225 protein-coding genes, 3 tRNA genes and 2 riboswitches are annotated in these 230,686 nt (G+C 32.1%); of the genes, 112 read left to right on the top strand and 116 right to left on the bottom strand.

The annotated features are described in order from the left end of the window. Positions 1-32: 32 nt before the first annotated feature. A complete protein-coding gene (locus tag C7448_RS05420) occupies positions 33-941 on the bottom strand; it encodes a hypothetical protein (protein WP_115900358.1) in 909 nt (302 codons plus the stop codon). A gap of 408 nt (positions 942-1,349) precedes the next feature. Next, on the bottom strand, positions 1,350-3,533 hold the full coding sequence (locus C7448_RS05415) for a glutamine synthetase III family protein (protein ID WP_115900357.1): 2,184 nt from the start codon (positions 3,531-3,533) through the stop codon (positions 1,350-1,352). 184 nt (positions 3,534-3,717) lie between these two features. Here C7448_RS05415 and C7448_RS05410 point away from each other — a divergent pair, with 184 nt between their 5' ends. Then, positions 3,718-4,728, top strand: a complete 1,011-nt coding sequence (locus C7448_RS05410) for a glutamine synthetase beta-grasp domain-containing protein (RefSeq protein WP_115900356.1) — start codon at positions 3,718-3,720, stop codon at positions 4,726-4,728. Between the two features lie 68 nt (positions 4,729-4,796). Here the strand turns inward: C7448_RS05410 and C7448_RS05405 are convergent, their stop codons facing one another. The 3 genes from C7448_RS05405 to C7448_RS05395 form a co-directional block, all read right to left on the bottom strand. Next, positions 4,797-5,738, bottom strand: a complete 942-nt coding sequence (locus tag C7448_RS05405; RefSeq protein ID WP_115900355.1) for a calcium/sodium antiporter — start codon at positions 5,736-5,738, stop codon at positions 4,797-4,799. Between the two features lie 86 nt (positions 5,739-5,824). Further along, positions 5,825-6,901: a PepSY-associated TM helix domain-containing protein gene (locus C7448_RS05400; protein WP_115900354.1), complete on the bottom strand. Its 1,077-nt coding sequence runs from the start codon at positions 6,899-6,901 to the stop codon at positions 5,825-5,827. 85 nt (positions 6,902-6,986) lie between these two features. Then, on the bottom strand, positions 6,987-9,371 hold the full coding sequence (locus tag C7448_RS05395) for a TonB-dependent receptor (protein WP_115900353.1): 2,385 nt from the start codon (positions 9,369-9,371) through the stop codon (positions 6,987-6,989). Between the two features lie 589 nt (positions 9,372-9,960). Between C7448_RS05395 and C7448_RS16145 the strand changes: the two genes are divergently transcribed. From C7448_RS16145 to C7448_RS05380, 3 genes are all read left to right on the top strand, one after another. Further along, complete coding sequence (locus tag C7448_RS16145; RefSeq protein ID WP_115900352.1) at positions 9,961-10,113, top strand: SsrA-binding protein; 153 nt, start codon at positions 9,961-9,963, stop codon at positions 10,111-10,113. A gap of 11 nt (positions 10,114-10,124) precedes the next feature. Further along, complete coding sequence (locus C7448_RS05385) at positions 10,125-10,358, top strand: putative signal transducing protein (RefSeq protein ID WP_115900351.1); 234 nt, start codon at positions 10,125-10,127, stop codon at positions 10,356-10,358. Positions 10,359-10,432: 74 nt separating this feature from the next. Further along, positions 10,433-10,506: transfer RNA gene (locus C7448_RS05380), tRNA-Arg, on the top strand. 53 nt (positions 10,507-10,559) lie between these two features. Here the strand turns inward: C7448_RS05380 and C7448_RS05375 are convergent. Genes C7448_RS05375 through C7448_RS05355 form a run of 5 tightly spaced genes read right to left on the bottom strand, consistent with a single transcriptional unit; the run spans position 10,560 to position 12,656 of the window. After that, on the bottom strand, positions 10,560-10,811 hold the full coding sequence (locus C7448_RS05375) for a GNAT family protein (protein WP_115900349.1): 252 nt from the start codon (positions 10,809-10,811) through the stop codon (positions 10,560-10,562). 15 nt (positions 10,812-10,826) lie between these two features. Continuing rightward, positions 10,827-11,249: a VOC family protein gene (locus C7448_RS05370; protein ID WP_115900348.1), complete on the bottom strand. Its 423-nt coding sequence runs from the start codon at positions 11,247-11,249 to the stop codon at positions 10,827-10,829. Between the two features lie 27 nt (positions 11,250-11,276). Further along, positions 11,277-11,726: an SRPBCC domain-containing protein gene (locus C7448_RS05365; protein ID WP_115900346.1), complete on the bottom strand. Its 450-nt coding sequence runs from the start codon at positions 11,724-11,726 to the stop codon at positions 11,277-11,279. A 13-nt stretch (positions 11,727-11,739) separates the two neighbouring features. Beyond that, on the bottom strand, positions 11,740-12,144 hold the full coding sequence (locus tag C7448_RS05360; RefSeq protein ID WP_245939436.1) for a VOC family protein: 405 nt from the start codon (positions 12,142-12,144) through the stop codon (positions 11,740-11,742). A 5-nt stretch (positions 12,145-12,149) separates the two neighbouring features. Continuing rightward, positions 12,150-12,656, bottom strand: coding sequence for a DinB family protein (locus tag C7448_RS05355; RefSeq protein WP_115900344.1), 507 nt, complete (start codon positions 12,654-12,656; stop codon positions 12,150-12,152). A gap of 187 nt (positions 12,657-12,843) precedes the next feature. Between C7448_RS05355 and C7448_RS05350 the strand changes: the two genes are divergently transcribed. The 4 genes from C7448_RS05350 to C7448_RS05335 all read left to right on the top strand — a co-directional run bounded on the left by C7448_RS05350 (position 12,844) and on the right by C7448_RS05335 (position 15,729). After that, on the top strand, positions 12,844-13,824 hold the full coding sequence (locus C7448_RS05350; protein WP_115900343.1) for a GlxA family transcriptional regulator: 981 nt from the start codon (positions 12,844-12,846) through the stop codon (positions 13,822-13,824). Positions 13,825-13,839: 15 nt separating this feature from the next. After that, positions 13,840-14,652 (top strand): AraC family transcriptional regulator, encoded by an 813-nt coding sequence (locus C7448_RS05345; protein WP_211321885.1) that lies wholly within the window; start codon positions 13,840-13,842, stop codon positions 14,650-14,652. A gap of 138 nt (positions 14,653-14,790) precedes the next feature. Further along, the gene (locus C7448_RS05340) at positions 14,791-15,174 is read left to right on the top strand and encodes a VOC family protein (protein WP_115900621.1); all 384 of its coding nucleotides are present in this window, start codon (positions 14,791-14,793) and stop codon (positions 15,172-15,174) included. Positions 15,175-15,276: 102 nt separating this feature from the next. Further along, positions 15,277-15,729 (top strand): carboxymuconolactone decarboxylase family protein, encoded by a 453-nt coding sequence (locus C7448_RS05335; RefSeq protein WP_115900340.1) that lies wholly within the window; start codon positions 15,277-15,279, stop codon positions 15,727-15,729. Between the two features lie 87 nt (positions 15,730-15,816). Here the strand turns inward: C7448_RS05335 and C7448_RS05330 are convergent, their stop codons facing one another. From C7448_RS05330 to C7448_RS05310, 5 genes are all read right to left on the bottom strand, one after another. After that, the gene (locus C7448_RS05330) at positions 15,817-16,395 is read right to left on the bottom strand and encodes a YdeI/OmpD-associated family protein (protein WP_115900338.1); all 579 of its coding nucleotides are present in this window, start codon (positions 16,393-16,395) and stop codon (positions 15,817-15,819) included. 7 nt (positions 16,396-16,402) lie between these two features. Beyond that, positions 16,403-16,783 (bottom strand): DoxX family protein, encoded by a 381-nt coding sequence (locus C7448_RS05325; RefSeq protein ID WP_115900336.1) that lies wholly within the window; start codon positions 16,781-16,783, stop codon positions 16,403-16,405. Beyond that, positions 16,780-17,250 (bottom strand): SRPBCC family protein, encoded by a 471-nt coding sequence (locus C7448_RS05320; protein ID WP_115900335.1) that lies wholly within the window; start codon positions 17,248-17,250, stop codon positions 16,780-16,782. The genes C7448_RS05325 and C7448_RS05320 overlap by 4 nt, the downstream gene beginning before the upstream one ends. Before the next feature lie 3 nt (positions 17,251-17,253). Continuing rightward, positions 17,254-17,574 (bottom strand): ArsR/SmtB family transcription factor, encoded by a 321-nt coding sequence (locus C7448_RS05315; protein ID WP_115900334.1) that lies wholly within the window; start codon positions 17,572-17,574, stop codon positions 17,254-17,256. Between the two features lie 113 nt (positions 17,575-17,687). Next, positions 17,688-18,659, bottom strand: a complete 972-nt coding sequence (locus C7448_RS05310) for a GlxA family transcriptional regulator (RefSeq protein WP_115900332.1) — start codon at positions 18,657-18,659, stop codon at positions 17,688-17,690. A 113-nt stretch (positions 18,660-18,772) separates the two neighbouring features. On the opposite strand from C7448_RS05310, the gene C7448_RS05305 reads away from it, so the two are divergent. Genes C7448_RS05305 through C7448_RS05295 form a run of 3 tightly spaced genes read left to right on the top strand, consistent with a single transcriptional unit; the run spans position 18,773 to position 20,032 of the window. Beyond that, complete coding sequence (locus C7448_RS05305; protein ID WP_115900331.1) at positions 18,773-19,183, top strand: SRPBCC family protein; 411 nt, start codon at positions 18,773-18,775, stop codon at positions 19,181-19,183. A gap of 28 nt (positions 19,184-19,211) precedes the next feature. After that, positions 19,212-19,583 (top strand): DoxX family protein, encoded by a 372-nt coding sequence (locus C7448_RS05300; RefSeq protein WP_115900330.1) that lies wholly within the window; start codon positions 19,212-19,214, stop codon positions 19,581-19,583. A gap of 17 nt (positions 19,584-19,600) precedes the next feature. Then, positions 19,601-20,032 (top strand): VOC family protein, encoded by a 432-nt coding sequence (locus C7448_RS05295; RefSeq protein ID WP_115900329.1) that lies wholly within the window; start codon positions 19,601-19,603, stop codon positions 20,030-20,032. A 32-nt stretch (positions 20,033-20,064) separates the two neighbouring features. On the opposite strand, the gene C7448_RS05290 is transcribed toward C7448_RS05295, so the two are convergent. The 8 genes from C7448_RS05290 to C7448_RS05255 all read right to left on the bottom strand — a co-directional run bounded on the left by C7448_RS05290 (position 20,065) and on the right by C7448_RS05255 (position 30,123). Further along, on the bottom strand, positions 20,065-20,511 hold the full coding sequence (locus tag C7448_RS05290) for a heavy-metal-associated domain-containing protein (protein WP_115900328.1): 447 nt from the start codon (positions 20,509-20,511) through the stop codon (positions 20,065-20,067). A gap of 13 nt (positions 20,512-20,524) precedes the next feature. After that, the gene (locus tag C7448_RS05285; RefSeq protein WP_115900327.1) at positions 20,525-22,225 is read right to left on the bottom strand and encodes an efflux RND transporter periplasmic adaptor subunit; all 1,701 of its coding nucleotides are present in this window, start codon (positions 22,223-22,225) and stop codon (positions 20,525-20,527) included. A 1-nt stretch (position 22,226) separates the two neighbouring features. Further along, positions 22,227-23,462, bottom strand: coding sequence for a TolC family protein (locus C7448_RS05280; protein WP_115900326.1), 1,236 nt, complete (start codon positions 23,460-23,462; stop codon positions 22,227-22,229). Further along, the gene (locus C7448_RS05275) at positions 23,452-27,261 is read right to left on the bottom strand and encodes an efflux RND transporter permease subunit (protein WP_115900620.1); all 3,810 of its coding nucleotides are present in this window, start codon (positions 27,259-27,261) and stop codon (positions 23,452-23,454) included. The genes C7448_RS05280 and C7448_RS05275 overlap by 11 nt, the downstream gene beginning before the upstream one ends. A 106-nt stretch (positions 27,262-27,367) precedes the next feature. After that, positions 27,368-27,787, bottom strand: coding sequence for an HYC_CC_PP family protein (locus C7448_RS05270; protein ID WP_245939435.1), 420 nt, complete (start codon positions 27,785-27,787; stop codon positions 27,368-27,370). A gap of 50 nt (positions 27,788-27,837) precedes the next feature. Further along, entirely contained in the window at positions 27,838-28,902 is a 1,065-nt protein-coding gene (gene corA / locus C7448_RS05265; RefSeq protein WP_115900325.1) for a magnesium/cobalt transporter CorA, read from the bottom strand. 7 nt (positions 28,903-28,909) lie between these two features. Next, positions 28,910-29,287, bottom strand: coding sequence for a hypothetical protein (locus C7448_RS05260; RefSeq protein ID WP_115900324.1), 378 nt, complete (start codon positions 29,285-29,287; stop codon positions 28,910-28,912). A 2-nt stretch (positions 29,288-29,289) separates the two neighbouring features. Further along, positions 29,290-30,123 (bottom strand): universal stress protein, encoded by an 834-nt coding sequence (locus tag C7448_RS05255; protein WP_115900323.1) that lies wholly within the window; start codon positions 30,121-30,123, stop codon positions 29,290-29,292. Between the two features lie 97 nt (positions 30,124-30,220). On the opposite strand from C7448_RS05255, the gene C7448_RS05250 reads away from it, so the two are divergent. The 8 genes from C7448_RS05250 (at position 30,221) to C7448_RS05215 (ending at position 36,240) form a co-directional block, all read left to right on the top strand. Then, positions 30,221-30,748: a mechanosensitive ion channel domain-containing protein gene (locus tag C7448_RS05250; protein ID WP_115900322.1), complete on the top strand. Its 528-nt coding sequence runs from the start codon at positions 30,221-30,223 to the stop codon at positions 30,746-30,748. 405 nt (positions 30,749-31,153) lie between these two features. Then, positions 31,154-32,545 (top strand): arginine decarboxylase, encoded by a 1,392-nt coding sequence (locus C7448_RS05245; RefSeq protein WP_115900618.1) that lies wholly within the window; start codon positions 31,154-31,156, stop codon positions 32,543-32,545. A 15-nt stretch (positions 32,546-32,560) separates the two neighbouring features. Beyond that, the gene (gene speB / locus C7448_RS05240) at positions 32,561-33,499 is read left to right on the top strand and encodes an agmatinase (RefSeq protein WP_115900321.1); all 939 of its coding nucleotides are present in this window, start codon (positions 32,561-32,563) and stop codon (positions 33,497-33,499) included. 1 nt (position 33,500) lies between these two features. Then, positions 33,501-34,280: an RMD1 family protein gene (locus tag C7448_RS05235; protein WP_115900320.1), complete on the top strand. Its 780-nt coding sequence runs from the start codon at positions 33,501-33,503 to the stop codon at positions 34,278-34,280. Between the two features lie 11 nt (positions 34,281-34,291). Then, positions 34,292-35,260, top strand: a complete 969-nt coding sequence (locus C7448_RS05230) for a deoxyhypusine synthase family protein (protein ID WP_115900319.1) — start codon at positions 34,292-34,294, stop codon at positions 35,258-35,260. 4 nt (positions 35,261-35,264) lie between these two features. Further along, positions 35,265-35,543, top strand: coding sequence for a hypothetical protein (locus C7448_RS05225; RefSeq protein ID WP_115900318.1), 279 nt, complete (start codon positions 35,265-35,267; stop codon positions 35,541-35,543). Between the two features lie 10 nt (positions 35,544-35,553). After that, positions 35,554-35,967, top strand: coding sequence for a VOC family protein (locus C7448_RS05220; RefSeq protein WP_115900317.1), 414 nt, complete (start codon positions 35,554-35,556; stop codon positions 35,965-35,967). A 12-nt stretch (positions 35,968-35,979) separates the two neighbouring features. Further along, positions 35,980-36,240 (top strand): hypothetical protein, encoded by a 261-nt coding sequence (locus C7448_RS05215; protein WP_115900316.1) that lies wholly within the window; start codon positions 35,980-35,982, stop codon positions 36,238-36,240. Between the two features lie 38 nt (positions 36,241-36,278). On the opposite strand, the gene C7448_RS05210 is transcribed toward C7448_RS05215, so the two are convergent. From C7448_RS05210 to C7448_RS05170, 9 genes are all read right to left on the bottom strand, one after another. Beyond that, complete coding sequence (locus C7448_RS05210; RefSeq protein WP_115900315.1) at positions 36,279-36,704, bottom strand: TerB family tellurite resistance protein; 426 nt, start codon at positions 36,702-36,704, stop codon at positions 36,279-36,281. 2 nt (positions 36,705-36,706) lie between these two features. Continuing rightward, positions 36,707-37,036 carry a hypothetical protein gene (locus C7448_RS05205; protein WP_115900314.1) on the bottom strand — a complete coding sequence of 110 codons (330 nt, stop codon included), beginning with the start codon at positions 37,034-37,036 and terminating at the stop codon, positions 36,707-36,709. 474 nt (positions 37,037-37,510) lie between these two features. After that, positions 37,511-37,783, bottom strand: coding sequence for a hypothetical protein (locus C7448_RS05200; protein ID WP_115900313.1), 273 nt, complete (start codon positions 37,781-37,783; stop codon positions 37,511-37,513). Between the two features lie 2 nt (positions 37,784-37,785). Continuing rightward, entirely contained in the window at positions 37,786-38,061 is a 276-nt protein-coding gene (locus C7448_RS05195) for an ATP-dependent Clp protease adaptor ClpS (protein WP_115900312.1), read from the bottom strand. 5 nt (positions 38,062-38,066) lie between these two features. Further along, complete coding sequence (gene prmA, locus C7448_RS05190; RefSeq protein ID WP_115900311.1) at positions 38,067-38,900, bottom strand: 50S ribosomal protein L11 methyltransferase; 834 nt, start codon at positions 38,898-38,900, stop codon at positions 38,067-38,069. After that, positions 38,900-39,658 carry a triose-phosphate isomerase gene (gene tpiA / locus C7448_RS05185; protein WP_115900310.1) on the bottom strand — a complete coding sequence of 253 codons (759 nt, stop codon included), beginning with the start codon at positions 39,656-39,658 and terminating at the stop codon, positions 38,900-38,902. Before tpiA ends, prmA begins: the two co-directional genes overlap by 1 nt. A 41-nt stretch (positions 39,659-39,699) precedes the next feature. Continuing rightward, positions 39,700-40,194, bottom strand: a complete 495-nt coding sequence (locus C7448_RS05180) for a TlpA family protein disulfide reductase (RefSeq protein WP_170137002.1) — start codon at positions 40,192-40,194, stop codon at positions 39,700-39,702. 1 nt (position 40,195) lies between these two features. Further along, positions 40,196-40,678: a TlpA family protein disulfide reductase gene (locus C7448_RS05175; RefSeq protein WP_115900308.1), complete on the bottom strand. Its 483-nt coding sequence runs from the start codon at positions 40,676-40,678 to the stop codon at positions 40,196-40,198. Position 40,679: 1 nt separating this feature from the next. Further along, positions 40,680-41,756 carry an ABC transporter permease gene (locus tag C7448_RS05170; RefSeq protein WP_115900307.1) on the bottom strand — a complete coding sequence of 359 codons (1,077 nt, stop codon included), beginning with the start codon at positions 41,754-41,756 and terminating at the stop codon, positions 40,680-40,682. Positions 41,757-41,819: 63 nt separating this feature from the next. On the opposite strand from C7448_RS05170, the gene pyrF reads away from it, so the two are divergent. Next, on the top strand, positions 41,820-42,632 hold the full coding sequence (pyrF, locus tag C7448_RS05165) for an orotidine-5'-phosphate decarboxylase (protein WP_115900306.1): 813 nt from the start codon (positions 41,820-41,822) through the stop codon (positions 42,630-42,632). Positions 42,633-42,752: 120 nt separating this feature from the next. Here pyrF and C7448_RS05160 read toward each other — a convergent pair whose 3' ends face one another. The 5 genes from C7448_RS05160 to C7448_RS05140 form a co-directional block, all read right to left on the bottom strand. Beyond that, on the bottom strand, positions 42,753-43,004 hold the full coding sequence (locus C7448_RS05160) for a hypothetical protein (RefSeq protein ID WP_115900305.1): 252 nt from the start codon (positions 43,002-43,004) through the stop codon (positions 42,753-42,755). A 130-nt stretch (positions 43,005-43,134) separates the two neighbouring features. Further along, entirely contained in the window at positions 43,135-44,799 is a 1,665-nt protein-coding gene (locus tag C7448_RS05155) for a RagB/SusD family nutrient uptake outer membrane protein (protein ID WP_115900304.1), read from the bottom strand. A 14-nt stretch (positions 44,800-44,813) separates the two neighbouring features. Next, on the bottom strand, positions 44,814-47,927 hold the full coding sequence (locus C7448_RS05150) for a SusC/RagA family TonB-linked outer membrane protein (protein WP_115900303.1): 3,114 nt from the start codon (positions 47,925-47,927) through the stop codon (positions 44,814-44,816). Between the two features lie 444 nt (positions 47,928-48,371). Further along, a complete protein-coding gene (locus C7448_RS05145) occupies positions 48,372-49,862 on the bottom strand; it encodes a RagB/SusD family nutrient uptake outer membrane protein (RefSeq protein WP_115900302.1) in 1,491 nt (496 codons plus the stop codon). Between the two features lie 12 nt (positions 49,863-49,874). After that, positions 49,875-53,090, bottom strand: coding sequence for a SusC/RagA family TonB-linked outer membrane protein (locus C7448_RS05140; protein WP_115900301.1), 3,216 nt, complete (start codon positions 53,088-53,090; stop codon positions 49,875-49,877). 395 nt (positions 53,091-53,485) lie between these two features. Here C7448_RS05140 and C7448_RS05135 point away from each other — a divergent pair, with 395 nt between their 5' ends. Together C7448_RS05135 and C7448_RS05130 are read left to right on the top strand one after the other, a co-directional pair. Next, a complete protein-coding gene (locus C7448_RS05135) occupies positions 53,486-54,256 on the top strand; it encodes a LytR/AlgR family response regulator transcription factor (protein ID WP_115900300.1) in 771 nt (256 codons plus the stop codon). 34 nt (positions 54,257-54,290) lie between these two features. Next, positions 54,291-55,049, top strand: a complete 759-nt coding sequence (locus C7448_RS05130; protein ID WP_115900299.1) for an ABC transporter substrate-binding protein — start codon at positions 54,291-54,293, stop codon at positions 55,047-55,049. Here C7448_RS05130 and C7448_RS05125 read toward each other — a convergent pair. The 5 genes from C7448_RS05125 to C7448_RS05110 all read right to left on the bottom strand — a co-directional run bounded on the left by C7448_RS05125 (position 55,032) and on the right by C7448_RS05110 (position 58,950). After that, positions 55,032-55,229: a hypothetical protein gene (locus tag C7448_RS05125; protein WP_115900298.1), complete on the bottom strand. Its 198-nt coding sequence runs from the start codon at positions 55,227-55,229 to the stop codon at positions 55,032-55,034. The genes C7448_RS05130 and C7448_RS05125 overlap by 18 nt on opposite strands. Positions 55,230-55,400: 171 nt before the next feature. Further along, the gene (locus tag C7448_RS05120) at positions 55,401-56,108 is read right to left on the bottom strand and encodes a DUF4197 domain-containing protein (protein WP_115900297.1); all 708 of its coding nucleotides are present in this window, start codon (positions 56,106-56,108) and stop codon (positions 55,401-55,403) included. 57 nt (positions 56,109-56,165) lie between these two features. Further along, a complete protein-coding gene (locus C7448_RS15780; RefSeq protein WP_159432107.1) occupies positions 56,166-56,330 on the bottom strand; it encodes a DUF5522 domain-containing protein in 165 nt (54 codons plus the stop codon). 86 nt (positions 56,331-56,416) lie between these two features. Then, positions 56,417-56,944, bottom strand: a complete 528-nt coding sequence (locus tag C7448_RS05115; protein ID WP_115900296.1) for a DUF4136 domain-containing protein — start codon at positions 56,942-56,944, stop codon at positions 56,417-56,419. 11 nt (positions 56,945-56,955) lie between these two features. Beyond that, positions 56,956-58,950, bottom strand: a complete 1,995-nt coding sequence (locus tag C7448_RS05110) for a urocanate hydratase (protein ID WP_115900295.1) — start codon at positions 58,948-58,950, stop codon at positions 56,956-56,958. A 299-nt stretch (positions 58,951-59,249) separates the two neighbouring features. Between C7448_RS05110 and C7448_RS05105 the strand changes: the two genes are divergently transcribed. From C7448_RS05105 to C7448_RS05095, 3 genes are all read left to right on the top strand, one after another. Further along, positions 59,250-59,573, top strand: a complete 324-nt coding sequence (locus C7448_RS05105) for a hypothetical protein (protein ID WP_115900294.1) — start codon at positions 59,250-59,252, stop codon at positions 59,571-59,573. 70 nt (positions 59,574-59,643) lie between these two features. Further along, on the top strand, positions 59,644-63,069 hold the full coding sequence (locus C7448_RS05100) for a methylmalonyl-CoA mutase family protein (RefSeq protein WP_115900293.1): 3,426 nt from the start codon (positions 59,644-59,646) through the stop codon (positions 63,067-63,069). Positions 63,070-63,274: 205 nt separating this feature from the next. Then, entirely contained in the window at positions 63,275-64,201 is a 927-nt protein-coding gene (locus C7448_RS05095; protein WP_115900292.1) for a M43 family zinc metalloprotease, read from the top strand. 48 nt (positions 64,202-64,249) lie between these two features. Here the strand turns inward: C7448_RS05095 and C7448_RS05090 are convergent, their stop codons facing one another. Genes C7448_RS05090 through C7448_RS05065 form a run of 6 tightly spaced genes read right to left on the bottom strand, consistent with a single transcriptional unit; the run spans position 64,250 to position 67,778 of the window. Beyond that, entirely contained in the window at positions 64,250-64,942 is a 693-nt protein-coding gene (locus C7448_RS05090; protein WP_115900291.1) for a YqjF family protein, read from the bottom strand. Between the two features lie 12 nt (positions 64,943-64,954). Then, on the bottom strand, positions 64,955-65,350 hold the full coding sequence (locus C7448_RS05085; RefSeq protein ID WP_115900290.1) for a hypothetical protein: 396 nt from the start codon (positions 65,348-65,350) through the stop codon (positions 64,955-64,957). An 8-nt stretch (positions 65,351-65,358) separates the two neighbouring features. Further along, a complete protein-coding gene (locus tag C7448_RS05080) occupies positions 65,359-66,117 on the bottom strand; it encodes a methyltransferase domain-containing protein (RefSeq protein ID WP_115900289.1) in 759 nt (252 codons plus the stop codon). Beyond that, positions 66,108-66,845: a DUF2071 domain-containing protein gene (locus C7448_RS05075; protein WP_115900288.1), complete on the bottom strand. Its 738-nt coding sequence runs from the start codon at positions 66,843-66,845 to the stop codon at positions 66,108-66,110. The genes C7448_RS05080 and C7448_RS05075 overlap by 10 nt, the downstream gene beginning before the upstream one ends. Then, positions 66,842-67,228, bottom strand: a complete 387-nt coding sequence (locus C7448_RS05070; RefSeq protein ID WP_115900287.1) for a DoxX-like family protein — start codon at positions 67,226-67,228, stop codon at positions 66,842-66,844. The genes C7448_RS05075 and C7448_RS05070 overlap by 4 nt, the downstream gene beginning before the upstream one ends. Positions 67,229-67,271: 43 nt before the next feature. After that, the gene (locus tag C7448_RS05065) at positions 67,272-67,778 is read right to left on the bottom strand and encodes a GbsR/MarR family transcriptional regulator (protein ID WP_115900286.1); all 507 of its coding nucleotides are present in this window, start codon (positions 67,776-67,778) and stop codon (positions 67,272-67,274) included. Positions 67,779-67,900: 122 nt separating this feature from the next. Between C7448_RS05065 and C7448_RS05060 the strand changes: the two genes are divergently transcribed. After that, positions 67,901-68,383, top strand: coding sequence for an RNA polymerase sigma factor (locus tag C7448_RS05060; protein WP_115900285.1), 483 nt, complete (start codon positions 67,901-67,903; stop codon positions 68,381-68,383). Next, positions 68,367-68,987: a hypothetical protein gene (locus C7448_RS05055; RefSeq protein ID WP_115900284.1), complete on the top strand. Its 621-nt coding sequence runs from the start codon at positions 68,367-68,369 to the stop codon at positions 68,985-68,987. The genes C7448_RS05060 and C7448_RS05055 overlap by 17 nt, the downstream gene beginning before the upstream one ends. 37 nt (positions 68,988-69,024) lie before the next feature. Here C7448_RS05055 and C7448_RS05050 read toward each other — a convergent pair whose 3' ends face one another. Together C7448_RS05050 and recQ are read right to left on the bottom strand one after the other, a co-directional pair. Then, positions 69,025-69,732, bottom strand: coding sequence for a hypothetical protein (locus tag C7448_RS05050; RefSeq protein WP_115900283.1), 708 nt, complete (start codon positions 69,730-69,732; stop codon positions 69,025-69,027). Between the two features lie 11 nt (positions 69,733-69,743). Beyond that, the gene (gene recQ, locus C7448_RS05045) at positions 69,744-71,849 is read right to left on the bottom strand and encodes a DNA helicase RecQ (RefSeq protein ID WP_115900282.1); all 2,106 of its coding nucleotides are present in this window, start codon (positions 71,847-71,849) and stop codon (positions 69,744-69,746) included. Positions 71,850-71,985: 136 nt separating this feature from the next. Between recQ and C7448_RS05040 the strand changes: the two genes are divergently transcribed. Further along, positions 71,986-72,594, top strand: a complete 609-nt coding sequence (locus C7448_RS05040; protein WP_115900281.1) for a TonB-dependent receptor plug domain-containing protein — start codon at positions 71,986-71,988, stop codon at positions 72,592-72,594. A gap of 78 nt (positions 72,595-72,672) precedes the next feature. Here C7448_RS05040 and C7448_RS05035 read toward each other — a convergent pair whose 3' ends face one another. The 10 genes from C7448_RS05035 to C7448_RS04990 form a co-directional block, all read right to left on the bottom strand. After that, positions 72,673-75,840, bottom strand: coding sequence for a S41 family peptidase (locus tag C7448_RS05035; RefSeq protein ID WP_115900280.1), 3,168 nt, complete (start codon positions 75,838-75,840; stop codon positions 72,673-72,675). Positions 75,841-75,906: 66 nt separating this feature from the next. Then, positions 75,907-76,677, bottom strand: coding sequence for a tryptophan synthase subunit alpha (gene trpA, locus C7448_RS05030; RefSeq protein ID WP_115900279.1), 771 nt, complete (start codon positions 76,675-76,677; stop codon positions 75,907-75,909). A gap of 148 nt (positions 76,678-76,825) precedes the next feature. Further along, positions 76,826-78,001, bottom strand: coding sequence for a tryptophan synthase subunit beta (trpB, locus tag C7448_RS05025; RefSeq protein WP_115900278.1), 1,176 nt, complete (start codon positions 77,999-78,001; stop codon positions 76,826-76,828). A 58-nt stretch (positions 78,002-78,059) separates the two neighbouring features. Beyond that, positions 78,060-78,692, bottom strand: coding sequence for a phosphoribosylanthranilate isomerase (locus C7448_RS05020; protein WP_115900277.1), 633 nt, complete (start codon positions 78,690-78,692; stop codon positions 78,060-78,062). A gap of 65 nt (positions 78,693-78,757) precedes the next feature. Further along, positions 78,758-79,546 (bottom strand): indole-3-glycerol phosphate synthase TrpC, encoded by a 789-nt coding sequence (gene trpC / locus C7448_RS05015; protein WP_115900276.1) that lies wholly within the window; start codon positions 79,544-79,546, stop codon positions 78,758-78,760. A 26-nt stretch (positions 79,547-79,572) separates the two neighbouring features. Further along, positions 79,573-79,866, bottom strand: a complete 294-nt coding sequence (locus tag C7448_RS05010; RefSeq protein ID WP_115900275.1) for a four helix bundle protein — start codon at positions 79,864-79,866, stop codon at positions 79,573-79,575. Between the two features lie 26 nt (positions 79,867-79,892). Continuing rightward, on the bottom strand, positions 79,893-80,882 hold the full coding sequence (gene trpD / locus C7448_RS05005) for an anthranilate phosphoribosyltransferase (protein ID WP_115900274.1): 990 nt from the start codon (positions 80,880-80,882) through the stop codon (positions 79,893-79,895). A 69-nt stretch (positions 80,883-80,951) separates the two neighbouring features. After that, positions 80,952-81,530 (bottom strand): anthranilate synthase component II, encoded by a 579-nt coding sequence (locus C7448_RS05000; RefSeq protein ID WP_115900273.1) that lies wholly within the window; start codon positions 81,528-81,530, stop codon positions 80,952-80,954. Positions 81,531-81,613: 83 nt separating this feature from the next. Then, entirely contained in the window at positions 81,614-83,005 is a 1,392-nt protein-coding gene (locus C7448_RS04995; protein WP_115900272.1) for an anthranilate synthase component I family protein, read from the bottom strand. A gap of 214 nt (positions 83,006-83,219) precedes the next feature. Then, a complete protein-coding gene (locus C7448_RS04990; protein WP_147300500.1) occupies positions 83,220-84,284 on the bottom strand; it encodes a DUF5074 domain-containing protein in 1,065 nt (354 codons plus the stop codon). 110 nt (positions 84,285-84,394) lie between these two features. After that, positions 84,395-84,591, bottom strand: a riboswitch (cobalamin riboswitch). Positions 84,592-84,843: 252 nt separating this feature from the next. Between C7448_RS04990 and asnB the strand changes: the two genes are divergently transcribed. Further along, positions 84,844-86,505, top strand: coding sequence for an asparagine synthase B (gene asnB / locus C7448_RS04985; protein WP_115900270.1), 1,662 nt, complete (start codon positions 84,844-84,846; stop codon positions 86,503-86,505). An 87-nt stretch (positions 86,506-86,592) separates the two neighbouring features. On the opposite strand, the gene C7448_RS04980 is transcribed toward asnB, so the two are convergent. Then, the gene (locus C7448_RS04980; RefSeq protein ID WP_115900269.1) at positions 86,593-87,771 is read right to left on the bottom strand and encodes a DUF3103 family protein; all 1,179 of its coding nucleotides are present in this window, start codon (positions 87,769-87,771) and stop codon (positions 86,593-86,595) included. Positions 87,772-88,201: 430 nt separating this feature from the next. Here C7448_RS04980 and gyrB point away from each other — a divergent pair, with 430 nt between their 5' ends. From gyrB to mdh, 3 genes are all read left to right on the top strand, one after another. Then, positions 88,202-90,139: a DNA topoisomerase (ATP-hydrolyzing) subunit B gene (gene gyrB, locus C7448_RS04975; protein WP_115900268.1), complete on the top strand. Its 1,938-nt coding sequence runs from the start codon at positions 88,202-88,204 to the stop codon at positions 90,137-90,139. Between the two features lie 91 nt (positions 90,140-90,230). Next, the gene (locus C7448_RS04970; RefSeq protein WP_115900267.1) at positions 90,231-91,247 is read left to right on the top strand and encodes a DUF6588 family protein; all 1,017 of its coding nucleotides are present in this window, start codon (positions 90,231-90,233) and stop codon (positions 91,245-91,247) included. Positions 91,248-91,394: 147 nt separating this feature from the next. Next, a complete protein-coding gene (gene mdh, locus C7448_RS04965) occupies positions 91,395-92,321 on the top strand; it encodes a malate dehydrogenase (RefSeq protein ID WP_115900266.1) in 927 nt (308 codons plus the stop codon). Positions 92,322-92,529: 208 nt separating this feature from the next. On the opposite strand, the gene C7448_RS04960 is transcribed toward mdh, so the two are convergent. After that, positions 92,530-93,213: a cell division ATP-binding protein FtsE gene (locus C7448_RS04960; protein WP_115900265.1), complete on the bottom strand. Its 684-nt coding sequence runs from the start codon at positions 93,211-93,213 to the stop codon at positions 92,530-92,532. Positions 93,214-93,338: 125 nt separating this feature from the next. On the opposite strand from C7448_RS04960, the gene C7448_RS04955 reads away from it, so the two are divergent. The 19 genes from C7448_RS04955 to C7448_RS04865 all read left to right on the top strand — a co-directional run bounded on the left by C7448_RS04955 (position 93,339) and on the right by C7448_RS04865 (position 113,294). Then, on the top strand, positions 93,339-96,359 hold the full coding sequence (locus C7448_RS04955) for a tetratricopeptide repeat protein (protein WP_115900264.1): 3,021 nt from the start codon (positions 93,339-93,341) through the stop codon (positions 96,357-96,359). 39 nt (positions 96,360-96,398) lie between these two features. Beyond that, positions 96,399-98,180 carry a TonB-dependent receptor gene (locus C7448_RS04950; RefSeq protein WP_115900263.1) on the top strand — a complete coding sequence of 594 codons (1,782 nt, stop codon included), beginning with the start codon at positions 96,399-96,401 and terminating at the stop codon, positions 98,178-98,180. A 48-nt stretch (positions 98,181-98,228) separates the two neighbouring features. Next, a complete protein-coding gene (locus tag C7448_RS04945) occupies positions 98,229-99,668 on the top strand; it encodes a M20/M25/M40 family metallo-hydrolase (protein ID WP_115900262.1) in 1,440 nt (479 codons plus the stop codon). A 3-nt stretch (positions 99,669-99,671) separates the two neighbouring features. Beyond that, positions 99,672-100,031: a DoxX family protein gene (locus C7448_RS04940; RefSeq protein ID WP_115900261.1), complete on the top strand. Its 360-nt coding sequence runs from the start codon at positions 99,672-99,674 to the stop codon at positions 100,029-100,031. Between the two features lie 397 nt (positions 100,032-100,428). Then, entirely contained in the window at positions 100,429-101,175 is a 747-nt protein-coding gene (locus C7448_RS04935; protein WP_115900260.1) for an outer membrane beta-barrel protein, read from the top strand. Positions 101,176-101,187: 12 nt separating this feature from the next. Further along, a complete protein-coding gene (locus tag C7448_RS04930) occupies positions 101,188-102,960 on the top strand; it encodes a S41 family peptidase (RefSeq protein ID WP_115900259.1) in 1,773 nt (590 codons plus the stop codon). 105 nt (positions 102,961-103,065) lie between these two features. After that, positions 103,066-104,679: an amidohydrolase gene (locus C7448_RS04925; RefSeq protein WP_115900258.1), complete on the top strand. Its 1,614-nt coding sequence runs from the start codon at positions 103,066-103,068 to the stop codon at positions 104,677-104,679. Between the two features lie 51 nt (positions 104,680-104,730). Then, positions 104,731-105,066: a DUF3703 domain-containing protein gene (locus C7448_RS04920; protein ID WP_115900257.1), complete on the top strand. Its 336-nt coding sequence runs from the start codon at positions 104,731-104,733 to the stop codon at positions 105,064-105,066. A 261-nt stretch (positions 105,067-105,327) separates the two neighbouring features. Further along, the gene (locus C7448_RS04915) at positions 105,328-105,867 is read left to right on the top strand and encodes a sigma-70 family RNA polymerase sigma factor (protein ID WP_115900256.1); all 540 of its coding nucleotides are present in this window, start codon (positions 105,328-105,330) and stop codon (positions 105,865-105,867) included. Positions 105,868-105,905: 38 nt separating this feature from the next. Continuing rightward, positions 105,906-106,283 carry a potassium channel family protein gene (locus tag C7448_RS04910; RefSeq protein WP_115900255.1) on the top strand — a complete coding sequence of 126 codons (378 nt, stop codon included), beginning with the start codon at positions 105,906-105,908 and terminating at the stop codon, positions 106,281-106,283. Between the two features lie 41 nt (positions 106,284-106,324). Then, positions 106,325-107,014 carry an NUDIX domain-containing protein gene (locus C7448_RS04905; RefSeq protein WP_115900254.1) on the top strand — a complete coding sequence of 230 codons (690 nt, stop codon included), beginning with the start codon at positions 106,325-106,327 and terminating at the stop codon, positions 107,012-107,014. 64 nt (positions 107,015-107,078) lie between these two features. Then, positions 107,079-107,915, top strand: coding sequence for a ribose-phosphate diphosphokinase (prs, locus tag C7448_RS04900; protein ID WP_115900253.1), 837 nt, complete (start codon positions 107,079-107,081; stop codon positions 107,913-107,915). Between the two features lie 43 nt (positions 107,916-107,958). Continuing rightward, positions 107,959-108,432: a macro domain-containing protein gene (locus C7448_RS04895; protein ID WP_115900252.1), complete on the top strand. Its 474-nt coding sequence runs from the start codon at positions 107,959-107,961 to the stop codon at positions 108,430-108,432. Positions 108,433-108,443: 11 nt separating this feature from the next. Continuing rightward, complete coding sequence (locus tag C7448_RS04890) at positions 108,444-108,998, top strand: RNA 2'-phosphotransferase (RefSeq protein ID WP_115900251.1); 555 nt, start codon at positions 108,444-108,446, stop codon at positions 108,996-108,998. Positions 108,999-109,002: 4 nt separating this feature from the next. After that, positions 109,003-109,728, top strand: a complete 726-nt coding sequence (locus C7448_RS04885; protein WP_115900250.1) for a metallophosphoesterase — start codon at positions 109,003-109,005, stop codon at positions 109,726-109,728. 22 nt (positions 109,729-109,750) lie between these two features. Beyond that, positions 109,751-110,305 carry an NADAR family protein gene (locus C7448_RS04880; RefSeq protein WP_115900249.1) on the top strand — a complete coding sequence of 185 codons (555 nt, stop codon included), beginning with the start codon at positions 109,751-109,753 and terminating at the stop codon, positions 110,303-110,305. 42 nt (positions 110,306-110,347) lie between these two features. Next, positions 110,348-111,358 carry an ADP-ribosylglycohydrolase family protein gene (locus tag C7448_RS04875; RefSeq protein ID WP_115900248.1) on the top strand — a complete coding sequence of 337 codons (1,011 nt, stop codon included), beginning with the start codon at positions 110,348-110,350 and terminating at the stop codon, positions 111,356-111,358. A 68-nt stretch (positions 111,359-111,426) separates the two neighbouring features. Next, entirely contained in the window at positions 111,427-112,899 is a 1,473-nt protein-coding gene (locus C7448_RS04870) for a nicotinate phosphoribosyltransferase (protein ID WP_115900247.1), read from the top strand. Between the two features lie 140 nt (positions 112,900-113,039). Next, complete coding sequence (locus C7448_RS04865) at positions 113,040-113,294, top strand: hypothetical protein (protein ID WP_115900246.1); 255 nt, start codon at positions 113,040-113,042, stop codon at positions 113,292-113,294. Positions 113,295-113,328: 34 nt separating this feature from the next. Here the strand turns inward: C7448_RS04865 and C7448_RS04860 are convergent, their stop codons facing one another. After that, on the bottom strand, positions 113,329-115,281 hold the full coding sequence (locus C7448_RS04860; protein WP_115900245.1) for a YgiQ family radical SAM protein: 1,953 nt from the start codon (positions 115,279-115,281) through the stop codon (positions 113,329-113,331). A gap of 172 nt (positions 115,282-115,453) precedes the next feature. Here C7448_RS04860 and C7448_RS04855 point away from each other — a divergent pair, with 172 nt between their 5' ends. The 9 genes from C7448_RS04855 (at position 115,454) to C7448_RS04815 (ending at position 127,545) form a co-directional block, all read left to right on the top strand. After that, positions 115,454-117,952: a zinc-dependent metalloprotease gene (locus C7448_RS04855; RefSeq protein ID WP_115900244.1), complete on the top strand. Its 2,499-nt coding sequence runs from the start codon at positions 115,454-115,456 to the stop codon at positions 117,950-117,952. Between the two features lie 75 nt (positions 117,953-118,027). Beyond that, complete coding sequence (locus C7448_RS04850) at positions 118,028-119,950, top strand: CocE/NonD family hydrolase (protein WP_115900243.1); 1,923 nt, start codon at positions 118,028-118,030, stop codon at positions 119,948-119,950. A 152-nt stretch (positions 119,951-120,102) separates the two neighbouring features. After that, positions 120,103-120,900, top strand: a complete 798-nt coding sequence (locus tag C7448_RS04845) for a hypothetical protein (RefSeq protein WP_147300499.1) — start codon at positions 120,103-120,105, stop codon at positions 120,898-120,900. A 112-nt stretch (positions 120,901-121,012) separates the two neighbouring features. Further along, the gene (locus C7448_RS04840; protein ID WP_115900241.1) at positions 121,013-121,816 is read left to right on the top strand and encodes an META domain-containing protein; all 804 of its coding nucleotides are present in this window, start codon (positions 121,013-121,015) and stop codon (positions 121,814-121,816) included. A gap of 17 nt (positions 121,817-121,833) precedes the next feature. After that, positions 121,834-122,514 (top strand): aspartate/glutamate racemase family protein, encoded by a 681-nt coding sequence (locus C7448_RS04835; protein ID WP_115900240.1) that lies wholly within the window; start codon positions 121,834-121,836, stop codon positions 122,512-122,514. 80 nt (positions 122,515-122,594) lie between these two features. After that, positions 122,595-123,254, top strand: coding sequence for a VOC family protein (locus C7448_RS04830; RefSeq protein ID WP_115900239.1), 660 nt, complete (start codon positions 122,595-122,597; stop codon positions 123,252-123,254). Positions 123,255-123,503: 249 nt separating this feature from the next. Beyond that, positions 123,504-125,522: an NHL repeat-containing protein gene (locus tag C7448_RS04825; RefSeq protein ID WP_147300498.1), complete on the top strand. Its 2,019-nt coding sequence runs from the start codon at positions 123,504-123,506 to the stop codon at positions 125,520-125,522. A gap of 178 nt (positions 125,523-125,700) precedes the next feature. Further along, positions 125,701-126,315: a hypothetical protein gene (locus tag C7448_RS04820; RefSeq protein WP_115900237.1), complete on the top strand. Its 615-nt coding sequence runs from the start codon at positions 125,701-125,703 to the stop codon at positions 126,313-126,315. A gap of 150 nt (positions 126,316-126,465) precedes the next feature. After that, positions 126,466-127,545 carry a hypothetical protein gene (locus C7448_RS04815; protein ID WP_115900236.1) on the top strand — a complete coding sequence of 360 codons (1,080 nt, stop codon included), beginning with the start codon at positions 126,466-126,468 and terminating at the stop codon, positions 127,543-127,545. 105 nt (positions 127,546-127,650) lie between these two features. Here C7448_RS04815 and aat read toward each other — a convergent pair whose 3' ends face one another. Both aat and C7448_RS04805 read right to left on the bottom strand, forming a co-directional pair. After that, positions 127,651-128,274: a leucyl/phenylalanyl-tRNA--protein transferase gene (gene aat, locus C7448_RS04810; RefSeq protein ID WP_115900235.1), complete on the bottom strand. Its 624-nt coding sequence runs from the start codon at positions 128,272-128,274 to the stop codon at positions 127,651-127,653. A 298-nt stretch (positions 128,275-128,572) separates the two neighbouring features. Beyond that, on the bottom strand, positions 128,573-129,952 hold the full coding sequence (locus tag C7448_RS04805; protein WP_115900234.1) for a short-chain fatty acid transporter: 1,380 nt from the start codon (positions 129,950-129,952) through the stop codon (positions 128,573-128,575). 195 nt (positions 129,953-130,147) lie between these two features. Between C7448_RS04805 and C7448_RS04800 the strand changes: the two genes are divergently transcribed. From C7448_RS04800 to C7448_RS04790, 3 genes are all read left to right on the top strand, one after another. Next, on the top strand, positions 130,148-131,704 hold the full coding sequence (locus C7448_RS04800; protein ID WP_115900233.1) for an NAD(P)/FAD-dependent oxidoreductase: 1,557 nt from the start codon (positions 130,148-130,150) through the stop codon (positions 131,702-131,704). Between the two features lie 79 nt (positions 131,705-131,783). Beyond that, entirely contained in the window at positions 131,784-132,419 is a 636-nt protein-coding gene (locus C7448_RS04795; RefSeq protein WP_115900232.1) for a YqaA family protein, read from the top strand. A 12-nt stretch (positions 132,420-132,431) separates the two neighbouring features. After that, complete coding sequence (locus C7448_RS04790; RefSeq protein ID WP_115900231.1) at positions 132,432-132,680, top strand: DUF1456 family protein; 249 nt, start codon at positions 132,432-132,434, stop codon at positions 132,678-132,680. A 241-nt stretch (positions 132,681-132,921) separates the two neighbouring features. Here the strand turns inward: C7448_RS04790 and C7448_RS04785 are convergent, their stop codons facing one another. Further along, positions 132,922-133,287 carry a DUF3127 domain-containing protein gene (locus tag C7448_RS04785; RefSeq protein ID WP_115900230.1) on the bottom strand — a complete coding sequence of 122 codons (366 nt, stop codon included), beginning with the start codon at positions 133,285-133,287 and terminating at the stop codon, positions 132,922-132,924. Between the two features lie 8 nt (positions 133,288-133,295). After that, positions 133,296-134,156 (bottom strand): flavin reductase family protein, encoded by an 861-nt coding sequence (locus tag C7448_RS04780; protein WP_115900229.1) that lies wholly within the window; start codon positions 134,154-134,156, stop codon positions 133,296-133,298. 65 nt (positions 134,157-134,221) lie between these two features. On the opposite strand from C7448_RS04780, the gene C7448_RS04775 reads away from it, so the two are divergent. Together C7448_RS04775 and C7448_RS04770 are read left to right on the top strand one after the other, a co-directional pair. Further along, a complete protein-coding gene (locus C7448_RS04775) occupies positions 134,222-134,452 on the top strand; it encodes a hypothetical protein (protein WP_115900228.1) in 231 nt (76 codons plus the stop codon). 74 nt (positions 134,453-134,526) lie between these two features. Next, on the top strand, positions 134,527-135,675 hold the full coding sequence (locus C7448_RS04770) for a sensor histidine kinase (RefSeq protein WP_115900227.1): 1,149 nt from the start codon (positions 134,527-134,529) through the stop codon (positions 135,673-135,675). Here the strand turns inward: C7448_RS04770 and C7448_RS16095 are convergent. The 3 genes from C7448_RS16095 to greA form a co-directional block, all read right to left on the bottom strand. Further along, a complete protein-coding gene (locus C7448_RS16095) occupies positions 135,672-135,803 on the bottom strand; it encodes a hypothetical protein (RefSeq protein WP_262510981.1) in 132 nt (43 codons plus the stop codon). The two genes, C7448_RS04770 and C7448_RS16095, sit on opposite strands and share 4 nt — an antisense overlap. A 72-nt stretch (positions 135,804-135,875) precedes the next feature. Further along, positions 135,876-136,268 (bottom strand): HIT family protein, encoded by a 393-nt coding sequence (locus C7448_RS04765; protein ID WP_115900226.1) that lies wholly within the window; start codon positions 136,266-136,268, stop codon positions 135,876-135,878. A gap of 99 nt (positions 136,269-136,367) precedes the next feature. Then, a complete protein-coding gene (greA, locus tag C7448_RS04760) occupies positions 136,368-136,841 on the bottom strand; it encodes a transcription elongation factor GreA (protein ID WP_115900617.1) in 474 nt (157 codons plus the stop codon). Positions 136,842-137,035: 194 nt separating this feature from the next. On the opposite strand from greA, the gene C7448_RS04755 reads away from it, so the two are divergent. The 11 genes from C7448_RS04755 (at position 137,036) to C7448_RS04705 (ending at position 149,242) form a co-directional block, all read left to right on the top strand. After that, positions 137,036-137,446: a Rieske (2Fe-2S) protein gene (locus C7448_RS04755; RefSeq protein WP_115900225.1), complete on the top strand. Its 411-nt coding sequence runs from the start codon at positions 137,036-137,038 to the stop codon at positions 137,444-137,446. Between the two features lie 66 nt (positions 137,447-137,512). After that, the gene (locus C7448_RS04750; RefSeq protein WP_115900224.1) at positions 137,513-138,670 is read left to right on the top strand and encodes a 5-(carboxyamino)imidazole ribonucleotide synthase; all 1,158 of its coding nucleotides are present in this window, start codon (positions 137,513-137,515) and stop codon (positions 138,668-138,670) included. A 38-nt stretch (positions 138,671-138,708) separates the two neighbouring features. Continuing rightward, positions 138,709-139,188, top strand: a complete 480-nt coding sequence (purE, locus tag C7448_RS04745; RefSeq protein ID WP_115900223.1) for a 5-(carboxyamino)imidazole ribonucleotide mutase — start codon at positions 138,709-138,711, stop codon at positions 139,186-139,188. 79 nt (positions 139,189-139,267) lie between these two features. Then, positions 139,268-141,301, top strand: a complete 2,034-nt coding sequence (locus C7448_RS04740) for a M3 family metallopeptidase (protein ID WP_115900222.1) — start codon at positions 139,268-139,270, stop codon at positions 141,299-141,301. A 136-nt stretch (positions 141,302-141,437) separates the two neighbouring features. Continuing rightward, complete coding sequence (locus C7448_RS04735; RefSeq protein WP_147300497.1) at positions 141,438-141,776, top strand: hypothetical protein; 339 nt, start codon at positions 141,438-141,440, stop codon at positions 141,774-141,776. A gap of 165 nt (positions 141,777-141,941) precedes the next feature. Continuing rightward, positions 141,942-144,299, top strand: coding sequence for a TonB-dependent receptor (locus C7448_RS04730; RefSeq protein WP_115900220.1), 2,358 nt, complete (start codon positions 141,942-141,944; stop codon positions 144,297-144,299). 21 nt (positions 144,300-144,320) lie between these two features. Continuing rightward, positions 144,321-145,145 carry a hypothetical protein gene (locus tag C7448_RS04725; RefSeq protein WP_115900219.1) on the top strand — a complete coding sequence of 275 codons (825 nt, stop codon included), beginning with the start codon at positions 144,321-144,323 and terminating at the stop codon, positions 145,143-145,145. Positions 145,146-145,204: 59 nt separating this feature from the next. Beyond that, the gene (locus tag C7448_RS04720) at positions 145,205-145,678 is read left to right on the top strand and encodes a DUF4625 domain-containing protein (RefSeq protein ID WP_115900218.1); all 474 of its coding nucleotides are present in this window, start codon (positions 145,205-145,207) and stop codon (positions 145,676-145,678) included. Positions 145,679-145,696: 18 nt separating this feature from the next. Beyond that, a complete protein-coding gene (locus tag C7448_RS04715; RefSeq protein ID WP_115900217.1) occupies positions 145,697-146,413 on the top strand; it encodes an ABC transporter ATP-binding protein in 717 nt (238 codons plus the stop codon). Further along, positions 146,410-147,813 carry a DUF3526 domain-containing protein gene (locus tag C7448_RS04710; RefSeq protein WP_115900216.1) on the top strand — a complete coding sequence of 468 codons (1,404 nt, stop codon included), beginning with the start codon at positions 146,410-146,412 and terminating at the stop codon, positions 147,811-147,813. The genes C7448_RS04715 and C7448_RS04710 overlap by 4 nt, the downstream gene beginning before the upstream one ends. A 1-nt stretch (position 147,814) precedes the next feature. After that, positions 147,815-149,242 (top strand): ABC transporter permease, encoded by a 1,428-nt coding sequence (locus C7448_RS04705; RefSeq protein WP_115900215.1) that lies wholly within the window; start codon positions 147,815-147,817, stop codon positions 149,240-149,242. 24 nt (positions 149,243-149,266) lie between these two features. Here the strand turns inward: C7448_RS04705 and C7448_RS04700 are convergent, their stop codons facing one another. Together C7448_RS04700 and C7448_RS04695 are read right to left on the bottom strand one after the other, a co-directional pair. Continuing rightward, a complete protein-coding gene (locus tag C7448_RS04700) occupies positions 149,267-150,499 on the bottom strand; it encodes a glycosyltransferase (protein WP_115900214.1) in 1,233 nt (410 codons plus the stop codon). A 4-nt stretch (positions 150,500-150,503) separates the two neighbouring features. After that, positions 150,504-150,974 carry a heme-binding domain-containing protein gene (locus tag C7448_RS04695; protein ID WP_115900213.1) on the bottom strand — a complete coding sequence of 157 codons (471 nt, stop codon included), beginning with the start codon at positions 150,972-150,974 and terminating at the stop codon, positions 150,504-150,506. Between the two features lie 97 nt (positions 150,975-151,071). Between C7448_RS04695 and lpdA the strand changes: the two genes are divergently transcribed. The 3 genes from lpdA to C7448_RS04680 all read left to right on the top strand — a co-directional run bounded on the left by lpdA (position 151,072) and on the right by C7448_RS04680 (position 155,180). Continuing rightward, positions 151,072-152,472, top strand: coding sequence for a dihydrolipoyl dehydrogenase (lpdA, locus tag C7448_RS04690; protein WP_115900212.1), 1,401 nt, complete (start codon positions 151,072-151,074; stop codon positions 152,470-152,472). 161 nt (positions 152,473-152,633) lie between these two features. Continuing rightward, entirely contained in the window at positions 152,634-153,443 is an 810-nt protein-coding gene (locus C7448_RS04685) for a helix-turn-helix domain-containing protein (RefSeq protein ID WP_115900211.1), read from the top strand. 63 nt (positions 153,444-153,506) lie between these two features. Beyond that, positions 153,507-155,180: an alpha/beta hydrolase-fold protein gene (locus tag C7448_RS04680; protein ID WP_115900210.1), complete on the top strand. Its 1,674-nt coding sequence runs from the start codon at positions 153,507-153,509 to the stop codon at positions 155,178-155,180. A 55-nt stretch (positions 155,181-155,235) separates the two neighbouring features. On the opposite strand, the gene C7448_RS04675 is transcribed toward C7448_RS04680, so the two are convergent. The 7 genes from C7448_RS04675 to C7448_RS04645 all read right to left on the bottom strand — a co-directional run bounded on the left by C7448_RS04675 (position 155,236) and on the right by C7448_RS04645 (position 162,850). Then, positions 155,236-157,353, bottom strand: a complete 2,118-nt coding sequence (locus C7448_RS04675) for a peptidylprolyl isomerase (RefSeq protein WP_115900209.1) — start codon at positions 157,351-157,353, stop codon at positions 155,236-155,238. Positions 157,354-157,460: 107 nt separating this feature from the next. Next, complete coding sequence (locus tag C7448_RS04670; protein WP_115900208.1) at positions 157,461-158,753, bottom strand: hemolysin family protein; 1,293 nt, start codon at positions 158,751-158,753, stop codon at positions 157,461-157,463. After that, positions 158,753-158,950: a hypothetical protein gene (locus C7448_RS04665; protein ID WP_115900207.1), complete on the bottom strand. Its 198-nt coding sequence runs from the start codon at positions 158,948-158,950 to the stop codon at positions 158,753-158,755. Before C7448_RS04665 ends, C7448_RS04670 begins: the two co-directional genes overlap by 1 nt. Then, positions 158,950-159,522 (bottom strand): LPS export ABC transporter periplasmic protein LptC, encoded by a 573-nt coding sequence (gene lptC, locus C7448_RS04660; RefSeq protein ID WP_245939434.1) that lies wholly within the window; start codon positions 159,520-159,522, stop codon positions 158,950-158,952. The genes C7448_RS04665 and lptC overlap by 1 nt, the downstream gene beginning before the upstream one ends. 9 nt (positions 159,523-159,531) lie before the next feature. After that, positions 159,532-160,842 carry a hypothetical protein gene (locus C7448_RS04655; protein WP_115900206.1) on the bottom strand — a complete coding sequence of 437 codons (1,311 nt, stop codon included), beginning with the start codon at positions 160,840-160,842 and terminating at the stop codon, positions 159,532-159,534. A 15-nt stretch (positions 160,843-160,857) separates the two neighbouring features. Then, positions 160,858-162,126 (bottom strand): hypothetical protein, encoded by a 1,269-nt coding sequence (locus C7448_RS04650; protein ID WP_115900205.1) that lies wholly within the window; start codon positions 162,124-162,126, stop codon positions 160,858-160,860. Further along, a complete protein-coding gene (locus C7448_RS04645; RefSeq protein WP_115900204.1) occupies positions 162,119-162,850 on the bottom strand; it encodes a type III pantothenate kinase in 732 nt (243 codons plus the stop codon). The genes C7448_RS04650 and C7448_RS04645 overlap by 8 nt, the downstream gene beginning before the upstream one ends. Positions 162,851-162,959: 109 nt before the next feature. Here C7448_RS04645 and C7448_RS04640 point away from each other — a divergent pair. Both C7448_RS04640 and C7448_RS04635 read left to right on the top strand, forming a co-directional pair. Then, a tRNA-Phe gene (locus tag C7448_RS04640) sits at positions 162,960-163,032 on the top strand. Between the two features lie 63 nt (positions 163,033-163,095). Next, a tRNA-Phe gene (locus C7448_RS04635) sits at positions 163,096-163,168 on the top strand. Positions 163,169-163,250: 82 nt separating this feature from the next. Here the strand turns inward: C7448_RS04635 and C7448_RS04630 are convergent. Then, a complete protein-coding gene (locus C7448_RS04630) occupies positions 163,251-164,138 on the bottom strand; it encodes an endonuclease/exonuclease/phosphatase family protein (protein WP_245939433.1) in 888 nt (295 codons plus the stop codon). 213 nt (positions 164,139-164,351) lie between these two features. Here C7448_RS04630 and C7448_RS04625 point away from each other — a divergent pair, with 213 nt between their 5' ends. Beyond that, positions 164,352-164,795, top strand: a complete 444-nt coding sequence (locus C7448_RS04625; RefSeq protein WP_147300496.1) for a hypothetical protein — start codon at positions 164,352-164,354, stop codon at positions 164,793-164,795. A gap of 80 nt (positions 164,796-164,875) precedes the next feature. Here C7448_RS04625 and C7448_RS04620 read toward each other — a convergent pair whose 3' ends face one another. Genes C7448_RS04620 through C7448_RS04605 form a run of 4 tightly spaced genes read right to left on the bottom strand, consistent with a single transcriptional unit; the run spans position 164,876 to position 169,030 of the window. Continuing rightward, positions 164,876-165,391 carry a gamma carbonic anhydrase family protein gene (locus tag C7448_RS04620; protein WP_115900201.1) on the bottom strand — a complete coding sequence of 172 codons (516 nt, stop codon included), beginning with the start codon at positions 165,389-165,391 and terminating at the stop codon, positions 164,876-164,878. A 6-nt stretch (positions 165,392-165,397) separates the two neighbouring features. Next, complete coding sequence (locus C7448_RS04615) at positions 165,398-166,132, bottom strand: LytR/AlgR family response regulator transcription factor (protein ID WP_115900200.1); 735 nt, start codon at positions 166,130-166,132, stop codon at positions 165,398-165,400. Positions 166,133-166,134: 2 nt separating this feature from the next. Further along, a complete protein-coding gene (locus C7448_RS04610; protein ID WP_115900199.1) occupies positions 166,135-168,324 on the bottom strand; it encodes a tetratricopeptide repeat-containing sensor histidine kinase in 2,190 nt (729 codons plus the stop codon). After that, complete coding sequence (locus tag C7448_RS04605; protein ID WP_147300495.1) at positions 168,317-169,030, bottom strand: hypothetical protein; 714 nt, start codon at positions 169,028-169,030, stop codon at positions 168,317-168,319. Before C7448_RS04605 ends, C7448_RS04610 begins: the two co-directional genes overlap by 8 nt. 244 nt (positions 169,031-169,274) lie before the next feature. Between C7448_RS04605 and C7448_RS04600 the strand changes: the two genes are divergently transcribed. Further along, positions 169,275-170,405, top strand: coding sequence for a vWA domain-containing protein (locus C7448_RS04600; RefSeq protein WP_115900197.1), 1,131 nt, complete (start codon positions 169,275-169,277; stop codon positions 170,403-170,405). Positions 170,406-170,580: 175 nt separating this feature from the next. Here the strand turns inward: C7448_RS04600 and C7448_RS04595 are convergent, their stop codons facing one another. Both C7448_RS04595 and C7448_RS04590 read right to left on the bottom strand, forming a co-directional pair. Further along, positions 170,581-171,375, bottom strand: a complete 795-nt coding sequence (locus C7448_RS04595) for a glucosaminidase domain-containing protein (protein WP_115900196.1) — start codon at positions 171,373-171,375, stop codon at positions 170,581-170,583. Further along, complete coding sequence (locus C7448_RS04590; protein WP_115900195.1) at positions 171,375-172,316, bottom strand: 1-aminocyclopropane-1-carboxylate deaminase/D-cysteine desulfhydrase; 942 nt, start codon at positions 172,314-172,316, stop codon at positions 171,375-171,377. Before C7448_RS04590 ends, C7448_RS04595 begins: the two co-directional genes overlap by 1 nt. Before the next feature lie 727 nt (positions 172,317-173,043). Between C7448_RS04590 and C7448_RS04585 the strand changes: the two genes are divergently transcribed. The 4 genes from C7448_RS04585 to C7448_RS04570 all read left to right on the top strand — a co-directional run bounded on the left by C7448_RS04585 (position 173,044) and on the right by C7448_RS04570 (position 175,136). Continuing rightward, positions 173,044-173,418, top strand: a complete 375-nt coding sequence (locus C7448_RS04585) for a hypothetical protein (RefSeq protein WP_115900194.1) — start codon at positions 173,044-173,046, stop codon at positions 173,416-173,418. 290 nt (positions 173,419-173,708) lie between these two features. Further along, positions 173,709-174,344 carry a hypothetical protein gene (locus C7448_RS04580; RefSeq protein ID WP_115900193.1) on the top strand — a complete coding sequence of 212 codons (636 nt, stop codon included), beginning with the start codon at positions 173,709-173,711 and terminating at the stop codon, positions 174,342-174,344. A gap of 248 nt (positions 174,345-174,592) precedes the next feature. Further along, positions 174,593-174,844: a type II toxin-antitoxin system ParD family antitoxin gene (locus C7448_RS04575; RefSeq protein WP_115900192.1), complete on the top strand. Its 252-nt coding sequence runs from the start codon at positions 174,593-174,595 to the stop codon at positions 174,842-174,844. Beyond that, positions 174,837-175,136: a type II toxin-antitoxin system RelE/ParE family toxin gene (locus tag C7448_RS04570; RefSeq protein ID WP_115900191.1), complete on the top strand. Its 300-nt coding sequence runs from the start codon at positions 174,837-174,839 to the stop codon at positions 175,134-175,136. The genes C7448_RS04575 and C7448_RS04570 overlap by 8 nt, the downstream gene beginning before the upstream one ends. Positions 175,137-175,301: 165 nt before the next feature. Here C7448_RS04570 and C7448_RS04565 read toward each other — a convergent pair whose 3' ends face one another. Further along, complete coding sequence (locus tag C7448_RS04565) at positions 175,302-176,165, bottom strand: winged helix-turn-helix domain-containing protein (RefSeq protein WP_115900190.1); 864 nt, start codon at positions 176,163-176,165, stop codon at positions 175,302-175,304. Between the two features lie 303 nt (positions 176,166-176,468). On the opposite strand from C7448_RS04565, the gene C7448_RS16000 reads away from it, so the two are divergent. Further along, positions 176,469-177,041, top strand: coding sequence for a hypothetical protein (locus C7448_RS16000; protein ID WP_245939432.1), 573 nt, complete (start codon positions 176,469-176,471; stop codon positions 177,039-177,041). Positions 177,042-177,174: 133 nt separating this feature from the next. Here the strand turns inward: C7448_RS16000 and C7448_RS04555 are convergent, their stop codons facing one another. Next, entirely contained in the window at positions 177,175-179,097 is a 1,923-nt protein-coding gene (locus tag C7448_RS04555) for an ABC-F family ATP-binding cassette domain-containing protein (RefSeq protein WP_115900189.1), read from the bottom strand. 119 nt (positions 179,098-179,216) lie between these two features. Between C7448_RS04555 and C7448_RS04550 the strand changes: the two genes are divergently transcribed. Continuing rightward, complete coding sequence (locus tag C7448_RS04550) at positions 179,217-179,612, top strand: DUF983 domain-containing protein (protein ID WP_115900188.1); 396 nt, start codon at positions 179,217-179,219, stop codon at positions 179,610-179,612. 63 nt (positions 179,613-179,675) lie between these two features. On the opposite strand, the gene C7448_RS04545 is transcribed toward C7448_RS04550, so the two are convergent. From C7448_RS04545 to topA, 8 genes are all read right to left on the bottom strand, one after another. After that, the gene (locus C7448_RS04545) at positions 179,676-180,728 is read right to left on the bottom strand and encodes an NAD(P)/FAD-dependent oxidoreductase (RefSeq protein WP_115900187.1); all 1,053 of its coding nucleotides are present in this window, start codon (positions 180,726-180,728) and stop codon (positions 179,676-179,678) included. Positions 180,729-180,801: 73 nt separating this feature from the next. Beyond that, positions 180,802-180,993, bottom strand: a complete 192-nt coding sequence (locus tag C7448_RS04540) for a hypothetical protein (protein ID WP_115900186.1) — start codon at positions 180,991-180,993, stop codon at positions 180,802-180,804. A gap of 153 nt (positions 180,994-181,146) precedes the next feature. Then, positions 181,147-182,007: a type IX secretion system ring subunit PorN/GldN gene (gene porN, locus C7448_RS04535; RefSeq protein ID WP_115900185.1), complete on the bottom strand. Its 861-nt coding sequence runs from the start codon at positions 182,005-182,007 to the stop codon at positions 181,147-181,149. Positions 182,008-182,026: 19 nt separating this feature from the next. Beyond that, complete coding sequence (gene porM / locus C7448_RS04530) at positions 182,027-183,562, bottom strand: type IX secretion system motor protein PorM/GldM (protein WP_115900184.1); 1,536 nt, start codon at positions 183,560-183,562, stop codon at positions 182,027-182,029. Positions 183,563-183,605: 43 nt separating this feature from the next. Next, positions 183,606-184,244, bottom strand: coding sequence for a type IX secretion system motor protein PorL/GldL (gene porL, locus C7448_RS04525; RefSeq protein ID WP_115900183.1), 639 nt, complete (start codon positions 184,242-184,244; stop codon positions 183,606-183,608). A 50-nt stretch (positions 184,245-184,294) separates the two neighbouring features. Beyond that, a complete protein-coding gene (porK, locus tag C7448_RS04520) occupies positions 184,295-185,674 on the bottom strand; it encodes a T9SS ring complex lipoprotein PorK/GldK (RefSeq protein WP_115900182.1) in 1,380 nt (459 codons plus the stop codon). A 97-nt stretch (positions 185,675-185,771) separates the two neighbouring features. Next, positions 185,772-186,932, bottom strand: a complete 1,161-nt coding sequence (locus C7448_RS04515) for a formimidoylglutamase (RefSeq protein WP_115900181.1) — start codon at positions 186,930-186,932, stop codon at positions 185,772-185,774. Between the two features lie 58 nt (positions 186,933-186,990). Beyond that, positions 186,991-189,477, bottom strand: coding sequence for a type I DNA topoisomerase (gene topA, locus C7448_RS04510; RefSeq protein WP_115900180.1), 2,487 nt, complete (start codon positions 189,475-189,477; stop codon positions 186,991-186,993). Positions 189,478-189,677: 200 nt separating this feature from the next. Between topA and miaB the strand changes: the two genes are divergently transcribed. From miaB to C7448_RS04465, 9 genes are all read left to right on the top strand, one after another. Beyond that, positions 189,678-191,132 carry a tRNA (N6-isopentenyl adenosine(37)-C2)-methylthiotransferase MiaB gene (gene miaB / locus C7448_RS04505; RefSeq protein WP_115900179.1) on the top strand — a complete coding sequence of 485 codons (1,455 nt, stop codon included), beginning with the start codon at positions 189,678-189,680 and terminating at the stop codon, positions 191,130-191,132. Between the two features lie 82 nt (positions 191,133-191,214). Further along, positions 191,215-192,447, top strand: a complete 1,233-nt coding sequence (locus tag C7448_RS04500; protein ID WP_115900178.1) for a sigma-54 interaction domain-containing protein — start codon at positions 191,215-191,217, stop codon at positions 192,445-192,447. A gap of 48 nt (positions 192,448-192,495) precedes the next feature. Then, the gene (locus tag C7448_RS04495) at positions 192,496-193,005 is read left to right on the top strand and encodes an LptE family protein (protein WP_115900177.1); all 510 of its coding nucleotides are present in this window, start codon (positions 192,496-192,498) and stop codon (positions 193,003-193,005) included. A 2-nt stretch (positions 193,006-193,007) separates the two neighbouring features. Beyond that, the gene (locus C7448_RS04490; RefSeq protein ID WP_115900176.1) at positions 193,008-193,754 is read left to right on the top strand and encodes a hypothetical protein; all 747 of its coding nucleotides are present in this window, start codon (positions 193,008-193,010) and stop codon (positions 193,752-193,754) included. Then, positions 193,755-194,099 (top strand): preprotein translocase subunit SecG, encoded by a 345-nt coding sequence (secG, locus tag C7448_RS04485; RefSeq protein ID WP_047788559.1) that lies wholly within the window; start codon positions 193,755-193,757, stop codon positions 194,097-194,099. It begins immediately after the preceding gene. Between the two features lie 163 nt (positions 194,100-194,262). Then, complete coding sequence (locus tag C7448_RS04480) at positions 194,263-194,538, top strand: co-chaperone GroES (protein ID WP_115900175.1); 276 nt, start codon at positions 194,263-194,265, stop codon at positions 194,536-194,538. A 107-nt stretch (positions 194,539-194,645) separates the two neighbouring features. Next, positions 194,646-196,283 carry a chaperonin GroEL gene (gene groL, locus C7448_RS04475; protein ID WP_115900174.1) on the top strand — a complete coding sequence of 546 codons (1,638 nt, stop codon included), beginning with the start codon at positions 194,646-194,648 and terminating at the stop codon, positions 196,281-196,283. Between the two features lie 112 nt (positions 196,284-196,395). After that, on the top strand, positions 196,396-196,824 hold the full coding sequence (locus C7448_RS04470; RefSeq protein WP_115900173.1) for a hypothetical protein: 429 nt from the start codon (positions 196,396-196,398) through the stop codon (positions 196,822-196,824). Between the two features lie 11 nt (positions 196,825-196,835). Continuing rightward, positions 196,836-199,262, top strand: a complete 2,427-nt coding sequence (locus C7448_RS04465; RefSeq protein WP_115900172.1) for a hypothetical protein — start codon at positions 196,836-196,838, stop codon at positions 199,260-199,262. 49 nt (positions 199,263-199,311) lie between these two features. Here the strand turns inward: C7448_RS04465 and C7448_RS04460 are convergent, their stop codons facing one another. From C7448_RS04460 to ruvC, 12 genes are all read right to left on the bottom strand, one after another. After that, the gene (locus C7448_RS04460) at positions 199,312-200,289 is read right to left on the bottom strand and encodes a polyprenyl synthetase family protein (RefSeq protein WP_115900171.1); all 978 of its coding nucleotides are present in this window, start codon (positions 200,287-200,289) and stop codon (positions 199,312-199,314) included. Positions 200,290-200,617: 328 nt separating this feature from the next. Continuing rightward, on the bottom strand, positions 200,618-201,658 hold the full coding sequence (gene rlmN, locus C7448_RS04455; protein WP_211321884.1) for a 23S rRNA (adenine(2503)-C(2))-methyltransferase RlmN: 1,041 nt from the start codon (positions 201,656-201,658) through the stop codon (positions 200,618-200,620). Between the two features lie 68 nt (positions 201,659-201,726). Continuing rightward, positions 201,727-202,776 carry a tRNA preQ1(34) S-adenosylmethionine ribosyltransferase-isomerase QueA gene (gene queA / locus C7448_RS04450; protein WP_115900170.1) on the bottom strand — a complete coding sequence of 350 codons (1,050 nt, stop codon included), beginning with the start codon at positions 202,774-202,776 and terminating at the stop codon, positions 201,727-201,729. A gap of 67 nt (positions 202,777-202,843) precedes the next feature. Then, the gene (locus tag C7448_RS04445; protein WP_115900169.1) at positions 202,844-204,073 is read right to left on the bottom strand and encodes a 3-phosphoshikimate 1-carboxyvinyltransferase; all 1,230 of its coding nucleotides are present in this window, start codon (positions 204,071-204,073) and stop codon (positions 202,844-202,846) included. Between the two features lie 6 nt (positions 204,074-204,079). After that, complete coding sequence (locus C7448_RS04440) at positions 204,080-204,328, bottom strand: hypothetical protein (protein WP_115900168.1); 249 nt, start codon at positions 204,326-204,328, stop codon at positions 204,080-204,082. Beyond that, the gene (locus C7448_RS04435) at positions 204,329-204,655 is read right to left on the bottom strand and encodes a nucleotide pyrophosphohydrolase (RefSeq protein WP_086031186.1); all 327 of its coding nucleotides are present in this window, start codon (positions 204,653-204,655) and stop codon (positions 204,329-204,331) included. It lies immediately after the preceding gene. 48 nt (positions 204,656-204,703) lie between these two features. Continuing rightward, positions 204,704-205,081 (bottom strand): VOC family protein, encoded by a 378-nt coding sequence (locus C7448_RS04430; RefSeq protein WP_115900167.1) that lies wholly within the window; start codon positions 205,079-205,081, stop codon positions 204,704-204,706. Beyond that, positions 205,078-206,289: an MDR family MFS transporter gene (locus tag C7448_RS04425; RefSeq protein ID WP_115900166.1), complete on the bottom strand. Its 1,212-nt coding sequence runs from the start codon at positions 206,287-206,289 to the stop codon at positions 205,078-205,080. Before C7448_RS04425 ends, C7448_RS04430 begins: the two co-directional genes overlap by 4 nt. Positions 206,290-206,524: 235 nt before the next feature. Continuing rightward, positions 206,525-207,274, bottom strand: coding sequence for a cyclase family protein (locus tag C7448_RS04420; RefSeq protein WP_115900165.1), 750 nt, complete (start codon positions 207,272-207,274; stop codon positions 206,525-206,527). Between the two features lie 12 nt (positions 207,275-207,286). Beyond that, positions 207,287-208,438 carry a radical SAM family heme chaperone HemW gene (gene hemW / locus C7448_RS04415; RefSeq protein ID WP_115900164.1) on the bottom strand — a complete coding sequence of 384 codons (1,152 nt, stop codon included), beginning with the start codon at positions 208,436-208,438 and terminating at the stop codon, positions 207,287-207,289. Positions 208,439-208,480: 42 nt separating this feature from the next. Then, positions 208,481-208,840, bottom strand: coding sequence for a four helix bundle protein (locus C7448_RS04410; RefSeq protein ID WP_115900614.1), 360 nt, complete (start codon positions 208,838-208,840; stop codon positions 208,481-208,483). A gap of 49 nt (positions 208,841-208,889) precedes the next feature. Then, on the bottom strand, positions 208,890-209,444 hold the full coding sequence (gene ruvC / locus C7448_RS04405) for a crossover junction endodeoxyribonuclease RuvC (protein WP_115900163.1): 555 nt from the start codon (positions 209,442-209,444) through the stop codon (positions 208,890-208,892). A gap of 333 nt (positions 209,445-209,777) precedes the next feature. On the opposite strand from ruvC, the gene C7448_RS04400 reads away from it, so the two are divergent. The 6 genes from C7448_RS04400 (at position 209,778) to C7448_RS04375 (ending at position 214,338) form a co-directional block, all read left to right on the top strand. Further along, complete coding sequence (locus C7448_RS04400) at positions 209,778-210,302, top strand: hypothetical protein (RefSeq protein WP_115900162.1); 525 nt, start codon at positions 209,778-209,780, stop codon at positions 210,300-210,302. A 61-nt stretch (positions 210,303-210,363) separates the two neighbouring features. Continuing rightward, entirely contained in the window at positions 210,364-212,109 is a 1,746-nt protein-coding gene (locus C7448_RS04395) for an ATP-binding protein (protein ID WP_115900161.1), read from the top strand. After that, positions 212,102-212,848: a LytR/AlgR family response regulator transcription factor gene (locus tag C7448_RS04390; RefSeq protein WP_115900160.1), complete on the top strand. Its 747-nt coding sequence runs from the start codon at positions 212,102-212,104 to the stop codon at positions 212,846-212,848. The genes C7448_RS04395 and C7448_RS04390 overlap by 8 nt, the downstream gene beginning before the upstream one ends. 207 nt (positions 212,849-213,055) lie before the next feature. Then, positions 213,056-213,445, top strand: a complete 390-nt coding sequence (locus tag C7448_RS04385) for a hypothetical protein (protein ID WP_115900159.1) — start codon at positions 213,056-213,058, stop codon at positions 213,443-213,445. Between the two features lie 26 nt (positions 213,446-213,471). Next, positions 213,472-213,867 carry a DUF1842 domain-containing protein gene (locus tag C7448_RS04380; RefSeq protein WP_115900158.1) on the top strand — a complete coding sequence of 132 codons (396 nt, stop codon included), beginning with the start codon at positions 213,472-213,474 and terminating at the stop codon, positions 213,865-213,867. An 18-nt stretch (positions 213,868-213,885) separates the two neighbouring features. After that, on the top strand, positions 213,886-214,338 hold the full coding sequence (locus tag C7448_RS04375; protein WP_115900157.1) for a hypothetical protein: 453 nt from the start codon (positions 213,886-213,888) through the stop codon (positions 214,336-214,338). 181 nt (positions 214,339-214,519) lie between these two features. Here C7448_RS04375 and ade read toward each other — a convergent pair whose 3' ends face one another. The 3 genes from ade to C7448_RS04360 form a co-directional block, all read right to left on the bottom strand. Beyond that, a complete protein-coding gene (gene ade / locus C7448_RS04370; RefSeq protein WP_115900156.1) occupies positions 214,520-216,142 on the bottom strand; it encodes an adenine deaminase in 1,623 nt (540 codons plus the stop codon). 91 nt (positions 216,143-216,233) lie between these two features. Then, entirely contained in the window at positions 216,234-217,826 is a 1,593-nt protein-coding gene (gene pckA / locus C7448_RS04365; RefSeq protein WP_115900155.1) for a phosphoenolpyruvate carboxykinase (ATP), read from the bottom strand. Positions 217,827-217,912: 86 nt separating this feature from the next. Continuing rightward, positions 217,913-218,293, bottom strand: coding sequence for a DUF423 domain-containing protein (locus C7448_RS04360; RefSeq protein ID WP_115900154.1), 381 nt, complete (start codon positions 218,291-218,293; stop codon positions 217,913-217,915). 80 nt (positions 218,294-218,373) lie between these two features. On the opposite strand from C7448_RS04360, the gene C7448_RS04355 reads away from it, so the two are divergent. The 6 genes from C7448_RS04355 (at position 218,374) to C7448_RS04330 (ending at position 225,846) form a co-directional block, all read left to right on the top strand. Further along, a complete protein-coding gene (locus C7448_RS04355; RefSeq protein WP_115900153.1) occupies positions 218,374-219,744 on the top strand; it encodes a saccharopine dehydrogenase family protein in 1,371 nt (456 codons plus the stop codon). A gap of 112 nt (positions 219,745-219,856) precedes the next feature. Next, positions 219,857-220,426: a Crp/Fnr family transcriptional regulator gene (locus C7448_RS04350; protein WP_115900152.1), complete on the top strand. Its 570-nt coding sequence runs from the start codon at positions 219,857-219,859 to the stop codon at positions 220,424-220,426. Between the two features lie 82 nt (positions 220,427-220,508). Beyond that, on the top strand, positions 220,509-221,783 hold the full coding sequence (locus C7448_RS04345) for an NAD(P)/FAD-dependent oxidoreductase (RefSeq protein ID WP_115900151.1): 1,275 nt from the start codon (positions 220,509-220,511) through the stop codon (positions 221,781-221,783). 6 nt (positions 221,784-221,789) lie between these two features. Further along, on the top strand, positions 221,790-222,536 hold the full coding sequence (locus C7448_RS04340) for a DJ-1/PfpI family protein (RefSeq protein ID WP_115900150.1): 747 nt from the start codon (positions 221,790-221,792) through the stop codon (positions 222,534-222,536). A gap of 111 nt (positions 222,537-222,647) precedes the next feature. Further along, positions 222,648-222,832, top strand: a riboswitch (cobalamin riboswitch). A gap of 185 nt (positions 222,833-223,017) precedes the next feature. Further along, positions 223,018-225,342: a 5-methyltetrahydropteroyltriglutamate--homocysteine S-methyltransferase gene (metE, locus tag C7448_RS04335; RefSeq protein WP_115900149.1), complete on the top strand. Its 2,325-nt coding sequence runs from the start codon at positions 223,018-223,020 to the stop codon at positions 225,340-225,342. 75 nt (positions 225,343-225,417) lie between these two features. Beyond that, positions 225,418-225,846 carry an acyl-CoA thioesterase gene (locus C7448_RS04330; protein WP_115900148.1) on the top strand — a complete coding sequence of 143 codons (429 nt, stop codon included), beginning with the start codon at positions 225,418-225,420 and terminating at the stop codon, positions 225,844-225,846. Positions 225,847-225,886: 40 nt separating this feature from the next. Here C7448_RS04330 and C7448_RS04325 read toward each other — a convergent pair whose 3' ends face one another. From C7448_RS04325 to C7448_RS04310, 5 genes are read right to left on the bottom strand one after another with little or no spacing between them, the layout of a single operon-like run. Further along, the gene (locus C7448_RS04325; RefSeq protein WP_115900147.1) at positions 225,887-226,606 is read right to left on the bottom strand and encodes a tRNA1(Val) (adenine(37)-N6)-methyltransferase; all 720 of its coding nucleotides are present in this window, start codon (positions 226,604-226,606) and stop codon (positions 225,887-225,889) included. Continuing rightward, positions 226,607-226,738: a hypothetical protein gene (locus C7448_RS16090; protein WP_262510980.1), complete on the bottom strand. Its 132-nt coding sequence runs from the start codon at positions 226,736-226,738 to the stop codon at positions 226,607-226,609. A 55-nt stretch (positions 226,739-226,793) separates the two neighbouring features. After that, positions 226,794-227,456: a tRNA (5-methylaminomethyl-2-thiouridine)(34)-methyltransferase MnmD gene (gene mnmD / locus C7448_RS04320; RefSeq protein ID WP_115900146.1), complete on the bottom strand. Its 663-nt coding sequence runs from the start codon at positions 227,454-227,456 to the stop codon at positions 226,794-226,796. 7 nt (positions 227,457-227,463) lie between these two features. Continuing rightward, positions 227,464-227,883 (bottom strand): hypothetical protein, encoded by a 420-nt coding sequence (locus C7448_RS04315; RefSeq protein ID WP_115900145.1) that lies wholly within the window; start codon positions 227,881-227,883, stop codon positions 227,464-227,466. Continuing rightward, a complete protein-coding gene (locus C7448_RS04310) occupies positions 227,883-228,395 on the bottom strand; it encodes a DUF4920 domain-containing protein (protein WP_115900144.1) in 513 nt (170 codons plus the stop codon). The genes C7448_RS04315 and C7448_RS04310 overlap by 1 nt, the downstream gene beginning before the upstream one ends. Positions 228,396-228,516: 121 nt before the next feature. Here C7448_RS04310 and C7448_RS04305 point away from each other — a divergent pair, with 121 nt between their 5' ends. Together C7448_RS04305 and C7448_RS04300 are read left to right on the top strand one after the other, a co-directional pair. After that, positions 228,517-229,566, top strand: a complete 1,050-nt coding sequence (locus tag C7448_RS04305; RefSeq protein ID WP_115900143.1) for a branched-chain amino acid aminotransferase — start codon at positions 228,517-228,519, stop codon at positions 229,564-229,566. A 66-nt stretch (positions 229,567-229,632) separates the two neighbouring features. Continuing rightward, entirely contained in the window at positions 229,633-230,541 is a 909-nt protein-coding gene (locus C7448_RS04300; RefSeq protein WP_115900142.1) for a TlpA family protein disulfide reductase, read from the top strand. The last annotated feature ends 145 nt before the right edge of the window (positions 230,542-230,686 follow it).

The following is a 230,686-nucleotide window of genomic DNA, read 5'->3' as shown; positions in this document are numbered from 1 at the left end:
CTCTTCCCTTAACTTTATTAGTTAATAAATTATTATAGTCCTGTTTGTTCAACACAGGCTTTATTCATATAACCTGCTTGACCAATAAAACTAGCATTACCTGAACCTTGCGCGTCTTGAATAACAGAGGCATGGTTTTCTACACCAAACTGACCAATTAAACTTAAGTTAATACCAACATCAGCATTTTGATCAACACAAGCTTCATTACCATAACCTGTTTGTGCTATACCAGAAATGTTTATACCTCCAGTTGATGTTTGAGTAGTAGAAGCCATATTTGCGTTTCCAAATTGAGCAATTCCATCTATATTAAAGCTACCTCTTTGTACTTGTTTAGCTTTATTATAGTTACCGAGTTGTAAAATACCTGCTACACTACCTGGCGCCCCATTAGTTCCTGTACTTTGATCTTGGTGAGCTAAATTTCTTCTACCAGATTGTGCTACAATAGCTACATTATTATCATAACGTTGTTTCTGAATAGAAGTATTCTGACGTCCTGTTTGGTAAGCATATGCTCTGTTATTTTCTGCCCAACCTACACCTACATCTTGTTGTGCATAGTTTTTATATCCTACTTGATTTACAAAACCAGTGTTATAGTCACCATGTTGCTTAATATCGGTCTCATTTTTTCTTCCTCTTTGGTATACAGTAGCTTCGTTTCCTAAACCTCCAGAAAATCCTTGGTTTTGACCATCTTGATCGATGTTAGATAAGTTACCTACTCCAGTTTGAACTACACTTGCGTCATTCATAACTCCAGTTTGATCTACGTAACTAGTGTTAATTATCGCTCCTCTTGCCCCATAAGAAGGTCCTACTTGTGGCACTGAACACCCTAAACAATTAGCTTTTGGTGTTGGTAATGGGTTTGCGAACTGTGCGAAAACTGTTCCTGAAGCTAAAAAAATAGCCGCTAATAAAAAATTTTTCATAATAGATAATTTTAAAATACGTTAATTAATTTTTAGCATACTCTATCTACGACAAGCATACAAATAGTAATGATGCTTATTGTGGGAGAATGCTAAGTAAATAAGGGTAAGATAAAATTATGGGGTAAAATGTAAAGGTTAGTTTGATAACCGTGATTACATCCATCAGTTTAAAATAAAACTGTAAGAAACTATATATAGATTGTCTGTTTAAACATAGCTAATATACGATTTTTTTAGCTTCAAAAACCAATCAAAATTTCTTTACTTAAAAAAAAGACAAATAAGAAAAGCCAAAAACACGCTATAAACGTAGCCTTTGGCTTTGTATTTCTTTATACTTATTAAAAAAAAAGGGGAAAAACCCCTTTTTTAAAAAATGAATTTTCTTCTTTAAAATAAGTTACTTTATCTAGTAAATAAAAGCTCTCTATATTTAGTTAGTGGCCATAAATTATCATCTACCATCAACTCTAATTTATCACAGTGATAACGAATATCATCAAAATAAGGTTTTACTTTATTACAATACGCATCAGCATTTTTTTGTCCTTCTAACTTATTGGCTTTTTTACGCTCTTCAATCATATCTTCTACTTTAGAGTTAATTTCAGCAATATGATTTGATATTTTTTGAATTAAATCGATTTGTTCATTTGCATACCTTTCAAAATTATTTCCAAAAATTTCTTTCAGTCCTCTTACATTCTCTATCAAGGTATTTTGGTATTGAATAGCAATAGGTATAATATGGTTTCTTGCAATGTCACCTAATACTCTACTTTCAATTTGTATTTTCTTTGAATATTCTTCTAGTTCAATTTCATGACGTGCTTCTACCTCAACCTTATTCATCACTCCCATTTCTTCAAAAAGAGAAATTGCTTTTTTAGAAATTTTTGCTTTTAATGCTTCAGGAGTTGTTTTGTTATTCGATAAACCTCTTTTCTTTGCTTCTTTTTCCCATGCTTCTCCATACCCATCTCCTTCAAATCGAATACTTTTTGATGCTTTAATATATTCTCTTAATACATTAAATATAGCTTCGTCTTTTTTTAGTTTTTTGGTATCAATTAATTTGTCAACCTCCTCTTTAAACTCATTTAACTGTCTTGCTATAATTGTATTCAAAACCGTCATAGGTCCTGCACAGTTAGACCATGAACCTACTGCACGTAACTCAAACTTATTTCCTGTAAAAGCAAAAGGTGAAGTTCTGTTTCTATCTGTATTATCTAGTAATATTTCAGGAATTTTACCTACAATATTTAATTTTAAATCTGTTTTTTCTTCTGGTGATAACTTTCCTTTTGTTACATTTTCTAGCTCATCTAATACTGATGATAATTGTGAACCTATAAAAACCGATATAATAGCTGGTGGTGCTTCATTAGCTCCTAAACGGTGATCGTTACTTGCACTTGCTATTGATGCTCTGATTAACTCTTCGTAATCATGAACCGCTTTAATAGTATTCACAAAAAAGGTTAAAAACTGTAAGTTCTTCATCGGAGTTTTACCTGGGCTTAATAAATTAACTCCTGTATTGGTAGATAAACTCCAGTTATTATGTTTTCCAGAACCATTAATTCCTGCAAATGGCTTTTCATGAAATAACACTTTAAATTTATGACGTTGCGATACTTTTTCCATCACATCCATTAGTAAGGAATTGTGGTCTACCGCTAAGTTAGCTTCTTCAAAAATTGGTGCTAATTCAAACTGATTTGGCGCTACCTCATTATGTCGTGTTTTTACCGGCACCCCTAACAACATACATTCATGTTCCAAATCGCGCATAAAATTCAATACTCGTGTGGGTATTGAGCCAAAATAATGATCATCTAACTGCTGCCCCTTTGCTGGAGCATGCCCTAACAAGGCTCTTCCTGTCATCATAATGTCAGGACGTGCGGCTGCCAATGCTGTATCAATCAAAAAGTATTCTTGCTCCCAACCTAAAGTTGCATTTACTTTACTTACATTCTTATCAAAATATTTACAAACCGCTGTAGCTGAAGTATCAACAGCTTGTAAAGCTCTTAATAATGGAGCCTTATTATCTAATGCTTCACCTGTATACGCCACAAAAACTGTGGGAATACATAAGGTAGTACCATAAATAAATGCTGGCGATGTTGGATCCCAAGCGGTATAGCCACGTGCTTCAAAAGTATTTCGAATTCCTCCGTTAGGAAAACTAGAAGCATCTGGCTCTTGCTGTACTAATTGACCTCCGTCAAATTTCTCCATTGCTCCTCCTCCTTCAACTGTTTCAAAAAAAGCATCGTGTTTTTCTGCTGTAGACCCCGTTAAAGGTTGAAACCAGTGTGTGTAATGTGTTGCTCCTTTAGACAGTGCCCAATCTTTCATACTTACTGCAATCTGATCGGCAGTTTTTCTATCAATCTTAGTTCCAAACTCAATAGCATCCATTACACTTTGGTATGCTTCTTTGGTCATGTATTGACGCATTGCTTGTTCATTAAATACATTTTTACCAAACAATTCTGAACGACGTTCATTCTCTTCTACTACAACAGTTTTTCTATTTAAAACCTCTTGTAAAGCATTGAATCTTAAAGTTGACATATAATAAAGTATTAAATTAGATATTCAAAAATACATTTTAAAAACAAATACCCCCTAAAAAATAGGGGTTAAATTAATTTAAAGTTAATTTTAAACAAAAATACCCTTAAAAATTTTGCCCTTTAACAAAAAATACTCAATTTTGCCCCATAATTAACTCTAAAACAACACAAAAACAAAAATCATGAGTAAATCAAAATTAGAATACATTTGGTTAGATGGTCATGAACCAACTCAAAACATGCGTAGTAAGACTAAGGTTGAAGACGACTTTAGTGGTAAATTAGAAGATTGCCCAGTTTGGTCTTTTGATGGAAGTTCTACAGAACAAGCTTCTGGAGGTGCTTCTGACTGTTTACTAAAGCCTGTTGCTATTTATCCTGACCCTACTAGAAAAAATGGATTCTTAGTAATGTCTGAAGTTTTAAACGCTGACGGTACTCCTCACGCATCTAATGCACGTGCTAAAATTGATGATAACGATAATGATTTTTGGTTTGGTTTTGAGCAAGAGTATTTCTTAATGGATACCAAAACTGATTTACCTTTAGGGTTCCCACGTGGTGGATTCCCTGGACCTCAAGGAAAATACTACTGTTCTGTAGGTGGAAGATACACTTGGGGAAGAGATTTCGTTGAAGAACATGCTGATTTATGTATTGAGGCTGGTTTAAACTTTGAAGGAATTAACCAAGAGGTTGCTCCAGGACAATGGGAATTTCAATTGTTTGCACAGGGTGCCAAAAAAGCAGGTGATGAAATTTGGGTTGCTCGTTACTTATTAGATCGTTTAACTGAAAAGCATGGCTACTATATTGAGTACCATCCAAAACCAGTAAAAGGAGATTGGAATGGTTCTGGTATGCACGCAAACTTCTCTAACACTACTTTAAGAACTTGTGGTTCTCAAGAAACTTACGAGAAGATTTGTGAAGCATTTAGGCCTGTTACCGAGGAACACATGGATGTATACGGAGCTAATAATGATGAGCGCTTAACTGGTTTACACGAAACTGCTCATGTATCTGACTTTAGTTATGGTGTTTCTGATAGAGGGGCTTCAATCCGTATTCCTATTATTACTGTAGAAAAAGGATGGAAAGGCTGGTTAGAAGACAGAAGACCTGCTTCAAACGCTGATCCTTATAAAGTAGCTGGCAGAATTATAGAAACTGTAAAGGGTGCCAACATATAATTAACATAACAACACAACTAAAAAAAGCCGCTATTAGCGGCTTTTTTTAGTTTAGGACTAATTCGTTTTTACGAAATTGTTAAATAGATGAAAGTTACATACGTTGCTAACAAGATAATTCCATCTCTCCACCCAAGGCGCATTCCTTTTGGAAAGAAAACTAACGGTAGTATAGCAAATGAAATACCTAACATCCAATAAATATCGTTGTTGATTAAGCTATATGCATCTGGCTTCACTTCTACAGGAGTAATCATTGCAGTAATACCCAGAACAGCTAAAATATTAAATACGTTAGAGCCTATTAAGTTTCCTAATGAAATTGCTTTTTCTTTCTTTAATACTGCAATAATTGATGCTGCTAACTCAGGAACGCTTGTTCCTACCGACACTACCGTTACTCCTATTATTGCATCACTAACCCCTAAATTTGCTGCTAAAGTTACCGAGCCATTAATTAACAACTCTGAACCACCCCATAAACCTACACCTCCTATTGCTAAAAATAGTGCTATTTTATATAGTGGTAACTCTTCATCATCTTCAGGCACCTCATCAACAACCGCTTGTTTTTGAAAACGCAGTAAATAAATCAAAAACACTACTAACATTCCAAACAAAATAGCTCCTTCATAAAATTGAATTATTTTATCATTTGCTATAAAAAAATACAGTATTATGGAAGCAATCATCATTACTGGCCAATCTGTTTTATAAAAACTTTTTTCTACATCAATTGATGATAGTATTACTGTTATACCTAATACTAGAGCTAGGTTTGCAATATTAGAACCAATAACATTACCTACCGCTAAACCTGTTGCTCCGTCTAAAGCTGATTTTATACTTACTATTAACTCTGGTGCTGATGTAGCAAACGACACCACTGTCATACCTATTACTATTTTTGGTATATGTAGTTTAAGTGATAAACCTACCGCTGCTTTTAACAACCAATTTCCACCTAAAACTAACAACGCTAAACCAATAATAATGTACAGAATGCTCATAAAATATTTTTTTGGCGAAGATAAGATTTTTACGAAGCAAAAATTAAAACAAATTCAAGTACTAGACTCTATATTTTTTAACAAGTTTACCTCTTTAACCTCTTACGTTTTGAACTATAGATTCTAAAACCTGTTATTAATAAAACTAAAGGAACAAGACCAGAAACAAATACCAAAACTCTACCAAATACTCCCGCTATTTCTCCAATATGTATTGGATAAAACTGTGCTGAAATTCGATTACTATTTGTGTCTGTTTCAAATTTTGACAAGGTTCTTAATTGACCTTGTTGATCCTTTTCCATTTCTTTTGTTTTTCTAAATCCAGCTTTAATAAATCGATCTTTTATATATCTAAGTCTATAAACACCGGTACTGTCTTTTGGAAAGTAAACAGCTCTTAAAGCATATGAATTATCAGGCTCCAGCATTGCTTTTTTTAATGAAAAAGTATCTTCAAATTCTTCATTCTGCTTATTAGCTTCTATTTTATTAGAATCATCGAATATTGACAAAAATGATTTATATGTTTTATAATAGGTAAAGTAAGCCCCAGTAAATGCCATTATAAAAAGCGGAACTAAAAAATAAATTCCAAACACTTTATGTAGGTTGAAATTAAATCTTTTTTTCTTGGGCTTCCACTTCATTGTAAACCCTTTTGATAAATTATTTTTATAAGCTTTCCACCAAATATAAAAACCTGTTGTTAATAAAAAGAAGCAGAACAACAAGGAGCTTGTTCCTATAATATATTTGCCAATTTTAGGAATCCCTAAGGTTCGATGTAAACTCAAAAGTAAATCAAAAAAAATTATGGATGTAGATTTTCCTCCTAAAAAAGCTTTCGTCTTTGGGTGGTAATAAAATGTTTTTCCATTAATATATTCTATTGCAATAGTTTGCTGTTCTCGATATGGAAAATAAATTCTATGTATTTTTTCTTTGCTTTGTTCTATTAAAGAATAAGCTGAATTTAAAAGTTCTTCTTGAGGTATACTTGAAAAACCTTCAACCTCTAATAGCTCAGGATTAAATAATGTAGTTATTTCTGGCTGCCAAACATATAGCGCTCCTGTAAGTCCTGAAAAAGAAGCTATAATTCCACAGCTAAGTCCTAGCCATAGATGTATTTTCCAAACTATTTTATGTATTTGTTGCAATTAGTATATTAAATTTTTGAAACCCAGAACCTATTTATAGATTCTGGGTTTTAATTTTTGCAAATGTAAGTTGCTCTTTTATACTTTAGAAATTATACAGCACACTTAATTTAGCATTTGTTCCTTCACCTGTTCCTGTAAAAGTTCTCAAAGGTGCTGCCCATTGTGATCTTGCAGGCAAATAGTATTCGTTTAATAAATTATTTACCGCTAATGAAACTGATATATTTTCTTGTAATTTATAATTCATTGACCAGTTAAGTAAAGTATAGCCTTCTACTGGAAACTGCGTATGCCTAAAAGTATACTTATCGTTTGCATCTAAATATGGATTAAAACGATTTCTATCTCCTAAATTAGTCATTCGTAAAGAGGTGCTAATTTTTTCTGTTGGAACCCAAGTTACATATGCTGTTAATTTTGGTGCTGCAATTACATCACCCCCTAAATAAGTTAGGTTATTTTCATCTCCTACATTATGAGTTACACCTTCAACATAAGAATATGAGGTTCCTACTTTTAATTTATTATCAAAAGCAGTATAGTCAATTGCTACTTCTCCTCCATAAATATTCTGTGGTTTTTTAGATGGTACAAAAGAGTTGGTATTTTCATCAAATGCAACCCCTGTACCTAAATTAGAAACACTATAATACCCTACGGCTTCTAATCTAAAATTATTGAATTTTGATAAAAAACCAAACTCATAATTTTTGGTTACTGCTGGCTCTAATTGAATATCCTCAACACTATCTGCTTTTGCAGAACGTAAAACAGACCCTAAATCAGCGATTGAAAAACCTTGAGAGTAACTTACATAAGGAATAAACTCTTTGTATTTAATATATCTAACTCCTGCATTAAAAGCCAAGTTATCAAATCCTAACTTCCCTCCTTCTACAGCTACTGAAGGATTAAAATTACCATCACCTAAAGGTGAATATGGTAACGTATTATAATCATCTATTCTGAGGTTCATATCATCATACCTCAATCCTGCTTTTAAAACCCATTCATCATTAAATTTCACAGTAGATTGTATGTACTGTGCCCAACTAAACATATCAATATTTGGCACCCATAATCTACCATCTAACAACCCTTGATTGGTTTTGTCTTTCAATAAATCTAAACCATACGTTAACGAAACCTCTGTTGATTCATTTGGGGTTAGAGTTGTATTAAAGTTAGGTCTTAATCCATATTTCTCTGCATTAATAACTGACTGACCTCCGTTTTCAAACTTATCTGAATAGAAGAATACGTTTTTGGTTTTTTGATAATATATATCGGCAGTAAAATCTGTTGTACCATCAAAAATAGTATTTAAATCATATTTTAAGTTTCCGTTATACAGTTTAGACCCTGTAGGTTCTTGTCCTTCAATAGATCCTTCAACCCCATAACCAGGAGTCAACGTATAATCTCCATTTTCGTTATACACTTCAAAAGATCCTGGAACTGGTATAAATGGCGTATCTTGTAAAGAATTGTATAAGTTCCCTCCAATACTTATTTTTTGTCTATCAGATATTTGATATTCTAATTTAGCCAAAGCAGTATAAATCCTTGTATTGTCTAATCCATAAGTAGGTAGTATAACTTTACCATCAGCATCATACTTGTTTCCTGTTTTTTCATAACTTCCACTCACGTAATAGTTAAACTTGTCTATGCTTCCACGTAGTGACTGATACGCTCCAAACCCAAGAGCATCTTTAGTTTTTGCCAAGTTAGAAGTTCCCCAAATATTGGTAGTACCTTCAATTTTTTCAGTTGCATTTGGCTTTTTAGTAATATAATTAATAAATCCTCCATTTCCTCCATTTCCAAAAATAGAAGTTGCTCCTTTTATCACTTCTACACGACTAATATCATTCGGACTTACAGATTTAATTCCTAATTGACCATTACGTAAAGGTGTAGATTGCGGAACACCATCAATCATTACCAAAAGAGAACGCCCACGTAATGTTTGCCCCCAGTTAGAAAACGTTCCTGTAGTTACTGCTAAACCAGGTACCGTAAACTCTAATATTTCACTAATATTGGTGGTAGCATTTGATAACTCTACTAATTGTTTTTGGTTAACAACAGTTATTGATGCTGGTATCTCTGAAAGATATTCTGAACGTCTACTAGCTGAAATAACTACTTCACTTAAATTTTCTATATCTTCTTTTAATATTTGTAAAACCTCTACAGTACTGTTTTCAGTAACTATTATTTCTTTTGTTTCTGTCTGGAATCCTACCATGCTAAAAGTGACCTTTAAGGTTCCTTCTTTTATATTAGTTAGGATAAATTCACCTTTTTCATCAGAAGTTGTGCCTTTTTGAAGTTCAGAAATAAGAACATTTACTCCATAAATTGGTTCTCCTTTTTCATCCTTTATTTGCCCTTTTAAACTAGACTGAGCTGATACTCCATAAGTTAAAAATAAAGCTGCTATTATTATGTAAAATTTCATTATATTTATTTAGATTTACTTTAAATTGCAAATATATCTTCTATCAAAATAGTGGCAAACATTTATTAAGAAAAACTTATTTTTTTATTTTAGAAGAAATGAAACACCAAAAAAGACTGGTTTAAAAGACACTTTTTCCTTTGCTTTTACAATCCTATCAAAAAAAGCCCTTTAAAACCTTATTAAAACAAACATAAAACACATTTTACACTTTCATTTTATAACATAATTGTAGACTATTACATTAATATTTAAAATAAAAAATGTTTTTTTTGATTTTAATCAAAATTCAATCTAATTAAATCATATTCAAAAATTTGGTTGTAATATTTCCTTTCTCATATATTGAAAAAACAATTCCGGAATTCATCATTATTTACTAACTAAAACACTTGAATCTAACATGATTATACTTGCGTTAAAACTAATTCTTATAACTATTAAAATTGCTAGCTTATTACTGGAATTTATCTTTTAAAAGATTAAACTAATTAAAACCTATACTTTTCATTTTAAACTTAGTAAAGTTTGGTTTTTCTCATCATAACAAATTATTTTTCGTTATTTTTGATAATAGAATCAACTACTAATGAGAAAAAGTTTTTTTAAGTTTTTAGCCAAACTAAACAAGGCTCTACTACCTTCCTTTACTAAGAAGGAATTGGATATATCGAAAGCATCAAAATTTCAATTGGCTATTATTGGATGGCGTGCTTATGTTACAATAAATTCGTTGAATTAAAATTTACCATTATGAACAAGCATATTAAAATTTTCTCAGGATCTCAAATCTTTGTGAATAGGTTAAGTCAATTACTTAATGAAATTGAAGTTCCGTATTTAGTAAAAGATAATAAAGAAGCTGGAAGAGTGGCTGGTTTTGGAACTTTAGGTAATTCAGTTGACGTATTTATCTATGAATCAGACCTTGAAAAAGCTCAAAGCACTATCGACGATTTTAAGCATCAAATAGAAGCGGGCAAATAGGTTGAAAATCTAGAAAAAAAATATTTTTTTGCTTTATATTTTAAAAAACATTCTTATATTTGCACCCGCAAAAAGGCCTCGTAGCATAACTGAATAGTGCACTTGATTACGGCTCAAGAGGTTGCAGGTTTGAATCCTGCCGAGGTCACAAAAACCCTGTTAGATATCTAACAGGGTTTTGCTTTTCCATAAATTTACACACTAACTTTCTACTACTGTTTTGTCTTTTACAACCACATCTTCCAGTACTTCAATGTCAAATCCATAATATCTTACTAATTTGATAGTTGGGTTAGGATCAATTATGTTATCTATAGACTCTATACGAAGTATATTATCACAACCTTCTAAGTCAAAATTTATTTTATAGTAAGAAAACTCCTTTTGGAGCTTATCCAAAAGGAGTGTTTCCTCTTCAACTGATTGTACAGATGTTCTAAAGACTTCTACCATTAAATTAAAAGTTAATTATACCGCTTCGTTGTAATTAATCATCCAGTAAACACCAAACTTATCTACAAAGCTTCCATAATAATCTCCCCAAAACTGGTCTTCCATAGGCATTTCAATTTTTCCACCAACAGATAAACCATTAAACAAACGATCAGCTTCTTCACGGCTTTTTGGATGCAGTGAAATATAGTTGTTGTTTCCTTTGTTAAGATTATGTCCCATTGAAGGTACGGTATCTGACGCCATTAAAATAGTATCGTTTGATAATGGTAACGAAATATGCATCGTACGTTTTCTCTCATTTTTTGGTAACTTTTCTACATCAGGAGCGTCGCTCATTTTCATATTTGCAATGAATTCACCACCAAATACCGATTTGTAAAAATTGAATGCTTGTTCTGCATCTCCGTCAAAATTTAAATAAGGATTTACTTTCATTTTTCTTGTTTTTAAGTTATGTTTATTCTAATTTTTCTTTTCTGCTAATTCTTTTATTTTATCCATTGCTTTTGGCCATGTATCTAAAAAGAAATTTTTATACTCTTCAACTACATCCATTTTTACTGTTAAATGTGTTTTGCCACTATCAACAGACTCTAACATATATGTTTCCGTAGCTCCAGCCCATTCTTTTGCTTCCTTACTTTCTAAGTTTTCTATATTGTTTTTAACAACTCCCAAATGCTCAAAGAGCATATACTTATTTGGCATCTTTTGTTTTATTTTACTTACCATTCCTCTACCGTCAGGTGTAAGAAATAGCACTTTACTCCCTTCTTTCCAATCTGTTTTTGCATAAGATCCTTGTGAGAAAATAGCTGTCCATAGAGAATAAATTTTATCGTCCCAAAGAACCTTCCACACCTTTTCAGGGCTAGTATTTATAGTTACTGTAAATTCTTGTTGCGCTTTCATAATAATAGTACCTTTAATTTAAATTGTAAAACAGATTAAATAAATGCCCATCTAAATCTTCAAACACACAAACGTAGTAACCGTTATCATCATAAAACTTTTTCTTATCTTTTCTAGGGTCAAAACGGATATATCCTCCTGCTTTTATTATTTTTTCTATCAATGCATTAAGTTCCTCTTTACTTTTAGCCAAAAGTGTAAACATTACTTCATTACTATTATTCAGATTTGCTATCTCACCTTCAAAGCTTTCTTTTAACTTTTCCTTTTTAAAAAAGTGGATTATAAACTCTTCTTCACCAAATAAAAAACTTACTATTTCATTTGTCGGAACTCCATTAAGTTTAAAGCCTAATGTCTGATAGAATTTTTGTGTACGCTCTATATCCTTTACTCCTAAATTTGCCCATATTTTCATTGTTTTTATAATTTTATGTTTCTTATAATTTGTTTTACTTGATAAATGTGACGCTGCGTGTGTGCTGTGTTAAATCCTATCCACTCAATTCGTGTAAATGGTCCATATTCAGGAATTTCAAAATCTAAGCAGAGTTTTGATAAATCCGTCTTCTTTGAGAAATCATTCACCCATTGTATTTTATTTTTTAACTCCGTCAACAAAATTTCTTTGTTAATGAACTCTTCGGTTGGTATAATTTCTTTAGGTGAATTCATTTTTATATCGAAATTCAAAAACAAGCGTTGTATTTCTGATAATTTTTCATACGGACTACGCTGTATATCTTTTACTTTTCCGTTTAAAACACCTGATACCTCATACGATTTCTTAAGGTGTTCTCCTACCTGTGCTACTGTCCAACCCCTTTCTTTTGTTTTTTTATTTAGTTGTTTTTCAGTTAACGATGAAATCAACCTTAACAATTCCATAGTTGCAGTGTTATATTCATTTAAAACGTCTTTATCATTCATTTTTTCTTGATTTGTAGGTGAGTAACATAGACAAAACAATTTCTCTATTCATTCCTTAATTATTTGATTACCAAAGATAAAAGGTCTTATCCGTACTTCAAAGGTATGTTCCCGACAATACCAAGGGTTGATTGCGACAAATGCTTATCTTATATTTGACATAGTTTAACTCCCTGAAACACAACTCATGAAACATATTTCTATTCTTGTGCCAGAAGGCGACTCTAGCTTAAGTAATTTAGAAGCTACTTATAAGATGTTTACCATGGCTAATGATGCCTTATTAAAAGCCGGTAAACAATCTTTGTTTGCAACATACCTTGTTGGCACCCACAAAAAAGCAAGGTTGAGCAATGGGGTATTTAGCATTATTCCTAACACAACAATTGCTGATGTACAAAAAACAGATTTAATTATTATTCCTGCTATTCATGGAGATTATGCTCAAGTAGTTTCAAAAAACAGTGCTTTTATTCCTTGGATAAAAAAACAATATGCTAATGGTGCTGAAGTTGCGAGTCTTTGTATAGGTGCTTTTTTATTAGCCAGCACAGGGTTGCTTAACGGTCAAGACTGTGCAACACATTGGTTGGCTGCTGATGAATTTAGAAAAATGTTTCCTGATGTTAATCTTGTTGATAATAGGATTATTACTGATGAAAACGGCTTATACACAAGCGGTGGAGCTTATTCTTCTTTAAATTTAAACATTTATTTGGTAGAAAAGTTTGCAGGACGTGAAATGGCTGTTCTTTCTTCTAAAATTTTCGAAATAGATATTAATCGAAATAGTCAGTCTCCTTTTATTATCTTTAAAGGTCAGAAATCTCATAACGATAAAGATATTTTAAAAATTCAGGAACATATTGAACAAAATTATCAGCAAAAAATAACTGTTGATGAGCTTTCTGAAAAAATAGCTGTAAGTCGTAGAACTTTTGAAAGACGTTTTAAAAAAGCAACTGCCAATACTGTAATGGAATATGTACAACGTGTTAAAATAGAAGCTGCTAAAAAAGAGTTTGAAAGAGGTAATAAAACGGTTAACGAAATAATGTACGAAGTTGGTTATAATGACCCTAAAGGCTTTAGAGAAGTTTTTAAGAAGGTTACAAACATGACTCCTTCTGAATATGCTAACAAATATCGCAAAGCAGTTTATGTTTAATTTTAAATAATACATTTGACATCTTTTCAATCCATAAAAAACTTCTATAAACCCATACAACCATCGGTTAATTCTAAAACTAATAACATCTCATATATTGAGTTAAAACCTGATATCAGGTTAGAGAACTATATTTATTGTTTTTGGCAATTAAAAACTAAAGAACCATTACAAAATCCTTTCTCTTATCGAGTTGTTTCTGACGGTTGTATTGATATTTTCTTTAACAAAAAGCATATTTCTGAAAGCTTTATAATGGGTTTTTGCAGAAAATATGTTGAGTTTCCTATCGGGAATGATTTTGATTATATAGGAATTCGTTTTTTTCCTTCAGTTTTTCCTTTATTATTTAAAATTAATGCTAAAGAGCTAAGTAATCAATCACAAGAACTAAAACTTTTTTTACCTCACTTATCCGAATGGATACAAACAACTATAAGTTCGAGAAGCTCGTTAGAAAGCATTGTGAAACTCCTTAATTTTAGGTTTATAAACCTAACTCAAAGTCAATCTATACAAAACGATTCTCGTTTTTTTAAAGCTTTATCTCTTATTTTTCATCATAAAGGTTATTTAGATATTGAAAAAGATTTGAATACTGGTTTAAGTACTCGTCAATTACAAAGAGTTTTTAATTATTACATTGGCACAACTCCTAAAGCTTTTAGTAATGTTGTTCGGTTTCAACAAGTTTTAAACGAAACCACATCTACACAAAGTTTGAAGAACAACAAACTTTATTTAGACCTAGGTTTTTTTGATCAAGCTCACTTTATTAAACACTTTAAAACATTTTATGGTGTACCCCCCTCTAAAGCTCTTTTTTAAAATCTGTCCGATTTATACAATCAAGCTAAAACTCTTGACACTAAATTTGTTTCAACAAAAATGTAGCACATGAAAAAATTAATAATAATCGGGTTGATACTAACTGTTGTATCTATCAACGCACAAACATTCAAAAAAATGAAACTAAACGCAGGAATTATAACCGAAAAACTACAAGAAACTAAAAAATTTTATACTCAAACATTAGGTTTTGGAGTTACTTTTGAAAATGATTTTTACCTTCTATTACATTCACCTAATAAATCTTCAGAAATTAGTTTCTTACTTCCAAATCATCCTAGTCAAAAACCTATTTTTCAATCGGCATTTAACGGTAAAGGAGTATATTTAACTATTGAAGTAGAAAATGTAGACAGTTACTACAAACAGCTAAAAGAAAAAGGAACACCTATTGAAATTGAGTTAAGAGATGAACCTTGGGGTGATAGGCATTTTGCAATTATTGATCCCAACGGAATAGGAATTGATATTGTTACTTATTCTAAACCCGAAAAAAAATAAAATGCTTCTTTATAGCTTTAACATACAGTATTACGTTTCTTAAATTGGCTTAAGTTTTAATATTACTGGGAATAATACCTTTGGTTTATAAAATTAAAAATTATGAAACAAAGACTAAACATTCAAGAATTAGAGCCTAATGCTTATAATGCAATCTTAGAAATTTACAAATACCTTGAAACAACAACTCTTTCAAAAAAGAGTAAAAACCTTATAAAAATAAGAGCTTCACAAATTAACACATGTGCTTATTGTATAGAAATGCATACTACGGAGGCTTTAAAAAACGGAGAATCGCAAAACAGAATTTTTGCTTTAAGTGCTTGGAGAGAATCTCCTTTGTTTTCTGAGAAAGAAAAAGCTTTATTGGCTGCTACTGATGAAGTAACACTAATAAGCAACAACGGATTAACAGAAGACACCTTTCAGAAACTTAAGGAGTACTTTAACGCTAATGAAATAGCTCAAATTATTATACAAATAGGGGAAATTAATATTTGGAACCGTATCGCAGTATCTACACAGATGTTTCACACAACTTCTAACGTTTTATAGTCTATTATAAGACTTCGTAACAATATTAATTTATCAAGTTTTTATCTAAGTTTTCTATAGAGCTACTTTTTTAGGTAGCTCTATTTCTTACCTTTCGTTGTACCCTTTTCCTTCAATCATTTTTGGGATAGACTTCTCTATTCTTGACAAGCGTGTTTTTGATTGTTTAGCTTGAGAAAAATACAACAAGTAACTTCTTTGTCTTCCTGGGGTTAGTTCTTCAAAAATTGTTTGTATATCTGGATTTTCTTGCAGTACTTCTTTAAACTCATTTACCATTTCGAATTCTGAAGTTTTCTTAGTTTTTACTTTTAAGCCTGCTTTTTCAACCTCTATAGCTTCGAAGATATATGCTTTGATAGTTGATATTAAATTTATAATTTCTTCTGGCTTTGTAAACCTAATTTGACGAGCCGATTGTACATTTTCTGTTTGTTGAATTAAAATATTACCTGTGTCTTTTAATAATGCTCCTTTATGAAAAAGTAATGCACAATAATCTTTAAAACCATGAATTAACACTATGTTTTTTCCTTGAAAGGTATAACAAGGGTGCATCCATTTAAAATCTTCTTCAAGACCACAATCCAAACAAATTTGTCGTAACAATTTTGTTTCTTCTTGCCATTTTTTTATGTTTTCTATATACTTATCTACTTTTTCCATTTCAAACTTACTTTATAATTCTTTTTATTTTTCTACTATCTGGTCTTAAATACCAAGATAAAACAGTTATTACTAACAATATTAAAGATGGTATTGCTTCAGTAAAAGTTTGCCCTACGGCTATATGAGAAACTGCAGCTCCAGACATAGCAAAGAAAAAGCCTGCATACGCCCATTCTTTTAATAGAGTTAATTTAGGAGCTAGAATAACAATTACTCCTAATATTTTCCACACACCTAAAATGCTCAATAAATATAACGGGTATCCTAACGCTTTAACAATTTCATTGTATCCTCCAATTTGTAACATCTGTTGAATACCTCCTGCGAGCATTCCTATTGATAGAAATATTGTCAATACCCAATACGTAATGTTTTTTACTTTCATACTTTAGATAATTTATTTACAACTTCTTCTAATCGTTGATGTGCCCAATTAATGCCCATTTTAAATGGAAGTTTTAAATTTTCATCTCTATATTTAACCGATTGGTAAATTACTTTCTTAATAAGCTTACTCTTACTATCCGTTAATTTTTCGAACGTAAAAACTTCTAACTGCACACCAAAAGGCATACTATCCATCTCAAAAGTTCTAATAATTTTTTTCTGAGGAATAAACTCGTGAATAACTCCTTTTATCAAATGTTTATTTCCTGCTCCATCAGTCGTTTCAAACTGATAGCTTCCATTTGCTTTACTTTCAAGTTTTAGCACCTTGGTCCCCATCCATTGTTCAATGATTTCAGGATCAACGTACGCCATAAATAAGTGTTCTATAGGCAAGTCAAATATTCTATTTATTAAAATCTCTTGTTTCCCAGCTTCAGCTGTAACTTTGGTCTTCTGCTCCATATTTTATTTTTTTTTATAGTTTTTCATAACAGACTCTAACTTATTATACCGTTCATCCCAAAACTCTCTAAAAGGCTCAATAAAAGCTGCTATTTCTTTCATTCCCTCTGGATTTAAATGATAATATATCTCTCTACCTTTATGCTCCTGTTTCAGAATATCACATTCAGATAGTATTTGTATATGCTTAGAAATTGTTTGCCTTGAATACTCAAAATTATTAGCTATTGCAGATGGTGTCATTGCTTGAAGCGCTACTAAAGAAATAATAGTTCTACGAGTTGGGTCTGCTATAGCTTGAAATACATCTCTTCTTAACTTCATTACACAGTTATTTAACTGCTAAAATAAAAGAAGTTATTTGACTGCGCAATTTTTTTAAAAAAAGTAATCAACTAATATTCAAAACTATAAACTTCAAAACACTTATTAAAAGATTAACTTCCTTTACTATACTTGTTTCTATACTCAATAGGTGTGAGTCCTGTAATCTTTTTAAAAACATTTCTAAAAGCTTTGGTATCCGAATACCCTACTTCATACATTACCTCTGTAATATTTTTTCTAGTACTTTCAAAATGTCTTTTGGCTGCTTCAATTTTTACACGTTGATGATACTGGATAATGGTATTATTAGTAGCTTGTTTAAAACGTCTTTCAAAACTTCTTCTACTAACCGCTACTAAACTAGCCATGTCATCTACAGTAATTTTATCTTTATAATTTGCTTCTATATACTCTTGCACTTTTATAACCTCCAAGTCATTATGGTTTTTTTGCCCTGTAAACATTGTAAATGCAGACTGACTGTCTCTATCGATATCAATTGCAAAGTATTTGGAAGCTAAAATAGCCGTATCTCTATCAGTATACTTTTCTAAAAGATATAATAATAAGTTCCAATAAGAGTTTGCTCCTCCACTAGAATAAATACCATTTTCTTCGGTAATAATACTACCGTCTCTCACCTCAACATCTGGAAAAGTTTCTTGAAACTCGTTGTAAAAAGCCCAATGTGTAGAACATTTCTTCCCATTCAAAATTCCTGTTGAAGCTAATAAAAACGCACCAACACATAATGAGGCCACTTCAGTTCCTTTTTTATAATGTTTTACAATCCAAGGAATGGCTTCTTCATTAAGTTTAACCGCTGTTTTCATATCTCCAAAAAGCGCCGGTATTATAATAAGATCTGTTTGAGTAACTTCTTGTAATAACTTATTTGTATGGACAGAAAACATCCCATTATTAAAACTAATTTCTTTTTTACTCCCTACAAGGTTTACCTTAAAAAGGGGTTCTCGATTATTAGATCTTAAAAAATCATTTGCTGCAGAAAACATGTATTGCGGATCAGCAACAGATTCTATTACAGCGGACTCTGGAACAAGGATAGAAACGTTTTTCATAAAACAAATATAAGAAATTGGCGTAATTAGCCCTTAAAAATGCCGTTATACCACCCAAAGAAAGCTTTAAATTAATTTCATCTTTGTAGTATTAACATTAACACCTTAAAATCATGGAACAAATAACAGTTAAAACAACAATTAAAGGAACTCCTAACAAAGTATGGGATATATGGACAACTCCAAAGCATATAAAAACATGGAATACAGCTTCTGAAGATTGGCATACTACTCGTGCTGAAAACGATTTAAAAGTTGGAGGAAAATTCTTATCAAGAATGGAAGCTAAAGATGGAAGCTTTAGTTTCGATTTTACCGGTACTTACGATGAAGTAAGCCCTCTTGAGTGTATTGCATACACCATGGATGATGGTAGAAAGGCAAAAACAAACTTTACATCAAAAGAAGACTATACTGAAGTTATAACAGTTTTTGATGCAGAAACTCAAAACTCTATTGATGTACAAAAAGGAGGATGGCAAGCTATTTTAGATAATTTTAAAAAGTATGTAGAAAACCAATAAGGTTAACTAAGTATAAAAACTTATTATTATGAAAACTAAAAAAACTATATTTTGGATAACTACTATTATCATCGTTCTATTTGAAGGTCTTATGCCTGCATTATTTTCTCAAACGGAACTGGCAAAAGAAGGAATTAAACACTTAGGGTATCCACAATATTTCGGGAATGCTTTAGTTGTTTTTAAAATATTAGGAGCTCTCGTTTTAATAATTCCTAAACTACATAAAACAATAAAGGAATGGGCATATGCTGGTTTTAGCTTTGTTTTTTTATTTGCTGCTATAAGTCATGCTGCTATTGATGGACTTACTCTTAATTCCTTTTTACCAATTATAGCACTTGGTATTTTAGTCTTGTCTTATATCAATTATCATAAAATAAATACTATAACCAATTGATTCACTAACTTTAAATAATGAGCCAATTAATAACTTATCTTACGTTTAATGGTAATTGCAGAGAAGCAATGCTTTTTTACCAAAATTGCTTGGGTGGTGAATTATATTTTCAAACCTTAGAAGACTCACCTAAAACTGAGAATCTTCCTAACAATTATAAAAAATATATTATACAGGCTTTTCTTAAAAAAGAAAATATGTTATTAATGGGTACTGATTTATTTGATGAAGATAAATTATTACAAGGAAACACTATCTCTATCCTTCTAAAAAGCAACAATGAAACTGAGATAAGACAATACTATTCAAGTTTAGCCGAAAAGAAAACAATGGCTTTGCCATTAAAGAGAAACCATTGGGGCCATTTATTTGGAAGTATAACCGATAAATACGGAATACGTTGGTTATTTAGTTGTAGTAAGAAAGAAAAAAGTGTAACGACGTTTTAAGTTCGTTACACTTTTTAGAATAGTGTCAAAAATTAGTGATTAGACATTTCATCTGCTTTTACATCACCTTTTAAGCTCATTTCCATATTGTGATCGTATTGACAACAACCTGGTAAATCACCATAAGCTTCATCACTTCCTGAAACTTTATCAGTATCGTAACCAGATGCTGCAACTGCATTGTGAATAGCATCTAAATTCGTTTTTGAATCATCAAACGATACATTTATTTGTTTTTTTAATTTGTCCCAATCTGCCGATGCTACTCCATCAACATCATTTACTGCTTTTTCAATTGTGCTTTCACACATTCCACAATTACCTCTTACTCCAAAAATTGCTGTAGTCATTGCTACTTCTTTAGCTGAAGTTTGCTCTGTTTGTACTTCTTTTGTTTCTGTTTCTTTTTTAGCTTCATTTTTACAACTTGCTAAACCAATAGTAGCCAACATAGCCACTCCTAAGATTACTTTTCTCATTTTGAATTGAAATTTAATTATTATTTATTGTTTCTTTTACTTCACCACATTTTAGCATCATATCACCAAAATACGGATTTAACACTTGTTTTTCTTTACTTAACCAATAAGCTCCTTTATCACTATCTGCCATAGGACAGTATTGTTTATAAGTGACTTCATTAATTCCGAAAGACTGAACTGCTTTAATAAAATTATCAGATACTATTTTAAAATACTTTCGTTGTATAGCAACATCAGCTGTTTTTGCTATTTCCTCATTACTTGATTTTAATGCAGGAATTAATTGCATCCATTGTTGATGTGCTTTTTTGTTAGTTAGCAACTTCATGTCTATCGATATTAAGTCTTTTTGCAGGTTTTCAGCACTGGTTTTTGCAGCGTCAGCATCCGTTTTTACTAAAGCATCTTTTAACTCTATATAACCTTCATAAGCATTTTGAAGCTGCTCTTTAAACTTTTTAGGCGTGTTAAAAGATTCTGTAATTTCTTTAGTATGATTCATCATTGATTTCTTTCCTTGTAATTGTGCTGAAGCATCTATTGTAAATACTCCATTCGTCACAATCTCCTCTCCTGACTCTAATCCTTTTTTTATTTGATAATTCTCACCTACTCTTCCTCCTAACACAATCTCACGCATCTCAAAAATTGGTTGGCTTGCATCTGGTTTTACATATACAACTGAACGCTTTCCTGTCCACAATACTGCTGTTGCAGGAATACTTAATTGTTGTTCAGTTTGTTTTTCTCCAGCTTCCACTTTCCCCGTAACAAACATTGCTGGTTTAAACTTTCCTTTACTGTTATTCAATACAGCACGCATGGTTACTGTACGAGTTTCTGGATTTAACACAGGGTCGATAAATGAAACTTTTGCATTAAATGTTTCATTGGGATACGCATTTGTAGTAATTGCTATACTTTGCCCTACTTTAAAATTACTGATTTGATTTTCATATACATCAAAATTTGCCCATACCGAATTCAAATTAGCTATTTTCAATAAAGCTTGTCCTTGACTTACATAATCTCCTTGTTCTACTAATTTTTCTGACACCGTACCGGAAACCGTAGCATATACAGGAAAATTTTCTTTGACTTTTCCTGTTTTCTCTATCTGATTGATTTGTTTCTCTGATAGCTTCCATAATTTCAGTTTATTCCTAACTGCTTTGTACAATGCGGGTTGATTTTCTTTTACAGAAGCTGCTGTTAACAATTCTTGCTGCGCTTTTACCAATTCTGGAGAGTATACCGTTGCTAATAACTGACCTTTGTTTATTTTCTCTCCTGTAAAATTCACATTCAAACGTTCTATTCTTCCTGCAAAATAGCTTACCTGTACTGCATTCGACTTTTCGTTTTCTGCTATTTTTCCTGATAGTGTAATTGTATTATCAGCATTGATAGCATCACCAATCACAGTAGTTTGTACGTTCGCCAACGCCAATGCATTTTTAGTTAATTTAAACTGATTTGCCGCCAATCCATCTGCACTAGCTTCCGCAGGAATTAAATCCATCCCACAAATAGGGCAATCTCCTGGTTCTGGTTGCATAATTTGTGGATGCATAGAACAAGTCCACATTTTATTCTTCTCTACTGTATTATGATCGTGTGCTGCTTCATTATTTGAAGAACCTCCAAAAAGCAGCCATCCTAAGAACAGTCCAGCGATTAAAATTGCTATATAAACTATATATTTTTTCATCTTATTTAATTAAATAATTAATTATGGTACTTTCTGTGTAGTAATTTACTTCTGATGTAATCATATTCATTTGAAATTTCAATTGTAATTCCTGAATATCTAACACATCGTTAAAATCTATTGTTCCTGTCTCGTAACTTTTTACTAAGATTTGTTCTGCATTTTTTGCTTGCTCTAAATTTTTAAGTTGTGTTCGATAACTTATTACAGATGATTTTCTATCTGAAACCGCTCTGTACAACACAGACTCTAAAGTATTATACCGTTGTTCCTTTTGTGAAAGAATTTCCTCTTGTTGTAACTTATTCTGTTTACTCAGAGATTTATTTTTCTTATTGAAAATAGGAATTGACAACGACACCATTGGCATTATAATATCCTTGCCATTATCTGCCATATCCATGTCTGTACGTTTTTCAACATTTACATAATCAAGTCCAAAACCTATCATAGGTTGTTTTTCTTTTTGGTTTAAGAACTCTGATTTTTCTACGGAGGTGTACAACTTATCAAACTTCATCAACTCTGGATGTAACTTTAAAGTACCTGGCTGTATTTTAGCTACTTTTGTCGGAATTTGTACATTATCAACTACTGAAACTGGTGTGTTAACATCTTGATTCAATAATTTATTAAATGCTTTCTGCATTCCTAAAAAAGTTTCTTGCAATACTTCTTTTTGTTGTGCTAACTCGTTTTGTCTTATTTGTAACCTTAACACATCTACTGCAGATGCTTTTCCTACTTCAACTGAAGTTAATGCTAACTTTTCATAGGTTTCTAGTAATGCTATATTCTCCTTTAACACTTTTTGTTTTGCTTTAACTTCATAAAGCTTGTAATACGATTGCGTTACTGATGTTGCTAGTTTACGTTTCACTACTACAATATCTTGATAAGCAGCATCTGCTAATGAAGACACATAGTTTTCTCGTGCAGTTATGGTTCCGAAGAAAGGAATCATTTGTTTTACAGACAACTTAAATCGTTGTGGACCTGTACGTGTTTCTGGTGTGCTAACAAAGTATCCTGCTCCAAACTCTGTATTGGGCAGTGTATTTACCTCCGTTTTTTTCTCTGAAATACGCTTGTACTGTGTATCAAACTGCTGTACTTCAGGGTTATTTTCTAAGGCTATGTTTATGTATTCCTGTAAGTCTTGTCCTTGCATCTTAAAAACAAAGATTATCGAAACAAGAAACAAGACTATCTTTTTATTTTCTATTTTAAAACTCATCTCCTTTTATTTTTCGTTTTAATAAAAACTCTTCTCTCCAACTATACAGTACTGGTACTATAAAATACGAAGTAACATCTATAATCATTCCTCCAAAAGCAGGAATCGCCATCGGAATCATAATATCACTACCTCTTCCTGTAGAAGTTAATACTGGCAACAAGGCTAAAATTGTTGTTGCTGTTGTCATTAAACAAGCTCTAATACGTTTGTTTCCTCCGTGTAATGCAGAAGCTCGAATAGCTTCAATAGTTTGAGGTTTATCTTTAGTAAACGTCTGTTTTAAGTAGGTTGCCATTACTACACCATCATCAGTTGCAATTCCAAACAATGCTATAAACCCTACCCAAACAGCAACACTTAAATTAATTGGATGCATTTGAAATAACTCTCGCAAGTTTTCTCCAAATACACTAAAATTCAAGAACCAATCTTGCCCGTATAACCACATCATGATAAATCCTCCTGCAAAAGCGACTGTAATTCCTGTAAACACCATTAACGAAGTAGCTACTGAACGGAATTGAAAATACAGTATTAAAAAGATAATCATCAATGCCAATGGTACTACTACTGACAATGTTTTTTCTGCTCTTAATTGATTTTCATAGGTTCCTGTAAACTGATATGATATTCCTTTAGGAACGACTAGTTCTCCTGAATCTACCTTTTGTTGAATTGCTTTTTGAGCAGCCTCTACTACATTTACCTCAGCAAAACCATCTAATTTATCAAACAATACATATCCTATTAAAAACGTGTCTTCACTTTTAATCATTTGAGGTCCTTGTTCGTAACGAATCGTTGCTAATTCACTTAGCGGAACTGGAGTTCCTTTGGCTACTGGTACGTAAATATTTTCTAAATCGGTTGGATTAGATCGTAACTCTCTTGGATAGCGAACTCGAATTCCATAGCGTTCTCTCCCTTCTACCGTTTGCGATAATTGCATACCTCCTACAGCTCCTTTCAACACATCTTGTACGGTTTGAACGGCAATTCCGTAGCGAGCTAATTTCTCTCTATCAATATCAATTAGCAGGTAAGGTTTTCCTACAATTCTATCAGCAAAAACAGCTTCTTTTTTAACACCTTCTACTTTCTTTAAAACTCCTTCAAGCTTTACACCAAAAGCTTCAATTTGTTTTAAATCTTGTCCTTTTACTTTGATTCCCATCGGTGCACGCATTCCTGTTTGTAACATAACCAATCGAGTTTCGATAGGTTGCAGTTTTGGTGCAGATGTTACTCCTGGCAGCTTCGTTGCTTTTACAATTTCATTCCAAATATCATTGGGTGATTTGATATGCGGACGCCAGTTTCGGAAGAACTCTCCATCTTCATCAGGAATAAGTTCCTCTTTTGCATTAACAGTTTGCCTCGCTTCACCTTCTTTCACTTGTAATGACGTTCCGTTTTTCAATACAAAATCACCATTTTCATCGACCTTAAATCGTTGACGTTCTCCTTCAGCATTTAAAGCATATTCTGGCTTGTAATTAATTACGTTTTCATACATCGATAAAGGTGCGGGGTCTAATGCAGAATCTGTTCTTCCTGCCTTACCAACTACCGTTGCTATTTCCGGAATATTAGCGACTGCCATATCTAGTTGTTGTAATACCCGCTTATTTTCTTCTACACCTGAGTGCGGCATAGAAGTTGGCATCAATAAAAATGACCCTTCATTTAACGAAGGCATAAACTCTTTTCCTGTGTTCTTAAAAATAAGGAATCCGCAAATTAACACTGTTAATGGAATGGTTAAAAACAGTCCTTTATTATTCAATGCCCATTGTAATATCTGATTGTACTGTTTTTGAAGTAAACTGAAAAAGCCTAACAATCCAAAACAAATAAGTGCTACAAATAAAAGATTGGTAACAATACTTTTATCAACTCCTAAAGGTCTCCAATACTCTGCTAACAAACCAACAATTGCTAGTGCTGAAATAATAATATTGATAGTGTTTACTGACAGTGTAAAGCTATACTTGGAAAACGAAAAATGAGTTGTTGTTTTTCCTGAGTAATTACTCCAGAACTGTACAACTCCGAAAGCTGTTAATGCAATTCCTAGCCAGTTTCCGTAAAACATAGCGATAATACCCAACACAATTAAAACTCCATTTAACATGTACTTAAAGTTTTTCGTTAGCTCTTTTTTTCTGAATAAAATAGCTGCGAATGGTGGTATTAAAAACAATGCTACTACAATCGCCGCTATTAATGCGAACGTTTTGGTAAATGCTAGTGGACGGAATAATTTTCCTTCAGCACCAATCATCGTAAACACCGGAATAAAACTGATAATCGTTGTCATTACTGCAGTTACAATTGCTCCTGAAACTTCAGCTGTTGCATTATATACTATTTGATTGATGGATAGAGATTCCTTGTCATTCGTACCTCGTTCTGTCGGAATGACTTCTTTTCCTTCTATTCTCTCTTTTCTATTCTCTCTTTTCTCTAAATGGCTAATAATATTTTCGGAGAGTATGACCCCGACATCTACCATGGTTCCAATAGCAATTGCAATTCCTGATAAAGCTACGATGTTTGCATCAACTCCAAAGGCTTTCATCGCAATAAAAACCATCAATACTGCCACTGGTAACAGTCCTGATATTAATATAGAAGCTCGTAAATTGAAGACCATCACAACAATTACTAATATGGTAATGAGTATTTCTAACGTAAGTGCTTCGTTCAACGTATCTAAAGTTTCATGGATTAACTCAGTACGATCATAAAACGGAACTATTGTTAATTGAGAAGTTCTACCGTCTTTTAACTCCTTACTTGGTAAACCTGCACTTAATTCTTTAATCTTCGCTTTTACATTGGTAATTACCTCTAAAGGATTCGCTCCGTAGCGTGATACAACCACACCTCCTACTACCTCAGCACCCTCTTTATCTAAAATTCCTCTACGAGGCTCAGCTCCTAATGATACTTTTGCGATATCTTTTACTCGTATTGAAGTATAGTTTTTAGCTGTAACTACAGCGTTCTCAATATCTGCTATTGACTTTACATATCCTAAGCCACGGACTAAATACTCTGCTTGATTTATTTCTATCGTTTGCGCTCCAATATCTTGATTACTTTGCTTTACAGCTGTTACAATTTGTTGTAAACTGATATTGTATTGACGCATCAACTCTGGTTTTACATCAATTTGATATTCTTGTACATAACCACCAATAGAACTTACTTCTGACACGCCATTTGAAGATGACAAGGCGTATTTCACATAATAATCTTGTACACTACGTAACTCATTTAAGTCCCAACCTCCGGTTACATTTCCATCTTCATCACGCCCTTCAAGTGTGTACCAAAAAATTTGACCTAAACCTGTTGCATCGGGTCCTAATGACGGACTTACTCCTTCTGGTAATAAGTTACTTGGTAATGAATTTAATTTTTCAAGAATTCTAGAGCGACTCCAATAAAAGTCAACATCTTCATCAAAAATTACATAGATGCTTGAAAGTCCAAACATAGAGGAACTACGAATAGTTTTCACCCCTGAAATTCCAAGCAAAGAAGTGGTTAACGGGTACGTTATTTGATCTTCTATATCTTGTGGGGATTGTCCGTCCCACTTTGTAAAAACAATTTGTTGATTTTCACCAATATCAGGTATTGCATCAACCGCTACAGGATCGTTTGGTAAAAATCCTGTATTAAAATTAAATGGTGTATTTACAGTTCCCCATCCTACAAATAAAACGAGTAATATAACTGCTACCAGTTTGTTTTCTATTAAAAATTTAATGCTTTTATTCAGCATAAAAAATGATTTTAAACAATTAAACATTGATGTTTTAAAAAACATCGAATACGACAAATCATCATATTGAATTTCTCAAAAGGACAAATAGTTATTGTTTAAAAAATCAAATTAAATATACTTCATCAAGCACATGAATATCCTTGATGACCAGTGGAGGCACATAATTTTTAAAAGGGACCACTTTATCGTGAATTCCTTCAAATAAAATATTATAGCTGTAGTAAAATGAAGCTATAAAAACTTGTTGATCGAAAGATAATTGATCAAAAGAAGTAATTTTTAACGTATCTTGACCTTCAACTACTGAAGCCACATCTTGACAACAGTTCTTTTTCTTTACTGAACAGTCTTTAGATTTTGTTTCTTGCTTCATATCCATTCCGCAAGATTCAGCTTTTACAAAATAGCTTGTACCTACTAGCATGTCTCCACAAAAGTGACTGTTAACAGTAAACGACATTGTAGATAACAACACTACAAAAGCCATTAAAATAGACGCTATTTTATGAAATGCTTTTTTCATTTTACATTACAAAAGTACAAAATTTTAAATTTCAAATACTTAAACAATCCTTAAAACCATTTTTTATATTTAAAGTACCCTAGCATAATCATCACTATAAACAGAATAACTCCCCACATGACAAAGTACCCGCTACGATACCTAAGCTCTGGAATATATTCGAAATTTGTACCATAAATACCCGCTATAAAAGTAATAGGAATAAAGATTACTGAAAATATCGTTAGTATTTTCATAATATCGTTTAGGCGGTTATTTACATTCGTAGAATATACAGTAAGTTGTTCACTTAACATATTTTTATAGTTTTCAACTGAATCATAACTTCGTTGAACTAAATCGTGTAAATCATTAAAGAAAGGTTGTTCCTTTTTAGTTATTAATTCAGTTTTTAAAGCTTTAAAACTATTTATTGCTTCACGAGTTGGTCTTATTGCTTTTCTAAAATAATTAAGTTCTATTTTATATTTATTAATTTCTTGTAATATATTTTTATTGGGCTGGAGTAGAATTTTATCTTCTAAATCTTCTACTTTTTCTCCAAAGGTTTCCATTAAGAAATTATAATTATCTACAATAACATCTAATAAACAGTATTTCAAGTAGGTTATATTATAGTTTCGAACTCTTCCTTTTTTGTTACGTAATCTTTCCCTTACTGGTTCAAAAACATCTCCTTTTCTTTCTTGAAAAGTAATAAGTACATTTTTTAACAAATACATAGAAACTTGTTCAGCTTCAAGTTGATGTCTATCTTTATTTAAAAACATCATCTTAATACTGGTAAAAATATAGTGCTCTTCAATATCTACCCTAGGTCTTTGATCTGTATTTACAATATCTTCAAGAACAAGCGTATGAATATCAAACAATTTTCCTATTTCTCCCACCAACTCAACATCATGTAAACCATCTATATTAATCCAAAGTTTTTTGTATTTACTTAAATAACTATTAAGCTCACTTATAGCTTTAAGCTCAACTTCTACAAGTTCGTTTTCATCATAACCTATTAATCGTATTCTAGTATTTTCTTCTTTTTGATTGCCTACAAAAACTGGGCTTCCAGGAATTACATGTTTTGTGTTTTTTTGTTTTATTATAAATCGAGTCATGTTGTTTTTAAACAAGTTTGAATAGTTTATGCAACTTTGCCAAAATTATGAGTTCTGACTTATTTTTTCCGGCATAAGAACTAGAAATTTCATGTGATGCAGCTAATAAATCATGAATTACTTTTTTTGAGAATTTCTCTTTATCTGCTAAATAATATTTTTTAAAGCTTTCATAGGCTTCTTCTGAAGTAACTTTTTCTTTAATCAACCTTCTTAAGGTTTCATAAATCAATTCACTATCCGATTTGTTTTCTGAAGTAGACCAATTTTTTTCCACCCTTTTAACAATACTCTTTTTTTCTTCTATCGTCATCTTTTTATCAACCATAGAAACTGCATAAAACAAGTTAGCTATACTTTTATAGAACTCTTCAGTAAACTTCATAATTACACTATTTCTGGTAATATTAATAAAGGTATTTTACTATTAAATGCCGATTTTTTAATTACGTTTTCATCTAACAAACGATTAAAGAAGTTGTATTTATGATTTATTAAAACCAACAGTTCGCTTTCTGTTTCTTCTATATGATTTTCTAAAGTTAATGTTTCAGAATCTTTCCAATCTAACTTTTTATACACAACATTTAGCTCTTGTAGTAATTCTCTTAATTTAACTTTATTTCTCTGCTGATTTTCAGACAGAAAACTTTCTTCTGAAAGATTCACAACTTCAATTAAACTTTTTTTAATTGTCGTTAAATTCACTAAAAATTGTAGCTCTCTTACTGTAAACGTCCTTTTATAATTTGTTGAAAATACTATCTGATGTAATGCTTTATACTTATAATTCATTGGTACTACCAATATTGGGCATTCATTAACCGCATTAATTATTTTCATGGTATTGGTACCAATAAATATTTCAGTTAAGCTTTTTGCTCCTTTTGTACCTGTAATTACAACATCAATATCCTTTTCTTTAATTGTGTTCGTTACTGCTTTGGTTAATGAATTAGATGCTACAATATAATCGTATTTAAAACTAGTATCTTCTCTTCTTAAAACATCAATCAGATACTTTAATTCGTCTTCAATTTCATTATCCATTTCATTAAACCATTTTTCATTTTCTTCATCACTTAAAAGTTCTGAAGGTTGACTTATGTACACATCTAATAAATAAATAGTTGCCTCAACATCTTTAAACAATTGTTTTGTATAATTCAGTGCATTAATTGCCACCTCTGAAAAATTATATGGTATTAAAATGTTTTTCATAACGATATAGAATTATGATTTCCAATCAAATATAATTTTTTATTTCGAGATTGTATTTACAAAACCAGAAGTATATTTGTAATAAAAATACTCAATAATGAAAAATCGTTTTTTAGAACTGTCTCTCTTCAGTCCGTTTTTACAGTTCTTGTTTTTAATAGCAACGTTATTTTTTTTGATTCATCTTACTAAAAAACTCACCCGATCTTATATCGTAAAAAATGCTATTGAACCTCATAGAAGAAAATTGATATTAAACCTAAGTTATTTTCTATATTATACCTTAGCTTTCTTTATCTCGTTGATAATTTTTGGTATTAACTTTAAAGAAGTTATCGTTTTTGCTTCTTCAATACTTGCGGTACTTGGAGTTGGTTTTTTTGCTCAATGGTCTATTTTATCAAACCTAACAGCTAGTATTATTTTGTTTTTTTATCATCCTATGCGCATTGGCGATACTATAAAAATTATAGACAAAGACTTCGATTTACAAGGAGTTGTTAAAAACATTACTGGTTTTTATGTTCTTTTATACATGCCAGAAGAAAAAAGAGAAATTACGATACCCAATACAACTATTCTATACAAAGGAATAGAGTTAATAAGGAATCAAAAAAAAGACTAAAAAACTACAAATCAATCCATTAAAAAAAATAAAAAAAAGTTTGTTGTATTAAAAAATAGTTTACATTTACCGCATCTTATTATATAAGTCAAAATGTTACGTTTTACTTATTTCGGCAATAACTTCTATGGGAAGATAGTTGATTACTTAGTGTTTGAGAAACACAACCGAAAAATTAAGGTTTCTTCCAACTTTCAATACTCTCTACCACTGAATTTTTATAAACAGTGTGGTGATTGCTTAGCTTTAAGAGTCTAACTATTTAATTTATTTTGGTTTAACAGCTTGTTGTAACACAACAACAAAATCTGTTATACATTTTATTTAAAAAAGTTTCGGGTCTATGCCTTAACTATTTTTGGAATGATTGTCTGTACCCAACATACAGATACAACTAAAATAACAATGAATACTAAATATAAAGACTTAATAGAACAAACATTTGATTTTCCGCAAGCGGAATTTCATACAGAAAACAACAATTTATTTTTTCACAACATTGATATGCTGGAATTAGTGAAACAATACGGAGCACCGTTAAAATTCACCTATTTACCCAAAATATCAGAAAACATAAACAAAGCTAAAAACTGGTTTCATACAGCTATTGAAAAACACAATTACCAAGGTACTTACAACTACAGTTATTGTACTAAAAGCTCTCATTTTAAATATGTGCTAGACGAAGCTTTAAAAAACGATATACACATTGAGACCTCATCTGCTTTTGATATTGATATTGTAAAATCACTAAAAAAAGAAGGAAAATTAAGTGATGATGCTTATGTATTGTGTAACGGTTTTAAACGCGACCAATACATTGCCAATATTATAAGTTTAATTGATGGTGGGCATACAAATTGCATACCAATAATTGACAATTACGAGGAGTTAAACTTATTGTTAGACGAAACTAGAAGTAAATTTAACGTAGGAATTCGTATTGCTTCAGAAGAAGAGCCTAAGTTTGAGTTTTACACTAGCCGTTTAGGAATTGGTTACAAAAATATTGTATCGTTTTACGAACGTGAAATCGCTAATAACCCACAAGTAGAGCTAAAGATGCTACACTTCTTTATCAATACAGGAATTAGAGATAACGCCTATTATTGGAACGAATTAGTAAAATGTTTACGAGTATATACCAAGCTAAAAAAAGTATGTCCATGCCTAGATAGCTTAAATATTGGTGGAGGTTTCCCTATTAAAAACTCATTAGCATTTGATTACGATTATGAATACATGGTAGATGAAATTATAAACCAAATAAACCTTTCTTGTAAAGAAGCTGGTGTATCAGTACCTAATATTTTTACTGAATTTGGAAGTTTTACCGTTGGTGAAGCTGGAGGAGCTGTATATGAAGTATTATATCAAAAAAAACAAAACGACCGTGAAAAATGGAATATGATTAACTCATCTTTCATCACTACGTTACCTGATTCTTGGGCTATAAACAAACGCTTTATTATGCTTCCTATTAATAAATGGAATCATAGGTATGAACGTGTTTTATTAGGTGGATTGACCTGTGATAGCGATGATTATTACAATTCTGAACAGCATGTAAACGGAATTTATTTGCCTGTATATGAAAAAGAGAGGCCGTTATATGTCGGTTTTTTCAATACAGGAGCTTACCAAGAAACTATTGGTGGCTTTGGCGGATTACAACACTGTTTAATACCAACGCCCAAACATATACTAATTGAAAAAAACGAAAATGGTGATTTAACCACCAAATTATTTAAAGAACAACAAAAAAGCGAAGAACTATTATCAATTTTAGGATACTAGTAAAAAAATATCAACATGAAAAAAAGAAATTACGCAGGAATCCCTGACCAATACGCAAAATTAGAAAATGCTAAAGTAGTACTAATCCCTGTTCCTTATGACGGGACTAGCACTTGGCAGAAAGGAGCAGACAAAGGTCCTGAAGCATTTTTAAATGCTTCTGAAAACATGGAGTTATACGATATAGAAACTGATAGTGAAGTATACAAAGAAGGTGTTTATTTAGCTGATGCTGTTACGGAAAATTCTTCTCCTGAAGCTATGGTAGAAGCTGTACATGCAACCACTAAAAAATTCATCAATAAAAATAAGTTTGTAACTCTTTTTGGTGGAGAACATTCAATTTCAATAGGAACAATCCGTGCTTTTAATGAATGTTTTAACAACTTAACAGTATTACATATTGACGCACATGCAGATTTACGAAAAGAATACGAAGGTAGCTCTTACAATCATGCTTGTGCGGTATATGAAGCAAATCAAACAACTAACTTAGTACAAGTAGGTATTCGTAGCATGGACATATCAGAAAAGTCTTCTATGAACATGGATAAAGTTTTTTTTGCACACGATATGGCAATGAATGAATACTGGATAGATGAAGTAATTGACCAATTAACAGGCAATGTTTTTATAACCTTTGATTTAGATGCAATCGATCCATCATTATTACCAAGTACAGGAACCCCTGAACCAGGAGGATTGTTTTACTACGAAACTTTAGAGTTTTTAAAGAAAGTATTTACTGAAAGAAATGTGGTTGGTTTTGATATTGTAGAATTATGTCCTAATAAAAGTGAAAAGTCATCAGACTTTTTAGCGGCTAAATTGTACTATAAAATGTTAAGCTATAAATTCTCTTCTAAAATGGAAGATGAAGAAGTTTACGATGAAGAAGATAGTTCGCCATTTAACAAATTAGCGAAGTTTAAAAACGACGACAACGATTATTAAGATGCACTTAAAAGCATTTGCATATCATCTTGAAAAACGAATAGCACTTAGTGATGTTCGTTCACAGTTTGAATCGTATGATTTAATAAAAAGAGAACATTCTTTTTTATTATATAAAATTACAAACGATTCATACCTCTATATAAAAGAATATGGAAGTGTCGTTTTTATTAACTGTGCAGATGATTTAACGAGTCAAATTGTTAGTTTTTTAATCAACAAAGAAAGGTCAGCTATCAATAACTTGCCTTCAGAAAAATACAACTTAACTTTTTCTAATTCGATAGAAGTTGATTTTGGAACTATTCAAATTAAAGAATTAAACGATGATGTGGCACATATTATCATGCTTAACCTAGCACAATCGGTAGCATTAATGAATTATGTAAACAAAACATCTGATTTACACGATAAAACATTAGTGTATTCAAAACAATTAGAAAAAACAGGAAGTTTTAAACTTTCTAAAATTCAAATGCGAAAATTTATTGGTAAAACCTTAAATTTAAAAAACAACATTGCTGAAAATCTATTCGTTTTTGACTCACCAGATGTAGCTTGGAATAACAAAGACTTGTCTGATTTAGATTATAAACTAAAAGATGAGTTAGACATTTTAAAACGTCATCAAGGAATTGAAAATAGTTTAAACGTAATTAAAGAAAATTTAGATTTATTCAACGATATACTACAGCATAAATACAGCAGCATGCTAGAGTGGATTATCATTCTTTTAATCCTTTTTGAAGTAGTACAGGTAATTGTTGAAAAAATCATTTAACAAAATAAAAAATGAACAAACCTATAACCAATTTTATAGAAAAATACTTCCTGCACTTCAACGCTGCTGCATTAGTAGATGCTGCAAAAGGGTATGAGGCACAATTAGAACAAGGATCTAAAATGTTAGTATCATTAGCAGGTGCTATGAGTACTGCTGAATTAGGAAAAATTTTTGCTGAAATGATTCGTCAAGATAAAGTACATATCATTTCTTGTACCGGTGCCAACCTTGAAGAAGATATCATGAACCTAGTTGCTCACTCTCATTATAAAAGAGTACCAAACTATCGTGATTTAACTCCACAAGAAGAGTGGGATTTATTATTAAAAGGGTTAAACCGAGTTACCGATACATGTATTCCTGAAGAGGAAGCTTTTAGGCGTTTACAGAAGCATATTTTCAAAATTTGGAAAGACGCAGAAGGAGCTGGTGAGCGTTATCTTCCACATGAATTTATGTACAAGTTATTATTATCAGGAGTTTTAGAAGAGTATTACGAAATCGATTTAAAAGACTCTTGGATGTATGCAGCAGCAGAAAAGAACTTACCTATTGTTGTTCCTGGATGGGAAGATAGCACAATGGGAAATATTTTTGCTTCCTACGTAGTAAAAGGAGAATTAAAAGCTTCTACTATGAAATCAGGAATTGAATATATGACTTTCTTAGCTCATTGGTATACTGAAAATTCAAAGGATGGAATCGGTTTCTTTCAAATTGGAGGAGGAATTGCAGGAGATTTTCCTATTTGTGTAGTACCGATGTTGTATCAAGATTTAGAAAGAGAAGATACTCCTTTCTGGAGTTATTTCTGTCAAATTTCAGATTCAACCACAAGTTACGGATCTTATTCAGGAGCAGTTCCTAATGAAAAAATTACGTGGGGAAAATTAGACATTGATACTCCTAAGTTTATTATAGAAAGTGATGCAACAATTGTTGCTCCATTAATATTCGCTTATTTATTAAAAATGTAACCTTATGAAAAGAGTTATTGTAGACTATGCTAAGTTAACTACTGATATTTTAGATTTATTAGTAGAAAGATATCCTTACGGATACGATCATTCTGACATTATCTCCTTTAAAAACAGTAAAGGAGAAACAGTAAAAGCTGTAGAAGTAAACACTGATGATACGTTGTATTTAGTAAAAATAAGTTCACAATTGCAACAAACAATGGAAGATCATGAAGTTGATGATGATAGCAGTGATACTTTTGATGAAATTGAGATAACTAACGATTTTGATAATGAATAAATAGTAAATTATGAATCCAACTTTTCACATGTCACTTCCATGTTTAAACATAGGAGAAACAATAAAATTTTACACCGATGAACTAGGATTTCATGCTGGAAGAGTAACTGAAAAATGGGTAGATATTAATCTATTTAACAACCAGCTAACTTTTGTTTTAGTTGATCAATTTAATTTAGGTTTTCCAGACTATCAATTTGAACAACATACTTTGCCCACCTTTCACTTTGGTGTTATTGTAAATAGTGATATGTGGGAAGAAATGTACGACAGAGTTAACTACTGGTTATCTGATTATAGTGTGAAAAAAACTTTTTTAAAAGATAAGCACGGAGAGCACGTGTCGTTTTTTATAAAAGACCCTAACGGATATACTTTAGAATTTAAAACTTTTATTGAAGAAGATGATATGTTTATGATGTAAATATAGGCAGCCATGGCTTTTTACAACTCACGACAAACAGTTACATTAGTCGGTGTTTATCAAGGATACACAAACGGCTATTATATTTTTGAATTAGAAAACGGAGATATTATTGATTTTGACCAAATCAACAAAAAGAATCTTGAACATTTAGATTTAAAGTCTTCATCTCTAAAAAATAAAAGTTTTGAAATTACGTATAAAGAAATTTTTGACGACCTAGATGATGAAGATATCGTAATTTTTAAGTTAGAAAATCTACAATTACTTTAAAAACAAATCCCATTCTGTTTAGAATGGGATTTTACTTTTTATAAGATATTTAGTATCGACTTATACTGATCTAAATCAATTTTACCGCTAAAAATTTTCGTAGTTTTAGAGATAATTACCTCTGCTTTTTCTTGTGAAAAACCAAGCTGAATAGCATATCTCAAAATTAATTTTAACTCAGCCTCATCTATTTGATGATCTGAATAAATTATTTTGAATAAATCTAGCAAACGCTCTAGTCTGTCATCAGTTTTTGCTTGTGGCACTACTGGGTATTTCTTAGAGTTTTCTACTATTTCTTCATACTCTGCCTCAGTTATATCTAATTTTCTAGCAAAACGATTCACTAATTTCTCTTCATCTTCATTTAAATCACCATCAATGATAGCAAGATTAAAAATAGCACTAAAGTGTGCTACATTATTTCTATGCTTACTTGACTCGTATAAATCTACAATACTCATAATTATTCTATTTTTTTTATTGACTGTAACACAGGAGTTTCAACCTCATCGTCTGATACTTCATAATCATAGGTGATTTCAAATTCCTGCTCTACAAATTTAGTGTCTTTTAAGTTATAAAGTTTCAATATTTTCTCTGATATCCCTTCAAAAGTAATTACATCGTCATCTCCTTCTTCATTTACAAATGAAAAAGTATAACCGTATTCATCATAGCCTTGAAAAATTGCTGCTATTTTTATGGGATCTGTAAGCTCTTTTTGTTTAGTTGTTAAAGCCAAACTTACCCCAATAAATACTATAAATACTGTTGTTATGATTGCATGTTTCATTTTCTTTAAAATTTTTAATTAACAAAATTTATATCTTGGATATTTACCACAACAAGTCCAAGTTTCTTTTAGCACAAACTAGCTTTTAGTTATGCTCGTGGTATACAAAGAAAATGATGTTACATAGGCTTTTATTATTACTGTTTCATCTATATAAAGATACATTATTTTTCACTCTTTTTTAAAGACCTTTTTATTTATTTTTTAATTAAAATAGAGAAATAAAAAAGACCTTAAACTTTCGCTTAAGGCCTTTTCGTCTAACCAAACTTAGTATAAAAACTAACTACTACTATTTTTAAACCTTAAAAAACTTCTCTTTGTAAAGCTTTAAGCAAAAAAGAGAAGTTTTATATTTAAGAGGTCATATTTTCAACTTAATTCTTTTCTTTTTATCTACACTATTATGACACTATAATTTTTAATTGGTCACCTAAAAGCATAAAAAAAACTCAAAAAAAAATTTTTGAGTTTTTAATACAAGTATTTTCTAAGTATTATTCTGTGTTCAGGTATAGACTTATCGTAGTTTTCTACCAATAGCTCCAGTATCTCTGGCGGTTCTTTACCAACACCTTTTTTAGAACTGTATTTTGACACGTAGAGGTTATATTGCGATTCCTTTTTTTCAAAAATTAAAAAATGCTCTTTGTTTAGTTCTGAGAAACTTATTTCGTTCTTTTTAAACGTACCTGAGCTGTCTTTAAAAAATTCTGAAAATTCGTAATACTTTAAAACGTTTTCCATTCTTACACTATCTCTGCTGATAAACCTAACTCTAATAATTTAGAGCATCGTGGTTCTAAATCTTTATACTCTCCTGTTTTAACTGAACACTTACCTTTATAATGAACCAAAATAGTACATTGTTCTGCTTGCTCTAGTGTATGGTCACATACAGTTACCAGACTATCAATTACAAAATCAAAGGTATTTACCTCATCATTGTGCAAAACAATTTCGTGCTTTCTCGTTTCATTTAATAAAACATCAAGCTCTTCTTGAATTTTTTCTATCGTACTCATTTGTTTTATTTTTGATACTGCAAAGCTACCCAATTATTTCTTTTTATCGTATCTTTTAATGTTAAACCACACTTAGACACCTCATTATCAATTACTGGAATATCTTCACTGTAAAATCCACTTAATAATAAAACTCCTTTTTCAGTTAAGCAATTTGTATAGGTTTGCATATCATTTAACAAGATATTACGGTTAATATTTGCTATAATAACATCGTATTTTTTTCCTTCTAATAGTGAGGCTTCCCCTTCATAAACCGAAATATGTTTGCAATTGTTTCTTTCTACATTTTCTAACGAGTTCTCATAACACCATGCATCAATATCAATGGCATCAATAGGTTGTGCTCCTTTCATTTCAGAAAAAATTGCTAAAATCCCTGTTCCGCACCCCATATCTAGTACTTTTTTATCAGTTACATCTAGGTTAATCAAATGCTGTACCATCATATGTGTAGTTTCATGATGTCCTGTACCAAAACTCATTTTTGGCTCAATTACTATATCGTACTGTAAATTAGGATTTTCATGAAACGGAGCTCTAATACTTACCAAATCATCTACCTGAATAGGATTAAAATTCTTTTCCCATTCTGCATTCCAATTGGTTTGCTCTATTTCTTTATGCTCGTATTGAATTGAAAACTCTTCCGAGCTTAACACAAATACACTTTCTAAAATATCAGCAGTCCAATCATCTTTTTGAATATACGCTACAACTCCATTTTCGTTCTCTACAAAACTTTCAAATCCTAAAGCACCTAACTCAGCAATTAAAATTTCAGTGGTTGGTTCTTTCGGTGTTACTTCAAAAGTATATTCTATATAAATATTATCCATTAAATTGATTTAATTATTGCTGCAAAATCTTCTGCTTTCAATGCTGCTCCACCTATTAACCCTCCATCAACATCTGGTTTTGAAAAAATCTCTTTTGCGTTGGCTGGTTTTACACTTCCTCCGTATAAAATTGAAATAGCATCAGCTGTTTCTTTTCCAAATTCTTTAGCAAAAAGTTCTCTTACAAAAGCGTGCATTTCTTGTGCTTGCTCTGGTGAAGCTGTTTCTCCTGTTCCAATCGCCCAAACAGGTTCGTAAGCTAAAATAATATTCTTAAAATTAGCTTTTTGAAGATGAAACAATCCTTTTTGAAGTTGGCTTTCTACTACTTTAAAATGATTTCCAGACTTTCTATCTTCTAACAATTCTCCAAAACAAAAAACAACTTCTAAACCATTTACTAAAGCAGCATCTACCTTTTCAGCTAATAACTCATCTGTTTCACCAAAGTACTCTCTACGTTCAGAATGCCCTAAAATTACTATGTTAACACCTAAATTTGTTAACATATCTGCAGAAACCTCTCCTGTGAACGCTCCACTTTTAGATTGATGCATATTTTGTGCCGCAACCTCTACAACCGATTCTTCGGTATTTTTCACTGCTGATTGTAGGTTTACAAAACTAGGAGCAATTATCACTCTAGTACCTTCATCTAAACCAGCTTTTACTTCTTTCTTTATTCCCTCGATTAATTCTTTTGCTTCATCAAGGTTTTTATTCATCTTCCAGTTACCTGCAACTATTTTTTGTCTCACGTGTATTGTTTTTTCTGGTTATTGATTTTCTGTCTGCAAAATTACATTTTTTCTAGGCTTTGACGAATTAAATTATCAGTCGCTTTTGTAGCATCAAAAACAAGTATTTTTCCTTTCTCATCAATTACTAAAAATCTTGGAATCCAATCTAAACCTAAAAACTCACCTAATTTTCCTTCCCAACCTGATTCTATAAAATAATGATCTCCTTCTATTTTTAGACGTTCAATACCATTTTTCCAATCTGTCTTATTTCTGTCTAAGGATAAAAAAACATAAGCTGCTTCAGGTTGTTCTCCCTGAATTTTTTGTACTTCTGGAATACTTTTTAAACAGTCTGGACACCACGAAGCCCAAATATCTATTAATATTTTTTTTCCTTTATGCTTTTCTAAAATATCTTTGAACAGAACTTCTTTTCCATCCAAAGAAAGAAGAACATCTTTTAAAGCTTCAGTTGAAAATTGACTTGGGTTTTCTTTTGAACAACCTAAAAGGGTTATCCCGATAAAAACTACTATCACTATTTTTTTCATGTTATTGTACTTTGTTTTGAAGTTTGTCTGACACTTTTGATGATTTATACACCGTAATCTTTCCATCTTCATCAACCATCAAAAACCGTGGAATTGTTTTTAGCTTTAAAAATTCACCAAGTGCTCCTTCTCCTTTTTTTTGAATGTAATAGTGTTGACCTTTTACAGGAACACTTTCTAAACCTCGTTTCCAATCATGATATGAATGATCTACTGATAAAAAAACATATTCTAATTCTGGATTTTTCTTTTGAAATAAAAGCACATCATCAAAACTTCGTTGGCTGTAAGGACAGTAAGTTGCAAAGATTTGTATCAACATTTTCTTACCTTTATTTTTCTCTAAAACTTCTTGAAGTGAAATTGGTTTTCTTTCTAAGTTCAGTAGTTCTTCATTCAGAGATGCTGGGGTAAATTCTTTTGGTTGAAATACAGCGCAGCTTGATAAAAAAGCTACAGTAATCAATATAAAAAATATTCTCATTCTATTGTAATCTTATTCGGGGATCTAACCAACTATATAAAATATCTACTAATATATTTATGATTATAAATAGTGTAGCAACTACTAAAACAGCACCCATAATTACTGGTAAATCGAGCGTGTTTAAAGAGTTTACTATTTCTTTTCCTAATCCGTTCCAGTTAAAAATATACTCTACAAAAACTGCTCCAGCTAACATCGAAGCAAACCATCCTGATATTGCTGTTATTACTGGGTTTAATGAGTTTTTCAACGCATGCTTTTTTATTACTTGATACATCGTTAAACCTTTTGCCTTTGCTGTTCTAATATAGTCTTGACTTAAGGTTTCTAACAATGAATTCCTCATTAACTGGATTACTACAGCTAACGGACGAATACCTAACACTATTGCAGGTAGCAGTAAATTTTTCCATTGAATATAAGTCTCTTCTCCAAAATCATCAACTTCATACAAGCTTCCTGTCATTTCCAAATGTGTATATTTATGTAATACAAATCCGAAAAACCAAGCAAACAATATGGCTGAAAAGAATGATGGAACACTCATTCCTAAAGTACTAACAACAGCAATTATTCTATCAAAAAAAGTATCTTTAAGTAACGCAGAGAATATCCCTAATATAATTCCTAAAAAAAGTGCAATCGTTATTGCTACTATTGCTAAAATTGCAGTGTTTGGTAAAGTTTCTTTAATTACTTCGGAAACATTTTTACCATTCTTTTGAAAGGATTGACGTAAATACGGAGTTTTTATAACCACTTCAGTATTTCCTGCCGAAAACAAGGATTGAGCGTTGTATTTCCCTTCAGATAAAAAAGTATAATTGTCTTTATTCTTACTATGAAATGACAACGGAGAAACATCATTCAAATAATACAAATACTGCGTAAATACAGGTTTGTCGAATCCGTATTTCTTTCGAATATTTTGTAACTGCTCGGTATCTTCTCTCTGGTCTAACATCATACGGGCTGGATCGCCTGGTAAGATATTAAACAGTAAAAAAATTACAGTAACTACCCCAAACAGTGTTAAGAAGCCGTAAAATATTTTGTTGATGACATATTGAAACATATATAACAAAGATAACAGAAACTGCTAAATTTATGTACTTTTGCCTAACTTTTACAACAACACATGACAACACAACAACTTGTATCTGAAATTCGAAAAAAGAAATCGTTTTTATGTATTGGATTAGATGTTGATTTAAACAAAATCCCAACACATTTACTTCAAGAAGAAGACCCTATTTTTTCCTTTAACAAAGCTATTATTGATACTACACATCACCTTTGTGTAGCGTATAAGCCTAACACCGCTTTTTATGAAGCTTACGGTATTAAAGGTTGGAAATCTCTTGAAAAAACGATTAACTACTTAAACGAAAAACATCCTGAGATTTTCACAATTGCTGATGCCAAACGTGGTGATATTGGTAACACCTCAACTATGTACGCTAAAGCTTTTTTTGAAGATTTGGCTTTTGATTCGGTAACTGTTGCTCCGTATATGGGAAAGGACTCTGTAGAACCTTTTTTAGCTTTTGAAGATAAACATACTATAATGCTTGCTTTAACTTCTAACCAAGGTGCTTTCGATTTCCAGACAAAAACAGTTGATGGGAAAGAATTATACAAACAAGTTATTGAAGCTTCTAAATCTTGGATAAATTCACAAAACTTAATGTATGTAGTTGGTGCTACTAAGGCTGAATATTTAGCTGACATTAGAAAGATTATTCCTGAGAGTTTTTTATTAGTTCCTGGAGTTGGTGCTCAAGGAGGAAGTTTAGAAGAAGTTTGTAAATATGGAATGACTAATACCATTGGGTTATTAATTAATTCTTCTCGTGGAATTATTTATGCTTCTAACGGAAATAATTTTGCTAAAGCCGCAGCTACAAAAGCTGAGGAGCTACAAAAGCAAATGGAAACTATTTTAAAATAATAGAAAGCCAAGGTTAATGACTCCTTGGCTTTTTTTTATAATTTACCTCATACACCCTAGAGTTAAATAAGTGGACTTCGTCCACTTATTTAAGAAACCAAAAGAGAGAAATCTGACAGATTAACATCGTCTTTCTCTACAATCTGACTTAAGCATTTCATCTACTGTCGGATTATCTTCAGATGTAATTGGCCTAGAACAATCTACACAATATTTATATCCTTCAACCCAAAAAGTATAGGCAAACCCTCCATTAATAGATTTTTGCTCTTCTTTGTTTAGAATAGTACCTAAGTTTAAAATATTTTTTAACTTAATAAAAAAATTAGAGTTAATATCTCTAAAAATAAAGAAAAATCTTGTTATAAACAAAAACGTTAAATAAAAACAATAAAAGAAAGCCAAGGTTAATAACTCCTTGGCTTATAATCAATTCAAGTAATTACATTAAATGAAAACAAAAATTTAATGTAATTAGCTTCTTATTCTATTCACAACTCTTTTAATTTTGATCACTTGGTGTTATATTTGGATTGGCATTAATTTCTGCTTGAGGAATTTTAAAAATCCAATCGTCATTTAAAGAAGGTTTTTCTATCTGATAAGCTCCCTGATAAAGTACCGCTGAAGCTCCTGAACCTCCATCAGCTCCATGATCTATTCCTTCATCCCAGCGGATTTTATCTGTGTATCCAAACCCTTCTCCCCATAACTCTACTCCTCTTTGAAACTTTATATGATCCATTAAAGATTCTTGTGTATTATAAACTGTTACATCATAAGCACTATCACGTTCTTCACCTAATGGTTTTAAAGCATTTTGTGCTCCTGTAATATCGTTCATCATTGCTTTTGCTTCAGCTTCAATTAAATACATTTCTGAGGCACGCATATAAATTATATCGTCAGGATCTGTAGATCCAGGGCTCTTATTCTTTAATTTAAAATGCATATAAGGATGTTGGTTAAAGCTATTCGTAATACCATGCTCTGCATTTATTTCTGCTCTTCTAGTATTATAGGCATCTAAATCAGTTGCATAATTAGGGTCTTTTGGTAACCCTGTATCTGGGTGAAGCCCCCCTTGATTATTTGAAGCTGATGAATTGGTGTTTGGTGCATCTATGATAAACACATCTTTTCTATAATCTGTATCAGGAATTGCATCAATCAACCTTCTGTCAGCTATTTTTGGATTGTTCCTAATTTGAGCTCCATTAAATGTATTACTAGCTAGGTAAAAGTAAGAGCGAAAAAATACTGTTTCAGTTTGAATAACATTACTTCCCCAAATAACTTCTGAAAGGTCATTTGTATTAAATCCTTCTTTCCATTCAGATTCATTCATCAACGGGTAATTTTGACGTGCAGCAGCTGCTCCATCTGCAGCTGTTTGCCAATCTCCTTTAGAAAGAGCCCATCTAGCTTTCAGTCCATAAGCTACATCTATATTCAACTGAGATTTTACTTCTGGTCCTCCTGAAGGTCTTGGAGTACCTTTTTCAAAAGCTTTGATAGCTTCTTCTAAATCGTCACCAATTTGAACATAAATTTCTTCTACTGTTGATCTCGGTTGACTAGTAAAAGGTGATTCTGAAGAAAAAAGTAAAGGTACTCCAGGATCAGTACTTGGATTACCTATTAAATACCCTTTCGCATAATGCTGAATTAACGAGAGGTATGCGTAAGCTCTATAGGTGTAGGCTTGACCTAAAATAGAGTTCAGTTTAGAAGTCTCAGTTAAATTTCCTTCGTTTATTCCGTTAATTAACAAATTTGCATGTAAGATAATATTGTATCTATGATACCATAATAATTCATTCGTTAATGAGGTTTGAACGGTATGTGAGTTCCATTGCATTTCTGTTCTCCAACGTAAATTATTAGCATTAGCACTATGAATTAGTCCTCCCGATAAATTATCTCCTAATGGTATCCAATAGTGGTTCCCAGATCTATCAGAATCTCCTCCAGGAAATATTGTTTGAGACTGTGAAAATAGCCCTCGGTGTATACCGTTGAGAACTAACTGCATATTTCCTTCGTTAGCTAAAGCATCGGCTGCTGATATAGCATCCGTTGGTGTTCTTTCAATGTAATCTTCTTTACATGACACCATCGTTAAAACAATGGCACCTAGTAATATGTATTTTAATTTATTTATCATCATAATTATTATTTTTAAAATGAAACTTTAACACCGAAAGAAATAATTCTAGCTGGTGAAAAATCATTTGCACTTGGAGTACCTGCTATATTGTATTGAGGGTTTAATCCTTTTCTCTTACTTTTTAAGAATAAATTTTCTCCAGACAAATTGAATCTTATATTATCCATTTTAAGTGACTCTACTACTTTTTTATCTAGTGTATAACCTATATTTACATTTTTTAACGCCCAAAAAGAGGCATCTGTTAAAAACCTATCTGACTGAGTTCTTACCAAGTCAGGGTTTCCATTTTCTAACCTTGGAACATTTGTTATATCTCCTGGCTGTCTCCATGCATTTAATATATCTGGATGTAGTGCTCTTCCATAGGTACCACTATGCATTAAAGAAGAATATGCATTATCTAAAATTTTCCCACCAATTCCATAAGTAACTAAGAAATCGAATGATAAACCTTTGTAAGAAATTGAGTTAGAAATTGAGCCTAGCAAGTCTGGAATTGAAGAATCTCCAGTATAAGCTCTTTCAGTATCTTGCCAATCATTGGTTGTTTCAATGTTTCCTTCAGCATCTAAAACTGGTACACTTTCACCGTTTTCATCTTGCTCATACATGTAGAACAATTGATCTCCATTATCAGGATCTACACCAGCTGTTCTTAATAAGAAATAATCAAATCTTGATCTCCCTTCTGCCCAACGTTTTGAACCGTTTATAAACGGATCTGGTAACTTTGTTATTTCATTTTTAAAGGTTGAAGCCTGTAGCGTTAAATCCCATTTAAAATTTTCTGTATTGAAAAGATGAGCTGTTAAGCCTAACTCCCATCCTGAATTAAGCATGTCTCCTGCATTTACTGGAACTTCATTTAACCCATTACTTGCCGCAATTGGTAAAAGATAAAGTAAATCAGTTGAATTTTTCTTATAATACTCGATAGAACCATCTAAAAAGTTATTAAACAATCCGAACTCTAACGCAACATCAAAATTTTCAGTGGTTTCCCATACTAATTCATCATTTCCTATGTCTGTAAAAATAATTGCAGGATTCGCAGCGTTTGAAGTAATAGAAAACCTTGCTTGCGCCAAATAGCTGTCTCCCAAATTATCATTTCCTACTTCACCATAAGACGCTCTTAGTTTTAATCTATTTATGAAAGATACATTTTTCATAAAATTTTCTTGATCAATTCGCCAAGATCCTCCAACAGAATAAAAATCACCCCATTTGTTATCAGTAAAAACAGAGGTACCATCACGTCTAAAAGAACCACTCAAATAATACTTATTATCGAAATTGTAATTCACTCTAGTAAAATAACTTTCAATCGCTTTGTCATATGTGGCTCCACTTAAACGAACAATATTCGAAAAATTATCAAATTCGTAAATACCGTTGGCAGCTTGAACTGTTGATAGTCCACTTATATCCGAAATAGCTCTATCGTAACTTTCATGACCAAGTAACACGTCTAAATTATGGTTTCCAAAACTTTTATTGTAATTTAATAATTGAGTGAAAGTTTGTACTTCTCTTCTTGCACGTGTTTGACTTAATCTTCCATCTGGTTGAGCATCACCGATAACAGCATTTTCATACTCTCTTTCGTATTCTTCATTAATGTCTTTACCATAATTTAACTTAAACGTAAGATTATCAGTAACTTTTAAATCAGCAAAAAACCTGAAACCATATGTATTATTGTTATCACTTTCATCGTTTAATAAAAGTTCTTGTAATGCATGGCGCCCTTGATTAGTAGGTCTTGAACCTATATTGTACTCTGGAAAACCTTCTCCAGAATCAAATACAGGGTTTCCAAATTCATCTCTTACAATATTTCCTTGTAAATCATTTACATATACTGGGTAAACCGCCCCCATATTTTGTGCAAAACTAAATGGGTTTGCTATACTACCTTCTCCTGCAGAACTAGGGCCTCTTGCTTCGGTAGTTGCTATGTTTGCACTTCCCCCTATTTTAATTCTCTCACTAATATCGAAATCAGCATTCAACCTTGCTGTTAAACGGTTAAAGTTAGATCTTCTTACGTAACTATCTTCATCAAGATAAGAAGCTGAAAAAAAGACACTATGATCTTCCCCTCCTGCCGATACATTAACATTATAATTTTGTCTGTAACCAGTTCTTTGAAATTCATCAAACCAATCTAAACTCTTATAAATTACTCTTGCGTTAGGGTTCAACTTACCATCTACTCCCACAATTTGATTATTAGGCACATTGAATGGATTGTACCCCAATTGATTATAAATATTAGCACTTGCAAATGCAGGGTCTCCTCCACCTGCACTAGAATTCTTTAATGCTTCCCACATTGTTTCATAATACTGACCTGGAGATATTTGATTGTATAATGGTACTCCATTAGAAACTACACCACTCTGAGCGGAAATATTTACTTTAACACCACCCGATTTAGATCCTTTTTTTGTAGTTATAATAACTACTCCATTTGCTGCTCTAGAACCATACAGTGAAGTTGAAGCAGCATCTTTAAGTATAGTAAAAGAAGCTATATCTTCTTGGTTAATTGTGTTAAGTGATCCTTCATACTGAACACCATCTACAATATATAGAGGATCAGTATCTCCATTTAAGGTACCAACTCCACGAATAATTATTCCAGGTGAATCACCAGGTCCCGCAGCGGAAGTGAATTGGACTCCTGTAGCTTTACCCTCAATAGCTGCAATTGGAGAGGTTACATTACGCGTTTCTAAATCTTTAATTCCAATAACATTTGCTGCTCCTGTAAAAGCTTCCTTTGTAGTAGTACCATATGCTACGACGATAACCTCATCTAACAAACTAGCATCTTCTTCCATTTTAATATTTAAAACAGAAATTGCTCCAACTGTTCTTTCAGTAGTTTTTAACCCTACAAAACTAAAAACAAGTACGTCTCCTTGATTTACTTTTATGGCATACTTACCATCAAAATCTGTTTCGACGCCTTTAGTAGTTCCTTTGATGACTACACTAACCCCTGGTAGTGCTCCCGTTTGATCGGTTACAGTTCCTGTAACTGTTTTTTCTTGCGCTAAAATTGTCATACTCAAAAGCATGAACATTAGCATTAAGTAGTTTTTTAATTTCATTAATTATAGAATTAGTTTCACTTTAAAGTGAAATTTTAAAAATAAACACACTAAATCTACAAAAAAAACAACAGTACAGTTAATATATCTTTTTTTTAACATAAATAAGGTTAAAAAAAACAACAAAACACTTATAACTTTAAAATTTAAAAATAAAGAGTAAATTACAGAAAAAGACAGGTATAAAAACAAAAAAAGTCAAGGTTAATGACTCCTTGACTTTATAATTAATTAATTCAAATAATTACACCAATGAAAACAAAGTTGGTATAAGTTGGCGCAAATGTATTAAGCTTAACTCTTCGTTATTATAACTTTGATTTGAATTACCTCTTTTTTGAATTGAAAAACTATTACTTTAATATGAAAAGGGCTGAGTTAAAAAACTCAGCCCTTTTTATTAGGGGAATGTTCATACTTTTAAGCAGCTATTTCACCTAAAAATTAATTTATAAATGGGTTATTCTGAACTTCAGATTGTGGAATTTCAAGAACTAACCTATCATCATTATAAGGTATAGATTCTCCCATTAAATATGCATGGTTAGAACCTCTTGTCAATGTTGCTTTATTTCTTTTTAACGCAAAGAAACTTTTTCCTTCACCCCAAAACTCTATTCTTGTTTGTAAATAAATTTCATCTTGTAAAGCCTGTCCTGATAAAGCATCAATATACCCATAATCTGCAGCATCCTCATATCTCTCTGACAACAAATCTTTTAGACGATTTTTAGCCTCTACTTCTAATCCTTCTTTAGCAGCCATTTCTGCTGATAATAAATACATTTCATCAATTCTCATATAAATATAATCTGACTCAATATTTCGTTGGCCTCTGAACTTTTTAGCAGAGTGGTAAAACTTATTTATAGGCATCAAATAGCTTCCCGAAGTTGTATTACTATCAAACTGAGTTTTTCTAATATCTTTATCCTTTATAGAGTTAAATAAGCCTAAATCTATTTGTTTTAAATCTCCAAACGACTGATAACTAAATGTGTAATAATCCATTTGTCCCCACCATGATACTAAGTCTAATCCGTTGTCTATGGTAATGTCAACCCCCCACATCCAACTTGGGTTTTCAGCAACACTATTAAAACCTCCTGTAGCTTTCTCTTTAGAGGTTAAAGGAAACCCTCCTTCATTTATAACTTCCTCTGCTAAGTTTCTAGCATTAGCATTATCAGTACCAGTACCTCTTGAAGCATATACGTAAGCTAATAATGCTTTAGCTACATGCTTGTTTATTTGGTATTTTTCTTCTCTATTATAAGATTCTAAAAGAGCAATAGCTTCTTCTAAATCTTTTACCATTAACTTATACACTTCTTCTGTTGTACTTTGTGGTTGTGCATCAGAATTAGCTTCAGTATATATAGGTAATATTTTTGATGTAGGTGTATACTCAGGAATGTATAATTGAGTTAAATAGAAATAGCCATAAGCTCTTAAGGCTTTTGCTTGCCCCATTTGCTCTCTATTTGCATCTGTAATCACAGCATCAGCCCCCCCTAAAGATCTAATTACTAAATTACTAGAGTTAATTATTCTATAATAATACCTCCAAGCCATGTAATTTGGCTTATTAAATGTAAAGTCATTAGTAGCGATTAACTGCGCTATACTGCTATACCTGTTATAGACATTTTGAGCAAGAGCTAAATCTCCAGATAACATGTCACTAATAACATCATATCCTTTTTGTCCATAGTCTTCATGTACTCCTGGTAACCCACCTGTTTCAACTTGTAACATTGTTTCATAAATACCTCTTAAGGTACCATTTAAAACACCTGGGTAAATCTTCCCTGTCTCTGATACGTCTTCAACAGTAACATTTTCATTAGGGCTCTCCTCTAGAAAATCATCACTACAGCTTATTGAAAGAGCCATAACTGCTCCTAATAATATTGGTTTTATATATTTTCTCATATTGTTTTAAATTTAAAATTTAGCTCTTACACCAAAAGTAATTGTAGATAATGGTTGATAACGATATACGTCAGACGAACCTGTTTCAGATGTCATTGGGTTAAACCCTTTTCTAGCACTTAATAAAAATAAGTTATCTCCAGCTATCCATAAACTTAAAGATTTAACTCCTGAATTCTCTATAAAACTACTTGGTATAGTATATCCTAATCTAACATTACTTAAAGCTAAATAATCTGTTGATGTTATAAAACGTGAAGAAACAGAATTTACTTGAATGTTTCTATCACTAATTAATCTTGGTACACTAGTAATATCTCCTGGTTGTTTCCAGCTATTTCTTATATCTGTATGCCAGTTACCTGACCCAACCTGTCCGTTATCCATTAAGCTAGCATATACATTATCATAAGAGTGTCCTCCTAAACTATAACCAAACAAAGTACTTAATGTAAAGTCATGTACTTTAGCGTTTAATCTAAATGCACCTCTAATTTTTGGTATGATAGACTTATTTATATACTTCTGAGTAGCGTCACTATAAGTACTTGTTGTAGTTTTACTAATAGTATTATTTGGGAATTGGTTTTTGTATTCTGCTAAACTTCTAATACCTTCACCATCATCTATAGTTCCATTATTATTTGCATCGTGATAGTATTGATTCCAAAGAGGTACCCCTGTTTGTGCATCTACTCCAGCCCATTCTCTCATGTAATAATCAAAAAGACCTTTTCCTTTAGCTCTACCAAAACTTCCTGCGATATCTAAAAATTTTCTTTCCCCAGTTGCTGGATCGATAGGCATTTCAGTTAGCTCACTATTAAACATTTCTCCATTAATACCAAAATCTAACTTATAGTTTTCTTTTTCTATTAAATGTGCCGTTAAGTCAATCTCTACTCCTGAGTTTCTTAATGTTCCATCATTTACATCAACAAGACCATTACCTGATGAAGGAGGTAATCTCCTTTCGAAAATTAAATCTTCAGTATTCTTAACATAATAATCTACAGATCCTTCAAGTTTATTATTTAAAACAGTAAACTCCACTCCTGTTTGGAACATTTTAGATGTCTCCCATGTTAAATTAGGGTTTTGTATAGCATTTGGTCTTAATGAAATCTGTCCTCCTAGGTTACCTATTGTGTAACTATCTCTACCAGAGTAAATATCAACACCAGCTTGATCTCCTAAAATACCATAACTAGCCTTAAGCTTTAAAAAATTAATAAAATTTATGTCAGAGATAAAGTTTTCTTCAGATAAAATCCATGATGCTCCTAAAGACCCAAAAGTTCCCCATTTATCTTTAGCAAATCTAGATGATCCATCACGTCTTATAGCTCCAGAAAAATAATACTTTCTTTTGTAGTTATATGATACTTGTCCAAAATAACTTTCTAAAGCAGACCTAGTACTATAACCTGTTGAAGGTGAAGAAACTACCACATAGTTATTAGGATCTTTTAAACCACTTTGTAAATTAACAACTCTATTTTTACTTAATGTGCTAATCTGAAATTCAGACTGGTTAGTTTCATGTGCTACTAAAGCAGAAAGGTTGTGATTTCCAAAATTCTTGTTATATCTAAAAATATTTAAGAAGTTCTGGGTTAAAACACTTTCGTTTTCTTTGTATAAAGTTCCTCTTTGTTGAACAGCAAAGCCATAGAATGGATTCTGAACTTCATCATAAATTTGGCTATAATATTGAGCTCCATATTGTGTTTCGAACTCTAACCCTTCTAAAAGAGATACTTTAAATGAAAAATTACCATTTAATGAGTGACGATCAGAACCGATAAAATTATGTTGAGCATTACCTAAAGCATTGGTACCACCACCAAAACCTCTATCTCTATAATCGTATTGATTCCCTCCATATTTAGTATCTTTTACAAAATCACCATTTGCATCACGTAAAAACAAAGGGTAAATAGATGGAATATTATCTACATACCAAAAAATACTTCCTGAGTCATCAGATTGTCCATTTTCAATAGACTTGCCTAAAGTATAACCCACATTAGCCTTTGCTGTTAACCATTCTGCTGGTTTATGAGTAATGTTCAATCTTGATGCATATCTTTTATATCCAGAATTAATAGAGTATCCTTTATCATCTAAATAACCAAAAGAGCTAAAGTATTTAGTATTTTCATTACCTCCACTCATTTTAACATTTGCCTCAGTTCTTATAGAAGATTGGAAAGCATAATCTCCCCAGTTTTCTGGAGTATATTTTCTTGACACCCCAGATCTTACTTTCCCTGTAGTTGGGTCTATAATTTGAGAAACATCACTAGTAGTAAAGTAATTAAAAGCACTACTAATACCTCTTCTTGAGTCAAATAAATTTTGATTTGCATAAGCTGCTCCATCTATTGTTGGATCAATATCTAAACCTCTATTTGCCATTGCATGCCAAGATAATTCTATATACTCATCTGGAGATTTTATTACATCATACCTTGGTAATAATTGAAAATTAACTCCTGTTTTTAAATCAACTTCTACAGATGTTTTTCCTGATTTACCAGACTTTGTTGTAATCATAATAACACCATTTGCCCCTCTAGAACCATAAATAGCAGTTGCTGAAGCATCTTTTAATACTGTTGTAGAAGCTATATCAGAAGGGTTAATAGAGTTTATTGATCCTGAAAAAGGAACTCCATCTACTACATATAATGGATCTCTACTTCCATTTACTGAACCAAAACCACGAATACGAATAGTTGCTACAGTACCTGGTTGTCCTGAAGTATTAATTACATTAACACCAGCAACCTCACCTGCTAAAGCTTGAGACACGTTAGAAACACTTTTTGCTTCTAAGGCTTCTGCTTTCACCACTTTGGCTGTACCTGTAAAAGATTGTTTAGTTGTTGTTCCATAACCAACAACTACAATTTCATCTAATATGTTAGCATCTTCTTTCATTAAAACATTTAGTTCTGAGCCTGCTCCCACAGTTCTCTCAGTTACTTGCATTCCAACGAAACTAAAAACTAAAACATCTCCTGTCTTTGCTTTTAATGAATACTTACCATCAAAGTCTGTTTCAGTACCCATGGTCGTACCCTTTAAAATTACATTTACACCAGGTAAAGGTCCTGCACTATCAGACACCACTCCAGTGATTTTTTTCTCCTGTGCACTCATATTCAGTAAAAAACCAAAAAAGAAGAATACACAGATCACATTTTTTAAATGTAGATTCATAAATTATTAAATTTTTATTAATTAACAGTTGTAAATCTAAAGGCTATAAGTTTTTGCTAACACCTATTTGAAGTTAACAACCCTTAATTTGATGTGAGAAAACAGTTTTGAGAAGTCAATAACAAGCTTACTAAAAACAGCAAGATGTTAATTAATGTTAATTTTTTTTTAAACCTCATTATTTAGCTTCCTTTTAAAGGTTTTCTTCATTATTTTTGCAACATTAATCAACTAATTATTAATAAAGCAGTCTCCTTCAACTACCTTTTAATAATTACCAATCTAACTTTAACAAAAAACTCTAGTTTTAATAAAACTTCAACTACAGTTAGACAAGCATTTAATTAGGGCTATCCCTTATATGGCTGTTATAGTTTTTGGAAAACAAAATGTAAATGAAAATATCAATTTTAATTGTTGACGACGAAAAAACTGCTAGATCTAGGTTTAAAAAATTAGTAAGCGATTATAGTTTTATAGAAATTGTTGGTGAATGCTCCAATGGCCTAGATGCTATAAAGAAAATCAATACTTTAAGTCCGGATGTTGTTTACCTTGATACAAAAATCAACGATATGACTGGGTTTGATATTATAGAGAAAATCACCCTTTCCAAAAAGCCAATTTTTATTTTTACTGCTTCTTCAAATGAACATGCTGTAAAAGCCTTTGATTATTTTGCTTTTGACTATCTCTTAAAACCGTTAAAAGAAGATCGTTTTTATGCCTCAATTAAAAAGGTTATCGATTATAAAAAAATAGAAAAGCTTTCAGACTTAGACAACATCTTAGACCTTGTAAAAGAGAAGACTCCTATTGAAATACCAGTAAAGGGTACTAAAATTAATATTAAATCAGGAAATAAGATAATTTTCTTAGAGCGAAACTCTATTAAGTATATCTCTGCCTCTGGTTATTATGTAGAAATTTTCACTACTGATAATAAAAAGTACTTATTAAGAGAATCTTTATCTAGCATCATCAAAAGATTAAACTCAAACCTTTTTGTTAGAATACATAGATCTACAATAATTAACTCTAATTTTATTGATGAAATTATCACTTCTAATTATGGTGAAACAGATGTAAAAATTAACGATAATAAAACCTTCAGAGTAAGTAAAAGCTACAAAAAAGACTTTCAAGAACTTATGGGGGTTAAATAATAAACCTTTCTTTTTGAATCCTTATTTTTGCTTAATGAGCATTGATAAAAAATATAAAAAAATCATTTCTTTAGTTCCAAGTCAAACAGAACTTTTAGTTGACTTAGGACTTGAAGAGAACATTTTAGGCGTAACAAAGTTTTGTATTCATCCAACACACTTAACAAAAACAAAAACCATTGTTGGTGGCACCAAAAACATAAAAATTGACAAAATAAAAGAGCTTCAACCTGATATTATTCTTTGTAATAAGGAAGAAAACACTAAAGAAATAGTTGAAGCTTGTCAACAAATAGCATTTACCCATGTTTCTGATATTTTTACACTTACTGATTCTTTAGAATTGATTTCTTTATACGGAAGCTTTTTTGAAAAACAAACTGAAGCTAACAAAATGATTAGTGTTTTAAAATCTAAAATAATAGATTTTAAAAAATTTGTTGCAAACAAAAAAAACACTAAAGTAGCTTACTTTATTTGGAGAAATCCATGGATGGTAGCTGCGAATAACACATTCATAAACCATCTACTGGAACTAAATAGGTTTGAAAATGTTTATGCTAACGAAGAGAGATATCCTGAAGTTGACATAGAAGATATCCAGAATAAAAAAACAAAATTGATTTTATTATCTTCTGAACCTTTCCCTTTTAAAGAAAAGCATATTATTGAAATAAAAGAACACACAAATAACTCCACTCCTATCTTAGTTGACGGTGAATACTTTTCTTGGTACGGTAGTAGGTTGTTAAAAGCTTTTGATTACTTTAAGGAGTTACACAATAGGATTTGACATATCTTCATCTAAATATTTTATTCTATTTAGCTTTTCTAATATCTTCATTGCTTTGAATGCAGAGCGATCACTTTTACACTCATCTTCATACTTATAATCGTTAGCAGTCTCAACCAATCTACGGTATCTTTCTTCAAGATGTTTTCTATACCTTCGTAATTGATTAATTCTAGACATTTCTAATTGGGTTAATACTGATTATAAATATACATATTTATTTGATTTACAAACACATAAAACTAGCCCATAAATAAAAAAAGGGAAAAACCCCTTAATTATATATTACAAAACAAAAAAACTCTTGAAAAAATCAAGAGTTTTTTGTTTTTTGATAATAACTCTCATTATCTACCTGTTGTCCTGCAATGCAAATACCTGACGTAACAATGCCGTATCACGCAGACCTGCCTTATTACGTATCCCTTTTTCTTCAACTGCAATCATGGTAAATACCCCCTCTAAAGCTTCAGTAGTCACATAATCAGTTAAATCTGGATTTACTTTTTTTACGAATGGAATACTGTTATATTTTGAGATTAAGTTTGACCAAATTTTATCAGCTCCTACCTTAGCAAAAGAATTTTTAATCACTGGGTTAAACTCACTATACAAAGCCGATGTTGTTTTCCCTTCTAAATAAGAAGTTGCAGCATTATCAGCTCCTAATAAAATATTTTTTGCGTCTGCAAAGGTGATTTCCTTAACTGCATTTACAAAAATTGGTGTTGCTGTTTTTACAGCATCTTCAGCTGTTCTATTAATTGCTTTTAAACCCTCATCAGCTAAATTCCCTAAACCTATTTTTCTCAAACCTCTATCAACTGCCTGTAACTCTTCTGGCAATAAAATTTTCACCAAATTATTTTTATAAAATCCATCTTTCGAAGTTAACTTGGTTACCTGATGCTGAATACCATTATCTAAAGCTTGACGTAAACCATTACCTATTTGACTTTGTGATAATACTCCACCTTGTGGTAATTGATTTACCACTTTTTGTAATTCTGCACATCCCATAAAAGTAAGTGCAATAAAGAATATTGTAATTTTTTTCATATTTACTTGTTTGATTTTATTTATCTTTTAGAAACAATAAACTGATTATTGTCACATTTATTTGAAGCTATCCGTATTTTTATCATATCCATACGGACAGTGTTTACATCCACTTTTACAACAATATCCTCGTCGTAAATGGTATGCTTCTTTAAAAACCCTATATCCTTGTTCATTAGTATAATACTCATCAGGAGTAGGTTTTAATATCTTATTTCTCATATTACAAATATCATAAAAAAATACGTTAAACAGGTTTTATATTCCTGCTTAACGTATTTATATTAATCTTTAATAAAAATTAAATCTTACTTTTTACCATTAGGAGGATACTCCGCCATAATCTCACCTACAAACTCTTTAACACGAGCTTCTTTCCGTTCTACACTACTTGTTCTTAAAGCACCAGTACCTATTCCTTGCCATACCAATTCTTTCTTTTGAGCATCTAATAAATCAACAAATAATGTTCCTTCAGTATATTGAGAAACAGTTACAGGGCTTTGCCCATAATACCATGGGTAATAAAACCCTCCATAGTAATTATCGTTTACATTTATACGCTCACGAGATTTAGTAAACAAACTCACTAAAACATCTGGAGTAGCTGATTTTGTCATTCCTTTAGCCATCAACTCTGCTTCAATAGCACGCATAATACGTTTTTTATCTAAATCAGAAATTGGAGCTTTGTCAATCCCAGTCTTGTAAAACGCAAATGTTTTGTACTGATTAAAATCAGTTTGTGTATCGTAATCAGTTACTACTCTTACTGAACTACAAGAAGTAATTAGTAAGGCTACAATTGGTAAAAAAAGTAATTTTAAATTTTTCATTTTCTTAGAGTTTACATATTTTCTAATAATGCATCATCTACTAAGTTAGGAAGTGTTACTTTTAACTTCTTTTCAGCTTCCATGGCACGTTTAATAGCAAAAACAGCTTCGTTATTTCGTGCCCAACTACGTCTTGCAATTCCGTTATTAACATCCCAGAAAAGCATTGATTTTAAACGTCTTGATGCATCTTTAGAACCATCAAGAAGCATGCCAAATCCTCCATTAATTACTTCTCCCCAGCCTACTCCACCTCCATTATGGATAGAAACCCAAGTGGCTCCTCTAAAACTATCTCCAATAACATTATGAATTGCCATATCTGCTGTAAAACGAGATCCATCATAAATATTAGAAGTTTCACGATAAGGCGAATCGGTTCCAGAAACATCGTGGTGATCACGACCTAAGACTACTGGACCTATTTTTCCTTTCTTAATTGCTTTATTAAAAGCTTCCGCTATTTTCATACGTCCTTCAGCATCTGCATACAAGATACGTGCTTGTGAGCCTACTACTAACTTATTTTCTTGTGCTCCTTTAATCCACTGAATATTATCCGCCATTTGCTGTTGGATTTCTTCAGGAGATTTTTTCTTGATTTTCTCCAACACTTTACACGCAATAGCATCTGTTTTAGCTAAATCTTCTGGTTTTCCTGAGGTACATACCCAACGAAACGGACCAAAACCATAATCGAAACACATAGGCCCCATGATATCTTGTACATAACTAGGATACTTAAACTCTCTTCCTAAAGTCGGATTCGGATTCATTACATCAGCTCCTGCTCTGCTCGCTTCTAACAAGAAAGCATTTCCGTAATCAAAGAAATAAGTTCCTTTTTCTGTATGTTTATTAATCGCTTTTGCATGGCGACGTAAGGTTTCTTGTACCTTTTCTTTAAATAATTCAGGATTGTTAGCCATCATTTCGTTTGACTCTTCAAACGAAATATCAACTGGGTAGTATCCTCCTGCCCAAGGATTATGCAATGATGTTTGATCTGAACCTAAATCGATATACACATCTTCTTCAGCAAACTTTTCCCAAACATCCACTATGTTTCCTAAGTATGCTAACGAAACTACTTCTTTATTTTCTTTTGCTTTTCTAACACGTGCTACCAATTCATCTAAATCGGTAATTTTTTCATCAATCCAACCTTGTTCTAAACGAACCTGTGTTATTTTCGGGTTTACCTCAGCACAAACAGTAATACAACCAGCTATATTTCCTGCTTTTGGTTGCGCACCACTCATTCCACCTAAACCAGCAGTAACAAATAAATTTCCTTTAGGTTCTTTTTTAATCTTACGGAATCCGTTTAGCACAGTAATGGTTGTTCCATGAACAATTCCTTGCGGACCAATGTACATATAACTTCCTGCAGTCATTTGTCCATATTGAGTTACACCTAAAGCGTTGAATTTTTCCCAATCATCTGGTTTCGAGTAATTCGGAATCATCATTCCGTTAGTTACAACCACTCTCGGAGCATCTTTATGCGAAGGAAATAATCCCATTGGATGACCTGAGTACATTACCAATGTTTGTTTATTTGTCATCTGTGACAAATATTGCATGGTTAATAAGTACTGAGCCCAATTAGAAAATACTGCTCCGTTACCTCCATACGTAATTAATTCATGTGGGTGTTGTGCTACAGCATAATCTAAATTGTTTTGAATCATTATCATGATTGCTTTTGCTTGCTCCGACTTTCCTGGATACTCTTCGATAGAGCGTGCCTTCATTTCATAATCAGGACGCAAACGATACATATAAATACGCCCGTACTTTTCTAATTCCTCAGTAAATTCAGGTAATAATTCTTCATGGTATTGTTTATCAAAATAACGCAATGCATTACGTAAAGCTAACTTTTTTTCTTCTTCAGTTAAAATTTCTTTACGTTTAGGCGCATGATTTATAGTAGTGTCATACTCCTTTTTTGGAGGTAATGCAGTTGGTATTCCTTGTTTTATTTGTTCTTTAAAAGTCATTTTATACGTTTTTGAGTTTTCAATAAAAGCTTGAAAACTTGTTAGTTTTATGTGTATTGATAAGCGTAAAAATGAAGAAACTATGGATAACGGATATCTGCTCTGTGGTACTGAGCTTCAATCCTCTTCTTATATTTTAAAGTTAAAAAATCCATCTTCTTTGAAGTTTGCACAAATATAAGTTTATACAGTTAAAAACGGTACTTTTAAAAAGCATAAATTTTTCATCTCTTTTTATTTTTTCTGTTGTACTAACAATAAATTGTACCTTTGATAAGTTGTATTGCACAAATAGGTTTATGATATTTATTTCAAAACATATAATCCCAAAAGGTTTTTCTGGAATGACATTATACCCTTTTATCTTTTTAAAAAGAGAAGATTTAAAAGGTGATCCTGTTTTAATAAATCATGAAAAAATACACTTAAAGCAGCAATTAGAGTTACTAATTATCTTCTTCTACCTTTTTTATTTTTTAGAATGGTTTATCAAGCTATTAATTTATCAAAAAACATCATTAGCTTATAAAAACCTAAGTTTTGAGCGAGAAGCCTATCAAAATGAACATAATTTAGATTATATCACTACTCGAAAAAGGTGGGCATTCCTTTCCTATTTATAATTGTTAAAACATCCTACTTTTTTTTTAGATTTCCGTAAATTGCGTACCCGAAAATTAAGACAATTTACGAATGGAACAAATAACTCCCTATAAACCTAAACACAAAGTACGAATTGTAACTGCAGCTTCTTTATTTGATGGACACGATGCTGCCATCAATATTATGCGCCGAATTATTCAATCTACAGGGGTTGAAGTAATTCACTTAGGACATGATAGAAGTGTTGAAGAAGTGGTTAACTGTGCTATTCAAGAAGATGCAAATGCCATTGCAATGACTTCGTATCAAGGTGGGCATAATGAGTACTTTAAGTACATGTACGATTTATTGCAAGAAAAAGGAGCTGGACATATTAAAATATTCGGCGGCGGCGGCGGAGTAATTCTTCCTGAGGAAATCAAAGAATTGATGGACTACGGAATTACTCGTATTTACTCTCCTGATGATGGTCGTGAATTAGGATTACAAGGAATGATTAACGATTTAGTTCAACAATCAGACTTTGCTATCGGAGATTCACTAAACGGTGAGGTAAATAAATTAGCAGATAAAGAAGTGGGGAGTATTGCTCGCGTAATTTCTGCTGCGGAAAACTTCCCAGAAGTTGCCAAAGAGGCTTTAGATGCTATTCACGAAAAAAATAAAAATTCTAAAACTCCGGTTTTAGGAATTACGGGTACGGGTGGTGCTGGTAAATCGAGTTTAGTAGATGAATTAGTTCGTCGTTTTTTAATTGATTTCCCAGAAAAAACTATCGGATTAATCTCAGTTGACCCATCAAAAAGAAAAACAGGTGGAGCTTTGTTAGGTGACCGTATTCGTATGAATGCCATTAACAATGAGCGTGTGTATATGCGCTCGTTGGCAACTCGTCAATCAAACTTGGCTTTATCTAAATATGTGAACGAAGCGGTTGAAGTTTTAAAAGCTGCAGAATTTGATTTAATTATTTTAGAAACTTCAGGTATTGGACAATCTGATACGGAGATTATCGAGCATTCTGATACTTCTTTGTATGTAATGACTCCTGAATTTGGAGCTGCTACGCAGTTAGAAAAAATCGACATGTTAGATTTCGCTGACTTGGTAGCCATCAACAAATTTGATAAAAGAGGTGCTTTAGATGCCTTACGCGACGTAAAAAAACAATACATGCGTAACAACAATCTATGGGATATTCATATGGATGACATGCCTGTTTTTGGAACTATTGCATCTCAATTTAACGATCCAGGAATGAACTCGCTATACAAAGCGATTATGGATAAGTTAGTTGAAAAGGCAGGAGCTGATTTACAATCTACTTTTGAAATCACGAAAGAAATGTCTGAAAAGATATTTGTAATTCCTCCTAGTAGAACACGTTATTTATCTGAAATTTCAGAAAACAACCGCGCATACGATAAAAAAGTTGATGAGCAAGAAAAAGTAGCTCAGAAATTATATGGAATTTATAAAACTATTGAAAGTGTTTCTGAAACAGAAATAACTCTTGATAAATCAGGAATAGAAGATAATTCTGTTAATATTACAGAAGAAAATAAAGGTTTCCTTAAACTTTTAGTTGCTGAATTTGACCGAGTAAAAATGGACTTAGATCCTTATAACTGGGAAATCATTTTAAACTGGCAAGAGAAAGTAAAAAAGTACAAAGACCCTATTTACTCGTTTAAAGTACGTGATAAGGAAATTAAAATAGAAACACATACAGAGTCGCTTTCTCACACACAAATTCCAAAAGTAGCCTTACCAAAATACCAAGCTTGGGGTGATTTATTACGCTGGAATTTACAAGAAAATGTACCAGGAGAGTTCCCATATGCTTCAGGATTATATCCTTTTAAACGTACGGGAGAAGATCCAACACGTATGTTTGCTGGTGAAGGTGGACCTGAGCGTACCAATCGTCGTTTCCACTATGTGAGTTTGGGTATGCCTGCAAAGCGTTTATCTACTGCTTTTGATTCGGTTACTTTATATGGTAACGACCCAGGACACAGACCTGATATTTATGGTAAAATTGGAAATGCTGGGGTATCTATTTGTTGTTTAGACGATGCTAAAAAATTATATTCTGGATTTGATTTAAGTCATGCAATGACTTCGGTTTCTATGACTATCAACGGTCCTGCTCCGATGTTATTAGGATTCTTTATGAATGCAGCAATCGACCAGAATTGTGAAAAATACATCAAAGAGCATAAACTAGAGAAAAAGGTTGAAGCAAAGCTTAAAGAATTATATGACGATAAAGGGATAGAACGTCCTAAATATAATGGTGATTTACCAGAAGGTAATGACGGATTAGGGTTACTACTTTTAGGTATTACAGGTGATCAAATTTTACCTTCGGATGTATATGCTGAAATTAAAGCAAACACCTTGGCACAAGTGCGTGGTACGGTTCAAGCAGATATTTTAAAAGAAGACCAAGCACAAAATACTTGTATTTTCTCTACGGAATTCGCCTTACGTTTAATGGGTGATGTTCAAGAATATTTTATTGAGAAAAATGTTCGTAATTTCTACTCAGTATCTATTTCAGGGTATCATATTGCTGAAGCGGGTGCGAATCCAATTACGCAATTAGCCTTAACGTTGGCTAACGGATTTACCTATGTAGAATATTATTTATCTAGAGGAATGGATATTAATAAGTTTGGACCAAACTTATCGTTCTTCTTCTCAAATGGTATTGATCCTGAATATGCAGTAATTGGTCGTGTAGCTCGTAAAATTTGGGCGAAAGCTTTAAAACACAAATACGGTGCGAACCCAAGAGCGCAAATGTTAAAATACCATATTCAAACTTCTGGACGTTCTTTACACGCACAGGAAATTGATTTTAATGATATTCGTACAACGCTGCAGGCTTTATATGCAATTTATGACAACTGTAACTCGTTACATACAAATGCCTATGACGAAGCGATTACAACACCTACAGAAGAATCGGTACGTCGCGCCATGGCAATTCAGTTAATCATCAATAAAGAATTAGGATTGGCTAAAAATGAAAATCCAATTCAAGGTTCATTTATCATTGAAGAATTGACTGACTTAGTTGAGGAAGCTGTGTTAACTGAGTTCGATAGAATTACGGAACGTGGTGGTGTTTTAGGAGCAATGGAAACGATGTACCAACGTTCTAAAATTCAAGAAGAGAGTTTATACTACGAAACCTTAAAACATACAGGTGAATTCCCAATTATTGGAGTAAACACCTTCTTAAGTTCTAAAGGTTCTCCAACGGTTACTCCGCAAGAAGTTATTCGTGCAACAGAAGAGGAAAAACAATTCCAAATCAAAACGAAAGAGAATCTGAACAAAGCTCATGAAGATAAAATAGAACAACTTTTATCTGAAATGCAATCGGCTGCTATTAACAATCAAAATCTTTTTGAAAAATTAATGGATGCTACTAAAGTTTGTTCGTTAGGTCAAATTACTTCTGCTTTATTTGAAGTTGGTGGTCAATACAGGCGAAACATGTAAAAGGCAATGCCTTTAAATAAATATTTAAAGCCTCACTTAAATTTAAGTGAGGCTTTTTATACTTTTAAATGTCTTCTTTATTAAAGAGTTTCTATTCCTTAAACTCTTGTTTTTAAGACAAGAAAACGTTAAATAAAAAAATTGCACGCAACCTTTCGCTTTCTATAGCATCTAGTCAATAATTTGATACAACTCCATTAATTCTATGAAAAAAATCTTTTTAATAACGACTCTTTTCTCTTTACTATTTGCTTGTAGTAGTGAATCCAAAATTGATTTACCAGAAAACCCAGAACCTCCTTTAGATAACTTAGAAGTATACACCTTACCAGTAGTCGTACACATAATACATGATGGAGAGAATATAGGCGGAGGTTTTAACCTAGCAACCGAACGTATTAAAGAACAAATTCAATCTCTAAATCACGATTTTAGAAAAGTAGCGGGTACTTTAGGAGAAAACAACTCCCCGCTTAGTGGTGATTCTTTTATTCAATTTAAACTTGCTGAAATAGGCCCTAACGGAAACCCAACTAACGGAATTAACCGTATTAATTATTACGACAACACTCCCATAAGAGGTGATAAAGACAGATTTGATTGGCTTCCTGAGTTTGAATACTGGAACCCTAATAAGTATATCAATATTTGGGTTTATGGCGGATACGCTCCTAATACATTTGCTGGTACAGCTTCTTTTCCTACCACTAACTTACCTGGAATAGAAGATGAGTTAAAAACCATAGGTGATGGTATTTTAATTAATGTTCATCACTTTGGAAAATCTGATGTTACTGGAGGTATTAATCTTGGTAAAACGTTAACTCACGAAATGGGGCATTTTTTAGGCTTATTACATATTTGGGGTGCTGCTCTTGAAGGAAAACCTTGTTATGACTATGACGATTTTATTGAAGATACTCCACCTGTAAGTAGTTCTATTAACGGTTGCGACGGAGCTATTCCAAAAGCCTGTGACGGACAACCTGCTCCTGTAAACAATTATATGAACCTTACTGACGATAGATGTATGAATGTATTTACCAAAGGACAAATTAAACGAATGAGATATGTGCTTGAACATGCAGAAAGGAGAAAAACTTTAACTACTTCTAATGTAATAAATAGGTAACTTATTACTTATAGAGCAGTTTAGTTTTCAAAATACATTCAGAAAATTTTATAAAACTATTTTGTTTTCAACACTTATTTCAGAACCTTCTAGTAAAAATACAGAGCTAGGTTTTTGATTCTGTAAAAAAGAAAAGTGCTCTCCATAAGTAGCAGAAAAATCAACATCTATTTTATAATCTATCACTGGATAATACTTCCAAGTTGGATGCTTCACTTCATACTCAGTTGTTCCATTTTTATCCTTAGCATATCCCCAATAATGCTCTGCTATGAATTCAATTTCAGTATAGGGTTTAATTGGGGCTGATTTAGATTTACTTTCAACTGAAACCGAATTTCTCTTTTTGTTTATGTTCCATTGATACGATACTTTCAACTTATCACTTTTCTCTATCCAACTATGTTTCATAGGTAATGTTTGATAGTTTTCTTTATAAATAGTATTCGCCACAAAGGTTATAGCTGGTTTTGGTACTATTTCTTTTATAAAAACCACGCCTCTCTTTTCTTTTCTTTTTACATAAAACCGAAGATTGACTTCTTCAAAATTTGTATGAAAAGGTACTTTTACACCTAACAACTTTGTGTTTAAAAACATAAACCCTACAACACTTATGTAACATTTGTTTTCATAAAAATCTAATTCAGTTCCTTTAGGTATATAATCTTTTAGTACTTCTGGATTAACCTCATAATTTATCATAACCAATTTTCGCCATTCTGCTTTTAAAAAACTCATATAATTTCATTTTTAATTAAACCATATATTCCAAGTTACTGCACTTATATATACCCAAAAACATGTAAAAAAAACGTGAATAGTTGTTTCAAGTTTTTTACCTCTCCACAATTCTGGAGAATACACGAATAACTGTATAAATAATCTAATAGACCAAAAAACTGCAAAACCAAGTATAATTTTTCTTCCCAGATTTGTCTCTATCAATTCCCTACTTTCTAACACTAAAATACTTCCCATTAAAAACACTGTTAGTGCAATAAAAAAAGTATGAACCATCATCATTTGTTTATTCATTAAACTAAGATCCTTTAACTCATCTTTCCAATTAAAATATTTAGGAAAAACAACATGTATTAAAGCCAAAAGCATTAACAAATATCCTATAATCTTTAAATGAACTTCCATAGTAATTTTTATTTTTTATTATTTTTTTCAAGAACAAAAACCGACATAAACGGTGTGAATTTTATCTCTTCTTCTAGTTTGAGGTTAGCTTTGCCAAATACACTCATCCAAGTTTTTCTTGAAAAGAAATGCATGAACCCTACTGTAAAAGCTAAAAAGTTAGGTAAATCTCTCAAATGCTCTACGACCAAAACTTTTCCTCCTTTTTTTAAAACCCTAGAACATTCATTAAAAAAAAGTTCTTTCTCCTCATTAGACCTCACTTCATGAGCTGCAGAGAGTAAAAACAAAATGTCAACAGATGAATCTTTTAATGGAATTTTACTTGTACTAATCAATTTAGTGGCTTGGTATACCCTACTCACTTTTCTTGCTCTTTTTATGGCCTGTTCAGTATGCCTTGTTTGATTGTAAAAGTCGAAAACCTGCAAATTTGATGATTGAAACTTGTTTTTTAGAATGAAACTAGTCTCATCAAAACCTGCGTTAATATTCACAAGGTTATTATTACCTTTTAAGTTAATATTATCTACCCATTTAAAATCATAGTATTTCGAAAAATCATATACATAAACAGAGACTAGCAAGGGAGCTAACAATCCGTATATAATAATTACAACTAAAAACCACTTTAGGTAATCATTGTAGCTAAATAAATAGTGTCCCAAAACAACCGCTAATAAAGCTATTAAGCCAATGTAATAAAAGTGCCTATTGAAACTAAGTATATTTAATACTCCTTGAAACTTTCTTCTTCTTATTTCCATAATTCAATTTTCCCTTTTTTCCAGCAGTATGGAACGTTTTTAATAATAAATGAGTTAGCAACTCTCACATTTTTTAATCCAAGGTCTTTTATAAATGAAAAATTATAATCGACAATTTCAATAGGCTTTGGTTTCCAATTATTTCTTACTCCTTCAATTATTAATACTTCTTCTTTAGGCTTATTATATGCAAAAGTAAATGGTAAAGGCCCCGCAAAGCGCCTTGCTTCTTTCCAATCAGAAAAAGGCGAAAACTTTGGTAATGACACATCACTTGCTTGATTCTTAAACACTATTTTAAAATCTGACTTTTTTGAACTAATACTTATTTTACTACCTAGTTTAGTCTGCTCAATATCAGAAGTTGTGTAGTTATAATGAGTAAATAAATTTCCGGCTATCTCCATTCTTTTACTATTCGTTTCCGATTTTAAAATATACAGTCCTCTTAATTTTCTTCCTTTTGAATTGGTATATCTCACAAAAATGCGATAGCCAATTAAAAAGAAGTCATTCCCTAAAACTTTCGGAAATCCTTTTGGTCTCAAATTTTTAGTTTGTACCATAGCTACTGCTAAAAAAGCCCACTGATTATTAAAAGTATCTAAGTCCAAACATTCAGGAATAAAGCCTTCTAAATGTTCCTTTGGTATTGCAAAAGTTGTAACAATTGAAGTTTCAAAAAATGCTTCAACAGCAAATGGATGATTTTTTAGTATCTCTTTCATGCTACAGTATTTTTAGGATTTAACTTAAATTCATTTATATAAACTATAAATACAAACAAAGCAGCAAAAACTATATTAAGCTTACCCCAGAGTAATATGTCTGAAGTAATCATAAACTCAATTACATTCATTATTAAAACAATTACGATCTGTGTTATTGCATTTAACTTTGACTTATAGTTTGATAGGATCCACACAACCATTGCTATTTCTAAGACTCCTATTACAAGGGTTAATTCTCTTGAATAATTATTACTTATAATTTTTCCTACTATTTCTTGATGCCTTGGAACTAGATTAAAAACTTTACAAAAGAGTCCATTAATCAACCAAACACTAGCGATTAAAAAAGTAAATAGTATATGAATATATTTTTTACACATATTAAATTTTCAGAAATTTTTGAAAGTTTGTATTCAAATTTTTTTACTTTTTTATCATTTTGGTAAAGTTTGATAACAACCAATGCTCATCAGCTTTAATAGCATTTTCTAAAATACCGTTTACCGTTTTGGTTACAGATGATAAATCATTCATCACTTTTTTAAAGGCTTCCGTTTCTTCAGAATTTTCTTTAACATCTTCTTGCAATTCTTCCAGTACTTTTAATACAGGCTCAATCTCTCTTTTTTTTCGCTCTTTTGTTACCTGCTTGAACAATTCCCAAATATCTTTATCAGCTACAAAAAACTCTTTTCGTTCTCCAACTACAAATTCTTTGTTTACAATCCCCCAATCAATCAAAGCACGAACATTCATATTTACATTACCTCTAGAAATTTTTAAGATTTCCATAATTTCATCGGCAGAAAGCGGCTTTGTTGAAACTAACAATAACGCATGTACTTGCGCCATCGTTTTGTTTATTCCCCAACTAGTAGCTAAACTTCCCCAAGTATGAATGTATTTTAATTTTGCGTCTTCTAATTTCATACAGCAAATATATAATAAATTATTAAACTTTCAGTAATTATTGAAAATAAAATATTTTAATTTTTCCTTTAATCTCTTGTAATAATTTTACTTTTCAGAATACATATTAAGAAAACCAAATTTTGAGTAACGATTTTTATATAACATCAATTCTACCACATGCGGGTATAATTATTAAAATATGCAGAGCATATACAGACTCTCAAGAAGATTTTGAAGACTTTTATCAAGAGGCTTGTTTACAGATATGGAAAAGTAGAAATGCCTTTCAGAACAAGTCTAAATGGTCTACTTGGATTTACCGAATTACGCTAAACGTATGTTTAACCTTAGCTAAAAGGAACTCTAAAAAAGAATACACATTAGAGAAAACTCCCAATTTATCGGAAGATAATAAAGCTTTTCAAAACGAAGATTTAAACTTGTTATATGATGCTATTAAAAAATTATCTGAAGTCGACAGAGCGATAATTTTACTGCATTTAGAAGAAAATCCTTACAAAGAAATTGCTGCAATTATTGGAACTAGTGCTAACAATATTGCAGTACGTATTAACAGAATTAAAAAACAATTAAAATTATTATTAGATGGAAAAATCAATTGAAAAAAGATGGAATGAAGCTTTTCTTGACGAACAATCATTAATAGCTCCAAAAATTAACGATATATACAACCAGAAGTCTAAATCAGTCATTAACAAGATTAGAAGAACCTACGAGTTTGACAATAAAGGGTTACTTCCTATGGCAGGAATTGTAGTTATTGGAGGTATACTTTTATCTGAAACTATTATTGCGGCTTACGGCGCTTTTTTAATCTTAAGTTTGTACTTCTTTAATACAAGATTGTTAAAAAGATTTAAGACCATAGATGTTAAATCTGACAACCTAACGTATTTAAAAAATTATAGAAGTGTAATTAACTCGGTATCTAAAGCCACAAAAAAGTTATTTATTTTTGCTATTCCTCTAGCCATTGTATCAATTTTCGCATTGGCCTATGGAGTAAAAGAACAAAGCTTTTTATCGAACTATATTTCTAGCGAAACTTCCTTCTTAGGCATCTTAGTGATTGGACTTATGGTGGCTATGGCTACTGCAATGATTGGTTATTTTGTATATACCATTTCAACCAAAGTTTTATATCACAGTCTTATTTCTAAGCTCGACAATATCATTAAAGAAATGGAAGAGTTAAAAAGCTCTTAATCAACTGTAAACCAGAGTTGTTATTAATAACTCTGGTTTATTTTTTTGTTCTTGTTCGTTTACGAAGTTTAAAAATTCTATCATCGTAATAGGCTTTCAATTCCTCTACAAATGACATAGGGTTTTTGTATGTTGCTAAAACTTTATACGTATAACTCCCTAATAAGTCATTCAATACTTTTTCTAATCGCTCAACCTCTTTTATTAAATAAGTAGTGCTTTTAGTTGTTTGCTCAATTAACGAAATGTCTTTATTAAAGCTTATCGTTGTATTACCACTAAAAATATGCGCATGAAAAGCTTCTAACTCCTCTAAGCTTCCTTTTTGATATATTTCAATAAGTTTTGTGGTAGTTTCAGTTGCTTTTAGTTGCTCATTTTCTTGCATCGAAAATTTATCAGGATGCACATACAACATAGCTTCCTTATACAATCTTTTCTTCTCTTTTTGATTTACTTTTTCTTGTGTTGCTGTTTCTTTTGAAATATAAACAACATCAGTAACTTCCTTGTAGTTTTTACCTTTTCGCTTTTGTGCTAATCGCTTTTCTTTCTTAGCTTTCTTTTGTTGCTTGTATAAAATAGTCAGTTCTCTTTCCTCTATCAATAAATCGGAAATGACATTTCGTAGCGACTGCTCAAAAGGAAACAATTTATTTTCAATTATTCCAATTTCAGTCTCTAATTCTTTAATTCTCTCTTCTAATTTTGAGAATGTTTCTGCAGGAAAGTTTTCTTCACTCATTTCCTAATCAATTACCTCTTCCTTTGTAAAATAGTTAATCCTACTCGTATTTTTTCATACGGAACTTGTTCTCCTAAAAATTCAAAATACGGTTTTAATGCAGTTTCATTTTTCAATACTTTTTTAGCGTTTGCTACTAACGCTAAGGTATCTGCTTCAATAAAATCATCTAAACTCACATCTTTCCCTTCTAAATACAGTTTAGATAAATGAGAAAAAATAGTGGTAGGTTTTAATCCGCGATTTTCAGCAATCTCTTCAACCGTAAAACCTTCTTTATATAATTTAAAAGTTTCTAAAGTAGTATCTTTTTTAGTTCTTTTCTTCTCGCTTAAGAATGTTTTAATCTCTTCCATAAATTCAGCTCCATATACCTCCAACTTTCGTTGCCCTACTCCACTAATTGCTAAAAACTCTTCGTCAGATTGTGGTCTTTCATTTTCTATCTCTTTAAGTGTGGCATCATTAAAAACTAAATATGCTGCAATATCTTCTTCTTGAGCAATACGATAACGTAGCTTTCGTAAACGTTCAAATAACGTATCCTTAACTGCTTTTTTCTTTTTCTCTTTTGTTGCTGTTTTTACTTCTTTTTTAAACTCTACAGGAGTTGTTAATTGTACTTTTTCGCCTTCAAAAAGCACTTTATTTGAGAACTCCGTTAGTTGTAAACTGTTGTTTAAATGAAAAGCTATTTGACAATACCCTTGATTGGTTAACTGAACTAAATAATGCTGCCAATCTCTCCATGAAATATCATCTCCTACTCCATACGTTTTTAACGTTTGATAATTCTTATCTAACACAGCCGCATTTTTTGCCCCTCTTAGTACATCAATCACCATACCCATTGCCTCTTTTCCTTGTAATCGGTAAATCGCTGATAATCCTTTCTGAGCGATAACAGTCCCATCAAAAAATTTGGGGGGATTCTTACAGACATCGCAGTTTCCGCAATTTTCTTCTATCAATTCTCCAAAATAACTCAAAAGTATTTTTCTTCGACAAACAGTGGCTTCAGCAAATTGCTTCATCCTTTCTAATTTTGCCTCCTGTACTTCTTTATTTCCTGTATTTTCTATAAATTGACGTAGTTGAATAACATCTGCATAACTGTGAAATAATAATGCATTCGCTGGCAATCCGTCTCTTCCAGAACGTCCAATTTCTTGATAATATCCTTCGATATTTTTTGGCATATTGTAATGAATTACCCATCGAACATTCGATTTATCGATTCCCATCCCAAAAGCAATGGTAGCACAAATTACCTCACAATCATCTTTTATAAACGCTTCTTGTGTTTTGGCTCTTTCTTCAAAAGGTAAGCCAGCATGGTAAGCTTTAGCATCAACATTATTTTGTTGTAGCTTTTTTGCTAATTGCTCAGTAGCTTTTCTACTCAAGCAATAAATAATTCCTGCTTCATTTGGTCTTCTCTGAATAAATTTGATAATTTGCTGTACTCTATCATTTGCAGGACGTACCTCTAAAGCAATATTCTCTCTATTAAAAGAACTTATAAATTGTGCTGCATTTGGAACAGATAATTGCTCTAAAATATCCTGCTGAGTTGCTTTATCTGCTGTAGCTGTTAATGCTACTATTGGAGTTTCTGGTAACGATTTTTTAAGAAATGCTAATTGTTTATACGAAGGACGAAAATCGTGTCCCCATGCAGAAATACAATGTGCCTCATCAACAGCTATACAACTTATATAAGATTGATTTAATACATTTTGAAGTAATGACAAACTTTCTGGTGCTACATATAATAACTTTATACTCTTGGATGCTATAGCCTCAAATACTTGTTGCTGTTCTTCCGTTGATTGGCTACTATTGAAAAAAGTTGCAGGAATTCCGTTGGCCTTTAAACTATCCACTTGGTCTTTCATCAAGGCTATTAAAGGAGAAATTACTAAAGTGACACCTTCAAAAAATAATGCTGGTAATTGATAACAAATAGACTTCCCTCCTCCTGTTGGCATAATAACCAACGTATCTTTTTTTGCCAATATATTTTCGATAATAGCTTGTTGCTCTAAACGGAAGCTATCGTATCCAAAATTTATCTTTAATTTTTCTAACAATTCTTGTTCTTTAATCTGCATCATTTGGCAAAAATAGGAATAAAAAAAGCGTCAAAACTATACTCAACCACAGACTACCTACTTAAAAAAAACACAATAAAACATTAGAAACAAGTAGTTTATTTATTTTTTTTATATTGTGAAAATAAAAACAGGTTACATGAATACAAAAATACTCTTACTTATTACATCTCTCGTTTTTTGTTTTTCTATTAATTCACAAACAAAAAAACTAACAATCAATGTTGTAAACAATAAAAGCAAACCTATACCTGGAGCTATTATTCTTTTTGATAATGTGAGACAAAAAAGCTGGACAAACTCTAAAGGAATTTTCAAAATAAAAATATCTGAAGCCCCTAAAGAAATAAGTGCTTTCTCTCCTAAAGTAGGAATAAAAAAGGTTAAGTATAATAATGAAAAGGAAATTACAATAACTATAGATGAAGGAAATGACTTAACTCTAGTAGGAAATACAAATGTAAAAAACATAGGTACTTCTCAATATAGAAATATTTACGATTATTTAAGAGGTAAAGTTCCTGGTGTCCTTGTTGGTACTGGTAATACAATTTTAATAAGGGGCTACAATACAGTTAACGGAAACTCTACTCCTTTATTTGTAATAAATAATAACGCTGTTGACCAGTCTGTTTTTTCAGACATTGTACCTTCAAATATAGTATCAATAAGAATTCTCAAGGGACCTGAAGCAGCAAAGTATGGATCTAGAGGTGCCCATGGAGTTATTGAAGTTATTAGACATTAAACTAATTACTCATTACCTACTGTAAATTATTAAACAAAACCTGAGTAAAAACTCAGGTTTTGTTTTGACACTCTTGCATTAGTTTAAACCTTGTAACAACACCTCAACTGCTTTCTTTAATTGGTCATCTTCTCCTCTGTCTTTCCAACCTGGGGCATTTTTAACCAAGTAATCTGGTACAGCAGGTGCTTCGTTTTCCATATTCTTTCCTGATTTTTTTACATACCACGCTCTAAATGGCATGCGAATCATTCCATTTTGTAAGCGTTTACCTCCCGTAGAAATTACCGCTCCAAATGTTGGTTGTCCAACTAGTTTCCCTAATCCTAAATTCTTAAAAGCGTGAGAGAAAATTTCGGCATTTGAATAACTATTCTCATTACATAAAGCTACCATTGGTTTTGTATTTACCGATAAAATAGCTCTTTCATTAAATGGATAATTACCTTTAAACTTTTGATTATTCTTTAAGCTTTTTGCTGCTCCTCTTGGAACTGTGTATGCATGTTGATCTACATTTAATACAGCCATTAATCGGTCGGTAGTCCAACCACCACCATTATAACGTACATCAATTACAATTCCTTTCTTACCATAACCGCTTGCTTTTAACTCACGTTCAAAACGTTCAAAACTTGGCATGTTCATTCCTTGAATATGAATATACCCTAATTGACCGTTAGAGTATTCATCTACCAATTTCTTTCTAGAATCTATCCATTCTTCATATTGTAATCTCCTTAATGATCTTTCTGGACGTAACACCACATCTTTATCGTTTTCTAAACTCAGTAAAATTTCTTTTGATTGTGTGTTCTTTAGTAAACTGTAAAAATTCGTATTCTTTTTAATTTCTTGTCCGCTAACAGCAGTAATAATATCTCCTACTTTTAACTTACTTGTAGATTTATCTGCAACTGAGTTTGGTAACACATAAGCCACCTTTGCTCCTTTGTTAGTGTTCTCTACTTCTAATCCTAATACCCCAACTTTATCACTTGTATTTCTTGGCGCACTTCCACGGTATCCCATGTGACTTGCATTTAACTGCCCTAATAATAAGTTAAACATATAGGTGTAATCTTGTTGCGTTGTTGCTGACAACACCCATGGCTTATATTTTTTTACCAAGTCATTCCAATTATACCCATGAAATTCTGGATCGTAAAAACCAGCGGTTAATGCTCGTATACCTTCTTCAAAAACTTGCTTATACTCATCTGCTCTATTGGTAGTATAAGTTGCACTGTGAGGCAATCTTGTTACTTTATCTGATTTTGTATTTAACTCAGCTAATTTCCCTCTTGAAGTAAAATAAACTTTATCTTTAGTTGAAGTAAAGTTTCTAGCATTAGCAACTCCTTTTACCAGTTTTGGCTTGCTACCATCCCATTTTACTTTATAAGTACTTCTTTTTTCTGTTGCAGGATTGGTTGCTGAAAAATAAATAAAATCACTATCTGCACTAAATACTGGACTATACTCATCATCTTGTAAGGAAGTAACTTGTACTAAACGATCGTAAATTTTATCTTCATCTATTTTTACGACTACTTTTTTCTTCTTTTCCTTTCCTTTTTTTGCATCTTTATTTTTTGAAGGTTCTTCTTTTTTCTCAGGATAATAAGCTCCTTCTTCGTGGTCTAGCTTTGATTTTTCCCAATCAGATTTTTCTAACCAAACCATCCAAACATCGTAATTTATCCCACTTCTGTTTGATAAAAATGCTAACTTTTTTCCGTCAGCACTCCAAACTGGATTACGATCACTTCTTGGGTGCATAGATACATTCATTTTGATTGATGGTTTTTCTATTGATTGAATAAAAATTTCACTATCAAAATTTAAATCTTCTTGAGAATAGGCTATGTATTTACTATCTGGACTCCATGAAACTCCCTCTGCTGCTGCCCAAGAATTAGAATACTCCTTCGAGTTCGTGATTTTACCTTTTTTAATATCAGCAATCTTCAAAATTCCTCTTCCTTCTTGATATGCTATCTTTTTTCCGTCTGGAGAAACTAATGAATGCTCAACATCTTCTTTATTATTTGTTAGCTGAGAAACTTTTGTTTTTAAACTACGATGCAAACCAACTAATGTATCTGTAGAAATTGCACTATACAATTGATAAACCCCATCTCTATCAGAAGAAAAAACAACAGTTTTATCATCTAACCATTGTGGATTTATATCTCTATATGGATGTTTACTTACATTATTTGAAAGCTTCTTCTCTTTGTTATTTTCCTTCACAAAGATTTCACCGTTAATTTCTAGTGCTATATTTTTTCCATTAGGTGAAACTGCATAATTGCTAATATTTCCAGTAACTGTTTTAGTTTCTTCTTCTTCAAAACGATTATCTGAAACAATATCTAAATTAATTGTTTGAGCTTTTCCATTTTCTAATTTAAAAACGTCAACACCACTGGTGTAAACAATCGTTCCATTATTACTTACCGAAAATGTTTGAACACCATCTTTAGTTTGTCTCGTTAATTGAGTAGCTGTACCATTAGCAGTTCCGTTTGCTGAAATTCCTTGTTTGTAAATATTATAACGCCCGCTTTTTGCTCCGATATAATACAAGTTACCCGCTTCATCCCAAACTGGAGAGTAGTCGTTTTTGTTACTTGTAGTTATTTGATGGTATTTATTTGTTTCTGTATTGTAAATCCAAATATCACGTTGTGCCGAACCTGAATAATCTTCACGAGCAATACGACACGCTCCTTTTGTAAAAGCTATTAATTTCCCATTAGGAGATACAGAAGCCATTTCTCCATATGCAGTTAATAAACGACGCGGAGTTTCGCCTTCTTCATTTACCACATACATTTGTTTATCCCACTCTGGACCTCTTAATACACGACCTGTAGTAAATACAACATCTCCTTCTTTTGTCCAATCCGTAGGTGTATTGGTTGTTGGATAGTACGTTAGCTGTTTAGGAACCCCTCCTTTTACTGAGGTTACAAATACATTATCGTTCCCTTTTCTATTTGATGAAAATGCAATTTCAGTTCCTGTTTCATTCCAAACCGGATTACTCTCATACCCCTTGTGAATAGTTAATCTTTTTGTTTGCTGATTGTTAAAGTTATATAGCCATATATCGCCATAATAACTAAATGCCATTTGAGAAGCATCAGGGCTTATCACAGGCTTGCGAACCAACGTGTGTTGCGCAAATAAAAAATTACTTGCTAACAAAGCCACCCCTAAGAATATCTTTTTAGTCATGTTATTTGATTTTAAATGACCAAATTAGCTCTTTACGACTAAAACTCTAATAAAATTAGGAATATATTAACAGTTCTTAACTGTTTTCACGAAATTACCAATCCCTTCAATTCCTTTTTTTTCTAATTCTTTAATAAAAGCTGACCCTATAATAGCTCCATTCATGCACTCGCAAGCTGTTGTAAAAGTTTTGTTATCTGAAATACCAAAACCTACAATCAGCTTACTTTGCAAGTTCATAGCTTGAATTCTTTTAAAGTAATTTATTTGTGCTGATGAAACTTCTCCTTTTGCTCCCGTAATAGACGCCGAAGCAACGACATAAATAAAAGCATTGGTTAAAGAGTCTATCTTGCGGATACGTTCTTCAGACGTATGTGGTGTGATTAAAAACACGTTTGTAATTCCATATTTTTCAAATAACTGTTGATAGTGATTTTCGTATTCAACCATTGGTAAATCTGGAATAATCACTGTATCTATACCACAATCCTTTACTTTTTGACAGAATTTATCTTCTCCATATTTAATAATCTGATTCAAGTACCCCATTAATACTAAAGGAGTTGTATTTGATTCTTTAATCAATATTAATTGTTGAAAAACCACATCGAGATTCATACCATTTTTTAGTGCAACATCGCTACTATGTTGAATCGTTGGTCCGTCAGCTAACGGATCGGAATACGGTAATCCTACTTCTATAAAATCTATTCCACTACTACTTAACTCAGCAATAACTTTTGTTGTATCTTCTAATTTTGGAAAACCTGCTGTAAAGAAAATAGATAATAAGTCATTCTCTTTTTTATTGAATATATGTTGAATTGAGTTCATTTTTTTATTGTTTTGTCAGTTCGAATAATTTTTGACTTTAGGAGAAAATTTTATCGAGAACTTGTTTCATCTCGATACAAATTTGTTCTTTCCTCTCAAATTCACTCGATGTGACCTTCTTTTTACCTTACTTTAACCATTATAGCTATTAGCTTAAATGTTTTATATACGTTTCTAAATCTTTATCACCTCTTCCTGATAAATTCACTACAATTACTTGGTCTTTTTGTAAATCCATTTTTGGTAATACTGCCAAGGCATGCGCGCTTTCTAACGCAGGAATAATCCCCTCTATTTTTGTCAATTCATAGGCAGCATTTAAGGCTTCATTATCTGTAGCATTCATAAACGTTGCTCGTTTGGTTTCGTGTAAATAGGCGTGTAATGGTCCCACCCCTGGATAATCCAATCCTGCAGAAATAGAATACGGTTCTACAATTTGTCCGTACTCATCTTGCATTAAAATTGTTTTACTTCCGTGAATCACACCTACTTCTCCTAATTGTGAAGTAGCAGCACTTTCTCCTGAGTTAACTCCAAGTCCTGCTGCTTCTACAGCTATCAACTCCACTTCTTCATCTTCTAAATAATGATAAAAAGCACCCGCAGCATTACTTCCACCACCTACACAGGCTATAATGGTATCAGGATTTTCTTTTCCCGTTTGCTCTTTTAACTGTATTTTCATTTCTTCTGAAATCACTGCCTGTAAACGAGCTACCATATCTGGATATGGATGCGGCCCTACTACAGAACCAATTAAGTAATAGGTATCTGGATGTTGAATCCAATAACGAATTGCTTCATTTGTAGCATCTTTTAGCGTTTTACTTCCACTAGTTGCTGGTACTACTTTAGCTCCTAACATTTTCATACGGGCTACATTCGGCGCTTGACGTTGGATATCAATTTCTCCCATAAAAACAACACACTCTAATCCCATTAAAGCACAAACTGTTGCGGTAGCAACACCGTGCTGCCCTGCACCTGTTTCTGCAAGAATTTTAGTCTTTCCTAAATGTTTTGCTATTAAAATTTGACCAATTGTATTATTTACTTTGTGTGCTCCTGTATGATTTAAATCTTCGCGTTTTAAATAAATAGTTGCTCCATATTTCTCTGACAATCTCTTTGCTAAATACAGTGGGCTTGGACGCCCAACATAGTGTTTTAATAAATCTTTGTATTCCGTTTGAAACTCTTCAGACTCTATAATTTGTATATAGTTGTCTTCTAATTCTTTTACGTTTGGGTATAACAATTCTGGAATAAACGCTCCTCCAAATTGTCCGTAATAACCGTTATTGTCTGGTTGAAATTTCATCTTCTCGCTGTATATTATTTAGCCTTAGAGAGATTTCTCATTTCTTTCGAAATGACACTTAACTCTTTTTGACTAATATTTTTTTAAACTTTTTAATTTTCTCTACTGATTTTATTCCTGGTTTTGTTTCAAATTTGCTGTTTACATCAATGGCATAACAATATTGAGATTCTTCTCTTTTGAAAAAAGATTGTAATTCGTCTATTTCTTCTAAACCTATGCCTCCGCTTAAAAAGAAAGGTTTGGTTGAGTTGTAGTTTTGTAAAGCTTGCCAATTAAATGTTACTCCATTTCCTCCACGCTCTTTTCCTTTGGTATCAAACAAAAAGTAATCTACCACCTCTTCGTAAGGCGTTAAGACCTCAAAATTAAATTCGTCTTTTACTCCAAATACTTTGATAACTTCTACTTTTGGTAAATGCTTTTTAATTTTTTGGATGTATTCGACAGTTTCATCTCCATGCAACTGAATAGCTTCTAGTTGATATTCTTCAATCAAAGAAATCACAATCTCTAGATACTCATTTACAAAAACACCTGTTTTTTTGATTCCCTTTGGCAATTCTGGAATGATGCCTTCAAAATTCCTTGGTGACTTTTCATAGAAAATAAACCCTAAATAATCAGGTTGTAATTCAGTTATTTGCTGAATATTCTCTATAAACTTCATTCCACAAACTTTTAGTTTCATTTTATATGGTATTGAGAAGTGAGAAATGAGAAACTAACTCAATACTCAAATCTAAATTCTTACTCCTATCTTATTTGTTCAATAAACTCTTTACAAGCCTCACCTGGGTTTTCAGTTTTCATAAAATTCTCTCCAATTAAAAAACCATGAAAACCGTGTTCTTTTAATCCTGTTATTATTCTTGGATCTGAAATTCCACTTTCCGAAACTTTTACAACTGTATCTGGGATTTGACTTGCTAAATTTATGGAGTGTTCTAAATCAACTTCAAACGTTTTTAAATTTCGATTGTTAATTCCTATGATTTTATTATCCAACTCTCCGATTTTATCTAAATCTTCCTGCGTATGGATTTCATACAAAACTTCTAACCCTAAATCGGTTGCTAATTGTCCGTAATTTTTTAACTCTTGTGCTGTTAAACAAGTAGCTATTAACAACACCACATCAGCACCAATTGCTTTTGCTTCTACAATTTGAAATCCATCAACAATAAAATCTTTTCTCAAAATAGGCTTTTGTTGATTTATCACTCTTGCCTCCATCAAATCTGCCATGGTTCCTCCAAAAAAAGAAGTATCGGTTAGGATAGATTGGGCAGCTACGTTTGCATCTAAATATCCGTTGGTTACTTCTCCAACTGTTGATTTGTCATTAATAATTCCTTTAGAAGGTGATTGACGTTTAAACTCTGCTATAACTCCTGTTGAGTAAGGTGCTAACAACGATTTTTTTAACGAAATTGGCTGTCTTTTGAAGTTTGGACTCTCTACCAGTTTCTTAACTGCTACCTCAGCTTTTATTTTTGCTACTTCCTGTTTTTTAAAGGCTATTATTTTATCTAGTATTGTCATTTCAATTATAAATTATGATTTTTTAATTATGAATTACGAATTGTCTTTTGAATGCTTCCTATGATTTTAAGTATTTCCTCTACATCATTTAAAAATGATTGTGCTGTATCTTTTGAAAGAAAACCAGTGTCTTTTAACAAACGAATCCAATAATGAGTTTCTCTTGCTTCTTCTATATTCGCTCCAATTGACGTACCTGAACGTAATAATTGTTTACTTAAAACAAACTCCTTTTTCTCTTGTGATAAATGCTTATATAACTTTACTATTTTGACAGCAAAATCATAACTTTTTACCTGAATAATATTACCCTTTTTCATAATCAACAATTTATAATTCGTAATTACTAATTCGTAATTAACTTATTTAAACATTCTTTCGCTTTTAATCCTAATAACGAATCTTTTGCTTCTTCAAATGCAGTGTCAAAACTCTTATGCTTGTCAAACGTTTTTAAGGCAAATGCAGCATTAGTTAATACTACATTGTTTTGCGCTTCTGTTCCTTTTCCGTTAATAATACTCACAAATATTTCTGCTGCTTCTTTAACGGTATTGCCTCCAAAAATAGCTGATGAAGCAATCTGTTTTTGCCCCAAATCAGATGGAGAAACTTGTTGCTCTGCTTCTTTGGTAAACAATTTAAAATCTCCTGTTAATGAGATTTCGTCGTATCCGTCTAGTGCATGTACCACTCCATAGTTCACATTTGATTGCTGTAGCATGTAATTGTACACCCTCGCAACCTCTAAATTAAACACCCCCACTAACTGATTTTGTGGACGACTTGGATTTACCAAAGGCCCTAACATATTGAAAAATGTTTTCACCCCTAGTTCTTTTCTAATAGGTGCTACAACCTTCATTGCTGGATGAAATAACGGTGCGTGTAAAAAACAAATGTTTGCTTCTTCTAACTGACCTTTCAACGTTGATTCATTATTTGTAAAGTTATATCCTAAAAACTCCAACATATTGGATGACCCCGATGCAGAAGACACTCCATAATTACCGTGTTTTGCAACTTTATGTCCCGTTCCAGCAACTATAAATGAGGTTAATGTTGAAATATTAAATGTGTTTTTTCCGTCACCTCCTGTTCCACATAAATCGATGGTATTAAAGTCAGATAAATCTACTTTTATGGCGAGTTCCAATAAAGCTTCTCTAAATCCTGATAATTCATCTACCGAAACTGGACGCATTAAAAACACAGTAATGAATGCGGCTATTTGTGAAGCATTGTATTTTTCTTGTGCAATGTTTATCAAAACTTCTTTCGATTGTTCTTTCGTCAATCGCTTTTGTTCAAACAACGTGTTTAGTATTTTTTTCATTTCTTTTATATTTTCTATAGAATAAGTTTACTTTTTTCTAACAGATTTCTCACTTCGTTCGAAATGACATTATTTATTTACACTTTCTATAAAATTCTGAATCATTTTTTTCCCATCTGGAGTTAAGATACTTTCTGGGTGAAATTGCACTGCTTCAATAGCAAATTCTTTATGTCTCAAAGCCATAATACTTTCATCTTCATCAATTGCAGTTACTTCTAATTCTTGTGGAAAATTAGTATGAGAAGCAATCCAAGAGTGGTAACGAGCTGCTTCAAATACTTCTGGAATATCTTTAAAAGTAATTGTATTCTTTTTAGTTACTTTCATTTCAGTAGCTACTCCATGAAAAACATCGTTTAGATTTTCTATCTCACCTCCAAAAACTTCAGTAATGGCTTGTAAACCTAAACACACACCAAAAATTGGAATTTTCCCAGCATACGTTTTAATTGCTTCTTTTAAAATACCCGCTTCATCAGGAATTCCTGGTCCTGGAGATAAAATAATAGCGTCGTAATTTTTTATTTCTTCTATAGAAATTTCATCGTTGCGATATACATCTGGTAAAGTACCTGTAATATCTTCTACATAATGCACCAAGTTATAGGTAAACGAGTCGTAATTGTCTAATATTAGTATCTTCATATTTATAGTATTGAGTATTGAGATTTGAGTATTGATAAAGCATGTATATCCCACATCTAAATACTAACATCTCAATTCTAATTTTATATTTCTTCTGCTAACACTAATGCTTTTTTGAGTGCTGCTAATTTGTTATTTACTTCTTGTAGTTCGTTTTCTTCTTTTGAATTGATTACAATTCCTGCTCCTGCTTGATAAAACAAGGTATTATTTTTACTTACAAAAGAACGAATTGCTATGGCTTGGTTTACATTTCCGTTTAAACCTATAAAACCAACACATCCTCCATAAAATCCGCGAGTTTGATTTTCATACCTATCTATCAACTCCATTGCTTTATATTTTGGTGCTCCGCTTAAAGTTCCTGCAGGAAACGTATCTCCCACAATTTCTATTGGGTTTCCTGTAATCTTTCCTGTCACTGTTGATACCAAATGAATTACATGGCTAAAATATTGTACTTCTTTGTAAGTTTCTACCGTTACATTCGTTGCATGCTTACTTAAATCGTTTCGGGCTAAATCAACCAACATCACATGCTCTGCATTTTCTTTTGGGTCATTTGCTAATTCTTTGGCTAACTCTCTATCTTTTTCATCATCACCTGTTCTTCTAAAAGTTCCTGCAATTGGGTTAATAATCGCCTGACCTTCGTCTATCTTAATTTGTGCTTCGGGTGAAGACCCCATCAACTTAAAACTTCCGTAATCGAAATAAAATAAATAAGGAGATGGATTTATGGAACGTAATGCTCTGTACACATTAAATTCGTCCCCTTTAAATTGTTGTTGAAATTGACGAGATAAGACCAACTGAAAAACATCTCCTCTCTTACAATGTTCTTTTGCTTTGGTAACATTTTCTTTAAACTCTTCATCTGTAATATTAGATGTTTCTTCTCCTTTAAAAGCAAAGTCATATTTAGCAAAGGATTGAGAGTTTACTAAGTTTTCAATTTCTGATAATCGAGACTCCTCTCCTTCTGGTATGTTTTCTATCAAAATCATTTCATTTTTAAAATGATTAATGGCAACGATAAACCTAAAAAAACTATACTGTAACATTGGAATTGCTGATGGAGCTCTCTTTGATTTTAATTGAATTGTTTCAAAGTATTGTACAGCATCAAAAGTGGTATACCCATAGAGTCCGTTAAACGATTTTATTTCCTCTGAACAGTCTACCGAAATAACATCACTGTATGCATCAAATTTTTTATAGAAATCTCTTTGAATAGGGGTTCTTTCTAATTCTTCCTTTTGATAAGTCAATACTAACTCATCTTTTTCAGCCTTAATTGTAACTAAAGGATCTATGCATAAAAATGAATAACTATTTTCTTTACTATGATAGTCAGAACTTTCTAACAGCAAGCTATTCGCATACTTATCTCTTGTTTTTAAGTATAAACTAACTGGCGTTACCATATCTGCCAATTGTTTTTTTGCTATTGTTTTAAAGGTATTTTTTTTCATTTCATTTAATATGTAAAAACAAAAAAGGCTTATCATGAGATAAGCCTTTTCGTTGTATTATAGATATAACAAGATGGTCTCACTAACGTAAGTTACGAGTTTTCCACCACCAGTTATTTAATTGTTGTTTTATCATTATGCTACAAATGTATAAAGTGATTTTGATTTTACAAACTTTTTCGTATTAAAAAATAAGTAAATCAATAAACAATACTTAATTTACAGAAAAATCTTCTTTAGAGAAGAAAATATCTATTGGCGAACTCCCTACTCCTTTTATTGTTTTAAAAACAGATTTATCTTCATTGTAAACAGTGAGTATACTTTTATCTGTATCAAAAAAATCTTCTGCTCCTAAAACATATACTTTTCCTGTAGTAGGGTGTTCTCTTATAACAGTTGTAAGCATTATTCCTTCTGTAGTTGGGTTAATAAATTCTTCTACTTCTTTTGTTACTGTATTAAAACGATGAATTATTCCTGTAGATACTTCAGACCAATAAACATAATCACTTGACTTACTCTTTGAAAGCATACTGTTTTTATACAAATTAACTCCTGATAACGTAATCGTTTCATCAACAGTGTAACTAGCTGTTAAGCTTATAAATTTAGCTTCACCAACTCTTTTCTCTGTCCCTATCCAAATTTTATTATCCTTACCTTTTAAAATACCTGAGATTACATCTTCAAAAGTTAACACCACTTTTAATGATTTATCTTTAATGTTTAATATTTTCAGTTCTTTATCATCGGCTATTAACATATTATCTCCATCTACTAACACCCCTGACTTTGAAAACAATACTTTTGATGAAATTCCATCAACTTTATCTTTTACTCCTTCTGTTAAGTTAAAAAATGATAAATCATACGTTTTTCGTCTCCCTCTTCCACCAGTTGAAATCGTTACACCCTCTGTTTCTGAATACATAGTTAGATAAGAAGGACTACTTACCTTTGATGTAGTCACTATTGCTTCTTCCACAAGATCTTTTAAGCTTAATTTTGTAACAAAATTAGGTCCGTCTTGAGACACCACTAATAAACTATTTTCAAATTTTGCAAAAGATATTGAGTTCTCATTTAGAGATTCATATACATTAGCAGTAAAAACATAATCTTCATCCAAATGAGCTATTGTTGTCTTATCTCCCTCATAACTAAGTATGAAAGAATTATCATAAATTGGGGTTGGTTCATGTTTTGTTGAATCACTTGAACATGAAAAAAAAACTGATATTAAACATACCAATACAATACTATAATTACGTATCATTATTATAATTAAATTTAAAGTTTCTGAAACTAAAAAAACACTGATAAACATTCTTCAAAACATAAAATGTTTATGTGTAACATTGCTACTCTTTTATTCCCGAAAGAAAAACAACAAGTTAAATTTTGGCAGGTCTCCTGACTAACATCTTGCTACTACCTTCCCGTAAAAACAGTGGTGTAAGAAATAACAAGTGCCCATGATTAATGGCCTAAGCTTACAGTTGCGGGTACAGTTTAGGATTTTCACCTAATTCCCTTTTAATTTTCTTTTCTTTAAAAGAAAAACCACAGCAAATATATTTTAGTCTCAGGAAAGAAACATCAATTTTACTGTTAAAATTCCAACACCTCCTTTCCGCATGAAACTCAACTTTATAATTATTACAAGAGTAAATTAAAAAGTAAAGCAACAATATCTTTAAACTCAAATTAAAGTTTCTAAAACATTATTTTTCAGGTTAAAAAGTTACAATATGTAATCAATAATAATATAATTGTTTAAAAATAAAAACATAATTAGGTTATTTGCATTGTAATAAACAATAAAAAACAAAATTATGTGTGGAATTGTATGTGCGTTTGATTTAAAACAACCGTCAGATAAATTAAGACCTCAACTATTAGAAATGGCTAAGAAGGTTCGCCATAGAGGTCCAGACTGGAGCGGAATTTATAGTGATGAAAAGGCAATTATGGCACATGAGCGATTAGCAATTGTTGACCCTGCTTCTGGACAGCAACCTCTGTTTAGCCATGACCGTAGGTTTGTATTAGCTGCTAATGGAGAAATATACAATCATAAAGAAATAAGAAAGCAACTCAAAGAGCAACATAAATTCTTAACAAAATCTGATTGTGAAGTTATTTTAGCTCTATACAAAGAAAAAGGTGTTGAGTTTTTAGATGATTTAAATGGAATTTTTGGTTTTGCGGTGTATGATTCTATTACCGATGAATATTTAATAGCTCGTGATCATATGGGAGTTATTCCTTTATACATAGGATGGGACAAACACGGTACTTTTTATGTAGCCTCTGAGCTAAAAGCTTTAGAAGGTTATTGTAACAAAATTGAAGTTTTTCCTCCAGGTCATTACTATACCCGTGAAGATGGTTTGCAAAAATGGTATTCTCGTGATTGGATGGAATACGAAGCTATAAAAGACAACCAAACTTCTATTGATGAAGTTCGTGACGCTTTAGAAGCAGCTGTCCATCGTCAACTAATGAGTGATGTACCTTATGGGGTATTGTTATCAGGTGGATTAGATTCTTCTATTACATCCGCTGTTGCAAAAAAATATGCTGCTAAACGTGTAGAGTCAGGTGATAAAGATGCCGCTTGGTACCCGCAACTACATTCATTCTCTATTGGTTTAGAGGGATCTCCTGATTTAGCTGCGGCTAAAAAAGTTTCTGAATATATTGACACTATTCATCATGAAATTACTTTTACCATTCAAGAAGGTTTAGATGCTATTCGTGATGTTATTTACAACTTAGAAACCTACGATATCACTACTGTTCGTGCTTCTACACCTATGTATTTAATGGCGCGCGTTATTAAGTCAATGGGAATAAAGATGGTGTTATCTGGTGAAGGTGCTGATGAACTTTTTGGAGGATATTTATACTTCCATAAAGCCCCTAATGCAGAAGAATTTCACAAAGAAACTGTACGAAAATTAGATAAATTATACCAATACGACTGTTTACGTGCTAACAAAAGCTTAATGGCCTGGGGAATTGAGGGACGTGTTCCGTTTTTAGACAAAGAGTTTATGGATGTAGCAATGCGTATCAACCCAGAGGACAAAATGATTAACGGTGAACGCATGGAAAAATGGGTGTTACGTAAAGCATTTGAAAGTTACTTACCTAAAGAAGTGGCTTGGAGACAAAAAGAACAATTTTCTGATGGAGTTGGCTACAACTGGATTGATACCTTAAAAGAAGTAGTAGAAAATGCTATTAGTGATGAAATGATGGTAAATGCTCCACATCGTTTTCCTACTCAAACACCTAGAGCAAAAGAAGAATATTATTATCGTTCAATATTTGAAGAACACTTCCCAAGTGAAACTGCTGCTTTAACAGTTCCATCTGTCCCTTCAATTGCCTGTAGTAGTCCTACAGCACTAGCATGGGATAAAAGTTTTCAAAACCAAAACGAACCTTCAGGTAGAGCTATTAAGACTGTACATGAAGACGCTTACTAAGAGTTATTCTTAGTTTATTTTCAAATTTTAGTTGTAAAAAAACCTCGCCAATAAGCGAGGTTTTTGTTGTTCTTTTAAATTTATTTTTTAATTTGGAGCTACATAAAAAGGAGATAAATTTATCTTAGCATTTCTTCTAGCACCATAATAATTATTGTAACTCTTATTTTTTTCAATTGTATAAAAAGAATCTACATAATCGTCATTATTAGTATACCAACTATCAGGCATCGCTTGAATTATCGCTCCTGCAACTTGCCCTAAAACGCTTACCCATGGTTGGGTAGAAACTGTTCCTATAATCTGAAAAACACCGTTTACTATAGCAGAAACTAAATCTTTATAATTAGTATTATCATCTTTTTCAAATAATTGAATATTTGCTGCTTGATATTGATAGTCATCCCAGAATAACAATATTTGGTTAGGATAATAATCAGTATCATCATGATCTAAATAATACATCGGTATCACTTTAATCTCAGGATTATTTTTATCATCCTTAATACCTGATGTTATAGCGTACACCTCAGCTGCTCCACTTACCCAAGGCTCTTCATCATCATTTAATCTAATCTTATCTAATTTCGTAGTTTCTAAACCTGTATTTCTAGCAGATTTAGCGTTTAAATCAAATGAAGAATTTAAAAACCTCTCATTTTGAACTCCTCCTTCTTGAAGATACTTATTCATATAAGCAACTTCTTTCTTCAAGGTCTCAAAACCATCGGTTTCAATAATTATTACTGTTTGACTTGGTGCCTCTTTAGGGTCAAGATAAACAACTTCTTTATCTATTGTATAAGCCTCAACTCTTTTCCATGTTTTCTCATCTCCTTCAGGAGCAAAAGAAAACAACACATCAGAAAGATTATCTATTCTTTTTCCATTATGCATCCAAACCTCTAAAATCTCTATTTTGTCTGGAGCAACTTCTTTAGAGGCTCTACTTTCTAACGTTGCTGTTTTAGAAGCTAATGATTTGTATGCTTCTTCACTACCTACAAATTCAGAAGTTTGCTCTAAAATTTTAGACATCGCAACGCTAGGTTGCTGATTAATCAATAGCTCCACAGCTTTTTCTTTAAAGCTTTGATTTTTCATTAAATCAATGAATTGAAAAGCAGTTTCCTTCTTATTTACTAAATCAGAAGTTTGCTGTTCTACTAAATTGTCAGGACCAGTAACTAATTCTTCAGAATTGTTACAACCAATAAACAACATCGAAGCTAATAAAGCTCCAAATAAAATTCGGGGGGTTTTCATTTTAAAAAAAATTTAATTTGTTAATATTGACATCAATAATAACAAAAAGCACAGCAAAAACCACAAAAAACGTTAAATATTTATTAAAAAATAACACAAAACACATTAAACAGCATTTTATATACATTTATTTAACACTTAAACAACAAATACTCAAATTATTTATTTATACAATAATTTTTAAGCCATATAAACAATCTTAAAAAAAAGAAGATTTACAAAAGCTACCCAAAAGCTATAAAAATTAATTTAAATGTGTTTTTAGCTCTTTTAAGCGGTTTTTTATTTTTTATGCAATTGTTAATAAAACACCATAAAAACCGCTTAAAAACTTTAATTTAAGCTTTTAAATTTGTAAATTTGTAAGGTAACTATAATCGCTTTCGAGCGATTTTTTTATGATAAAGACTTTAATTTAATTCTCTTTATAATGAGCGAAGAAAAAAAACATAATTATTCTGCCGATAGTATTCAGGCGTTAGAAGGAATGGAGCATGTACGTATGCGTCCTTCCATGTATATTGGTGATGTTGGAGTACGTGGTTTACACCATTTAGTATATGAGGTAGTAGACAACTCTATTGATGAAGCTTTAGCTGGTCATTGTGACACCATTGATGTTACTATAAATGAAGATAATTCAATTACAACAAGAGATAATGGTCGTGGTATTCCAGTAGGTATCCATAAAAAAGAAGGAGTTTCTGCTCTAGAAGTAGTAATGACTAAGATTGGAGCTGGTGGTAAGTTTGACAAGGATTCATATAAAGTTTCTGGTGGACTACATGGTGTTGGGGTTTCTTGTGTGAACGCACTTTCTGACCATTTAACAGCAACTGTACATAAAGAAGGTAAAATTTGGCAACAAGAATACGAACGAGGTAAAACTTTGTACCCTGTAAAAACTATTGGAGAAACTGATTTTACTGGAACCATCGTTACCTTTTTACCGGACAGGTCAATCTTTCAGCAAACTACCGAATTCAATTACGACACCTTAGCTACTCGTATGCGTGAATTAGCGTACCTTAATAAAGGGATCACTATCACGTTAACAGACAAACGTAATAAAGATGATGAAGGAAATGATTCTGTTGAAGTATTTCATTCTGAAGAAGGATTATCTGAGTTTGTAAGGTTCCTAGACGGAACAAGAGCACAGATTATCCAAGATGTAATTTCTATGGAAGGAGAGAAAAATGGAATCCCTGTAGAAGTTGCTATGGTGTATAATGATTCGTATGCAGAGAATTTACACTCATACGTAAACAACATTAACACACATGAAGGTGGTACCCACTTATCAGGTTTCCGTCGTGGATTAACCCATACATTAAAAAAGTATGCTGACGAATCTGGTTTACTAAAAAATGTAAAGTTTGAAATTGCTGGTGATGATTTCCGTGAGGGACTTACAGCAATTGTATCTGTAAAAGTAGCAGAACCTCAATTTGAAGGTCAAACAAAAACAAAATTAGGTAACCGTGAAGTAAGTGCCGCTGTATCACAAGCAGTATCTGAAATGCTAACAGATTACTTAGAAGAAAACCCAAATGATGCTAAGACTATTGTTCAAAAAGTAATTTTAGCCGCACAAGCCCGTCACGCTGCACGCAAGGCTCGTGAAATGGTACAACGTAAGACAGTAATGAGTATTGGTGGTTTACCTGGTAAATTATCAGACTGTTCTGAAACTGACCCTACTGTTTGTGAAATTTTCTTAGTTGAGGGAGACTCGGCAGGTGGTACTGCAAAACAAGGTCGTGATCGTAACTTCCAAGCTATTCTTCCTTTAAGAGGTAAAATCTTAAACGTTGAAAAAGCAATGCAACATAAAGTTTTTGAGAACGAAGAAATCAAAAATATGTTTACCGCTTTAGGCGTTTCTATTGGTACTGAAGAAGACCCAAGAGAATTAAACTTATCAAAGTTACGCTATCATAAAGTAGTTATTATGTGTGATGCCGATGTAGATGGTTCCCACATTGCAACTTTAATTTTAACTTTCTTCTTCCGTTACATGCGTGAAATGGTTGAACAAGGATATATTTACATTGCAACCCCTCCTTTATATCTAGTTAAAAAAGGACAAAAACGTGAATATGCATGGGATGACAATCAACGTGATTTAATTGCTCAAAAACTAGGCGGCTCAGTAACTATTCAACGTTATAAAGGTCTTGGAGAGATGAACGCAGAACAATTATGGGACACTACAATGAATCCTGAATTTAGAACATTACGACAAGTTACTATTGATAACTTAACTGAAGCAGATAGAATTTTCTCTATGTTAATGGGAGATGAAGTTCCACCTCGTAGAGATTTTATAGAAAAAAATGCAAAATATGCTAATATTGATGCATAAAATGATTTCTTAACCTTAAAAAAGCTCAATAATATTATTGAGCTTTTTTTTATTTTATATTTTTACCGCTTAAAACAACACCTTCATAATTATGAAAAAAATTCTATTACCATTATTAACTTTAATCATAAGCTTTAGTATTAAGGCTCAAGACGGTCCTGAAGGAATTTTATTTGCAAGTAAACAAGACGCAAACCGATTAACTAACGCATACATTAACCCTGCTATGAAAGGATTAATTTATGGAATGAACAATGGCTGGTACCACACCGCTAAAGTTCATAAGAAATTTGGTTTTGACATTACCATTGGATTTAATGGTTCAATAGTACCGTCAAAAGATGAAATATTCAGTTTATCAAATTTAAACTCAATAAACCAACCTACAGGAAACATTACTTCTGCAACAATAGCTGGTTCAGAAAATGATGGTAGTCTAGCTACTGTTACATTTGAGGAAAGTGGAATCACCTATACTGGAACTTTTGAAATGCCTGGTGGAATCAAAGAAGACCTTCCTTTAAATGCTATTCCTGCTCCCGCTATTCAAGCAAGTTTGGGACTACCTTTTAAATCAGATATTATTTTACGTTACGTCCCTAAAATTGGAAGCGACGATGTAAAAGGTAGCTTATTTGGTATTGGTTTAAAAAAGGAAATTACAGATTGGTTTGGTCCAATAGACAAGACTCCTTTACACGTTTCTTTATTAGCTACTTATTCAACTATGGGAGTAGATTACACCATTGTAGATGAAAATCCTAGTGATAACATTGAAATAGAAAATGGTAAAGTTGATTTTAACTTAAACTCTTATACAGTCCAAGCAATTGCCTCTTTAAACTTCCCTATAATCAATGTATATGGAGGTGTTGGATACACAGGAGGTTCTTCTTCTTTAGATATGACAGGAAGGTATACTCTTTCCTATAATGCATCTTTAAACCAAAGAACTTTAACCAACCCTTTAAACTTAGACTCTAATGCTAGTGGTTTTAAAGCCACAGTAGGTACTCGTTTAAGCTTAGGTTTCTTTAAAATATTCGCAGACTATACCTTACAAGAATATAATGCTATTAATGCAGGTATTGCTTTTAGCTTTAGGTAATTTTTATCAAAAACAAACTCTAGAACAAACCCGTTGAAATATCAACGGGTTTTTCTTTTATATCCATAGCCAAATCGCTATTTTTGTGCATCTTGTTGTGCGGATTCCGCACTTATAAATATAATTAATTACAAAAAAACATATAAAATGAAAGTAACGGTTGTAGGAGCAGGTGCTGTAGGTGCAAGTTGTGCTGAGTACATTGCTATTAAAAATTTCGCTTCTGAGGTTGTTTTAGTTGATATTAAAGAAGGTTTTGCTGAAGGTAAAGCAATGGACTTAATGCAAACTGCTTCTTTAAATGGTTTTGATACTAAAATTACAGGAACAACAGGAGACTATAGCAAAACTGCAGGATCAGACATCTGTGTAATTACTTCAGGAATTGCTCGTAAACCTGGAATGTCTCGTGATGAGTTATTAGGAATCAATGCTGGTATCGTAAAATCAGTAGCTGCTAGCTTAGTTGAGCAATCTCCAAACACAATTATCATTGTAGTATCTAACCCAATGGATACGATGACATATTTAGTTCACAAAGCAACTGGGTTACCTAAAAACAGAATTATTGGTATGGGTGGAGCATTAGATTCTGCTCGTTTCAAGTATCGTTTAGCAGAAGCTTTAGAAGCTCCTATTTCTGATGTTGACGGAATGGTTATTGGTGGTCATTCTGATAAAGGAATGGTACCTTTAACTCGTTTAGCAACTCGTAACTCTGTTCCTGTATCTGAATTCTTATCAGAAGAGAGACTAGAACAAGTAAAGCAAGACACTAAAGTTGGTGGTGCTACCTTAACAGGTTTATTAGGCACTTCAGCTTGGTACGCTCCTGGTGCTGCGGTTTCTGGATTAGTACAAGCAATTGCTTGTGATCAAAAGAAAATATTCCCTTGTTCTACTTTATTAGAAGGAGAATACGGTTTATCTGATTTATGTATTGGTGTACCAGTAGTATTAGGTAAAAACGGAATTGAAAAAATCGTTGAAATTAACTTAAGCGAAGAAGAAAAGGCTGCTTTAACTTCTTCAGCTGAAGCTGTTAAAAACAACAACACTGCTTTAACTTTCTAAGAAGCTAACACAGTAGAATATTTAAAGTCCTGAGTAGTTTTGTTACTCAGGATTTTTTATAAATTTTTGTTAAAATTTTGACAACTATGTAAGATTCTGCTAATCTAAACGTCTTTATAGTAAGAGAAGCATTAGTAGTGTTTCTTTTCATAGTTTTTCATAGCAATTTTCCCACTTCATCCTTGGAGTGGGTTTGTTTTTTTATATACTATACGGTTTGTTGTACTACTTCAAACAGTTCTCCTCCCTCACATTTAACTACTTTTTGCTTAAACTTTACAATTAATTGATAATCGTGGGTGGCCATTAATATTGTTTTGCCACTTTGGTGAATTTCATTTAGTAACTCCATCACTTCTAATGAAGTTTTCGGATCTAAGTTCCCAGTAGGTTCATCCGCTAAAATTAACTCAGGATCATTTAATAATGCTCGAGCAATTGCCACACGTTGCTGCTCTCCTCCTGACAATTCAAAAGTTTTTTTATAGTACTTCTCTTTCATCCCTACTTTATCTAAAACCTCGTGAATTTTATCTTTCATTTCAGCTTTATCTTTCCAACCTGTAGCTTTCAGCACAAACTCTAAGTTAGAGAAAACATTTCTATCATTTAATAATTTAAAGTCCTGAAAAACAATCCCTAATTTTCTTCTTAAAAAAGGAATATCTTTTTCTTTCATTTTCTTTAAATCAAAATCAACGATACTTCCTAAGCCACGTTGCAAACGTAAATCACCATACAAGGTTTTTAACAAACTACTTTTCCCGCTTCCAGTTTTACCAATTAAATAATAAAAATCACCTTTATTTAAAGTAAAATTTACTTTTGACAACACTAAGTTGTCTTGTTGATAAATATCTGCGTTTTCTAGGTGTAAAACAGGATTTTCCATGGAGTATAGTTTTTTTACAAATCTAAAATTTTATAACGTAATTCTGTAACATTTCTTACTTTTGATAAAAAGTCTCCCAACAAAAATAAAAAACTAACGTTATAGTTTCTAGATAACTAAAAAATATGAGATTTAACTGTTTCAAAAAAAGCTACTACTTATTTCTTTTTTTAACCATTACAACAGCGGTAATAGCGCAAGAATCGGCTATAAATACTGATGTAAATGCCGATTTTCATAAAGCAATTCGTTTGTACAACAACAAAGCATATGCTGCTTCACAAGAACTTTTTCGTGAAGTTTCTATAAATTCTAAAAAGCATCATAATTTAAAAGCGGATGCTGACTATTATGATGCTATGTGTGCAATAAAATTGCAACAAGATGATGCTGATTACAGAGTTAATCAGTTTGTTGAAAATTACCCGTACAATAATAAAAAAGAGAAGGCTTTTTTAAATGTTGGTAATTATTATTTTGCTAACAGAAAAGCTGCTCATGCCCTGAAATGGTATCAAAAAGTAAATGAAAAACTACTGAGTCAAGAAGAAAAAAACGAACTCAATTATAAAATGGGGTATGCTCTTTTAGTTTCTAACTACTTAAAAGATGCTAAGTCTCGTTTTCAAACTTTGTTAGGAAACCCTATTTATGGTAATGATGCTCGTTATTACTACGGATACATAGCCTATAAAGAAGAAAACTTTGGTGAAGCAGAAGACAATTTAAGTCAGTTAGCAAACGACGCTACCTACCAAGCAAAGGCAAATTACTATATTCTCGACATTAGTTTTAAAGCTGGACGATTCGATAAATCAATTCAAATTGGAGAACAATTATTAAAATCTACGAAAGACCAAAAAGAGATTTCAGAAATTTCTAAAATCGTAGGTGAAAGTTATTTCAATCTTAAAAAATATGAAAAAGCAATCCCCTATTTAAAAGCCTACAAAGGAAAAAATGGTCGTTGGACAAACACCGATTACTATTATTTAGGTTATGCTTACTATCAACAAAAAGATTATGAAACTGCTATTGGTAACTTTAATAAAATTATAGGGGGAAATAACAAGGTAGCACAAAATGCTTATTACCACTTAGGAGAGTGTTATTTGGAATTAGATAAAAAGCCTGAAGCCTTAAATGCTTTTAAGAATGCGAGTGAAATGGATTTTGACGCTCAAATTACACAAAGTTCTTCTTTAAATTATGCGAAATTAAGTTATGAAGAAGGAAATCCGTATGAAAGTGTTCCTGATGTTTTAAAAGGCTTTTTAACTAAATACCCAACATCCCCAAATACTGCTGAAATTAGTAATTTATTAGTTACTTCATACCTACATCAGCGAGATTATCAAGGAGCTTTAGACTTTTTAAGTACTTCAGAGACTCCAGAAAGTAAAAATATTATCAACGAAGTTTCATTATACAGAGGTATTCAATTATACAACGAAAACAAAATAACAGAAGCTAAACCATACTTTATAAATGCAACTCAATCTGAAAATGTTACAGTAAAAAACAAAGGAGCTTATTGGTTGGCTGAAACCGAATATTCTTTAGGAAATTATCAAAATGCACTTAAACACTTCTTATCTGTTACTGACAAAGATATTAACGAGGCTAAGATGCTTAATTACCAAATTGGGTATACAAACTTCAAACTAAAGAGTTACCCGAATGCTGCAAAATACTTTCAACAATTTTTAGACCAAAACTTTGATGATAACGATTTAAATGATGATGCTTCTAATCGCTTGGGAGATTCTTTTTATGCAGCGAAAGGCTACACAAACGCTATTAAGGCCTATAATAAAGTAATTCAAGAAGGTGGTGTAGGTTCAGACTACGCACAATACCAAACAGCTATGAGTAATGGTTTTTTGGGTAAAAATGATGTAAAGGTTAAAAATCTTGAAACTCTAATTAGTGATTATGAAGGTTCTCAATTAAAAGACGATGCTTTATTTCAATTAGCTACGACTTACACAACCATGAATAATGCTTCAAAAGCACAAAAAACTTATGATCGATTATTAAAAAATCACCCAAAAAGCAACTATATTCCAAGTGTATTATTACGCCAAGGATTACTGTATTACAGTAACAACAACAATAAAAAGGCTATTGAAAAATACAAAGAAGTAGTTGCGAAACACCCAAATTCTAACGAAGCAAAACAAGCTGTAACCAACGTTAAAAATGTATATATTGATATCGGTAAGGTAGATGAATACGCTGCTTGGGTTAAAAACATACCTTTTGCCAATGTTACCAATGCAGAATTAGATAACGCAACTTATCAATCTGCTGAAAACAAGTTCTTAGAAAACAACAATAATAAAGCCATTGAAAGTTTTAATAAATATTTACAACAATTCCCTAACGGAGTTAATGTATTAAAAGCTCATTTTTACTTAGCGCAAGCTTATAACCACACTAAATTATTTGATAAAGCCATCCCTCACTACACTTATGTAAACAAACAAACTAAAAGTGAGTTTACAGAAGAGTCTTTAACCAAGTTAGCTAATATTTATTTACAAAAAGAAGATTGGAGCAACGGTATTTTAGTGCTTCAACAATTAGAAAAAGAAGCTAACTATCCGCAGAACATCATTTTTGCTCAAAGTAATTTAATGAAAGGGTACTATAAGAAAGAAGATTATACCAACGCTATTGCCTATGCTGAAAAAGTGTTAGTTAAGGGAAAGGTAGACACCAACATTGCTGAAGATGCTAAAATAATTTTAGCTCGTTCTTCATTTAAAAACAATGATTTTTTAACCGCTGAAGAATATTTTAATGAAGCTAGTAAAAAAGCTACCGGTGAACTGAAAGCTGAATGTTTATATTACAATGCTTTCTTTTTACATGAGAATAAAGAATACGAAGCATCTACCAAGGCTGTACAAGATTTAATTGCTAATTACTCATCATACAAATACTGGGGAGTTAAAAGTTATATAATTATGGCAAAAAATTATTATGCTTTAAAAGATGCATACCAAGCAACATACATTTTGGAGAATATCATCAAAAACTTTACACAATATAAAGATGTAATTGAAGAAGCAAAAAATGAGCTTCGCGCCATTAAGAATAAAGAAGCAAAAACAAACGAATCAGTAACTACCCAAAACTAAAATTTGTTAATAACAAACGAAAGTTAAATGACTAGATCGATGAAAAAGCACTTAAGTTTACTTATTTTATTTGTAGTAACATATACAAATGCACAAGAAAAAAAAGCAAATATTAAAGCTAAAGACACTATTATAAAAACCGAAGTTGTGAATGTTGTAACTTCATATGTTCCTAAAATTACTGATGCTTTTAAAATAAAGCAGAAACCTATAATTGAACACACCAAAGAAACTCAGAAAAAAGCTTTAGAATACCAAATCTTTTCGGTGCCTGTTGCCTCTACTTTTATCCCAAAAAGTGGAACAATGAAAAAAGTTGACTTAGGTAAAAGAGAAAAGTTATACCCTAACTACGTATCAGTTGGGTTTGGAAATGTTCTTTCTCCTTTTTTAGAAGCGTACGTAAGGCGTAGTGAAAGCTATAATAGTGAATTAACTGCTCATTTAAAGTTTTTGTTATCGTCCGACCCTGTAGCTAATACAGAATTGAGTAGCACTTTTTATAATATTGATTTAAACTTAAACTACACTCAACAAGAACGTTATTTTCAATGGTCAGCAGGTATAAATGCTGAAAAAGACAAATACAACTGGTACGGTTTACCAACTAATATTACATTTACTGAAGCTACTTTAAGTGCTATTGAAGAAGCTCAAAGTTACAACCATGTAAAAATATTTGGACAAATAAAGCCAGATGATTCTTTTTTAGATGAAGCTAACGGGGCAATCGCTTTTTTCTCTGACTCATTTGAAAGTGCGGAATTTTTAGTTGACGGTAATGCAGAATTTCGACTTCCTTTAAATAATTTTCATCGTCAATTAAACGATTTGTATATAAATACCACCCTAAACTACTTAGGTGGTTCATACGCTTATGGTGACGATGCTATTACGCCTATAGATTACAAGTTCATTACTTTAGGAGTACATCCAACTTACAAATTCAATGTACAAGACTTAGCGATTCAATTAGGAGCAAAAAGCTACTTTTCAATGGACACAGAAAATAGCGAAAATAACTTTTTCATCTACCCTGATGTAGAGATTTCTTATCCTATAGTAAAAGAACTTGCAAATGTATTTATTGGAGCATCTGGTGATTTAACCACAAATATGTATCAATCTTTTACAGATGACAACCCATATGTATCTCCTACTCTTGACATGAGGCAAACCAATAAAAAATTTGATGTTTTTGGGGGGATTAGAGGTAAATTAAATCATCAATTTAGTTACAACACGAAAATAAGTTATGCTGATATTGAAAATAATCCATTTTTTGTACTGAATCAATCGAAATCAGACGGAGATAATATTGCTGGAACCAATGGCTTTACTTTCTACGGATATGAGTACGGAAACTCTTTTAAAGTAATTTATGACGATATTAAATTAATGACCTTTTTTGGTGAAGTTGCTTTTGATGGTATAAAAAACTTAACTATCGGAGCTAATGCTCAGTTTAATAAATTCACTTTAACCAACGAAACAGAAGCCTGGAACACACCTAAAATAAAAGGAGAGGTTTTTGGAGCCTACAAAACCAATAAATGGTTTGCAGGTGCTAACTTATATTTTGTAGGAAATCGTAAAGGAAGAGTTTACGGTACTTTACCTGCTAACACCTTTACCTCACTAGACTTAAAAAGTTATTTTGATGTAAACTTTAACGGAGGCTATCATTTTGATGATTCTTTCTCTGTATTCTTAAACTTAAATAATGTTTTAAACAACAGTTACCAACGGTTCAACAACTTTAATGTACAAGGATTCCAAGCAATGGGAGGTTTAACTTGGAAGTTTGATACGTTGTTCTAAAAATTAAAATATAAAACTTACATTTAGGGTGTTAAAACGAATACCTAAATGAAAAAACTAACCTTTTTACTTCTTACTAGCATTGCTTTCTTTGCTTGTAAAACAGAGCAAAAACAACCTACAACCACTTCAAAAACTTATACTGAAGCAAACTACCTACAAGATTCTACACAAATAAAAAAACTATTCAACACCGCACTTACCCAAGGTAAATCGTATGAATGGCTACGTGATTTAACACAAAACATCGGAAGTCGTTTATCAGGATCAGAAGGAGCAGCTAAGTCTGTTATTTGGGGAGAAAAGCTAATGAAAGAAGTTGGTTTAGACTCAGTTTGGTTACAACCTGTAATGGTACCACATTGGGTTCGTGGAGAAAAAGAAGTAGCCAACTACAAGTTTAATGGAGAAGAAATTAATGTTCCTATTTGTGCTTTAGGAGGTTCAATTGCTACACCAGTTAACGGGATTACTGCAGAGGTTATTGAAGTTAAAAATATTGAAGAAGCTAAAAACCTTGGTGATAAAGCCAACGGAAAAATTGTATTCTTTAACGGTGCTTTTGACAACTCTTTAATTAATACATTTCGTGCCTATGGAGGTTGCGTAGGACAACGCTATGGAGGAGCTGCTATAGCTGGAAAATTTGGCGCAAAAGCAGTTATTGTTCGTTCTATGACCAATGGAATCGATGATTATCCACACACAGGCTCTATGAGCTATGGAGATATTCCTGAAGAAGAATATATTCCTGCCGCTGCAATTAGTTCTCGTGCTGCAGAGAATTTAAGTAAGCATTTAAAAGGAAAACCTAACCTACAGTTTTACTTTAAACAAAATTGTGAAAATTTACCTGACGCCCCTTCACACAATGTCGTAGGAGAAATCAAAGGAAGTCAATATCCTGATAAAATTATGGTAATTGGTGGACATTTAGATTCTTGGGATTTAGGAGAAGGAGCACATGATGATGGAACAGGAATTGTACAATCTTTAGAAGTTGCATATCTATTAAAAAAGAATAATATTCAACCAAAAAACACCATCCGTATCGTATTTTTCATGAACGAAGAAAACGGTTTACGTGGCGCAACTGAATATGCTCGTTTAGCTAAAGAAAATAATGAACTACATATTGGTGCTTTAGAATCAGATGCAGGCGGACACACACCTAGAGGTTTTTCTATCGACGCTAATGAAAGAAACTTACAACTAGTACAAAGCTGGAAAAAACTCTTAGCTCCTTACGGATTACATGATATTACTGCTGGAGGTGGTGGTGCGGACATCGGACCTTTAAAAGATGACCATGTTACCTTAGTAGGTTATCGACCAGATTCACAACGTTATTTCGACTATCATCATGCTGCTACAGATACGTTTGACAAGGTTAATAAACGTGAACTTGAATTAGGTAGTGCCTCTATGGCTAGCATTGTGTATTTAATGGATAAATACCTATACAACAACGAAACGTTAAAACCTTAATTTATGGATATTCTAATAACAACATTAAGGATTTTATTTGGAATATTTTTTGCCTTTGCAGGTATTATGCACTTTATAAAACCTAAGGTTTTCAATCGATTCATCCCTAACTTTCTCCCCAAATTAGCTGTAAACTATATCGCTGGTCTATTAGAGTTAGTAATTGGTATAGGTTTACTAATTAACCAAACTACAAAACAAGCAGCTTTAGCAATGTTTATATTAATGTTAATTTTTTTACCTATTCATATTTGGGATGTTTTTAGAGAAAAACCTGCCATTGGCTCTAAAAAAATAGCCATTATTAGAGTTCCTCTTCAGTTTTTATTGTTATACATTGCCTATTTGATTTATATATACTGATGAAAGGTTTTTCTTACTAAAACATAGAAAGCATATTTCTCATACGAGAATAATTTATTTTTAAAACTTATTTTGAATGTAGTTTTTATTTACCTCCATATTTTCAACAACAAAAAACATAAAAATCAATTATTTTTACTGAAAAAGTAAAAATATTTTAAAAACACCTCAACCACCCCAAAAAAAACTACAACACTACAAACCAAACCTATAACTAATTCTTAGTTTATACTTTTTACATCTATATAATATAAAAATCACTTCTTTTTAACACTAACTAAAACAAAACATTAGGGTTTTTTACTTTTTACCTGTTTTAGTAACGCAATTTTATTCTAGAAAAAATTACGCTATATCCTTTTTCGGATAACATTTATTAATTTTAACATTAACACGCATGAAAAATAAAAAAACTCATGGGAGAAAGTCCTCTTTTACCCCTAAAGTATTCTTACTTCTTTTTGTTCCCTTTTTAATTAACTCTTCTCTTTCTGCTCAAAGCAAATTTAGAGTAAGTTTTTCAGGAGGGTTAAATAACAACAACATTACATACAGTGCCAGTAATAGAGTAAATACTGAGTATGTAGATGAGGAAGGAAATTACTTTAAAGCTGGATTCAATTTTAAAGTATATAAACACATTAGCATACAAACTGGATTAACCTATCTTAATAAAAACTATAGGTTTCAAAGAACAGGAACACGCGAAGGCGTTTCTACTCTTCATAAGTCGAGATATTTCAACATTCCAGTAATGGTAGGAATACAACCATTACATAAAGCCTTAAAAAACACCAAATTTAACTTTGAAGTTTTTGCTGGAACTTATGTAGGTTGGTGGAACTCACTTAAAAGAGAAAGTACTGTTGAAGTTTTTGGAGAGTTAGACTTTGAGGGGTTTCCTAAAAAAACAGTAACAGAATCTTATGGCTTTGATAAAAATGAAAATCATTTTAACAGAGTCGATTATGGTTTACAAGCTGAAACAAGATTAGGCTACAATTTTCACAAAAACCTAAGCCTGTTTCTTGAATATTCTTTTATGTATGGTTTATCTGACAATCAGAAAGAACAATTAAGAAAAACTTCTAACTATTATTACACCACCTCTAATTACGGTATGGGAATATCTTACAACTTTTAAAAACTAATTATTATGAAAAAACTTAAATACATATTACAAATATTTATAGTAGTTCTATCATTACACACTCTTCAATCTTGTAGAGAAGATTCTTTAGAAGTAGCAGAATTAGACAGAACTGAGGTAGCTAGTTATACTGATCTTTTCAATACTTTTTGGGATACAATGAATAACGATTATAACTACTTTAACGAACAAGAAGAAAATTGGGATAACGTATATAAAAAATATAGTCCAAAATTTAAAAAACTAACAACTTTCAATAAAGCTGATGCTAATCCTATTGACGCTGAAAAAGAAGCTAACTTAGCTTTTAAATATTTTGCTGAAATTATTACAGGAAAAGTTTTAGATCAACATTTCGGCTTAAATGTAAGAGTTCCTTTACCAAGTATCAAATCTGCTAATCGTGATATTGACATTACTGCAGGGTTTGCTAGTAATATGAAATACAAATATACTAAAGAAGACGGTTTTGTTAATTTAGGAAGAAATCAAAGAAACCCTAAAATTGACAATGAGAATATTAATTTTATAATGCGTAACGAAAAGTTAGACCCTACAACAGTTATCCAAGATGGGCCTATTTTAGCAGGTTTCTTAAAAAGTGATCCCGAAACAATGTATATACAACTAACTAGTTTTGAAGTTTACCCAAATGCTATAATAGATGGAACATTTCCTTTGTTAGAAAGTATAAGTGAAATTGAAGGAATTAATCAATCATTCTTTGACGACTTAAAAAAAATAGACAGTGAAGTCGGAAGTGAATTTGAAACTTTAATGAAAGACAACTTAATTTCTTTTAAAACATTAATTAATACTATTCTTAACTCTAATGAATATAAAAATTATACAAATGCCCTTGATAATTTTAAAAACACTGAGTTAATTGATGACTTTGAGAATAGTTTGATTCCACTAGCTAACTTTATAAAAACTAAAAAGAGTGATTTTTTCACAAAGCACGAAAGTGTTGAGCTTTTATATCTTGCACATTATAATAGCCAAAATATAACACAAGCTCAAAAAAATGCTATCAAAACGCTTTATGAAATTTACAATGGCCGTATAGAAACTTACAAAAAAGTATCAAGTTTTTTTAACAATATAAGAAAAGAATTTTTCGGACAGGTTTATACTATACCTGGTGATTTTGACGACTTATTAAACTCTATAGCCTCAAACCATGCAATTGATCTTTACCGAAAATTATATAACCCTATAACCAATGGTAAAGCAAAAAAAATAATTTTAGATTTACGCGGTAATGGTGGTGGTTATGTAATTGATGCTCGCATTTTTACTGAAAGATTTATAACACAACAAAAAGTTTGGGGATACCAAAGAACCAAAGAAGGGAATGGTCGCTTCAACTACAGTCCTTGGACACCAGTAGAAACTAAACCTCACAAATTTGCCCTTCAACAAAATATCCCTATCGCTGTCTTAATTGATGAAAACTCTTTTAGTATGTCTGAAATTAGCACTATGATGATTAAATCTCAAGGAGATCATGTAACTATCGTTGGAGACAACAGTGGTGGTGGTACAGCTGGTTTAGGAGGTCAAGATTCGTTTAATGGTGGTAATAGACTAAGCAATGAATACTTACAGTTTTACATGCCTTTAATGGCATTTAAAAACAGGGAAGGAAAAGTTGTTGAAGCTATTGGTGTTGCTCCAGATGTAAAAACTATCCCTACACAAGAACAAGTAGACGAATTAACAACAACTTATATTGATCCTGCTTTTAACGCTGCTTTAAAAGCCGTTAGTAAATAGGAACTTTTTCTATTATGTATTTATAAAAGGAAAACTAGTTTTAGTTTTCCTTTTTTGTTTAAGTTTAAATACATTTGATTCTCTATCTTTCAACTTAATACTACCATGAAAAAAACACTACTTCCTCTACTCGCTTTTAGTTTATTGTTTTCTTGCAAGCCACAAGAAAAAGTTGATACAATCGTAATCAATGCAAATGCTTATACTGTAAATTCCAATTTTGACACCTCTGAAAGTTTCGCTATTAAAGGCGGAAAATTTATAGATATAGGAAACAATAAAGAAATACAAGAAAAATATACAGCATTAAACATTATTGATGCTAAAAACAAACCAATATATCCAGGATTTATCGATGCACATTGTCATTTTTACGGATTAGGTTTACAACAACAAAAAGTAGACTTGGTAGGAACTAAAAGTTATAATGAAGTATTACAACGCTTAATCAATTTTCAAAAAGAAAAAAACACAACCTACATCACAGGTCGTGGTTGGGATCAAAATGATTGGAACTTAAAAGATTTTCCTACCAAAGAAAAATTAGATAGTATTTTTCCAGACACACCAGTAGCCATTCGTAGAATTGATGGTCATGCAATGTTAGTAAATCAAGCTGCTATTGATTTAACTGGCATAACTCCTGAGTCAAAAATTGATGGCGGTGAGTTTATAAAAAAAGACGGAAAGTTAACAGGAGTACTTATTGATAATGCAATGAATTTTATCAATATTCCAAAACCTTCAAAACAAGCACAAATTCAAGCCTTAAAAGATGCTGAAAAAATCTGTTTCAATTTAGGACTTACCACGGTTGATGATGCTGGGTTAGATAAACAGGTAATTGAATTGATTGACAGTTTACAACAATCAGGTGATTTAAAAATGCGTGTGTACGCAATGATTTCTAATAATCAAGAAAACCTTGACTATTACCTCAACAAAGGAGTTATTAAAACCGATAAATTGAATGTTCGCTCTGTAAAAGTATATGCTGATGGTGCTCTAGGATCACGAGGAGCAGCTCTTAAAAAAGAATACTCTGACAAAAAAGGACATTTTGGTGCTCTGGTTAATTCATATGAAAACCTACAAAAAGTAGCTAAAAGAATTGCCGCCTCAAAGTATCAAATGAACACACATGCTATTGGTGATTCTGCCAACTATGTGATGCTAAAAACCTACAACGAAGTACTAAAAAACAAAAACGATCGTCGTTGGCGTATTGAGCACGCTCAAATAATAGATGTAAAAGATTTTAACTTATTCAAAAATGTACTTCCATCTATTCAACCAACACATGCCACTTCCGACATGTACTGGGCTGAAGATCGTGTTGGCTCAGAAAGAATTAAAGGTGCTTACGCTTATAACGATTTATTAAAGGAATATGGAAAAGTAGCTTTAGGAACTGATTTCCCTATCGAGCATGTAAGTCCGTTATATACATTTTATGCAGCAACTATCAGAAAAGATTTAAAAAACTATCCTGAAAAAGGTTATCAAATGAAAAATGCTTTATCTAGAGAAAATGCTTTAAAAGGAATGACCATTTGGAATGCCTATGCTAATTTTGAAGAAAACGAAAAAGGAAGTATTGAAGTTGGTAAAGTAGCAGATTTTATTATTCTAGATAAGGATATTATGACAATTGACGGAAAAGAGATTCCAAACACAAAAGTGATAGCAACCTATGTAAATGGAGAAAAAGTAAATTAGAAATGCATCTTTTTCATTTCTCTGTAGTCTGATTTATAAAATCAATAAATCATGACCAAGCTACAACGAAAACAAGAATATTACAGACAATTAACTTTAGCTAAAAAGGCACTTAAAAGTAAACACTTTCAGATGTCTTTTTATCATTTCGAAAATGCACATATTTTAGGTCAAAAACACATGTATCGTCATACCTTGTCGCATTACTATATGCTTATATTCGGAATAAAAACAAAAAACAGTAAAGAAATATTAGGTCAAATCTCTAGAATTATTGCCTCAATATTTTTTACAAACATTTGGGCACCTACAGGAAACACAGGTGGCTCTAACATATCTGCAATTAAACCTATTCCTGTTAGAAAAGAACTTCAAAAATATTTTTAAAAATAAATGCATCTTTTTGCTCATTTTCTAGTCTACTATATGAACACACAAAACATATAATATCATGAAAAATAATAATCAATGTACCTGCACTTGCGAAGGATGTAAAACAGGAGACTGCTCAAATTGTACTTGTGAAAACTGTACGTGTAATAACTGTAACTGTTAATTAAATCAACTTTTAAAATTCTTGTCATTCTGAATACAATGAAAACATAACATTCATTTTATTCAGCGTGACATTTTTCGTAAATTTATACTATGACAACACAACAAGTTTGGAAAAAATATGCAGATGATGTAAAACACTTTATTTTAAGCAAAGTGAAAGACTCTACGGTAACTGATGACCTCTTACAAGAAACATTCATAAAAGTTCATACCAAGCTTCACACATTAAAAGACATTACCAAACTAAAGCCTTGGATTTTTACGATTGCTCGTAACACAATGATGGATTACTTCAAAAACACTAATCAAACGGTTGAATTAAAAAATTTTGAAGCTCAAACTGATGTAAAAGAACACGAACATACTGAAAAAGATTGCTTACGCGGAATCTTACAAAGCTTGCCAAAAAAATATAGAGACCCTCTATTTTTATCAGATATTAAAGGGTTAAAACAGCAAGAAGTTGCTAATACCTTAAAACAAAACTTACCTACTACAAAATCTCAGATTCAACGTGCTCGTAAATTAATTGCGCAAGGTTTTATGGATTGTTGTGGATTTTCACTTAACGAAGAAGGCAAGCTGGTTGGAGAAATTCAAGATAAAGAAGATTGCAAGGTTTGTAAGTAAATTATATATTAAACTTTTCATCTAACTTACTTTTAATTATGATATCCTTCTTTATTAACTTTTATCGTTTTTGTAAACTTGTTTTTATAGGTATCAAAAAAGATACTGAATTTAGGTATCTATTCTTTTTTCTGTCTCTATTATTAACTAGCTCTACTATATTCTATCACAAAATTGAGCATTGGGAAGTTATAGACTCTTTATACTTCTCTGTAATGACAATGGCTACGGTAGGTTATGGAGACTTTGTTCCTACTCATAATATTAGTAAAATATTTACAATCATCTATACCTTTCTATCTATCGGAACTTTTGTTGCCTTTACTGCTAAAATTGTTCAATTTACATTACAAAAAGATAATCAAAAAACACCATTGCATAAACTAACTTCTAAGTTTAAAAATAAGAATCCATAATTTTTTAAAACTTTCGTAACTTTGTGTAAATTCAACACTAAATGAAGATATCACAAAATATAAAAGTTGCTGTAGATGCTGTTGTTTTTGGCTACCAACAAAAAGAACTTTCTGTCTTATTAATAAAAAGAGGCATTGAACCTTTTAAAGGAACTTGGGCATTGCCTGGTGGATTAGTTTTAGAAAATGAATCACTGGAACATGCTGTTGAAAGAGAATTATTGGAAGAAACAGGAGTAACGATTGATTATCTTGAACAATTATACACATTCGGTGCTCCAAAAAGAGATCCCAGAAACAGAGTAATTTCTGTTACCTATTTTGGTTTGGTAAGTCCAAATCATTTTAAAATCAGTGCAAGTACAGATGCTGCTGAAGTACAATGGTTTCCTATCCATGAATTACCACAATTAGCTTTTGACCACAACCTTATCTTAACCACAGCTTCACAAAGACTTCAAAACAAAATAAACTACCAACCTATTGGTTTTGAACTATTAAAAAAAGAATTCCCTTTTTCTGATTTAGAAAACCTCTATCAAACTATTCTTGACCAAAAAATTGACCGACGTAATTTCAGAAAAAAAATCATGAGCTTCGAAATACTTACTGAAACAGACAAAATACACCAACCATCTAGTGGTAGGCCTGCGAAACTTTTTAAGTTTAATGCTAAAAAATATAAAGAACTAGAAAAGAAAGGGTTTCACTTCGAAATTAAGTTTGCGTAAAAAAAACACTAAAACATTTTTTATTTTAAAAAACCACGTTATATTTGTGTAAAAATTACGCAATATGATTTTAAACTTAGACAAACACTTTACTCCTTACGGAACCGAAAACAATATAGACTATAATTTCTTTACTTTTTCAGGAGGGGAACCGCATATTAAAATCATTTCTAAACTTGAAAATGTAACTGAAGTAACGATTACACATCGTATTCTATCTTTTAATGACATAGGTATTCTATTATTGGCTACCAATGCACTAAAAAATATGGGAATAAAAAAACTACATGTTGTACTTCCTTATTTTCCCGCTGCGCGTCAAGATAGATTAATGGTATCTGGTGAACCTTTATCGGTAAAAGTATATGCAGACATTATAAATACACAAAACTTTGAGTCAGTAACTATTTTCGACCCACATTCTGAGGTAACTCCTGCCCTATTGAATAACTGTAGAATTATAGATAACCACAAATTCATAGAGCACGTTACTCAACAATTATCAGACAACTTACTTCTAATTTCACCAGACGGAGGTGCTTTAAAAAAAATATATAAAGTTGCTGCCTACCTTCAAAATTATGAAGTAGTAGAATGTTCAAAAAGCCGAAATGTAAAGACTGGTCAGCTAACAGGTTTCAAAGTATATGCTGATGACCTACAAGGAAAAAATTGTTTACTAGTCGATGATATTTGCGATGGTGGTGGAACTTTTTTAGGGCTAGCTAAAGAACTAAAAGCAAAGAACGCAGGAAACTTATACTTAGCGATAAGTCACGGAATATTTAGTAAAGGTTTTGATGAGCTTCAAAAACACTTCACCAAAATTTTTACAACGGATAGTTTTAAAACTATAGAAAACGATAATTGTATACAGATTGAATTGGGAAAATTGCTATAAAGACTAGACAAAAATTATTATGAAAAACAACAACTACTAAATGATGAATGATGTTAAGTACATAAAAGGAGACGCAAGCCTACCAAAACAAGAAGGTAATAAAATTATTGTTCATGTTTGTAATGATATTGGTGGCTGGGGAAAAGGTTTTGTTATGGCGATTTCCAAAAGATGGAAAACTCCAGAAAAAGCGTATCGTAACTGGTATAAAACTAAAGAAAATTTTAATTTAGGAGAAGTTCAATTTATACAAGTTAAAGACGATCTGTGGATTGCAAATCTTATAGGGCAACACAAAATTAGAAAAGATGAAAATGGTAATCCTCCAATTCGTTATGAAGCTATTCAACAAGGATTACAAAAAGTACATAATAAAGCTAAAGAGTTAAATGCATCCGTTCATATGCCAAGAATTGGCTGTGGATTAGCTGGTGGAACTTGGGGTAAAATAGAGCCCTTAATTATAAAAGAGCTTATAAAAAAATCCATTTCCACCACAGTATATGATTTTGACTAAAAATCTAAATTATGAATGAAAAAAACACAAAAAGAATAAGTAAGTTTTTAAGCCTAATATTAAGGCATCAGCCTGAAAAAATTGGTCTAAAATTAGATATCAGCGGATGGGCTTCAGTAGAAGAACTTTTGAACAAATCAAGTAACAACGGAGTTACTTTTACAAAAGAAGAACTGAAATTTATCGTAAAAAATAACGACAAACAACGATTTTCATTAAATGAAAATCAAACTAAAATAAGAGCAAATCAAGGACATTCATTGAAGAATGTAATAATAGCAACTGAAACAAAGACTCCTCCTCAATTTTTATATCATGGAACTGTAGCTGAATTTATTCCCTCAATAAAAGAAAATGGATTACAAAAAATGAGTAGGCAACATGTTCATTTGAGTTCTGACTTAGAAACTGCTAAAAAAGTAGGTAGTAGAAGAGGTAAACCTATAATTTTAACTGTTCAGTCAGGGGCTATGTATAAAAAAGGATATGAGTTCTTTTTATCTGAAAATGGAGTTTGGTTAACGAATCTTGTCCCGGCTGAATTTATTGAATTTTTAGATTTATAATAGTATGAAAACATTTGTCATTGGTGATATTCATGGAGGCTTAAAAGCCTTACCCCAAGTTTTAAAAAAAGCCAAAGTTACCTTAGAAGCTACCTTAATTTTTCTTGGTGATTATGTGGACGGTTGGAGTGAGTCTGCACAAGTCATTGATTATTTAATAGAGCTAAATAAAAAGCATCAATGCGTTTTTATTAAAGGGAATCATGATTTGTGGTGTGAAGATTGGTTGAGAACTGGTAAAGGTGAAACCATTTGGTTAGCACATGGTGGTGAAGAAACCAAAAAAAGCTACGAATCTTATTCAGAAAAAGAAAGACAAAAACATTTAGCTTTTTTTCAACAAATGAAACCTTACCATATCGATAGTAAAAATCGTTTGTTTATACATGCTGGATTCACTTCTATGCATGGAGTTGAAAAAGAGACTTTCAAATTAAATTATCATTTTGATAGAACCTTATGGGAAACTGCTTTAGCTACTGATAAAGATTTACCTAAAGAGTCAGAATTATACCCTGAAAGATTTACACATTATTCAGAAATATACATTGGTCACACCCCAACTATACGCTACAATTCATCAAAACCTATAAACGCTTTAAACCTATGGAACATTGATACAGGAGCTGCATTTACAGGATATTTAACTATTATAGATATCGACAGCAAAGAATTTTGGCAAAGCGACCAAGTAAAAACTTTGTATAAAAACGAAAAAGGAAGGAATTAAAATTCATCTAAATAATAATACTATGAAATATAATAACGAAACAATAATAGCACGTTACAACAATAATGAAAACTTAAAATTCTTATTTTTTTGGGGGCATCAACCCAACAAGGATGGAAGCGTCGGTAAAAGCTGTTTCAGCCAGTGGTGGAAAGCTTCTTTTGAAATCGATGGTATTACCTACCCTACTGCTGAGCATTATATGATGGCTGGTAAAGCGAAAGTGTTTAATGGTGAAGAAACTTTACAAGAAATCCTTTCTGCTAGTACACCTCATCAAGTAAAAAAACTAGGGAGGAAGGTTAAAAACTTTTCTCCAGAAGTATGGGATCAACACAAATTCGAAATCGTCGTAAAAGCCAACCATGCTAAATTTTCTCAAAATAAAGACTTAAAAGAATTTTTATTAAACACAAAAGATAGAATTATAGTAGAAGCAAGCCCTGTTGATTCTATATGGGGAATTGGAATGTCTGCTGACAATCCTAATGTTACTAATCCAGAGTTATGGAAAGGGCACAATTTATTAGGCTATGTCTTAATGGAAGTTAGAGACTTATTAAACAAAAAATCATAAACATTTGACTACAAAAGTTTAGATATAATTAAATATGATATTGTGAATTTATACAATGTTTTACTGGGTATAGCTATAGGAGACGCTTTTGGTGCTGGCTTAGAGTTTCAAGATAGAAATTGGATTCAAAAAAATGTAGATTTTACCAAATTCATCAACGTACGCCACTTAATTAAAGTCTCAGCTGATAAGTTAAGTGCTTTTACAGAAAATTATTACGATTGGCAGTACACAGACGATACAGAAATGACAATTGGACTTATAAAAGCTCTTTATTCAAAAAAAGAGTTTAATGAAAATTTACTAATAGAGAAATGGGAAGATGAATACAACAAAGGTAAACATGAAAAAGGCTACGGCAGAAATGGTCATGGATCAATGAGGTGGTTTTTTTCTGGAGAAATGACAATTAGAGAAATTAAAAACTTTCAAAGAAATAGATCAACTCCCGGAAATGCTCCAGCTATGAGATCAGTCCCACTAGGCTTTATTCCTTCAAATCTCATTAATAAATATGCAGAGATCAATGCTAATGCAACACATCCTAATATAAATGCCATACTTAGTAGTCAATGCATTGCAAGAGCTACTGAGTACTTACTTATAAAAAAAGGAAATAAAGAAAACCTCATAAAATACTGTATAGAAAAAGTAAATCTAAATGGTGAATATAAAAATTACCTTACCTCTGTTAATAAGATAAAATCAAATGAGATATTAACTAAGAGTAATTACGAAACATTATGCGGACATCAACCCATAAGAAAACCATATTTTTTAGATGGGATTAACGGTATGCCATCAGATTCAAAATACACCACAGGCTGTGTTCTATATATCTTAAAAAATAGTACAAGTGCTTTTGATGCTCTTAAGAAATCTATTTTTCTTGGAGGTGATGTTGACTCTGTAGCATCTATAACAACAGGAATTAACTCAGGATTGTATGGAGTTGAAAGCCTTCCTGATTTTATGATTGAGAATGTTGAAGGGAAACAATATATAGAAGAAATATCTTCTCTTTTTAATCAATATTTAGAGGGGGTAAACTAAAATTTCAAAGATTTAATTGTCAGTTAATTTTAATTTGCGTAAATTTAACACAAATAAAACAACAAACTATGAACCCATTATTATATACAGACGGTTATAAAGTAGACCACAGAAGACAATACCCTAACAATACCACGTTAGTATATTCAAACTGGACCCCAAGAAAAAGTAGAATTCAAGGTGTTGAGAAGGTTGTTTTTTTTGGACTGCAATACTTCATCAAAAAATACATCATTGAAGAATTTAAAACCAACTTCTTTAACAAACCAAAAGAAGAAATTTGCAAACAATACAGTAGAAGAATCAATAATTATTTAGGTGAAAATTCAGTAGGTATTGAGCATATTGCTGCGTTACACGATTTAGGGTACATTCCTATGACTTTTAAAGCATTACCTGAAGGTGTAGAAGTTCCTATCAGAGTACCAATGTTTACCATGTATAATACATTACCAGAATTCTTTTGGCTAACCAACTATTTTGAAACCTTATTATCTACCACAGTTTGGTTACCATGTAATTCTGCAACCATCGCAAAACAATACAGAAAAATATTAGACAAATACGCACAAGAAACCTCATCTGTCCCTGAAATGGTAGATTGGCAAGGACACGACTTTTCTATGAGAGGAATGGCTGGTTTAGAAGCTGCAGAAATGAGTGCTGCTGGTCACTTATTAAGTTTTACTGGTACAGATACAATTCCTGCTGTAGATTTTTTAGAAAAGTACTACAATGCAGATTCTGACAACGAATTAATTGGAGGTTCTGTTGCGGCAACTGAACACTCTGTAATGTGTATGGGAACTAACAGCCGTGAAGAAGAAACTTTTAAAAGATTAATTACGGAAGTATACCCAAACGGTATTGTTTCTATTGTTTCTGATACTTGGGATTTATGGAAGGTTCTTACCGAATACTTACCAAGCCTAAAAGAAGAAGTGATGGCTAGAGATGGAAAAGTAGTCATAAGACCAGATAGTGGTGATCCTGTAGATATTATTTGCGGAAATCCAAACGGTAAGACAGAAGCAGCACAAAAAGGAGTTATACAACTGCTTTGGGAAGTTTTTGGAGGAGCAACCAATGCAAAAGGATACAAAGAACTAGATAGTCATATCGGAGCTATTTATGGCGATAGTATTACCCTTGAAAGAGCAACACAAATTTGTGAACGCTTAAAACAAAAAGGATTTGCTTCTACTAATGTAGTGCTAGGAATTGGTTCTTTTACCTATCAATACAATACCAGAGATACTTTTGGTTTTGCCATGAAAGCAACTTACGGAGAAGTAGATGGAGAAGGAAGAGCAATTTTTAAAGATCCAATTACAGATGATGGAACAAAAAAATCTGCTAAAGGGCTATTAAAAATAACGCTAAAAGATGGAGAGTACAAATTACACGATCAAGTAAGTTGGGAAGAAGAACAAGAAGGCGAATTACGAGAAGTTTTTAGAAACGGAAAATTGTTAGTCGATGAAAAACTTAGTGAAATAAGACTTCGTACTAGAAACCGTGTGTTAGAACTTACAGAATAGTATAAGAAAGCAGGAATTTAACTCCTGCTTTTTTTTATTCAATCCCCTACTAAAAACACTATATATCAACACATTAAAAACCACTCAATTTGCTTAACTCTTGATTTTTTCATATCTTATTTGAAATTAAAAAGAAACTTATGACAGATCAAGAACAAAAAAGACTCGATACAATGAACTCCGTTTTAGTAAAAATGGAGGATATTAAAAACACGCAGAAAAGTTTAGTTGAAAAAATTGGAGTTGTGGAAGTTCAATTATTCGATATTCAATCAAAAGACCTAGACAAAGAGTTGGAAAATGTAATGGTAAGAGCTTCTGATACCTTAAAAATCATAAAGCAAGCTACCGAAGCTTTTGAAATGAAACGAAATCGTTTAGAAAACGAAGCATAAATAAAAAATCCGCCTAACAGCGGATTTTTTATTTTTATCGTCTCTTCTTTTTAAAACCTTTGTTCTTTCTTCTAGAGGGTTTTGATGATTTATACGTCACAGTATCATCAAATGTATTTTTAGCTTTTCCTGCTTTGTTTTTACGCCACGAAGTATCTTCAGGTAATAATTTTTTCAGTAAATCATTACGTCCAACCTTAGTCAACGTATCCTTTATCCATTTTTTATTTTCCTTTTTATACCAAAAGAAAAATTTGTGCTGATCTTCCTTCTCTTTTTTAGTCTTCGGAGTTTTTACTTCTTTTAATGTATAAGGATGATACCCACTGTAATAAATTACCGTAGCAACTGTCATTGGTGTTGGCGTAAATCCTTGCACCTGTTCTAACTGAAAGCCCATATCTTTGGTCTCAGCAGCTAAGTTTGCCATATCTTCCTCTTCACAAGCTGGATGACTTGAAATAAAATATGGTATTAATTGAAGTTTTAATTTCTTTTTAACATTAATACGATCAAACCTATCTTTGAATAAATGAAAATATTTAAACGAAGGTTTACGCATTAACTTTAATACTGGATCTGATGTATGTTCTGGTGCTACTTTTAAACGTCCAGAAACGTGCTTTGTCATCACCTCTTCTGTGTAGGCATCTAACTCTTTAGGATCTGCATTTTTATTAAACTCAGGCACTAACATATCATGTCGAATACCACTACCAATAAATGATTTTTTCACTTTTGGGTGTGCGTCAACCGCCTGATACAATTTTGTCAATGGTTTGTGCGAGGTATCTAAATTACTACAAATTACAGGTGAAATACACGACGGAGCAACACATTTGTCACAAATCGATTGTACTTTACCCTTCATTTTATACATATTCGCAGATGGGCCACCAATATCAGATAAGTAGCCTTTAAAATCATCCATCTGAGCAACCTGATCCACTTCTTTTAAAACAGATTCTTGACTCCTACTCGCTATAAACTTTCCTTGGTGCGCTGAAATAGTACAAAAACTACATCCTCCAAAACATCCACGGTGAATATTAATAGAAAACTTAATCATTTCAAACGCAGGAATAGGCCCACGTTTGTTATACTTAGGGTGTGGTAATCGTGTAAAAGGTAAATCGAATGAAGCATCAATTTCTTCCTCCGTCATTGTTGGAAACGGCGGATTAATCATCAGCTTTTTATTTCCAACTTTTTGAAAAATACGACGTGCGTATAATTTGTTCGACTCCTGCTCTATTACTTTAAAATTAGAAGCATACGCCTTCTTATCTTTCAAACAATTTTCATGCGAATTAATTTCTATATCATCCCAGTTTTTATTTTTCGGAGTTTTTTCTGCTCCTTCTAATAAAACAGCTGTTTGCTTAATAGTTTTTAAACTCGAAAACGGTACACCTTTTTGCAACAACTCAACAATTTCTCTTAGTGGCTGCTCTCCCATTCCGTATACCAACATATCGGCTTTAGAAGTTTCTAAAATCGTTGGTAGTAGTTTATCAGACCAATAATCGTAATGTGTAACACGACGTAATGAAGCTTCAATTCCACCAATTAACACTGGAACATCTGGAAACTTTTCCTTTAAAATTTTAGAATATACCGAAGTTGCATAATCAGGTCTAAACCCTTTATCTCCATTAGGAGTATAAGCATCTTTATCACGACGGCGTTTACTAGCCGTGTAATTACTTACCATCGGATCCATACATCCACCTGTAATCGCAAAAAATAACCTAGGAGTTCCTAACTTCTCAAAATCTTGCAAATTATCATGTACACTCGGTTGCGGAACAATTGCCACACGCAAGCCATAACTCTCTAAAATACGTCCAATTACTGCAGGACCAAATGATGGATGATCTACATATGCATCTCCACTAAACAGGATTACGTCTAATTCATCCCATCCTCTTAACTTCACCTCCTTATTTGTAGTCGGTAACCAATCTGAAACTCGTCTTATTCTCATGCCGCTGCAAAGGTACGGGGTTTTATTTACACTACAATACAGTAATAAACTGAAAACTAGCCATAAATAAAGAGAATGCTATACGTAAAAATACCTCTTTAACAATTAATTAAGATACTTCTGGAAGTAGTTTTACTAAATTCCACCCTTATTTATTCAATTAATTTTTACAATGACTAAAAAAATACTTTCAACTATTTTAGTGGTATTTCTTGCTTTAGGAGTTTCTTTGAATGCAGAAGCACAACGAAAGAAGAAAAAAAACGCAAAAAAAGAGACTACCACTAAAAAAGACAAACCTAAAAAGGGCGGTATACAACCTTACGAAAAAGTTGTTACCAAAAAACACAAAACAGACGAAGGGTTGTTTAAAGTACACTCAAAAGACGCTAACTATTTATTTGAAATTCCAGATTCACTTCTAAACCGTGAAATGTTGATGGTTACTAGAATCGCTAAAACGGCTAGCGGAATTGGTTTTGGTGGTGGAAAACAAAATACACAAGTGTTACGCTGGGTAAAAAACAAGAAACAAATTTTACTAAAAGTAGTTTCTCACAATGTTGTAGCAGACACTATTTTACCTGTACATGAGGCTGTAGTAAACTCTAATTTTGAACCTATTTTATATGCTTTTCCTATCAAAGCATTCAACAAAGACTCAACAGCTACGGTAATTGATGCTGGCCCTCTTTTTGAAGGTGATGTAAAAGCAATTGCTTTTCCTCAAAGAAATAGAAAGCGTTATAAGATTTCTAAAATGGATAAAACAAGATCTTATATTGACCGAATTAACAGTTATCCACAAAACATCGAAGTTAGAAATGTAAAAACTTACATTGCTGGAAACCCTCCATCAAATTCAAGTGTAGGTTCAGTAACTATGGAATTGAGTAACTCTATGATTTTACTTCCTAAAACACCTATGAAAAGACGTTATTTTGACGAGCGTGTAGGTTGGTTTACGAGTTCTCAAACAGATTATGGTTTAGATGCTCAGAAAAGTAAATCAGTTACCTACTTAGACAGATGGCGTTTAGAAGTAAAAAATGAAGACCTTGAAAAGTTTAAAAGAGGTGAATTAGTAGAACCTAAGAAACAAATTGTATACTACATTGATAGAGCTACGCCAAAAAAGTGGCGTAAATACATTAAACAAGGTATTGAAGATTGGCAAGTTGCTTTTGAGGCTGCTGGATTTAAAAATGCAATTATAGCTAAAGATGCACCTACTAAAGAAGAAAAACCAGATTGGAGTCCTGAGGATGTACGTTATTCTGTAGTCCGTTATTTAGCTTCTCCAATTCCAAATGCAAATGGACCTCACGTTAGTGATCCACGTTCTGGAGAAATTTTAGAATCAGATATTAACTGGTACCATAATGTAATGACCTTATTACACAACTGGTATTTTGTACAAACAGCAGCTATCAATCCAGAAGCAAGAACAAATGAGTTTAAAGATGAAATTATGGGACGCTTAATCCGTTTTGTTTCTTCTCACGAAGTTGGACACACTCTTGGATTACCTCATAACATGGGAAGCTCAGTTGCCTATCCTGTAGATTCTTTACGCTCTGCTAAATTTACTCAAAAATACGGTACTGCTCCTTCTATTATGGATTATGCTCGTTTTAACTATGTAGCACAACCAGAAGACAAAGGTGTAGCGTTAATGCCAAATATTGGGCCATATGACAAATATGCTATTAATTGGGGATACAGACCTATCCTTGGAAAATCTGCAAAAGAAGAAAAATCTATCTTACATCAATGGATTAAAGAAAAAGCTGGAAATCCTGTGTATAGATTCGGACACCAACAAGTTCGTAATGTTATTGACCCTAGCTCTCAAACAGAAGATTTAGGAGACGATGCTATGAAAGCGAGTGCTTATGGTATTAAAAACTTACAACGTATTTTGCCTCGTTTGGAAGAATGGACTACCGAAGATGGTGAAACCTACGAGGAGCTAAAAACTATGTACGGACAAGTAGTTGGACAATTTAATAGATACATGGGGCATGTGAGTTCAAACATTGGTGGTGTGTACGAGTATTTTAAAACTGCCGACCAAGACGGAGCTGTATATATTCATGTACCAAAAGAACATCAAAAAAGAGCTTTACAATTTGTAAACGACGAATTGTTTAAAACTCCAAATTGGTTAATTGACGAAAATATTATTAGCAAAACACAACATTCTGGAATTATTGAGCGCATCAGAGGTTTACAAGTACGAACGTTAAACAGGGTTTTAAAAACAGGAAGATTAACACGTATGATTGAAAATGAAACCTTAAACGGAACTAAAGCATATTCTCTTATTGAAATGATGGGGGATTTACGCAAAGGTATTTGGAACGAAGTATATGCTAACAAAACTATAGATCCGTATCGTAGAAACTTACAACGTGCGCATTTAGACAGATTAGACTTTTTACTTAATAAAGCAAAAGATCAAAAAGCTGCTAAAAGCGACAGAGGTTACTTCAAGCAAACAGCCGTTACTATTAATCAATCAGATATTAAACCAGTAGTAAGAGGAGAGTTAAAACGTTTACAAAAAGATATTAAGCGTAGTATTCCTTCAGTTCGTAACACAATAACTCGTTACCACTTACAAGATGCAGCAGATAGAATAGACACTATTCTAAACCCAAATAACTAGTTTTTCTTACATAACAGCAATCTATTTAGATTGCTGTTATTTTTTATATTTTTATCACACATCAAAAAAAACCAAATGAAAAAAAACTTACTTCTATTATTTATATTAGCAATCTCGTTTGCTAGCTGCACAAAAAAAACAACAGCAAAGAAAGCTGAGAAGACAGAAAACACCTACGTTAAAGAACATTACACTAAAAAAGAGGTAAAAATTACAATGAGAGATGGTGTAAAACTGCATGCCACTATCTATTCACCAAAAGACACCAGTAAAACCTATCCTATTTTACTACAACGTACTCCGTATAGTTGCCAACCTTATGGAGAAGATAAGTTCAGGAGGAAAATTGGCCCAAATCCAGTTTTAATGAAAGAAGGAAACATTATTGTTTACCAAGATGTTCGCGGACGTTGGATGAGTGAAGGAGTATACGACAACATGCGTGCTTACATTCCTAATAAAACAGCAAAACAAGCCGATGAAACTACCGATACCTATGACACTATTGATTGGTTAGTTAACAATGTAGCAAACAATAATGGTAAGGTAGGTACATGGGGAATTTCATACCCTGGTCACTATGCTACTGTTTCAACCATTGATGCGCACCCTGCTTTAAAAGCTGCTTCACCACAAGCCTGTATTGGAGATTTCTTTTTTGACGATTTCCACCATAACGGAGCTTTCTTATTAAGCTATTTTAAAGCCATTTCTTTATTCGGAACTTACAAAGATCAACCTACCGATTCTGCTTGGTACTCGTTTCCTGACATGAAAACTCAAGATCAATATCAGTTTTTCTTAGACAAAGGGCCATTAAAAAACCTAACCGAATATTTTCAATACGACAAATTAGACACCAAAGTTGCCGATAATAAAGAGCGTATTGATGACTTCTTTTGGAAAGAAATTGTAGAACACCCAAACTACGACTCAGTATGGCAAAGCAAAGGAATTATCCAACATTTAGATAAAGTTCCTTCTACTGTAGCAACGATGATTGTTGGAGGCTGGTTTGATGCAGAGGACTTATACGGACCTTTAGAAACCTATAAAAACATAGAAAAAAATCAACCTAACAACTACAACACTGTTGTTTTCGGACCTTGGGATCACGGCGGATGGTCAAGAAATAAAGTAGCTAACAAAGTGGGAAATTACTACTTTGGAGATTCCATCTCTTTAAAATTCCAAAAAGAAGTAGAAACCAAATTCTTCAATCACTTCTTAAAAGGTGATGGTACTAAAAACTCAGGATTACCAGAAGCCTATGTTTTTGATACAGGTAAAAAAGCGTGGAAATCATACGATGTATGGCCACCAAAAAATGCACAAAAACAAACATTTTTCCTTTCAGAAAACCAAGAATTAACAGCAACTCAAAAAGGAAACGATAAGATTAATTTTATTAGTAATGTTAAACGTCCTGTTCCTTATTCAGAAGATATTAAAACAGTGTTTACTCCGCGTAAATATATGACAGACGATCAGCGTTTTGCTGCTCGAAGACCTGATGTATTGGTATTTGAAACAGAAGTATTAACCGAAGACTTTACACTTTCTGGTGATATTTTAGCAAAGCTACAAGTAGCTACGACAGGTTCTGCTGCTGATTGGATTGTGAAGGTTGTTGATGTGCATCCTGCTGATTTAAAAAATGATAACAAAGAAATGCAACCACATTTAAAACTAAGCAACTATCATTTAATGGTACGTAGCGAAGTAATGCGTGGACGTTTTAGAAATAGTTTTTCTAACCCAGAACCATTTACTCCAAATAAGAAAACAGCAGTAAATATTAAACTACAAGATGTTTTCCATACGTTTAAAAAAGGACATAAAGTGCAAATACAAGTGCAAAGCACTTGGTTTCCTTTAATCGATTTGAACCCACAAACCTATGTAGACAATATTTACAAAGCAGACGAAAAAGACTTTAAAACACAAACACATTCTGTATTTACAGACTCTAGTATAGAGTTTACAGTCTTAAAATAATAGCAAACTTTTTTCTGTTTAAAAACTCACAACATTTAAATGTTGTGAGTTTTTTTTATCAAAAAAACAGCTTATATATTACTAGATTATCTACGCAACCTTTTTACACTTTAAGCATCTATTTTAAAATGTATAAACTCTTAATAAGTAATATGATAAAGCAACTACTACTTTCAATAACCATCGGAGCTTTTTTCTCTTGCTCCAAAGACAATCATAAAGTTATTGATGATATACCAGACTCAAATAACATAGAAGAACAAATAGTAGGCAGGTGGATGCCAGTACAAACACTTCTAAACAATCAGGTGACATACGATAGAAATATCCATACTGGATTAGAAAATGACACACATTACGAACGCAGATTATATAAAGAAGATAAAACAGTTCGCTTATCTAATAGCGACGGTAGTATTAATTTGTTTACTTGGGAGCTAAATCCAGCAGCCGACTCTATCACCATAGCTAAAGGTTTAGCTAATGAACGACGTTATTTAATAGAATATCTTTCAAAAGATAGCTTATCCTTTTCTATAGAACCTTTCTCGGGTCATAAAGTAGTGTATAATTTTAGTAAAGAACATAATGAAGCCATACACCGAAGCGACTTAATAGCCAAAGACTGGAAATACGATTTCGTTTGGGCTCGCTTATTTAGTATGGATGGATATAAGTATGTTAGAAACGGTTCTGTTTCTAACGATTTTTATGAAAATGCAAAAGTAAGTTTTCACAACGATAGTTCATTTATCATAACTTCTGGTAACGGTACTTTACACGAACAAGGAACTTGGCACCTTAACTTAGATGACATGCAACTGGTAATTGAAGGCGATTACATAAGAGAAGTAACCTTATTAGAACTGAACGAACATAAAATGGTTTTTGTGTTTAAAAACCCACAAGATAACAACACTAATTATCAGATGGATTTCTCTCCCCATTAAACAAAAAAATAAACAATTGATTTACAAAATAAAGAATACCCACACAATATTCTTTTGCTTATAGGTTAATAAGATAATATCCTATATTTAACCTACCATAAAAAGCATACTCATGAAAAACCTTATACCATTATTACTAAGTGCTTGCCTAGTAATTTCAGCATGCTCAAATAAAAAAGAAAAGAAAACTTCTGAAGAAAAAACCCTTACTACTACCAATTCTGTTTCAAAAACGCCTACAGATACTAAAAACACTATAACAGATGCTTATTTCAAAGCTCATGGAGTTGAACCTTTTTGGAATTTGACTATTTCTGATAAGATGATTAAGTTTAAAATGCTTAACGATTCTATTCTAACACCGCACACAGAACCCATTTACGCGCAAGACAGTAACGTAAAACTATATACTTTACACACCGAATTGGCAGCTCTTAAAATAGAAATCATTCAAATGGAATGTATTAATAAAATGTCGGGTAAATCATTCCCATATTCGGTAACTTTAAAATACAAAAAAGGAAAAGAAACGGAGTTTACAACCCTAGAAGGATGCGGACAATACATTACCAATTATCGCCTACATGATATTTGGGCTTTAGAAGAATTGAACGGTGTAAAAGTTAATAAAGATGATTTTGGTAAAGAATTGCCGTATATAGAAATAAATGCTGCTGAAAATAGTTTTATGGGAACTTCTGGATGTAACAGAGTTACGGGTAACCTTTTTTCTGAAAGAGAAAGAATCCGATTTATAAATATCGCCTCAACGGAAATGTTATGTGCTAAAGGCAATGACAAAGAACAAGAGTTTACAAAAGCACTGGAAAGCACTATATCTTACACCATTGCTAATAACCGATTAACACTTTTAAACCCAGATAAAACCTTATTGGTATTTAAAAAAGTTGACTAGAACTAAACTTAAAAAAAATGAAAAAAATAGGATTGGTAGGTGGCATTAGCTGGACCTCTACTTTAGATTATTACAAATACATTAATGAAGGAATCAACCAAAGGTTAGGTGGTTTAAACTCTGCTGAATGTTTAATTTACTCACTAAACTTTTCTGATGTTCAAAACAAAGGTTGGACAAACTCTTTTGATCTAATTTATAATGCCTGTTCAAACTTAGCATCTAGTAATGTTGATGCTATAGTTTTAGGCGCTAACACAGCTCATTTATTTGCTGATGAAATTCAATCAAAAATTAATATTCCAATTATCCATATTGCAGAAGCAACAGCCAAAGAGATAAAAAAAGAAAAACTTCATACAGTAGGTTTATTAGGAACAAAGTTCACAATGGAAATGGACTTCTATAAACACAAGCTAAAAGAAAATAATATTGCAACCATTATTCCCTCTGATAAAAAAGACATTGAAGAAATACAACATATTGTAAAAAATGAACTTGGGAAAGGAATTGTAAGTAAAGAATCTAAGCTTAAATTTATGCAATACGCAAACGAATTAGTAGAACAAGGAGCCGAAGGAATTATTTTAGGATGTACTGAAATCCCCATGCTAATTGGACAAAATGATTTTGACTTCCCTGTATTTGATACTACTAAAATTCATGTTGAGAGTATTATAGATTTTGCTTTAACATAATTAGCTAATCGTCATTATTAATGTATTTTTACATTGGTTTAGGTATATGAAAATAGATACATTCATTAAAAACTACCAAGATGACACTAAACGAAATTGAATTAAAAACGATTGATATAAAACCAATCAAGGATTTTTATGCAAATGTCTTGGAGCTTCCAACTACGCAGAGTGACAATAAATCAATTCGTATTAAAATTGGTGCTTCCTATTTAAATTTTATAGAAGATTCTGAAAACCCTCCACCCGCCTATCATTTAGCTTTTAACATCCCCAAAAACAAACTGCAAGAAGCAATTAACTGGTCAATAAATAAAGTTAGATTTGTAAAAAAAGAGAAAGAGGTACTGATTACTAACTTCGAGAACTGGAATGCCAATTCGGTATATTTTTACGATATTGACGGAAACATATTAGAATTTATTGCTCGACACGATTTAGATAATACCGCTACAGAGCAATTCAATAGTAGTCAAATTTTAAACATAAGCGAGTTTGGAATTGTAAAGGATCGCCCTGATATATACGGAAAGTATTTGATTGACACTTACGGACTCCGTTTATTTGAAAAAAATCATAACAGTGAAACATTCACCGCCCTTGGTGATGACAACGGCTTATTAATCATCGTCAAAACCAACCGAAATTGGTACCCAACAGAAACCCCATCTAAAGCTAGTACGGCAACTATTAAACTTAACAATTCGGGTACCGATGTTATTCTAAAAACAACAACATAAATAGCTTTGACTTCACTCTAAAAGCTTATTAAAAGCATTATTAGCAAACCTACTGCTCCTCTCATTTTATACTTAAAAAAAGCACTTTTATTCCTTTATATTAAGATGTAAGAACATCAAGAGTATATATGTAAACTAGTTATTAGTAACTTGGAGAATGTTTTCGCTATTAAATTCACGTATTATAAATTCACTGACTATTTAATTGCTAAAACAAATTCTTTTTCAACTTTAAAACTAACTAAAACTATGTCTAATCAAACCACTATTAAAGGAGATGTATCGTTTAACCAATCTAATAATGTCACTGCAATTGTAAAATTGTGGGAGGCAAATAATAAAGCAGCAATTGGTGAACACATCATTTCACCTGAAGCAAAAGGAAGGTTCACCATAAAAGCAACCCCTAAATCAAAAGATACTGTTCTCTATATTACTGCTGAACTACAAAGCTCTAAAGTAATGCTACTCTCTGTACTGTCACCTAATTTTGAAGAAGACATTACAAAAAAAGGTGCTGTTGTAAATGAATTAACTACAGTAGCCTCTGCCTTTACCTGTGCTCAGTTTTTTAACGGACTTCAGTTAACGGGGAATCTACACGGAATAAGAATTGCCGCTAAAAACACTCCTAACCTCATCAATCCTGTAACAGGCAGTTATGGAGAAGTCTTAACGGATCCTTTCAACATTACACAAAACGAAACACTCGCGCGATTAAATACATTAGCCGCATTAATCACAGCCTACGGAACGGTAGAGATTGAAGGGTACAACTGGAAGGAAAATTTCATGAAGTACACAACACCGTTAGGTGGTAAAAAACCACAAAATACTGCCGAAGCTATAATTGGTGTCGCCCAATCTCCTTGGTTATATCCAACGAATTTATTTCATCTTTTTGATAAAGCCTATCCATCACCAGAAGATGGTTTCCCTGCTAAACCTAACAGCAAAGTTCCTACGAGTCGACGTAATGCTCCTTTTGTACCTTATCTAAGTTTTGCTCCAGAAGATTTCGCTATGATTTTAGCTTTCGGTCAAGGAGGAATTTGCGCTCCTGGAAAACTATCTCTTGACAAAGAAGGAAACTTATGGACGGGGTTAAACTGGATGCCAGGAGCACAAAATGGCGTATATCAAGGTATTGGTGGTGGACTTGTAAAGTTGGACTCTACTGGTAAATTAGTATCTCCACCAGTTACAGGCTATACTGGAATGGGCGTTGATGGTGCTGGTTGGGGTACAGCTGTAACCAAAGACGGTACTTGCTGGGTAACGAGTTTTAATGGTTCTATTGGAGTGTATAAATTAGAAGACGGTTCACCAGTGGTTGAAAAAGTTCCAGAACATATAGCGGAAGCTTTAAATGAAATTGGAGGTTTACAAGGTATTGGAGTAGCTCCGAATGGTGATATTTGGATTGTTGGAACCTCATCTAACATCATGCTTCATTTTCCTGAGGGAGATCTTACTAGAGGTAGAGTTGTTATAAATGAAAAACTTAATGAATCTCTTTCTGCTCCGTTTGCTGCTTCGATAGATGCTAACAATCGTATATGGATTAGTAATACCAATGGCGTATCGCTGGTGCGTTATGCTCCTTCTGAAAAAAACAGACCTGTAGAACGTTTTATTCTTGCAGGTGGCGGACGCGGTGTTGCTTTAGATTCAAAAGGAAATTGTTGGGTAGCCTGTAATACGAGTCCAGACTTCCCTCATACCACTACTACAGACGGCGTTTCTATTATTGAAGGATTTGCGCTTGGGTATCCGCACCTACAACAAACAGTAGGGCGTAAACATAAAACAGGTTCCGTTTTTATGATTCCTGCGGATGCTACACCTATAGACACCATTGATAAAATTACCCATAAATCTAATTTAACACCTTACGGAGATGGTGAGCTAAACGCACCTTGGGGAGTATCTATTGACGGGAATGATGATGTTTGGGTTGCCAATTTTATGGGAAGAGGCGTATCGTTTATGGCAGGCGCTTCACCAACTGGACGTACAGAAGATTTTGCTACAGGAGAGGTGATTCACACCATTCATTCGGGCAGTATACAAATGCTAACCGATGTAGTTGTTGACCAAGCAGGAAACCTTTGGTGCGCCAACAACTGGAACTTACCTCAAACGGTGATGGAAGCAAAACCTGACCCTGCTTATTCTACTTGGGGTGGTGGCTCTGGTGTCGTAGTGGTTTACGGAATAGCCAAACCTGCTCAAACTCCGCTTACAGGTCCAGTTAGTGGGGTTTAAAATCCATAATAACAAATAAGCGTCTGTTTTAAGGACGCTTATTTAACTGACCCTATTGAACTAAACTCTTAGTACTCTTTTTATTTTTTTATATTTGGATAAAAAAGTGCTATTATACCTCCCATATCATTCGGGTAAAAACACTAAAAGTACTTATATAAACAAGTTGCCATTAATTATGGAAAAACCTGAAAATCCAAATAAAAAACTTGAATTAGTAATCAAAGATTCAGACTTACCTTCACTTTCCAAAGATTTTGCCGAAGTAGCAGTTGATGGAATAATAGATGATGGAGTATTACGTGATTTACCACTTGTTGGTGGAATAGTTGGAGCGGTGAAATTTGGAAATTCAATTAACAAATATCTATCGGCAAAAAAAATCTATAAATTTCTATTTGAACTGCATACTATTCCTCTTGAACAGAGGATTAAAAAGATTGATGAGATAAACAATTCTAAAAAATATCAAAGTAGTGTCGGAGAAATGATATTTGAATTACTTGAAAGAATCGAAAGTGATGGAAAACCAGAGATTTTAGGCAAAATGTTTGCAGCTGTAATTGAGGAAAAAATAAATTATAGAGACTATTTAAAATGTGCGCATATAGTAAAGAATTTTTTCTATTACGATTTGGTAACATTGAAAAATGGGCACGAGAAAGGAGATATTTACACAACGTTCGGAGATGGACTCTTTGATAGTGGACTTATTGTTATTGGGACAAAAGGACATAGTGAAACTACACTATCTGATTTAGGAAAAATAATAATCGAAATTGGAATGAAATAACTAATGACAACAATGTATAACCACAATTACGGCGGATTCGACTGCGTCCGAATCCATTTGGATTTGCTAACGTTAGTTTTTAAACAAAATATGTAACTTTAATCCCGTAACAACAGTTATACAAATACGTTGTGCTTAATGCTGAAAAAAATGAATAGAACTTTAATAATCCTTCTGATCTTCTTTACAGTCAATGCTTTTAGTCAAGACTCGATTGAAATACAAATTGATTCTTTAAAAAAAGAAAATCCACCTATTTCGTCAGATAGTTTATTAAAACAAACTTCTCAAAAAGTTGACACAACAATTCTTGATTTCAATAATAAAGAATTAATCATTCCCTTTTCAACTGACAACCTAACCAAAGTTGTTATGGTTAAGGAAAAAACTAAAGTTGACTGGCTAAAATACTTATTACCAATATTTACATTATTCTTAGGTATTTGGGTAAAGGAACTGATTGAAAAACGTTCGAGTAAAAAGAAAATTAAAAAATCTGGAGAACGTTGGATTGCTGAACTCAGAAGCATTGAAGAACCTCTTAAAAAGCAAATTCAAACTTTAGAAGAATATCTAGTTGAACACGAAAAAGAGGTTTTTGAAATTCAAAATTTACAAGTTTATTCCTCATTAAACGGAGAGGTTTTTAAGTCACTAGATAAAAATGAATTAATAAAATATATTCAACTAAATAATAAGAAAACGGATTTTAAGGAAATAGTAAAAATATCAAATAATACTAATGGATATGTTAGTATTCTAGTACATCTTTATGAGACCTTACGAGAAAAATTTAATAGATATTTATCCGGAATTTCGGAACATACAACATCTTTGAGTTTAAGCCTTCAAAATTTCAGTAGCGAATTTAGAGATTACGGAGTGGAACTTGAAAAGGAACTGAATTCTGACCCTATGAATGACCCAAGATATAAACCTATTGCCGAACTTTATTCATCTCAAATAATGCCATATTTAAGAGATGGAAATTTCAATCCTTTCGTTTTAAAAAGGGAATTCTTTCAGCCCTTGGTAGAAGTTTTAGCTCATATGAGACTTGACCCAAGAACAAAAGGTCTTGCTTCTTCAATGACAAAAGGTATAAATGCTGTAAAAGGTATCGAATTGGAAAAACAATATATGTCCAAAAACTTAAAAAGTATTATTAAACAATACAAAGAACAGTTAGTTGAATTAGAAAAATTAATAAACAAAATTGAAGAACACTAAGCACAACAACGTGTATAATTCATTGCTAGTTCTAGCCTACTTACGAAAATCCTAACGGATTTTCTATTCGGTTTGTATTTACTAAATTAGTTACTTCAAACACGTTCACAACCACTTCAAAAACTCCTCTCTAGGAATTTCTCTCGCGCCTAAACTTGCTAAATGGTCGTTATATACTTGGCAATCGATGAGTTTGTAGCCTCCCTTTTGTGCTAAATGGATAAATGCAACTTTGCTCATATTACTTACTTTGCTAAACATACTCTCACCACAAAACACCCCGTTTCCTAAATCTACTCCGTACAAACCTGCAACTAATTTACCGTCCATCCATACCTCAATAGATTTTGCATAGCCTTTATCGTGTAGGTTTATATAAGCATCCTCCATTTCATCGGTAATCCAAGTACCTAATTGATCAAAACGATTTATGTGCCGGCAATTAAAAATAACATCGTCAAAAGCTTTGTTTTCCGTTATCGTAAAACCGCCTTTTCGTAATACCTGTTTCATCGATTTGGAAATCTTCACTTCCTTAGGAAATAACACCATACGCTCCCATGGAGAATACCAAACAATCGGCTCCCCTTCATTAAACCACGGGAAAATTCCATGTTGGTAGGCATACACCAATCGTTCAGCCGATAAATCACCGCCCAAAGCCAGTAAACCATCATCAGTAGCCAACTCATACGGAGGAAACTCTATTTTTTCAGAAAGCCAAATCATTCGTTATATTCTTTTTTACAAAAATACTATATCCGCCAATTCAACATCAACGTTTTATCAATAAAAGAGACTATTCAATAAAACAAAGTATAGTCACCATCAGCGAAGTTCGTTGGCATTTCCTCAACACAACGGAGCCATCAGCGAAGCTCGCTGGCGTTTCCTCAACATAACGGAGCCATCAGCGAAGCTCGCTGACGTTTCCTCAACATAACGGAGCCATCAGCGAAGCTCGCTGACGTTTCCTCAACATAACGGAGCCATCAGCGTGACGCGCTGGCGTTTCCTCAATTCATTCCTAAAACAAGGTAAGTCCTAACAAATAAATTGCGCTACCTACCACCATTGCTATTAAAGTATAGGGTAAAATTTCTTTTGCTTTTAGTTTTGTAATTCCTAATAAGGGTAACGCCCAAAAAGGTTGTAACATGTTGGTTATTTGGTCGCCATATGCTAGTGCCATAATTGCCTTAGGTAACGGAACCCCTAATTTTAACGCACTTTCTACCACAATAGGTCCTTGTACAACCCACTGTCCTCCCCCGCTTGGCACAAAAATATTGACCAAACCTGCACTAAAAAAGGTAAATATGGGTAAGGTCGTTGCCGTTGCTATCGACACAAAGAAGTCAGAAATTAAAGTAACCATTCCCGTACTTTTCATCACGCCCATAATACCAAAATACAACGGAAACTGAATTAAAATTCCAGAGACATCACTAATTGATTCCCCTACAGCGTTGGTAAACTTTTTAAAACTTCCGTGTAGTATAATTCCTAATCCTAACATAAAAAAATTAATTAGGTTAGGCGTAATTTTTAACTGCTGAATGTCTGCCCAATAACGATAACCAAACGCCACTAAAATCAACACACCAAAAGTAATGGCTAACCATTGAGAACTATCCAATCTTTCTGCTTGTGTACTAACCTTTTCATCGGTATGCATTTTATATTCTGGTAAATTAATCGCCGTTGGAGCTGCTTTCTTCCCTAAAAAATAAAAGGTTGCCGATACCGCCGCTACTACCACGAAAAAAATTAGCAAATTCCACCAACTAAAAATCGTTTGAGAATAATCAATCACATCAGGTATTTGAACTAAAACCTCATCCGAAGAAACCGACTGCATAATACTTTTTATATGTCCACTTTCGTTAATTTTTATCGGTGCCGACCCAGAAATTCCACCATGCCACACCATCAACCCCATATAACCCGCCGCTCCAATAATTGGATAATTTAGTTTGATATTGTGTTGTTGTGCATGTTCTGCTACTTTACGTGCCAACAAAGCACCAAAGATGAGTCCTAATCCCCAATTAAAGAAAGCTACCAACATAGTAGTACAACTTACAATGGCTGCACTATTTGCTGTGTTGGTACAGAATTTTGTTACTTTTAAAATTAAATTACTCACAGGCTTACTCAACACTAATACATGCCCTAATACCAAAATCAACATCATTTGATAGGCAAAAACGAGTAATCCGTTAGACCAAATTCCGTTTTCCCAAAATTGTAACACCTCTAAAGAATAGTTTACTACTGAGCTTTCTGCTGGTTTTGTAAAAAACAGTGCTAATAAAAGAGTTAGCAATGTTAATAATATAGCGATGGTAAAAGGTGAGGGTAAATATTTTTTAAAAACATTTTCTATAACCTGCGTAATTTTCATAGTGTAGGGTTTGATTTGCTAAAAATAATCAAATACCAATAGACTTTAGACTTTAGACTTTAGACTTTAGACTTTAGACTTTAGACTTTAGACTTTAGACTTTAGACTTTAGACAAAAATAGAAAATACTAATTTCAACCAACGGATTACTTAAAATTGATATGAGCAGATTGTTTTTTTAACTAGTTTTGCAGTATGGTTAAAGAACTTCAATTACGTGTTAATTTAGTAGAAGAACGCAAAGACAATATATTACAGCTAAAAGCTTCTAAAAAGCTAGGTATTCCTATTGCTGATATTACTAGCGTAAAGGTGTTACGTAAATCGATTGATGCACGTAAAAAAGAAGTTATTTTTAACTATAAGGTAGCGGTATACATCAATGAACCGCAACCTGATACTCCTGATTATATTTTTGAATATCAAGACGTATCGAATGCAAAAGAAATTCATATTGTAGGTTTTGGTCCTGCAGGAATGTATGCAGCGCTTCGTTGTATTGAATTGGGTTATAAACCTATTGTGTTAGAGCGTGGTAAAAATGTACAAGATCGTCGTAGAGATTTACGTGCTATTAATCAATTTCATGAGGTAAATCCAGACTCTAACTATTGTTTTGGTGAAGGTGGTGCTGGAACGTATTCGGACGGAAAGTTGTATACAAGAAGTTTAAAGCGTGGTGATGTTCGTAAAATATTTGAGAACTTAGTATATCATGGTGCTACTGACCAAATTTTGGTGGATGCGCATCCGCATATAGGAACGAACAAACTTCCGAAGATTATTCAAAACATTCGAGAAACGATTTTAAAACACGGTGGTGAAGTTCATTTTGAAACCCGTGTGACCGATTTTATCGTTAAAAACAATAAACTACAAGCCATACAATTACAAAACGGGACTGAAATGGCTGTGAATGCTGTTGTCTTGGCTACAGGGCATTCGGCAAGAGATATATACGAGCTATTGCATAAAAAAGATATTTTACTACAAGCGAAGTCGTTTGCTATGGGAGTTCGTGTAGAACATCCGCAAGAAATTATTGATCAAATTCAATATAGTTGTTCTGGTGAACGTGATGAGTTATTGCCTGCTGCTGCATATAGTTTAGTGCACCAAGTTGGAAATCGTGGAGTGTACTCATTCTGTATGTGCCCCGGTGGATTCATCGTTCCTGCGGCAACTGCCAATGGTGAAGTAGTGGTAAACGGGATGTCGCCTTCGCGTCGTAATAACAAGTTTGCCAACTCGGGTATTGTCGTTGAAATTAATGTTGATAAAGACTTACCGAAGTACGAGAAGTACGGGGCTTTAAAAGGCTTGCAATATCAAAAAGATTTAGAAAAGTTAGCATTTAACGCAGGTGGAAAAAGTCAAGTTGCCCCTGCACAACGCTTAACTGATTTTGTGGAAGGTAGATTGTCTTCTTCTTTAAATGATTGTTCGTATCAACCAGGATTGAATTCTTCTCCATTACATTCGTTACTTCCTAAATTGATTGGTAGCAGATTACGCAAGGGTTTTGCGGCTTTCGGACAAAAAATGCACGGGTATTATACTGCGGAAGCAAACATTATTGGGGTGGAATCTAGAACCTCATCGCCTGTAAATATTCCACGAAAAGAAAGCCTAGAACATCCACAAATTGAAGGGCTTTTTCCTTGTGGTGAAGGTGGTGGTTATGCTGGAGGGATTATCTCTGCCGCTATGGATGGTGAACGTTGTGCTGAGGCAGCCGTAGCAAACCTATAATAATTAACAGATATTTGTGGTGTAATTTCTAATTACCTCGTACTTTTGCTATTCCTAAAAATTAGAGGCTTTTTTAGCGATGAGTAAAAAGAATAAAAAAAAGAATAAAAAGAAAATAGACAAGCCGCATTATAAACGTTTACACAACTACTATAATCGCACTGGTTTTTACATGTTTATTTGGGTAAGCTTAAAGAAAGCTTTTTGGCCAATTGTAGGGGTAGTTGTTGGTTTAGTGTTGTTTAACAAGTATGTTTATAACATTAACGATGGTTTACAAACCATGACCGAAACTTTTTCTAGAACAGGGATTTTAATTACTTTTTTTATTTCTGAAACGATTTTAGGATTAATTCCGCCAGAAATTTTCATCGCATGGTCTAAGAAAACAGAAGATCCTATTCTAAACATTTCTTTACTAGCAACGCTATCTTACTTAGGTGGTTTGTGTGCTTATTTTATAGGTAGAGCTTCTTTAAAAATTGATTCTGTAAAAAATTACTTAGAGGTTAAAATGGCTAAGAACCTAAAAAATACCAGTAAATGGGGAGGTTTTTTAATTTTGGTAGGTGCATTATTACCACTACCTTTTGCTATTAGCTGTTTAACTGCGGGTATGATTAAATATCCTTTTAAAAATGTAGTTTTTGTAGGGCTATTTCGTTTTGCTCGTTTTGCTATTTATGCTTGGGCTATTTTTTCAGTAGTAAATTAACTTAAAACAATTATGGGACTAACTAACAACGATATTTTTAAAAAGCTACGAGTAGCGCACAAATTAAGAGATACTGATATTATTGACATCTGCGCCTTGGTAGATTTTAAAGTTTCTAAATCAGAGCTTAATGCTATTTTCAGAAAGGAAGATCACCCTAAGTATATGGAATGCGGTGATCAGTTTTTACGTAATTTTTTAAACGGATTAATTATTCATTTAAGAGGTCCGATGCCTGAGAAAAAGCCAACAAAAAAATAACCACACCACTAACACTTATATAATTAAAAAACCTTCTGAACTAAATCAGAAGGTTTTTATTTCCCCTTAAATTCTCAATCAATAATTATTTATTGAATGATTATGGTACAAATATATAGCTGGTTGTTAATTCATTAAAGGGGATATCCGTAAGTAAATATGTAGTTTTCCGCAAAACAGAAAAAGAGCGCAAAATTTGCGCTCTTTTTATTTGTATTCTTATTTTCTAACTTAACTTTTCTTAGAAAGGTAAATCATCTGGTTCGTTTGCAGATAAATCTGGAGCTGGCTCAAATTGGTCAGCTGGTGGAATGTTTTGAGGAGCTGCTTGTGCTAAGTTTTCAATTCTCCATCCTTGAACAGAGTTAAAATACTTTGCCTCTCCTTGTGGGTTAATCCACTCTCTACCTCTTAAATTAATAGAAACCTTTACATCTTGCCCAACTTGATAACTGTTTAATAAATCACATTTATCTTGAATAAACTCAATCATTATCATTTGCGGGTACTGCTCATCAGTAGTTACAACCATTTCACGCTTTCTAAATCCGTTAGATCCGAATGTTTGCGTTTCGTTAATTAATTTGATTTTCCCTATTACTTCCATTTCTAAATCTATTTAATTAAAAGCACCTTCCAAGCGCTTTCTACATCATTATTCTTTAAATACTCTTGTGCAAAAGTATGTTTTTTTTCAGTTGAAACCCCAACAAATTGTGAATGTTCTTTTGCAAAGTTATTAACAGCTTCTTCTGTAGGTAGCTGTTCTACATTACCTAACATTCCTAAATTGTTTCCTGTTAACACAGTACTGTTTCTTATTTCTGCAGGTATTTGGTCTACTCCTATTCCTAAGGTAGTTAGTGGTTTTGGTATTTCAAAAAACCCATCACGAGCACGAGAATAATAACTCCCTCCTGCTCTAGCAACTAAATCAATTTTATGTTGGTCTATACTACCATCTTCTGCTAATACATCTTTGTTTACATGCAGTTTTACTACCTCACATATAATTAAGTTTCCTGCTCCTCCTTCTTCACCTGTATAAATGATGTCTTTTACTTTACATTCAAATTGTACAGGAGATTCTGCAACTCTAAACGGCTTTATTTCATCCGAAGGCAACATCGTAAAACCAGCTTTTATAAACTCATTTACTCCTTTAGGGTACATCGTACTACTCAACGACATTTGCTGAACAATATCGTAATTTACAATATTAATAACCACTTCTCTGATTGCTTCAGCATTGTCTAACGTATGTTTAGTTTTATTCCCCCTTACACTACGTGCTGGAGAAAAAATCATAATTGGAGGGTTTGCTCCAAATACATTAAAAAAACTAAACGGTGATAAATTTGGGTTTCCATCTGCATCAACAGTACTTGCGAAAGCAATAGGTCTTGGAGCTACAGCTCCTAATAAATACCCATGCAATTTAGAGGTTGGTATATCTTTAGGATTAATTGATAACATTCTATATAATTTTAATGTAAATATACTACAGTTTTACTTAATTCTATTTTTACTATTTTTACCTTATGAAAAACAGATATGATCAACTTAATATTGAATATGTAGAAACAAAAAGTGCTTCTCCTTTTATTAAATATACATGTATTCTTTTTATTCTGATTTTTGCTTTTATTCCTTTAGCAGAATTAATTGATGTGTTAGATTATAATTACGCAGCACCAAATAAAGTAAACACCTGTATCATTGGATGGCCATATGAGCCTTTACAGTTTAAACCACTTCCGAGACCAAATTAACTATATAGTTTTGTTTTAATTGAACTAAAATTTCAATTATCAAGTTATTCTAGAGAATAGTTTATATTTGATTGATGGCTTTTTTTACAAATACTTATTGGATTAAGCGAATAGCGATTAGTATTTCCTTACTTATCGTTTTATTTATTTTATGGAATACCTATGTGTTTTTTCAAAAATTTAAAAAGGATGAACGTGCTAAGATGGAGATTTATGCCACAGCAATTAAAGAAGTAGCATCTAACCCTGACTCTGATGGTAATTTTAATTTAGTAAACAAAGTTTATGAAACTATAGAGAATATTCCTTCTATTTTGGTTGGTAAAGATGGAGAGATAAAACAGTTTCATAACTTAGATTCTATAAAGTCTACAGATTCAAAATATCTTCAACAGCAATTGATCATCATGAAAAACCAAAATGAGCCAATTGCGATAGAATATTTAGGTATTAAAGAACACATTTACTACAGAAATTCTGACCTTTTATACAAGCTCAAATACTATCCACTTGCTTTAGTGCTAATTTTAGGACTGTTTCTTACCATTATTTACATGGTTTATAAGTCTAATAAGGTTGCTGAGCAAAATAAGTTATGGACAGGAATGGCTAAAGAAACAGCACATCAAATAGGAACGCCACTTTCTTCATTATTAGGCTGGATAGCTATTTTACGTGCTGAAAATGTAAGTACCGATTATGTTGATGAAATTGAAAAAGATGTGAAACGTTTAAACACCATTGCTAATCGTTTTTCTAAAATCGGATCACTTCCTGAATTGAAACCTTACAACATTGTGTCTATTACTAAAACTGCTTTTGATTACTTAGAAAATAGAAGCTCCAAACAGATTTCTTTTTCTTTTACTACTGAGGCTGAAGAAATTCGCTCTAACCTAAACACCGAGTTATATGGTTGGGTAATAGAAAATTTAATTAAAAACGCTATTGATGCTATGCAAGGTAAAGGGAAGTTATCTGTTAGTATTAGTACGAGTTCTAAGAATGTAAAAATTCTAATTTCTGATACTGGTAAAGGGATTCCTAAAACACAGTTTTCACAAATATTCAACCCAGGATTTACTACAAAAAAACGTGGTTGGGGTCTTGGCTTATCACTTTCTAAACGAATTATTAAAGATTACCACAACGGAAGAATACACGTGCTAAAATCAGAACTAGGAAAAGGAACTACTTTTGAAGTCTTATTGAATAAGTTTTAATCGACTCTCTTTAGTTTACTCATTAAAAATCCGTAAAACAACCCTCCAATTCCCCAAATAAGCGCCCCTACAAGTACTCTTTTTAAAGTTATTCCTTCTCCATCATACAGAGGAAAAAATATTACCATAACCAAAAACATTATAAACCCCCAACTTAAACCTTCTTTAACCCACTTTTTTATAGCTCTTTTTTATTATCATTACTCAAAATTCTTAGCAATACCTTCAGCAACAGCTACAAACTCTTCATTCGTTAATTTTTCTTTCTTTACAAATCGGATATCCTCCATGGTTTGCAACGGAATTAAATGTACATGTACATGAGGTACTTCTAAACCAATTACACTCATTCCTACACGTTCACATGGAATTGTTTTTTCAATTGCTTTGGCTACCCTGTAAGAGAAAGACATTAATCCCTCGTACTCTTCTTTCGATAAATCGAATAGTTTATTTTCTTCACGTTTAGGAATTACCAACGTATGTCCTTTTGCATTTGGATTGATATCTAAAAAAGCGAAATAGTTGTCGTCTTCTGCTATTTTATACGATGGAATTTCTCCGTTTATAATCTTTGTAAAAATACTTGCCATGTTGTTTTATTTAATTTTACAGTAAAAGTAAAAAAGAAATCGGGTTCTAGCGAAGCTAAAACCCGAATAAATCTTTACTCTTTTGTATTTGTTTTTCTTTTATCGAGAAATCTCCATAACTTCAAACTTCATAATTCCGTTGGGCACTTGTATTTCAGCTACGTCTCCTACTTTTTTTCCTAACAAACCTTTACCAATTGGTGAGTTTACAGATAACTTTCCGTTTCTTACATCACTTTCGCTATCTGCAACTAGTGTATACGTAAACTCCATTCCATTAACTGAATTTTTAATCTTAACTATTGAGTGAATTAAGATTTTTGTGGTATCTAACTGACTTTCATCAATAACACGAGCATTTGCTACTACGTTTTTAAGCTTTGCAATTTTTGTTTCTAACAACGATTGCTCTTCTTTTGCAGCATGATATTCTGCATTCTCACTCAAATCTCCTTTATCACGGGCATCTGCTATTTCTTGAGAAACACGCGGTCTTTCAACCTGCTCTAATTGGGCTAACTCTTCTTTAAGTTTTTTTAATCCTTCTTCCGTATAATATGATACATTACTCATCTCTTCTGTCTTTTTTAAAATCAACAAACTTTTATACGTTTTCCTTAACGTTTTACAAAAAGCATATAACTTTTCTTCCTAAAAACCTGTGGGTTAAATTTAAAAATCCCATGCCGTTAGGAATGAGATAGTCTTACAAATGTACAAAATATTTGTAACTTCGTTGCGTTACAATACTAACTCTATACTAAAAAATGAAAAAAATATTTTATTTAATTCTTGTTCTAATTTGTTTTAGTTGTAGTGATAACACCCCTATTAACAATTGTTTTTCTGGAATAAAAATGAATGCTATTATTGATTTGTCTCTCCCAGAATTTAGCGGATTGTTAGTTCCTGGAGGAGAATCTCAAAATACAATACAAGGAAGAAATGTTTTTATTTTTAGAACAGGAACTTCTGGCTATAGAGCTTTTGACAGACAATGTCCTGAGCAAAACTGTAGCTCTTTAATGACTTTTAATGGTGTAGAAATTACCTGCCCTTGTGATGATAAAAAATACAACTATCTATCAGGAGGTACTCCTTTAGATGGTGAAGGCTGTAATGCTTTAATGTATTTTGTTACTCCTATTGGTAACAATCAGTTAAGAATATCTCGTTAATACTATTTGTACTAACAATTAGATTCTTATTTTTGCAGCAACAACAACACAATTAACACATTTATCGTGAAAAATTACTTTTCTTCAGACTTTAAATTGGGTGTTCTAGGAGGCGGCCAATTAGGAAGAATGTTACTTACCGAAACTCAAAAATTCGATATTTATACTGTTATTCTAGACGGAAATTCTGATGCTCCTTGTGCTCAAATATGTAATGAATTTCATCAAGGAGATTTATTGGATTATAACACTGTTTACAACTTTGGGAAGCAAGTAGATTTATTAACTATAGAAATTGAAAATGTAAATATTGACGCCTTAGACGCTTTAGAAGCTGAAGGCTTAACTATTTTTCCGAAGCCTAAAAACTTAAGAACTATCCAAAACAAAGCACATCAAAAGGTGTTTTATCACGACAACCAAATTCCTACGGCTGATTTTTCTAGGTTTACTTCTTTACAAGAATTAAAACATACTATTAGTAATGAAGCTGTTACATTTCCTTTTGTATGGAAGTCTGCTCGATTTGGATACGATGGTAATGGTGTAAAAATAGTTCGTTCTATCAGCGATTTAGAAAATTTACCTACTGGTGAATGTATTTCTGAAAAACTAATTCCTTTTAAAAATGAATTGGCAGTTATCGTTGCAAGAAATGCAAGCGGGGAAACCAAAACCTACCCTGTAGTTGAAATGGAGTTTCATCCAGAAGCGAATCAAGTAGAGTATGTAATTTGTCCTGCTAGAATAGAAGATACTGTTGCAAAAAAGGCTCGCGAAGTTGCTTTAAAAGTTGCGGATGCTTTTGATTTTGTTGGATTATTAGCTGTAGAAATGTTTCAAACTGAAGATGATACAATCATAGTAAATGAAGCAGCTCCAAGAACTCATAATTCCGGGCATTATTCTATAGAAGCAAGTTATACCAACCAATTCGAACAACACTTACGCAGTATTTTAAACCTTCCGTTAGGGAGTACCGAAAGTAAGGTTGCTGGAATTATGGTTAACTTAGTAGGTGCTGAAGGATATACTGGTGATGTAGTATATGAAAACATCGAAGAAATTTTAAAAATTGACGGCGTTACTCCTCACATTTACGGAAAAAGAACAACCAAACCTTTCCGTAAAATGGGACACGTAACTATTGTAAATAAAGATATAAACGAAGCGAGAAAAATCGCTCAACAAGTAAAAGAAACCATTAAGGTAATAGCAAAGTAACCTCTCGACTACGCTCGAGATGACAAAAACATAAAATTATGGTAGGAATTATCATGGGAAGCGATTCAGATCTTCCAATTATGCAAGAAGCAATTGATATTTTAGAGAGTTTTGATATTCAAGTAGAAGTAGATATCGTATCTGCACACAGAACTCCTGAAAAATTATTCGATTACGCTAACAATGCACACAAGCGTGGTATACAAGTTATTGTTGCTGGTGCTGGAGGTGCTGCTCATTTACCTGGAATGGTAGCCAGTATGAGTCCGCTACCAGTAATTGGAGTTCCTGTTAAAAGTAGAAACTCTATTGATGGTTGGGATTCTGTTTTATCTATTCTTCAAATGCCAGGAGGTGTTCCTGTTGCTACAGTAGCTTTAGACGGAGCCAAAAATGCAGGTATTTTAGCTGCGCAAATTATAGGTGCTTCTGACAAATGTGTGTTAGATAAAATAATCGCTTATAAAGAAGGTTTAAAACTGAAGGTTGAAAAAGCTTCTGAAAACGTAAAAAAATAAGTACTTTAGTACAATATTAACTTGAGAGCCTCATAAATTTTATTTGTGAGGTTTCTTCAATTTTTAAAACGAATTTTTTATGACTAAGAATCCACTTTTACAAGATTTTAATACCCCTCCTTTTTCTCAAATCAAAGAAGAAGATTATAAACCTGCAATAAAAGAAGCCATACAAATAGCTAAGGACGAAATTGATGCTATTGTTAAGAATTCTGACGTTCCAACTTTTGAAAACACTACAGTTGCTTTAGATAACACAGGTAATAAATTAGACAGAGCTACCTCTATCTTTTTTAACTTAAACTCTGCTGAAACCAATGAAGAAATTCAAAAAATAGCAAAAGATATTTCGCCTTGGTTAAGTGAGTTTAGTAACGATATGATTTTAAATGAGGGATTGTTTAAACGTGTAAAAACTGTGTACGATCAATTGTCTGATTTAGACTTGACTCAAGAGCAAAAAACACTACTTGATAAGCAGTATAAAAGTTTTGCACGTAACGGAGCAAATTTGAAGGAAGCTGATAAAACTGAGCTTCGTAAAATTGATGCTGAGTTAGCAAAATTATCGTTACAATTTGGAGAGCATGTATTGGCTGAAACAAATGCTTTTGAATTATTAATTACCAATGAAGATGATTTAGCAGGCTTACCTGAAAGTGCTAAAGAAGCTGCTAAAGAACTTGCAAACTCAAAAGGTAAAGAGGGCTGGATGATTACCTTAGATTATCCAAGCTATATTCCTTTTATGACGTATGCTGATAATAGAGAACTGAGAAAAGAGTTAGCAATAGCTTTTGGTAAAAAAGGTTTTCAACAAAACGAATTTAATAACGAACAGGTTGTAAAAGACATTGTAACCCTGCGTCATAAACGAGCAAACCTATTAGGCTATAAAACCCATGCTCATTTTGTGCTAGAAGAGCGTATGGCTGAAACTCCTGAAAAGGTTATGGAGTTTTTAAATGAACTTTTAGAAAAAACGAAACCTGCTGCTCAACGTGAATTTGATAATTTAGAAGCCTACGCTAAAAAACTGGACGGAATAGACCAGTTGCAAAAATGGGACAGTGCTTATTATTCTGAAAAACTAAAAAAAGAATTATTTAACTTAGATCAAGAATTACTAAAGCCTTATTTTAAGTTAGAAAATGTAATCAACGGTGTATTTACAGTTGCTAACAAATTATATAACTTACAATTTGAAGAAATTGACTCTATTGACAAGTACCATGAAGATGTTAAGACGTATACTGTAACAGATACTGAAGGTAATTTTGTTTCTTATTTTTATGCTGATTTCCATCCAAGACCAGGAAAACGTAACGGTGCGTGGATGACTTCTTATAAATCACAGTACATGAGTAACAATACTAACGAAAGACCTCAAGTATCTATCGTTTGTAACTTTACTAAACCAACGCAAACTAAACCTTCTTTATTAACTTTTAACGAGGTTACTACCTTATTCCACGAGTTTGGTCATGCTTTACACGGAATGCTAGCAAACACCACTTATAAAAGTTTATCAGGAACTTCTGTTTCTTGGGATTTTGTAGAATTACCGAGTCAAGTTTTAGAAAACTGGTGTTATGAGAAAGAAGCATTAGAGTTGTTTGCAAAACATTACGAAACTGGAGAAGTTATTCCTATGGAGTATGTTGATAAAATTAAAGAATCTGCGAGTTTTCATGAAGGAATGCAAACCTTGCGTCAATTAAGTTTTGGATTATTAGATATGTCTTGGCATTCTGGAGATTCTCCTGAAACCATTGCTGATGTAAAAGAGTTTGAAGCAAATGCTTTTGCAGAAACTAAATTATATCCTGATGTAGCAGAAAACTGTATGAGCACTTCTTTTTCTCATATTTTTCAAGGCGGATACTCTGCTGGATATTATTCTTACAAATGGGCTGAAGTATTAGATGCCGATGCTTTTGAATATTTTAAAGAAGAAGGTGTTTTTAATAAAGAGGTTGCCAATAAATTTAAAAACAACGTATTATCTAAAGGTGGAACAGAAGAACCTATGGAATTATACAAACGTTTTAGAGGAAGAGAGCCGAAACCAGATGCTTTATTAAGACGTGCTGGATTGATTGACAAGAATTAACACCTCATAATTTTAATGTTTTAAATAGTTCCTTTTCATGTGAAGAGGAACTATTTTTTTTAGAAAAAAATTAACAGATTTTAACATATATAAAGTTTGCTAAGCACTTATTTTTGTCTCCTTACAGTTATAAGAAATGAGCTTGAATAAAAATAGCATATTTAGTAAAATCACCTCTTTATCATTGGTGGTTCTTCTTATGCTTCCTATTCTTATAAAAGCTACTCACCATCATGAAAACGAAGCACACCATCATAACTGTAAAGAAAAATCTACTCACTTACACGAATCGGTAAACGACCATTGTGATATTTGTTATTTTTCTTTTGCTTCTTTTAATATACCTGCACCAAACTTCTCACAAGTTTTAGCTATTCTTCCTAGTAAGACGATAGTAGATAATTACAAATCGATTATTTTACCTTCTTACAACTCTCTGAATAGAAAACTTAGAGGACCTCCTACAAACTTGTAACATCTTAGTTTAGAACACTTGTACTTTATCGGAGTGTGACTTATGTAACCCTAAAGCTAGGTTTGCGGTGCATTACAATCAGTTAACACGCTTGTTCTATATTATTTAATTAATAGCTGAATCTTACAATTCAACTACTACAATTCGTTTTTAATTCTGTTTACAATGACAAAACAAAGCTTAGGCGCTTTATTTTGTGTATTGTTTCACGCAATTCTTTTTAGTCAGAATACCAATTCTGTTACTATTAAGGTAATTGACGGAACGACACAAAAAGAGTTACCCAATGCTCACGTAAGTATTGGTTCAAAGCACGCGTACACAAACACTCAAGGAAGTAGTATTTTTTACAAACTTTTAAACAAAGAGTATCTCTTAACTGTTACTCATGTTGGATATGTTACTTATCAAGAGAACATTTCTACTACTTCTACAATAGTTATTCCTCTAATACAAGACAATTCAGTATTGAATGAAGTGGTTATTGCACAAAACCCTAAAAAAATACTAACAAAGTTCTCTAGTAATACACAAAGGATTGATGTTGATTTCTTAGAAAAAAACAGAGATAATAGTTTAATGCAAACTCTTAAAGATATTCCTGGAGTTAGCACAATTACCATCGGTTCGGGGCAATCTAAACCCACTATTAGAGGTTTAGGGTTTAATAGAGTTGTTGTTGTTGAAAATGGTATAAAACACGAAGCACAACAATGGGGAGCCGACCATGGTTTAGAAATAGATCAATATAATATAGATAATATTGAGGTTACTAAAGGAGCCGCTTCTCTACTCTATGGTTCTGATGCAATCTCTGGGGTAATTAGTTTGAAAAACAACTTACTACCAGATGTTAATTCTTTTTCAGGAGAAGTAAACTTAACTAATAGGAGTAATAACGATTTCTATGGAGTTTCTTTAGGGGTTAAACAACGTTATAATCATTGGTATTACAAGGCCAGAATAACTCATGAAGATTACGGTGATTATAAAGTCCCTACTAAAAAAATCACGTACGATAATTACATTTTCGATTTACATAAAAACTACCTACGTAACACAGCAGGCTACAATCATAATGTTGGAGTTTCTATAGGTTATGTATCAGATAATAGTAGCTCTATAACTTCTTTTAGTAATGTTAATTCTAAAAACGGTTTTTTCGCTAATGCTCATGGACTGGAAGTGAGAACTTCTAAAATAGATTACGATGCTGACAATAGAGATATTGATTTACCTCATCATAAGGTCAATCATTTTAAAATAACGAATAATACCAGTTTTCTATTCCCCAATTATACGTTAGATGTTGAGCTTGGGCTTCAAAAAAATCATCGCGAAGAACATTCAGAACCTGTTCCGCATGGTTATATGCCCAAGCCACCATCTACAATGGAACGATTGTTTAAAAAGAATACCTATAGTCTTAATGTAAAAAATAAATTCCACAGTTTTGAAAATCATAAGCTTACCACAGGTATAAACTTAGAGTATCAAGATAATTCTATTGATGGTTGGGGATTTCTTATTCCTGAATATACTCGTTTTACAGTTGGAGCTTTTGTATATGATCAAATTAAACTCAACGACAATTTATATTTAGATGGTGGTGTACGTTACGATTATGGGGTAATAAAAACACAACCCTATTACGAGTGGTTTTTATCTCCAGTTACCGACAAAAACGGAAATACAACTCAGCAACAACTACAGCGTTCAGAAAGAAAGAATTTAACTTTTGGGAGCTTTAGTGCTTCAGCTGGATTAAGTTATGGGCGAAAAAACACATCGTATAAAATAAATGTAGGTAAGAGTTTTAGAATTCCATTGGCAAATGAGTTAGCTTCAGACGGAGTAAACTATCACATGTATCGATATGAAGAAGGAAGTCTTGACTTAGAACCTGAAAGTTCTTATCAAATAGATGGAGAGTTTAAAGCTAACTTTAATAGAGGCTCTATTCAAATCACGCCTTTTGTCAATTATTTTGATAATTATATTTATTTAAGTCCAACGTCAGAGTATTACGAAACGCTTCAAAAGTATCAATACAGTCAAAGTCGAGTTTTTAGATATGGTGGTGAAGTTATGGCTCAGTATAAACCAATCGACAAATTATCTATTACAGGTTCTTTAGAGTATGTAAAAGCACGACAATTAAGTGGAGAAAAGAAAAACTTCACGCTTCCTTTTTCTCCTCCTTTAACAGGAGTCGTTTCTCTTGAATATACGTTGAACCCTTGGTTGACTTTCGGAGACACTAAATTATTCTCAAGTGTACGATTGGTTTCAAATCAAAACAATATTGTTCCACCTGAAAAAACTACAGAAGGGTATTCTTTACTAAACATCGGTTTACATACTAGTTTAGATCTTTTCTCAAAAAAACGGCCTCTTAAAATTCAAGGGAGACTCAATAATATTTTAAACAACAAAGTTTTCGACCACACGAGTTTCTACAGACTGATAGAGGTTCCAGAACCTGGAAGAAACTTTTCTATAACAATTATACAAACATTTTAATTATTTAATTTTTTTTTAATCATGAAAAACACATTTAAATCAGCAATCTTATTTTTCGTAAGTCTTTTAATTATTTCTTGTAGTGATGAAGACAACATCCCAGATACTTTTGATGAAAACATTAATACAGAAAACTTTAAAGGCTTAGAGTTAGGCAACTCTGATTTTGTTTTACCACAATCAAACGTAGATGTTCATATTCAATTTGACTACGAAGGAACTAGCAAAGTTTCTAAAATTTATTTTGACGTAGAAGCTTACGATGTTCCAAAAGTTAAGACAGGTGAGTTAATTTGGGAATTAAAAAACCACTTAGTGCCTGTTGATCGTTATGAAGGTCAATTAAATCCTCACATACACTACCATGTATATTTTGATGAAGATAACAAATACGATCCTTCATTTACTCCTGCCGAAGGAGTTTATAAATTTAAAATTACGGTTGAGCATGAAGACGGAACTAAAAGTACCATTACTAAAAAGTTACACATTATTCAAAAGTTTAAAGACTTAGAGGTTGGTGATAACAACTCTATTGCCTTTGGTAAAGATGAGTTACATACCGAATTTGAATATGTATCTGGTAATAATACTGTTACCGAAATTAAATATGAATTTTGGTTCGAAGAATGGAGAGAGGGACAAAATGTTGAAGTTGGAGAGTGGGACAAAGTAATTACCGTTTTACCTAAAGAGTTGTATGAAGGAGTTAAAAACCCTCATATACACTATCATTACGATTTAATTCCTGGTGCTCCAGTAGGAAGTTACTGGTTGAATATTTACGCTAAAGAAAGCGGCGAAAGCGAAACTGTAAAGCTGTCTATTCCTCTTGAAATAAAATAATTATAACACAAAAGACTACTTGAGAAAATCAAGTAGTCTTTTATAAATAACAAACTATTATGAAATTATTAAAAATAGCGAGTGCATTACTACTCCTAACCTTATTAAACATAAGCTGTAGCAGTGATTCAGAAGAGCCAGATACTGAAAAGCCAACCATTACCGTAAATTACAACGAAGGTTTTCCTAAATCTTGCTCTGTATTAGAGAAAGGGAAAGAGTATACAATACGTGTAAAAGTATCTGACAACATAGCTTTAGCTACTTATGCCATTGATATCCATCATAATTTTGATCATCACACACACGATGATCAAGGTTCTAGTTGTGAACTATCACCCATAAAAGATCCTGTTTCTCCTTTAATTTTTATGGAGAATTACACTATTGATAATAATCCTAAAGAATTTGAAATAACTCAAAGTATTACAATTCCAACAGATATTGATTCTGGCGACTACCATTGTCAAATCTCTGTCATTGATGTTACTGGATGGCAAAGTAGAACTTCCGTAGATATTAAAATTGAATAACTATTTAACGCTACAATAATGATAATAACAAGAGACTTAACAAAAAAGTATGGTGACTTCACCGCCCTTAATAAGTTAAATTTAAAAGTAAACGAAGGAGAAATTTTTTGCTTACTTGGGGCTAACGGAGCAGGAAAGTCAACGACTATAAATTTACTTTTAAATTTTATTGCTCCTTCTTCTGGAAAAGCGTTTATAAACGGTTTAAATGTTACTGATAGCGCAAGAGAAACTAAAGCTTTTTTAACTTACATTCCAGAAAACCTGATGTTGTATCCTACTTTAACCGCCATAGAAAATCTTGATTATTTTTTAGGTATTGGTGGTAAAAATTTCACTAAAAAAGAACTTGAATTTTTCTTACACGAAGCTGGTTTGCAATCAGAAGCTTTTTACAAAAGAGTTCAATTCTTTTCTAAAGGAATGCGACAAAAAGTTGGAATTGCTTTAGCTATAGCAAAAGATGCTAATGTTTTACTACTTGATGAACCTACTTCTGGTTTGGATCCAAAATCTAGTAATGAATTTGGGGAACTGTTACAAAAAATGAGAAAAAATGGAGTTGCTATATTAATGGCTACTCATGACATTTTTAGAGCTAAAGAAATTGGAACGCATATTGGAATTATGAAACAAGGGCAGTTAAAGTATAATTTTCCTTGTAGTGATAAGTCTTTACAAGAGATTGAAAACCTTTATCTAGAAACTATGAGCTTAAAAGAAAGTGTATTATGATTTTTCACGTAGTTAAAAAAGAGCTTCAAGAAATTTTAAGAGACGGTCGCTTTAAAATCTCAGCAAGTATAGTATTTATTCTATTAATAGTTGCATTAGTATTAACTTTTAATCAATATCAACATAGCAATACACAACATACTGAAGCTCAAAAAAATGAACGGTCTCTTTGGGAAAAACAAGGAGAAAAAAATCCGCATTCGGCAGCACATTACGGGAATTATGTTTTCAAACCAAAATCTCCTTTATCACTGATAGATCAAGGCATTGAAAAATATACAGGAATTTCTATTTTTTTAGAGGCTCATAATAGAAACGAAGCTCAATTTAGTAATGCTTCAGACCAAACATCATTGTCTCGTTTTGGAGAACTAAGCCTTAGTTTTATTTTATTATATATACTCCCTTTAATCTTAATTCTAATCGGTTACGATTCCTATACTAAAGAATTAGAAAAAGGAACTTTTGCGATACTTAAAAGTCAAGGAATTAGTAACACAAAACTACTTTTTGGAAAATGGTTTGCAGTATTAATACCTATAATAACAATTACAACTCTTCTATTTTTAATAGCAGGTTTAATTCTTTCTAACACAAATGATGTTGGAGTATTTAGTTGGAGTACGTTAGCAGTGTTATACATAGTGTACTTACTCTACTATTTGATTTTCAATAACGTTATTTTATTCATATCATTAGTTGCAAAAAAATCAGGAGTTGCTTTGGTTTCTAGTTTAGTTTTTTGGGTGCTTGCTTGTTTTATTGCTCCTAAAATAGCTAGTAACCTAGCTGATTCTAAATACCCATACCCAACCAACCAAGAGTTTTCTAAAAGAATAGCAGAAGATCGTAAAAAAGGGCTTGACGGACATAACCCTTGGAGTGAGGAAGCTAAAAAACTTGAAGAAGAAGCTCTAAGGAAATACAATGTTGATAGTGTGCATAAACTTCCCTTTAATTACAATGCCTACAGAATGCAAAAAGGAGAAGAATATCAAGCTAAAGTATATGCTAAACATTATAATTGGTTAGATCAGCAAGCTCAAAAACAAGAAAAGGTTTACAAATCTATTTCGATAATTTCTCCTTTTCTTCCCACTCGTTTTTTATCTATGGCTATTTCTAGAACCGATTATCAATCACATCGTGATTTTTCTGAAACAGCAGAAACTTATAGAGTAAAAACACAAGAGTTTTTAAATGGACTTACTGAAAAAAACTCTAAATACGGGGAACGCTATATTGCTTCTGCAAACGCATGGGAAAAACTTCCTAAGTTCGAATATACAAATGCTCCTCTCTATCAAATATTAAGTCATAATACATCTATGATGTTAATTCTTATCATGTGGTTTACAATTACAGGAGTACTAGTGTTCTTTATTAATAAAAATCATTAATATGTTTTCATATAATTTTAAATACGAATTAAAGTCTCTTTTACGGAGTAAATGGCTTGTTTTATTAACTATAATTTTATTAACCCTTGTTCTTTTTGCAGGGTATAATGGTAAGGAAAAAGTAAATAAGCGCGTTTCTGACATTGAAAAAGCGAATAATACTGTTAAAGAACAAGACATAGCAGTACTAAAAACTCTTGATTCTATTGAAAAAGGACTTGACGTTAATCAAAACTCGAGGAGCTTACCTACCAACCCCATGAATATTGGATATTCACATCCTCGTGTTGCGGCAATGTACCCTCAAGAAACTGCTTTTATTGCTACAGGACAAAGTGATTTATTTACACATTATGTGCAACCAAAAGCGTACGGTGATAGTTTCTTTTTTAATCATACTGAACTTTCAAACCCTATTCAACTTCTTTTTGGTAGTTTTGATTTAGCATTTGTAATTATATACATTTTACCCTTAATTATAATAGCTTTTAGTTATCATATTTTTTCTCTAGAAAAAGAAAATGGTTCGTTAAAATTAATGGCTTCTCAACCTATTTCTATTTACAAATGGATACTACAGAAAACAATGCTTAGATTCTTTGTACTATCTGTTATAGTTATCTTGGTTTTAACAATTACTTTTATAATTAACAATTATAATTTTGCAGAAAACCTAACTGAGTACCTATACTTTTTACTACTTACGTTAACTTACATGTTATTTTGGTTTACTGTTGTTTTATTTATCAATATAAAAGTAAATAATTCTGCTAAAAATGCAGTAAGTTTATTAGCTATCTGGGTTTTTATAATTCTAATTATTCCTGCTATTATAGCACAAGCTGCAAATACTTTTTATCCAATACCATCTCGAACAAAAATGATTACTGAAGTAAGAGCATTAAAAGATGAAGTTTCTAAAAAACAAGATAAAATACTTGATAATTTTTTAAGAGATCATCCTGAATATGCTTCTAATAATAATCAAAACTATTCTTTTTGGCATAAGTATTTAGCTTCACAAGATTTGGTTGAAGACGAGGTTAAACCACTAGTAGAATCATACGAAACACAGCTACTAAAACAGCAAAAATGGGTTAAGTTGTGGCAATATAGTTCTCCTGCTATAATTTTACAGCAAAGTTTTAACGATATAGCTGGAACTTCTACAACACATTACCAACAGTATAGAAGTCAAGTGGCTGAATTTTCTACAAAGTGGAGAGACTTTTTTGTTCCTCTTCTTTATAATAATGAAAAAATTAACACAAAGTTATACAAGCAATTACCAACCTTTGAGTACAAAAACCCAAGCTATACGTCATTGTTTTTTAAGATAAGTATAGTATTAGTTATGTCAGTAATCTTATTACTAATTACTCGAATACTTTTTTACAATAAAAGTAAAAAAGGGACTATTATCAATTAACAAAAAAGACCTAATGTTTTATCGTTAGGTCTTTCTATTTTTTTCTTCAATCCACTTGCTCATAAATTTTGTAGCCTGTAAGGTTTGATGTTGTAATAAGCTTCCAAGAAAATTTTGTGTACGATGTGTTTCAAGGTTTTCCTCGATTTCTTTTATTCTATTTCTAAAGGATTCTACTAATTTTTCTTTATCATACAGCAAATTGATTATTTCTATACCTTTTTGTTGAGACTTTTTCCAAAGGATATCATAAGTATATAGCTCTATAGCTTTGTTAGCAAACTTCTCAAAATCATCCTCTATAAATCCGTTCCAAGGTAAGTTGGCGTGCATTCCTTCTGCACCTATAGAAGTGGTAACACTTGGAGTTCCACATTCCATTGCTTCAGTTAACTTCCCTTTAATTCCTGCTCCAAAACGAATGGGAGCCAGTACTACCCTTGCATTTTTAACTACTTCTAGTACATCTTTTGCAAAACCTTTTATGATAAAGCCATCTTTTGGCTTGTGCAATTGCTGAATTTGTTGTGTAACATACGCTCCGTAAATATGTAATTCTACTTCAGGTAATTGCTTTCTTATTGTTTTCCAAATTGATTTCAATTGTAAAACAGCATCGACATTCGGAGCGTGGAAAAAATTACCTACAAACACAAAATGCGCTCGTTCTTCAAAAGACTTCCAATTCTGAATAGCTTCAGCATCTATTCTATCCAACAAAAAAGGCAAATGATATAATAAAGCTTCATCAATCTTAAAAACTTCTTTTAAAAGCTGGATTTCATAAGCTGAAATAACCAAACTCATATCACAGCGTAAAATTGATGCTATTTCTCTCTTTGCTTCATCTGATTTTAGCAAAGCCTCTGTAGAAAATTGTTCCTTCTTTTTTAATTGTTGATGACGTGTTTTGCGTAAAAAGTGTAAATCTTCAGTATCTAAAATTCTTAGAGCTTTCGGACAATGTTCTGCAACACGCCAACCAAATTGTTCTTCCATCATAAACCTATCGAACAACACAACATCTGGTTGTAGTTCTTTAACAAAATCATCAAAAGAACTTGAATTCAACTCAATAGATTTCTCCTCTATTCCTAATTCAGCTAAGTTTAAAGAGTTTTCTGTTTTTAAGGCAGGAGTTGCAAAAGTGATAGTATAGTTTTGGTTTTTAAAAACATTAAGCAACTGTAAGATTCGGTTACCAGCTCCAGTCGTTTTTTCTATCCAAACATACCCAATAATTAAAAGTTGTTGCATTAATTTAGTTCCCTAACTGTGTTTTATAGTCGTTTTGTACGCTTTTTGCCCAATTAATTACTTGTTCAACTTCTTCTTTAGTTAAACGAGCGTCTGCATGTGTCCACGTATATGAATCTAACGGCATTTTTCCTTTTTCTACTTCTTCCCAAACTTCTTCCATCTTATGCTCTTTTCTTTTTAAAGAATAGGTAGCCCATTCAGAAAAATTCAATTCTTCTTTTCCATGATTTATATGATCAGCTAACCAATAATTCACTGGCATAATATTACTATACCAAGGATATCGAGTTGAATTACTATGACAATCAAAACAAGCTGTTTTTAGTATTTTGTGTACTACATCGTTCGGTTTGGTTTCTGTAATAAAAGGGTCAACAGTAGTTATTTCTCCTTGATTTTTTTCTGGTTGGAAAAACTGCGCGATTACTAATAATAGTAGTAAGAAACCTATAATTTTTTTGAAAATTTTCATGCGACGAATTTAAGTTTTAAAGATATGAAAACTAATTTTATCGACAAATAATTGTATTTTTGTGCTTCATTATTTATGAAAAAATAAAACACAACTCATGAAATACGATTTAATCGTTATTGGTTCTGGTCCAGGAGGGTACATTGCTGCTATCAGAGCCGCTCAATTAGGTTCTAAAGTTGCTATTATCGAAAAATACTCAACTTTAGGTGGAACTTGTTTAAATGTTGGATGTATTCCTTCAAAAGCTTTATTAGATTCTTCGCACCATTACTATGATGCAGTAAATCATTTCGAAGAGCACGGTATCTCTGTTGAGAAACCTTCTTTTGACTTCGGAAAAATGGTAGCTCGTAAAGCAAATGTAGTAGAAACTACTACTGGAGGTATCAAATATTTAATGGATAAAAACAATATTGAAGTTTACGAAGGTTTAGGTTCTTTTGAAGATGCTACGCACGTGAAAATCACAAAAAATGATGGTGCTGAAGAAATTATTGAAGGTACTAACATTATTATAGCTACTGGTTCTAAACCATCATCTTTACCTTTTATTACTATTGATAAAGAGCGCGTAATTACTTCTACTGAAGCTTTAAAACTTCCTGAAGTTCCTAAGCACTTATTAGTAATTGGTGGTGGTGTTATTGGGTTAGAACTAGGTTCTGTTTACAAGCGTTTAGGTGCTGATGTAACTGTTATCGAATACGCTCCAACAATTACTCCAACAATGGATAAAGATGTTTCTAAAGAGCTGACTAAAGTTTTAAAGAAACAAGGAATGAAAATTAATGCTAGCCACGGAGTTACTTCTGTTGAAAGAAATGGTGACGAAGTTGTGGTAAAAGCTACCAATAAAAAAGGTGAAGAGGTTACTTTTACTGGTGATTACTGTTTAGTTTCAGTAGGTCGTCGCCCGTACACTGAAGGATTAGCTTTAGAAAAAGCGGGTGTTAAAGTTACTGAAAGAGGAATGATTGATATAAATGATCATTTACAAACCAACGTTTCTAACATTTATGCAATTGGTGATGTAGTTCGTGGAGCTATGTTAGCACATAAAGCAGAAGAAGAAGGTGTTGTGGTTGCTGAATATTTAGCAGGACAGAAGCCTCATATTGACTATAACTTAATTCCAGGAATTGTTTATACATGGCCAGAAGTAGCGGCTGTTGGTAAAACTGAACAAGAATTGAAAGATGCTGGTGTTGATTACAAATCTGGAAAATTCTCTATGCGTGCATTAGGACGTTCTCGTGCAAGTGGAGATACTGATGGATTTGTAAAAGTATTAGCTGATAAAAATACAGATGAAATATTAGGAGTTCATATGGTAGGTGCTCGTGTTGCTGATTTAATTATGGAAGCAGCCGTAGCAATGGAATATAGAGCTTCTGCGGAAGATTTAGCTCGTATTTGTCATGGACATCCAACCTACTCTGAAGCTGTAAAAGAAGCAGCGAAAGCAGCTTGGGATGGTAAACCATTAAACGCTTAATAAAATTCTTTAAAATATACTTAAAAAAGCAATCTACTTCGGCTACGCTCAGTAACCAAGAGGTTGTTTTTTTGTTTTACTTGAATTAGTTAACCTTTCTTAGGTTTATTAATTTTGTTTACATTTAAAAATGAAAACAAAAAACACTTAACTTGTAGTTAATGAATAATGTCTTTGAAACTTTCAGACCAAAAAATCCCATAATAGCACAACATGTCCATTATTATTATTTGGATGTAAAACCACAAAATAAAAAAATAGGGTTTGATTGCTATCCTCATTTCAATAATTCCATATCACTTTATAGCTCACATTTTAGTCCTAAAATTGGAAAAATAGTTTTCAAAGATGACAATAATCCTCTTCAAATTTTCACTCCTTTAAGAGAAAATATTTTTAATGTCACACAAATTGGTAAAGTGCATAGAATTGTAATAATTTTCAATCCTCTAGGTATTCATCAATTTTATAGAGGGTTAACTTTTACAGACTTTATAACAGAATTCAATTTCTTTTCTGAACTTGAACTTAGTGCTTTGTTTAGTTCACAAAACACTAATGAAATTACAAAGCTATTAGACCAATTTTTAATTAGTAGGTATATTACATATAGTAATACAACTTTAAACAATGCCATCAAGCTAATTTTAAATAATTTTGACACGATAACTATTAATAATTTGGCATTTGAGTTAAACGTGAGTAGAAGGCACTTAAATAGACTTTTTAATTCTCATTTTGGTATTTCAGTGAAAAAGTTCAACAAAATTGTACTTTTTAGAAAAACTTTAGAAAAGAAACTCTTTATCAATTCTGAGCAAAGTTTTACTTCTTTGGCGCATGAGTTCAATTATTTCGATCAATCACACCTTACCAACCTATTCAAAAACCTTACTTTAAGTTCTCCTAAAAATCTATTAAAAAAAGGAACACAACTTGGTAATGAAGATACTTTTTGGCATTTAAAATAGCTACCGTCCCATTTTTACAAGTTTCATTTCTTTTTTGCAATTACATTTGTAAAAAAGACAATAATGAAATCACTATTTTACATCATCTTCTTTTTAGCTTTTTTATCTGCCAATGCTCAAACCACATATTCAGAATTGGTACAAGAAGCTATGAAAACAATGAACACTTCAAAAGACACTACTACTTATAAAAAAGCGTTAAGCATATTTGAAAAAGCTTTTGATAAGTTTCCTGACAGCATTACCGATACTGAGCTATATTATTCCTCTATTATTGCAGCTGATTTAAAAGAAAACGACAAAGCCTTTAAATACTTAATTCCACTTTCAGAGTTAATAGAAGATGAAGAGGGGTATCCTGGTTGGGACTATGTTGTTGGTGAATATGCAGATGAAGACTATAAAAATATTCAAAACGATAAAAGATGGGAAAAATTAAAAACTAAGGCTTTAAAAAGAAAAACTAAATTCTTCAGTAATCTCAAAAAATCGGAGGAAGAGTTTTTCAACACTTTAAAAATAGATTTCCCTAAAACCTTAAAGAACGAAGCGCTTTTTAAGTTTTTAAAAGAATTTAAACCTTATATCCCAAAGCAACAACAAAATTATTCAATAACATTTAAAATAAACGACTCTTTAAAAACATCTTATTACGTTCATTTACCCCAAAAATACACTGCTAAAAAAGAATATCCTGTTCTTATTTTTTTACATGGAGCTGTAAGACACAATAAGTTTTCTGATTTTGAAACAAAAAGTAACTTAAAGTATTGGAACAGGTATTATACAAAGTATGCGGATGAAAATAATGTTATTTTAATTTTCCCTAAAGGAAACAAACATTATAATTGGATGACCTCTGATGCTGGTTTTTTTATAGTGCCTTCAATTGTAAAACAATTAAAAAAAGCTATTAATATAAACGATAATAAAATTTTTATTTCTGGCCATTCTAATGGAGCTACTGGAGCATTTTCCTATTTGATGAAACAACCTAATTTATTTGCTGGATTTTATGGTTTTAATACTGAACCAAAAGTATATACAGGTGGAACTTTTATTGAAAACACACTCAACCGTTCATTTATTAATTTTTCTACCGACCAAGATTACTATTATCCCCCAAACGCTAATGATAATTTAGTTAAATTAATGAAAAGTATAAACGCAGATTATAAAGATTATCGGTATAATGGTTACCCTCATTGGTTTCCTCAATTCGATGCTTCTGAACCTGCCTATAAAATTCTTTTTTCAGATCTAATTAAAAGAAAAAGAAACCCTCTTCCCAAAAAAATAACTTGGGAGTTTGATGATAACGATTATGGAAATATTGATTGGCTAACCAATATAAAACTCGATACCATACAGAAAAAATCTCAATGGCATAAGAATTTAAATTTTGATATAAAAAAATGGCTGGAGAATGGTAAAAATGATAGTCTAATAGTAAAAGACGTAGATAAGAAAGCCTTTGGATTTCCAAGAAAATCAGGAAAAATAATTGCAACCTATCATAATAACACCTTTAAGGTTCAAACCTCTCGGATTAAATCTTTTCAAATTAAAATTTCTCCAGAAATGATTAATCTTAAAAAGAAAATAATCATTTATATTAATGGAAAACGCTACTTTAAAAAGAAAATAAAATACGATAAAGAGTTTATGTTACAAAACTTTAAAAGGAACTTAGATCGTAAACGTATTTGGGCAAACTCTATTAAACTAACAATATAAATACAAAAAAATCCCGAACTAAATAGTTCGGGATTTTTTTGTATGACGTTATTTCTTATTGAATTCCGTAAAAAGAACTCATGTTATCTTCAATATCAGACGCTTTTTTAACCGCCTCATACATTTGGAACGTTTTATTCTGTCTTTCAGCTACAATACGCTTTCTATATGTATCGTAGTTAGGTAAAGCTGTTGGTAATCCTTTCTTTTCAATAACAAAGGTAAATACTCCTTTATCTCCTACTACATTTTTAACTACTTCATTTTCTTTTGCATTAATCATTGCTCCTACTACTTTTGGCTCAAAACCTACGCCAGAAATCGTTGGTGATTGTAAGTTTACATCGGTAGCAACTCTTACTGTTTGATTTACAGATTTAGCAATTTCATCTAATGTTGAACCACTAATTTTATCTTCAATCATTTTTGCTTTACGCTCATTTGTTAAGATAGGGCGTACACTAGCAGTTGCCTTATCAACAGGCATTAATCCTTTTGCCGTTTTTGAAGTCAATACAGCTACTACATACCCTCCTTCAATATCAAAACGTTTGAAGTCTCCTTCGTTTACTTCTTTGTCAAACGCCCAAGTAATGACTTGTCTTTCATTCCCTAAACCTGGTACACTTTCATCTAATGCTTTTAATCCAACAGCAGGCAAAGAACTTAAGTTCTTTTCTTTTACAGCTTCTTCAAAAGCTTTTCCATTTGCTAACTCTAAAGCAAATGTTTCTGCATTTTGAAATACTGTATTTTCTGTTTCTTCTGAAGCCTCAATCTTACGTCCAAAAGTAGCTAACTTCACTACTGGTTGGAAGTTCTTTTGTCCATCAATTTTAATTACATGTAACCCAAATTGAGTTTTTACAACTCCCATGTTACCTTCTTTTCCTTCAAAAACAAAGTCTCTAAATGACGGCACCATTCTATTATATGCAAACCAATCATAGAATCCTCCTTTTTCTGCAGAACCTTGATCTGATGACATCTCTTTGGCTAAATCAGCAAATTTAGATTTATCCGCTTTTACAACTGCTAATAAGCTATCTGCAGTTTTCTTAGCTTCTTCTTCAGTCTGAACAACTGTTGCGTCAGCACTAGCAGAGCCTACAAAAGGGATTAAAATATGACTTGCTTTCGCAGAATCAGGTAACTGTTTTACTTCTGTAATTTTAGATAATTTAAAGAACCCTGCATCTTTATACGGTCCAAAAACATCTCCTTCTTTACCGTTGAAAACTTCTTCTGCAATTACTTGAGGAACTTGAATTTTAAACTTATAACTATCATCTAATCTTACATCAGAATCATTTTCTTCTAAAAACTCACTATAATCTGTAGTATTCTTTAATCCTTTAACTGGTGTATTGTTCACTACTGAGTCTTCTATTAACTTAGCTATATTAGCCTTAATAACTTCTTCATCTTCTGTTGTAGGTTCAATGTTGAATTTTACAAAATTAATATCTCTTGAAGCTTCAACTTGAAAAGCTTCTTGATGCTTATTTATATAATTTTGAACATCACTTTTCTTTAAGGTAACTAAACTATCTGCAATTGTAGTATAAGGTACATATACATATTTACCAGACACTTTAGTGTTTTCTGATAAATATCTAGACTCTCCTTCTTTTAATGAAGCACCTAAACCAGCAGCAACTAAGTTGTCGTATGTTGTTTTTTCTATATTGCTTTTAATAGAAGCCATATATTTTTGCCAAGCAGCCCACTCTTGTCCATTTTCTTCTTTTATAGTAGCTAAGTGTTCTTTTAACTTGTTTTTATCGAAAATACCTGAAGTTTGGAATCTAGCATCATTTTGAACTACTGGAGTTTCATATAAGGCGTTTAAAATATCAGCATCACCAACTGTAATTCCTGCTTCTTCTAGTTGCTTTTTGTATATTTTTTGACGGATTAAGTTATTCCATACTGCTTTTGCAGCTTGCATTTCAGACATGCTATTTCCTGTTTGTGCTTTGTAAGCTTCTAGAGCTTCAGCGAACTCTTGACGAGATATAGCTTCGCCGTTAACTTCACCTATTTCATTTACTTTACTTGCACTAAAAAAGTCTGATATTGTAGAAGGGTCTAATACAAAAGCAAAAAGTGCTAAACCAATTACAAGAATTAAGAACATTGAACGTTCTCTAATCTTCGATAAAATTGCCATACGTCATTTATTTTATTAACAGTGTGCGAAAATACAATTTCACATTAAATAATGCAATGTTTTTTTATGCTGTTTTTGAGGGAGTTCTCTCTATAAAAGGAGGAAAGTTAATCTTCTTTATGAATTACTTTAAAATAAATATCATTAATTTTAGTTGCACTTACTTGCAAGATTTTAATTTGAAAGTTTTCTATCTGTAAAACTTCATCTTGTAATGGTATTGTTTCTGTATGGTTTAAGATAAAGCCTCCGATTGTTTCGTACGCCTCTTCTTTAGGAATTCCTAAACTATATTCTTCATTTAGGTAGTCAACCTCTAAACGAGCCGAAAATTTAAATTCATTTTCACTAATTTTTTCTTCTAATAATTGCTGAGTATCATGTTCGTCTTCAATCTCTCCAAATAATTCTTCAACAATGTCTTCAACTGTAATAATACCTGAAGTCCCTCCGTATTCATCAACAACAACCGCAATGCTTTTTCGTTTCTTTATTAAATTATTAAGTACATCGTTAATAATCATAGACTCAGGCACAAACTCTACAGGTAATAAAATTGACTTGATGGTGCGTGGTTTTTTAAACAACTCAAAGGCATTTACATACCCTAAAATATCATCTAACGAGTTTTTATAAACCAAGATTTTTGACAATCCAGTTGTAATAAATATTTTCTTAAGACTGCTTACTGTCTCATGTAAATCTACTGCAACAACCTCTGTTCTTGGCACCATAATTTCACGAGATTTCACTTTATGAAACTCTAAAGCATTTTGAAAAATTTGAATTTCAGAATCTACTTCTTCTTCATCGCTTCCTGCATCTAATTGTTCAGAAATATAATTACCAAGCTCTTCTTTACTAAATTCTGTTTGAATTTCATCTTCTTTTGTTCGAAAAAAAACATGCAAGCAAAAATCTGAAATTTTAGTAATTACCCATGTAAATCCGTAAAAAATAACATAGAAAATATAGGCTGGTATAGCAAAAAATTTAAGCATCTCATTTGCATAAATTCTAAAAATAGCTTTTGGTAAAAACTCAGCTGTTACCAAAATAATGACGGTTGAGATAAGCGTTTGCGTTAGTAAACTTATATCAGACAACACATAGTTTACAACTATATAATCGGAAGGTAAGAAAGATTGAAACCATTTCATTAACAGCTCCCCCATAAAGTAACTATAAATCACCAAAGCTACATTATTACCGACCAACATAGTAGTAATAAATTTTGAAGATTTTCCCGTTAACTTCGTTAAGATTTTAGAAAGTATTCCATCTCCTTTTTTCTCTAGTTCTATATGAAGTTTATTGGCTGAGATAAAGGCTATTTCCATCCCAGAAAAAAAGGCTGAAAATAAAATAGAAGTAAGAATAATTAAGAGTTCGGGTTGCATTAACGTTCTTTGTTTCTTTTTTCTACTTTTCTTCTAAAATGTCGTTTAAAGAAGAAAATTAATATGATAAAGATAGCAAATCCAAACATAATAAACGCTTCTTGTCTATCAGAATTCCATTTTAAGATTCCCTCAACAAAAAAGACTACTCCTATAACTAAGTATCCATATTGTAAATATTTCCAAAGTGCATTCATTATATATCTTTTTGTGTTGTTTCTATATCTCCTGTAATATCTTTAGCTATCCATTTAGTTAAGTCTTCACTCGACTCAAATCCAAAACCATTAATTACAGATTCTGGAGTTGTAAACCGGAAACCATCTTCTGTAAAGAAGTAATGTTCTTTTTGATCCCAAAATAGTTGATTGGTTTCTAACTTTGTTTGGTTTGTATGGTTGGTAATCACCACATTTCCTCTAATCTCTGATATTTTTGTTTTATTATAGGTTAATGCATAATTACCTGAGATTGTTGTTGAGTCTGTCCCTGTCTTGTCTATTGTAACAATTTCAATTCCTTTAGGAAACTCACTATAAGGATGTTCTTTCCTATTTGAATAATCATAAAAAACAGCTGCCTTTGTTTTTGAACTTATTCTCCCTGAATCTTTGTGTACATGATAAATATTTACTGCCGAACCTACTGGTAAATTTTTATCTGCTAAAAAATCCCGTACCTCCTTTTTAGAGTTGGTACAAGAAAAAAACATTGCCACCAAACAAATGGTAGCAATGCTATTGTATATATGTGTTGCTTTTTTAAGCATTAAACTCTATTAAGGTACACGAACAGTTTCTCCAATCCAACACCCTACTCTATAACTAGCACCTGAAGACATTCCTTTTTGGAATATTAACTTTTTTGATGGTACGTTTTTTCTATAACTAGATATGTATCTGTTAGCTCCACATCCTGGATCAACTTTTTTAGCTTTTAAAGCTTTATTTAAAGCTGCTACATATACCATTCTTTTTTCGAACTCATCACTACCACATGAATTTGCACTTCTTTGGTATAAACTTGCAATGAATAAATATGCTTTCCCCATATTAGGATTGTACTTTAATGCTTCGTAAGCTAAAGCTCTAGCTCTACTTCCACCAGCATTTTGTGCTTCTCTTAGCTTATACTTAGCCTTTTTAAATGGATCTGTTTCTAAGTCGAATGCCTTCTTTCTCATTTCAGCAGCTCCACCATTGTCTCCGTTTTTAGCTAACACACCAGCTAAGAAGTTATATGCATCAGCAGATTGTGTAACCTTAGCATATTCATTTGCTAATTTTTCAAACAAAGGATCTGTTTGACACTCTTTATTATACATTCTTGACACTGCTCTTTTTAACCAAACACCATCTGTTTTGTTCTGCTCAAAATCTCTAGAGTAGATAGGTATTAATCTTTCACAAGTTGCTATTTTAGAAATTTTTGCATCTAAACCACCCTCTACTTGACCTAATGATGATGAATTGATAGTATATGCTCTTAAAAGACTCTTTTCTCTAGAGGTAATAGTCCCTACAGAATCTTTCTCCTGTAATTTAGCTATTTTCTTACTATAATCTTCTAATTTTTCATCAACAGACTCCATTACATCATCGTATGTATCGAATACTTTTTGTGGATTTGTATCTTGGTGCTTATCTGCTATCATTTGGAAATATCTAAAGATATTTTTAACTCCCATATCTTTTGGAGAGATATTATAAGCTTTCTTTAAGATTTCAAAAACCTCTTCATCTGACGCCAATTTATTCTCTATTAGGAACTCAGCATAATCACTATGTGCTTTTGCCGCTGCTTTGTTTGGAAAATTAGCTAATCTTGTCTCATATACTTTCTTAGCTAAAACTGGATCTTTTAAGTTTTCAGCAACCTTAGCTCCATATTTATAAATGTTAATAGATAATGTAGCACAGTTATCTAATAAGTACTCTAAATTTGGTTTTGCTTGAGTATATTTCTTAGTTGTAGCATCTCCTTTAAAAAGATTATACTTGATATGACACTCTTGGCTTGCTTGCGCTTTCGCTCCATTTACGGCTACAAACAAAAATAATCCTGTTAGTAAATACGTAATTTTTTTCATCGTTCTCAGTTTTTGTTAATCTATTTTATTCTTATGAAACCACTTAAGACTATTTAAAGATAAACTTAACCTTACGTTAAAGTAGTTTTCTTTTATTAAGTTATTGTTAGTCGTTCCTCTTTGCCCGTACTCAAATCCAACATTTACGTTTGATAATTGTCTTGGTAATGGCAATCCTAGTCCAACATTTATGCCAAAGTCTTTTACTGCAGTAAAATTATTGGTAGTTTTTACTAACAACCCTGTGTCTTCAAAACGCAAACCTGCTCTATAGGTCACTCTATCCCAATAACTTGAGATTGAATTTATTTTTGGAATGTAGTACCCTCCTATTGCAAACTTACTTGAATCATCATACTTATGAGATGATCCATCAGCTATAAAAACACTGTTACTTCCTAAAGCGCTTTGGAATTCTTGGTTGATTCCTACATACCACTTATTTTCTTTTCCTAGACCGAAACCATAAACACTTTTCAAAGGTGCATTTATGTTTCCATTTAAAGTTCTATTGAATAGTTCATCTCTTGGAACTTCTTGCCCAGACCCACTAAATGATAATGAGTACATTTTCTCCGACCCTTTTGCAGATAAATCTGTAGACATGGTAAATGATGCTCCTGTAGATAATTGCAATTTATTTTTTAGTTCTGTTTTGTATTGTAACCCCAGCTTAAACTGTCCGCCTCTAACATTAAAAGATTCTTCATGTTTAGTTGCTAATGCGACATCTGCTCTTTGATTTAAAACGCTATTATCTATATTCCCAAAAATAAAACCAGCTTCTGCACCAATAGACAAACCTTTATAGACATACATACCAAAACTAGCGTATATTTTATTCGCCCCTCCTTCTCCTGTAAATAAAGTAACATTATCAGCATCATTATCATCTAACAATGAGTACCCTACAGATGAAAAAGGTTGTAAACCAACAGATAAACCTGCTTTTTTTCCAACTGGAAAACCTAATGAAATGTACCTTAAACTTGTTGAATTTCCTGTTTGAGAAGCATCTTGTTCTTTAACAGTTAAAAAAGTTAAGCTACCTCCTATAGCATAGGTTGCAGCCCTTAAATCAGCATTCGACGCTGGGTTTGTAAAATTTAGGTGATGATAATCTTTCATTGCAACACCAATACCTCCCATAGAAGCTTGTTCTACTGTTACTGCCTCAAAATTTTCACCTATACCAAAATAAGAATATGGTGAAGCACTATTTCTTTGTGCTAATATTGTTGACGTAGTTAGTACAAAAACTCCTAATATAAATCTCTTAATCATTCGCTAAATTGTGTATCAAAATAGTATGTAACCCCTCCAAAACAAAATTTGGATGGGCAAATATGACACTTTTTAATTGTTTTGACAAAAAATATGTATCCCCTCCTGTTAAAACTACTGTTAAATCTGGATATTTTTTTTGATATTGTGCTATAATTCCATCTATTTCATTAGAAACTCCATTGATAACCCCTGAATGGATTGAACTTTTTGTATCAACCCCTATAAAGTTTTCTACTTCCTCCATTTCTAGTAACGGTAATTTGGAGGTAAAAGTGTGTAATGCCTTATACCTCATAGCTACTCCTGGTGAAATTGCACCTCCTAAGTATTTCCCTTCATTAGTAATAAAATCGTAGGTTATGCATGTACCTGCATCTAGTACCAATACATTCTTATTTGGAAACTTATTTATCGCTGCTGATGCTAATGCTATTCTATCAACTCCTAGTGTTCTTGGCGTTTTATATAAATTTTTAAAAGGAATCTTAGTCCTTGAATTCAAAAAAACTGGATTTAAGAGTTCTACAATTTTTTGCTTTTCTTTTTCTGTAAAATTAGCTACAGAAGATATAATACTATTGGAAATTGAAAATCTTGAAATAATTTTTTTTAGCTCTGAAATTATATTTGCTTTCTCAAAAACAAATACTTCCCTAATAGTATCTATTTCAAAAACAGCTACTTTAACTCTTGTATTTCCAACATCAATAATTAGGCGCATATTTCATTTCTTAGAACTTGTAAATTTACGGCACATTTTTTTAAAGTTTTTACTTTGTATAATTAAAAAACGATTGTATATTTGCATCCGCTTAACGAAAGTAGCAACTGGTGCCTTAGCTCAGTTGGTAGAGCAAAGGACTGAAAATCCTTGTGTCCCTGGTTCGATTCCTGGAGGCACCACAATAAAGCTCGTAGCGCCTGTTACGAGTTTTATTTTAAAGATATTACTTTTAAGCAATGACTGGTGCCTTAGCTCAGTTGGTAGAGCAAAGGACTGAAAATCCTTGTGTCCCTGGTTCGATTCCTGGAGGCACCACGATAAAAACCCGAACAAATTTGTTCGGGTTTTTTAGTTTTTAAAATTATAGGATTCAACAAGCTATTGAGTCTTTTTTTTACTATTTTAACTTAAACTTCATTTCAATAGGTAAATGATCGGATGCTTGACCAAATTGAGTTAGTACTTTTCCCTCCACATACTCTATAGAATCTTCTGTATAAAAAACATAATCAATACGTTCTACTGGATTTTTTGTGTCAAATGTATTTTCAGGGTTCTCAACAAAAAAGGCCGCATTTCCTACTCCATCCATTGCAAACATTTTTTGAATAATAGCTTCTTTATCCCTTGCTTTTGAATTAAAGTCTCCTAGTAAGATTGTTGGATACTCTTTTTTATACTTATTAAAAAGGTTCAACACATACTCAAACTGTCTTACTCTTGTTGTTTTATCAAACGCTTCTAAATGTAAATTTATTACCACAACTTCTTTTCCTTCTAAAGTAATTTTTGTCACCTGTACTAACCTATCTAAATACAACGCATCTCTATAAAAAGGGTTATCAGCTACTCTCTCCAAAACAATACGTTCATAATCCTTTAAATTATATTTACTTAAAATTGATTGACCTGAAACTATTTTACCAAAATGTATGCTTGGCGGCCAATATGGAAACGGCACATAATGTTCATCCCAATTTATACCTCTTGCCACATAATTATAACCTAATTCTGCTAATTTTTCTTCCTGGTTTATTTCATAAGACCTTGCTGCATTATAATCCACTTCTTGAAGTGCTATAATATCTGGATTCACTTTTTTAACCTCTGTAAGTACCTTTTTTAAATTTGAATCAAATAATTCTTTAGGCTTAGCAATTGCTCGGTTATTTGTCATTCCACTTAAATAACCAATATTATAAGTTACTATACTATAGATTGAATCGTTATCAGTTATAGTATTGTAATTGTGCGTAATAATTTTAGCGTATTCTTCCTCATCCATTGTTGGAGAGGATGCCCAGAAAAAAAATAGTGCAAACACACCCACAACTAGTAATAAAAACCTTAAAAAAAATCTAAAATTTGACTTCATATAAAATTAAAAAAATGTTAAAAACGCTTTCAAATTTAAACTTTTTTAATTTCGCACGGTCTTAGAGATGTAAAATAATTACAAACCTTAAAATTTAATAACATGAAGAGATTACTAACAATCTTGATTTTAGCAGTTGGGTTTACTGTTACTACTCAAGCTCAAAAGAGAGATAAAGCTAAACATGAAAAATTAACTGTAGAACAAAAAACAGAATTAGCTGTAAAAAAAATGACCTTACAGCTTGATTTAACGGAAGCTCAACAAAGACAGGTAAAGCCTTTAATAGCCGAACAAGTTGCCAAAAGACAGGAAATGTGGGCTAAAAGAAAAGCTATGAAAAAAAGCGGTAATAAACTTACTGCTGATCAGAAATATGCCATGAAAAGTAAAATGCTTGACAAGCAAATTGCTTACAAAACTAAAATGAAACGTATCTTAAACGAACAACAATATGAACGTTATGAAAAAATGACTGCAAGAAAAATGAAAAGGCATAGCAAGAAAGGTGACCGCAAAACACATAAAAAAAGAAAGCATCGTAAAGAAAATCAAAGCGATAAGTAATATCGATTTATAGTAGATTAGTTTTTGATTGAAAAAAGCTCGGTTTTGGAAACAGAACCGGGCTTTTTTACTTTCTTTATTTATTCTTTAAACCAACTTGAATACTTTACGTAATTATTAGCGATTCTGTCAATTTCACCTGAAATAAGTTCTTTAGAAATATCTTTTACTTTTTTTGCTGGCACTCCAGCATAAATACTCCCGCTTTCAATATGTGTGTTTTTTGTTACAACTGCTCCTGCTGCAATGATGGAGTTAGATTCTACTACACAATCATCCATAATTATACTTCCCATACCTACCAGTACATTATCATGAATAGTACATCCATGCACTAATGCATTATGACCTATCGATACATTGTTTCCTATAGTAGTTGGTGATTTTTGATACGTTGCATGTATTACTGCTCCATCTTGTACATTTACTTTATCTCCCATTTTTATATAGTGTACATCTCCGCGAATAACCGCATTAAACCATACACTGCACGCTTCTCCCATTTGTACATCACCTACAATAGTTGCATTTTCAGCAATGTAGCAATCATTTGGAATTTGAGGGTGCTTCCCTCTTACTGGTTTTATAATTGGCATAAATTTTTATTTAAAATATGATAATAAGTTTGCTTTCTTGGATGCTGAAACCATAATCTCTTTTCCATTTGACAGCATAACACTACCCCCTTTTCCTTTTTTATACTTTACTATTTCATTAACGTTGACTAAAAACGATTTGTGCACTCTAACAAAAGAGCTGTCTTTTAAAATATCTTCAAAATATTTAAGCGTTTTACTTACCACCTTTTTAGAGTTTTCAAGATAGATTTCGGTATAATTATCATCTGCTTTACAAAATAAAATTTCTTCAACAGCTACTACTTCAAACCCATCTTGTTGCGGAATCGTAACCTTTCCATTTACTTGGTGCGTTGTTTTTGGAGTTAACACAGTAGTTTCTAACTCATTTTCTTTTTCTTTAATTTCAGTTACAATACTCACTGCTTTAATCAACTCATCTATCGAAATAGGTTTTAACAAATAATAAGTTGCTTGATTATTTAATGCCTCAATGGCGTAATGATCGTAAGCAGTTACAAAAACTGTTTCAAAAGTTTGGTTTTCTACTTTTTCTAATAAGTCAAAAGCATTTCCAAAAGGCATTTCTACATCTAAAAACACTAAATCTAATTCATGCTGCTGAATCAACTTATACCCCTCTTCAATATTACTTGCTTCACCTAACAACTCAACATTTGGGCAATATTTAGTAATATAATTTCGTAGAACATCTCTACTTATTTGCTCATCTTCAACTATAATTGCTTTTATCTTCATCACTAATTTTCGTCTTTTTTTAGTGTCAATTCTACCTTAGTTCCGCTTCTATCTTCAAAGGCATCTAAAACCACCACAGATATTTTATCCTGATACATATCATTTAGAATGGCAATTCTATTTTTAATCGTACTCATTCCTTTCGATTTCTGTTTGAGTTGGTTCTTCGTTTTCATTTCTATTGACTTTTCCCTTCCAATTCCATCGTCTTCAATTAAAATGGTAATAGAATCATTGTTTTTAGGAAGCATTGAAATTTGAAGTTTTCCTTTTTCTTTTTTATATCGAAGCCCATGCCAAATGGCATTTTCTATATATGGTTGCAATAACATTGGCGGAATCGAATATTCATCTAAAGGTATACTTTTATCTATATTGATATTATAATCAAACTTATCTTTAAATCGGTTGTGCTCTAACTTCAGATACAGTTCTAACAACTCTATTTCTTTGGTTAACGGTATAAAATCTTCATCTGAATTTTCTAACACCGAACGCATTAATGCTGAGAACTCTGATAAATATCTATTTGCGCTTCGTTCATCATTTACTGCAATAAAACTATTCACAGAGTTTAATGCATTGAAAATAAAGTGCGGATTCATTTGTGATCGCATCGATTTCAATGCTAATAAGTTATTTGCTAACTTTTGTTGTTTATTCGTTCTAAACATAAAATACACCAACAAAATCATTAATAAAAAACCTCCGATTAATGAATAAATAATCCATTTTTGACGTCTGTTACTTTCCTCTACTAATTGCTGGTCTTTGTATGCTAAACTTATTTTACTATCTGTTAATTCTTTATCTTTTTCTAAACTTACTATTCTATTTTGGTTATCTGAAATACGTTTACTAAAACGTTTTACTTGTTGAATTTCTTGTTCTTTACGTGAATACAAAGTATCCACCAATTCTACATAATCTTGATACGTTTTTAAGGCTTCCGTATAGTCTCCAACCGTAGCATATACTTCCGACAAACGCTTAGTAGCATCTTTTTGAATGATTAAGTCTTTATTTTTATCAGCGTCTGCAATACTCTTTTTTAAATACGGAATTGCTTCTTCATATTCAGATTTTTGCATGTAGGCATTTCCTATTTTATAGTTGATTTTTTGCGAGGTTATAGAGTCAACCAAAGACTCTTTATTTTTTGCCTCAACAACTATATCATCTGCTTCTTTTAAGCTCTCTTTTCGCAACTGAATTTCTTCATCGTATCGTTGAGATTTGTTATAAAAATCGGCTACTTTTTGTTGTTCTTTTAAGGAACGTTTTTTATTTTCTTCAGATGCTAGCTTTAATGAGTTTTTATAATACCCATCTGCTTTTTGAGTGTTCCCTTGTGCTGCAAAAACTTCTGCCAGTTTAGAGTTTAAATCTGTTATTTTAGGAGTAATTAAGTTCTTTTTCGCAATCTCCAATGCTTTTTCATAATTAACTTTTGCCTGATTGTAGTTCTTTTGCGCTAGATACACATCTCCCAATCCTTGATATGCAGTTAGACTCAAATAGTTATTTAATACTCCGCTTTGTAAGCTTTGTAAATAGTTTTGTTCACTACTATTATAATCTTCCGATAAAAATGCTGTTTTTGCCAATTTTAAACGAACTCTAGGCGAATTTACTTCTTGTAAAGAAATTTGATAATTCTCAATTGCTAAGTCGTATTGTTTCCAATAAAAATATACATCTGCTAATTCTTTAAATACAGTAGCTCTTTGATTTTTACTGGGGCTTGTTAACAATGTTTTTTCAATAAAAGACAAACTTTTATCGATATCTTTCTTTTTATAAAACTGAACAGAATCTAAATATTGTAAATATAAACCTGTTTGCTTTCTTGTACTATAAGAACTTAGTTTTGATTTTCTTTTAGGTGTAAACCCTTCAACCTCTACCTTTATATCTTCATCATCTTTAATCGTATAAAAAACACGATTAAAATTAGGATGTGATACTTCTAATTGACTTCCTGCTGTAGCTTTTACAGTATAACTTCCTGTTATTTCAGAAAACCGAAAAGTTCTTCCATTTACTTCTACGCTCGCATCTTTAATAGCTCGTCGCGTTTCTTTACTCACTACTTGAACTTTTACTAAAAATTCTTTAGATGTGTTTACCTCTGTTTGAGAAAAAACAGCGAATGAAAGGAAAAGAAATACTATGTATATTTTTTTAATCATTTATAGGATAATATTCAATAGCATTAAAATTTTTATTAGTTAAATCAACATAAAAATAATGTATTTGTAGTTTATCTTCTTCTGACTTTATACTTTCTGTTGTTTTAAAATACAGTCTTTTATTTTCAGCTAACTCCTTAACATTTATTACTTTTTGTTTTTGAGGTGAAATTTTGATAAAATTCGTACCATCAATTTTACTTAAGTACAAACTTATATCATCCTCATAACCGAGTTTTTTATCATCATTAGTATCGCTATCAATAACTTTATACATCAATATTTGCTGTTTTGTAACATTAAATATCTCTCTTAAAAAGCTTACAGAAGATATCTGAATATTTTCTTTCGTTAATGATGTAAACTTATCTGATCCTAATTTCTGAAATTTAAGATTAATCATCATTCCATTAATTTCGTTATCATAGAAACCTGTCAAATGATATGTTTCTCCTCCTTTACTTGAAGAAAAATAACTTTTATTTACTTCCTTATTATTTCCATATCCTACAGGGTGTATAAGATAATTTGTACTATCAATATGTATAGGTAAATCAGCTATTTTAATTAAAGAAGCATCGACTTTAATTTCTTTTTTAGCTTTATCTAAAACTGTTATTTCATTAGCTTCATTTTTAGTTTTCGACTTACAGCTCGAACATATAATTCCTAAAAAAAGGAATATTAAAGTTACTTCTTTTCTCATGTTCATTAATTTTTTATTTGTGTAAACATACTCACAAAAACCCACACAAAAAAACACCCAAACCACTAAAACACCATAAAAAACAGTCAAAAAATAGGGATTACTCATTTAGTTAATCATTTCCCTAAACGAAACAACCTGTTCACTCATTCTGGATTTTTTAAGAAAAAAGTTGGACGTAATTTTGAATAGAAATTAACACCAATCAAACTTATACCCAATTAATAACTAAAAAATAAAAATTATGAAAACGCACACATTAAAAGTATTTTTCTTTTGCTTAGTATTACTAACAACAGCTACGTTTGCTAATGAAAAGCAACCTACTAAAAAAGCTAAAAAACAAACCGTAAAAGTTGCTTTGTTACTGGATACCAGTAATAGTATGGATGGACTCATTAATCAGGCTAAAGCGCAACTATGGGAAATTGTAAATGAGCTATCGTATGCAAAAAGCAATGGTATTACTCCAAATTTAGAAATTGCGCTATATGAATACGGAAATTCAAGTTTATCTCCTAAAGAAGGATACATCCAACAAGTTTTACAATTTACGAGTGATTTGGATGAAATTTCTGAACATCTTTTTTCTTTAAGCACCAATGGTGGAAGTGAATATTGTGGACAGGTAATACAAACTTCTTTAAACGAATTGGATTGGGGAGCTAATAAGCGTGATTTAAAAATGATTTTTATTGCGGGAAATGAACCTTTTACACAAGGAAAAATTAATTACAGAGATGCTATTACCAATGCCAAAGAAAAAGATATTACCATAAATACTATTTTTTGTGGTGACTATAATCAGGGAATTACTGGAAGATGGCAAGACGGAGCTATTTATGGAGGTGGTGATTATATGACTATCAATCAAAATAAACACATTATACATATTGTAACTCCATACGATAACGATATTATTATTTTAAACAAACGTTTAAATGACACCTATATTCACTATGGTTCTTATGGATATTCTAAATACAGCAACCAAGCGAAACAAGACATGAACGCTGAGAGTTTAGATGAAGCTGTGGTGGTAAAACGTGCCGTAACTAAAAGTTCTAAACTATATAAAAATGCTGAATGGGATTTAGTAGATGCTTCAGAGGAAAAAGAAATTGATTATAGCTCTTTAAAAAAGAAACAACTTCCGAAGCAGTTACAAAATAAATCTGCTAAAGAGATTAAGGTGTATGTGGAAAAAAAACGTGAAGAGCGCGCTAAAATTCAGCAAAAAATTCAAGAGTTAAACAAAAAAAGAAAAACGTATGTTGCTAAAAAACAACGTGAAAGTTCTAAGAAAAATGAATTAGAAAGTGTTATGATTAAAGCTATTAAAAAACAAGCGAAAAAGAAAAATTACTCTTGGTAGTTTTGATTGGGGTTTGGTTAGTTGAAGCGGAGTTTTTACTCCGCTTTTTTATATCTTCATTTCGACCAACGAGAGGAATCTCATTCAAAGAAACAGTAAATATTTTTAATAAACAGAATCAAAGCCCTACAGGTTTCTCACTTCCGTTACACTACAGTTCGAAATAACATTTCGTTTATTTTACTAGCAAATCTTGCCCAATACTAATGTTATTATCGCTTAACCCATTTGCTTCTTTTAATTGCTGTACCGAAATATTGTATCTTCTTGAGATAGAGTACAGCGTATCTCCTTTTTGAACTTTATGAGAAGTTGTTTTATACGTTGGTGTTTTCGCTGCAAAAGAGCCATTCCTCCTTACTCTATCGTATTTATCTAAACCATACTTTCTAATAATAGAAATCAATTTTTGAGGATATTTTCTGTCCGTTGCATAGCCTGCTCTTTTTAGTCCATAAGCCCAACCTTTATAATCTGTATGTCTTAATCTAAATAAACTTGCATATCGTTTACGGGTTAGTAAAAACTGTGAGTGATCTTCATACGAAGTTTCAGGGTATTTATATTTTCTAAAACACTCTCCTTTTTCATCATCATCATGAGTTACACTGTTACCTTGCCAACCTCTATGGCATTTAATTCCGAAGTGATTGTTTGACCTACGAGCCAACTGGCTTCTTCCACTCCCCGATTCTAATACTCCTTGCGCTAAGGTGATACTAGCAGGAATACCATGTTCGTGCATTTTTTTTACCGCTATCGGTGCAAATTTTTGAATATATGCCTCGGTATGGTTTGTCGTAGTTTTTATTGGTTTTTTTATTTGCTCTAACTGTGGTAACTCAGGCATTTTTTCTTCTCTGGGTTCTAAAACCACTTCGTTTGGTGTATTTTTCACCACATTTTTACCCGATCCGCAACTTGTAAATATTGCTGCACATACTACTAAAAAAACTACCTTTATTCTCATTAAACCTTTATTAACTCTTTATTTTTATTCTTTAATTTCTTATTTACTCCTGCTATTCCTTGCAAACCTCCTGTATGAATTGCTAGTATTTTACTGTTTTTCGAAAACATATCTTTTGATACTAAATCTAGTATTCCAAATAACATTTTTCCTGTGTAAACAGGGTCTAACAAAACACCTGTTTGCTCTTTAAATTCATTTATAAAACGGATTAACTCCTCAGAATATTTTCCGTAGCCTCCAAAATGATAGTTGGTTTGTAAACTCCAATTTTCACTTCCTTTTACATAAGGTTTTATTTCTTCTACTAAAAAGTCTCCTTTTAGTGCAGGAAATCCAATTACTTTTTGATGATTTTCGGCTGAATTTATCAATCCAGAAATCGTTCCTCCAGTACCTACTGCGCAACAAATATAATTGAATTTTTCATCTTCATTTGTTAAAACCTCCTCGCAACCTTTTACAGCTAAAGCATTTGTTCCTCCCTCTGGAACCAAGTAAAAATCACCAAACTCTTTTTTTAATTGATTAATGAATTCTTCGGAAGTTTTATTTCGATAAGCTTCTCTGGTAATAAACTTAAACTGCATTCCGTTTTCGGAAGCATTTCTCAAGGTTTCATTTTGTAAAAGTGTTTTCGTTACATCCTTTCCTAGTTCATCACCTCTAATAATTCCGATGGTTTTAAAACCTGCCATTTTTCCTGCAGCAGCAGTAGCTGCAATATGATTTGAAAAAGCACCTCCAAAAGTTAGCAAGGTTTCTTTTCCTTGTCGTTTTGCTTCTGCAATATTGTACTTCAGTTTTCTGAATTTATTGCCTGAAACAAATGGATGAATAGTGTCTTCTCTTTTTATAAAAAGTTCAACACCTTTTGTTGTTAAAATAGGTAGATGAATTTGTTGATTTTCTGGTATGGGAATTTCTAGTTGAAACAGCATTTTAAAAAGTTATCAATGCAAAAATAAGCCTTTAATCTATTTTTAGCTTATACCCTACTATACCAATAGTAGTTTTTTAAAAAAATTAATAACATAGTAGTGAAAAGTATTAACTAACCGTGCCGTAATATCAGCGACTCGTGCCGTGGTGTCAACGGAGCATGCCGTAGTGTCTGCGGAGCATGCCTTGATATTAGCGACCCGTGCCGCGGTGTCAACGGAGCACGCCGTGATATCAGCGACCCATGCCGCAGTGTCAACGGAGCATGCCGTGATATCAGCGACCCATGCCGCGGTGTCTTCGGAGCACGCCGTGATAGTAGCGACCCATGCCGTAGTGTCTTCGGAGCATGCCGTGGTATCAGCGACCCGTGCCGTGGTGTCAACGGAGCATGCCGTGATATCAGCGACCCGTGCCGCGGTGTCAACGGAGCACGCCGTGATAGTAGCGCCCCAATAGCGAAACTATTCAATAAAGTGTGTCAACTTGCTTTTAGTTTTCTAAATTAAGACATCAGAGATCGTTAATAACGACTAAAACTACTTTTAGTACCTAAATTGCTGAGCTTATGGGTTTCCGTAAGAAAATTAAATTATTATTAATAAGTTCGTAAAGTATAAACAAACATAAAATACAACTATAAACCTACCATAACTGGAGTATAACGATGTATAAACAAGTTGGTGTTCATTATCCACGAAAACTTAAAAATTGAAAAAAAATAAAATGAAAAAAAAATTAATAATACTCGGAATAATTGGAATGTTCATTGGAGGAGTTTTACTTTACAATAATCATATAGAAAATAAATACCCAACCTCTAAATCATCTCATAAAAAGGAAACAAGCACCTATTTCAGTAATGAAAAAGCAGCTTATGCTGCGCAAAAATTTGTTGAAAGACAATTGAAATCTCCAAGTACTGCAAAATTTCCTTCGTTGAACAAGTCAAAGGTTGAAAAGTCAAATAATGAATATAAAATATCATCTTATGTTGATTCTCAAAATGGTTTTGGAGCTATGATTAGAAGTAATTATACTGTAAAATTAAGAAAAAAGGAAAATGGAAATATTTCACTTATAAATATAAATATAAAATAAATGAAATTAAGCATTTTAGAAACTTTATATAAAAATATTTAAAATGTTAAAATTTATATTGAACATAAATAGTCTTAAATCCTGAAAATAAAAAACAAACACCAACACGGTATATATTTTATTGCTTTTTTTAGTCTACTTACGAAAATCCTCGCGGATTTTGAACTGCACCCAAAAAGTTAGACACTATTCAAACGTGTTTTTATGGGAAGAAAAGTCAAGTATAGTTATGAATTTAAACTTCGTTGTGTAAAGCAATTTGGGAACACTCAAAACTAAAACAGAAATCTATGAAAAAAATAATCCAAATTATTTTTTTGACTTTTATTATTTCGTGTAGTAATAAATCAAAATATGATTACTCTATAATAAATGAAGATATTGACAGAGGGTTTAATAAAACGAGCGTTGAAATCAGATTAAAAGAAGAAATAAGTGAAGCTGACTTAAAGAACATTGCGTTAGAAATTAAAGATAGCAGAAGTGATTATGACAAAGTTTGGATTTTTTACTTTTTGCCTGGACAAGAACCTGGAAATGGAGCTTGGGCAACTACTCACTTCAAACCTGAATTGAATGTGGAAATTTTAGGAGCTACTAAAGAAGCTTCATCTGAAATGAATACGACTAAAGTTTCGGGAGAAATACTAAACTCTTGGTTTGAAAATGATGCAATGCTTCCAAATAAAAAGTATTTAGTAAAAGAAAACGGAAAGTTATTTATGAAATCAATTTATCCAAAAAGCAAATTAACCGGAGATGGTGGAGAAATGAAAGAAGAAGTTTTTGAGAAAAAAATGAAAAACGGAATAACCCGATATAATTACGAAAATAATCACGGAGAATATTATTTGATTGAAAAAAATGGAAATTTAGGGTTATATAATGATTCTGGAAAATTCAAAGAAGCGGAAAAAATAGAATAAACCGAATAAAAACTGCTGACAACACCGTTTCCTATGAAAAGTACTAGTCCAGTTCTCCAAATTTACTATTTTTATTTTTTAATTCTTACATAATATTGATTTTAGGGTGTTGAATTGTTGAGTGCTCTTGTTTTGATGAACTTTAAAGATGCTCAACTTACTGCTTTTTCATGGATGCTATAGAGAGCCATTAGGTGTAACTTGGAAAACTTACCAATTTTTGGTACTTTTGAGTAAATATTTGAATTATGAGTAAGAACACATCAATATCACTCGGAAATTATTTTGACCAATTTGTAAGTAGCCAAGTTTCAGCTGGACGATATAAAAATGTAAGTGAAGTAATTAGAGCTGGACTTCGGCTTTTAGAAAACGAAGAAAGTAAAGTAATCGCTTTGAAAAATGCAATTCAAGAAGGAATTGACAGCGGTATTGCACACGATTTTGACCCAGAGAAACATCTTCAGGAATTAAAAGCTAGACATAAAAAGAATGGCTAAATATGAACTGACTAACAAAGCTGTTGAAGATTTGACTGGAATTTGGGAATACACGATTAAAAAGTGGTCTGAACAACAAGCTGACAGATATTATAACTTACTATTAGATAGTTGCCAATATATTGCTAATAATCCTGATTTAGGAAAAAATTACGAAGGAATAACCAATGACTTATTCGGACTTAAAACAAACCGACATATCATTTTTTACCGAAAGCGAATTAACCTACCGATTGAAATTACGAGAATTTTACACGGACAAATGGATTTAAAAAATAGAATAACCAAATAAAAGAACTACGCACAACAAAGAACTGAGGTAAAAAACAAGTAAATTTTATACTTTTTTAAACCAAAATACTTTTATAGTTTATATCATTCGATAAATCATTTTTTACTATTGCAAAGGCTTGTTTTAGCAGCTTATTACATAAAGTTATCAATGCAAAATAAGTCTTTAATCTATTTCTAGCTTATATCCAACTCCATGAATGTTGGTTATTTTTATAGAAGTGTCATCTTTTAACTTTTTACGAAGTTTAGAAATATAGGTATCTAAACTTCTCCCAACTATTACTCCGTTGTCTTCCCATACTCTTTTAGTAAGTTCTTCTCTTTTTATAATTTCGTTGGGCTTACTGATAAAAATTTCTAGCAATTCACATTCTTTTTTAGATAAACTAATTTCGGTTGCCTGCTTTACTAATTTGTTTTGCTCAGGATAAAACTCAAAACTCCCTAAGGTTAACACAGTATTTAAATTATTCGTTGTAATTGTTTTGTTTTTTCTCTTTTTTTGATATACCATCCCTACAAGTACTAATAAAAAAAATAGTAATCCGTAGTAAACAAACTCACTGTTGTTTGACGTGCTTGTTTTAAGAAATTTAACTTCTATAAAATAACAACCTTGGGGTAGTACTCTTCCTTTACAAGGGATTATTGCTTTTTCTTCCTTTTTCCGCATTTCATAACTGTACACCACTTCCTTATCAGCACAATTTTTAACTTCTAAAATGTAGTTCATCGGAAAGTTAGAAACCTTAAAACTTCTATTTACAATAGCTACCAAACCATCAGGTTCTATTTGTAACGTATTTTGAAAACTAAGCTTAAATGTTGATTCATTTAGCTGTTGCACAGGTAAAACTAGCGAAGTAGCATCTGTATTACTCAGCAATAACTCGTGTCCCACATTTCGTAAAGAAACCTTTACACGCTCTGAAAAGTTATCATTGACAACACATGAAGTAAACAGTGTTGTTATAACAAGTATACCTAACACTACTTTATTGTATATTAAATTGCTGTTCTTACTCATACGATTTACAAATATCCTACTTTTCAGTTGCTTTAAGTAATAGTTGACATTTCTTTTACACTTTTTTGACATTTTCTTCCTCTCGTCATTACTGTAAAGGTTAACTAATCTGTTTATTGAAAACACACGATTTTGAGATTTCTCAGTCGCTCATAAAATCGCTTATTCGAAATAACATTATTTTACTATATTTAAACTCTAAATAAAATTACCAATACTTATACTTTCCCTTAATTAACCCTACCACAAAAGAGTATATCAGTAATTTACTGTATTTTAATTGGTATAAAATAGTATAAAAACATGAAAGAGGGATTGATAAAAGATACTTACGAACTTATTTTAAAGGAAATACAAACAATTGTTACAATTTCTTATATCCTTATTGTTGGGATTGGAATGCTTTTTACTTTTCAAAAATATTCTGAATTTGGAATTAATATTTTTGACTATGCAGATATTTTTGACTTTTTAATTGCTCCTTTTTCAGATTTCAAAATATTATTATTTTCTACAATCACAATAGTATTAGTTTTAATCTTATTTAAGTTTGATAATATGTTACTAAGAAAGTATCCTAAAGCATATTCAAAAATGAATTTTGGTTGGGACAAAAAAAGCTGGTTTGATTTATATAGGTTTACTGCACTTTCTATTGTTTTTATTTCCTACTTATATATTTCTGCTGATTTTTACGGTAAATTCACAAAGAAAGAAACTAATAGGAGTTCACCTATAAACCTAAAATACTCTGACAATGAAGTTATAAGAGGGGTAGTAATTGGAAAAACAAAAGACATCCTATTTTTATTACAAAATAAGACTGTTAAGGCAATACCTATCAACTCAATAGTGAAAGAGTTTGAAATAAAATAAGGTAATTACTACTACCGTTTTATATCGCTCGTATTATTTATTGAAATGGGAATAATTAAACGTTGTTGCTCCTAAAAATAGATGTTTTTTCGGTTATAACTAACTTAATTAGGAGCTAGCCGCAGTTTGTTTTTTACTCGTTATAAACAGATATTTCCCCCTCAACTTGCTCCCATTCTTCCATGAGTTTATCTACTTTGGCTTTTTTTGCTTTGTAGTTTTCAAAAAAGTTAGGACGTGCAGATACTTCATCGTAATTCTGAGCTAATTCTAAATCTATTTTTTCTATTTCAGTCTCTAAATTTGCGATTTGCGTTTCAATTTTATTAAGCTTGTTTTTTAGCTTTTTTAGCTCTTTTTCTTGCTCTCTCGATAATTGATACGCTTCTTTTTTTGAAGTGCTTTTATCTTCTTTAATTACGGTTCTTTTTTCAGCATCACGCAAACTTTCCATTTTATGTTGCTCTAAGAAGTAATCGATATCACCTAAATATTCTTTTATTTCGCGGTCTTTAAATCCGTAAACTGTAGTGGTTAATCCTTGTAAGAAATCACGATCGTGCGATACTACGATTAACGTTCCATCAAAATTTTGCAGTGCTTTTTTCAACACATTTTTAGAAGCTATATCTAAGTGGTTAGTAGGCTCATCCATTATTAAAACGTTGAATGGCGACAGCAATAACTTACACAACGCCAAACGGTTTCGCTCACCTCCTGATAGCACTTTGGCTTTCTTATCTACCGCTTCTCCACCAAACAAAAACGAACCTAACATATCTCGTACACGCATTCGGTTACTATCCGTAGCAGCATCTTCCATAATTTCTAGTACCGTTTTCTCTGCTGGTAATTCTTCCGACTGATTCTGTGCAAAATATCCTATTTCAACATTATGCCCTAGTTTTAAATCTCCTTCAAATGGAATTTCTCCCACCATCATTTTAGCTAACGTAGATTTTCCTTGTCCGTTTTGTCCTACAAAAGCGATTCTACTATTGCGCTCAATCAACAAATCTACATCTTTTAAGACCTCTTTTTCTCCGTAATTCTTGGTTAAATTTTCAGCTTCAACAATAATTTTACCAGGTTCTTTTGATATGGCAAAACGAACATTCATTACTGAATTATCATCTTGATCTACCTCAATACGCTCAACTTTTTCTAATTTTTTAATTAGCGATTGTGCCATGGAAGCTTTGCTCGCCTTCGCACGGAATTTCTCAATTAGTTTCTCGGTATGCTCTATTTCCTTTTGCTGATTTTTCTGTGTTTGTAACTGCTTTTCTTTAATTTCAGCTCGTAGTTTTAAAAACTCAGAATACGGTTTTTTATAATCGTAAATTTGCCCTAACGAAATTTCTATAGTACGATTGGTTACGTTATCTAAAAACATCTTATCATGCGATACCAACACAATAGCTCCAGCATAGTTTTTTAAGAAATTTTCTAACCAAATAATCGATTCGATATCTAAGTGGTTGGTAGGCTCATCGAGTAATAAGATATCATTATTCTGAAGAAGGAGTTTAGCGAGTTCGATACGCATACGCCAACCTCCAGAAAAGGTATCTGTCAACTTATCAAAATCTTCTCGTTGAAACCCTAAACCTTGTAATATTTTTTCAGTTTCTCCTTGATAATTGTAACCTCCTAGTAATTCGTAACGTTCTGTTTTTTCGTTTAAATCAATAATTAACTGATTATACGACTCACTTTCATAATCGGTTCTTTCAGCTAATTGTCGGTTTATCTCATCTAAATCTAACTCTATTGCTTTAATTTCAGTAAATGCTTGATAGGCTTCTTCTAAAATAGTTCTTCCGTGAACAAAATCAATATCCTGACGTAAAAACCCGATACGCACATCTTTATCAAATGCTAGCGTTCCACCACTACTTTCAATATCTTTTGATAAAACTTTTAATAAGGTAGATTTTCCTGCTCCATTTTTTCCAATCAATCCAATTCTATCTCCTTTTATTAATTTAAAAGTGATTCCGGAGAACAAATCTGTTCCCATAAATGAAACTGATACATCGTGTACGTTTAACATATTTTTAGCAAATTACTTTGGTTTTGTAACTAGAGTTACAAACGATAGTTTTATTTTTGTTGAAATTTGTGCAAACTTACAAAAAGCAAATAGTTAATCGAACTTAATACCTATAAGAAATGTTTGGAAAAGGAAGTAAATTGTATAGTATTTTTAATGGTAAATGTCCTCGTTGTCATGAAGGAGAGTTTTTTAAATACAAGCTTAACTTCAACCCTAAAAAAGTTACTACATTATACGACAACTGCCCAAAATGTAATTTAAAATACATGATGGAGCCTTCTTTCTTTTTTGGTGCAATGTATGTTAATTATGGTTTAGCAGTTGCTCTTTTTGTTGCTATTTTTATCATTGCTAAAGTATTTATTGGACTATCTATTTTACATAGTTTCATTGCTATTGTTGCTGTTTCTTTGATTCTAACACCTGTTACCTTACGACTTTCAAGAATTATTTGGATTAATCTTTTTGTGAGTTATAAAAAAGAGGCAAAAGAATTACGATCAGAAAAATAATAAAAAACAAAAACGACTTCCTAATCACTTAAGAAGTCGTTTTTTTCTATACAATACACTCTATTATTCTTGTCTGAATCTTTCAATATCTATTTCTTTATCTAACTCTTCATTGCTTTCAAGGTGATTAAAGAGGTTTTCAGCTACAGTTGGGGCTACCATTACACCTCGCGTACCTAAACCGTTTAAAACGGCTAATTTTGGATACTTTGGGTGTTTTCCTACTAAGGGTCTTCTATCTTTAACTGTTGGGCGTATTCCTGCTGATTGCTCTATTATTGTATATGGAACAGATATAACTTTTTGTAGTTTATCCTCCAGCTCTTTTCTTCCTTCTTCTGTTGGAATCGAGGTTTTATCTGTCCAGTTAAATGTTGCTCCTATTTTATAAGTATCGTTACCTAGTGGCATTATAAAAACACTACCTTTTAATAAAAAATCTATTTTCAATTCAGGAGCATGTATTGTTATCGTTTCTCCTTTGGTTCCATTTAGAGGTAAATAATTAAAAAATGGATTTTTCTTCAAACCAAACCCTTCACTAAACACAATTCTTTTTGCTGTGATGTCTTCGTATGTAACTATTTCTTTTTCAATCTTTACTTTTGAATAGTCAAAGGCTTCTTTTACTAGACTTTTTAATGATTTAATATATTCTTTATAGGTTTTCACCAATAGAGGCGTATCGATTCTCCCTGTACCTTTTAGTTCTCCAAATCCATAATCACCTATAATTCCTTTTATTCTTTCTTTTGAAATTTCTGGATTCATGTAGTAAGATAACATTGGTTTATCATATGCTATGAACCAATTGTTTTCATCTCCTACACTCGTAAATACTTTTTTAGTGCTAAACTTATAATCTAAGGTAAGTTGTAACTTTTCTTCTAATTCTTTATAAAAAGGGATTGCTTTTTGCAATTGTTCATGTCCGTTCCAAACTGGAGTAAATCGTTTTAAAATTACGGGATTGTAAACCCCACCAGCAACTACCGATGATACTTGTGAGTTATTTTCAAAAACTATAAAGCTTTTGTTGTTTTTTATTAATTGTTCTGTAAAAGCTATTCCTGATAACCCTAAACCAACGATGATATAATCTACCTCTGCATTCATAATTCAAAAGTACTACTATTGCAATAAAAAAGAGCTTGCAATGCAAGCTCTTTCTTTATCTTTTACTATTGAATTAACTAGCTCTCCATTCATCACAGTAATCCCAACATGCTCGTACACTTTTATGTGATGGGTGATGTAACGGTGGATGATAATCTGCTCCCCCACTTGGGTCTGTACATGAACATCCTTTTCCTTTAACTGCATTCAAGTTTGATTTAGATAACTTAGTCACTCCTTCTAGTTCTAGAATTTTTCCTATCATAATATATAAATTTTTAAATTATCAACTAATATATTATCTTTTTACTTAAAATACAATAATTATATATGTTTTTTTTATTAACCCTGAAATACTATTATTACAACAAAAAAAGAGCTTGCAATGCAAGCTCTTTTTTTATATAGAAAAGGAATATTAGTAATTCCACATATCCATTTCCCTATTACGGATACCTTCTTTAATCCTATTTGCTTCTAATAATTGAAATAAAGAGTTACCACGAACATAATCAGAAATTGCTCTGTCTCCATAAATATTCTCCTCTCTCAAGATAGTAGAGTTGAACCGTCTGGCATTTAACAAGTTGTCATAAGAAAGTGGTTGAGCCGAATTTTCTGGATTGAATACTTTAGATTCATGTAATGTTTCACGAGCATCTGGGAAAAACACCCAAAATAAAGGATATACACTTTCGCTATCATCAATTTCTTCAACTCCCATCACTTGTACATCTGGTCCCATTGGAGCCAAAGCTAATAAACGATATTTTAACTCACCTTGACGTTTATCAAAATACCAAATACCTTTCAATTTAAACCCTTTTATATCAAGAGATTGCACGTAATAGTCATCTACATAATCACCATTTTGTCGTTGGTTATAGGTCATCAATTTAACCTCTTCCATCCCTATTTTTGTAGTGAAGTAAGAATCATTATAAACCTCTGTAATTTCACCGTTTTTAATCCCTTTTAATAGGGTATCAAATAAAGAGCGCCTTGTTAACCCAGCATTCATAGTATCAATTGGGTAATAATAAGGAAGATTTATTTTTTGATTTAAATCTACATATTCCCACACCACTTTAGACCACAATACATCTCTATCACTAATAAAGCCATAAGGAAGTGGTTTGTCATCTTCTGAAGCAATTTGAGCTTCAGATTTAAATCCAATTTCATCTACCTTTTTTGCATTTAAAAGGTTAGCTTGGGCATTTGCATAGCTTGTTGCTGCAAATACGAATAAAACCATATAAAAACGCTTCCAATTCATACTTTCTTATTTTTACTTATTAATTTGTAATTTCTACACTAACAGGTAATACTTTTTTGATTCTATAATTAGATCCTGAAACAGATGCTTTGATATCAAAAATTGTAATTACATCATTTCTTCTTGCCTTAGTAATTGCCGCTTTAGCTCTTGAGTTCATAGATCTTCCATTCACAGGAATAGCAACTTGCCCTGGTACCTTAATTTTAAAGCTAGATACGTTTAGTTTTAAATCGAATAAGAAATCTGGTAAACCAGCTGCTACACTTATTCTTCCTAAACTAGTTTTAGGCATTTTTACTGTACCGTATTGACCTCTAACCATACCTACCGCTGGTGGTATGTCTTTAATTCTAAATTTCTTAACAGAACGTACACCTTTTGATGCACCTGTTGGAGTTCCAGTAACTACAATGTTTACCTCACTACCTTTACCTGGATACATAGCATACTTATCTCCTCTAACTCTTTTCAGTCCTGGAGCTCTTGCACTAACTTTGTTTCCTGGTACTCCTGGAATAGAAATTGTTAATGGATTAGATAAACCACGGTATACAACATTCATCTTGTCGGCAGAAACTAACGCTTCGTTTGGTCTAGGAATTACAGCATAAGCTCCTTTGATATCAATCTTTACAATAGAATCACCTTCTTTAAATTGGAACTCTCCTTTTAACTCCTTATCTCCTACATTTCCTGCTGGACCATCTAAAATAACTTGTCCTGCTTGAATTTTTTCTTGCTCAACTTCTTTATCATTAATAATAACTTTCTCAGCAGTTAAATTAGGGTCTTTTTTTCCTAATACAATTCTACCTGATAAGTTTTCTCCTGGATAATAAGCACTCTTATCGAAAACAACCATTGCTTCATACTTGGTCATAGATACAGCACTTTGTAATTCTCCTTGTAATAAAGCTGTTAAAGCGTCTGATTCTGTGGCTTTAATGTCTGCTTGGATTTGAGTTAACTTAGTTAAAGATGCAATTAAAGGAAATCCTTCAAAATGATATTTTAACCAGTCAATTTTTTTACCATCTTTGTTTTCTTCTTTGGCTGTACTAAAGCGAGTTGCAATTACATCAGCTACCTCTGTACCTTCTAAAGCTGTTACTGCATCGTTTCTGAAAGCATCAATCTTAGCTACAAACTCTTGTCCTGCTTTTGATATTTTACCTCCTTTAAAGAATAACTCATCTAAAAACTTAGATTTATCCATTGTTTCATACGCTTCCTTGTCTTCTAAATCACCAGTCATTTGGCTCTTTAAGTCTCCTACGTAAGCATACAATTCATCCGCAGCTACTTTTAACTTATCAGTTTTCTCTTTAGCTTCACCATACTGTTTAGCTTGTTCTGCTGCTTTTTGAGCTAACGTTTCGTAAGCTGTTTTATTTTTCTCAGTAGCCTTTTCGTTTGCTACTGTTAACTTTTCATTCATTAATCCAAAGGCTGATAATACCTCTTTACTCATATTCATTGCTAACATTGCAATAAACACTAAGTACATAAGGTTAATCATCTTCTGCCTTGGTGATAGTTGTCCTCCTGCCATATTAATTAGTTTGTTTAGTTAATAAATTAGATAAACTAATTAATTATTTATTAGACATTGCAGTTAACATTCCTCCATATACTCCATTTAATGAAGATAAGTTTGTTGCTAACGATTGCATTTGTTCTTGTAAACGTTGAGAGTTCTCTACCATTGCAGAGTTTAAATCAGCTTGTCTACTAGCACTTTCTACTTGTGTTTGATATAAACTGTTTAAAGACTCCATTTGAGCTGCTGCTCTAGACATTTGCTCATTGTAACTATTAGTAGCTGAAATTGATTGAGAAGCTGAAGCTAATGGCTCTACTGCTCCTTGGAAATTTTTAATGCTATCACCTAAACGAGAAACTAATTGAGCATCTAATTTAGCTTCACTTAAAATATTATCTAACTTTTGAGATAACATGCTTTGTGCTTCTTCTGGTGATGCTTCTTTGCCTTTTATTCCTAATGATTGACCAGATGCTAATTCTGGGTATACTTTTGTCCAATCTAAATCGTCTTCAACTGCTTCAAACGCTGACAATGCGAAAACTGCTGCTTCAACAATCATACCTACCATTAATACTTCATTTCCAAAAGGCCAGTGTAAAATTTTAAATAATGCTCCAATAATAACTACTGCGGCTCCTAAACCGTAAGCCATATTGAACATTTTCTTAGTTGATTTTGATTGTGCCATAATTCTTGATTTTTAAATTTTGGGGATTAATATTTATTCTTGTTTTCTTATTAATTACTTTTATTAGTACCTAAATAATCTTGTACTGTTCTAAATCCGATGTAACTTCTTGCTGTATCAGCATATTCCCAATCACGAGAACTTACCTCTAAGAAATATGCTACATCTTTCCAAGACCCTCCTCGGATAATTTTTCTTCTATTTTCTTTAATCTCCACATTAGGGTTCATTGTAGACCCCATGTAATAAGACATTTGATTATAAGCTGTATTTGTCCACTCAGAAACATTACCTGCCATATTAAACAATCCATACTCATTAGGATTATAAGACATCGCCTCAACAGTATATAAAGCTCCATCTGCAGCATAGTCTCCACGAACTGGTTTAAAGTTTGCTAAGAAGCAGCCTCTATCACTTGTCGTACTTGGTCCACCCCAAGGGTATTTACCATAATCTAGTCCTCCACGTGCAGCATACTCCCATTCAGCTTCTGTTGGTAATCTGAATGCTGGTACTAAACCTAATTTCTGTTTTGATCGTTGGAAGTTATTTTTTGTTTGAGTTCTCCAGTGACAGAATGCTTTTGCTTGATTCCAAGTAACTCCTACTACTGGATAGTTTTCGTAAGCTTTGTGACCAAAGTATTCTTGGTGCATTGGGTCATTGTACGAATAGTTAAAATCTTTAATCCATACTGTCGTATCTGGATATACATTTATAACTTCATCTCTTAAGAAATCTTTTCTATTTTTACCAGTTCTTGCAGCCGCCTCATTATCAAACCAATAATACCTATAGTTTAATAGTTTTGTATTAAATGTTCTTATTCCATTTAAGGCTTCATCTTTCTTAATATATAGAGAATCCATTACTTCAACATAGTCTGCATCTGGATATTCTTGAGAATCCCAAATAAGTTCTTCTTCCCAATTTAATGGTTTCAATGAATCTAGTCCTTCACCTAACTCATAGTAGTTTTCACGCATGTATTTCTCATACGGAGTTTCATTTACTGTGTCTTTTGATGCGAAAGCATATAACTGAATCCCTTGTACATTTTTACCTGTAGCTTCAGCATCCTCTCCTCCTAAAGAAGCAAAATCTGCTTGGTAAGCTAATTTAGTTCTTGTAATAGAGTCTCTAACCCAATGAACAAATGCTTTGTACTCACTATTAGTTATTTCTGTTTCATCCATGTAGAATGGCTGTACAGTAACCGTTTTAGTTGGAGCATTCATAGCCCCCATAGGGTCTTCATCTTGTTTCCCCATAGTGAAAGATCCTCCTGGAATTTTGGCCATACCGTATGGTTTCTCTGCAAACCATTTTCTTTTTGACTTTACTCCTACCAATTCTCCTCTATCTCCACTTGAACCACAAGAGTAGATGATAGATGCTAACAATGCAAGTACTGTTATTTTTTTCATATTATATCTTTCTTATATAAAGAGGCGTAAACCTATTATTTTTTTTATTAAAAAACAATTACGAGTTATTATTTTTTACAGAACATACAACTTTCTCCTAAACAAGCTTTTGCAAAGCTTTATACCACCTTTCTGGTGTTTTTTGCTGCAACGCCTGTTCATAATCTCGATAGTTACATGGTATTAACGCATGTCTTTTGTGTTTATTATTTGATATTAAGTTTATTTCCATCCACCAACGCCCACTTTTATCACTCTTATAGAAATTTATGGGGTCATCATCATTCAAAAGTACTGTAAACTTTTGGTAACTTTCTTTTGTGACAAATGGATAATCTTTAGCTCTTGAGTTTACCCCTTCTATAAAGTACCAAATCACTTGAGCTATTAAATTTGCTGTCTGGCAATTTGAATCTAGCTTACTATTATACTCATATATTCCAAAGGATGTTACTTTATCGCTAATTCCTGCATAACGAGCAATAGCACACACTTCCTCTCCATAAAAACCATTTGGTGAGGCATTTTTATTCCCAGGTGCTTCACTTTGTCGAACACTTCCAATATCAATACTTACAACATCTGCATCACGCATTATAGGCTCTACTAAAGTTACATCCTTTACTTGCCCTAACCTGTAAGCATCAAAATATAATTTATCTAATAAATCTATTTCTTCTTGTGAATTGAAATATGTTTGATAACCTATATTACTAAAATTGAACAAATTGTTTGGTTGTTCCATAACAATTCTACTCACGTATGACCTTGAACTTAGCTCGTCTTCTAATGTTCCTAAATCAAATCGGCTATCTACAGCGACTAGATTAACTGTTTGTTCTAACTCATCATAAGCCCTATAATTCGCATAAGTTAAATCTTGCCCTCCCCCAATTATAATTGGAAGTATATTTTTTTTCAGTAAAAATGCTATTGATGATTTAACAGCAAAATAAGTATCTTCTAGTGTATTCCCTTTCTCTATATTCCCAAGATCTGCTATACGTGTATGCCAATTACCTGGAAATAACTGATATAAATGCTTACGTATTTCGTATAGTTCTTTACCAGTACCAAAATTACCTATCGCACCTCTATCATCTTTAACTCCTAAAACAGCTATAGAAACTTCCGTTAAATCTGGGAAACCACCTTGAACAGTATGAAGCTGAATATTCCTACCTAATACAGCAGAAGACTGTAAAACTACATGAGCAGCTACAGAATCTTCAACAGGGGTAAAGAAGTCTATATTCATTGATAAGGGGAATTTAAGGGTCGCAATATACTAAACTATTTTTTTTCTGAAAGCTTCTTTATTTTTTTTTGGCAGCTTTCTTTTTGGTTGTTTTTTTCTTAGGTGTTTTCGCCTCTATCATTTTAACAGCCTCTTCTTGTGTTAGCTTTTCTATTTCTGTGGTTTTAGGAAGCTCTATTTTTATTTTTCCTTTTATTACATTAAAGCGCCCCCAACGTGCTTTTTCAACACGAATACCAACTTCTTCAAAATTATGTATTAATTTTTCGCGTTCTTTTCGCTTTTTATCTTCTATCAATTCTTCTAAATCACCTTGACTTAAATTATCAAAATCGTACTTTTTATTGACATTGATAAAAATAGAATTCCATTTAATAAAAGGCCCAAAGCGCCCAACTCCTTTTTGAATTGGCATACCTTCGTATTCTCCAATAGGTGCATCTGCTTTCCGTTTTGCTTCTATTAGTTCGATAGCTCTATCCATGTCTACTGACATTGGGTTTTCTCCTTTGTCTAACGACACATACTTGCCATCAAACTTAATGTAAGGGCCAAATCTTCCGTTAGCTACAATTACCTCTTTTTCTTCATAATCCCCCAATGTTTTTGGCAACTTAAATAAATCCATCGCCTCTTCGTAGGTAATTGAATTCATGGTTTGGTCTCCTTGTAAGCTAGCAAAACGAGGTTTTTCTTCGTCTGTCGCTTCTCCTATTTGTACCATTGCTCCATAACGCCCTAAACGCACATATACATTTTTACCGCTTTCTGGATCAACTCCTAACAAACGTTCTCCTTTTGCTCTTTCAGCATTTTCAGCAACATCTTCTACAACTACATGAAAGTTTTTATAGAAATCTTTAATCATCGCTGTCCAATCTTCTTTTCCTTCAGCAATATCATCAAACTCATTTTCTACTTTGGCTGTAAAACCATAGTCTAAAATAGTATCGAAATTAGCTACTAAGAAATCGTTTACAATGTTCCCAATATCTGTTGGAACCAATTTTCCTTTATCAGAACCTACTCTTTCTGTTAAGAGTTGTTCTGACACTGTTTGGTTTGCTAAACTTAATTGTGTGTAATTCCTTTCCTTTCCTTCTACAGTACCTTTTTCTATATATTGTCTTCTTTGAATTGTTGAAATAGTAGGTGCATACGTAGAAGGACGACCAATTCCTAATTCCTCTAAACGTTTTACTAAAGCTGCTTCTGAAAACCTTGCTGATGGTCGTGTATAACGTTCAGTTGCTGTAATTAACTCATTAATTAATTGCTCCTTCACCTTCATCTTAGGTAACATACCTGCTTGTTCCTCTTCTTCATTATCGGTTCCTTCTAAATATACTTTTAAGAAACCTTCAAAAGTGATTACCTCTCCGTTTGCAGTAAATTGCTTCTTGTTTTTATTGTTGTCTATTTTTACAACAGTACGTTCTAATTGTGCTTCACTCATTTGTGAGGCTAGTGTACGTTTCCAAATTAAGCTATAGAGTCTTGTTTGATCGTATTCACCTGTAATTTCATGATTCTCCATATTGGTTGGACGAATCGCCTCGTGTGCTTCTTGTGCTCCTTTTGATTTCGTAGAAAAATTACGTGGCTTGCTATATTCTTCACCATAAGAAGCAATGATTTCAGCCTGAGCAGCATTTTTTGCATCATCAGATAAGTTCACACTATCTGTTCTCATATAGGTTATCAACCCTGCTTCATACAAACGTTGTGCTACCATCATTGTTTTAGCAACAGGAAAACCTAACTTTCTTGATGCTTCCTGTTGTAAGGTAGATGTTGTAAATGGTGGTGCTGGAGATTTTTTTGCTGGTTTTTTTTGTAAATCTGCTACAGAAAATTCTGCATCTAAACACGAGTTCAAGAAGTCTTCTGCTTCTTTTTTTGTTGAGAAATTCTTTGCAAGTTTAGCTTTAAATTTTTTGCCTTCTGCATTTACAAACTCTGCATCAACTCTATAAGAAGCCACAGGAGTGAACCCTTCTATTTCTCTTTCACGCTCTACAATTAAACGTACTGCTACCGATTGTACTCTACCTGCAGATAGTCCTGGTTTTACTTTTCTCCACAAAACAGGAGACAACTCATACCCTACAATTCTATCTAACACACGTCGTGCTTGTTGTGCATCAACTAGATTATAATTAATTGTACGCGGATTTTCAATTGCTTTTAAAATCGCCTTTTTAGTAATAGAATTAAAAACAATACGTTTTGTATTCTCATCTTTTAACTTTAATTGTTCCGCTAAGTGCCATGCAATTGCCTCTCCCTCGCGGTCTTCATCGGATGCTAACCAAACAGTTTCTGCTTTTTTTGCTAAATCTTTCAGTTTTTTTACCACTGCTTTTTTATCAGTAGAAACTATATATTTCGGTTTAAAATCTCCTTCTACATTTACACCTAATTCCTTAGATGGTAAGTCTGCAATGTGTCCAAAACTCGATTCAACCCGAAAGTCCTTTCCTAAAAACTTCTCTATCGTTTTCGCTTTAGCAGGTGACTCAACTATTACTAAATTTTTTGCCATACGTCTTATATCTCTTATCTCATTTTATACCTTATTAATATAGGCATAATTCAGTTTGCAAAAGTATATAGTTTTTTTTTAATGAATCATTTTTAACAAAATTTTACTTTTTCTTAAAAAAACTATCCATGTCAATTTGTCACAAATTACACATTTTGGTTGTATCTTTGCTCCCTATATTTAGTACGATTTTAGGATTTATGGAACACGTAGAGAAAGTAATTGATGAGAAGAAACAAGGGAAAGCCCTTGTTACAGAACACAAAGAAGGAAACAGCAAAAAACTTTTTATTGAAAGTTATGGTTGTCAAATGAACATGAACGATAGCGAGATTGTGGCGTCAATTTTAGCTGAACAAGGTTTTAATACTACTCAAAACCTTGAAGATGCAGATTTGGTATTGGTAAACACTTGCTCTATTCGTGAAAAAGCAGAAACCACTGTTCGTAACAGACTTCAAAAATACAACGCTGTTAAAAAAACAAATCCAACTATGAAAGTTGGTGTGTTAGGTTGTATGGCTGAACGATTAAAAGAGAAATTTTTAGAGGAAGAGAAAATTGTCGACTTAGTTGTAGGACCAGACGCATATCGTGATTTACCTAATTTGATAGAAGAGGTAGATGCAGGTCGTGATGCTGTAAATGTAATTTTATCGAAAGAAGAAACCTATGCTGATGTTTCTCCTGTTCGTTTAAACTCTAACGGAGTTTCTGCATTTGTATCAATTACTCGTGGTTGTGATAACATGTGTACATTCTGTGTGGTTCCTTTTACTCGTGGTCGTGAACGTAGTCGTGACCCAAAGAGTATTATTGAAGAAATCCGTAGTATGCAAGAAAATAATTTTAAAGAAATTACCTTATTGGGTCAGAATGTAGATTCTTACTTATGGTATGGTGGTGGATTGAAAAAAGATTTTAAGAAAGCTTCAGAATTAGCACAAGCTTCAGCTGTAGGTTTCGCTCAGTTATTAGATATGTGCGCTACTGAATTTCCTAAAATGCGTTTTCGCTTTTCTACATCTAATCCTCAAGACATGACCTTGGATGTAATTCATATAATGGCTAAACATCAAAACATTTGTAAGTACATTCATTTACCAGTCCAAAGTGGAAGTAATACCATGTTAAAAGCCATGAACCGCCAACATACTCGCGAAGAATACATGGAGTTAGTTAACAACATTTATAAAATTATTCCTGAAATGGCTTTAAGTCAAGATATGATTGCTGGTTTCTGTGGAGAAACAGAACAAGATCATCAAGATACTTTAGACCTAATGCGCCATGTAAAATATAGTTTCGGTTTTATGTTTGCGTACTCTGAAAGACCAGGGACTTTAGCCGCTAAAAAAATGGAAGATGACGTTCCTTTAGCTATCAAAAAACGTCGTTTACAGGAAATCATCGATTTACAACAAGAACACAGTTTATACAGAACCAAAGAAAATATTGGTCAAGTTCAAGAAGTTTTAATCGAAGGAACTTCAAAGAGAAACGAAAACGAATGGAAAGGTCGTAATACACAAAACACCGTTGTTGTTTTTCCTAAAGAAAACTATAAAATGGGCGATTTTGTAAATGTAAAAATTGAAGATTGTACTTCAACTACTTTAAAAGGTACCGCTGTTGGATATTCTGACAATAATTAATTTGTAGAAAAAGAGTCAAGAGAAAAGAAAAAAGATACAATCTTTTCTCTCTATTCTTTTTTTCTCTATTCTAAAAAAAGAAATGGAAAATTTACAAGCTATAAAACAACGCTTTGGCATTATCGGTAACGATGTTCAGCTCAATCGCGCAATTGAAAAGTCGATTCGAGTAGCCCCTACTGATATTTCGGTATTAGTTACTGGTGAAAGTGGTGTTGGAAAAGAAAACATTCCGAAGATAATTCATCAATTATCACACAGAAAACACGCAAAATATATTGCTGTAAACTGTGGCGCTATCCCTGAAGGAACTATTGATAGTGAATTATTCGGGCATGAAAAAGGAGCTTTTACAGGAGCTACGCAGACTAGAAAAGGATATTTTGAAGTTGCTGATGGTGGCACTATCTTTTTAGATGAAGTTGGAGAACTACCATTAACAACTCAAGTACGCTTGCTACGTGTGTTAGAAAATGGAGAGTTTATAAAAGTAGGCTCTTCTCAAGTGCAAAAAACAAATGTTCGTATTGTAGCTGCTACCAATGTAAATATGCACGAGGCTATTTCTAAAGAAAAATTTCGTGAAGATTTATACTATCGTTTAAGCACTATAGAAATCCCATTGCCTCCTTTAAGGGAACGTGGAGAGGACATACATTTGTTATTTAGAAAATTTGCTGCAGATTTTGCACAGAAATATCGAATGCCAACTATACGATTGGATGAAAACGCAGTAAAAATTTTATTAAACTATCGTTTCCCTGGCAATATTCGTCAATTAAAAAATATTGCTGAACAAGTATCAATCGTTGAAGAAGACAGATTAATTACTCCTGAAAAGCTAGTTCAATATTTACCAGAAAATCGTAGTAATTTACCTGCTGTAGTCGGAGGTAAAACTGTAAATCAATCAGATTTTGCTAACGAACGAGATATCATGTATAAAATCTTGTTTGATATGCGTAACGACATTAATGATCTAAAAAAACTAACGTTAGACTTAATGCAAAATGATGATTCTGAACAAGTTCAAGAAGACAATCATCGTTTAATTGAACGTATATATCAAGATCAAGAATTGTCAGAAGCTTCAAATATTGAAGTAGTACAAATACCTAAATCATCTTCTCACCAAAGTGAGTATGATTATGCGGAAACTATTGAGGAAGATGAAAGTTTATCATTGCAAGAAAAAGAAATTGAAATGATAAAAAAATCTCTTGAAAAAAATAACGGAAAACGTAAATTAGCTGCTAAAGAGTTAGGAATTTCTGAAAGAACTTTATACCGAAAAATAAAACAATACGACTTGTAACAGTAGTCGTATACCATTATAAAACTTGAATTGTTTACATTTGATTTTATGAAAAAACTATTTTACATTATTACTTTTATCACCGTAACCACTGTAATGTTAGGTTGTGGAGCATACTCTTTTACAGGAGGAGATACTGGGAATGCAAAAACAATTCAGGTTGATTTTTTCCCTAACCAAGCTCCATTAGTAGAGCCTACTTTAAGTCAAAAATTCACACAAGACTTACAAGATTTATTTACACGCCAAACCAACTTAACTCTGGTTTCTTCTGGTGGTGATTTACATTTTTCAGGTGAAATTGTTGATTACCGTGTTACACCAATGAGTGCCACAGCACAACAAACTGCTGCTCAAAACCGATTAACAATTACTGTAAACGTAAATTTTGTTAACAACTTAAATGAAAAGAAAAATTTTGAAAAACGTTTTTCTTTTTATTACGATTATGGAGCTAACCAACAGTTAACAGGTACTGTGTTAGAAACCGCGTTAGATGAAATTTTAGAACGAATTACACAAGATATTTTTAATGCTTCTGTAGGAGACTGGGGATAATTTTGAAAAAAGACACATACATACAATTATTAGAAAAACCTGAATTAATTTCGCAAGAACATCTTTTAGATATCACTGCTATTATTCAAGAATATCCTTATTTTCAATCTGCTAGAGCCCTTCGTTTAAAAATTTTAAAGAATCAAGAAAGCTATAAATATAATAACGAGTTAAAAATAACAGCTTCTCACACTAATGACAGAACTGTTTTATTTGACTTTATTACTTCTGAAGCCTTTAAAGAAACACCTAAAAAAGAAGAAAAAACTAGCTTAAAAGATAAAATTCTCACCAAAAGAAAAACAACAAAAGCTTCAGTTATAGAAGAGGATTTAGCTATAGGAAAACCACTTTATTTTACACAGAAAGAAACGTTTTCTTTTAATCAATGGCTACAATTATCTTCTAAAAAAACTATTGTAAGAACTCCTGATAATACAACTTCGGAAAAGCAACAACAAGAAGCTCCAGTAAAATCTAAACACGAGGCTATTATTGATCGTTTTATTGAAACTACTCCAAAAATATCTCGTCCTAGTAAAACAACAAATACTGTAGATATAAAAGTATCCGAAAATCAACAAAATAATCAATTAGCTACCGAAACCCTAGCTAAGGTATACTTAGAACAGAAGAAATATGACAGTGCTATTCAAGCATATAAAATATTAAGTTTGAAATATCCAGAAAAAAGTGGTTTCTTTGCAGACCAAATTAAAAGAATACAAATTTTACAAAACAATAAATAGATGACAACGTATACTTTACTTTTAGTTTTAATATTGATTGTTGCAATAGCATTAATCTTAATTGTAATGGTTCAAAATCCTAAAGGTGGAGGATTATCTTCATCATTTGGAGGCGGTGGTGCTCAAAATATTGGAGGTGTACAAAATACGAATAGCTTTTTAGACAGAACTACTTGGACATTAGCTATTACTATGTTTGCTTTAATTTTATTAGCAAACTTTGCTATTCCAAGAGGTAACGCAGCTGACGCTCCTCAATTAAATGAAACTTTAAACAATATTGAAACTACAACTACTCCTGCTACACCGGCAGCAACAGATACTGCTAAAGATAGCGCTCAGTAGTTTTTACAAAATACAATATGAAATGCCAACGTAAATGACACGTTGGCATTTTTTTCATTTATAAATCTAGTCAGTTAGAAAAATTGTCAGCAAAAATCTAATGGCATAATTTCTGACAAAACTTAATCAGTAAAAATTAATTTAATCAATCAAAATATATAAAATGGGATTAAACATTAAACCTTTAGCAGACAGAGTTCTTGTTGAACCAGCTGCAGCAGAAACTACTACAGCATCAGGAATTATTATCCCTGACAACGCAAAGGAAAAACCACAAAAAGGTACTGTCGTTGCCATAGGAAACGGAACAAAAGATGAGCCTTTAACTGTTAACGTTGGTGATACTGTTTTATACGGAAAGTACGCTGGTACCGAACTTAAATTAGAAGGAAAAGATTATTTAATCATGAGAGAAAGCGACATCTTCGCTATTATCTAAAAATCGATTCCAACTATTGGCTTTTAGCCTTTAGACACAACTTTAATAAATTAATAATTTTTAGCTAGCACCCAAGTGCTAATAGCTATAAACTAAAAACAACAAATATGGCAAAAGATATAAAGTTTGATGTAGACGCTCGTGACGGATTAAAACGTGGTGTAGATGCATTAGCAAATGCAGTAAAAGTAACCCTAGGACCTAAAGGGCGTAACGTTATTATTTCTAAATCATTCGGAGCTCCTCACGTAACCAAAGATGGTGTTACTGTAGCTAAAGAAGTAGAGTTAGAAGATGAGTTAGAAAACATGGGGGCTCAAATGGTTAAAGAAGTGGCTTCTAAAACTAACGATTTAGCTGGTGATGGTACTACAACTGCTACTGTATTAGCGCAAGCAATTGTAAAAGAAGGATTAAAAAACGTTGCTGCGGGCGCTAATCCAATGGATTTAAAACGCGGTATTGATAAAGCTGTTGCTGCTATTACCAAAGACTTAACAAAACAATCAAAAGAAGTTGGTGACTCTTCAGAAAAAATACAACAAGTAGCCTCTATCTCTGCTAATAATGATCAAGTTATTGGCGATTTAATTGCTACTGCTTTTGGTAAAGTTGGTAAAGAAGGTGTTATTACTGTTGAAGAAGCCAAAGGAATGGAAACTTATGTTGACGTTGTTGAAGGAATGCAGTTTGATCGTGGGTATTTATCGCCATACTTTGTAACAGATGCTGATAAAATGATTGCTGATTTAGACAATCCGTATATCTTATTATTTGATAAAAAGATTTCTAACTTACAAGAAATCCTTCCAATTTTAGAGCCTGTTGCACAATCAGGAAAGCCTTTATTAATTATTGCTGAAGATGTTGACGGACAAGCATTGGCTACTTTAGTAGTTAACAAATTACGTGGTGGATTAAAAATCGCTGCTGTAAAAGCTCCTGGGTTTGGTGACCGTAGAAAAGCAATGCTAGAAGACATCGCTATCTTAACTGGTGGTACCGTAATTTCTGAAGAAAGAGGTTTCTCTTTAGAAAATGCTACTTTAGATTTATTAGGAACTGCTGAAACAGTAACTATTGATAAAGATAATACAACTATTGTAAACGGATCTGGAGACGAAGCTCAAATCAAAGCTCGTGTAAACCAAATCAAAGCACAAATTGAAACAACTACTTCTGATTACGATCGTGAAAAATTACAAGAGCGTTTAGCGAAGTTAGCTGGCGGAGTTGCTGTATTATACGTTGGTGCTGCTTCTGAAGTAGAAATGAAAGAAAAGAAAGACCGTGTTGATGATGCTTTACACGCTACAAGAGCTGCTGTAGAGGAAGGAATTGTTGCTGGTGGTGGTGTTGCTTTAGTACGCGCTAAAAAAGTGCTAGAAGCAATTACTACAGAAAACCTAGACGAAACTACAGGTATTCAAATTGTAAATAGAGCTATTGAATCTCCTTTACGTACTATTGTTGAAAATGCTGGTGGTGAAGGTTCTGTTGTAATTAATAAAGTTTTAGAAGAAAATCAAAACTTCGGTTATGATGCTAAATCTGAACAATATGTAGACATGTTAGAAGCTGGTATCATCGATCCTAAAAAAGTAACTCGTGTGGCTTTAGAAAATGCTGCTTCTGTAGCAGGAATGATCTTAACTACTGAGTGTGCTTTAGTAGACATTAAAGAGGATGCCCCTGCTGGCGGTGGAATGCCTCCAATGGGTGGTGGAATGCCAGGAATGATGTAAGTCGAGAAGCTCGACACCTAAATATTTAAAAACCTCGAGAACTTCTCGAGGTTTTTTTATTTGGCGTAGTTTTTGTATATTTTCTACTTTAAATATTTAAAAACTTAATACTATGAAAACAAAAAATTGTTTATTACTGATTATTATCTTTATTTCTTTAAACTTGTCTGCTCAAGAAGAAAAATACCCAAAGGAAAAATCATTTGATATTATAATTAATAACAACGAAATCAAGTCAAACCAATTACTTTTAGATTTTTTACAAAGAGATTCTAGACTTAAAGACATGCAGATAAGTAAATTAATTGATTACCAGAGAAAAAACAACACAAGCAACTTCGAAAACGCAAATACAAGGAAATTAAAAAAATTTGGTAAGCCAAGTCCAACGGTTACTACAATTATTGTTGATAATGAAGTTGTTTTAGGGGACGGTATTAACAGACTTTATCTTTTAGATCAAGTAAGAATGAAAAATATAAATAAAATAACTAGATCTAATCCTAGCTTTGATCAAGAAATTCATATTCATATGCTATAAAAAATAAACCCATGAAAAAAACAATACTCTATCTAGTTCTTTTCTCTAACATATTTACTTTCTCTCAAGAATCTCTTATTACTCAAAGCTATTCTTCTTATTTTGAAAACACTAGAGAAATACCTTTCTTACATATAAATAAAACTACATTTTTAACAGGACAAGAACTTTGGTTTAAAGCTTATATACTTGAGCAAAATTCACAAAGGCTACACCCAACAACATCGAACCTATACGTATCTATTTTTGATTCAGAAGGAAAGTTAAAAACTCAAAAATTAGTACATATTAAAAATGGGCTTGGCAAAGGTAATATTGTATTAGATTCTACTTTTGTAGATAATTCTTATTACATAAAAGCCTCTACAAATTGGATGAAAAACTTCAAAGAAGACAATTCATTCATTCAAAAAATTTCCATCATAAACAGTAATAATAATAATAATAATAATAATGATGATAGCAAAATAATAAAAGAGAATGCTTCATATGAATTTAAACTGTTTCCTGAAGGAGGTCACATCCTTTCCAATACAATTAACAACTTTGGTATTCTAATAAAAAATAAAAACGGAAAAGGAATTAAAATTAACAAAGGAGTAATAAAGAATAACTTAAACGAAATAGTCAAAAACTTCTCCACTAACTCTTTTGGATTGGGTAATACAAATTTATTAATTAGAGAAGGTGAAACTTACGAATTTGAAGCTGTATTAGAGAATGGACAAACTATAAAGTCATCAACCCCGTTACCTAAAAATAAAGGAGTAACTCTTAGAGTTATTAATTCAAATCCAAATTTTTTCTTAATTAATATACTTACAAATAAAAACTCTTTAAATCAACTAAAAAACCGTTCTTTTAAAGTTCTAATTCACAACACAAGAAAATTTATATCTTATAATTTTAATTTTAACTCTAAAGACACTAAATACTCTTTATTTATTAACAAAAACGATATTGATAAAGGAGTTAATATAATCACAGTTTTTGATTATAAAAATACTCCTATTTTAGAGCGACTTATTTTTATTAATTCTCCTTCCCTTTTTACTGATATAAATATAAAAAACACTCCTGATAACTTAAGTGATTCCACCTCTATTCACTTAAAAAACAACACAAATGAAAAGGTTTTCTTAAGTTCTTCTTTTCTTCCTATAAAAACGAAAAGCTATTCCTTTGAAAATAATATAAATACATCTTTTTTATTAAAACCATATATTAAGGGAAACATAGAGAACCCTAGTTATTACTTCAATAACATCAATAATAAAAAACTTAGAGAACTTGACTTATTGTTAATAACACAAGGCTGGAGTAAATATAATTGGTTTGATATATTTAACAACCCTCCTAAAACTAATTATTCATTTGAAAATGGCATCAACATTATTGGAACTCTTTCTAGTTCTTTAAAACAGAAACAGTCACTTTTAATATATTCTTCTAATAATAATATTATTAGGGAGGTTAAAGAAAAAAATCAATTCATATTAAAAAACACATCTATTAAAAAAAATACTTATATAAATTTTGGGATAAAAACTAAAAATAATATTCAAAAAGTATCTCCTTATCTACAGTTTTCTAATACTATTTTAATTGATTCAATCAATAAAAATAATTTGCGTTCTAATAGCTTTAAAAATTTAAGCACTGAATTACCTAACTCTATGTTTGAATTAAAGAAATTTGAAACTTTAGATGAAGTTATAATCAACAAAAAAAAAGATATTAAATCTGAAAACAAACCTTATGGTGCAGCTACAATGCTAACTAGAAAAGTCATCGATAATACAACTATAGCATCAGGTGAAACAATTTTAGATTATTTAAAAAGCAAGAACTACAAAACAACAACAAAAGAGGGGGACCTATATATAAAACCAAGGGGGTTAGGGACATCTACTTCTAACTTATCACAATTAAGAAAAAATACAGGAGGTGATACTTCCATTAGTCCAGTAAACTCTAGAGATCGTCTTAAATTAGACGTACGAGTTTTTTTGGATGAAAACGAAATAAGTTATGACTTATGGATGCTTGAGAGTATTTATCTTAACACAGTAAAAGAGATTTATTATGGTAGAGTTCATGATGTTAGGTCTAATGAACATATTTATATTTACACATTATCTCCAAGAGAATATAGCAAGAATAATACTTCTTCCTTTAGTGAGTATAAAATAGAAAAAGGATTCTCTATCGAAAAAGAATATTACACCTCTGAATATAATTCTTACACAGACAATACTTATAAATATTATGGTGATATCTTTTGGGAACCAAATATAGAAATAAAAGCAAACTCTAAATTTGATTTTAAAATTCCACAGAATTTACAAGAAAAAGTCATTGTTTATATTGAAGGGATTTCTGAGTCTGGAAAACTAATATCTAAAAAATATATTATTTCAAAAAAAACTAATCCATAACAAAAACCTCGAGAAATTTCTCGAGGTTTTTTAGGACGGGTCAGCTTGTTTAAATCTTACGTTCCACAACATAATCAATCATTTGTAGTAGGGAATCTTTATAATCTGAATCTGGAAAATTATTAAGAATAGCCAATGCTTTATTTTTATAGTCATGCATTTTGGCTGTAGTATATTCCAATCCACCATTTTCTTTTACAAATGCAATCACTTCTTTAACTCTTTTTTTGTTGGTATTGTGCCTTTTTACCGAGTTGATTAACCATGATTTTTCTTTTGACGAACAGTTATTCAGCGTATAAATCAACGGAAGTGTCATCTTTTGTTCTTTAATATCAATTCCTGTTGGTTTTCCTATTTTATCTTCAGTATAATCAAATAAATCATCCTTAATTTGAAATGCAACTCCAATATACTCTCCAAACTTGCGCATCTGTTGCACTGTTTCATTTTTCGCTCCTACCGATGCAGCACCAATACCGCAACAAGCTGCGATTAGTGTAGCAGTTTTCTGACGGATGATCTCAAAATAAATTTCTTCGGTAATATCAAGTTTACGAGCTTTTTCGATTTGCAATAACTCTCCTTCACTCATCTCACGTACAGCAATGGAAATCAACTTTAACAAATCGAAATCTTCATTATCTATAGAGAGTAATAACCCTTTTGAAAGTAAGTAATCACCTACTAGAACAGCTATTTTATTTTTCCAAAGCGCATTGATTGAGAAAAAACCTCTACGGCGATTACTATCATCAACTACATCATCATGTACCAATGTTGCCGTATGAATTAGTTCTACCACAGATGCTCCACGATATGTACGTTCATCAAAACCGCCATTAGAAACCATTTTTGCGACTAAAAACACAAACATTGGCCGCATTTGTTTTCCTTTTCTACGAACGATATAATAAGTAATTCTGTTTAATAATGGAACTTTAGATAACATCGAATCTTTGAACTTAGTTTCAAAGAGTTCCATTTCTTTAGCAATCGGAAGTTTTATTTGCTCTACTGGCTTCATATAGTAAACAAAAATAAGAATAAAAAATGTTTACTTTTGATTAAAAACAAAATATGAAACATTTAAAAACAAGAGGGGTTATTTTTATTATAATCTGTACCTGATTTATATTGTTTGGTATTTATATTTCTGACAGTAATCAACGCTCTTGTTTAGGGAACCCTGTTATTTTACCGTACACTTTTTTAGGTTTACCTTCTATATTTTTCTTAGGAATATTAGATATAATCGTATTAGCTTTCTCAAAAAAATTAAAACTTTACAAAGCTATTATCGACTTAAGTTTAATGCTAGTCTCTTTTCTTATCGTTTTTCTGTTTATGTAAACCTAGGATTTATTAGCTAACTGCCCACAAGCAGCATCAATATCTTTTCCACGAGAACGACGTACATTTACAACAATATCATTCATTTCAAGATTGGAAATATAATTATTTAAAGCTCTATCTGAAGCTTGTTGAAACTCACCGTCATCTATAGGGTTATACTCTATTAAATTAATTTTACAAGGAACATATTTGCAAAATTGCACCAATGCATCAATATCTTCTTTCCTGTCGTTAATTCCATTCCAAACTACATACTCATAGGTTATTTTTCGATTGGTCTTTTCGTACCAATACTCCAGAGCTTCTTTTAAATCTTTTAAAGGAAAAGTAGAATTAAAAGGCATTATAGATGTTCGAACCTCATCAATGGCTGAATGTAGTGATACTGCTAAATTAAAACGAACTTCATCATCTGCCATTTTTTTAATAATCTTAGGCACGCCTGAAGTTGATACTGTAATTCTACGAGCTGCCATTCCTAAACCTTCTTCTGAAGTTATTTTATCAATAGCTTTAATTACATTGTTATAATTCATTAAAGGCTCTCCCATCCCCATAAAAACAATATTTGAAAGTTTATGGTTATGGTATAGTCTACTTTGTTTATCAATTGCCACAACTTGATCGTAGATTTCATCTGCATTTAAATTACGCATACGTTTTAAACGAGCTGTTGCACAAAATTTACAATCCAAACTACAACCTACTTGACTAGACACACAAGCAGTAGTACGTTTTTCAGTAGGAATCAAAACTGATTCCACAATTAACCCATCATGGAGCTTAATCGCATTTTTTATGGTACCATCATTACTACGCTGCATTGTATCAACTTCAATATGATTAATTACGAAGTTTTCATCTAACATTTTTCGCGTAGCCTTAGATAAACTCGTCATATCATCAAAAGAATGGGCTGCTTTATGCCATAACCATTCGTATACTTGATTACCACGAAAAGCTTTATCTCCATTTTCAACAAAAAAATTACGGAGCTGTTCTTTAGTTAATGCGCGTATGTCTTTCTTCTTTACTATCATCAGGTACAAAAATACACAAAACCTCACAAGTAACTTGTGAGGTTTTGTTTTTGGTTTAAAAAACTATTTTATAAAATTAACATCGCATCTCCATACGAGTAAAATTTATATTTTTCTTTAATTGCTTCTTGGTATGCTTCCATCATAAAATCATGTCCAGCAAATGCAGAAACCATCATCAACAACGTTGATTTTGGTGTATGGAAATTAGTTACCATACAGTTAGCAATACTAAAATCATATGGAGGGAAAATGAACTTATTTGTCCATCCTTCATAAGCATTTAATTCATTGCTTGAAGATACTGATGACTCAATTGTCCTCATCACTGTAGTACCTACTGCACATACTCTTTTTTTCTTTGTTATTGCATTATTTACCATATCTGCACTAACTTGAGGAATAACAATTTGCTCAGAATCCATCTTGTGCTTTGATAAATCTTCAACCTCTACTGGGTTAAAAGTACCTAAACCAACATGTAATGTAGTTTCAGCAAAATCTACTCCTTTAATTTCTAAACGCTTCATTAAGTGTTTAGAGAAATGTAGTCCTGCTGTTGGAGCTGCTACTGCACCTTCGTGCTTCGCAAAAATAGTTTGGTAACGGTCTTCATCTTCTGGCTCTACCTCTCTTTTAATATATTTTGGTAACGGAGTTTCTCCTAATTCGATTAATTTCTTTCTAAATTCTTCGTAAGGGCCATCAAATAAGAAGCGTAATGTTCTTCCACGTGAAGTCGTGTTATCTATAACTTCAGCTACTAAGCTTTCGTCTTCTCCAAAGAATAATTTGTTTCCTATTCTTATTTTTCTTGCTGGGTCTACTAATACATCCCACAAACGATTTTCAGCATTTAATTCGCGTAGTAAAAACACTTCAATACGAGCTCCTGTCTTCTCTTTATTTCCGAACATACGAGCGGGGAAAACCTTCGTATTATTTAACATCATTACATCTCCTTCATCAAAATAATTGATTAAATCTTTAAACAATTTATGTTCGATTTTTTGGGTATCGCGATGTAATACCATTAAACGTGCTTCATCTCTGTGCTCTGAAGGGTACTCTGCCAATAATTCTGGTGGCAATTCAAAACTAAAATTTGATAATTTCATTTGTAAAATTTTCTTAACGGTGGCAAATATACAATTTCAACATAGGCGTTGTCAAGTGATTGTCGTATTATTTTATAGTAACATTCTGAATTCCTATACTAAGCATATCTTTCCAAAAATTTCTATAGGATTTGGTTACTACTTCAGCTTCTAAAATTTCAATAGGAACTTTTAAGGCTAACGGAGCAAATGCCATTGCCATTCGATGATCGTTATAAGTTGCTATTTGAATATTTTCTTTAATTTTTGAAGATGTTTTTAAGTGTAAGCTTTCATTAGTGACTAAAATCTCTGCTCCTAGTTTTGTCAACTCTTCGCGTAGCGCTTCTAAACGATCGGTTTCTTTAATTTTTAACGTATGTAATCCTGATAAATCACAAGCAACCCCTAATCCGAAGCATGTAACTGCAATAGTTTGTGCAATATCTGGAGCATTTTTTAAGTCTTGATTAAGTACAACTGAATTATGCTCTCTCTCTTTTGTTAAAAGAATTGAGTTTTCTTCAAAAGTTGTGACTACACCAAAATGCTTATATATTTCTGACAGACAACTATCTCCTTGTAAACTATCTTTTTTATACGCTGAAAGTTTTACCGAAGCCCCAATCTTACTTAATGCAACAATTGAATAAAAATAGGAAGCGGAACTCCAATCTGATTCTACAACAATTGCCTGTTTTTTTACAGTTGGTTTTGGTTTAATTTTAATAATCTGTCCTTTAAATTCAGTCTCAATTTTTAGTTGATGTAATAACTGTAAGGTCATATTAATATAAGGGATCGATGTAACTTCTCCTACTAATTCAATTTCAAGTCCATTCTCTAAACTTGGAGCAATTAATAGTAATGCTGAAATATATTGACTACTTACGTTTCCGTTAATTGAAACTTTATCCTTTGTTAATCTTTTTCCTAATATTTTAAGTGGCGGATATCCTTCTTTTTTTACGTACTCAATGTCTGCTCCTAAATCACGTAAAGCATCAACCAAAATTTGAATTGGTCGATTGTGCATACGTTCTGACCCTTGTAAGATTTTTACAACTCCTTCTTGTGTTGCAAAAAACGCTGTTAAAAAACGCATGGCAGTTCCTGCATGTCCAATATCAGCAATTGTAACATCTGAAGATAATGCTTCTTGTAAGTGATGTGTATCGTCAGAGTCTGATAAGTTTTCGATTTGTAAATCTGGATATAGTTGTTGTAATATCAACAACCTATTCGACTCACTTTTTGATCCTGAAATGATTATATGGTTCTCCGAATTAAATAGTTCGGTGTTTAATTTTAAATCCATAAAAAACTACTTCGTTTTTTTGTTTACAATATACATACCATAAATGAGTGTAATTATAATTTTACTCAACCAAAAGCGAATCCATTGTTTATTAGCAAAGTGTACATTGTATACTGTTTCAAAATCTCCTGAGAAAATAGCTCCCCCTGTTTTAAAGAATAGAGAAAAAACAGCTACGATTACTAAAAATGGGATTCCTACTTTTAAAACATTAATCCAAAAACTTCCTTTTTGTATATTTTTTATGAGACTCATTTATTTTAGTTTTTCATTATTATGATGACGATCGTGATCTCGTTTCGTTTTAATATCTAACTTCTTATCAAAAGCTTCTTGTAAGTTTACTCCTGTTTGGTTTGCTAAACACAACACTACGAACATTACATCTGCTAATTCTTCTCCTAAATCTTTGTTTTTATCACTTTCTTTCTCACTTTGCTCTCCATAACGACGCGCAATAATTCGAGCTACTTCTCCAACCTCTTCGGTTAGTTGCGCCATATTTGTTAACTCATTAAAGTAACGTACTCCATGATTTTTAATCCAATCATCTACTTGTTTCTGTGCGTCTTGTATATTCATGTTTTCTGCTTTCTTAATTAAATATTCAAAGATAAAAACTTCTATTTCTTAATTGATTCGCCAAGGCGGATTTTTTCTGTATTCTCCTGCTTTAAACAGAATTAATTTATTTCCATCTGGATCTAACAAATGAGCTTCTCTCCATAACCATATTTGGCTTTTAGGTAACTGAGTAAATTGAATTCCTTTTTGTTGTAACTTTTCTACCAATTCATCCAAGTCGTCATCTTCAAAATACAATGTAATCCCTTCTCCTTTAGGTAATTCTTCTACTTGATGAATTGAAAAAGTTGCTTCACCGTCTGGCACTTCAAACCGAACGTATCTAGGGCTTGCATCTACAATTAAATGCAAGCCTAGTTTTTTATAGAACTCTACAGATGTATTTACATCAATAGAAGGTATCGTTACTTGATTTAAGTTCATGCGATTACTTTTTCTCTTTTTACAATTCGTACTAACATTAATAAAAATAACAAACCTATACCTGATAATAGAATCATAAAATTCCATGTATTATCAAACCCAATATTGTCTATTAATTGCATTCCTGAGTTATGACCAAAAATATGCGACATTGAAAAAGCAATGCTGTAGTATGCCATATATTCTCCTTGATTCCCTTTTTTTGCTCGTTCCATCACAAAAGCATTTGAAAAAGGAAACGCAATCATTTCTCCTATTGTCATTAGTAACATTCCTACAATTAAAATTCCAACCCAACCTGTTAAGTTAATAACTACGAAACTTAACCCTGTTAATAACAACCCAAAAAACATTAAAAACTCTTTGGTGTATTTACTTTCTTCTAACCATTTTATAAGTGGCATTTCTAATAAAAATATGAAAAATCCATTAAGCCCCATTAATAACCCTATTTCTAATTCTGTTAAATGATGAACGTCTTTGTAATATAAAGGCATTGTAGAGAAATACTGTAAAAAGATAAAACCGAAAACGAACATCCCTACAAAAAATATCCAAAAAGCTTTGTCTATAAATACTGATTGTGGGTTTTCTACTTTTGCTTCATCTAAAACTTTTGCCTTCTTGGGGTTTAATACATTTACCAATAAAATGGTTGCTAAAATACAAGTAACTCCATCTACCCAAAACAATCCGTTATAATTTAATGAAGTTATAATTAGTCCACCTACTGCAGGTCCTGCTGAAAACCCTAAATTAATAGCCAAACGAATTAACGTTACCGAACGTGTTTTGTTTTCTGGCTTACTGTAAGTATTTAATGCCACAAACATCGCAGGTCTAAAAGTATCTGCTACTAACATTACTAAGAAAATACCTACACAAAAACCTACAAAAGTGCTTACAAATTGTAGCGCTATAAAAAGGATCCCTGTTAAAAACAAACTTGCCTTCATCACTTTGTAAAAACCTATTTTATCGGTTAACTTTCCTCCTAACCAAGACCCTCCAACAGATCCCAATCCAAAGCAAGTCATAATCCAACCTACATCTTTTAGCGTAAAGTTTAGACTTGTGGTTAGATACAATGATAAGAACGGAATTACCATGGTACCTGCTCTATTTATCAAAGTTATTAAAGACAGCCACCAAACCTCGCTAGAGAGCCCTTTAAAGGTGTTTAGATAGTTAAAGTAGAGTTTTTTCATATGTTTATAGTTTAGTTGTTGTTAGTTATAAAAGTAAAAAGTCCGACTTTTCAGTCGGACTTTTTGTAATTATTATATTTTATATACACATAGTTATAATACATACATCGCCCGACCGTTTCTGTGTCTTACCACAGTCGATTTACATTGCTTATATGTATTAAAAATTGTCATTATTATTTCTAGATTGAAGTGTAAAACTAGTAAAAAAACGAATACACTAACATAAAAAGTTTTAAATAATTTCGTAAAGTGTAGGTTTACTAGGTGTTGCATCGTTTTCAAATGGCGCTACCATTAGATTTAAAAAGTAAGTTCCATCTTTTATTTTATTGGGCACATATATAAATTCCGTGATGGTAGCCTGCATTCTAATTGTTCCTTGCGTATTCCAAAAAGCATTATGTGCTAATAATTTTCCTCCATCTTTTTCTTTATCTACCGAAGGTACATCAACTAACAAATGTTCTATCCCTTTTTCTTTTAAATATATGGCTGCCTCTTCTAACAAATACGTTGGATTCGTATTTGAATAACGCATCGATTTTTTGTCTGACAGGTTTGGTAAAGTTCTAATTACAATCGCATCACGCTTTTTATTTCCTAAAACATTTTGTAATTGTTTTTTTGAAATTACAAAATCCTTATTTTTTAACTGTTCTGGAGCGATAGTCACTACTTCAGCTAAAAAGAAAAACCTTGATAGTTCTTTATTTACTGAATAAATTTCTTCTGTTATATGACCAACACATTCGGTATGTGTAATATGCGAATGTGGATTAAACTGTATGTTATTGAAATTTACATCAGCCCCTTTTTGTACACTTCCTACCCAATTTCCATCGGAAACTGGGAAAATTTTTGGATTATCTAAATACCAGGCATTCACATTTTCTTTAGAAGTATCAATAGCTATGGAGATATCTAACGGTTTTGATAAATCTATTTTGTGTTTTCTTGAGTTGTAGTCAATTGTTGCTATCATACTCAAATATACCTAAATTATGAATAACTCACTAGCCAATCCGTCTGCTAAGAATTTTCCTTTTTCTGTAGTCTTCAAAACATTTTTATTAGAACCTGATTGCTCCACTTCATTTTCGAGAACTAATAGACCTTGTTTTAAAAATTTCTCAGCGTTTTTAAGGAGGTTTTTTCTAAACTCTTCCCCGAAATCCTCCTCAATTTTCTCTAACGACACGCCCCAGATGGTTCTTAATCCTGTCATTAAATATTCATTGAATTGATCTTTCTTCGTAAGTTTTTCTTGCTCTAAAGGGAGTTTTCCTTCTTGAATCACTTTTATATATTTTGCGTTATTGGCTACATTCCAGCTACGGTGTGTTTTGTTAAACGAATGTGCAGAAGGACCAATTCCTATATATTTTTTCCCTAACCAGTAACTCGTATTGTGTTTTGAAAAATAATTTGGTTTTCCAAAATTGGAAATTTCATAATGTACGAATCCATTTTTAGCAGTTTCCGCTACCAAAATATCAAAATGTTCTTTTGCTACAGCTTCTTCAACATCAGGATACTTTCCTTGTTTGATAAATGAATCTAACGCTGTTTTAGGTTCAACAGTTAATGCATAGGATGAAATATGATTGATTCCAAAATCAAAAGCAATTTGTAGGTTTTCCTTCCAACGTTCATTACTCATATTCGGGACTCCGTAAATCAGATCAATGGTAATGTTATCAAAACTGCCAGTGGCAGTTGACAGGCATTTTCTAGCCTCTTTCGCATTATGGGCACGATTCATTAACTGCAAATCTTCTTGAAAAAAAGATTGAATTCCAATACTTAAGCGGTTAACAGGAGTTTTAGACAATTGAACTATTTTTTCTTCTGATAAATCATCTGGGTTGGCCTCTAAAGTAATTTCTGGACTCTCAGATACTATATAATTTTGATGAATAGCATCAATCAACAATTGTAACTCGTCAATCGACAATAAACTGGGAGTTCCTCCTCCAAAATAAATCGTTTCTATTACTTCGTTCTGTAGTTCTTCCTTTCTCAATTCTAACTCTTTTACCAAGCAAGCAACTAGCTCTTCTTTCTTTTTTAAAGAGGTAGAAAAGTGAAAATCGCAATAGTAACATGCTTGCTTACAAAACGGGATATGTAGATAAATTCCTGCCAAATCAGTTATCAGTTATCAGTTATCAGTTATCAGTTATCAAGATTACTTATAAATTCTTGTAGTTTTTAATATTGAGAAAAGAATTTTTGATATTTCATCAGCTTTTTTAAACAGCTTTTCATATTCATTCTTATCTATTTCTTCACTGTCTTTCAACAAAGACAACCAATATTTTGTTTCTAAACATTCTTTATAAGCTATCGAAATTTTTGCTGAGAAATCTGCTTTTGAAATTGCTCCGTTCGCTTCTACTACATTTGCTCCAACTGATGTTCCACTTCTTAATATTTGTTTAGATAAAATAAACTCCTTGTTTTCCTTTATTAGTCTTTTACTCAGCTTAACAATTAAAAGAGCAAAATCGTATGACTTATTTTGAAGGGGATTATTCTCTAATTTCATAGCCATAAATATTTGATAATTGTTTACCGTTAATTGAACATTGAAAAAATCAACTTTTGATTTTTTTCGGATTCTGCTTTACAAACGCTGCCCAACCTGTATAGTTCTTTCCTCCTACTTTTGTTCCTGAGTTATAAAAATGACACACAGCCGCAGCTAATCCATCTGTTGCATCTAGGTTTTTGGGTAACTCTTTTAAATTCAATAACGACTTTAACATTAAGGCTACTTGTTCTTTACTTGAAGTCCCTTTTCCTGTAATTGCCATTTTAATTTTCTTGGGTGCATATTCCGTTACAGGAATTTGACGTGATAATCCTGCTGCCATGGCTACTCCTTGTGCTCTACCTAATTTTAACATTGACTGCACATTCTTACCAAAAAAAGGAGCTTCTAATGCAATTTCATCTGGATGATAGGTATCAATCAACTCAATAGTTCGTTCAAAAATGATTTTTAGCTTTAAGTAATGGTCATCGTACTTTTTTAAAAGTAGTTCATTCATCTGGATAAACTCCATTTTCTTCCCTACTACCTTTATAATTCCAAACCCCATAATACTTGTCCCTGGGTCAATACCTAATATGATTTTTTCTGTCTTCAAATTTTCGTACTTTGTACAAACACAAAACTAATCAATTAAATTGTTTATAAGCATATTTGGCTTGCTAACATCCAGTCTTCTATGCAATCATTATTTTTAATAAAAAGTTATTCAAAAACAAAAAATACCTGTTGGTGAGATTATACTTAAAATCACTTTTAATTTCATATCTTACCTTATAGTATGAGTTTTATCGTTTTAGTTTTATTCCAAAAATCCCTTCTCTTATTCCTATAAACAGCTTTCTTGTTATCATTCTTCCTTTTTGTTAATTATTTTATTGTTCCTTTAGACTAGGAAAAACAAAACAATAATTAACCTTAAACCTCAGTTATGAATACTACAACAGAACATAAAAAAAGAAAGTGTACTCCAGTTAAACCAGCTGGAAAATCAATTAGTATCTCTAATTACAAGAAATTTGAAGATTGTATTGACTTTAATTTTAATAGACTAGGACACCCGTGCCAACCTTTAACTGTAGCACAATTAAATTCAACAAAAAACACAATTTCTGCAAGCACAGTTGTCTTTATTGATGAAGAATTAGGTATTAAACAGCAAGATTTATCTGTTTTAGCCTATTTGAGTTATGATAATTCTAAAGTTCCTTTTTTAAATATTTATGTTTGTTATGACAAAGTACCCCTAAAAGGAATTCTATTTAGACCATATAGATTGGATTTTGATATAACAATTGATAATATGTTATATACTCCGAACGCTTTCTTACAAAAAGAAGGAGTTAATTTACCTGCTCCAACCATTGAAGACATCCCTTTTATAACAAGTTTTTTATGGGATGAAGACCCAGAAGGTTCTAGAGGCACTGAAACTACTGTAAAACAACCTAATTAACCTTTAATAATAAAAGGAAATAGTATTTTTTAAATAGCTTTGTGTTATCTAATCAACACAAATGTTAAAGATTATTAATTTATCAATACTATTTCTTTTTATTAATTTCTCTTCCGTTTATTCACAAGAAAGTAATTCCTTAGAGTTTGAATTATTAAAAACAGAGCTCCTTAAATTATCTAATAATTTAGAATCGCAAGCATCCCTTAAAAAAGCTATCTTTTTTTTCACTCAGAAACAATGGGATTCTACATTATTATATTCTCAAAAAGAAATGAATCCTTCATTTCGTGATCAATTCAATGACTTAACCCATTTTCTTCGAGGTTATACTTTCAATAAGAAAAAAATATTCAAAGAATCTGAAAGAGAATACCTTTTAATATCTAAAAAATTCAAATATTATAATCAAGTAAATACATATTTAGGAATACTAGCATTAGAACAAGGTTTTTATAAAAAAGCAATAATTTACTTCAATAAAGTCATCAATCTACCTAAGGGTCAATATTATTTTATTAATAAAAACTCAATAATCCATAATATAGGTTTATGTAATTTACATCTAAAAAAATTTAAAGATGCTGAATCTTATTTAATTAAAAGCTTAAAATTCAACGAAAAGAAAAATGATACCGTCGAATTAATTGGTTGCTATGGAGATATGGCAACTTTATATTATGAGCAGTATAAAGATGACTTGGCCATTCCATATTTTGAAAAAGCTTATCAGTTAGCAAAAAAAACAAGCAATTTTAATTTAAGAAGATCTACTTCCAAAAATATGTCGGTAGTAGAAGAAAACCGAAAAAATTTCGAAAAAGCGTTAAAGTATAGAAAAGAAGCACAGCAATGGAAAGACTCATTAAATGATCAAAACAAAATCTATGAGGTTGCTAAACTTGAAAAAAAGTTTGCAGTACAACAAAAACAAAAAGAAGTAAATATTTTACAGGTTCAAAATAAATTACAAGAAACCCAACGTACTATCTTTTTATATGCTGCTATTGGGTTATTAATTCTTTTAGGCATTGGTATCTATTTTTACAGAGAAAAGGTAAAAACCAACCAGGTAATTGCTTCTCAAAAAGAAACCTTAGATGAACTCAACACGACTAAAGACAAACTTTTCTCTATAGTAAGCCATGATTTACGCTCCTCAGTAAACGCCTTAAAATCGAGTAATAAAATGTTGGTTGACAATTTAGCTTCTAAAAACCTTAATGCTTTAGAAAACTTATTACAAAAAAATAGTAGTATCGTAAACGGTGCTTATGGTTTATTAGACAACTTACTTAACTGGGCTTTACTACAAACTGGACAGCAGTATTTTTATATTGATAAACTTCGTTTGTTTATTATCACTGAACAAGTTGCTTACAACTACAAACCTCTATTATTAGAAAAAGAATTGACTTTTGAAAATACAGTATCTAAAAAAGAGGTCATCTACGCCGATCAAGAGTCACTCAAAATCGTATTGAGAAATTTGTTAGACAACGCTATTAAATTCTCTAAACCTAACGGAAGTATTAAAATATATTCTAGAAATTCTTCTGAAGATTATTGCGATTTAATTATAAAAGACATTGGGTTAGGAATGAGTGAAGAAACGCGTTTAAGATTATTAAAAGACACCGTTCTTTTGAATAAAAAGGAACATGAAGATGTTATTGGAACTGGATTAGGTTTACAGTTATGTAAATCGATGATTAGCAAGAACAATGGAAAATTTGATATTGAAAGTGAATTAGGAAAAGGTACCAAAATGATTGTATCTTTACCTAAAAGACCTCTTAATGGATAACGTAAATATTTTAATCATTGAGGATACCCCTCAAGAAAGCGATCGATTAGTTAAAGTACTTACAGATCATAACTATACAATATCTGGAGTTGCTCAAAGTTTTAAAGAAGCCTTGAATTTATTTTATCAGGTAAAGGTAGACATTGTGATTATTGATATTTTTTTAGATGGAGTGCCAGATGGAATTACATTTGCCGAAACCATTAATACTGTACCCAAAGCCTCTAAGCCTTTTGTTTTTTTAACCAGCTCTACCGATCGAAAAATATTTGAACGCGCAAAACTTACACAACCATTTAGCTTTTTAATGAAACCCTTTAATGAACTAGAGGTTTTATATGCCATTGAAATGACTGTAGAAAAATTTTACGCTCAAGAAGATGTATTCATCACTGAGGAGGAAAACACCGTAGTTAGCAGTGACTACTTATTTATTAAAAAAGGAAGGTCTCTTAAAAAAGTATTGCTTTCTGATATTATTTATATTGAGGTAGAAGAAAAATACTGTAATATTATTACTAAAAAAGAGAAGTTTCTAATTCTTATTTCACTTAAAAAAATCTTACAATTCTTAGACAATACCAAGTTTTGCAGAACTCACAGAAATTTTATTGTTAATTTGGAAAAGGTTACTGAAATTGTTCCGACAGATAATTTAATCTTATTACAAGAAAACCATAAAGTTACGCTTAGCGAACGCTATAAGAGTATCACTAAGAAATTCCGTACGTTGAAATAGTTATCACTAAACATAGTTAACAACAGTATTTCTTCTCATAACCTCCTCGTTTTATATTCCACTTTTTTCTGCTTTTATAGAAAAGAATCCCTCTCTTATTCCATTTTAAAGTTTTTGCCATGACTTCTAATGTAGTTTTACATCAGAAATAACAGCTAGCATTATTTTCTAATTAAAAAACATTACTAACCAAATAAAATAGAAATCATGACAAATACATTAAATATTAAAAAAGCTGACAATCAACTTATTCTTATTGCATATCAATGGAGCAAAAGTTATGAAATTTGCAACGTAAAGTATGCTGGAGATATAGATTTAAAAATTGACATTAAAGAAGGTGAATACACTGGCCCTGTAAAAGTTAAAGGTACAGTACCATCCAATCCTCAAACAGTTAACCTTCCTAAAGGAGATTATACCTTAGTTTATGTAGGGCTAAATTGGGGTGGACCTTATAACTTTGAATTTGAGTTTAATAAAAAGAAATATGAATTATTAAACGATCCCAACAAACCTCTAGTTGGAGCAATATGGTCCTTAGGAAATGATTCTATTTCATTCAATGTAATAAAAGAAACTTCTACGGTGGTTTAATTAGTAATTTTAAAAACAAATTTATCATGGCTACAACAACAAACACAGTAATAGAAACAATTTATTACAAAGGAACTATAGGATTCGCTCCTAACCCTTTAGCTACATTAATAAACTTTTCTTTATTAGTACACCCTGAAGATCATTCAGTAAGTGGGACCGTAAAAATCGACGTAGGTACCGATAAGAAAACTTATACTGGAAAGGTAACAGGGACTGTTTACTCTACTGGTTTTGGAAATATTGTTAGAGTATTAAGTTTAAAAGGAAATATTCCTTCAGACAATAAATTAACTCCGCTATTTTTTCCTTTCGAAGCAAACATGGCTTTAAAAACAGATTGGAATGGTAAAGGCGGATTCTCTTTCCAAGGAAAAAGTGAAGAAGAAGTACCTGTAACTGCAGACACTTTTAATTTATAATCTTAAAATAGAAACATTATGTCTAACAACATTTTTCAATTATCAGCTTTAAGTCAAAATGACTCAGGAGCTTCAGACGGTTCAAAATTATCCTGTAAAATTACAGGTATCTGTAACGGTACATTACGTAAGGGATCTTCTGCTGTAAATGAAAATATTCATTTACCTGTTCCTCCAGGACAAAATGGTTCTGGGCCAACACCAACTTGGTTTTTAATTCCTGATAATGGTTTACAAGGAAGTTTTAGTATAGAAGTTTTCTGTCCTACAAATTCATCTTACCCAAGTAAAACAATTACTATTTCTGAATCTGACGTTAAAAACTGGGCTTCAGTACCTTTTGAGTCTAGAGAGAATCAGATATACCAAGAGGGAGAAAATGGAATTTTTGGTTTTGCTCAAGAAGGACCAAATGGACCTATTTATACAATAACTGCTGGGGTGTTAAATCCAAGATTACATGGTAACTAAACTACTATAGTTTAATTACATATTTAAAGCTCTATATTATTAAAATAATGTAGAGCTTCTTTTAGTAAACATAAAGGTATGATTCAATGCATTAAGTAAATTTAATATTGAAATTCTGATTCTTTAAACTATTACACTTAAAAACATCTCCAATAAAACTCATAAAATCTATTGTTGTTTTCTATTTGACCTCTAAAGAAGTAAATTTAAATGTATTTCCATCAAACAATCCTTTGTCTGATAGCTTTAAGGATGGAATTACCAACAATGCCATAAAAGATAAGGTCATATATGGAGCTCGTAATTTACTACCAAGTTGTTTTGCCATAACATCTAACTCTGCATAAGCTTTTCCTATCTCTACCGCTGATTTATCAGACATGATTCCTGCCACAGGAAGCGGAACTACTTTTTCTTCGGAGGTAGTTACTGCACAAACACCTCCTTTATTTTCAATTAATAGATTTACCGCCTTACAAATGAGTTTATCTGATACTCCAACTGCAATAATATTATGAGAATCATGACCAACAGAACTCGCTATCGCTCCTTCTTTTAGTCCGAAATTTTTAATAAATGCTATAGAAGATTCAGCGTTTTGATAACGATTTACTACCGTCATTTTTAACACATCATTCTCTACATCAGAAACCAAATTTCCGTCTTTTATTAATGAATCTGTTTCTATTTCATTCGTCACTAGTTCTCCATCTAACGCTTCAATTACTCGAATCTTTTCTGAAGCTGAATGAAATTCAAAATCACTTACTTCTTTTGTATCCGTCTCAAAATTATTCAACACTTCAAAGTCTACATGCTGTACAAATGATTTTCCGTTTTCAGCCACTAACTCACCATTAATGTATGTTTGAAGCACTTCAAATTTTTGTAAGTCTTTTACTACAATAAAATCAGCAGTATCTCCTTCATTCAATGTTCCTACATCTAAATTGTAATGCTCAACTGGATTGATACAAGCAGCTTTCAATACTTTGTATACATCTATTCCTTTAGCTACAGCACGCTCACATAACTGATTGATATGCCCCAACAACAAATCATCAGGATGTTTATCATCTGAACAAAGCATCATGCTTTCATAATATTTAGGAAGTAAGTCTATCAACGCTTCGAAGTTTTTAGCAGCACTTCCTTCTCGAATGATTACTTTCATTCCTTTTTGTAGCTTTTCTAAACCTTCTTCATAGGTAAAGCATTCATGGTCTGTGTAAATTCCTGCTGCTATATACTTATCTAAGTCTTCTCCTCTTAGTCCTGGTGCATGCCCGTCTATTGGTTTGTTATAATGTTTAGCCCAAGCTATTTTTTTCAGCACTTCTTCATCCTGATAAATCACTCCTGGGTAATTCATCATCTCCGCTAAGTATTTGATACCCGGATGCTGCATCATTTTTTTGATATCATCTGAGTCAATTATTGCTCCTGCACTTTCAAAAGAAGTAGCAGGCACGCATGATGGTGCTCCAAAATTGAATTTTAACGGAACCTTCTTTCCGTTTTCAATCATAAAATCTACGCCTTTTACACCTAACACGTTGGCAATTTCATGCGGATCAGATACCGTTGCAACGGTACCATGAGTTACCGCTATTTTAGCAAACTCAGATGGCACCAACATCGAGCTTTCAATATGAATATGGGCATCTACAAACCCAGGTAAAATATAGTTTTCTATAGTATTTTCTGCTTCTCTTACTTCTATAATCTTTCCACCTTCAACCTCAACTTCTCCTTTAAAGATTCGTTTATTTTGTATATCGACTATATTTCCTTGTACAATCATCCTAAAATTTATTTATTGCTAAAATACTGAGTATTTTTCACAAAAAAAGCATCCATAAAGGATGCTTTCTTAGTATCTATGTTGTTAAAGGTTACGCTATTGGTCCTCCTTTAATAATTTCCTCACTTGCCATTTCTTCAAACTGAGCAAAGTTCTTTCTGAATGAATTCGCTAACTCCATAGCTTTTGCATCATAAGCATCTTTATCTACCCATGTTTGCTTTGGATTTAACACTTCATCAGGAACATTTTCACAAGTAGTTGGCATTGACAATCCAAAAATTGGGTGTTGTACAAATTCAACATTATCTAAATTACCTTGTAAAGCCTCTGTAATCATAGCACGAGTGTACTTTAATTTCATTCTGCTACCAGTACCGTAAGCACCACCTGTCCATCCAGTGTTAATTAACCAAACGTTCACACCTGCTTCTTGCATTTTTTTACTTAACATTTCTGCATAACGTGTTGGGTGCAATGGCATAAATGGAGCTCCGAAACAAGCTGAAAAACTTGGTAAAGGCTCGTTGATTCCTGCCTCTGTACCTGCTACTTTTGCTGTATATCCAGAAATAAAGTGATATGCTGCTTGACCTGGTGTTAATTTAGATATTGGAGGCAATACACCAAAAGCATCTGCTGTTAAGAAGAAGATGTTCTTTGGGTTTGCACCTTTAGATGGTTTTTGAATATTTTCAATATGATAAATAGGATAACTTACACGTGTGTTTTGTGTAATTGATGTATCGTGAAAATCTACATTCTTTTTATCATCCATCACAATATTTTCAAGGATAGCTCCTTTTTTAATTGCCCCGTAAATTTCTGGTTCTTTTGCTTGAGATAAGTCAATTACTTTTGCATAACACCCTCCTTCAAAATTGAAGATAGTGTTTTCAGCAGTCCAACCATGCTCATCATCACCAATTAAACTACGATTTGGATCGGTAGATAAGGTAGTTTTACCTGTACCTGATAATCCGAAGAAAATAGCAGTATCTCCATCTTTACCAACATTTGCAGAACAGTGCATTGGTAAGGTGTTTTTAAATACTGGTAAAATAAAGTTTAACGCAGAGAAAATTCCTTTTTTAATTTCTCCTGTATACCCTGTACCACCTATTAATGCTACTTTTCTAGTAAAATTTAAGATAGCAAAATTATGTTGACGTGTTCCATCCACTTCTGGATCAGCCATAAAACCAGGAGCATTTACTACAGTCCATTCTGGAGAAAAGTTTTTTAACTCCTCTGCTGTTGGACGTAAAAACATATTATGTGCAAACATGTTACTCCAAGGATATTCGTTTACAACACGAATATTTAACTTATAATCTTCATCCGCACATGCATAACTGTCACGTACAAATACCTCTTTGTTTGATAAATAGTTTGTTACTTTATCGTATAGCTTGTCAAATTTTTCTGAATTGAAAGGAATGTTGATATCTCCCCACCAAACTTGGTCTTTAGTTATATCGTCTTTAACAATAAAACGATCCATTGGAGAACGACCTGTGAACTCACCTGTTTTAACAGCCAAAGCTCCAAAACTGGTTTCTACTCCTTGTTCTTTTTCAATAGTGATGTCGTGTAACTCGTCTGAAGTTAATTGATAACGAACCGTAGCGTCTTTTATGCCTAAGTTATCTAACGATATCGTTTTCGTATCAAGATTTGTCATCTTAAAAGATTTTAGTTGTGTTTAATTTTGGACAAAAATAGTTCTTTTTGATTAAACTGATGAATCATACAAAAATTTTATCAACTTTAATTTTTAACAACTTTTTTTAAAAAGCTATATGTTAACAGGCTCCATCCTACTATTAATAATGTTCCTCCTAATGGTGTTACAAACCAGATTGCTTTTGCAGGAACGTTTACTAAATAGATAAGATATATGGATCCAGAAAACAATAAAATCCCAGCTATCAAGAAATAACTAATCCTGTTCTTTTCTTTATTTGTAAACTCAGTAAACATGTTTACAAAAAGTAATAATAACACATGAAAAAACTGATAGCGCACTGCTGTTTGAAAGCTCTCTAGAGCTTCTGGTGTTAGTTTTGCTTTTAAGGCATGTGCTCCAAAAGCTCCTAAAACAACAGCTATTACTCCTAAAACCGCTGCTATTGTTAAATTTTTATACATTATAACTGTTTTTGTTTAAATTTAAACTTTTTTAGCGATATTGTCGCCTCTAAACTTATTGATAACAAAAATACATTATAATGAGAAATATATTGATAATTGGTGCTGGTAGATCAAGCTCTTCACTTATAAAATATTTATTAGATAAATCTTCACAAGAAAACCTACATATAACTATTGGTGATGTTTCACTAGATAGTGCTCAATCTAAAGTTAACAATCATTCAAATGCTACCGCTATTCAGTTAGATGTTTTTAATGCTGAAGAACGCTCAAACGCAATCCAAAAAGCAGATATCGTTATTTCTATGTTACCTGCTCGTTTTCATATTGAAGTAGCTAAGGATTGTATTACTCACGGAAAACACATGGTTACTGCCTCGTATATTTCTGATGAAATGAAAGCATTAGATGAAGATGCTAAAGCAAAAGGTTTGGTATTTATGAATGAAATTGGTCTTGATCCAGGAATCGATCACATGAGTGCAATGCAAGTTATAGATCGTATTAAAGAACAAGGCGGAAAAATGTTGCTATTCGAATCTTTTTGTGGAGGATTAGTAGCTCCTGAAAGTGATACTAATTTATGGAACTATAAGTTTACTTGGAACCCAAGAAATGTTGTATTGGCAGGTCAAGGTGGTGCTTCAATGTTTATTCAAGAAGGCACTTACAAGTATATTCCATATCAAAAATTATTTAGAAGAACTGAATTTTTAACCATTAATGGTAGTGGAAAATTTGAAGCATATGCAAACCGTGATTCTTTAAAATATAGAAGTATTTATGGTTTAGAAGATATTAAAACGATGTATCGTGGAACCGTTCGTAAAGTTGGTTTCTCTCGTGCTTGGAACGTTTTTGTTCAATTAGGAATGACTGATGATTCGTATACTATTGAAGATTCAGAAAACATGAGTTATCGTGATTTCACGAACCTTTTCTTGGCGTATTCTCCTTCTGATTCAGTCGAGTTAAAGTTCCGTTCGTATACAAAAATTGATCAAGATGATTTGATGTGGGATAAGTTTGTAGAGTTAGATATATTCAACCCAAATAAAAAAGTAGGATTGAAAAACGCTACGCCTGCAGAGATTCTACAAAAAATATTGATGGATTCTTGGACTCTTGAAGCTAAAGACAAAGACATGATTGTAATGCATCATATTTTTGGACATCAGTACAAAGAAGATAAATACCAAATAGAAAGTAGTATGGTAATTAAAGGGGATGACCAAACTTACACTGCTATGGCGAAAACTGTTGGACTACCTGTAGCTATGGCAACTCTACGTATTTTAAATGGTGATATTACCACTCCTGGTGTACAATTGCCTATTAACAAAGAAGTATATGAACCTATTTTAAAAGAACTAGAGGACTACGGAATCAAATTTATAGAAAAAGAAGTACCTTATTTAGGATATAACCCTGAGAGTGTAAAGGGATAAAATCTACTAAAGCTAACAAAGGAAGGCATCTGTTTAGGGTGCCTTTTCCTTTTAAAACTAAAGAGAGTCATTATAAAGTTAGTATTTTTACACTTTATCACAACACTAATTAATGCCTGATAGCGTTTTAAAAAATCATATTAAAAATTATATTCCTCTTTCTGAAGAGGAATTATCTGAAGTTTTATCTTTTTTCGATCATCAATCCTACAAGAAAAAAGAAACATTATTATTTACTGATAAGCGGTGCGATAAACTATTTTTTGTTGCTAAAGGTTGTTTACAATTATATTTTATTGATGATTTAGGCTATAAAAAAACTACACAGTTTGCTTTAGAAAATTGGTGGCTAACTGATTTTTTAGCTTTTCAAAACAAAAAAAAGTCTAACTTTACTATAGAGACAGTTGAAAATTCTGTAGTTTTTTCAATCTCCTCTTCAAAGTATAATAAGCTATTAAATCAATTCCCTTTATTAGAAAAGTACTTCCGAAATATTTACGAAACAGCTTATGGAGCTGCTTTAATGCGTTTAAAATACATAAACAGCTACTCTAAAGAAGAAATGTATTTTAGGTTTAAAGAAGATTTTCCTGAATTTGTAAAACGAGTACCCCAATATTTATTAGCAAGCTTTTTAGGGTTAACTCCTGAATATTTAAGTGAAATTAAAAGAAAATAACATTTCTTAAGCTAGTTTATTTTTTACTGAAATCTTCTTAACTACCTTTGTACTTATATTAATTTAAGGGCATAATAGCATTATGAAAAATATGAAAAAAATCGTCGTTGTTGGCGGCGGTTTTGCTGGATTAGAACTTATAAAAGGGTTAGGAAATTCAGAAAATTATCAGATTATTCTAGTAGATAGTAACAACTACAATTTCTTTCCTCCTTTAATCTACCAAGTATCCACAGGTTTTATGGAACCTTCTGCAATTAGTTATCCATTCAGAAAAATTTTAAGAAAATTTAAAAACGCTCGTTTTCGACTGGGTACTCTTGAAAAAATTGTTCCAGAAGAAAATAAAATAGTCGTAAGTAATGGAGAAATAGAATATGACATCCTAGTAATGGCAACTGGTACAGAAAGTAACTTTTTTGGAAACAAAAACATTGAAAAGTACAGTTTACCAATGAAAACCATTAGTGATGCGCTGTCTCTTAGAAATGTTATTTTAACTCGATTTGACCGAGCTACAAGAATTCACAATCCAGAAGAAAGAAAAAAGTGTTTAACTTTTGTTATTGCTGGCGCAGGCCCTACAGGTGTTGAACTTTCAGGGATTTTATCCGAGATTAAAACTTCAATTATCATAAAAGACTACCCTGAGCTAGACGAAAATGATTTTGGAGAAATACACCTTATCGATGGTCAAAGCTCTGTATTAGCTCCTATGTCAAAAAAAGCACAAGAATACACCTCTCAAAAGTTAAGTGAACTTGGGGTAACTTTGACAATGAACACCATGGTTAATGATTTTGATGGTGAAACCGTGTATTTGTCAAACGGAGAAAAAATACATACTAAAAACCTTATATGGGCAGCTGGTGTGTCTGCTAAAACATTTGATGGTTTTTCAAAGGAGAGTTTTGGTGCTGGTAGAAGGTTAAAAACAAATCAGTTCAACCTAGTACATTCATATGATAACATTTATGCTTTAGGGGACTGTGCTTTGATTTTAGGAGACGAAAACTATCCTAAAGGACATCCTCAATTAGCACAACCTGCATTACAACAAGCTAGAAACTTAGCTAAAAATCTTTCTAGAAAAAATAGTAACTGGAAGACTTTTCAATACAATGATAAAGGTTCATTAGCTATTATTGGACGAAATAAGGCTGTACTTGATTTCCCTGGGCAAAAACAATCTTTAAAAGGTTTCGTTGCTTGGTTAATTTGGATTTTTGTACACATTATGGGACTTGTAAATTTCAAAAACAAAGTGAGAACTCTATACAACTGGTTAGGCTATTACATATATAAAGACCAGTATTTTAGAATGATTATTAAACCTACTCAAAGAGATACTAAATAAAAACACATGAAAAACTTTAGCATTATAATTATACTGGTTTTTGCAATTATTACTGTTCGTTGTAATTCAGGAAAATCGAAACCCGATAAAAAAGTTGAACAAGTTGTATCTCCATCTGATACTCTAACTAAACATCTAAAACCATTTAATCCTGAATTACCAACTATAGGGCTTTTAATGTTTAACGGAGTTTTACAAGGAGAAGTTATAGCAACATCTGATGTTTTTGGAAAATCAAACAAAGAGGGCAAACAACTTTTTAATGTAGTAGCTATAGCTGAAACAGCTAAACCTATTACTACCGAAGAAGGAATGCATTTTGTTCCAGACTACACTTTTGATAATTGCCCCAAACTAACAGCTTTATTTGTTCCAAGTGCTTACGATATGTATGCGCAAGTGCATAATGATAAAATCGTAGATTTTATAAAAACAAAAAACCAAGAAACTCAATTTACAGTAAGCAATTGCGCTGGTGCAAATTTAATTGGTAAATCTGGTATTGCTGATGGTCATAAAATTGTAACATGGATTGGTGGTGGTGTGCAATTGCAAAAAGATTATCCTAATTTAAAAGTGCAAAATGACAGCTTGGTAACTTTTGTTAAAGATGGTAAGTTTTTATCTTCAAACGGAAATTTAGCTAGTTATATCTCAGCGTTAGAACTTCTCGAAACTATGACAAGTACCGAACATAGAAAATTTGTTGAAAGCTATCTATATTTGAATCAACTTAAAAACTGGGAAAAATAAATATTAGTTTTAAATTTTCTTTTTCAAACAAAAGCATCAATTAATTGATGCTTTTTTTATCCTCCTTTCTAAAAAAATAATACATACATTTACCCCGATAAGTTCTTTACATACTTCATCAACCGAAAAGGTTTTACTTAGCTGTAGATTAATAGGGAATCGTGTGAAAATCACGAACTGTCGCGCAACTGTAAGTAACACACCAAAAGTTTTTATCCTAGTATATCCACTGCAAAGCGGGAAGGATGATAAAAACTGTTATAAGTCAGGAGACCTGCCTATTCGGATATTGACAATGCTTTCGCGATTTGAAGCTTTTGGGTCATACCGATGATATATTTTTAACGCACACTTTCTTTATGAAATGCTGTGCTTTTTTGGTATGTCATTATTTTTCTCAAACATCTTATCGTTTTTAGCATTGCGAAGCATCTAAAAGAGCTTTTAAAATTAATGTTTAATTATAAAAGTTTAAAAGAAAATGCAAACGCACATTCTTGGCTATCCGCGTATTGGTAGCAACAGAGAACTCAAAAAAGCCTGCGAGCAATATTGGTCAGGCAAAACTAGTTTACAGGAACTTCTTGAAACAGGAAGAAACATCTGTCAAGAAAATTGGAAAACACAACAAGAAGCAGGTATAGACCTTATTCCTTGTAATGATTTTTCTTATTACGATCAAGTGTTAGATATGACACTCAGCGTTGGTGCTATTCCTAAACGTTACAACGAAGTAGCTTTAAAAACCTCAAACTCTGAACTAGATCTTTATTTTGCCATGGCAAGAGGATATCAAAAAGATGAACTTGATATTACTGCTATGGAAATGACTAAGTGGTTTGACACTAATTACCATTACATTGTTCCTGAATTCTATAAAAACCAAGAATTTAAACTATTCTCTAATAAAATTGTTAATGAATTTGTTGGTGCTAAACAATTAGGAGTTAATGCTAAACCTGTAATTATTGGTCTGGTTAGCTACCTTCTTTTAGGTAAAGAAAAAGAAGAAGGTTTTGATAAGTTAGATTTAGCTTCAAAGTTACTTCCTGTTTATATTGAAATACTTCAAGAACTTCAAGCCCAGGGTGCTGAATGGATTCAGTTTGATGAACCTTTTTTAGCGTTAGACCTAAACGAAAAAGCCAAAGAAACCTATCAGTTTATCTATAATGAAATTAGAAAAAAGTTTCCTAAATTAAAGTTTATAGTTACCTCTTACTTTGAAGGTTTAAAAGACAATCTTTCATTAGCTAACACACTACCTATCGACACATTACATATCGACTTAGTTCGTTGTGAAGACCAACTAGACGATGTATTAGACACTCTTCCTGAGAATAAATCTCTATCATTAGGTATTGTAGATGGAAGAAACATTTGGAAAAATGACTTTGAAAAATCTTTACAGCTTATTCAAAAAGCAACCGATAAATTAGGTTCTGATAGAATCTTTATTGCTTCTTCTTGTTCCTTATTACACGCTCCTTGCGATTTAGAATTAGAAACATCTTTAGATAATGATATTAAACAATGGCTTGCTTTCGCTAAGCAAAAACTTACAGAAGTAAGTTTATTAAAAAAACTATCTGAAGGTACTACTGATAAAGCTATTTTAAATGCTTTTGAAGAAAACAAAAAAGCAATTGCTAGCAGAAAATCTTCAGCATTGATTCATCATAATGATGTAAAACAGCGTGTTGATGCCATTGCTGAAGTAGACTCTCAAAGAAAAAATGCCTTTTCTACTCGTAAAAAAGCTCAAGAAAAAGTATTGAATTTACCATTATTTCCTACTACAACCATTGGTTCATTCCCCCAAACTAAGGAAGTAAGAAGCTGGAGAGCTCAATTTAAAAAAGGCTCCTTAAATAGTGAGGAATATAAATATTTACTAAAGAAAGAAACTCAAAAAACCATTCAATGGCAAGAAAAAATAGGGCTAGATGTTTTGGTTCATGGTGAGTATGAGCGAAATGATATGGTAGAATATTTTGGTGAACAACTTGCTGGAGTAACTTTTACAAAAAAAGGTTGGGTTCAAAGTTATGGTAGCCGCTGTGTAAAACCTCCTATTATTTACGGTGATGTTTATCGACCTCATCCAATGACTGTTTACTGGTCACAATACGCTCAATCTTTAACTAACAATTGGGTTAAAGGAATGTTAACAGGGCCTGTTACCATTTTACAATGGTCTTTTGTGCGCGATGACCAACCTCGTTCAACTACCTGTAAACAAATTGCATTAGCTATTCGCGATGAAGTTACAGATCTAGAAAAAGCGGGTATCAGAATTATTCAAATTGATGAACCTGCTATAAGAGAAGGACTTCCTCTACGAAAATCAGGCTGGAAAAACTATCTAAAATGGGCTGTTGAAGCTTTTAAAATTTCATCATGCGGTGTAGATGACGCTACACAAATACATACGCATATGTGTTATTCAGAGTTTAACGACATCATTCAAAACATTGCTGATATGGATGCCGATGTTATTACTATTGAATGTTCTCGTTCTCAAATGGAACTATTAAATGCTTTTGCTGATTTTAAATACCCCAATGAAATTGGCCCTGGAGTGTATGACATTCATTCACCTAGAGTTCCTTCTATTCAAGAAATGACTGAACTCTTACACAAAGCTCAAAAAGTTATTCCAGCCTCCCAGCTTTGGGTAAATCCTGATTGTGGTCTTAAAACCAGACATTGGGATGAAACAGAAAAAGCTTTACTTGCTATGGTTTCGGCTGCAAAAGAAGCTTCATTAAGGTACAATACTAATACACTGGAAACTATTACCTAACAGCTGACTAATTATAAAGTGCCCAAAAACACAAAACTTTTTGGGCACTAATTATCATATAAACTCCCACTAAAAATGACCACAGAAGAAAAAATAATACAATCGGAAACACGTATTTTTAAAGCCGTATTTCCAAACACAACAAATCACTATGATACACTGTTCGGAGGAACTGCTATGCAACTAATGGATGAAGTTGCTTTTATTACTGCGACACGATTTTGTAGGCAAAAAGTTGTAACTGTAAGTAGTGATAAAATTGATTTTAAAAAACCAATTCCTGCTGGAACTATTATTGAGTTAATAGGAAAAGTTAGCTATATAGGTAACAAAAGTTTGAAAGTTACCGTTAAAATTTATACAGAGCATATGTACTCACATCATAGAGAAAAAGCCATTGAGGGTGAGTTTACCTTTGTTGCTATTGATGAGAATAAAAACCCAATCGAAGTTATAAAAACTGACACTCAAAAACTCCATTCTTCACAACAAGAACTGAGTTAACATTAAATGACGTTTTTGAAAAAGGTATCCACATAAAAAATTACATCTTCAAATAAAAATCTTTTGTAAGATTTATATAGGCATCAGTATACTGGTGCCTTTTGGTTTCTATAATTAATTCTTCTTCCTGAACTGTAGCTTCAGTAAACGAAAATTCTAACAAACTACGTTTTATTTCTGATGTTGGATTTCCTTTTACTCTACAAGTTCTATTTACATATAAGTTATGCTTTTCAGCTAATTTAATAAAATTTCTTTCTTCTTTAAACGGTATAATGGATGAGAACCTTCCGTTTTCGGACAATATTTCACTTACTCCTTGTACTAACTCTTCAAAAGACAGTGAACTTGTAAATCGTGCTTTATTTCGTGCTACATCCTCCGTTTCATAGTCATCAGTATAAAATGGCGGATTGGATATAATTATATCGTACTCTTCTTCTTCCTCAGCCATTTCTTCAACAAACTCTACAAAAGAAGCATTGTAACAAAAAAGTCTATCTCCCCAAGCTGATTGCTCAAAATTTTCAACCGTTTGTTCATAAGCACTTTCATCAACTTCAACTGCATCAATGGTCATCGCATCACTTCGTTGTGCTAACATCAATGAAATAACACCTGTGCCTGAACCAACATCTAATATTGTATCAGGGTATCCTCCTAAATCACACCACGCACCTAGCAATACCGAATCGGTACCTATTTTCATTGCAGTTTTATCTTGGTGTACTGTAAACTCTTTAAATTGAAATGGCTTCATTTATAAAAATCTTCCAATAATTTTTTCTGCATTGAAAAACAAATACAATACAATGATTAATAAGATTACTAGAAATAACCCTTTTTTAGGATTTCCTTTTTTTCTATTACCAAAACGTCTTTTAAACTCCATTTATTTGTTTCTATTTACTAGACTAATTTCATTAGGCTTTTAATTATGTTAAATGTTACTCACCACTTACTTTTGTTGCTCGCAACATCTCTCTTTTCCCTGGAGGTCCAGGTAAGCGTTCTACATCAAAATCTACCGCCTGCATTGCTCGTCGTACACTTCCTTTTGCTGAATAGGTTACTAAAACTCCTTCTGGTTTTAACGCTGCAAACATAATTTTAAAAATATCCTCTGTCCACAAATTAGGTTGTACTTTTGCTCCAAAAGCATCAAAGTAAATCAAGTCAAAATAATTTTCATCGGTAATTTCAGCAAAAAACTGTTTACGTTTTGTCAATGAAAAATCAGGAGTAATATCCTGCTTTTCTTCCCAAGAAACTTCATGGATTTTCTCAAATAGTGTTTCCTTATCCTGAGCTTCCAACTCTACTACATAATTTAGTTTTTCAACTTCTTCTTTTGCTACAGGATAAGCCTCTACTCCAACATAATCAACTTTTTTCCCTGCTTCCAATAACGTGATAAAACAATTGAGTCCTGTACCAAAACCTATTTCTAAAACAGAAATACTTTTAGCATCTACATACCTTAATCCATTTCTTATAAACACATGATATGCTTCTTGTATTGCACCATGCTTAGAATGATATTGTTCATTCCAATCTGGTAAATGAATGGTTGTAGAACCATCGGACGTTATGATAATTTCCCGTTTTATAACTAAACTATTTAATCAGTAATTTTTTAATTCTTGGTATTGGTCCTGTACAAGTTGTTTTATGACAGGCAATACAACTATTTACAGCTTGATTAAAATTCTGTTTTAAAGAATCTTTTGATCCCGAATACACTTGCTGCATATTTTGAATATACAGTTTTGAAAAAGCTTCAAAACTTGTATTTCTATCTGCTGGATCGGTTAAAACCGCAGAATGAATATTCAGATAGGTTTCAGGAAAGTTACCTATTGATTCACCTTCTAAAATTTTATTCTTAATTGTCATGTTCCCTTCATACATAGCATTCATTAAGGCTGCCATTTCTGAAGATTGATACATAATAAGTTCTTCTTTTGGTTCTTTCTTTTTGTCTTTACAGGAAAAAAGCACCAAAGACATCAATAAAACAACAATTAATTGTTTCATTATTTCTTCATTAATACTCCATCAGCTTCAAAAGCATAGGTGTATTTTGGTTCCGTAATTTTTGCTATTTCTTCTTCCGACTTTCCTGCATCTTTAGCATAATGTTGTAATTCATTTACAGAAATTTCAGTAACAAAAGCTTTTCCGTTTACTACTACTTCTTTGTTATCTGCATTTAAAGGCATAAAAAAACCATAATCTTTAAAGCGTACCATTGACTCTTGTTCTTCACCTAAATCTAGCTTCATCCAACATCCCTTTTTCTTACATACCTCGTTAATTGTTGAAGTAAATTTTATGTTTAGGGTATCTCCTTTTTTTAAGTTTTTGAATTCAGCTCGCATCTCTTCAGCAGAAACAACATCTGCATCTGTAATCTCTTCACCAAAAGATGCATATTCTATCTTTTGCTCTTTAACATTATTCGCTTCGGTAGTTTCTTTCTTATTTTCAACTTTACAAGAAACAAACGCTATACTTAAAACCATAGCAAACACTAGTAGTCTTTTCATTTTCAAAAATTTAAAATTAACATATCAACAAATATACTCATATTTCTTCATGCAAGGGGCTAAACTCAAAATATACCACTAGATTTCGTATCTTCGTGGCACTTCTAAAATTAATCACATAATGAATATTGATATTGAGCTTATACAAGAATCGAAAATAGATACAGTAGATTTTAACAACTTAGCATTCGGTCGCACTTTTACTGACCATATGTTGATTTGTGACTTTGCTGATGGAGAATGGAAAACGCCTAAAATTATGCCTTACGGACCTTTAACTTTTGAACCTTCGGCTAGAGTTTTTCATTACGGACAAGCTGTTTTTGAGGGAATGAAAGCTTATAAGGACGATAATGATGGTGTGTTTTTATTTCGTCCGGATGAAAACTTTCATAGAATTAATAAATCTGGTGCTCGTTTAGCGATGCCTCCAGTTCCTGAAAATGTATTTTTTGGGGGATTAAAAAAACTTCTTGAATTGGACAATGCGTGGATTAAAAAAGGAATAGGAAACTCGTTATATATTCGTCCATTTATTATTGCTTCTGAAGGAGCTATAGCTGCTTCTCCTGCCGAAGAGTATAAATTTATAATTATTTGCTCTCCTGCACAATCTTATTATGCTGGTGAAGTTAGAGTTCTTTTTGCTGAAAAATATAGTCGTTCTGCTGATGGTGGTGTTGGTTTTGCAAAAGCGGCTGGTAACTACGCAGCTCAATTTTACCCTACTAGTTTAGCGCATAAAGAAGGGTATCAACAAATTGTTTGGACCGATGCAAATACACACGAATACCTTGAAGAAGCAGGTACAATGAATGTCTTTTTTAGAGTAGGAGATAAACTTATAACTGCACCAACAAGTGACCGTATTTTAGATGGTGTTACTCGTAAATCGATTATTCAACTTGCAAAAGACTACAACATAGATATTGAAATTAAAAGAGTATCAGTTGCTGAAATTAAAGAAGCAGCAAGGCAAGGTGAACTAAAAGAAATTTTTGGTTCTGGTACTGCTGCTGTAATAAATCCTATAAAAGGGTTTAAACACCAAAATGATACTTTTGAATTACCAGAAGTAAGTGATTCTTATGCTTCTTTCTTCAAAGAAAAACTACTTAACATTCAATACAACAAACTAGAAGATAAGCACAACTGGAGGGTTAAAGTTTAATCATTTCATTAAAAAAAGCTATATTAGTAAGCAGAATTAAGTTTTTAAACAAAAAATTCTAAAGAAATGAGAAATATTGTACTAGCTTTATTATCAATAGGAGTAGGTTTTGCAATTTCATTTTTTGGATTAGATATTTATTCTAATTCAATTTCAAATGAAGATAAAACCATAGCTCAAAGTAATGAAGTAATTACTCCCAAAAAGGAAGAAGAACCTCCTATTAATGAAGATAATACTTCTGAAGAAGCCTTAACTCTTGAAGGTTCTTCGACAGGTTCATTTTCTATTGATACTGAAGATATTCAAAAAAACTTTGATAATTGGGAAGCTTACACAAAGGAAAATATTGATTTAATGTCAACTTTCATTCCTATGGATGATAAGGGTGCTATCATGGAAAAAGGTATCTTTTTAACCTTACTTCGTACTGGTGCATACATTCCTATTAAGTATGAAAAAGACGGAAAAGCACAATATCAACTTACGAGTATAGATGATTCTTCGAATGAAAAAATCAAAAAATCAATTGTTAGTAAAGCTTCTATAGCACATCAATATTTTAAAATGGAAGGTAAAAAACTTCCTAATTACAACTTTGTTGATTTAAATGGTAATCCACACAATAAAGCTGACACAAAAGGAAAATTGTTAGTACTAAAGTGTTGGTTTATTACTTGTAAAGTGTGTGTTGAAGAGTTTCCTGAATTAAATGAGTTGGTGGATAAATACAAGGATGAAAAAATTGAATTTGTTAGTTTAGCTTTTGATAAAAAAGATGAATTGGTTAAATTTTTAGAGACCAAAGAGTTTAAATATCCAACTATCCCAGAACAAAAGGATTACATGGCTAAGAAACTAAAAGTTAAACAATATCCTACACATTTAATTGTAGATGCTAATGGTATTATTATTAAAATGGTTAATAATGTTAAAACATTAACATCAGAATTAGAAAGAATTATGGGTAAATAGATAACAAAATATAAAAAAGCTCCTCAATGAGGAGCTTTTTTATTTATCTATGTCTCGTCCTGAAATAAGTTTACACAATTTAGACTTATTTTATGAAAAACAATGTATCCAAGAAGAAGCGTACACAGTGTGATTACAATTTAGG

This window comes from Tenacibaculum gallaicum (assembly GCF_003387615.1).
GTDB lineage: Bacteria > Bacteroidota > Bacteroidia > Flavobacteriales > Flavobacteriaceae > Polaribacter > Polaribacter gallaicus.
Note: the sequence above shows the minus strand (reverse complement) of the source record. Positions and strands in the feature narration are given on the sequence as shown.

Bases quoted from the DNA above. Each gene is read 5' to 3' on its own strand.
- C7448_RS05385 (WP_115900351.1), top strand. From the start codon at position 10,125: ATGAACAAGCATATTAAAATTTTCTCAGGATCTCAAATCTTTGTGAAT.
- C7448_RS04515 (WP_115900181.1), bottom strand. From the start codon at position 186,932: ATGAATATAGACTTCTTTACCCCTGTTGAAGATTCTGTAGCTGCTCAT.
- C7448_RS04300 (WP_115900142.1), top strand. From the start codon at position 229,633: ATGAGAAATATTGTACTAGCTTTATTATCAATAGGAGTAGGTTTTGCA.
- C7448_RS04675 (WP_115900209.1), bottom strand. From the start codon at position 157,353: ATGGCAATTTTATCGAAGATTAGAGAACGTTCAATGTTCTTAATTCTT.
- C7448_RS05040 (WP_115900281.1), top strand. From the start codon at position 71,986: ATGAATACAAAAATACTCTTACTTATTACATCTCTCGTTTTTTGTTTT.
- C7448_RS05290 (WP_115900328.1), bottom strand. From the start codon at position 20,511: ATGAGAAAAGTAATCTTAGGAGTGGCTATGTTGGCTACTATTGGTTTA.
- C7448_RS04425 (WP_115900166.1), bottom strand. From the start codon at position 206,289: ATGAAAAAACTCTACTTTAACTATCTAAACACCTTTAAAGGGCTCTCT.
- rlmN (WP_211321884.1), bottom strand. From the start codon at position 201,658: ATGATAGTAAAGAAGAAAGACATACGCGCATTAACTAAAGAACAGCTC.
- C7448_RS04715 (WP_115900217.1), top strand. From the start codon at position 145,697: ATGATAATAACAAGAGACTTAACAAAAAAGTATGGTGACTTCACCGCC.
- C7448_RS04605 (WP_147300495.1), bottom strand. From the start codon at position 169,030: ATGAGAAAAGAAGTAACTTTAATATTCCTTTTTTTAGGAATTATATGT.
- C7448_RS04470 (WP_115900173.1), top strand. From the start codon at position 196,396: ATGAAAACAAAAAATTGTTTATTACTGATTATTATCTTTATTTCTTTA.
- C7448_RS05395 (WP_115900353.1), bottom strand. From the start codon at position 9,371: ATGAAATTTTACATAATAATAGCAGCTTTATTTTTAACTTATGGAGTA.
- C7448_RS04540 (WP_115900186.1), bottom strand. From the start codon at position 180,993: ATGATAGGAAAAATTCTAGAACTAGAAGGAGTGACTAAGTTATCTAAA.
- C7448_RS05145 (WP_115900302.1), bottom strand. From the start codon at position 49,862: ATGAGAAAATATATAAAACCAATATTATTAGGAGCAGTTATGGCTCTT.
- C7448_RS05000 (WP_115900273.1), bottom strand. From the start codon at position 81,530: ATGAAGATACTAATATTAGACAATTACGACTCGTTTACCTATAACTTG.
- C7448_RS05065 (WP_115900286.1), bottom strand. From the start codon at position 67,778: ATGAAATTAGAAGACGCAAAATTAAAATACATTCATACTTGGGGAAGT.
- C7448_RS05360 (WP_245939436.1), bottom strand. From the start codon at position 12,144: ATGAAAATATGGGCAAATTTAGGAGTAAAGGATATAGAGCGTACACAA.
- trpB (WP_115900278.1), bottom strand. From the start codon at position 78,001: ATGAAATTTCAACCAGACAATAACGGTTATTACGGACAATTTGGAGGA.
- C7448_RS05415 (WP_115900357.1), bottom strand. From the start codon at position 3,533: ATGTCAACTTTAAGATTCAATGCTTTACAAGAGGTTTTAAATAGAAAA.
- C7448_RS16145 (WP_115900352.1), top strand. From the start codon at position 9,961: ATGAGAAAAAGTTTTTTTAAGTTTTTAGCCAAACTAAACAAGGCTCTA.
- C7448_RS04955 (WP_115900264.1), top strand. From the start codon at position 93,339: ATGAGATTTAACTGTTTCAAAAAAAGCTACTACTTATTTCTTTTTTTA.
- C7448_RS04645 (WP_115900204.1), bottom strand. From the start codon at position 162,850: ATGCGCCTAATTATTGATGTTGGAAATACAAGAGTTAAAGTAGCTGTT.
- C7448_RS04575 (WP_115900192.1), top strand. From the start codon at position 174,593: ATGAGTAAGAACACATCAATATCACTCGGAAATTATTTTGACCAATTT.
- C7448_RS04695 (WP_115900213.1), bottom strand. From the start codon at position 150,974: ATGAAAATTTTCAAAAAAATTATAGGTTTCTTACTACTATTATTAGTA.
- C7448_RS04315 (WP_115900145.1), bottom strand. From the start codon at position 227,883: ATGAAACAATTAATTGTTGTTTTATTGATGTCTTTGGTGCTTTTTTCC.
- C7448_RS05140 (WP_115900301.1), bottom strand. From the start codon at position 53,090: ATGAATCTACATTTAAAAAATGTGATCTGTGTATTCTTCTTTTTTGGT.
- C7448_RS04705 (WP_115900215.1), top strand. From the start codon at position 147,815: ATGTTTTCATATAATTTTAAATACGAATTAAAGTCTCTTTTACGGAGT.
- C7448_RS05335 (WP_115900340.1), top strand. From the start codon at position 15,277: ATGAAACAAAGACTAAACATTCAAGAATTAGAGCCTAATGCTTATAAT.
- C7448_RS04595 (WP_115900196.1), bottom strand. From the start codon at position 171,375: ATGAGAATAAAGGTAGTTTTTTTAGTAGTATGTGCAGCAATATTTACA.
- mdh (WP_115900266.1), top strand. From the start codon at position 91,395: ATGAAAGTAACGGTTGTAGGAGCAGGTGCTGTAGGTGCAAGTTGTGCT.
- C7448_RS05110 (WP_115900295.1), bottom strand. From the start codon at position 58,950: ATGACTTTTAAAGAACAAATAAAACAAGGAATACCAACTGCATTACCT.
- C7448_RS04585 (WP_115900194.1), top strand. From the start codon at position 173,044: ATGAAAAAAAAATTAATAATACTCGGAATAATTGGAATGTTCATTGGA.
- C7448_RS05070 (WP_115900287.1), bottom strand. From the start codon at position 67,228: ATGTGTAAAAAATATATTCATATACTATTTACTTTTTTAATCGCTAGT.
- C7448_RS04580 (WP_115900193.1), top strand. From the start codon at position 173,709: ATGAAAAAAATAATCCAAATTATTTTTTTGACTTTTATTATTTCGTGT.
- C7448_RS15780 (WP_159432107.1), bottom strand. From the start codon at position 56,330: ATGAGAAATAAGATATTAAAACCTACTCCTGATGAGTATTATACTAAT.
- secG (WP_047788559.1), top strand. From the start codon at position 193,755: ATGACAACGTATACTTTACTTTTAGTTTTAATATTGATTGTTGCAATA.
- C7448_RS04825 (WP_147300498.1), top strand. From the start codon at position 123,504: ATGTCTAATCAAACCACTATTAAAGGAGATGTATCGTTTAACCAATCT.
- C7448_RS04905 (WP_115900254.1), top strand. From the start codon at position 106,325: ATGAAGATATCACAAAATATAAAAGTTGCTGTAGATGCTGTTGTTTTT.
- C7448_RS04870 (WP_115900247.1), top strand. From the start codon at position 111,427: ATGAACCCATTATTATATACAGACGGTTATAAAGTAGACCACAGAAGA.
- C7448_RS04730 (WP_115900220.1), top strand. From the start codon at position 141,942: ATGACAAAACAAAGCTTAGGCGCTTTATTTTGTGTATTGTTTCACGCA.
- porN (WP_115900185.1), bottom strand. From the start codon at position 182,007: ATGAATTGGAAGCGTTTTTATATGGTTTTATTCGTATTTGCAGCAACA.
- C7448_RS16000 (WP_245939432.1), top strand. From the start codon at position 176,469: ATGAAAGAGGGATTGATAAAAGATACTTACGAACTTATTTTAAAGGAA.
- C7448_RS05250 (WP_115900322.1), top strand. From the start codon at position 30,221: ATGAAAAATCGTTTTTTAGAACTGTCTCTCTTCAGTCCGTTTTTACAG.
- C7448_RS04375 (WP_115900157.1), top strand. From the start codon at position 213,886: ATGTCTAACAACATTTTTCAATTATCAGCTTTAAGTCAAAATGACTCA.
- C7448_RS05255 (WP_115900323.1), bottom strand. From the start codon at position 30,123: ATGAAAAACATTTTAATACCATATAATTTTTCAGAGGTGGCAATTAAT.
- C7448_RS05260 (WP_115900324.1), bottom strand. From the start codon at position 29,287: ATGAAGTTTACTGAAGAGTTCTATAAAAGTATAGCTAACTTGTTTTAT.
- C7448_RS04820 (WP_115900237.1), top strand. From the start codon at position 125,701: ATGGAAAAACCTGAAAATCCAAATAAAAAACTTGAATTAGTAATCAAA.
- C7448_RS04785 (WP_115900230.1), bottom strand. From the start codon at position 133,287: ATGGAAGTAATAGGGAAAATCAAATTAATTAACGAAACGCAAACATTC.
- C7448_RS04770 (WP_115900227.1), top strand. From the start codon at position 134,527: ATGGCTTTTTTTACAAATACTTATTGGATTAAGCGAATAGCGATTAGT.
- C7448_RS04570 (WP_115900191.1), top strand. From the start codon at position 174,837: ATGGCTAAATATGAACTGACTAACAAAGCTGTTGAAGATTTGACTGGA.
- C7448_RS04700 (WP_115900214.1), bottom strand. From the start codon at position 150,499: ATGCAACAACTTTTAATTATTGGGTATGTTTGGATAGAAAAAACGACT.
- C7448_RS05130 (WP_115900299.1), top strand. From the start codon at position 54,291: ATGAGCATTGATAAAAAATATAAAAAAATCATTTCTTTAGTTCCAAGT.
- C7448_RS05340 (WP_115900621.1), top strand. From the start codon at position 14,791: ATGAAACTAAACGCAGGAATTATAACCGAAAAACTACAAGAAACTAAA.
- C7448_RS04710 (WP_115900216.1), top strand. From the start codon at position 146,410: ATGATTTTTCACGTAGTTAAAAAAGAGCTTCAAGAAATTTTAAGAGAC.
- C7448_RS04400 (WP_115900162.1), top strand. From the start codon at position 209,778: ATGAATACTACAACAGAACATAAAAAAAGAAAGTGTACTCCAGTTAAA.
- C7448_RS04545 (WP_115900187.1), bottom strand. From the start codon at position 180,728: ATGAATGCAGAGGTAGATTATATCATCGTTGGTTTAGGGTTATCAGGA.
- C7448_RS05410 (WP_115900356.1), top strand. From the start codon at position 3,718: ATGAGTAAATCAAAATTAGAATACATTTGGTTAGATGGTCATGAACCA.
- C7448_RS05375 (WP_115900349.1), bottom strand. From the start codon at position 10,811: ATGGTAGAAGTCTTTAGAACATCTGTACAATCAGTTGAAGAGGAAACA.
- ade (WP_115900156.1), bottom strand. From the start codon at position 216,142: ATGATTGTACAAGGAAATATAGTCGATATACAAAATAAACGAATCTTT.
- C7448_RS05365 (WP_115900346.1), bottom strand. From the start codon at position 11,726: ATGAAAGCGCAACAAGAATTTACAGTAACTATAAATACTAGCCCTGAA.
- C7448_RS16090 (WP_262510980.1), bottom strand. From the start codon at position 226,738: ATGGAGTTTAAAAGACGTTTTGGTAATAGAAAAAAAGGAAATCCTAAA.
- C7448_RS04395 (WP_115900161.1), top strand. From the start codon at position 210,364: ATGTTAAAGATTATTAATTTATCAATACTATTTCTTTTTATTAATTTC.
- C7448_RS05020 (WP_115900277.1), bottom strand. From the start codon at position 78,692: ATGAAACTAAAAGTTTGTGGAATGAAGTTTATAGAGAATATTCAGCAA.
- trpA (WP_115900279.1), bottom strand. From the start codon at position 76,677: ATGAACTCAATTCAACATATATTCAATAAAAAAGAGAATGACTTATTA.
- C7448_RS05405 (WP_115900355.1), bottom strand. From the start codon at position 5,738: ATGAGCATTCTGTACATTATTATTGGTTTAGCGTTGTTAGTTTTAGGT.
- C7448_RS04480 (WP_115900175.1), top strand. From the start codon at position 194,263: ATGGGATTAAACATTAAACCTTTAGCAGACAGAGTTCTTGTTGAACCA.
- C7448_RS05170 (WP_115900307.1), bottom strand. From the start codon at position 41,756: ATGTTTCAATATGTCATCAACAAAATATTTTACGGCTTCTTAACACTG.
- asnB (WP_115900270.1), top strand. From the start codon at position 84,844: ATGTGTGGAATTGTATGTGCGTTTGATTTAAAACAACCGTCAGATAAA.
- C7448_RS05115 (WP_115900296.1), bottom strand. From the start codon at position 56,944: ATGAAAAATTTAAAATTACTTTTTTTACCAATTGTAGCCTTACTAATT.
- C7448_RS04860 (WP_115900245.1), bottom strand. From the start codon at position 115,281: ATGAGAATAAGACGAGTTTCAGATTGGTTACCGACTACAAATAAGGAG.
- C7448_RS04670 (WP_115900208.1), bottom strand. From the start codon at position 158,753: ATGCAACCCGAACTCTTAATTATTCTTACTTCTATTTTATTTTCAGCC.
- C7448_RS04865 (WP_115900246.1), top strand. From the start codon at position 113,040: ATGACAGATCAAGAACAAAAAAGACTCGATACAATGAACTCCGTTTTA.
- C7448_RS05090 (WP_115900291.1), bottom strand. From the start codon at position 64,942: ATGAGTTTTTTAAAAGCAGAATGGCGAAAATTGGTTATGATAAATTAT.
- C7448_RS04350 (WP_115900152.1), top strand. From the start codon at position 219,857: ATGCCTGATAGCGTTTTAAAAAATCATATTAAAAATTATATTCCTCTT.
- C7448_RS04380 (WP_115900158.1), top strand. From the start codon at position 213,472: ATGGCTACAACAACAAACACAGTAATAGAAACAATTTATTACAAAGGA.
- C7448_RS04885 (WP_115900250.1), top strand. From the start codon at position 109,003: ATGAAAACATTTGTCATTGGTGATATTCATGGAGGCTTAAAAGCCTTA.
- C7448_RS04500 (WP_115900178.1), top strand. From the start codon at position 191,215: ATGGAAAATTTACAAGCTATAAAACAACGCTTTGGCATTATCGGTAAC.
- C7448_RS05330 (WP_115900338.1), bottom strand. From the start codon at position 16,395: ATGGAAAAAGTAGATAAGTATATAGAAAACATAAAAAAATGGCAAGAA.
- C7448_RS04995 (WP_115900272.1), bottom strand. From the start codon at position 83,005: ATGAAAAAAAATACCTTTAAAACAATAGCAAAAAAACAATTGGCAGAT.
- C7448_RS04990 (WP_147300500.1), bottom strand. From the start codon at position 84,284: ATGATACGTAATTATAGTATTGTATTGGTATGTTTAATATCAGTTTTT.
- C7448_RS04855 (WP_115900244.1), top strand. From the start codon at position 115,454: ATGACTAAAAAAATACTTTCAACTATTTTAGTGGTATTTCTTGCTTTA.
- C7448_RS04390 (WP_115900160.1), top strand. From the start codon at position 212,102: ATGGATAACGTAAATATTTTAATCATTGAGGATACCCCTCAAGAAAGC.
- C7448_RS05350 (WP_115900343.1), top strand. From the start codon at position 12,844: ATGAAACATATTTCTATTCTTGTGCCAGAAGGCGACTCTAGCTTAAGT.
- C7448_RS04850 (WP_115900243.1), top strand. From the start codon at position 118,028: ATGAAAAAAAACTTACTTCTATTATTTATATTAGCAATCTCGTTTGCT.
- C7448_RS04565 (WP_115900190.1), bottom strand. From the start codon at position 176,165: ATGAGTAAGAACAGCAATTTAATATACAATAAAGTAGTGTTAGGTATA.
- C7448_RS04950 (WP_115900263.1), top strand. From the start codon at position 96,399: ATGAAAAAGCACTTAAGTTTACTTATTTTATTTGTAGTAACATATACA.
- C7448_RS04665 (WP_115900207.1), bottom strand. From the start codon at position 158,950: ATGAATGCACTTTGGAAATATTTACAATATGGATACTTAGTTATAGGA.
- C7448_RS04930 (WP_115900259.1), top strand. From the start codon at position 101,188: ATGAAAAAACTTAAATACATATTACAAATATTTATAGTAGTTCTATCA.
- C7448_RS04800 (WP_115900233.1), top strand. From the start codon at position 130,148: ATGGTTAAAGAACTTCAATTACGTGTTAATTTAGTAGAAGAACGCAAA.
- C7448_RS04655 (WP_115900206.1), bottom strand. From the start codon at position 160,842: ATGAAAAAAATTACGTATTTACTAACAGGATTATTTTTGTTTGTAGCC.
- C7448_RS05315 (WP_115900334.1), bottom strand. From the start codon at position 17,574: ATGAAGTTAAGAAGAGATGTATTTCAAGCTATAGCAGACCCAACTCGT.
- C7448_RS05180 (WP_170137002.1), bottom strand. From the start codon at position 40,194: ATGAAAAAAATAGTGATAGTAGTTTTTATCGGGATAACCCTTTTAGGT.
- C7448_RS05200 (WP_115900313.1), bottom strand. From the start codon at position 37,783: ATGGAAAACGTTTTAAAGTATTACGAATTTTCAGAATTTTTTAAAGAC.
- porK (WP_115900182.1), bottom strand. From the start codon at position 185,674: ATGAAAAAAATAACAGTACTTGCATTGTTAGCATCTATCATCTACTCT.
- C7448_RS04915 (WP_115900256.1), top strand. From the start codon at position 105,328: ATGACAACACAACAAGTTTGGAAAAAATATGCAGATGATGTAAAACAC.
- C7448_RS04740 (WP_115900222.1), top strand. From the start codon at position 139,268: ATGACTAAGAATCCACTTTTACAAGATTTTAATACCCCTCCTTTTTCT.
- C7448_RS05150 (WP_115900303.1), bottom strand. From the start codon at position 47,927: ATGAAATTAAAAAACTACTTAATGCTAATGTTCATGCTTTTGAGTATG.
- C7448_RS04845 (WP_147300499.1), top strand. From the start codon at position 120,103: ATGATAAAGCAACTACTACTTTCAATAACCATCGGAGCTTTTTTCTCT.
- C7448_RS04755 (WP_115900225.1), top strand. From the start codon at position 137,036: ATGAAAAAAATATTTTATTTAATTCTTGTTCTAATTTGTTTTAGTTGT.
- C7448_RS04385 (WP_115900159.1), top strand. From the start codon at position 213,056: ATGACAAATACATTAAATATTAAAAAAGCTGACAATCAACTTATTCTT.
- C7448_RS04465 (WP_115900172.1), top strand. From the start codon at position 196,836: ATGAAAAAAACAATACTCTATCTAGTTCTTTTCTCTAACATATTTACT.
- C7448_RS04630 (WP_245939433.1), bottom strand. From the start codon at position 164,138: ATGGATGAGGAAGAATACGCTAAAATTATTACGCACAATTACAATACT.
- C7448_RS04935 (WP_115900260.1), top strand. From the start codon at position 100,429: ATGAAAAATAAAAAAACTCATGGGAGAAAGTCCTCTTTTACCCCTAAA.
- C7448_RS04840 (WP_115900241.1), top strand. From the start codon at position 121,013: ATGAAAAACCTTATACCATTATTACTAAGTGCTTGCCTAGTAATTTCA.
- C7448_RS05370 (WP_115900348.1), bottom strand. From the start codon at position 11,249: ATGAAAGTAAATCCTTATTTAAATTTTGACGGAGATGCAGAACAAGCA.
- C7448_RS05195 (WP_115900312.1), bottom strand. From the start codon at position 38,061: ATGAGTACGATAGAAAAAATTCAAGAAGAGCTTGATGTTTTATTAAAT.
- C7448_RS04725 (WP_115900219.1), top strand. From the start codon at position 144,321: ATGAAAAACACATTTAAATCAGCAATCTTATTTTTCGTAAGTCTTTTA.
- C7448_RS04590 (WP_115900195.1), bottom strand. From the start codon at position 172,316: ATGCTGTTTCAACTAGAAATTCCCATACCAGAAAATCAACAAATTCAT.
- C7448_RS04720 (WP_115900218.1), top strand. From the start codon at position 145,205: ATGAAATTATTAAAAATAGCGAGTGCATTACTACTCCTAACCTTATTA.
- C7448_RS04980 (WP_115900269.1), bottom strand. From the start codon at position 87,771: ATGAAAACCCCCCGAATTTTATTTGGAGCTTTATTAGCTTCGATGTTG.
- C7448_RS04615 (WP_115900200.1), bottom strand. From the start codon at position 166,132: ATGAAGATAAAAGCAATTATAGTTGAAGATGAGCAAATAAGTAGAGAT.
- C7448_RS05205 (WP_115900314.1), bottom strand. From the start codon at position 37,036: ATGAAACATGCAATCATAACAACAGTATTTATAGTATTTATTGGGGTA.
- aat (WP_115900235.1), bottom strand. From the start codon at position 128,274: ATGATTTGGCTTTCTGAAAAAATAGAGTTTCCTCCGTATGAGTTGGCT.
- C7448_RS04835 (WP_115900240.1), top strand. From the start codon at position 121,834: ATGAAAAAAATAGGATTGGTAGGTGGCATTAGCTGGACCTCTACTTTA.
- porM (WP_115900184.1), bottom strand. From the start codon at position 183,562: ATGGCAGGAGGACAACTATCACCAAGGCAGAAGATGATTAACCTTATG.
- C7448_RS04925 (WP_115900258.1), top strand. From the start codon at position 103,066: ATGAAAAAAACACTACTTCCTCTACTCGCTTTTAGTTTATTGTTTTCT.
- C7448_RS04735 (WP_147300497.1), top strand. From the start codon at position 141,438: ATGAGCTTGAATAAAAATAGCATATTTAGTAAAATCACCTCTTTATCA.
- C7448_RS04420 (WP_115900165.1), bottom strand. From the start codon at position 207,274: ATGATAGCAACAATTGACTACAACTCAAGAAAACACAAAATAGATTTA.
- C7448_RS05125 (WP_115900298.1), bottom strand. From the start codon at position 55,229: ATGTCTAGAATTAATCAATTACGAAGGTATAGAAAACATCTTGAAGAA.
- prmA (WP_115900311.1), bottom strand. From the start codon at position 38,900: ATGGATAATATTTATATAGAATATACTTTTGAAGTAACACCGAAAGAA.
- C7448_RS05245 (WP_115900618.1), top strand. From the start codon at position 31,154: ATGAATACTAAATATAAAGACTTAATAGAACAAACATTTGATTTTCCG.
- C7448_RS05075 (WP_115900288.1), bottom strand. From the start codon at position 66,845: ATGAAAGAGATACTAAAAAATCATCCATTTGCTGTTGAAGCATTTTTT.
- C7448_RS04355 (WP_115900153.1), top strand. From the start codon at position 218,374: ATGAGAAATATATTGATAATTGGTGCTGGTAGATCAAGCTCTTCACTT.
- C7448_RS05085 (WP_115900290.1), bottom strand. From the start codon at position 65,350: ATGGAAGTTCATTTAAAGATTATAGGATATTTGTTAATGCTTTTGGCT.
- C7448_RS04890 (WP_115900251.1), top strand. From the start codon at position 108,444: ATGAATGAAAAAAACACAAAAAGAATAAGTAAGTTTTTAAGCCTAATA.
- porL (WP_115900183.1), bottom strand. From the start codon at position 184,244: ATGGCACAATCAAAATCAACTAAGAAAATGTTCAATATGGCTTACGGT.
- C7448_RS04685 (WP_115900211.1), top strand. From the start codon at position 152,634: ATGAATAATGTCTTTGAAACTTTCAGACCAAAAAATCCCATAATAGCA.
- C7448_RS04830 (WP_115900239.1), top strand. From the start codon at position 122,595: ATGACACTAAACGAAATTGAATTAAAAACGATTGATATAAAACCAATC.
- C7448_RS05280 (WP_115900326.1), bottom strand. From the start codon at position 23,462: ATGAGTTTTAAAATAGAAAATAAAAAGATAGTCTTGTTTCTTGTTTCG.
- C7448_RS04790 (WP_115900231.1), top strand. From the start codon at position 132,432: ATGGGACTAACTAACAACGATATTTTTAAAAAGCTACGAGTAGCGCAC.
- C7448_RS05235 (WP_115900320.1), top strand. From the start codon at position 33,501: ATGCACTTAAAAGCATTTGCATATCATCTTGAAAAACGAATAGCACTT.
- C7448_RS05135 (WP_115900300.1), top strand. From the start codon at position 53,486: ATGAAAATATCAATTTTAATTGTTGACGACGAAAAAACTGCTAGATCT.
- C7448_RS05155 (WP_115900304.1), bottom strand. From the start codon at position 44,799: ATGATAAATAAATTAAAATACATATTACTAGGTGCCATTGTTTTAACG.
- C7448_RS05055 (WP_115900284.1), top strand. From the start codon at position 68,367: ATGGAAAAATCAATTGAAAAAAGATGGAATGAAGCTTTTCTTGACGAA.
- C7448_RS05080 (WP_115900289.1), bottom strand. From the start codon at position 66,117: ATGGAAATAAGAAGAAGAAAGTTTCAAGGAGTATTAAATATACTTAGT.
- C7448_RS05035 (WP_115900280.1), bottom strand. From the start codon at position 75,840: ATGACTAAAAAGATATTCTTAGGGGTGGCTTTGTTAGCAAGTAATTTT.
- C7448_RS04620 (WP_115900201.1), bottom strand. From the start codon at position 165,391: ATGCCAATTATAAAACCAGTAAGAGGGAAGCACCCTCAAATTCCAAAT.
- C7448_RS04600 (WP_115900197.1), top strand. From the start codon at position 169,275: ATGAAAACGCACACATTAAAAGTATTTTTCTTTTGCTTAGTATTACTA.
- C7448_RS04795 (WP_115900232.1), top strand. From the start codon at position 131,784: ATGAGTAAAAAGAATAAAAAAAAGAATAAAAAGAAAATAGACAAGCCG.
- C7448_RS04780 (WP_115900229.1), bottom strand. From the start codon at position 134,156: ATGTTATCAATTAATCCTAAAGATATACCAACCTCTAAATTGCATGGG.
- gyrB (WP_115900268.1), top strand. From the start codon at position 88,202: ATGAGCGAAGAAAAAAAACATAATTATTCTGCCGATAGTATTCAGGCG.
- pckA (WP_115900155.1), bottom strand. From the start codon at position 217,826: ATGACAAATCTTGATACGAAAACGATATCGTTAGATAACTTAGGCATA.
- trpD (WP_115900274.1), bottom strand. From the start codon at position 80,882: ATGAAAAAAATACTAAACACGTTGTTTGAACAAAAGCGATTGACGAAA.
- C7448_RS04410 (WP_115900614.1), bottom strand. From the start codon at position 208,840: ATGAAATTAGAGAATAATCCCCTTCAAAATAAGTCATACGATTTTGCT.
- corA (WP_115900325.1), bottom strand. From the start codon at position 28,902: ATGACTCGATTTATAATAAAACAAAAAAACACAAAACATGTAATTCCT.
- C7448_RS04895 (WP_115900252.1), top strand. From the start codon at position 107,959: ATGAATGATGTTAAGTACATAAAAGGAGACGCAAGCCTACCAAAACAA.
- C7448_RS04920 (WP_115900257.1), top strand. From the start codon at position 104,731: ATGACCAAGCTACAACGAAAACAAGAATATTACAGACAATTAACTTTA.
- C7448_RS04815 (WP_115900236.1), top strand. From the start codon at position 126,466: ATGAATAGAACTTTAATAATCCTTCTGATCTTCTTTACAGTCAATGCT.
- C7448_RS05300 (WP_115900330.1), top strand. From the start codon at position 19,212: ATGAAAACTAAAAAAACTATATTTTGGATAACTACTATTATCATCGTT.
- C7448_RS04550 (WP_115900188.1), top strand. From the start codon at position 179,217: ATGTTTGGAAAAGGAAGTAAATTGTATAGTATTTTTAATGGTAAATGT.
- trpC (WP_115900276.1), bottom strand. From the start codon at position 79,546: ATGACAATACTAGATAAAATAATAGCCTTTAAAAAACAGGAAGTAGCA.
- topA (WP_115900180.1), bottom strand. From the start codon at position 189,477: ATGGCAAAAAATTTAGTAATAGTTGAGTCACCTGCTAAAGCGAAAACG.
- C7448_RS05175 (WP_115900308.1), bottom strand. From the start codon at position 40,678: ATGAGAATATTTTTTATATTGATTACTGTAGCTTTTTTATCAAGCTGC.
- C7448_RS04680 (WP_115900210.1), top strand. From the start codon at position 153,507: ATGAAATCACTATTTTACATCATCTTCTTTTTAGCTTTTTTATCTGCC.
- C7448_RS05225 (WP_115900318.1), top strand. From the start codon at position 35,265: ATGAAAAGAGTTATTGTAGACTATGCTAAGTTAACTACTGATATTTTA.
- C7448_RS04440 (WP_115900168.1), bottom strand. From the start codon at position 204,328: ATGAGTCTCATAAAAAATATACAAAAAGGAAGTTTTTGGATTAATGTT.
- C7448_RS04775 (WP_115900228.1), top strand. From the start codon at position 134,222: ATGAAAAACAGATATGATCAACTTAATATTGAATATGTAGAAACAAAA.
- C7448_RS05105 (WP_115900294.1), top strand. From the start codon at position 59,250: ATGATATTTATTTCAAAACATATAATCCCAAAAGGTTTTTCTGGAATG.
- C7448_RS04940 (WP_115900261.1), top strand. From the start codon at position 99,672: ATGGATATTCTAATAACAACATTAAGGATTTTATTTGGAATATTTTTT.
- C7448_RS05420 (WP_115900358.1), bottom strand. From the start codon at position 941: ATGAAAAATTTTTTATTAGCGGCTATTTTTTTAGCTTCAGGAACAGTT.
- C7448_RS05305 (WP_115900331.1), top strand. From the start codon at position 18,773: ATGGAACAAATAACAGTTAAAACAACAATTAAAGGAACTCCTAACAAA.
- miaB (WP_115900179.1), top strand. From the start codon at position 189,678: ATGGAACACGTAGAGAAAGTAATTGATGAGAAGAAACAAGGGAAAGCC.
- C7448_RS04330 (WP_115900148.1), top strand. From the start codon at position 225,418: ATGACCACAGAAGAAAAAATAATACAATCGGAAACACGTATTTTTAAA.
- C7448_RS05270 (WP_245939435.1), bottom strand. From the start codon at position 27,787: ATGAAAAAAGCATTTCATAAAATAGCGTCTATTTTAATGGCTTTTGTA.
- prs (WP_115900253.1), top strand. From the start codon at position 107,079: ATGATTTTAAACTTAGACAAACACTTTACTCCTTACGGAACCGAAAAC.
- C7448_RS04435 (WP_086031186.1), bottom strand. From the start codon at position 204,655: ATGAATATACAAGACGCACAGAAACAAGTAGATGATTGGATTAAAAAT.
- C7448_RS05010 (WP_115900275.1), bottom strand. From the start codon at position 79,866: ATGAAAAAGGGTAATATTATTCAGGTAAAAAGTTATGATTTTGCTGTC.
- recQ (WP_115900282.1), bottom strand. From the start codon at position 71,849: ATGATGCAGATTAAAGAACAAGAATTGTTAGAAAAATTAAAGATAAAT.
- speB (WP_115900321.1), top strand. From the start codon at position 32,561: ATGAAAAAAAGAAATTACGCAGGAATCCCTGACCAATACGCAAAATTA.
- metE (WP_115900149.1), top strand. From the start codon at position 223,018: ATGCAAACGCACATTCTTGGCTATCCGCGTATTGGTAGCAACAGAGAA.
- C7448_RS05285 (WP_115900327.1), bottom strand. From the start codon at position 22,225: ATGAAAAAATATATAGTTTATATAGCAATTTTAATCGCTGGACTGTTC.
- C7448_RS04910 (WP_115900255.1), top strand. From the start codon at position 105,906: ATGATATCCTTCTTTATTAACTTTTATCGTTTTTGTAAACTTGTTTTT.
- queA (WP_115900170.1), bottom strand. From the start codon at position 202,776: ATGAAATTATCAAATTTTAGTTTTGAATTGCCACCAGAATTATTGGCA.
- C7448_RS04765 (WP_115900226.1), bottom strand. From the start codon at position 136,268: ATGGCAAGTATTTTTACAAAGATTATAAACGGAGAAATTCCATCGTAT.
- C7448_RS05295 (WP_115900329.1), top strand. From the start codon at position 19,601: ATGAGCCAATTAATAACTTATCTTACGTTTAATGGTAATTGCAGAGAA.
- C7448_RS05210 (WP_115900315.1), bottom strand. From the start codon at position 36,704: ATGAGTATTGTAGATTTATACGAGTCAAGTAAGCATAGAAATAATGTA.
- C7448_RS04610 (WP_115900199.1), bottom strand. From the start codon at position 168,324: ATGATTAAAAAAATATACATAGTATTTCTTTTCCTTTCATTCGCTGTT.
- C7448_RS05215 (WP_115900316.1), top strand. From the start codon at position 35,980: ATGGCTTTTTACAACTCACGACAAACAGTTACATTAGTCGGTGTTTAT.
- C7448_RS04340 (WP_115900150.1), top strand. From the start codon at position 221,790: ATGAAAAACTTTAGCATTATAATTATACTGGTTTTTGCAATTATTACT.
- C7448_RS05220 (WP_115900317.1), top strand. From the start codon at position 35,554: ATGAATCCAACTTTTCACATGTCACTTCCATGTTTAAACATAGGAGAA.
- C7448_RS05320 (WP_115900335.1), bottom strand. From the start codon at position 17,250: ATGGAGCAGAAGACCAAAGTTACAGCTGAAGCTGGGAAACAAGAGATT.
- C7448_RS04805 (WP_115900234.1), bottom strand. From the start codon at position 129,952: ATGAAAATTACGCAGGTTATAGAAAATGTTTTTAAAAAATATTTACCC.
- C7448_RS04880 (WP_115900249.1), top strand. From the start codon at position 109,751: ATGAAATATAATAACGAAACAATAATAGCACGTTACAACAATAATGAA.
- C7448_RS05275 (WP_115900620.1), bottom strand. From the start codon at position 27,261: ATGCTGAATAAAAGCATTAAATTTTTAATAGAAAACAAACTGGTAGCA.
- C7448_RS04360 (WP_115900154.1), bottom strand. From the start codon at position 218,293: ATGTATAAAAATTTAACAATAGCAGCGGTTTTAGGAGTAATAGCTGTT.
- C7448_RS16095 (WP_262510981.1), bottom strand. From the start codon at position 135,803: ATGGTAATATTTTTTCCTCTGTATGATGGAGAAGGAATAACTTTAAAA.
- C7448_RS04445 (WP_115900169.1), bottom strand. From the start codon at position 204,073: ATGGATTTAAAATTAAACACCGAACTATTTAATTCGGAGAACCATATA.
- C7448_RS04305 (WP_115900143.1), top strand. From the start codon at position 228,517: ATGAATATTGATATTGAGCTTATACAAGAATCGAAAATAGATACAGTA.
- lptC (WP_245939434.1), bottom strand. From the start codon at position 159,522: ATGCTTAAAAAAGCAACACATATATACAATAGCATTGCTACCATTTGT.
- C7448_RS04310 (WP_115900144.1), bottom strand. From the start codon at position 228,395: ATGAAAAGACTACTAGTGTTTGCTATGGTTTTAAGTATAGCGTTTGTT.
- C7448_RS04945 (WP_115900262.1), top strand. From the start codon at position 98,229: ATGAAAAAACTAACCTTTTTACTTCTTACTAGCATTGCTTTCTTTGCT.
- C7448_RS05230 (WP_115900319.1), top strand. From the start codon at position 34,292: ATGAACAAACCTATAACCAATTTTATAGAAAAATACTTCCTGCACTTC.
- groL (WP_115900174.1), top strand. From the start codon at position 194,646: ATGGCAAAAGATATAAAGTTTGATGTAGACGCTCGTGACGGATTAAAA.
- C7448_RS04960 (WP_115900265.1), bottom strand. From the start codon at position 93,213: ATGGAAAATCCTGTTTTACACCTAGAAAACGCAGATATTTATCAACAA.
- purE (WP_115900223.1), top strand. From the start codon at position 138,709: ATGGTAGGAATTATCATGGGAAGCGATTCAGATCTTCCAATTATGCAA.
- lpdA (WP_115900212.1), top strand. From the start codon at position 151,072: ATGAAATACGATTTAATCGTTATTGGTTCTGGTCCAGGAGGGTACATT.
- C7448_RS05355 (WP_115900344.1), bottom strand. From the start codon at position 12,656: ATGAATGATAAAGACGTTTTAAATGAATATAACACTGCAACTATGGAA.
- C7448_RS05310 (WP_115900332.1), bottom strand. From the start codon at position 18,659: ATGAAAAACGTTTCTATCCTTGTTCCAGAGTCCGCTGTAATAGAATCT.
- greA (WP_115900617.1), bottom strand. From the start codon at position 136,841: ATGAGTAATGTATCATATTATACGGAAGAAGGATTAAAAAAACTTAAA.
- C7448_RS05050 (WP_115900283.1), bottom strand. From the start codon at position 69,732: ATGAGTGAAGAAAACTTTCCTGCAGAAACATTCTCAAAATTAGAAGAG.
- C7448_RS04970 (WP_115900267.1), top strand. From the start codon at position 90,231: ATGAAAAAAATTCTATTACCATTATTAACTTTAATCATAAGCTTTAGT.
- C7448_RS04460 (WP_115900171.1), bottom strand. From the start codon at position 200,289: ATGAAGCCAGTAGAGCAAATAAAACTTCCGATTGCTAAAGAAATGGAA.
- C7448_RS05100 (WP_115900293.1), top strand. From the start codon at position 59,644: ATGGAACAAATAACTCCCTATAAACCTAAACACAAAGTACGAATTGTA.
- C7448_RS04345 (WP_115900151.1), top strand. From the start codon at position 220,509: ATGAAAAATATGAAAAAAATCGTCGTTGTTGGCGGCGGTTTTGCTGGA.
- C7448_RS04555 (WP_115900189.1), bottom strand. From the start codon at position 179,097: ATGTTAAACGTACACGATGTATCAGTTTCATTTATGGGAACAGATTTG.
- C7448_RS05095 (WP_115900292.1), top strand. From the start codon at position 63,275: ATGAAAAAAATCTTTTTAATAACGACTCTTTTCTCTTTACTATTTGCT.
- pyrF (WP_115900306.1), top strand. From the start codon at position 41,820: ATGACAACACAACAACTTGTATCTGAAATTCGAAAAAAGAAATCGTTT.
- C7448_RS04430 (WP_115900167.1), bottom strand. From the start codon at position 205,081: ATGAACTTAAATCAAGTAACGATACCTTCTATTGATGTAAATACATCT.
- C7448_RS05120 (WP_115900297.1), bottom strand. From the start codon at position 56,108: ATGAAAAAAATTACAATATTCTTTATTGCACTTACTTTTATGGGATGT.
- C7448_RS04495 (WP_115900177.1), top strand. From the start codon at position 192,496: ATGAAAAAACTATTTTACATTATTACTTTTATCACCGTAACCACTGTA.
- C7448_RS04650 (WP_115900205.1), bottom strand. From the start codon at position 162,126: ATGATTAAGAGATTTATATTAGGAGTTTTTGTACTAACTACGTCAACA.
- C7448_RS05325 (WP_115900336.1), bottom strand. From the start codon at position 16,783: ATGAAAGTAAAAAACATTACGTATTGGGTATTGACAATATTTCTATCA.
- C7448_RS04325 (WP_115900147.1), bottom strand. From the start codon at position 226,606: ATGAAGCCATTTCAATTTAAAGAGTTTACAGTACACCAAGATAAAACT.